This window comes from Burkholderia sp. F1 (assembly GCF_050813845.1).
Classification (GTDB): domain Bacteria; phylum Pseudomonadota; class Gammaproteobacteria; order Burkholderiales; family Burkholderiaceae; genus Burkholderia; species Burkholderia ubonensis.
In genome coordinates, this window is record NZ_CP172421.1 from 1,111,808 (window position 1) to 1,336,407 (window position 224,600).

At 68.0% G+C, this 224,600-nt stretch carries 202 protein-coding genes, 7 tRNA genes, 1 other RNA gene, 5 pseudogenes and 1 riboswitch (2 of these 216 running past the window's edge); of the genes and pseudogenes, 122 read left to right on the plus strand and 93 right to left on the minus strand.

Annotated features, from left to right (window positions below; translation table 11 throughout):
* Positions 1 to 852 carry the 3' portion of a sialidase family protein gene (locus ACFIMZ_RS05440; RefSeq protein ID WP_431821742.1) on the plus strand. It extends 408 nt beyond the left edge of the window, so the window shows 852 of its 1,260 coding nt (coding positions 409-1,260); its start codon lies off the left edge, out of view; it ends in the stop codon at positions 850 to 852.
* Entirely contained in the window at positions 849 to 1,328 is a 480-nt protein-coding gene (locus ACFIMZ_RS05445; RefSeq protein ID WP_431821743.1) for a TlpA family protein disulfide reductase, read from the plus strand. Before ACFIMZ_RS05440 ends, ACFIMZ_RS05445 begins: the two co-directional genes overlap by 4 nt.
* Positions 1,329 to 1,416: 88 nt before the next feature.
* Here ACFIMZ_RS05445 and ACFIMZ_RS05450 read toward each other — a convergent pair whose 3' ends face one another.
* From ACFIMZ_RS05450 to ACFIMZ_RS05470, 5 genes are all read right to left on the minus strand, one after another.
* Complete coding sequence (locus ACFIMZ_RS05450; RefSeq protein ID WP_029226457.1) at positions 1,417 to 1,671, minus strand: GlsB/YeaQ/YmgE family stress response membrane protein; 255 nt, start codon at positions 1,669 to 1,671, stop codon at positions 1,417 to 1,419.
* Between the two features lie 313 nt (positions 1,672 to 1,984).
* Positions 1,985 to 2,323 (minus strand): hypothetical protein, encoded by a 339-nt coding sequence (locus ACFIMZ_RS05455; RefSeq protein ID WP_431821744.1) that lies wholly within the window; start codon positions 2,321 to 2,323, stop codon positions 1,985 to 1,987.
* Positions 2,324 to 2,445: 122 nt separating this feature from the next.
* Positions 2,446 to 2,521: transfer RNA gene (locus ACFIMZ_RS05460), tRNA-Thr, on the minus strand.
* Positions 2,522 to 2,727: 206 nt separating this feature from the next.
* Positions 2,728 to 3,741, minus strand: a complete 1,014-nt coding sequence (locus ACFIMZ_RS05465) for a class 1 fructose-bisphosphatase (protein WP_431821745.1) — start codon at positions 3,739 to 3,741, stop codon at positions 2,728 to 2,730.
* Between the two features lie 102 nt (positions 3,742 to 3,843).
* Complete coding sequence (locus tag ACFIMZ_RS05470; RefSeq protein WP_431821746.1) at positions 3,844 to 4,776, minus strand: LysR substrate-binding domain-containing protein; 933 nt, start codon at positions 4,774 to 4,776, stop codon at positions 3,844 to 3,846.
* Positions 4,777 to 4,891: 115 nt separating this feature from the next.
* Here ACFIMZ_RS05470 and metE point away from each other — a divergent pair, with 115 nt between their 5' ends.
* Positions 4,892 to 7,195, plus strand: coding sequence for a 5-methyltetrahydropteroyltriglutamate--homocysteine S-methyltransferase (metE, locus tag ACFIMZ_RS05475; protein ID WP_431821747.1), 2,304 nt, complete (start codon positions 4,892 to 4,894; stop codon positions 7,193 to 7,195).
* 105 nt (positions 7,196 to 7,300) lie between these two features.
* Here the strand turns inward: metE and pepN are convergent, their stop codons facing one another.
* Positions 7,301 to 9,994, minus strand: a complete 2,694-nt coding sequence (gene pepN / locus ACFIMZ_RS05480) for an aminopeptidase N (protein WP_431821748.1) — start codon at positions 9,992 to 9,994, stop codon at positions 7,301 to 7,303.
* A gap of 186 nt (positions 9,995 to 10,180) precedes the next feature.
* Here pepN and ACFIMZ_RS05485 point away from each other — a divergent pair, with 186 nt between their 5' ends.
* Positions 10,181 to 10,876, plus strand: a complete 696-nt coding sequence (locus tag ACFIMZ_RS05485) for a DUF4136 domain-containing protein (RefSeq protein WP_431821749.1) — start codon at positions 10,181 to 10,183, stop codon at positions 10,874 to 10,876.
* A gap of 49 nt (positions 10,877 to 10,925) precedes the next feature.
* Here the strand turns inward: ACFIMZ_RS05485 and ACFIMZ_RS05490 are convergent, their stop codons facing one another.
* The 7 genes and pseudogenes from ACFIMZ_RS05490 to ACFIMZ_RS05520 form a co-directional block, all read right to left on the minus strand.
* Positions 10,926 to 11,498, minus strand: coding sequence for a TMEM165/GDT1 family protein (locus ACFIMZ_RS05490; RefSeq protein ID WP_059483129.1), 573 nt, complete (start codon positions 11,496 to 11,498; stop codon positions 10,926 to 10,928).
* Between the two features lie 79 nt (positions 11,499 to 11,577).
* Positions 11,578 to 11,716, minus strand: a riboswitch (yybP-ykoY riboswitch).
* Positions 11,717 to 11,788: 72 nt separating this feature from the next.
* Complete coding sequence (guaD, locus tag ACFIMZ_RS05495) at positions 11,789 to 13,102, minus strand: guanine deaminase (RefSeq protein ID WP_431821750.1); 1,314 nt, start codon at positions 13,100 to 13,102, stop codon at positions 11,789 to 11,791.
* 156 nt (positions 13,103 to 13,258) lie between these two features.
* Positions 13,259 to 14,284, minus strand: a complete 1,026-nt coding sequence (locus tag ACFIMZ_RS05500; RefSeq protein WP_431821751.1) for an adenosine deaminase — start codon at positions 14,282 to 14,284, stop codon at positions 13,259 to 13,261.
* 18 nt (positions 14,285 to 14,302) lie between these two features.
* Positions 14,303 to 15,307 (minus strand): xanthine dehydrogenase accessory protein XdhC, encoded by a 1,005-nt coding sequence (gene xdhC, locus ACFIMZ_RS05505; protein ID WP_431821752.1) that lies wholly within the window; start codon positions 15,305 to 15,307, stop codon positions 14,303 to 14,305.
* A gap of 565 nt (positions 15,308 to 15,872) precedes the next feature.
* Complete coding sequence (locus ACFIMZ_RS05510; RefSeq protein ID WP_431821753.1) at positions 15,873 to 16,385, minus strand: disulfide bond formation protein B; 513 nt, start codon at positions 16,383 to 16,385, stop codon at positions 15,873 to 15,875.
* A gap of 114 nt (positions 16,386 to 16,499) precedes the next feature.
* Positions 16,500 to 17,876, minus strand: a complete 1,377-nt coding sequence (locus tag ACFIMZ_RS05515) for an amidase (protein WP_431821754.1) — start codon at positions 17,874 to 17,876, stop codon at positions 16,500 to 16,502.
* Between the two features lie 7 nt (positions 17,877 to 17,883).
* Positions 17,884 to 18,555: pseudogene (locus ACFIMZ_RS05520) on the minus strand (GntR family transcriptional regulator); the annotation flags it as partial.
* A gap of 263 nt (positions 18,556 to 18,818) precedes the next feature.
* On the opposite strand from ACFIMZ_RS05520, the gene ACFIMZ_RS05525 reads away from it, so the two are divergent.
* Both ACFIMZ_RS05525 and ACFIMZ_RS05530 read left to right on the plus strand, forming a co-directional pair.
* The gene (locus tag ACFIMZ_RS05525) at positions 18,819 to 20,027 is read left to right on the plus strand and encodes a gamma-glutamyl-gamma-aminobutyrate hydrolase family protein (protein WP_431821755.1); all 1,209 of its coding nucleotides are present in this window, start codon (positions 18,819 to 18,821) and stop codon (positions 20,025 to 20,027) included.
* A 159-nt stretch (positions 20,028 to 20,186) separates the two neighbouring features.
* Positions 20,187 to 20,816, plus strand: coding sequence for a DUF2968 domain-containing protein (locus ACFIMZ_RS05530; RefSeq protein ID WP_431821756.1), 630 nt, complete (start codon positions 20,187 to 20,189; stop codon positions 20,814 to 20,816).
* Between the two features lie 149 nt (positions 20,817 to 20,965).
* Here ACFIMZ_RS05530 and ACFIMZ_RS05535 read toward each other — a convergent pair whose 3' ends face one another.
* Positions 20,966 to 22,075, minus strand: a complete 1,110-nt coding sequence (locus ACFIMZ_RS05535; protein ID WP_431821757.1) for a hypothetical protein — start codon at positions 22,073 to 22,075, stop codon at positions 20,966 to 20,968.
* On the opposite strand from ACFIMZ_RS05535, the pseudogene ACFIMZ_RS05540 reads away from it, so the two are divergent.
* Positions 22,052 to 22,475 (plus strand): annotated as a pseudogene (locus tag ACFIMZ_RS05540) (MFS transporter); the annotation flags it as partial. The gene ACFIMZ_RS05535 and the pseudogene ACFIMZ_RS05540 overlap by 24 nt on opposite strands.
* A 70-nt stretch (positions 22,476 to 22,545) precedes the next feature.
* On the opposite strand, the gene ACFIMZ_RS05545 reads toward ACFIMZ_RS05540, so the two are convergent.
* Positions 22,546 to 24,384, minus strand: coding sequence for a tetratricopeptide repeat protein (locus tag ACFIMZ_RS05545; protein ID WP_431821758.1), 1,839 nt, complete (start codon positions 24,382 to 24,384; stop codon positions 22,546 to 22,548).
* 130 nt (positions 24,385 to 24,514) lie between these two features.
* Between ACFIMZ_RS05545 and ACFIMZ_RS05550 the strand changes: the two genes are divergently transcribed.
* Positions 24,515 to 26,164, plus strand: a complete 1,650-nt coding sequence (locus ACFIMZ_RS05550) for an FAD-dependent monooxygenase (RefSeq protein ID WP_431821759.1) — start codon at positions 24,515 to 24,517, stop codon at positions 26,162 to 26,164.
* 25 nt (positions 26,165 to 26,189) lie between these two features.
* On the opposite strand, the gene ACFIMZ_RS05555 is transcribed toward ACFIMZ_RS05550, so the two are convergent.
* From ACFIMZ_RS05555 to ACFIMZ_RS05570, 4 genes are read right to left on the minus strand one after another with little or no spacing between them, the layout of a single operon-like run.
* The gene (locus tag ACFIMZ_RS05555; RefSeq protein ID WP_431821760.1) at positions 26,190 to 26,441 is read right to left on the minus strand and encodes a formate dehydrogenase subunit delta; all 252 of its coding nucleotides are present in this window, start codon (positions 26,439 to 26,441) and stop codon (positions 26,190 to 26,192) included.
* 7 nt (positions 26,442 to 26,448) lie between these two features.
* On the minus strand, positions 26,449 to 29,400 hold the full coding sequence (fdhF, locus tag ACFIMZ_RS05560; RefSeq protein WP_431821761.1) for a formate dehydrogenase subunit alpha: 2,952 nt from the start codon (positions 29,398 to 29,400) through the stop codon (positions 26,449 to 26,451).
* A gap of 17 nt (positions 29,401 to 29,417) precedes the next feature.
* Positions 29,418 to 30,995, minus strand: coding sequence for a formate dehydrogenase beta subunit (locus ACFIMZ_RS05565; RefSeq protein ID WP_431822426.1), 1,578 nt, complete (start codon positions 30,993 to 30,995; stop codon positions 29,418 to 29,420).
* Positions 30,992 to 31,483 (minus strand): NAD(P)H-dependent oxidoreductase subunit E, encoded by a 492-nt coding sequence (locus ACFIMZ_RS05570; protein WP_431822427.1) that lies wholly within the window; start codon positions 31,481 to 31,483, stop codon positions 30,992 to 30,994. The genes ACFIMZ_RS05565 and ACFIMZ_RS05570 overlap by 4 nt, the downstream gene beginning before the upstream one ends.
* Before the next feature lie 131 nt (positions 31,484 to 31,614).
* Here ACFIMZ_RS05570 and ACFIMZ_RS05575 point away from each other — a divergent pair, with 131 nt between their 5' ends.
* The 3 genes from ACFIMZ_RS05575 to ACFIMZ_RS05585 all read left to right on the plus strand — a co-directional run bounded on the left by ACFIMZ_RS05575 (position 31,615) and on the right by ACFIMZ_RS05585 (position 33,749).
* The gene (locus ACFIMZ_RS05575; protein WP_431821762.1) at positions 31,615 to 32,694 is read left to right on the plus strand and encodes a substrate-binding domain-containing protein; all 1,080 of its coding nucleotides are present in this window, start codon (positions 31,615 to 31,617) and stop codon (positions 32,692 to 32,694) included.
* 128 nt (positions 32,695 to 32,822) lie between these two features.
* A complete protein-coding gene (locus ACFIMZ_RS05580; RefSeq protein WP_431821763.1) occupies positions 32,823 to 33,092 on the plus strand; it encodes a hypothetical protein in 270 nt (89 codons plus the stop codon).
* Between the two features lie 303 nt (positions 33,093 to 33,395).
* Entirely contained in the window at positions 33,396 to 33,749 is a 354-nt protein-coding gene (locus tag ACFIMZ_RS05585) for a DUF4148 domain-containing protein (RefSeq protein WP_431821764.1), read from the plus strand.
* Positions 33,750 to 34,046: 297 nt separating this feature from the next.
* Here the strand turns inward: ACFIMZ_RS05585 and ssrA are convergent.
* The 4 genes from ssrA to ompA all read right to left on the minus strand — a co-directional run bounded on the left by ssrA (position 34,047) and on the right by ompA (position 36,693).
* Positions 34,047 to 34,416: a transfer-messenger RNA gene (gene ssrA, locus ACFIMZ_RS05590) on the minus strand.
* A 17-nt stretch (positions 34,417 to 34,433) separates the two neighbouring features.
* Positions 34,434 to 35,150 carry a phosphoglycolate phosphatase gene (gene gph / locus ACFIMZ_RS05595; protein ID WP_431821765.1) on the minus strand — a complete coding sequence of 239 codons (717 nt, stop codon included), beginning with the start codon at positions 35,148 to 35,150 and terminating at the stop codon, positions 34,434 to 34,436.
* 16 nt (positions 35,151 to 35,166) lie between these two features.
* Positions 35,167 to 35,865 (minus strand): bifunctional 2-polyprenyl-6-hydroxyphenol methylase/3-demethylubiquinol 3-O-methyltransferase UbiG, encoded by a 699-nt coding sequence (gene ubiG / locus ACFIMZ_RS05600; RefSeq protein WP_431821766.1) that lies wholly within the window; start codon positions 35,863 to 35,865, stop codon positions 35,167 to 35,169.
* A 153-nt stretch (positions 35,866 to 36,018) separates the two neighbouring features.
* A complete protein-coding gene (gene ompA / locus ACFIMZ_RS05605) occupies positions 36,019 to 36,693 on the minus strand; it encodes an outer membrane protein OmpA (RefSeq protein WP_174964627.1) in 675 nt (224 codons plus the stop codon).
* Positions 36,694 to 37,207: 514 nt separating this feature from the next.
* Between ompA and gyrA the strand changes: the two genes are divergently transcribed.
* The 16 genes from gyrA to cysM all read left to right on the plus strand — a co-directional run bounded on the left by gyrA (position 37,208) and on the right by cysM (position 55,020).
* Positions 37,208 to 39,811, plus strand: a complete 2,604-nt coding sequence (gene gyrA, locus ACFIMZ_RS05610) for a DNA gyrase subunit A (protein ID WP_431821767.1) — start codon at positions 37,208 to 37,210, stop codon at positions 39,809 to 39,811.
* 103 nt (positions 39,812 to 39,914) lie between these two features.
* The gene (locus tag ACFIMZ_RS05615) at positions 39,915 to 40,511 is read left to right on the plus strand and encodes a DUF2059 domain-containing protein (protein WP_431822428.1); all 597 of its coding nucleotides are present in this window, start codon (positions 39,915 to 39,917) and stop codon (positions 40,509 to 40,511) included.
* A 148-nt stretch (positions 40,512 to 40,659) separates the two neighbouring features.
* Positions 40,660 to 41,742: a 3-phosphoserine/phosphohydroxythreonine transaminase gene (gene serC, locus ACFIMZ_RS05620; protein ID WP_431821768.1), complete on the plus strand. Its 1,083-nt coding sequence runs from the start codon at positions 40,660 to 40,662 to the stop codon at positions 41,740 to 41,742.
* A gap of 35 nt (positions 41,743 to 41,777) precedes the next feature.
* A complete protein-coding gene (pheA, locus tag ACFIMZ_RS05625; protein ID WP_431821769.1) occupies positions 41,778 to 42,860 on the plus strand; it encodes a prephenate dehydratase in 1,083 nt (360 codons plus the stop codon).
* 178 nt (positions 42,861 to 43,038) lie between these two features.
* Positions 43,039 to 43,992: a prephenate dehydrogenase gene (locus tag ACFIMZ_RS05630; protein WP_431821770.1), complete on the plus strand. Its 954-nt coding sequence runs from the start codon at positions 43,039 to 43,041 to the stop codon at positions 43,990 to 43,992.
* Positions 43,993 to 44,004: 12 nt separating this feature from the next.
* Positions 44,005 to 45,309 (plus strand): 3-phosphoshikimate 1-carboxyvinyltransferase, encoded by a 1,305-nt coding sequence (gene aroA / locus ACFIMZ_RS05635; RefSeq protein WP_431821771.1) that lies wholly within the window; start codon positions 44,005 to 44,007, stop codon positions 45,307 to 45,309.
* Between the two features lie 13 nt (positions 45,310 to 45,322).
* Entirely contained in the window at positions 45,323 to 46,009 is a 687-nt protein-coding gene (gene cmk / locus ACFIMZ_RS05640) for a (d)CMP kinase (protein WP_431821772.1), read from the plus strand.
* Positions 46,010 to 46,152: 143 nt separating this feature from the next.
* Entirely contained in the window at positions 46,153 to 47,865 is a 1,713-nt protein-coding gene (gene rpsA / locus ACFIMZ_RS05645) for a 30S ribosomal protein S1 (RefSeq protein WP_205799121.1), read from the plus strand.
* 22 nt (positions 47,866 to 47,887) lie between these two features.
* Positions 47,888 to 48,211 (plus strand): integration host factor subunit beta, encoded by a 324-nt coding sequence (locus ACFIMZ_RS05650; protein WP_010091745.1) that lies wholly within the window; start codon positions 47,888 to 47,890, stop codon positions 48,209 to 48,211.
* Between the two features lie 221 nt (positions 48,212 to 48,432).
* Positions 48,433 to 48,726, plus strand: coding sequence for a LapA family protein (locus ACFIMZ_RS05655; RefSeq protein ID WP_010091746.1), 294 nt, complete (start codon positions 48,433 to 48,435; stop codon positions 48,724 to 48,726).
* A gap of 57 nt (positions 48,727 to 48,783) precedes the next feature.
* Entirely contained in the window at positions 48,784 to 49,956 is a 1,173-nt protein-coding gene (gene lapB / locus ACFIMZ_RS05660) for a lipopolysaccharide assembly protein LapB (RefSeq protein ID WP_431821773.1), read from the plus strand.
* A gap of 93 nt (positions 49,957 to 50,049) precedes the next feature.
* Positions 50,050 to 51,450 carry a UDP-glucose dehydrogenase family protein gene (locus ACFIMZ_RS05665; RefSeq protein WP_431821774.1) on the plus strand — a complete coding sequence of 467 codons (1,401 nt, stop codon included), beginning with the start codon at positions 50,050 to 50,052 and terminating at the stop codon, positions 51,448 to 51,450.
* Positions 51,451 to 51,457: 7 nt separating this feature from the next.
* Complete coding sequence (gene rfaE1 / locus ACFIMZ_RS05670) at positions 51,458 to 52,408, plus strand: D-glycero-beta-D-manno-heptose-7-phosphate kinase (RefSeq protein WP_431822429.1); 951 nt, start codon at positions 51,458 to 51,460, stop codon at positions 52,406 to 52,408.
* Between the two features lie 66 nt (positions 52,409 to 52,474).
* Entirely contained in the window at positions 52,475 to 53,467 is a 993-nt protein-coding gene (gene rfaD / locus ACFIMZ_RS05675) for an ADP-glyceromanno-heptose 6-epimerase (protein WP_431821775.1), read from the plus strand.
* 74 nt (positions 53,468 to 53,541) lie between these two features.
* A complete protein-coding gene (locus tag ACFIMZ_RS05680; protein ID WP_431821776.1) occupies positions 53,542 to 53,895 on the plus strand; it encodes a ComEA family DNA-binding protein in 354 nt (117 codons plus the stop codon).
* A 222-nt stretch (positions 53,896 to 54,117) separates the two neighbouring features.
* Positions 54,118 to 55,020 carry a cysteine synthase CysM gene (cysM, locus tag ACFIMZ_RS05685; RefSeq protein ID WP_431821777.1) on the plus strand — a complete coding sequence of 301 codons (903 nt, stop codon included), beginning with the start codon at positions 54,118 to 54,120 and terminating at the stop codon, positions 55,018 to 55,020.
* Positions 55,021 to 55,083: 63 nt separating this feature from the next.
* On the opposite strand, the gene mltB is transcribed toward cysM, so the two are convergent.
* A complete protein-coding gene (gene mltB / locus ACFIMZ_RS05690; RefSeq protein WP_431821778.1) occupies positions 55,084 to 56,307 on the minus strand; it encodes a lytic murein transglycosylase B in 1,224 nt (407 codons plus the stop codon).
* A gap of 168 nt (positions 56,308 to 56,475) precedes the next feature.
* On the opposite strand from mltB, the gene ACFIMZ_RS05695 reads away from it, so the two are divergent.
* Positions 56,476 to 57,399: a histone deacetylase family protein gene (locus tag ACFIMZ_RS05695; RefSeq protein ID WP_431821779.1), complete on the plus strand. Its 924-nt coding sequence runs from the start codon at positions 56,476 to 56,478 to the stop codon at positions 57,397 to 57,399.
* A 16-nt stretch (positions 57,400 to 57,415) separates the two neighbouring features.
* Here the strand turns inward: ACFIMZ_RS05695 and ACFIMZ_RS05700 are convergent, their stop codons facing one another.
* On the minus strand, positions 57,416 to 58,336 hold the full coding sequence (locus tag ACFIMZ_RS05700) for a lysophospholipase (RefSeq protein WP_431821780.1): 921 nt from the start codon (positions 58,334 to 58,336) through the stop codon (positions 57,416 to 57,418).
* 221 nt (positions 58,337 to 58,557) lie between these two features.
* Between ACFIMZ_RS05700 and ACFIMZ_RS05705 the strand changes: the two genes are divergently transcribed.
* The 6 genes from ACFIMZ_RS05705 to ACFIMZ_RS05730 all read left to right on the plus strand — a co-directional run bounded on the left by ACFIMZ_RS05705 (position 58,558) and on the right by ACFIMZ_RS05730 (position 64,883).
* On the plus strand, positions 58,558 to 59,592 hold the full coding sequence (locus tag ACFIMZ_RS05705; RefSeq protein WP_431821781.1) for a methionine ABC transporter ATP-binding protein: 1,035 nt from the start codon (positions 58,558 to 58,560) through the stop codon (positions 59,590 to 59,592).
* Positions 59,582 to 60,235, plus strand: a complete 654-nt coding sequence (locus ACFIMZ_RS05710; protein ID WP_010091758.1) for a methionine ABC transporter permease — start codon at positions 59,582 to 59,584, stop codon at positions 60,233 to 60,235. Before ACFIMZ_RS05705 ends, ACFIMZ_RS05710 begins: the two co-directional genes overlap by 11 nt.
* A 31-nt stretch (positions 60,236 to 60,266) precedes the next feature.
* Positions 60,267 to 61,061 carry a MetQ/NlpA family ABC transporter substrate-binding protein gene (locus ACFIMZ_RS05715; RefSeq protein WP_431821782.1) on the plus strand — a complete coding sequence of 265 codons (795 nt, stop codon included), beginning with the start codon at positions 60,267 to 60,269 and terminating at the stop codon, positions 61,059 to 61,061.
* 230 nt (positions 61,062 to 61,291) lie between these two features.
* Positions 61,292 to 62,041 carry an electron transfer flavoprotein subunit beta/FixA family protein gene (locus ACFIMZ_RS05720; protein ID WP_059631453.1) on the plus strand — a complete coding sequence of 250 codons (750 nt, stop codon included), beginning with the start codon at positions 61,292 to 61,294 and terminating at the stop codon, positions 62,039 to 62,041.
* 16 nt (positions 62,042 to 62,057) lie between these two features.
* Positions 62,058 to 62,993 carry an electron transfer flavoprotein subunit alpha/FixB family protein gene (locus ACFIMZ_RS05725; RefSeq protein ID WP_431821783.1) on the plus strand — a complete coding sequence of 312 codons (936 nt, stop codon included), beginning with the start codon at positions 62,058 to 62,060 and terminating at the stop codon, positions 62,991 to 62,993.
* A gap of 99 nt (positions 62,994 to 63,092) precedes the next feature.
* Positions 63,093 to 64,883, plus strand: coding sequence for an acyl-CoA dehydrogenase (locus ACFIMZ_RS05730; protein WP_431821784.1), 1,791 nt, complete (start codon positions 63,093 to 63,095; stop codon positions 64,881 to 64,883).
* An 87-nt stretch (positions 64,884 to 64,970) separates the two neighbouring features.
* Here ACFIMZ_RS05730 and ACFIMZ_RS05735 read toward each other — a convergent pair whose 3' ends face one another.
* Positions 64,971 to 66,257 (minus strand): D-amino acid dehydrogenase, encoded by a 1,287-nt coding sequence (locus ACFIMZ_RS05735; protein ID WP_431821785.1) that lies wholly within the window; start codon positions 66,255 to 66,257, stop codon positions 64,971 to 64,973.
* A gap of 144 nt (positions 66,258 to 66,401) precedes the next feature.
* Here ACFIMZ_RS05735 and ACFIMZ_RS05740 point away from each other — a divergent pair, with 144 nt between their 5' ends.
* Both ACFIMZ_RS05740 and ACFIMZ_RS05745 read left to right on the plus strand, forming a co-directional pair.
* Positions 66,402 to 66,890, plus strand: coding sequence for an Lrp/AsnC ligand binding domain-containing protein (locus tag ACFIMZ_RS05740; RefSeq protein ID WP_017333107.1), 489 nt, complete (start codon positions 66,402 to 66,404; stop codon positions 66,888 to 66,890).
* Positions 66,891 to 66,994: 104 nt separating this feature from the next.
* Positions 66,995 to 68,206, plus strand: coding sequence for a PA0069 family radical SAM protein (locus ACFIMZ_RS05745; protein WP_431821786.1), 1,212 nt, complete (start codon positions 66,995 to 66,997; stop codon positions 68,204 to 68,206).
* Between the two features lie 72 nt (positions 68,207 to 68,278).
* On the opposite strand, the gene ACFIMZ_RS05750 is transcribed toward ACFIMZ_RS05745, so the two are convergent.
* Both ACFIMZ_RS05750 and ACFIMZ_RS05755 read right to left on the minus strand, forming a co-directional pair.
* A complete protein-coding gene (locus ACFIMZ_RS05750; protein WP_431821787.1) occupies positions 68,279 to 68,749 on the minus strand; it encodes an NINE protein in 471 nt (156 codons plus the stop codon).
* A 125-nt stretch (positions 68,750 to 68,874) separates the two neighbouring features.
* On the minus strand, positions 68,875 to 70,011 hold the full coding sequence (locus ACFIMZ_RS05755) for a PQQ-dependent sugar dehydrogenase (protein WP_431821788.1): 1,137 nt from the start codon (positions 70,009 to 70,011) through the stop codon (positions 68,875 to 68,877).
* A 155-nt stretch (positions 70,012 to 70,166) separates the two neighbouring features.
* Between ACFIMZ_RS05755 and rpsP the strand changes: the two genes are divergently transcribed.
* The 6 genes from rpsP to ACFIMZ_RS05785 all read left to right on the plus strand — a co-directional run bounded on the left by rpsP (position 70,167) and on the right by ACFIMZ_RS05785 (position 74,296).
* On the plus strand, positions 70,167 to 70,421 hold the full coding sequence (rpsP, locus tag ACFIMZ_RS05760) for a 30S ribosomal protein S16 (RefSeq protein ID WP_010091769.1): 255 nt from the start codon (positions 70,167 to 70,169) through the stop codon (positions 70,419 to 70,421).
* Between the two features lie 42 nt (positions 70,422 to 70,463).
* Positions 70,464 to 71,141 (plus strand): ribosome maturation factor RimM, encoded by a 678-nt coding sequence (gene rimM, locus ACFIMZ_RS05765; protein WP_431821789.1) that lies wholly within the window; start codon positions 70,464 to 70,466, stop codon positions 71,139 to 71,141.
* On the plus strand, positions 71,142 to 71,936 hold the full coding sequence (gene trmD, locus ACFIMZ_RS05770; RefSeq protein ID WP_431821790.1) for a tRNA (guanosine(37)-N1)-methyltransferase TrmD: 795 nt from the start codon (positions 71,142 to 71,144) through the stop codon (positions 71,934 to 71,936).
* Between the two features lie 136 nt (positions 71,937 to 72,072).
* Complete coding sequence (gene rplS / locus ACFIMZ_RS05775) at positions 72,073 to 72,462, plus strand: 50S ribosomal protein L19 (RefSeq protein ID WP_042583436.1); 390 nt, start codon at positions 72,073 to 72,075, stop codon at positions 72,460 to 72,462.
* An 89-nt stretch (positions 72,463 to 72,551) separates the two neighbouring features.
* Positions 72,552 to 73,238 (plus strand): CoA pyrophosphatase, encoded by a 687-nt coding sequence (locus tag ACFIMZ_RS05780; protein WP_431821791.1) that lies wholly within the window; start codon positions 72,552 to 72,554, stop codon positions 73,236 to 73,238.
* Between the two features lie 119 nt (positions 73,239 to 73,357).
* Positions 73,358 to 74,296 carry a CobD/CbiB family protein gene (locus ACFIMZ_RS05785; RefSeq protein WP_431821792.1) on the plus strand — a complete coding sequence of 313 codons (939 nt, stop codon included), beginning with the start codon at positions 73,358 to 73,360 and terminating at the stop codon, positions 74,294 to 74,296.
* 58 nt (positions 74,297 to 74,354) lie between these two features.
* On the opposite strand, the gene ACFIMZ_RS05790 is transcribed toward ACFIMZ_RS05785, so the two are convergent.
* From ACFIMZ_RS05790 to ACFIMZ_RS05800, 3 genes are all read right to left on the minus strand, one after another.
* Positions 74,355 to 74,672: a DUF2007 domain-containing protein gene (locus ACFIMZ_RS05790; RefSeq protein ID WP_431822430.1), complete on the minus strand. Its 318-nt coding sequence runs from the start codon at positions 74,670 to 74,672 to the stop codon at positions 74,355 to 74,357.
* A gap of 74 nt (positions 74,673 to 74,746) precedes the next feature.
* Complete coding sequence (gene rsgA, locus ACFIMZ_RS05795) at positions 74,747 to 75,694, minus strand: ribosome small subunit-dependent GTPase A (protein WP_431821793.1); 948 nt, start codon at positions 75,692 to 75,694, stop codon at positions 74,747 to 74,749.
* Complete coding sequence (locus ACFIMZ_RS05800; protein ID WP_431821794.1) at positions 75,691 to 76,950, minus strand: M48 family metallopeptidase; 1,260 nt, start codon at positions 76,948 to 76,950, stop codon at positions 75,691 to 75,693. Before ACFIMZ_RS05800 ends, rsgA begins: the two co-directional genes overlap by 4 nt.
* Positions 76,951 to 77,067: 117 nt before the next feature.
* Between ACFIMZ_RS05800 and orn the strand changes: the two genes are divergently transcribed.
* Positions 77,068 to 77,688: an oligoribonuclease gene (gene orn / locus ACFIMZ_RS05805; protein ID WP_431821795.1), complete on the plus strand. Its 621-nt coding sequence runs from the start codon at positions 77,068 to 77,070 to the stop codon at positions 77,686 to 77,688.
* Between the two features lie 28 nt (positions 77,689 to 77,716).
* Here orn and mog read toward each other — a convergent pair whose 3' ends face one another.
* Positions 77,717 to 78,334, minus strand: coding sequence for a molybdopterin adenylyltransferase (gene mog, locus ACFIMZ_RS05810; protein WP_431821796.1), 618 nt, complete (start codon positions 78,332 to 78,334; stop codon positions 77,717 to 77,719).
* A complete protein-coding gene (yjgA, locus tag ACFIMZ_RS05815; RefSeq protein WP_431821797.1) occupies positions 78,318 to 78,920 on the minus strand; it encodes a ribosome biogenesis factor YjgA in 603 nt (200 codons plus the stop codon). Before yjgA ends, mog begins: the two co-directional genes overlap by 17 nt.
* 176 nt (positions 78,921 to 79,096) lie before the next feature.
* Between yjgA and pmbA the strand changes: the two genes are divergently transcribed.
* Complete coding sequence (gene pmbA, locus ACFIMZ_RS05820) at positions 79,097 to 80,467, plus strand: metalloprotease PmbA (RefSeq protein ID WP_431821798.1); 1,371 nt, start codon at positions 79,097 to 79,099, stop codon at positions 80,465 to 80,467.
* Positions 80,468 to 80,562: 95 nt separating this feature from the next.
* On the opposite strand, the gene ACFIMZ_RS05825 is transcribed toward pmbA, so the two are convergent.
* From ACFIMZ_RS05825 to ACFIMZ_RS05865, 9 genes and pseudogenes are all read right to left on the minus strand, one after another.
* The gene (locus ACFIMZ_RS05825; protein WP_431821799.1) at positions 80,563 to 81,063 is read right to left on the minus strand and encodes a dihydrofolate reductase; all 501 of its coding nucleotides are present in this window, start codon (positions 81,061 to 81,063) and stop codon (positions 80,563 to 80,565) included.
* Between the two features lie 144 nt (positions 81,064 to 81,207).
* Positions 81,208 to 82,584 (minus strand): annotated as a pseudogene (locus ACFIMZ_RS05830) (sigma 54-interacting transcriptional regulator); the annotation flags it as partial.
* A gap of 124 nt (positions 82,585 to 82,708) precedes the next feature.
* Positions 82,709 to 84,088: a hypothetical protein gene (locus ACFIMZ_RS05835; RefSeq protein WP_431821800.1), complete on the minus strand. Its 1,380-nt coding sequence runs from the start codon at positions 84,086 to 84,088 to the stop codon at positions 82,709 to 82,711.
* Between the two features lie 115 nt (positions 84,089 to 84,203).
* Positions 84,204 to 85,031, minus strand: a complete 828-nt coding sequence (locus ACFIMZ_RS05840; RefSeq protein ID WP_431821801.1) for a peptidase C39 — start codon at positions 85,029 to 85,031, stop codon at positions 84,204 to 84,206.
* Positions 85,032 to 85,037: 6 nt separating this feature from the next.
* Complete coding sequence (locus ACFIMZ_RS05845; protein ID WP_431821802.1) at positions 85,038 to 85,748, minus strand: C39 family peptidase; 711 nt, start codon at positions 85,746 to 85,748, stop codon at positions 85,038 to 85,040.
* 70 nt (positions 85,749 to 85,818) lie between these two features.
* A complete protein-coding gene (locus tag ACFIMZ_RS05850; protein ID WP_431821803.1) occupies positions 85,819 to 87,264 on the minus strand; it encodes a cell wall anchor protein in 1,446 nt (481 codons plus the stop codon).
* Positions 87,265 to 87,288: 24 nt separating this feature from the next.
* Positions 87,289 to 87,888, minus strand: a complete 600-nt coding sequence (locus ACFIMZ_RS05855; RefSeq protein ID WP_431821804.1) for a hypothetical protein — start codon at positions 87,886 to 87,888, stop codon at positions 87,289 to 87,291.
* Positions 87,885 to 88,370, minus strand: a complete 486-nt coding sequence (locus ACFIMZ_RS05860) for a hypothetical protein (protein WP_431821805.1) — start codon at positions 88,368 to 88,370, stop codon at positions 87,885 to 87,887. Before ACFIMZ_RS05860 ends, ACFIMZ_RS05855 begins: the two co-directional genes overlap by 4 nt.
* A 46-nt stretch (positions 88,371 to 88,416) precedes the next feature.
* Complete coding sequence (locus ACFIMZ_RS05865; protein WP_431821806.1) at positions 88,417 to 88,773, minus strand: hypothetical protein; 357 nt, start codon at positions 88,771 to 88,773, stop codon at positions 88,417 to 88,419.
* A 529-nt stretch (positions 88,774 to 89,302) separates the two neighbouring features.
* On the opposite strand from ACFIMZ_RS05865, the gene ACFIMZ_RS05870 reads away from it, so the two are divergent.
* From ACFIMZ_RS05870 to ACFIMZ_RS05880, 3 genes are all read left to right on the plus strand, one after another.
* On the plus strand, positions 89,303 to 90,703 hold the full coding sequence (locus ACFIMZ_RS05870; RefSeq protein ID WP_431821807.1) for a sigma 54-interacting transcriptional regulator: 1,401 nt from the start codon (positions 89,303 to 89,305) through the stop codon (positions 90,701 to 90,703).
* A gap of 41 nt (positions 90,704 to 90,744) precedes the next feature.
* Positions 90,745 to 91,716: a thymidylate synthase gene (locus ACFIMZ_RS05875; RefSeq protein ID WP_431821808.1), complete on the plus strand. Its 972-nt coding sequence runs from the start codon at positions 90,745 to 90,747 to the stop codon at positions 91,714 to 91,716.
* 108 nt (positions 91,717 to 91,824) lie between these two features.
* A protein-coding gene (locus ACFIMZ_RS05880) for an IS3 family transposase (protein ID WP_431819772.1) occupies positions 91,825 to 93,206 on the plus strand; the annotation gives its coding sequence in 2 pieces (ribosomal slippage) (positions 91,825 to 92,305 and positions 92,305 to 93,206; 1,383 coding nt in all).
* Positions 93,207 to 93,266: 60 nt separating this feature from the next.
* Here ACFIMZ_RS05880 and ACFIMZ_RS05885 read toward each other — a convergent pair.
* The gene (locus tag ACFIMZ_RS05885) at positions 93,267 to 95,912 is read right to left on the minus strand and encodes a DUF6600 domain-containing protein (protein WP_431821809.1); all 2,646 of its coding nucleotides are present in this window, start codon (positions 95,910 to 95,912) and stop codon (positions 93,267 to 93,269) included.
* Positions 95,913 to 96,050: 138 nt separating this feature from the next.
* Complete coding sequence (locus ACFIMZ_RS05890; RefSeq protein ID WP_431821810.1) at positions 96,051 to 96,758, minus strand: ArsR/SmtB family transcription factor; 708 nt, start codon at positions 96,756 to 96,758, stop codon at positions 96,051 to 96,053.
* 161 nt (positions 96,759 to 96,919) lie between these two features.
* On the opposite strand from ACFIMZ_RS05890, the gene ACFIMZ_RS05895 reads away from it, so the two are divergent.
* Both ACFIMZ_RS05895 and ACFIMZ_RS05900 read left to right on the plus strand, forming a co-directional pair.
* Positions 96,920 to 97,060, plus strand: coding sequence for a hypothetical protein (locus tag ACFIMZ_RS05895; RefSeq protein WP_167389796.1), 141 nt, complete (start codon positions 96,920 to 96,922; stop codon positions 97,058 to 97,060).
* Between the two features lie 132 nt (positions 97,061 to 97,192).
* Positions 97,193 to 97,705, plus strand: a complete 513-nt coding sequence (locus tag ACFIMZ_RS05900; protein ID WP_084901615.1) for an acyl-CoA thioesterase — start codon at positions 97,193 to 97,195, stop codon at positions 97,703 to 97,705.
* A 64-nt stretch (positions 97,706 to 97,769) separates the two neighbouring features.
* Here the strand turns inward: ACFIMZ_RS05900 and fumC are convergent, their stop codons facing one another.
* From fumC to ACFIMZ_RS05915, 3 genes are all read right to left on the minus strand, one after another.
* A complete protein-coding gene (gene fumC / locus ACFIMZ_RS05905) occupies positions 97,770 to 99,164 on the minus strand; it encodes a class II fumarate hydratase (protein ID WP_431821811.1) in 1,395 nt (464 codons plus the stop codon).
* A gap of 183 nt (positions 99,165 to 99,347) precedes the next feature.
* Positions 99,348 to 100,736: a multidrug efflux MATE transporter NorM gene (norM, locus tag ACFIMZ_RS05910; RefSeq protein ID WP_431821812.1), complete on the minus strand. Its 1,389-nt coding sequence runs from the start codon at positions 100,734 to 100,736 to the stop codon at positions 99,348 to 99,350.
* A 152-nt stretch (positions 100,737 to 100,888) separates the two neighbouring features.
* Positions 100,889 to 101,107, minus strand: coding sequence for an RNA-binding S4 domain-containing protein (locus tag ACFIMZ_RS05915; protein WP_059564720.1), 219 nt, complete (start codon positions 101,105 to 101,107; stop codon positions 100,889 to 100,891).
* A gap of 273 nt (positions 101,108 to 101,380) precedes the next feature.
* Here ACFIMZ_RS05915 and ACFIMZ_RS05920 point away from each other — a divergent pair, with 273 nt between their 5' ends.
* Entirely contained in the window at positions 101,381 to 101,755 is a 375-nt protein-coding gene (locus tag ACFIMZ_RS05920) for a hypothetical protein (RefSeq protein ID WP_431821813.1), read from the plus strand.
* A gap of 119 nt (positions 101,756 to 101,874) precedes the next feature.
* On the opposite strand, the gene ACFIMZ_RS05925 is transcribed toward ACFIMZ_RS05920, so the two are convergent.
* The 8 genes from ACFIMZ_RS05925 to fdxA all read right to left on the minus strand — a co-directional run bounded on the left by ACFIMZ_RS05925 (position 101,875) and on the right by fdxA (position 106,237).
* Positions 101,875 to 102,651: a DUF4088 family protein gene (locus ACFIMZ_RS05925; protein ID WP_431821814.1), complete on the minus strand. Its 777-nt coding sequence runs from the start codon at positions 102,649 to 102,651 to the stop codon at positions 101,875 to 101,877.
* A 171-nt stretch (positions 102,652 to 102,822) separates the two neighbouring features.
* A complete protein-coding gene (locus ACFIMZ_RS05930) occupies positions 102,823 to 103,164 on the minus strand; it encodes an AzlD domain-containing protein (protein WP_431821815.1) in 342 nt (113 codons plus the stop codon).
* Entirely contained in the window at positions 103,161 to 103,913 is a 753-nt protein-coding gene (locus ACFIMZ_RS05935) for an AzlC family ABC transporter permease (protein WP_431821816.1), read from the minus strand. The genes ACFIMZ_RS05930 and ACFIMZ_RS05935 overlap by 4 nt, the downstream gene beginning before the upstream one ends.
* Positions 103,914 to 104,036: 123 nt before the next feature.
* Positions 104,037 to 104,939 (minus strand): AraC family transcriptional regulator, encoded by a 903-nt coding sequence (locus ACFIMZ_RS05940; RefSeq protein WP_431821817.1) that lies wholly within the window; start codon positions 104,937 to 104,939, stop codon positions 104,037 to 104,039.
* 54 nt (positions 104,940 to 104,993) lie between these two features.
* Positions 104,994 to 105,479, minus strand: coding sequence for a CreA family protein (locus tag ACFIMZ_RS05945; RefSeq protein ID WP_431821818.1), 486 nt, complete (start codon positions 105,477 to 105,479; stop codon positions 104,994 to 104,996).
* Between the two features lie 111 nt (positions 105,480 to 105,590).
* Positions 105,591 to 105,666: transfer RNA gene (locus tag ACFIMZ_RS05950), tRNA-Asn, on the minus strand.
* Positions 105,667 to 105,737: 71 nt separating this feature from the next.
* Positions 105,738 to 105,813 (minus strand) — tRNA-Asn (locus ACFIMZ_RS05955).
* A 100-nt stretch (positions 105,814 to 105,913) separates the two neighbouring features.
* Positions 105,914 to 106,237 (minus strand): ferredoxin FdxA, encoded by a 324-nt coding sequence (gene fdxA / locus ACFIMZ_RS05960; RefSeq protein WP_084901636.1) that lies wholly within the window; start codon positions 106,235 to 106,237, stop codon positions 105,914 to 105,916.
* Between the two features lie 274 nt (positions 106,238 to 106,511).
* Here fdxA and pncB point away from each other — a divergent pair, with 274 nt between their 5' ends.
* From pncB to rmuC, 5 genes are all read left to right on the plus strand, one after another.
* Positions 106,512 to 107,708, plus strand: a complete 1,197-nt coding sequence (pncB, locus tag ACFIMZ_RS05965) for a nicotinate phosphoribosyltransferase (protein WP_431821819.1) — start codon at positions 106,512 to 106,514, stop codon at positions 107,706 to 107,708.
* An 88-nt stretch (positions 107,709 to 107,796) separates the two neighbouring features.
* A complete protein-coding gene (locus tag ACFIMZ_RS05970) occupies positions 107,797 to 108,459 on the plus strand; it encodes a LutC/YkgG family protein (RefSeq protein ID WP_431821820.1) in 663 nt (220 codons plus the stop codon).
* 43 nt (positions 108,460 to 108,502) lie between these two features.
* A complete protein-coding gene (locus ACFIMZ_RS05975) occupies positions 108,503 to 109,933 on the plus strand; it encodes a sodium:proton antiporter (protein ID WP_431821821.1) in 1,431 nt (476 codons plus the stop codon).
* Between the two features lie 65 nt (positions 109,934 to 109,998).
* Positions 109,999 to 110,988: a 2-hydroxyacid dehydrogenase gene (locus ACFIMZ_RS05980; protein ID WP_431821822.1), complete on the plus strand. Its 990-nt coding sequence runs from the start codon at positions 109,999 to 110,001 to the stop codon at positions 110,986 to 110,988.
* The gene (gene rmuC, locus ACFIMZ_RS05985; protein WP_431821823.1) at positions 110,985 to 112,454 is read left to right on the plus strand and encodes a DNA recombination protein RmuC; all 1,470 of its coding nucleotides are present in this window, start codon (positions 110,985 to 110,987) and stop codon (positions 112,452 to 112,454) included. Before ACFIMZ_RS05980 ends, rmuC begins: the two co-directional genes overlap by 4 nt.
* Positions 112,455 to 112,544: 90 nt before the next feature.
* On the opposite strand, the gene ACFIMZ_RS05990 is transcribed toward rmuC, so the two are convergent.
* From ACFIMZ_RS05990 to ACFIMZ_RS06015, 6 genes are all read right to left on the minus strand, one after another.
* The gene (locus ACFIMZ_RS05990; protein WP_431821824.1) at positions 112,545 to 113,030 is read right to left on the minus strand and encodes an N-acetyltransferase family protein; all 486 of its coding nucleotides are present in this window, start codon (positions 113,028 to 113,030) and stop codon (positions 112,545 to 112,547) included.
* Positions 113,027 to 113,302: a hypothetical protein gene (locus ACFIMZ_RS05995; RefSeq protein ID WP_431821825.1), complete on the minus strand. Its 276-nt coding sequence runs from the start codon at positions 113,300 to 113,302 to the stop codon at positions 113,027 to 113,029. The genes ACFIMZ_RS05990 and ACFIMZ_RS05995 overlap by 4 nt, the downstream gene beginning before the upstream one ends.
* Positions 113,303 to 113,340: 38 nt before the next feature.
* Positions 113,341 to 114,639, minus strand: coding sequence for a molybdopterin molybdotransferase MoeA (gene moeA / locus ACFIMZ_RS06000; RefSeq protein WP_431821826.1), 1,299 nt, complete (start codon positions 114,637 to 114,639; stop codon positions 113,341 to 113,343).
* 124 nt (positions 114,640 to 114,763) lie between these two features.
* Positions 114,764 to 115,381, minus strand: a complete 618-nt coding sequence (gene mobA, locus ACFIMZ_RS06005) for a molybdenum cofactor guanylyltransferase MobA (RefSeq protein WP_431821827.1) — start codon at positions 115,379 to 115,381, stop codon at positions 114,764 to 114,766.
* A gap of 6 nt (positions 115,382 to 115,387) precedes the next feature.
* Complete coding sequence (gene moaA / locus ACFIMZ_RS06010) at positions 115,388 to 116,500, minus strand: GTP 3',8-cyclase MoaA (RefSeq protein ID WP_431821828.1); 1,113 nt, start codon at positions 116,498 to 116,500, stop codon at positions 115,388 to 115,390.
* A gap of 125 nt (positions 116,501 to 116,625) precedes the next feature.
* Positions 116,626 to 119,715, minus strand: coding sequence for an Rne/Rng family ribonuclease (locus ACFIMZ_RS06015; RefSeq protein ID WP_431821829.1), 3,090 nt, complete (start codon positions 119,713 to 119,715; stop codon positions 116,626 to 116,628).
* Between the two features lie 719 nt (positions 119,716 to 120,434).
* On the opposite strand from ACFIMZ_RS06015, the gene ACFIMZ_RS06020 reads away from it, so the two are divergent.
* Genes ACFIMZ_RS06020 through ACFIMZ_RS06035 form a run of 4 tightly spaced genes read left to right on the plus strand, consistent with a single transcriptional unit; the run spans position 120,435 to position 123,507 of the window.
* Positions 120,435 to 121,439 (plus strand): RluA family pseudouridine synthase, encoded by a 1,005-nt coding sequence (locus tag ACFIMZ_RS06020; protein ID WP_431822431.1) that lies wholly within the window; start codon positions 120,435 to 120,437, stop codon positions 121,437 to 121,439.
* Positions 121,440 to 121,444: 5 nt separating this feature from the next.
* Entirely contained in the window at positions 121,445 to 122,104 is a 660-nt protein-coding gene (locus ACFIMZ_RS06025) for an HAD-IA family hydrolase (RefSeq protein WP_431821830.1), read from the plus strand.
* Positions 122,101 to 122,502 carry a Rieske (2Fe-2S) protein gene (locus tag ACFIMZ_RS06030; protein WP_010091823.1) on the plus strand — a complete coding sequence of 134 codons (402 nt, stop codon included), beginning with the start codon at positions 122,101 to 122,103 and terminating at the stop codon, positions 122,500 to 122,502. Before ACFIMZ_RS06025 ends, ACFIMZ_RS06030 begins: the two co-directional genes overlap by 4 nt.
* A 12-nt stretch (positions 122,503 to 122,514) precedes the next feature.
* Positions 122,515 to 123,507, plus strand: coding sequence for a S49 family peptidase (locus tag ACFIMZ_RS06035; protein ID WP_431821831.1), 993 nt, complete (start codon positions 122,515 to 122,517; stop codon positions 123,505 to 123,507).
* A 75-nt stretch (positions 123,508 to 123,582) separates the two neighbouring features.
* On the opposite strand, the gene ACFIMZ_RS06040 is transcribed toward ACFIMZ_RS06035, so the two are convergent.
* Together ACFIMZ_RS06040 and ACFIMZ_RS06045 are read right to left on the minus strand one after the other, a co-directional pair.
* Entirely contained in the window at positions 123,583 to 124,305 is a 723-nt protein-coding gene (locus tag ACFIMZ_RS06040) for an SAM-dependent methyltransferase (protein ID WP_059834542.1), read from the minus strand.
* The gene (locus ACFIMZ_RS06045) at positions 124,302 to 124,931 is read right to left on the minus strand and encodes a Maf-like protein (protein WP_431821832.1); all 630 of its coding nucleotides are present in this window, start codon (positions 124,929 to 124,931) and stop codon (positions 124,302 to 124,304) included. The genes ACFIMZ_RS06040 and ACFIMZ_RS06045 overlap by 4 nt, the downstream gene beginning before the upstream one ends.
* A 186-nt stretch (positions 124,932 to 125,117) precedes the next feature.
* On the opposite strand from ACFIMZ_RS06045, the gene ACFIMZ_RS06050 reads away from it, so the two are divergent.
* From ACFIMZ_RS06050 to nagZ, 22 genes are all read left to right on the plus strand, one after another.
* Positions 125,118 to 125,753, plus strand: coding sequence for a DUF177 domain-containing protein (locus ACFIMZ_RS06050; protein WP_431821833.1), 636 nt, complete (start codon positions 125,118 to 125,120; stop codon positions 125,751 to 125,753).
* 95 nt (positions 125,754 to 125,848) lie between these two features.
* Positions 125,849 to 126,028 (plus strand): 50S ribosomal protein L32, encoded by a 180-nt coding sequence (gene rpmF, locus ACFIMZ_RS06055; protein WP_431821834.1) that lies wholly within the window; start codon positions 125,849 to 125,851, stop codon positions 126,026 to 126,028.
* Between the two features lie 124 nt (positions 126,029 to 126,152).
* Positions 126,153 to 127,259 carry a phosphate acyltransferase PlsX gene (gene plsX, locus ACFIMZ_RS06060; protein WP_431821835.1) on the plus strand — a complete coding sequence of 369 codons (1,107 nt, stop codon included), beginning with the start codon at positions 126,153 to 126,155 and terminating at the stop codon, positions 127,257 to 127,259.
* Positions 127,260 to 128,249, plus strand: a complete 990-nt coding sequence (locus ACFIMZ_RS06065; RefSeq protein WP_431821836.1) for a beta-ketoacyl-ACP synthase III — start codon at positions 127,260 to 127,262, stop codon at positions 128,247 to 128,249.
* A 96-nt stretch (positions 128,250 to 128,345) separates the two neighbouring features.
* Positions 128,346 to 129,278: an ACP S-malonyltransferase gene (gene fabD, locus ACFIMZ_RS06070; RefSeq protein ID WP_431821837.1), complete on the plus strand. Its 933-nt coding sequence runs from the start codon at positions 128,346 to 128,348 to the stop codon at positions 129,276 to 129,278.
* A gap of 39 nt (positions 129,279 to 129,317) precedes the next feature.
* Positions 129,318 to 130,067, plus strand: coding sequence for a 3-oxoacyl-ACP reductase FabG (gene fabG, locus ACFIMZ_RS06075; RefSeq protein ID WP_431821838.1), 750 nt, complete (start codon positions 129,318 to 129,320; stop codon positions 130,065 to 130,067).
* Between the two features lie 143 nt (positions 130,068 to 130,210).
* Positions 130,211 to 130,450, plus strand: a complete 240-nt coding sequence (gene acpP / locus ACFIMZ_RS06080) for an acyl carrier protein (protein WP_004197638.1) — start codon at positions 130,211 to 130,213, stop codon at positions 130,448 to 130,450.
* A 150-nt stretch (positions 130,451 to 130,600) separates the two neighbouring features.
* Positions 130,601 to 131,833 (plus strand): beta-ketoacyl-ACP synthase II, encoded by a 1,233-nt coding sequence (fabF, locus tag ACFIMZ_RS06085; protein WP_431821839.1) that lies wholly within the window; start codon positions 130,601 to 130,603, stop codon positions 131,831 to 131,833.
* 74 nt (positions 131,834 to 131,907) lie between these two features.
* Positions 131,908 to 132,309 carry a hypothetical protein gene (locus tag ACFIMZ_RS06090; protein WP_431822432.1) on the plus strand — a complete coding sequence of 134 codons (402 nt, stop codon included), beginning with the start codon at positions 131,908 to 131,910 and terminating at the stop codon, positions 132,307 to 132,309.
* Positions 132,310 to 132,400: 91 nt separating this feature from the next.
* A complete protein-coding gene (rpoE, locus tag ACFIMZ_RS06095) occupies positions 132,401 to 133,000 on the plus strand; it encodes an RNA polymerase sigma factor RpoE (protein WP_010091835.1) in 600 nt (199 codons plus the stop codon).
* A gap of 84 nt (positions 133,001 to 133,084) precedes the next feature.
* Complete coding sequence (locus tag ACFIMZ_RS06100) at positions 133,085 to 133,705, plus strand: sigma-E factor negative regulatory protein (RefSeq protein WP_431821840.1); 621 nt, start codon at positions 133,085 to 133,087, stop codon at positions 133,703 to 133,705.
* A gap of 4 nt (positions 133,706 to 133,709) precedes the next feature.
* Positions 133,710 to 134,765, plus strand: coding sequence for a MucB/RseB C-terminal domain-containing protein (locus tag ACFIMZ_RS06105; RefSeq protein ID WP_431821841.1), 1,056 nt, complete (start codon positions 133,710 to 133,712; stop codon positions 134,763 to 134,765).
* A 17-nt stretch (positions 134,766 to 134,782) separates the two neighbouring features.
* Entirely contained in the window at positions 134,783 to 136,252 is a 1,470-nt protein-coding gene (locus tag ACFIMZ_RS06110) for a DegQ family serine endoprotease (RefSeq protein WP_431821842.1), read from the plus strand.
* A 10-nt stretch (positions 136,253 to 136,262) separates the two neighbouring features.
* A complete protein-coding gene (locus ACFIMZ_RS06115; protein WP_431821843.1) occupies positions 136,263 to 136,499 on the plus strand; it encodes a glutaredoxin family protein in 237 nt (78 codons plus the stop codon).
* A gap of 134 nt (positions 136,500 to 136,633) precedes the next feature.
* Complete coding sequence (gene lepA, locus ACFIMZ_RS06120; RefSeq protein WP_431821844.1) at positions 136,634 to 138,427, plus strand: translation elongation factor 4; 1,794 nt, start codon at positions 136,634 to 136,636, stop codon at positions 138,425 to 138,427.
* Between the two features lie 16 nt (positions 138,428 to 138,443).
* A complete protein-coding gene (gene lepB / locus ACFIMZ_RS06125; protein WP_431821845.1) occupies positions 138,444 to 139,337 on the plus strand; it encodes a signal peptidase I in 894 nt (297 codons plus the stop codon).
* A 153-nt stretch (positions 139,338 to 139,490) separates the two neighbouring features.
* Complete coding sequence (gene rnc / locus ACFIMZ_RS06130; RefSeq protein ID WP_431821846.1) at positions 139,491 to 140,711, plus strand: ribonuclease III; 1,221 nt, start codon at positions 139,491 to 139,493, stop codon at positions 140,709 to 140,711.
* 60 nt (positions 140,712 to 140,771) lie between these two features.
* A complete protein-coding gene (gene era, locus ACFIMZ_RS06135) occupies positions 140,772 to 141,671 on the plus strand; it encodes a GTPase Era (RefSeq protein WP_010091844.1) in 900 nt (299 codons plus the stop codon).
* On the plus strand, positions 141,658 to 142,494 hold the full coding sequence (gene recO, locus ACFIMZ_RS06140; protein ID WP_059614709.1) for a DNA repair protein RecO: 837 nt from the start codon (positions 141,658 to 141,660) through the stop codon (positions 142,492 to 142,494). Before era ends, recO begins: the two co-directional genes overlap by 14 nt.
* Entirely contained in the window at positions 142,491 to 143,264 is a 774-nt protein-coding gene (gene pdxJ / locus ACFIMZ_RS06145) for a pyridoxine 5'-phosphate synthase (protein ID WP_059637376.1), read from the plus strand. The genes recO and pdxJ overlap by 4 nt, the downstream gene beginning before the upstream one ends.
* 4 nt (positions 143,265 to 143,268) lie before the next feature.
* On the plus strand, positions 143,269 to 143,703 hold the full coding sequence (acpS, locus tag ACFIMZ_RS06150) for a holo-ACP synthase (protein WP_431821847.1): 435 nt from the start codon (positions 143,269 to 143,271) through the stop codon (positions 143,701 to 143,703).
* A gap of 15 nt (positions 143,704 to 143,718) precedes the next feature.
* Positions 143,719 to 144,747 (plus strand): beta-N-acetylhexosaminidase, encoded by a 1,029-nt coding sequence (gene nagZ / locus ACFIMZ_RS06155; protein ID WP_431821848.1) that lies wholly within the window; start codon positions 143,719 to 143,721, stop codon positions 144,745 to 144,747.
* 130 nt (positions 144,748 to 144,877) lie between these two features.
* Here the strand turns inward: nagZ and ACFIMZ_RS06160 are convergent, their stop codons facing one another.
* From ACFIMZ_RS06160 to earP, 3 genes are all read right to left on the minus strand, one after another.
* Positions 144,878 to 146,263: a sigma-54-dependent transcriptional regulator gene (locus ACFIMZ_RS06160; protein ID WP_431821849.1), complete on the minus strand. Its 1,386-nt coding sequence runs from the start codon at positions 146,261 to 146,263 to the stop codon at positions 144,878 to 144,880.
* A gap of 271 nt (positions 146,264 to 146,534) precedes the next feature.
* On the minus strand, positions 146,535 to 147,092 hold the full coding sequence (efp, locus tag ACFIMZ_RS06165) for an elongation factor P (RefSeq protein ID WP_431821850.1): 558 nt from the start codon (positions 147,090 to 147,092) through the stop codon (positions 146,535 to 146,537).
* 131 nt (positions 147,093 to 147,223) lie between these two features.
* On the minus strand, positions 147,224 to 148,417 hold the full coding sequence (earP, locus tag ACFIMZ_RS06170) for an elongation factor P maturation arginine rhamnosyltransferase EarP (protein ID WP_431821851.1): 1,194 nt from the start codon (positions 148,415 to 148,417) through the stop codon (positions 147,224 to 147,226).
* 78 nt (positions 148,418 to 148,495) lie between these two features.
* On the opposite strand from earP, the gene uvrC reads away from it, so the two are divergent.
* The 7 genes from uvrC (at position 148,496) to ACFIMZ_RS06205 (ending at position 154,182) form a co-directional block, all read left to right on the plus strand.
* Entirely contained in the window at positions 148,496 to 150,526 is a 2,031-nt protein-coding gene (uvrC, locus tag ACFIMZ_RS06175) for an excinuclease ABC subunit UvrC (protein WP_431821852.1), read from the plus strand.
* 79 nt (positions 150,527 to 150,605) lie between these two features.
* A complete protein-coding gene (gene pgsA / locus ACFIMZ_RS06180; protein WP_084901730.1) occupies positions 150,606 to 151,193 on the plus strand; it encodes a CDP-diacylglycerol--glycerol-3-phosphate 3-phosphatidyltransferase in 588 nt (195 codons plus the stop codon).
* A gap of 135 nt (positions 151,194 to 151,328) precedes the next feature.
* A tRNA-Gly gene (locus ACFIMZ_RS06185) sits at positions 151,329 to 151,404 on the plus strand.
* Between the two features lie 48 nt (positions 151,405 to 151,452).
* A tRNA-Gly gene (locus tag ACFIMZ_RS06190) sits at positions 151,453 to 151,528 on the plus strand.
* Between the two features lie 49 nt (positions 151,529 to 151,577).
* Positions 151,578 to 151,653: transfer RNA gene (locus ACFIMZ_RS06195), tRNA-Gly, on the plus strand.
* A 99-nt stretch (positions 151,654 to 151,752) separates the two neighbouring features.
* Positions 151,753 to 151,826, plus strand: a tRNA-Cys gene (locus ACFIMZ_RS06200).
* 421 nt (positions 151,827 to 152,247) lie between these two features.
* Positions 152,248 to 154,182: a collagenase gene (locus ACFIMZ_RS06205; protein ID WP_431821853.1), complete on the plus strand. Its 1,935-nt coding sequence runs from the start codon at positions 152,248 to 152,250 to the stop codon at positions 154,180 to 154,182.
* Between the two features lie 114 nt (positions 154,183 to 154,296).
* Here the strand turns inward: ACFIMZ_RS06205 and ACFIMZ_RS06210 are convergent, their stop codons facing one another.
* Both ACFIMZ_RS06210 and ACFIMZ_RS06215 read right to left on the minus strand, forming a co-directional pair.
* Positions 154,297 to 154,800, minus strand: coding sequence for a GAF domain-containing protein (locus ACFIMZ_RS06210; RefSeq protein ID WP_431821854.1), 504 nt, complete (start codon positions 154,798 to 154,800; stop codon positions 154,297 to 154,299).
* Between the two features lie 140 nt (positions 154,801 to 154,940).
* Positions 154,941 to 155,858 (minus strand): LysR family transcriptional regulator, encoded by a 918-nt coding sequence (locus tag ACFIMZ_RS06215; protein WP_431821855.1) that lies wholly within the window; start codon positions 155,856 to 155,858, stop codon positions 154,941 to 154,943.
* 109 nt (positions 155,859 to 155,967) lie between these two features.
* Here ACFIMZ_RS06215 and ACFIMZ_RS06220 point away from each other — a divergent pair, with 109 nt between their 5' ends.
* Positions 155,968 to 156,834: a pirin family protein gene (locus tag ACFIMZ_RS06220; RefSeq protein WP_431821856.1), complete on the plus strand. Its 867-nt coding sequence runs from the start codon at positions 155,968 to 155,970 to the stop codon at positions 156,832 to 156,834.
* 125 nt (positions 156,835 to 156,959) lie between these two features.
* On the plus strand, positions 156,960 to 157,457 hold the full coding sequence (locus ACFIMZ_RS06225) for a GNAT family N-acetyltransferase (protein WP_431821857.1): 498 nt from the start codon (positions 156,960 to 156,962) through the stop codon (positions 157,455 to 157,457).
* 19 nt (positions 157,458 to 157,476) lie between these two features.
* Here ACFIMZ_RS06225 and ACFIMZ_RS06230 read toward each other — a convergent pair whose 3' ends face one another.
* The 3 genes from ACFIMZ_RS06230 to ACFIMZ_RS06240 are packed head-to-tail and all read right to left on the minus strand — an operon-like array spanning position 157,477 to position 159,489.
* Positions 157,477 to 158,367 carry a cytochrome c oxidase assembly protein gene (locus ACFIMZ_RS06230; protein ID WP_431821858.1) on the minus strand — a complete coding sequence of 297 codons (891 nt, stop codon included), beginning with the start codon at positions 158,365 to 158,367 and terminating at the stop codon, positions 157,477 to 157,479.
* A gap of 9 nt (positions 158,368 to 158,376) precedes the next feature.
* Complete coding sequence (locus ACFIMZ_RS06235; RefSeq protein ID WP_431821859.1) at positions 158,377 to 158,817, minus strand: copper chaperone PCu(A)C; 441 nt, start codon at positions 158,815 to 158,817, stop codon at positions 158,377 to 158,379.
* 9 nt (positions 158,818 to 158,826) lie between these two features.
* The gene (locus ACFIMZ_RS06240; protein WP_431821860.1) at positions 158,827 to 159,489 is read right to left on the minus strand and encodes an SCO family protein; all 663 of its coding nucleotides are present in this window, start codon (positions 159,487 to 159,489) and stop codon (positions 158,827 to 158,829) included.
* Between the two features lie 278 nt (positions 159,490 to 159,767).
* On the opposite strand from ACFIMZ_RS06240, the gene otsB reads away from it, so the two are divergent.
* Positions 159,768 to 160,520 carry a trehalose-phosphatase gene (otsB, locus tag ACFIMZ_RS06245; RefSeq protein ID WP_431822433.1) on the plus strand — a complete coding sequence of 251 codons (753 nt, stop codon included), beginning with the start codon at positions 159,768 to 159,770 and terminating at the stop codon, positions 160,518 to 160,520.
* Positions 160,517 to 161,905, plus strand: a complete 1,389-nt coding sequence (gene otsA, locus ACFIMZ_RS06250; RefSeq protein ID WP_059536825.1) for an alpha,alpha-trehalose-phosphate synthase (UDP-forming) — start codon at positions 160,517 to 160,519, stop codon at positions 161,903 to 161,905. The genes otsB and otsA overlap by 4 nt, the downstream gene beginning before the upstream one ends.
* Before the next feature lie 86 nt (positions 161,906 to 161,991).
* Here the strand turns inward: otsA and ACFIMZ_RS06255 are convergent, their stop codons facing one another.
* A complete protein-coding gene (locus ACFIMZ_RS06255) occupies positions 161,992 to 163,824 on the minus strand; it encodes an ABC transporter ATP-binding protein (protein ID WP_431821861.1) in 1,833 nt (610 codons plus the stop codon).
* Between the two features lie 574 nt (positions 163,825 to 164,398).
* Between ACFIMZ_RS06255 and ACFIMZ_RS06260 the strand changes: the two genes are divergently transcribed.
* Both ACFIMZ_RS06260 and ACFIMZ_RS06265 read left to right on the plus strand, forming a co-directional pair.
* Positions 164,399 to 165,463 carry a glycosyltransferase family 4 protein gene (locus ACFIMZ_RS06260; RefSeq protein WP_431821862.1) on the plus strand — a complete coding sequence of 355 codons (1,065 nt, stop codon included), beginning with the start codon at positions 164,399 to 164,401 and terminating at the stop codon, positions 165,461 to 165,463.
* A gap of 241 nt (positions 165,464 to 165,704) precedes the next feature.
* The gene (locus ACFIMZ_RS06265) at positions 165,705 to 166,517 is read left to right on the plus strand and encodes a hypothetical protein (RefSeq protein WP_431821863.1); all 813 of its coding nucleotides are present in this window, start codon (positions 165,705 to 165,707) and stop codon (positions 166,515 to 166,517) included.
* A 150-nt stretch (positions 166,518 to 166,667) separates the two neighbouring features.
* Here the strand turns inward: ACFIMZ_RS06265 and gudD are convergent, their stop codons facing one another.
* Positions 166,668 to 168,020 carry a glucarate dehydratase gene (gene gudD / locus ACFIMZ_RS06270; protein WP_431821864.1) on the minus strand — a complete coding sequence of 451 codons (1,353 nt, stop codon included), beginning with the start codon at positions 168,018 to 168,020 and terminating at the stop codon, positions 166,668 to 166,670.
* Between the two features lie 338 nt (positions 168,021 to 168,358).
* Here gudD and ACFIMZ_RS06275 point away from each other — a divergent pair, with 338 nt between their 5' ends.
* The gene (locus tag ACFIMZ_RS06275) at positions 168,359 to 169,120 is read left to right on the plus strand and encodes a FadR/GntR family transcriptional regulator (RefSeq protein ID WP_431821865.1); all 762 of its coding nucleotides are present in this window, start codon (positions 168,359 to 168,361) and stop codon (positions 169,118 to 169,120) included.
* A gap of 144 nt (positions 169,121 to 169,264) precedes the next feature.
* Here ACFIMZ_RS06275 and ACFIMZ_RS06280 read toward each other — a convergent pair whose 3' ends face one another.
* The 3 genes from ACFIMZ_RS06280 to pdxY form a co-directional block, all read right to left on the minus strand.
* Entirely contained in the window at positions 169,265 to 170,413 is a 1,149-nt protein-coding gene (locus ACFIMZ_RS06280; protein ID WP_431821866.1) for a branched-chain amino acid ABC transporter substrate-binding protein, read from the minus strand.
* Positions 170,414 to 170,731: 318 nt separating this feature from the next.
* Entirely contained in the window at positions 170,732 to 172,879 is a 2,148-nt protein-coding gene (locus ACFIMZ_RS06285; protein WP_431821867.1) for a phosphocholine-specific phospholipase C, read from the minus strand.
* Between the two features lie 297 nt (positions 172,880 to 173,176).
* Positions 173,177 to 174,037 carry a pyridoxal kinase PdxY gene (gene pdxY, locus ACFIMZ_RS06290; RefSeq protein ID WP_431821868.1) on the minus strand — a complete coding sequence of 287 codons (861 nt, stop codon included), beginning with the start codon at positions 174,035 to 174,037 and terminating at the stop codon, positions 173,177 to 173,179.
* Between the two features lie 175 nt (positions 174,038 to 174,212).
* Here pdxY and ACFIMZ_RS06295 point away from each other — a divergent pair, with 175 nt between their 5' ends.
* The gene (locus ACFIMZ_RS06295) at positions 174,213 to 175,268 is read left to right on the plus strand and encodes an alpha/beta fold hydrolase (protein WP_431821869.1); all 1,056 of its coding nucleotides are present in this window, start codon (positions 174,213 to 174,215) and stop codon (positions 175,266 to 175,268) included.
* Positions 175,269 to 175,303: 35 nt separating this feature from the next.
* Here the strand turns inward: ACFIMZ_RS06295 and ACFIMZ_RS06300 are convergent, their stop codons facing one another.
* Positions 175,304 to 176,302, minus strand: a complete 999-nt coding sequence (locus ACFIMZ_RS06300; RefSeq protein ID WP_431821870.1) for an LLM class flavin-dependent oxidoreductase — start codon at positions 176,300 to 176,302, stop codon at positions 175,304 to 175,306.
* Positions 176,303 to 176,927: 625 nt separating this feature from the next.
* On the opposite strand from ACFIMZ_RS06300, the gene hpnI reads away from it, so the two are divergent.
* The 11 genes and pseudogenes from hpnI to ACFIMZ_RS06355 all read left to right on the plus strand — a co-directional run bounded on the left by hpnI (position 176,928) and on the right by ACFIMZ_RS06355 (position 186,381).
* Positions 176,928 to 178,103 (plus strand): bacteriohopanetetrol glucosamine biosynthesis glycosyltransferase HpnI, encoded by a 1,176-nt coding sequence (hpnI, locus tag ACFIMZ_RS06305; protein WP_431821871.1) that lies wholly within the window; start codon positions 176,928 to 176,930, stop codon positions 178,101 to 178,103.
* A gap of 118 nt (positions 178,104 to 178,221) precedes the next feature.
* Positions 178,222 to 179,643 carry a hopanoid biosynthesis associated radical SAM protein HpnJ gene (hpnJ, locus tag ACFIMZ_RS06310; protein WP_431821872.1) on the plus strand — a complete coding sequence of 474 codons (1,422 nt, stop codon included), beginning with the start codon at positions 178,222 to 178,224 and terminating at the stop codon, positions 179,641 to 179,643.
* A 3-nt stretch (positions 179,644 to 179,646) separates the two neighbouring features.
* Entirely contained in the window at positions 179,647 to 180,531 is an 885-nt protein-coding gene (gene hpnK, locus ACFIMZ_RS06315) for a hopanoid biosynthesis-associated protein HpnK (protein WP_431821873.1), read from the plus strand.
* Positions 180,528 to 181,562: an HpnL family protein gene (locus ACFIMZ_RS06320; protein WP_431821874.1), complete on the plus strand. Its 1,035-nt coding sequence runs from the start codon at positions 180,528 to 180,530 to the stop codon at positions 181,560 to 181,562. Before hpnK ends, ACFIMZ_RS06320 begins: the two co-directional genes overlap by 4 nt.
* An 86-nt stretch (positions 181,563 to 181,648) precedes the next feature.
* The gene (locus ACFIMZ_RS06325; protein WP_431821875.1) at positions 181,649 to 182,206 is read left to right on the plus strand and encodes a hypothetical protein; all 558 of its coding nucleotides are present in this window, start codon (positions 181,649 to 181,651) and stop codon (positions 182,204 to 182,206) included.
* A gap of 302 nt (positions 182,207 to 182,508) precedes the next feature.
* Positions 182,509 to 183,198 (plus strand): ABC transporter permease, encoded by a 690-nt coding sequence (locus tag ACFIMZ_RS06330; protein WP_431822434.1) that lies wholly within the window; start codon positions 182,509 to 182,511, stop codon positions 183,196 to 183,198.
* Positions 183,195 to 183,908 (plus strand): ABC transporter permease, encoded by a 714-nt coding sequence (locus tag ACFIMZ_RS06335; RefSeq protein ID WP_431821876.1) that lies wholly within the window; start codon positions 183,195 to 183,197, stop codon positions 183,906 to 183,908. Before ACFIMZ_RS06330 ends, ACFIMZ_RS06335 begins: the two co-directional genes overlap by 4 nt.
* 21 nt (positions 183,909 to 183,929) lie before the next feature.
* Complete coding sequence (locus ACFIMZ_RS06340; RefSeq protein WP_431821877.1) at positions 183,930 to 184,724, plus strand: ABC transporter ATP-binding protein; 795 nt, start codon at positions 183,930 to 183,932, stop codon at positions 184,722 to 184,724.
* Between the two features lie 22 nt (positions 184,725 to 184,746).
* Positions 184,747 to 185,784 (plus strand): GlxA family transcriptional regulator, encoded by a 1,038-nt coding sequence (locus tag ACFIMZ_RS06345; RefSeq protein ID WP_431821878.1) that lies wholly within the window; start codon positions 184,747 to 184,749, stop codon positions 185,782 to 185,784.
* A 59-nt stretch (positions 185,785 to 185,843) separates the two neighbouring features.
* A pseudogene (locus tag ACFIMZ_RS06350) lies at positions 185,844 to 185,929 on the plus strand (ion transporter); the annotation flags it as partial.
* A 227-nt stretch (positions 185,930 to 186,156) separates the two neighbouring features.
* The gene (locus ACFIMZ_RS06355) at positions 186,157 to 186,381 is read left to right on the plus strand and encodes a hypothetical protein (RefSeq protein ID WP_431822534.1); all 225 of its coding nucleotides are present in this window, start codon (positions 186,157 to 186,159) and stop codon (positions 186,379 to 186,381) included.
* Here ACFIMZ_RS06355 and ACFIMZ_RS06360 read toward each other — a convergent pair.
* Positions 186,334 to 186,502 (minus strand): annotated as a pseudogene (locus tag ACFIMZ_RS06360) (ion transporter); the annotation flags it as partial. The gene ACFIMZ_RS06355 and the pseudogene ACFIMZ_RS06360 sit on opposite strands and share 48 nt — an antisense overlap.
* A 74-nt stretch (positions 186,503 to 186,576) precedes the next feature.
* Here ACFIMZ_RS06360 and ACFIMZ_RS06365 point away from each other — a divergent pair.
* The 7 genes from ACFIMZ_RS06365 to ACFIMZ_RS06395 all read left to right on the plus strand — a co-directional run bounded on the left by ACFIMZ_RS06365 (position 186,577) and on the right by ACFIMZ_RS06395 (position 194,851).
* A complete protein-coding gene (locus ACFIMZ_RS06365; protein WP_431821879.1) occupies positions 186,577 to 187,809 on the plus strand; it encodes an aspartate aminotransferase family protein in 1,233 nt (410 codons plus the stop codon).
* Between the two features lie 30 nt (positions 187,810 to 187,839).
* A complete protein-coding gene (aruF, locus tag ACFIMZ_RS06370; RefSeq protein ID WP_431821880.1) occupies positions 187,840 to 188,895 on the plus strand; it encodes an arginine/ornithine succinyltransferase subunit alpha in 1,056 nt (351 codons plus the stop codon).
* Positions 188,892 to 189,923, plus strand: a complete 1,032-nt coding sequence (astA, locus tag ACFIMZ_RS06375) for an arginine N-succinyltransferase (RefSeq protein ID WP_431821881.1) — start codon at positions 188,892 to 188,894, stop codon at positions 189,921 to 189,923. The genes aruF and astA overlap by 4 nt, the downstream gene beginning before the upstream one ends.
* Before the next feature lie 7 nt (positions 189,924 to 189,930).
* Entirely contained in the window at positions 189,931 to 191,394 is a 1,464-nt protein-coding gene (gene astD, locus ACFIMZ_RS06380) for a succinylglutamate-semialdehyde dehydrogenase (protein ID WP_431821882.1), read from the plus strand.
* 14 nt (positions 191,395 to 191,408) lie between these two features.
* Positions 191,409 to 192,749: an N-succinylarginine dihydrolase gene (astB, locus tag ACFIMZ_RS06385; protein ID WP_431821883.1), complete on the plus strand. Its 1,341-nt coding sequence runs from the start codon at positions 191,409 to 191,411 to the stop codon at positions 192,747 to 192,749.
* 7 nt (positions 192,750 to 192,756) lie between these two features.
* A complete protein-coding gene (gene astE, locus ACFIMZ_RS06390; protein ID WP_431822435.1) occupies positions 192,757 to 193,788 on the plus strand; it encodes a succinylglutamate desuccinylase in 1,032 nt (343 codons plus the stop codon).
* A 268-nt stretch (positions 193,789 to 194,056) separates the two neighbouring features.
* Positions 194,057 to 194,851 (plus strand): ABC transporter substrate-binding protein, encoded by a 795-nt coding sequence (locus tag ACFIMZ_RS06395; RefSeq protein WP_431821884.1) that lies wholly within the window; start codon positions 194,057 to 194,059, stop codon positions 194,849 to 194,851.
* 97 nt (positions 194,852 to 194,948) lie between these two features.
* Here the strand turns inward: ACFIMZ_RS06395 and ACFIMZ_RS06400 are convergent, their stop codons facing one another.
* Both ACFIMZ_RS06400 and cdpA read right to left on the minus strand, forming a co-directional pair.
* Positions 194,949 to 196,433, minus strand: coding sequence for an HDOD domain-containing protein (locus ACFIMZ_RS06400; RefSeq protein WP_431821885.1), 1,485 nt, complete (start codon positions 196,431 to 196,433; stop codon positions 194,949 to 194,951).
* Positions 196,434 to 196,464: 31 nt separating this feature from the next.
* The gene (cdpA, locus tag ACFIMZ_RS06405) at positions 196,465 to 198,207 is read right to left on the minus strand and encodes a cyclic di-GMP phosphodiesterase CdpA (protein WP_431822436.1); all 1,743 of its coding nucleotides are present in this window, start codon (positions 198,205 to 198,207) and stop codon (positions 196,465 to 196,467) included.
* 281 nt (positions 198,208 to 198,488) lie between these two features.
* Here cdpA and ACFIMZ_RS06410 point away from each other — a divergent pair, with 281 nt between their 5' ends.
* On the plus strand, positions 198,489 to 199,040 hold the full coding sequence (locus tag ACFIMZ_RS06410; protein ID WP_431821886.1) for a peroxiredoxin: 552 nt from the start codon (positions 198,489 to 198,491) through the stop codon (positions 199,038 to 199,040).
* Between the two features lie 84 nt (positions 199,041 to 199,124).
* On the opposite strand, the gene ACFIMZ_RS06415 is transcribed toward ACFIMZ_RS06410, so the two are convergent.
* Complete coding sequence (locus ACFIMZ_RS06415) at positions 199,125 to 199,754, minus strand: SDR family oxidoreductase (RefSeq protein ID WP_431821887.1); 630 nt, start codon at positions 199,752 to 199,754, stop codon at positions 199,125 to 199,127.
* Between the two features lie 231 nt (positions 199,755 to 199,985).
* Between ACFIMZ_RS06415 and ACFIMZ_RS06420 the strand changes: the two genes are divergently transcribed.
* The gene (locus ACFIMZ_RS06420) at positions 199,986 to 201,464 is read left to right on the plus strand and encodes an NYN domain-containing protein (RefSeq protein WP_431821888.1); all 1,479 of its coding nucleotides are present in this window, start codon (positions 199,986 to 199,988) and stop codon (positions 201,462 to 201,464) included.
* 20 nt (positions 201,465 to 201,484) lie between these two features.
* On the opposite strand, the gene ACFIMZ_RS06425 is transcribed toward ACFIMZ_RS06420, so the two are convergent.
* The 8 genes from ACFIMZ_RS06425 to ACFIMZ_RS06460 all read right to left on the minus strand — a co-directional run bounded on the left by ACFIMZ_RS06425 (position 201,485) and on the right by ACFIMZ_RS06460 (position 215,346).
* Complete coding sequence (locus ACFIMZ_RS06425; RefSeq protein ID WP_431821889.1) at positions 201,485 to 201,868, minus strand: VOC family protein; 384 nt, start codon at positions 201,866 to 201,868, stop codon at positions 201,485 to 201,487.
* Positions 201,869 to 202,032: 164 nt separating this feature from the next.
* Positions 202,033 to 205,338, minus strand: a complete 3,306-nt coding sequence (locus tag ACFIMZ_RS06430) for an efflux RND transporter permease subunit (RefSeq protein WP_431821890.1) — start codon at positions 205,336 to 205,338, stop codon at positions 202,033 to 202,035.
* 3 nt (positions 205,339 to 205,341) lie between these two features.
* Positions 205,342 to 208,455 (minus strand): MdtB/MuxB family multidrug efflux RND transporter permease subunit, encoded by a 3,114-nt coding sequence (locus tag ACFIMZ_RS06435; protein ID WP_431821891.1) that lies wholly within the window; start codon positions 208,453 to 208,455, stop codon positions 205,342 to 205,344.
* Between the two features lie 15 nt (positions 208,456 to 208,470).
* The gene (locus ACFIMZ_RS06440) at positions 208,471 to 209,826 is read right to left on the minus strand and encodes an MdtA/MuxA family multidrug efflux RND transporter periplasmic adaptor subunit (protein WP_431821892.1); all 1,356 of its coding nucleotides are present in this window, start codon (positions 209,824 to 209,826) and stop codon (positions 208,471 to 208,473) included.
* 258 nt (positions 209,827 to 210,084) lie between these two features.
* Entirely contained in the window at positions 210,085 to 210,909 is an 825-nt protein-coding gene (locus ACFIMZ_RS06445) for an IclR family transcriptional regulator (protein WP_431821893.1), read from the minus strand.
* A gap of 550 nt (positions 210,910 to 211,459) precedes the next feature.
* Entirely contained in the window at positions 211,460 to 213,418 is a 1,959-nt protein-coding gene (locus ACFIMZ_RS06450; RefSeq protein ID WP_431821894.1) for a PhoX family protein, read from the minus strand.
* 159 nt (positions 213,419 to 213,577) lie between these two features.
* Positions 213,578 to 214,780: an ammonium transporter gene (locus tag ACFIMZ_RS06455; protein ID WP_431821895.1), complete on the minus strand. Its 1,203-nt coding sequence runs from the start codon at positions 214,778 to 214,780 to the stop codon at positions 213,578 to 213,580.
* 230 nt (positions 214,781 to 215,010) lie between these two features.
* Positions 215,011 to 215,346 carry a hypothetical protein gene (locus ACFIMZ_RS06460; RefSeq protein WP_431821896.1) on the minus strand — a complete coding sequence of 112 codons (336 nt, stop codon included), beginning with the start codon at positions 215,344 to 215,346 and terminating at the stop codon, positions 215,011 to 215,013.
* 193 nt (positions 215,347 to 215,539) lie between these two features.
* On the opposite strand from ACFIMZ_RS06460, the gene ACFIMZ_RS06465 reads away from it, so the two are divergent.
* The 5 genes from ACFIMZ_RS06465 to ACFIMZ_RS06485 all read left to right on the plus strand — a co-directional run bounded on the left by ACFIMZ_RS06465 (position 215,540) and on the right by ACFIMZ_RS06485 (position 220,516).
* Positions 215,540 to 215,941, plus strand: a complete 402-nt coding sequence (locus tag ACFIMZ_RS06465) for a hypothetical protein (protein ID WP_431821897.1) — start codon at positions 215,540 to 215,542, stop codon at positions 215,939 to 215,941.
* Positions 215,942 to 216,035: 94 nt separating this feature from the next.
* Complete coding sequence (locus tag ACFIMZ_RS06470; RefSeq protein WP_431821898.1) at positions 216,036 to 216,491, plus strand: Rrf2 family transcriptional regulator; 456 nt, start codon at positions 216,036 to 216,038, stop codon at positions 216,489 to 216,491.
* A gap of 126 nt (positions 216,492 to 216,617) precedes the next feature.
* Positions 216,618 to 217,259 carry an NAD(P)-dependent oxidoreductase gene (locus ACFIMZ_RS06475; RefSeq protein ID WP_431821899.1) on the plus strand — a complete coding sequence of 214 codons (642 nt, stop codon included), beginning with the start codon at positions 216,618 to 216,620 and terminating at the stop codon, positions 217,257 to 217,259.
* Between the two features lie 247 nt (positions 217,260 to 217,506).
* Positions 217,507 to 219,876: a mechanosensitive ion channel family protein gene (locus ACFIMZ_RS06480; protein ID WP_431821900.1), complete on the plus strand. Its 2,370-nt coding sequence runs from the start codon at positions 217,507 to 217,509 to the stop codon at positions 219,874 to 219,876.
* A 172-nt stretch (positions 219,877 to 220,048) separates the two neighbouring features.
* Complete coding sequence (locus ACFIMZ_RS06485) at positions 220,049 to 220,516, plus strand: Lrp/AsnC family transcriptional regulator (protein WP_431821901.1); 468 nt, start codon at positions 220,049 to 220,051, stop codon at positions 220,514 to 220,516.
* Between the two features lie 68 nt (positions 220,517 to 220,584).
* On the opposite strand, the gene ACFIMZ_RS06490 is transcribed toward ACFIMZ_RS06485, so the two are convergent.
* From ACFIMZ_RS06490 to ACFIMZ_RS06500, 3 genes are read right to left on the minus strand one after another with little or no spacing between them, the layout of a single operon-like run.
* On the minus strand, positions 220,585 to 221,358 hold the full coding sequence (locus ACFIMZ_RS06490) for an ABC transporter ATP-binding protein (RefSeq protein WP_431821902.1): 774 nt from the start codon (positions 221,356 to 221,358) through the stop codon (positions 220,585 to 220,587).
* A 4-nt stretch (positions 221,359 to 221,362) separates the two neighbouring features.
* Entirely contained in the window at positions 221,363 to 223,042 is a 1,680-nt protein-coding gene (locus ACFIMZ_RS06495) for an ABC transporter permease (RefSeq protein WP_431821903.1), read from the minus strand.
* Positions 223,032 to 224,075 carry a Fe(3+) ABC transporter substrate-binding protein gene (locus ACFIMZ_RS06500; RefSeq protein WP_431821904.1) on the minus strand — a complete coding sequence of 348 codons (1,044 nt, stop codon included), beginning with the start codon at positions 224,073 to 224,075 and terminating at the stop codon, positions 223,032 to 223,034. The genes ACFIMZ_RS06495 and ACFIMZ_RS06500 overlap by 11 nt, the downstream gene beginning before the upstream one ends.
* Positions 224,076 to 224,319: 244 nt before the next feature.
* On the opposite strand from ACFIMZ_RS06500, the gene ACFIMZ_RS06505 reads away from it, so the two are divergent.
* Complete coding sequence (locus tag ACFIMZ_RS06505; RefSeq protein ID WP_088500533.1) at positions 224,320 to 224,484, plus strand: hypothetical protein; 165 nt, start codon at positions 224,320 to 224,322, stop codon at positions 224,482 to 224,484.
* A 71-nt stretch (positions 224,485 to 224,555) separates the two neighbouring features.
* Here the strand turns inward: ACFIMZ_RS06505 and ACFIMZ_RS06510 are convergent, their stop codons facing one another.
* A protein-coding gene (locus tag ACFIMZ_RS06510) for an amino acid permease (protein WP_431821905.1) crosses the window boundary here: on the minus strand, positions 224,556 to 224,600 show its 3' portion. The gene runs 1,323 nt beyond the window's last position; only the last 45 of its 1,368 coding nucleotides appear in the window; its start codon lies off the right edge, out of view — the gene reads right to left on this strand; it ends in the stop codon at positions 224,556 to 224,558.

Sequence of the window (224,600 nt, forward strand, 5' to 3'; positions counted from 1 at the left end):
TCGCTGGACGGCGGCGCGACGTGGAGCGTGCCGATCACCGTGCACCGCGACCGGCAGATGATCACGCATCGCTTCGACATGATGGCGGTCGACCCGGCGGGCCGGATCTATCTGGCGTGGATCGACAAGCGCGACCTGGGCGCGGCGAGGGCGGCCGGGCAGGCGTACGACGGCGCGGCCGTCTATTACGCGGTGTCGCGCGACGGCGGCGCGTCGTTCGAGCCCGAGCGCAAGGTCACCGATCACACGTGCGAATGCTGCCGGATCGCGATGGCGATCGATCCGGCCGGGCGCGTCGTGGCCGCGTGGCGCAACGTGTTCCCCGGGCAGATCCGCGATCACGCGCTCGCGGTGCTGCCCGCGCCGGCCGACGTGCCGGTCGCGCCGCTGCGCGCGACGTTCTCGAACTGGCACGTCGAGGCGTGTCCCGATCACGGTCCGGCGCTCGCGATCACGGCCGACGGCACGCGCCATCTCGCGTGGTTCGGCGTCGTCGACGGCCGTGCCGATGTGTTCTATTCGCGGATCGGCGCCGACGGGCAGCCGCTCGGCGTCGCCTGGGCGTTCGGTGCGAATCCGGCCGCGCCCGGCGAGCAGGCGTCGCACGCGGCACTTGTCGCGCGCGGCGACGTCGTATGGCTCGCGTGGAAGGCGTTCGACGGCGACACGATGCAGATCAAGCTGCGCCGCTCGGACGATCGCGGCGCGCACTGGTCGGACCCGCGCGTGATCGCATCGACGTCGGGCGCGAGCGACAACCCGCAACTGCTCGACGACGCGGGGCGTGTCTATTTGTCGTGGCGCACGCGCAATGACGGTTATCGCCTGATCGCGGTGGAGGGCGGGCAATGAAGCGGTTGCTCGTGCTGGCGACCCTCGCGGTCTGGTGCATGTCGGCGCTCGCGGGCGCGCTGCGGCCGCTGCGCGCGGCTGACGTCGGGCGGCTGTTCGAGACCGCGCGCGAGCAACCGCTCGCGATCGAAATCTGGTCGCTCGACTGCGGCTACTGTCGCGAGAACGCCGCACATCTCGTCGCGTGGCAGCGCCGTCACCCGGAGGTGCGCGTCGCGATGATCGCGATGGATGCGTACGACGAGAACGGCGCGGCGATCGAGCAGGCGCTCGCGCAGATGAGCCTGCCGTCGCACGTCGCGCAGTACGCGAACGCCTACGCGATGCCGGAACGCCTGCGCGCGGCGCTCGATGCGGGATGGCGCGGGGAACTGCCGCGCACCGTGTGGATCGGCCGCGATGGCGTGCGTGACGCGCGCAGCGGACTGTTGACGCCTGCCGTGCTCGACGGCTGGCTGCGCGGGACGCAGCGTTGAGAGGGAGGGGGCGCGCGGCGTTCGCGCCGCGCGCCGGTGAAGCGCACGCGCGCCCGCAGGCGCGCGTAGAGGACTGTCGAGCGGATCGTCAGGCCGCTCGCCTGAACAGCCGGATCACGAACAGCAGGATCACTGCGCCGATCACCGCGATGATCACGGAGCCGATGAAGCCGCTGCCGATATGGATGCCGAGCAGTCCCGCGAGCCATCCGCCGATGACTGCGCCGACGATCCCGACGATGATGTCGACGATGAGCCCGAAGCCGCCGCCCTTGACGAGCACGCCGGCAAGCCAGCCGGCGATCGCGCCGATGATGAGCCACATTATCAAGCCATGAGTCATGGTGGTCCTCTCCTGGTAACGAGTCGAAATGACCGGACGTCATGCGGGAACCGGCAACCCGGTATGGGTCGCACGTCGATCTCGCAGCGCCGCCCCCGCAATGTAGCGCGATAGACGGGTCAGAATCGTTAAGTAATGTTATGCACCCCGATCCGGATTTTCCAAGGAATTTGTCAGTGCAAAGCGGCAGAGGCGGGGTGAAATGAGTCTGTAAGAAAAAAGGGCGACGCGCGTGCGGGCGCTTCGTGATTGGAAAGGAATGCGAAGTGATTGGGCATGCGCGGCCGATGCCGGAGCCACTGAGCGGGGATCGTTAGCGGGCTGCGTTCGTTGCCTTTTGGGCATCGCAGCGAACGATGTTCGCGAATGCGGCGTTCGCTATCCAGATCAGGCCATACGTCCCGTGTATGCCGATGTTCCTCAGGCCGTAGAGGTCCAACGTCCATTCGGATGCGCGGAGACCCCAGATCAATGCCGCGCTGCTTCTTGTCGAGCCGTCGACCGGGTCCGCCCATTTGGGCATGACATTCGACTGCCGATAGTCGGCGAGACAGAACGCCGGCCGCGCAACGTCATCGTCCGCCAGATGAGCCGTCGTGATCGCAGGGATGAGCAGCAGGCAGAGGCAAAGTACGCCTTGTATCTTGTTCAAGGTGTCGTTCGCTGATTAGGGGGAGGGGGTCTCATGTCGCCCCGACGCATGGCGTCGGGATTCGCTGTTGATGCCTGGAAAGTAAAAAGGGCTTAGCCTTGCGGCTAAGCCCTTGAATACTTTGGTGCCGGAGATAGGAGTCGAACCTACGACCTTCGCATTACGAATGCGCTGCTCTACCAACTGAGCTACACCGGCAGCAGAGAAATGAAATTATACGGTGGAATCTTCGATCTTGGCAATAGGTTTTGCGAAAAATTTTTCAGCTTTTTTCAGCTGCTTCGCAAAACCCCTGTTTCGACAGGTCTTCCGATTTCATTTCACCGCGATGTGACCCCGTAGAGCCGCATCGCGAGGCGCGATTGTACGTGCGTCTTGCCCGCACGTCCAGTGCTGCAGTGCAATCAATTGCCTTCGGTGTGATACGCGGTCACGCGCTCGACTTCGTTCTTCGAGCCGAGGAACACCGGCACGCGCTGGTGCAGGCCGGTCGGCTGCACTTCCATGATGCGCTGCGTGCCTGTCGTCGCGGCGCCGCCGGCCTGCTCGACGATGAACGACATCGGGTTCGCTTCGTACATCAGGCGCAGCTTGCCCGGGCGGTCCGGCGTGCGCTTGTCGGCCGGGTACATGAAGATGCCGCCGCGGTTCAGGATCCGGTGCACGTCGGCGACCATCGAGGCGATCCAGCGCATGTTGAAGTTGTCGCCGCGCGGGCCGTCCTTGCCGGCGTTCAGTTCGTCGACGTAGCGCTTCACCGGGTCATACCAGTGGCGCGCGTTCGATGCGTTGATCGCGTATTCGCGCGTCTCCGCCGGGATCTGCATGTTGCTCTGCGTGAGCACCCACGAGCCGACTTCGCGATCGAGCGTGAAGCAGTTCACGCCGTTGCCGGTCGTCAGCACGAACACCGTCTGCGGGCCGTACACCGCGTAGCCGGCCGCGACCTGCTTCGTGCCGGGCTGCAGGAACGACTGCTCGGTCGCCTGCTGGCCGTCCGGGCAACGCAGCACCGAGAAGATCGTGCCGATCGATACGTTCACGTCGATGTTCGACGAGCCGTCGAGCGGATCGAACACCAGCAGGTATTCGCCGCGCGGGTAGTTCGCCGGGATCGGGAAGAACGTCTCCATTTCCTCGGACGCCATCGCGGCGAGGTTGCCGCCCCATTCGTTGGCGTCGAGCAGGATTTCGTTGGACAGGATGTCGAGCTTCTTCTGCACCTCGCCCTGGACGTTCTCGCTGCCGGCGGTGCCGAGCGCTTCGCCGAGCGCACCCTTCTGCACGTTGTAGCTGATCGCCTTGCACGCGCGGGCGACGACTTCGATCAGGAGGCGGAGGTCGGCGGGGAGGTTGTTGGTCTCACGCTGCTGTTCGATCAGGAACTTGGACAGCGTGGTGCGGCGGGCAATGGACATGACAGACTCCGAGAGGCCAAATGAATCCTTGAATTGCCGCAATTTTACCCGCCGCGTCCCGGGCCCCACGGGCTTTTTTCGTCCGGTTACACGGCCGGGCGGTCACAGCAGCTCGATTTCCGGCAGCGCCACGGCGCACGTCGCGCGCATCGTCGATACGAAATCGGCCGCGTACGGCCGCGACGAAAACGCGGGCAGCGTGGCCGCGTACAGCTCGCCGGACAGCGTCGTGCCGTCGCCGCGCAACACCGGGCGCGCGCTCACGTAATGCTTGTCGAGATAGGTGGCGACCGCCCACAGCGGCAGCGCCGCGACGCCGCGCCGGCTCGCGACGAGCTGCAGGATCGCGACCGTCAGCTCCGACGTGCGCCGCTTCGGCGCGATGCCGGCCGGCACGAGGACCTGCCGCATGATGTCGAGCATTTCGTCGGGGACGGGGTAGGTGATCAGCGTCTCGGTGCGGAAATCGTCGGCGGAAAGCGCGGGCTTCGCCGCGAGCGGATGCGCGTTGCCGACGAGGCCGACGATCTGGAAGCGGAACAGCGGATGATAGTCGACCGCCTCGGCCGGGTCCGCCTCCGCGACGATCGCGAGATCCGCGCGGTCCTGGTGCAGCAGGCCGACCGGGTCCGCATGGAAGCCCGACACGATGTCGAGCTCGACTTCCGGCCAGCGCTGCCGGAACGCGTCCATCGCCGGCATCAGCCAGTCGAAGCAGGTATGGCACTCGACGGCGATCCGCAGCGTGCCGCCCGTGCCCTGCGCAAGGCGCGCAATATCGCGCTCGGTCTCCTCGATCGCGGGCACGACCTGCTCGGCGAGCGCGAGCAGTCGCTTGCCGGCCGGCGTAAACGTCAGCGGCGCCGACTTGCGCACGAACAGCGGCAAGCCGAAGTGCGCCTCCAGCGCCTTGAGCTGATGCGACAGCGCCGACTGCGTGAGGCACAGGAACTGCGCGGCGCGCGACAGGTTGCCGGTGTCGCGCAACGCGATCAGCGTCTGCAGGTGACGGAATTCGAGCGGTGAGCGGATCATCGGCGGGCCTGCTTCACGATACGATGTTGAAAATTATTCATGCTAAATCGAAAAAACTTTCGTTTGAGTAATGATAGGGCAAATCCGATACTCGCCGGACTACTGGAGGATCGAGATGAGCACTGCACACGTATTGGGTTTCCCGCGCATCGGCGCGCAGCGTGAACTGAAATTCGCCCTCGAGCGCTACTGGCGCGACGGGCAGGGCGCCGACGCCGAGCGCGCGCTGGTCGACACCGGCAGCACGCTGCGCGCCGCGCACTGGGCCGCGCAGCGAGACGCCGGGCTCGACTGGGTGACGGTCGGCGATTTCGCGTGGTACGACCACGTGCTGACGATGCTCGCGCACATCGGCGGGCTGCCGGAGCGGTTCGGCTTCGATGCGCGCAGGCTGTCGCTGGCCGACTATTTCGCGGCCGCGCGCGGCAACGTCGCGCAGCCGGCGATGGAAATGACCAAATGGTTCGACACGAACTATCACTACCTCGTGCCGGAATACTCGCCGTCGACGACGTTCGGCGCGGGCGTCGAATGGCTGTTCGACGAAGTGCGCGAAGCGCAGGCGCTCGGCCATCCGGTGAAGGTCGCGCTCGTCGGCCCGCTGACGCTGCTGTGGCTCGGCAAGGCGCGCGACGGGCTGGCCGACCGGCTGTCGCTGCTGCCGCGCCTGCTGCCCGCGTATCAGGCGCTGCTCGCGCGCCTGAAGGCCGACGGCGTCGAATGGGTGCAGATCGACGAGCCGGTCTTCGCGCTCGACCTGCCCGGCGCGTGGCGCGACGCCGCGCGAGCCGCGTACGCCGAACTGGTTCCGCATGCGCCGCGCGTGCTGCTTGCGACCTACTTCGAATCGGTCGACGCGCACGCGACGCTGCTGAAATCGCTGCCGGTCGCGGGGCTGCACGTCGATCTGGTGCGCGGCGACGCGCAGCTCGACGCGATCCTTGCCGGCTATCCGGCCGACAAGGTGCTGTCGTGCGGGATCGTCGACGGGCGCAACGTGTGGCGCAACGATCTCGACCGGTCGCTCGCGCGGCTCGCGGCGGCGCGCGCGCAACTGGGCGAGCGGCTGTGGATCGCGACGAGCTGCTCGTTGCTGCACGCGCCGGTCGATCTCGGCAACGAGCCGAAGCTGGACGCCGAGCTGAAGCAGTGGCTCGCGTTCGCGGTGCAGAAGGCGCGTGAAGTCGCGGTGCTGCGCGATGCGTTCGTGAAGGGGCGCGAGGTCGTCGCCGGCGAGCTCGACGCGTCGCGCGCGGCGGCGCAGGCGCGCCGCACGTCGGCCCGCATCCACAACCCGCTCGTGCAGCGCCGCGTCGCCGCGCTGACGGATGCCGACGCGCGGCGCGGCGCGCACTACGGCGAGCGGGCGTGCCGCCAGCGCGCGCGCTTCCAGCTGCCGCTGCTGCCGACCACGACGATCGGCTCGTTTCCGCAGACCGCGGAGATCCGCAAGGCGCGCGCGGACTTCAAGGCGGGCTCGCTCGATCATCTCGGCTACCTCGAGGCGATGCGCGAGCAGATCCGCATCGCGATCGGCAAGCAGGTGCAGTACGGGCTCGACGTGTACGTGCACGGCGAAGCCGAGCGCAACGACATGGTCGAATATTTCGGCGAGCTGCTGTGGGGCTTCGCGATCACCGCGAACGGCTGGGTGCAGAGCTACGGGTCGCGCTGCGTGAAGCCGCCGCTGATCTACGGCGACGTGTTCTTGCCGGAGTCGATGACGGTCGGCTGGGCGCAGTACGCGCAAGGCCTGACCGACAAGCCCGTGAAGGGGATGCTGACGGGGCCCGTGACGATGCTGCAGTGGTCGTTCGTGCGCGACGACCAGCCGCGTGCGACCACCGCGCTGCAGATCGCGCTCGCGTTGCGCCAGGAGACGGTCGACCTCGAGCGCGCCGGCATCGGCATGATCCAGATCGACGAGCCGGCGCTGCGCGAAGGTCTGCCGCTGCGCGAGCGCGACCGCGCCGCGTATCTCGACTGGGCGGTGCGCGCGTTCCGGGTGGCGGCGTCGGGCGTCGCCGACGACACGCAGATCCACACGCACATGTGCTATTCGGAGTTCGGCGACATCCTGCCGTCGATCGCCGCGCTCGACGCCGACGTGATCTCGATCGAGACGACCCGCTCGAACATGGAGCTGCTCGACGATTTCGAATCGTTCGCGTATCCGAACGAGATCGGCCCGGGCGTGTATGACATCCATTCGCCGCGCGTGCCCGGCCGCGACGAGATGGTCGCGCTGATCGAGCGCGCGCTGGCGCGGATTCCCGCCGAGCGGCTGTGGGTCAATCCGGACTGCGGGCTGAAGACGCGCGACTGGCGCGAAGTCGACGCGGCGCTGACCGCGATGGTCGAGGCCGCGCGGATCGCGCGTTCGCGGGTGGAGGCGGAGGCGCCGGCCGTGTCGGCCTGAACCGGACCCGAACCCGGCCCGACCGGCCGGGGGACGTAAAAAAGCCGGCGCCGCATCGAGCGGCGCCGGCCTTGTCGCGTTTGGCCGACGCGGAAACGGGTCGCGTCAGGCGAGTGCCTTCTCGACGATCTCGCGCACGTCGCGTGACTTGGCGCCGGCGGCGACCTGCTCGAGCGCGGCCTTCATCCGCTCGCGCAGCGCGGGCGTGAAGCGGCGCCACAGTTCGAGCGAGCGTGCGAGGCGCGCGGCGACCTGCGGATTGATCGCATCGAGCGCCAGCACCTGCTCGGCCCAGAACGCGTAGCCCGAGCCGTCCGCCGCGTGGAACTGCGCGGGGTTCGCCGCGCAGAAGCTGAAGATCAGCGAGCGCGCGCGGTTCGGGTTCTTCAGGTTGAACGCCGGATGTGCGAGCAGCCTGCGGACCTTGTCGAGCGTCGGGCGCGCGGGCGTGCCGCGTTGCGCCGCCTGCATCGCGAACCACTTGTCGATCACCAGCGCTTCCTTTTCGAAGCGCCGGTAGAAGTCGGCCAGTGCATGCTCGGCCGGTTCGTTCGCGCCGGCCGCGGCGGCCGACAGCAGCGCGCCCAGCGCGGCCGCGCGATCGGTCATGTTGTTCGCCGCGTCGTATTGCGCGCTCGCGACGCGCACCGCGTCGGCCGGATCTTCCAGTTCCGCGAGGTAGGCGAGCGCGAGATTCTTCAGCGCGCGGCGGCCGGAGGCGTCCGGCGTCGGTTCATAGGCGCCCGGCGTCTGCTGGCCGTCGTACGCGGCGAGCCAGTCGGCGCGCAGCGCGGTCGCGAGCTGGCGGCGCACGAACTGGCGCGCGCGATGCACGGCGGCCGGATCGGACTCGGCCATCTGGTCGGCGAGGTAGGTTTCGGACGGCAGCGTCAGCGCGAGCTCGCGGAACGCGGGCGACAACGCGTCGTCGGTCAGCACGCGGCGGAACGCGGCGACGAAATTCTCGCCGAGCGCGAGCGGCTCGTTTGCGGCTGCGCGCGCGGCGAGCGTCAGCAGCGCGCGGGTCGCGAGGCGCTGGCCCGCTTCCCAGCGGTTGAACGGATCGCTGTCGTGCGCGAGCAGGAACGCGAGGTCGTCGTCGCTGTAGTCGTACTCGACGATCACCGGCGCGGAGAAGTTGCGCAGCAGCGACGGCAGCGGCTGCTCCGGCACATCGACGAACGTGAAGGCCTGTTCGGCGTCGGTGAATTCGAGCACGCGCGTCGTGCCGGCGGCCGCCGCCTCGCCGTCGAGTCGCAGCGGCAGGTCGCGGCCGTCGCGGCCGATCAGGCCGATCGCGAACGGAATCAGGAGCGGACCCTTCTGCGTCTCGCGCGCGGCGGGCGACGCGTCGCCGAAGCCCTGCGCGAGGGTCAGCGTGTAGCGGCGCGCGGCCGCGTCATACGCGGTCTTCACCGTCACGCGCGGCGTGCCGGCCTGGCTATACCAGCGCTCGAACTGTGCGAGGTCGCGGCCGTTCGCGTCCGCCATCGCGTGGCGGAAATCGTCGCAAGTGACGGCGTTGCCGTCGTGGCGCTTGAAGTACAGGTCCATCCCCTTGCGGAAGCCGTCGCGGCCGAACAGCGTCTGGTACATCCGCACGACTTCCGAGCCTTTCTCGTAGACGGTCATCGTGTAGAAGTTGTTGATCTCGACATAGCTTTCCGGGCGCACGGGGTGCGCCATCGGGCCCGCGTCCTCGGCGAACTGCAGCTGGCGCAGCACGCGCACGTCCTCGATGCGCTTGACCGCGCGGGCCGCGGCGTTCGCGTCGTCGCCCGCGGCCATGTCGGCCGAGAATTCCTGGTCGCGGAACACCGTCAGCCCTTCCTTCAGGCTGAGCTGGAACCAGTCGCGGCAGGTCACGCGGTTGCCGGTCCAGTTGTGGAAGTACTCGTGGCCGACGACCGATTCGATGTTCGCGAAATCGGTGTCGGTCGCCGTTTCCGGGTTCGCGAGCACGTACTTCGTGTTGAAGATGTTGAGTCCCTTGTTCTCCATCGCGCCCATGTTGAAGTCGCCGACCGCGACGATCATGAAGCGGTCGAGATCGAGCTCGAGGCCAAAGCGCTTCTCGTCCCAGCGGATCGAGTGGATCAGCGAATCCATCGCGTGGCGGGTCTTGTCGAGGTCTTGCGGCTCGACCCACACCTGCAGCAGCTTCTCGTTGCCGGAGCCGGCCGTGATCTTTTCCTCGATCGCGACAAGCTTGCCCGCGACGAGCGCGAACAGGTAGCTCGGCTTCCTGAACGGGTCTTCCCACTTCGCGTAGTGGCGGCCGTCGGGCAGCTCGCCGGAATCGACCAGGTTGCCGTTCGACAGCAGCACCGGGTATGCGGCCTTGTCGGCGCGCAGCGTCACCGTGTACGACGCCATCACGTCGGGACGGTCGAGGAAATAGGTGATGCGGCGGAAGCCCTCGGCCTCGCATTGCGTGAAGAAGTTGCCGCCCGACACGTAAAGGCCCGACAGCGTCGTGTTCTGGTCCGGCGCGCAGGCGCTGTCGAGCGTCAGCTCGAACGCGTCGGGCACGTTCTCGACGGTCAGCCCGCGCTCGTGCGCGCGCACGGCCGCGTGCGGCGCACCGTCGAGCGATGCGGCGACGAATTCGAGCGCCTCGCCCATCAGCTCCAGGTGCGGGGCGGGCGCGGCGTCGGGATTGCGGCGCACGCGCATCGTGTTCCTGACGATCGTGCGGGCCGGCGCGAGGTCGAATTCGAGCGCGACGGAATCGATGAGGAAGGCCGGCGGCGTGTAGTCGGCGCGGCGGATCACGGGGGAGGAGGCGTTGTCGGACATGGTCGTCGAGGTCGGTGGAATCGGGAACGGGCGCGCGGCGCGGGCCCGGCGAACCGGCCCATTGTACAAAGGCTTGAGTTTGCGTGCCGTGCGAACTTTTTACCGTTTCGGACAGTCCGCGTATTATCGGCATCCCGACCGTTTCGCGCGACGCGACGATCGGGTGACGGATTGACGAGGATGATCATGAGACGCGAACGGATTTTTCGCGGTGCAGGTTGGGCGGTGGCGCTGTGCGTGGCGCTGCTGGCCGGCTGCACCAGCTATGTGACGACGCAGGTCACGGCCTTCTCCGACTGGAGCGGCAGCGACGCGACACGCACTTATGCCTTCACGCGCAGCGACGCGCAGAGGAACAGCATCGAGCAGTCGACCTACGAGCCGATCGTTGCCAACGAACTGTCGTCGTATGCGTTCCGCCAGGTGCCGCAGGCGAGCGCCCGCTACCTGGTCGGGCTGACCTACGGCATCGGCAGCGACCTGGTCGCGGTGCCGCAGCCGGTCTATTACGACCCCTGGTTCCCCGGGCCGTACTGGCGGCGCGGGCCGTGGGGCCCGTGGGGGCCCTGGGGGCCGATGCCGACCGGCTACGTGAACCAGACGTATCAGGTGTTCGATTACACGCTCGGCATCCGCATCACCGAGCGCGCGACGGGCAAGGAAGTCTATAACGTGACCGCGCGCACGACCGGCGACAACGGCGCGCTGCTGTACGCGATGCCGTTCCTCGCGCGCAGCGCGCTCGCCGATTTCCCGCTCGGCAACGGCGCGGTCAGGACGGTGCGGCTGCCGGTCGACAAGAAGGGCGGGCCGGCCGCGCCGGCGGCCAACGAGCGCGCGGTGTCGGCCGCGCCGGCGTCGGGGGCGGCGGCGGTCAAGTAGCAGGCGATGGCGCTGCCGCGGCCGCCGGCCGGCCGCCGCGCCGCGCGGGTCATGCCCCGACGCCGAACAGCGCGAGCGCGCCGAGCACGACGAACAGCACGGCCGCGATGCCGTGCACGACCTTCGTCGGCAGGCGGTGCGCAAAGCGGTCGCCGAGCAGGATCGCCGGCACGTTCGCGAGCATCATCCCGAACGTCGTGCCGGCGACGACGCCGATGTAATCCTGGAAGCGCGCGGCGAGCGCGACGGTCGCAATCTGGGTCTTGTCGCCCATTTCGGCGAGGAAGAACGCGACCAAGGTCGCGCCGAACACGCCGAGCCGCGAGCGGTTCGCGTTGGCTTCGTCGGCGTCGAGCTTGTCCGGCACCAGGATCCACAGCCCCATCCCGATGAACGAGAACGCGAGCGCCCAGCGCATGATCGACGGCGTGACGAGCGCGCCGAGCCATTCGCCGAGCGCGCCCGCGAAGCCGTGGTTGACGAGCGTCGCGACCAGCACGCCGAGAATGATCGGAACGGGCTTGCGGTAGCGCGCGGCGAGCACGAGGGAAAGCAGTTGCGTCTTGTCGCCGATTTCTGCGAGGGCGACGGCGCCGGTGGAGATCAGGAAGGCTTGGGTCACGTACGGGGTTCCACGGGCCTGTTGCTATGCGTGCGAGCGACGATCCACGGCGCGCCCGGCCCTGATGCGGCGCACTGTGAACCATCGGTCTCGCCAGGCCTTCGGTGGCTGCGCCCGCCATGGCCGAACGGCCAAGTCTGTTGACGGACGCCTCCGTCACGATGCGCGCCGGTGGCGCGGGACATCGAGCGGAGCGGCTACTCCCCAATGAGGAGCGGATTCTAGCACGGCGTGCGCCGCGCGCAAAAGCGGTTCGGACACCGCATCGCGTGGCGCGCGCCGGCGTTCGGTCAGGCGGCGCGGCGCGCCGTGCCGCGCTCGTGCACGCAGCGGCCGGCCGCGTAGGTCCGGTACACGGCCCGGTCGTCGCCGAGCAGCGCGAACGCGAACAGCAGCTCCTCGAGCGATTCCGTGCGTTGCGTGCGGCGCGCGAGCAGCGGCGTCGCCTGGGGATCGAGCACGACGAAGTCCGCCTCGGTGCGCGGCGCGAGCGTGCCGACCGTGTCCGCGAGGTCGAGCGCCTGCGCGGCGCCCGCGGTCGCGAGCCAGAACATCCGCGTGGCGCTCAGGTGATGCCCCGACAGCCGCGCGACCTTGTGCGCCTCGTTCATCGTCTGCAGCATCGAGAACGACGTGCCGCCGCCGACGTCGGTCGCGAGCGCGACCGGCACGCCGTATTCGCCCGCCTTGTCGAAGTCGAACAGGCCGCTGCCGAGGAAGAAGTTCGACGTCGGGCAGTGCGCGACCACGGTGCCCGTCTCGGCCATCCGGCGGCGGTCCTCGTCGTCGAGATGGATGCAGTGGCCGTACACCGCGCGGCGGCGCAGCAGCCCGTAATGATCGTAGATGTCGAGGTAGCTGCGGTGGCCGGGGAACAGCTCGGCTGCCCATTTCACCTCGTCGACGTTCTCGGCGACGTGGCTCTGCACGAACACGTCCGGATGGCGGCGCGCGAGTTCGGCGCACGCCTCGAGCTGCGCCTCGGTCGACGTCGGCGCGAAGCGCGGCGTGAGCGCGTACATCTGGCGGCCGCGGCCGTGCCAGCGGCCGATCAGTTCCGCGCTGTCGTCGTACCCCGATTGCGCGGTGTCGCGCAGGAATTCGGGGCAGTTGCGGTCCATCAGCACCTTGCCCGCGATCATCCGCAGGTTGCGCGCGTCGCTCACCGTGAACAGCGCGTCCGCCGACTGCTTGTGCACGGTGCAGTAGACGAGCGCACTCGTCGTGCCGCACGCGAGCAGCTCGTCGACGAAGAATTCCGCGACTTCGCGCGCATGGTCGGCGTCGCCGAACTGCCGCTCGGTCGGGAACGTGTACTTGTCGAGCCACGGCAGCAGACCGGGCGCCGGCGACGCGATCATGTCCGTCTGCGGATAGTGGATGTGCGTGTCGATGAAGCCGGGCACGATCAGCTTGTCGCGCAGGTCGTGCACGAGCGCGTCGGGCGGCAGCGTCGCGGCGAGCCGCGCGTGCGGGCCGGCCGCGACGACCTTGCCGTCGTCGACGATCAGAAGGCCGTCGGTCTCGTAGTGCGCGGCCTGGTCGGATTGCGCCGGGTCGCCGCTGAAGGTCAGCAGCTGGGCGCGGAAAGCGGTTTGCGTCATGACGAATGGTCCTGCGTGGAAAAAACGATCAGCGTGGTGCGAGCGGCGGCGCGGGGCGGGTTGCGACGGCCCGCGCCGCCTCGGATATCAATCGGAAAGGCGTTCCTCAAGGTCTGTCGCTGTGACCGCGGCAGTCCGCATTCGTCGGTCGCATCGTCAGGCGGCGTGCCAGTACGCGTCGAGGCGCGCGGTCAGCGCGTCGCGTTGCGCGGCGTCGACGAACGACGCCTCGAAGCCGTTGCGGATCACGGTGTGGACTTCCGCATCCGTCAGGCGCAGCCCTTCGACGGTCGCGAAATAGTTGTCGTTGACGTAGCCGCCGAAGTAGGCCGGATCGTCCGAATTGATCGTCACCGCGACGCCCTGGTCGAGCAGCGCCTTCAGCGTGTGCTTCGCCATGTCGTCGAACACGCACAGCTTCAGGTTCGACAGCGGGCAGACGGTGAGCGCCATCCGCGATCGGGCGAGACGCTCGACGAGCGCCGCATCCTCGATGCTGCGCACGCCGTGGTCGATCCGGTCGACCTTCAGCAGATCGAGCGCTTCATACACATACGCGGGCGGGCCTTCCTCGCCCGCGTGCGCGACGAGCTTCAGGCCGAGCGCGCGCGCCTTCTCGAACACCCGCGCGAACTTCGACGGCGGGTTGCCGCGCTCGGACGAATCGAGGCCGACGCCGATCAGGCGATGCCGGTACTGCTCGAAGAGCGGCAGCGCGGCGTCGAACGTCGCGAGCGCATCCTCTTCGGACAGATGGCGCAGGAAGCACAGGATCAGCCGGCTCGACAGGCCGCGCTGCTCCGCATCGGCGAGCGCGCGCTCGATCCCCGCGACGACCGTTTCGATCGGCACGCCGCGCTCGGTGTGCGTCTGCGGGTCGAAGAACAGCTCGGTGTGGACGACGTTGTCCGCGAGCGCGCGCTCGCAGTACGCGGCCGTCATGTCGTAGAAATCCTGCTCGGTGAGCAGCACGCTCGCGCCCGCGTAGTAGATGTCGAGGAACGACTGCAGGTCGGTGAACGCGTACGCGGCGCGCAGCGCGTCGATCGAGTCGTACGCGAGCTTCACGTTGTTGCGCTGCGCGAGCGCGAAGATCAGCTCCGGCTCGAGCGAGCCTTCGATATGGATGTGCAGCTCCGCTTTCGGCGCACGGGCGATTTTCTCTTTGAATGTCGGAGTCATGGCGTTTTTCTTGGTCGGTCAGAAAGTAGGGGAAGCCTGCGCGGGCGCATGCGCTTCGACGGCCTGCAGCAACTGCGCGGCCACCGAGATCGCGATCACTTCGGGCGCCTTGTCGACGATGCCCTCGACGCCGATCGGGCAACGCATCCGCGCGATCTGCGCCGGATCGACGCCGATCGCCGCGAGTCGGTGATCGAACTGCACGCGCTTCGTGTGCGAGCCGATCATCCCGAAGTACGCGTAGTCGCCGCGCCGCAGGATGCGCTCGGCCAGCGCGAAGTCGCGCGCATGATCGTGCGTCATCACGACGAAGTAGCTCTGCGGCGGCGCGGCGTCGACGGCGTCGTCCGGCGTGTCGCTCGCGTCGATCGTCAGGTTGCCGATCCCGGCGAGCGTGTCGGACGGCGGGAATGCCGCGTCGCGCCGGTCGACCCAGCGCACGCTGCACGGCAGCGTCGCGAGCACCTTCACCAGCGCGGCGCTCACGTGCCCGGCGCCGAACAGCACGACCGGGAACGCATGCGGCGCGATCGTCTCGGTCATCAGCGCGACGCCGCCGGTTTCCCACAGCAGGCAGTCGGCGCGCGCGGCGGCCGGCTCCGGCTCGCTCAGGAGCGGCGCGCCCGGCGAGGGGCCGAATGATACGCTACGCACGGTCGCGGCGCCGGCCGCGACGCGTTTCGCGAGCGACATGATCCAGCCGAGATCGCCGACGTCGAGCCGCTCGAACGCGAGCACCACCGCGCCGCCGCAGCACTGGCCGAGGCTCGGGCCGAGCGCGAGCCGCTCGAGCTTGCGCGCGTGCGGCACGTGCGCGCCGTCCTTCAGCAGATGCCGCGCGATTTCGATCGCCTTCCATTCCAGATGGCCGCCGCCGATCGTGTGGCGCGCGGTGTCGCGCGTCACGAGCATCTTGGTGCCGGCTTCACGCGGCGCGGAGCCGTCGGTGTGCGCGACGGTGACGAGCACGGCCGCTTCGCCGTGCGCGAGCATGTGCTGGAGATCGCCGAGCCACGTTTCCATCAGCGCGCTCCCGGACGGTCGGCGCAGGATGCGCGGCGCGGGCCGGCGGGCCCGGAGCGGGGCGTGCGAGGTGCGCCGCCGAATGCGCGGACGCCCTGAGGGTGACAGATGCGGATGGTTTGCGTTGTCATGATGAATCCAGTCGACATTGCGGATCAGGCGCGCGTTACGCAGGGGTCGAGACCGCCCGGCCTCGCGCACGTAGATCGCCATCCAGCACGCACGATAGCACTGCAAAAAGGCCGGAAGATCGTCCGGCGTTGATGCGCGCTATCAGACGGCGATCATGTCGATCATAGGCCCGTCGCGGGACGTTGCGGGTCCGGTGGCCCGCGGCCGGGCCGGGACGCAGGCCCGGCGGGGCCGGGCAGGGTGCGACGGTGAAGCGGGGCGGGAGGCGGTCTGCCCGGAAAGGCGCGCCGCAAAGGGGTAGGTGTTTACGCGCGGCCGGCGAGGCGCGGCCGGCGAGGCGCGGCAAGCGAGATGCGCCGGCAGTTGCGGCCGGCAAAACCCGGCTGGCCGAACTTGCCCGGCGCGCGGCCGCACGCGCGGAGCCGATCGCGGCTCAGCCCGCGAGCTTGCGGCGATGGCGCCAGAGGCTCGCGGCAACCGGGATCAGGATTGCCGCGAAGCCGATCAGCGCCCAGCCGGGCAGCAGGATGCCGAAAATCGGCGGATAGACCGTCTCGCACAGACCGGCGACCTTGAACATGCCGGGGAACCAGTGCGCGGGCGGCAGGCTGTCGACGATCGGCTGCAGCGTGTCGAAGCCGCAGCTGAAGCCCGGGTTCAGCTGGATCGACAGGTGTCGCGCGGCGGTGCCGACGCCGGCGGCCGCCGAGATCGCGATCAGCAATTCGAGCAGCCAGACGCCGCGCCAGTGGTGCATCCCGGCGGCGAGGAACGCGAAGATGCCGATCGCCGCGAAGAAGTAGCGCTGGATGATGCACAGCGGGCACGGGTCCTCGTTCTTCACGTACTGCAGATAGAGCGCGCCGGCGAGCAGGGCGATGCATACCCAGCCGAGCAGCATCAGCAGGCGGCGTTCACGGCGTAGCGCAAGCGTGTAGTCGTTCATGGTCAGCGAGGTTCCTCGTGGGTCGGTCCGGAAAACAATCGCGCGATTTTAGCGCGAACGAACCGGCACGAACTGACGGCGCGCTTGTGGCGCACCGCCCACCCCGCTCACGCGTCAGCGGATCGTGTTCAGCACCGCTTCCACCGCCTGGCCGATCGCGAGCAGCGCGTCGTCGCGATGCGGCGCGGCGGCGAGCATCAGGCCGACCGGCGCGGCGTCGCGCGGATGGCACGGCAGCGACAGCGCGCACGCGTCGAGGAAGTTGAACGCGCTCGGGTTGCGCAGGATCAGCGCGTTGGTGCGCGCGAACGCGTCGTCGTCCGTTTCCAGCTCCGCGATGCGCGGCGGCACGACCGGCACCGTCGGCGCGACCAGCGCGTCGAAGCGCGACCAGACCGTGTGTGCGGCTTCGTCGAGCAGCGCGTGTCGCGCGGCGAGCAGGTCGAGGTAGTCGGTCGCGCTCGCGGGCTCGCCTTTCAGGATCCGCGTCAGCACGCGCGGGTCGTAGCGGTCGCGGTGCTGCGCGAGCAGCGGCCGGTGCCATGCGTAGGCCTCGATCGACGAGAAGCCGAAGCGGTTGATGTCCGGCAGCCGGTCGAGCGCCGCGAAGCGCACCTCGGCGACGATCGCGCCGGCCGCTTCCAGATGCTTGAGCGCGGCGTCGAGCGATGCGGCGACATCGGCGTCGACGCCGTCCGTCACATAGTTCGTCAGCACGCCGAGCCGCACGCCTTCGAGCGGGCGCGCGGCGGGCACGTGCGGCTCGAGGCCGGCGAGCATCCGGTCGACGAGCGCGCAGCACGCGACCGTCAGGCCGATCGGGCCGAACGAGTCGAGCGTCGTCGACAGCGGCACGCCGCCTTGTCGCGGAATCCGGCTCGCGGTCGGCTTGAAGCCCGTCAGTCCGCACAGCGCGGCCGGGATGCGGATCGAGCCGCCGGTGTCGGTGCCGAGCGCGACGGCCGCCATGCCGTCGGCGACCGATGCGGCAGCGCCCGACGACGAGCCGCCGGCGATCCGCGCGTCGCCCGGCACGTCGCGGCGATACGGCGAGCGCGGCGTGCCGAAATGCGGATTCAGGCCGAGACCGGAAAACGCGAATTCGCTCATGTTGGTGCGGCCGACCAGCACCGCGCCCGCGCGCTTGAGCCGCGCGACGGCGATCGCGTCGGTCGCGGCGGGCGGCGCGCCGTCGAGCACGCGCGAGCCGGCCCGGGTCACCTGGCCGGCGACGTCGAACAGGTCCTTCACCGACACCGGAATGCCCGCGAGCGGCGACAGCACGGTGCCGGCCGCGCGCAGCCGGTCGTGCGCATCGGCGGCGGCGCGCGCGTTGTCGGCGTCGACTTCGGTGAACACGACCGCGCCCTGGCCGGCCGGATCGGCGATCCGTGCGAGCGCGGTGTCGACGAGCGCGCGGCTCGTCGTCCTGCCGGACGCGAGGTCCGCGGCGAGCTGGGCGAGCGGAGGGAAGGGCGTGAAAGTGGTCATGGTCGGCTCAGGGACGAAGATGTTGAAGAAGTGTGGCGCGGAACGAGTCGATATGGCGTTCGACGGCCGCGCGCGCACCGGCGGCGTCACGCGCGGCGAGCCGCTCGAACAGTTCGCGGTGTTCGCGCTGGACCTCGGCGAGGTGGTCCGGTGCGGACAGCGTGACGAACCAGAAGCGCAGCGAGCGCTCGTGCAGCCCGCGCAGGATTTCGGCCAGCACCGGGTTGCGCGCGGCCGCGCCGATCGTCAGATGAAACGCGCGGTCGAGCTCCATCATCCCCTCGACGTCGTGCGCGTCGGCGCGGGTCTCGCCGTCGTCTAGCAGCGCGGCCAGGCGCGCGAAATCGTCCGGCGTCGCGTGGCGGGCGGCGAGCTCGACGCAGTGCGCTTCGTTGATGCGCCGCACGTCGATGATCGCGACGATGTCGTCGAGCGACAGCGGCTGCACCATCAGCCCCTTGCGCGGGATGACCGACAGCAGCCCCTCGAGCACGAGGCGATGCACGGCCTGATGGACCGGCGTGCGGCCAATGCCGGTGCGCGCGACGAGTTCGGCTTCGTTGAGCGCGGCGCCGGGCTTGAGGCGCATCGTGATGATGTCGCGCTGGATCAGCGCGTATGCGCGTTCGGCGAGGCTGGCGGACGAGACAGGGGCCGGCGGGCGGGCGGGGCGTCGATCCGGGTGTTCATGCGGGTGGTGGCGCGGAGGCCGGACGAGGCGAGGGCATTCGGACTGCTCCGGCGCGTGGGCAATGCGTCGATATTATTGTGATATATCACTGATGTCCAGCGCGTCCCGCCGGCGGCGATTCCCGCGCCGGAAGTGACCAGCCCCCTGCAACATTGATGACAAGATGTTGTCGGCTTCCCGCGCGATCGGGCACTGAAGCATAATGAATCCTCGTCAATCCACCCGCGTGAGCGACGCAGCAGACCACCGTCATGAGCGAAAACACGCCTTCCTTCGCCGGCCTGGCCGGCACGCCTTCTCCTTCCGATTCCACCCGTCCGAATTCGGCGAACGCAGCGGCCGGCACGGCCGCCCAGACGTCCGCGGCACAAGGCGTCGCCCATGACGTCGCCGGGGCGGGCGCTTCGCCCGTCACCGGGACGTCCGAGCAGGGCGCGCCGGGGGCCGCGGCCGGCGGCGCCGGCGCGTCGGCAGGCGCGACGGCGAGCGAACGCAAACCGGGCGCGCCGCCGCCGGGATTCGGCGCGCCGCCCGACTTCGACACGCCGCGGCCGCCGCCCGCGAGCGCGCCGACCGCACCGCCCGCCTACCTGAAGCAGAGCGACACGCCGTGGTCGGTGTTCGGCCGGATCATCGCGGCGCGCGCGCGCCGCCTGTTCGACCGCGCCGGCCAGCGCATCACGCAGCGCACGCTGCGCATCGGCGTGTCCGCGCGGATCTTCCATCCGGAGCCCGGCGCGAAGGGGCTGCGCGGCAAGACGCTGCAGTATCTGGAGGAATCGATCGCGCACTGGGTGATGTCGCGCGACGTGCTGGTCTTCATGATTCCGACCGTCGGTCATCAGGGGATGCTGCATCCGAGCAACATCCGCCTGCGCGACTATGCGAAGCATCTCGACGGCCTGCTGCTGCAGGGCGGCGCCGACGTGTCGCCGCAGACCTACGCGGCGTCGGACGCGCATCCCGAATGGCCGGGCGACCGCGTGCGCGACATGTACGAGCTCGAGCTGCTGCACGAATTCGTCGAGTCCGGCAAGCCGGTGCTCGGCGTGTGCCGTGGGTGCCAGCTGATCAACGTCGCGTTCGGCGGGTCGCTCTACCAGGACATCGCGACCGACGTGCCGACCGCGAACCCGCACGTGAGCGAGCATTACGACCAGCACCGCCATGCGATCCGGTTCCCCGACAGCTCGACGCTCGCGAGCATGTTCCCGGGGCGCAGCGAGGCGATCGTCAACTCGATTCACCACCAGGCGATCCGCGACCTGGGCCGCGACCTGAACATCGAGGCCGTTTCGGCCGGCGACGGGATCATCGAGGGCATCCGCTACCGGCGCGCGCCGTTCGTCGTCGGCGTGCAGTGGCACCCCGAGTTCCATCGCGCGGGCGGGGCCGAACTGCTCGATTGCACGCCGCTGCTCGACGCGTTCCTGCGTGCCGCGCGCGAGACCCGCCTGTAAGACTGGCGAGCTTTGCAACGACGCGCCGCATCTCGCTAAATTCGAGATGCGGCTTCGGCGAATTGAACGATAATCGTGAGTTCCCGATTCGTCCGCCGGAGTCTGACGTTGGTCTTCCGAAATCTTTCCCCTGTTCGATGCGCAGCGTGGATCGTTGCGATGGCCGCATGCGCGCACGCCGTTGCGGCGTGGTCCGCCGACGACACGGCGCCCGTCGCCGGCACCCGCCCGGCCGTGACGAGCCTGAGCGGCGAAGCCGCACCCGCGGCGGATGGCGCCGCGCAAGGCAACGTCGCCGAGCTGACGCGGATGCTGCGCGACGGCAAGGTTGTCGAAATGCGCACGGCGTACAACGGCAGCTACGGCGCGAGCCTGATGTTCGATCCGCAGGAAATGACGTACTACGTCGCGCTGTTCCAGGACAAGCACCTGTGGCGCGTGATCAAGTCGCAGGACAAGAGTCGCGCGGAAATGGTCTATGCGAATTTCAGTCAGCAGACCGTACAGTTGTCGGACATCGAAATCCGCCGGACCGAACTGCAGGCGCAGAAGGCGTTTCTCGAGCGCGTGATCGCGTTGTCGAACAGTCGCGCGCAGCAGCTGCAGGCGGACCTGGGCATCGCGCGCAGTCAGCAGGCGGAAGTCGCGCAGCGGCAGAAGTCGGCGCAGGAGCAGGCGCATGCGCTGCAGATCGAGAAGCGCGCCGCGCAGGCGCAGCTGCGCGAGCTGCAGCAGCAGGTGCAGCAGCTCGAGCGGCAGACCGAGACGGGGTTGCCTGCGCACAAGTAACCGCGCGCAGGCCCGGATCGACAAGGATCGACGAAGCAGCGGGCCCGGCAAAGGCGCGATCTTCGCCGAGCCGGACAACAAGGACAGTCTGAAGAATCAGCCCGATCGGCTTGCGCGGATCGGGCTGTTTTTTTTGTGCGGCGCGCAGGTTAGCGCGTGAATGCGTCCGGCGCGTCGGTCAGGCGCCGATGTGACAGACGCAACGTCCAGTCGCCATCGGCAGCAACCGTCTGCGCGGCCGGCACGGCTGCGGCACGCTCGGCTCGCAACGCCTTTTCCAGCGCGATCAGCGTTTGCGGGTTGTCGAGATCGTCGAGTGGCGCTGTCGTGGACGTGCGCCGAAGCGCGGGGGCTGCCGCCGACGGTGCTGCGGGCTGGACGTGTGCGGCGACCCGGTGGACCGCGGCAGGCATGGCGGGCTGCGCGCGCGCCGTCGCCTGCCGTTCGCTCGCACGACGTGTTCGCGGGATCGCGGCGGCGCGCGTCACGACCGGACGTTCGGCTTTGGCTGTCTTCGGCGCGGCGTCGGCAGTAATCACTGGCCTGGTCGCTGCCGCTTCTGGTGCGGCGTGGACCGAAGGCCCGGTGGCCGGTGCGCGGGCAGCGGCGCGCGCGGGGCCCGGCGGCTGGGCGACACGGCCGATGGCGGTGACGCTCGATTGCACGTTGCCCGGCGCCGACGCAAGATCGAACGCCGGTTCGTGGGCAGCGATGAGCCAGCCGATGATGCCGAGCGCGCCGAGGGTCCAGCAGGACGCGAGCATGGCGCGCCGCGCGGGTGCGGCGGCGTCCGCATGCGAGCGAGGCCGGACCACGACGGGTTCGGGCTTCGCGTCGCTCGACGGCGTCCAGTGGCAGGTGCGATGCGGAGCGTCGACGTCGATGCACGAGGTCTCGGTCCGCGCGACGCACGCGCTGCCCGATCGGGCGTCCGACGTGCCGCGAAACGTCCACTCGCGCCCGAGCGGGATGCCGTCGAGTGGCCGGAATCGGGGAACGGCAAGTTCGCCTTCGACGGGAACGAGTGGCGATTGATTCATGGCAGCGATACGCGGTGCGGCATGGGCGTGGAGCGGATGCGGCGCCGGCTTCGAAGTAAATTCGAAATTGTGATCGCTGGGACGCGGGCAGTCGATCAGACCAATCTGATTTTTGGGTCCGTATTTTCGACCAAGCACTGTCCAGCGGCAGGTGAGTGTGGAGCGAAGGACGTACGCCGGGGGTGTTGACCGTCGACGTTCGGCAAGGAAGTGCTGCACCTGTCGTCGATCGACGCTCTCGTCGTGACGGTCTGCGTCGGCCTGTCGAACCTCGTCTGGCTGCCGTTGTCGGGCGCGCTGTCGGGCCGCATGGGCCGCCGCCGGGTGCTGATCGCGTTCACGCTGCTCACGCTCGTGCCCCGCCTATCCGGCCGTCCAGTGGCTGGTCGCGCAGCCGTCGTTCCTGCGGCGGCTCGCGGTCGAGTTGTGGCTGTCGTTCCTCGATGCGTCATACAACGGCGCGATGGTCGACGGCGTCACGCCCGCGATCTCGACGTTGCTGATCCACGAAACGGGCAACAAGGCCGCGCCGGGGCTCTGGCTCGCGATCGCGGCCGTGTGCGGCCTGATCGCGACGCTCGTGCTGTATCGCACGCCGGAGCCGAGCAACCCGTACAGGGCAATCCGAGCCCGGCGCGGTCGATATATCGTCCGCGGGGAGCGCATTGCGCCCCCTGTTTCATTTGGGCTCAGGCGGTGCGCAGCATGTCGGCGATTTCGCTCACGACTTCGCGCCATTGCCCCGGCGCGGGCTGGCGCACGAGCCGCGCCTGCGGATACCACGGGCAGTCGCGGCCGCCGAACCAGCGCCAGTCGGCCGCGAACGGCAGCATCAGCCACAGTGGCTTGCCGAGCGCGCCGGCGAGATGCGCGACCGCGGTGTCGATCGAGACGACGCCGTCGAGCCGTTCGATCAGTGTCGCCGTCGCGGCGAAGTCGGTCAGCCGGCTACCGAACGGGTGGACGCGTGGATGCGCGTCGAGGCGGGCCTGCTCGTCGTCTTCGACGGCCGGCTGCAGCACGATCCAGTCGATGTCGGGCAGCGCGAACAGCGGCTCGAGCTCGGCCAGCGGCATCGAACGGTTGTCCCGTGCGTGGCGCCGCCCGGACCAGACGATGCCGAACTTGCGTCGTTGCTGCCCGCCGAGGGAGCCGCGAAAGCGTCGGCGGGCAGGGTCTGGTACGTGGAGGTAGCGCGTGCCGGACAGGATGTCGTCCGGCTGCAGCCCGAGCGCAAACGGCAGGCTCAGCAGCGTGCATCCGACGTCCGCTGCGGGCGCTTTCGTCGCGCCCTGCGCGACGAGCGTGACGCGCCAGCGCGCGGCGGCCGGTTCGAGCAATGTGACAAGTTCCGGCTGAACTTCCAGCACGACGTGCGCGCAGCGCGCGCGGGCAAGCGGCACGAAGCGGACGAACTGCAGCGTGTCGCCGAACCCCTGTTCCGCGCGGATCAGCAGCGTGCGCGACGCGATCGGCTCGCCCTGCCAGCGCGGCAGCGTGCCGAGCGGCGTCGCGCCGGGCGTGGCGTGGCGCGCCTCGTAGGCGGGCAGGCCGCGGGTGAAATCGCCGAGCGTCAGCAGCGTAACCGCGCGATGCAATTGCGCCAGCGTGAAGTCCGGCTCGACGCGCAGCGCCTGGTCGAACGCGCGCAGCGCCATCTCGTGCGCGCCGAGCGCGTGGTGCGCATTGCCGAGGTTCAGCCACGCGAGACTGAACGACGGATCGAGGCCGACCGCGCGCTCGTAGTACGGCAGCGCGTCGCGATGGCGGTCCTGCGCGCTCAGCGCGTTCGCGAGACCGAACAGCGCGAGCGGAAAGGACGGATGCAGCGCGAGCGTGGCTTCGAACGCCGCGGCCGCTTCGGCGTGGCGGCCGACCGCGTCGAGCGTGTTGCCGAGGTTGAAATGCGCGGCGACGAAGCGCGGCTGCGCGGCGATGGCCGCATGGAAATGCGCGATCGCGTCGTCGGCACGGCCCATCGCGGACAGCGCCATCGCGAGGTTGTTGTGCGCGCCCGCATGGCCCGGCCGCAGTTCCAGCGCGCGATGGAACGCGGCCAGCGCGTCGTCGTGGCGGCCGAGCGCGTTCAGCGCGTTGCCGAGATTGTTGTGGATCGACGCGTCGTCGGGCGTGAGCCGCAGCGCTCGGCCGAACGCGTCGATCGCCTCGTCGTGACGCTGCAGCGCCGCATACGCGTTGCCGAGGTTGTAGTGCGCGAGCGGAAATTCGGGCGCGAGCGTCAGCGCGTTGCGAAAGCGGTCGAGCGCCTCCTCCACGCGGCCGAGCGCTTTCAGCGCATTGCCGAGATTGAGCTGCAGCGCGGCGTCGTCCGGGCGCAGCGCGACCGCGCGGCCGACGAGATCGGCCGCTTCGGCGTGCTGGCCCTGCTGATGCCGAAGCACGCCGAACAGATGCAGCGCGTCGGCGTCAGCGGGATTGGCGGCGAGCGCGGCGCGGTAGCCGTGCTCGGCGTCGGCGAGGCGGCCCGCGCGATGCGCGGCGTACGCTCGGTCGAAGGCGGAATCCATGACGCGAAAACTGGCGGGAAACGCGCATTGTCCCATACCCGGCCAGGGGGACCCCGCTCGGCCGTCCGGCATATGGTCCCGTCAGGCGGAGCGGCGTAGACTTGCAGGGTCGCGAGTCATCGAGGTTCTCATGGTCGACGAACTGCTCGATATCCCACCCGTGCTGGTCGTCGGCGCCGGGCCGACCGGCCTTGCCGCGGCGATGAGCCTTGCCCGGGCGCGCGTGCCGGTGCGCGTGATCGACCAGGCGGCGGAGCCGTCGCCGTGTTCGCGCGCGATCGGCCTTCAGGCGCGCACGCTCGAGTTGCTGGAGCAGCATCGCGTGGTCGAACCGTTTCTCGCGAGCGGGCACCGCGCGCACGCGGCGGCGCTGCACGCGGACGGCCGCGTGATCGCCCGGCTCGATTTCGACCCGCTGCAGACGCGCTATCCGTATCTGCTGTTTCTCGACCAGAGCATCACGGAGCGGCTGCTCGCCGAGCATCTCGAAAGCCTCGGCGTCACAGTCGAACGCGGTCTTGCGTTGACCGCCTGCGACGCGGGCGGCGCGTCCCTCGACGTGACGATCCGCGATGCACGCGGCGCCGAGGAGCGGCTCGCGCCGTCGTACCTGATCGCCGCCGACGGCGCGCACAGCACGGTGCGGCATCTGCTCGGCGTGGGCTTTGCCGGCCGGCCGTTCGAGCAGACGTTCCTGCTCGCCGATCTCGCGGCGATTCCCGACTGGCCGGACGACGAGATTCATCTGTTCACGACGGCGGACGGCATCGCGGGCCTGTTCCCGATGGGCGACGGCCGCTACCGGCTGGTGGCGGACCGGCCGCGGGAGAACGGCGCGCTGTCCGACGAGCGCGGGCCGTCGCTTGCACAATGCCAGGAGATCGTCCGTGCGCGCATGGGGACGTCGATCGTCCTGAGCGACCTGACGTGGTCGTCCTATTTCCACCTGCACAGCCGGATGGTCGAGCGCTTGCGGCACGGGCGCGTATTCTTCGCGGGCGACGCCGCGCACGTCCATAGCCCGGCGGGCGCGCAAGGCATGAACACCGGCATCCAGGAGGCGTTCAACCTCGGCTGGAAGCTCGCGCGGGTGCTGGGCGCGGGGGCGCCGGAGCGGCTGCTCGACACGTATCACGCGGAGCGCCATCCGATCGAGCGCGACGTGTTGCGGCAGACGAGCTTCCTGACGCAGATCGTCGAGGCCGATCGCGGGCCGATGAAGCTGTTGCGCGATCACGTCGTGCCGCTGCTGGCGTCGTTCGGGCCGATGCGCGACGCGGTGCGGCGCACGGTCAGCGAACTGGGGGTGCAGTACCGCAAGAGCCCGCTCACGCTCGAGCGCGTGCTCGACGGCGGCCCGCGCGCGGGCGAGCGGGCGCCCGATGCGCTCGTGCACGTGATCGACGGGCCGCTCGGGCAGGCGCCGGGCGTCGCGCGGCTGTTCGACCTGCACGAGCCGACGGGCTTCACGCTGCTGCTGCTCGAGGAGCCGCCCCAGGAGGGCGGGGCGGGCGCGACGCCGCCCGCTGCCGAGGCCGCGCAGGCCCTTGCGCAGTCGCTCGAACGGATCATGCCGGGCGCGGTGCGCGTGTGGCGCGTCGCCGATACCGAAGGCGACGGTGCGGCAGGGCTGGCTGACGCCTATGGCCGGTCGCGTCCGTCGTTCTACCTGCTGCGGCCCGACGGCTATATCGCGGCGCGCGGCCGGCTCGCGTCCGACGCGAACGCGCTGCTGCGCCACTGCGAAAGCTGGTTCGCCGGCGTATCGCTGCCCGCGTAGCGGCAGCGATACGCCGGCCAGACGTTCAGACGGTCGCGACGGCGGGCGTCAGCGTGTCGCGATAGGCGGCAATCGCATCGCGGACGATCGGCGCGGCGCGCTGCGCCGCGTCGCCGGCCGGATCGTCGAACGCCGCGAGCAGCGCGCGGCGCATCCGTGGTTCCCAGAAGCGCCGGATATGGTCGGCGATGCCGGCCAGCGCCTCGTCGCGATCCGGCATCGACGCGAAGAATTCGCCGATCTGGTTGGCCATGTCGATCAGGTGTCCGGTGTTCATGGCGTCCTCACTTGCCGGTCGTCACGGCCACGGGCGAGGCCGCGCGGCGTTCGAGCAGGTCGAGCTGCTCGGCGTTGAAGCGCGCGTACGCGCGCTGCCAGTCGGACGGCTGCGCGACCGGCATCACCTGCACCGCCGTCACCTTGTACTCGGGGCAGTTCGTCGCCCAGTCCGAGCTGTCGGTCGTGATCACGTTCGCGCCCGATTCGGGGAAGTGGAACGTCGTGTACACGACGCCCGGCTGCATGCGCTCGGTCACGAGCGCGCGCAGCACGGTCTGGCCCGCGCGCGACTCGATGCCGACCCAGTCGCCGCTCCGGATCCCGCGGTCCTGCGCGTCGTGCGGATGAATCTCGAGCCGATCCTCCTCGTGCCACCGCACGTTGTCGGTGCGGCGCGTTTGCGCGCCGACGTTGTATTGCGACAGGATGCGGCCCGTCGTCAGGATCAGCGGATAGCGTTGCGTGACCTTTTCCGGCGTCGGAATGAACTGCGTGATCACGAACCTGCCCTTGCCGCGCACGAACGCATCCGTGTGCATCGTCGGCGTGCCTTCCGGCGCATGCTCGTTGCACGGCCACTGGATGCTGCCGAGCGCTTCGAGCTTCGCGTACGACACGCCAGAGAAGGTCGGCGTGAGCCGCGCGATCTCGTCCATGATCTCCGACGGATGCGCGTAGTCCATCTCGTAGCCGAGCGCGCGGGAGAGCATCAGCGTCACTTCCCAGTCCGCGTAGCCGGCGAGCGGGGGCATCACCTTGCGCACCCGCGAAATGCGGCGCTCCGCGTTCGTGAACGTGCCGTCCTTCTCGAGGAACGACGAACCGGGCAGGAACACGTGCGCGTACTTCGCCGTCTCGTTCAGGAAGATGTCCTGGACGACGATGCATTCCATCGACGACAGCGCGGCCGCGACGTGCTGGGTGTTCGGGTCCGACTGCACGATGTCCTCGCCCTGGCAGTACAGCCCCTTGAAGCTGCCGTCGAGCGCCGCGTCGAACATGTTCGGGATGCGCAGCCCGGGCTCCGGCTGCAGCTTGGCCGCCCACGCGTCCTCGAACAGCGCGCGCACGGCGGCGTCGCCGATATGCCGGTAGCCGGGCAGCTCGTGCGGGAACGAGCCCATGTCGCAGGAGCCCTGCACGTTGTTCTGGCCGCGCAGCGGGTTGACGCCGACGCCTTCGCGGCCGATGTTGCCGGTCGCCATCGCGAGGTTCGCGATGCCCATCACCATCGTCGAGCCCTGCGCGTGCTCGGTCACGCCGAGCCCGTAGTAGATCGCGGCGTTGCCGCCCGTCGCATACAGCCGGGCGGCGGCGCGCACCTGCTCGGCCGGCACGCCGGTCACGTCCGCGGTCGCTTCCGGCGAATTCTCGGCGCGCGCGACGAACTCGCGCCACTGCTCGAACGCGCGCGTCTCGCAGCGTTCGGCGACGAAGGCCGCGTCGACGAGCCCTTCGGTGACGATCACGTGCGCGAGCGCATTGACGATCGCGACGTTGGTGCCGGGGCGCAGTTGCAAGTGGTGCGACGCCTTCACGTGCGGACCGTCGACCACGTCGATGCGGCGCGGATCGACGACGATCAGCTTGGCGCCTTCGCGCACGCGGCGCTTCAGGCGCGAGCCGAACACCGGGTGGCCGTCGGTCGGGTTCGCGCCGATCACGACGATCACGTCGGCCTTGGCGACCGATGCGAAGGTCTGCGTGCCGGCCGATTCGCCGAGCGTCGTCTTCAGGCCGTAGCCGGTCGGCGAGTGGCACACGCGCGCGCAGGTGTCGACGTTGTTGTTGCCGAACGCGGCGCGCACGAGCTTCTGCACGAGATAGGTTTCCTCGTTCGTGCAGCGCGACGACGTGATGCCGCCGATCGAGTCGCGGCCATACTTGGCCTGCAGCTTGCGGAACTGCGTTGCGGCAAAGTTGATCGCTTCTTCCCAGCCCACTTCGCGCCACGGGTCGGTGATCTTCTCGCGGATCATCGGTTTCGTGATGCGATCCTTGTGCGTCGCGTAGCCCCATGCGAAGCGTCCCTTCACGCACGCGTGGCCTTCGTTCGCGAGGCCGTTCTTGTGCGGTGTCATGCGCACGACCTGCGTGCCTTTCATCTCCGCCTTGAACGAGCAGCCGACGCCGCAATACGCGCAGGTCGTCACGATCGCGTGCTCGGGCTGGCCGAGCTGCACGACGGACTTCTCCTGCAGCGTCGCGGTCGGGCACGCGGCCACGCACGCGCCGCACGACACGCATTCGGATGCCATGAACGCTTCGCTTTCGCCCGCGGCGACGCGCGATTCGAAGCCGCGCGCCGCGATCGTCAGCGCGAACGTGCCCTGCGTTTCCTCGCAGGCGCGCACGCAGCGGTTGCAGACGATGCACTTCGACGGGTCGTACGTGAAGTACGGATTCGACTCGTCCTTTTGATCGCGCAGATGGTTTGCGCCATCGAATCCGTAGCGCACCTCGCGCAGCCCGACGACGCCCGCCATGTCCTGCAGTTCGCAGTCGCCGTTGGCGGGGCAGGTGAGGCAGTCGAGCGGGTGGTCGGAGATGTACAGCTCCATCACGTTGCGGCGCAGCGCCTGCAGCCGGTCCGACTGCGTGCGCACTTTCATGCCGGCTTCGGCGGGCGTCGTGCACGACGCCGGATAGCCGCGCCGGCCTTCGATCTCGACGAGGCACAGCCGGCACGAGCCGAACGGCTCGAGCGAGTCGGTCGCGCACAGCTTCGGCACGTTCACGCCTGCGTCGATCGCCGCACGCATCACCGACGTGCCGGCCGGCACCGTGACCGGCTGGCCGTCGATCTCGAGCGTGACGTCCGTATCGGCGTGACGCCGCGGCGTGCCGTAGTCGGTGTCGTCGTACGGGTCGCGCGCGCGCGCCTGCGCGGCACTCTTGCACGAACACTGGCCCGAGCCGCAGCCGCCTGGTCTGGAATTGAGCGCATCAAGGGACATGCAATGCTCCTTCTGGGTCAGGCCGCGGCCTTGGCCGGGCCCGGCGCGGCATCCTTGCCGGCGGCGAGCCCGAAATCTTCGGGGAAATGGTCGAGCGCGGACAGCACCGGGTACGGCGTCATCCCGCCCATCGCGCAGAGCGAGCCGGCGAGCATCGTGTCGCACAGGTCGCGCAGCAGCGTGACCTGGCGCTCCGACGTGTCGCCCCGGCGGATGCGCGCGATCGTCTCGACGCCGCGCGTGGAGCCGATGCGGCACGGCGTGCATTTGCCGCACGATTCGATCGCGCAGAATTTCATCGCGTACTCGGCGAGCTCGGCGAGGTTCGACGTGTCGTCGTGCAGCACGATGCCGCCATGGCCGACCACCGCGCCGATCGCCGCGTACGCCTCGTAATCGAGCGGCACGTCCCATTGATGCTCGGGCAGGTAGGTGCCGAGCGGGCCGCCGACCTGCGCGGCGCGCGCGGGCCGGCCGCTGGCGGTGCCGCCGCCGAAATCGAACAGCAGCGCGCGCAGCGTGACGCCGAACGCGAGTTCGACGAGGCCGCCGTGCCGGATGTTGCCGGCGAGCTGGAACGGCAGCGTGCCGCGCGAGCGGCCCATTCCGAAGTCGCGATAGAACGCGGCGCCGCGCGCGAAGATCACCGGCGCGGTCGCGAGCGTGATCACGTTGTTGATCACGGTCGGCTGGCCGAACAGCCCGGCGAGCGCCGGCAGCGGCGGCTTCGCGCGCACCACGCCGCGCTTGCCCTCGAGCGATTCGAGCAGCGCGGTTTCCTCCCCGCACACGTACGAGCCCGCGCCTTTCGCGACGTGCAGCTCGAACGCGTGCGCGGAGCCGAGCACGCTCGCGCCGAGCCAGCCGGCGTCGCGGGCTCGCGCGATCGCGGCTTCGAGCGTCGCGATCGCGTGCGGATATTCGCTGCGCACATAGATGTAGCCGATCGTCGCGCCGGTCGCGATGCCCGCGATGATCATCCCTTCGATCAGGCAGTACGGGTCGCTTTCCATGATCAGGCGATCGGAGAACGTGCCCGAGTCGCCTTCGTCCGCATTGCAGACGACGTATTTCTGATTCGCGCTCGCGTGCCGCACCGTGCGCCATTTGATGCCGGCCGGAAACGCGGCGCCGCCGCGGCCGCGCAGGCCCGACTCGATCAGCGCGTCGCACGCGGCGTCGCCGTCGAGCGCGAGCGCGTTCTTCAGGCCGGCGAGGCCGTCGTGCCGCAGGTAGTCGTCGATCGACAGCGGGTCGGTCAGGCCGATGCGCGCGAACGTGAGGCGCTGCTGGCGCGCGAGATACGGCAGCGCATCGACGAGGCCGACGCCGCTCGGGTGCGCGCCGCCGTCGAGCCAGTTGGCGTCGAACAGGGCAGGCACGTCGGCGGCCGACAGGTTCGCATAGCCGACGCGGCCGGCCGCCGTGCCGACCTCGACCAGCGGTTCGAGCCACAGCAGGCCGCGCGTGCCGTTGCGCACGAGGTCGATCGCGACGCCGCGCCGTTCGGCTTCCGCGACGATCGCAGCGGCGAGCGCGTCGGCGCCGAGGGCGAGCGCGGACGAATCGCGCGGCACATAGATGCGGGTCGTCATGCGGTCTCCTGAGCGTGGGCGACGGCGTCGGCGAGCAGCGCGTCGAATTTCTCCGGGGTGACCTTCGCGTGCAGCACGCCGTTGACCGTCATCGACGGCGATTGCGCGCAGAGCCCCAGGCAGTAGACGGATTCGAGCGCGACGACGCCCGGCGCGACGGCGCCCGCCTGCGACGCGTCGAACGTGCAGCCGGTGCGCGCTTGCGCGTGCGCCGCGAGCGCCTCGCAGCCCATGCTGCGGCATGCTTCGGCGCGGCACATCTGGATCGTCACGCGCGCCGGCGGCTCGGTGCGGAAATGGTGGTAATACGTGAGGACGCCGTGCACTTCCGCACGCGACAGGTTCAGCGCCTTCGCCAGCGGCGCGACGCAACCGGGCGGCACGTAGCCCGCTTCGTCCTGGATCGCGTGCAGCACGGCGACGAGCGACCGGCCGCCGTGCGCATGCCGCGCCACGAGTGCGTCGGGCGCTTCGGAAATCGGGGACATCTGTTATGCTCCTCCAAAGTCTCATATGCGCCGGCGATTCATATATTGCGCATGCTGACTTCGTTCTGTTGGATTTGGATCAACGATAAGCGGAACATTGAGTGGTCGCAATAGGAAGTCATGGTGCATAAATGATTCGAGTCGAATGCGACGCAAATCTGATCGTGCGCGACAGCGAGGGGCGCAAGGCGAGCCTGTCGGACGTCGCGCCGCTGCTGGAACTCGTCGCCGGGACGGGCAGCATCGCGCAGGCGGCGCAGGCCAAGGGGTTGTCGTACCGGCATGCATGGGGGTTGCTGCGCGCGCTGGAAGCCTGCGTCGGCGGCGCGCTGATCGAAACCGCGCGAGGCAAGGGCTCGGTGCTGTCCGAGCTTGGGCACGCGGTCGTCGACGCGCAGCGCCTCGCGCGCAGCCGTCTCGACGGGAACCTGCGCGCGCTGGCGGCCGAGGTCGCGAGCGACCTGAACCGGCGGCTTGCGCAGCGCGACGCAGGCGTGCGGATCCACGCGTCGCACGGCTATGCGGTCGCGGCGCTCGTCTCCGCGCTGGTCGACGCGCATGCGGCGGTCGACATCAAGTATCGCGAGAGCGTCGAGGCCGTGCAGGCGCTCGCGCGCGGCGAGTGCGAGCTGGCGGGGTTCCATCTGCCGCGCGGCGAGTTTCGCGAACAATGCGCGCAGATCTACCGGCCCTGGCTCGACGACGCGCGCCACGTGCTGATCCACCTGACGCGGCGCAAGCAAGGCTTGTTCTTGCCGCGCGGCAACCCGAAGCAGGTGCGCGGCCTGTCGGACCTCGCGCGCGACGACATCCGCTTCGTCAACCGCCAGCCGGGCTCGGGCACGCGCATGCTGCTGGATCTCGCATTGCGCCGGATCGGCGTCGATCCCGAGCGCATCAACGGCTATGCGTCGGCCGAACTGACCCATTCGGCGATCGCCGCATTCGTCGCCAGCGGGATGGCTGATCTCGGCTTCGGCGTCGAGCCGGCCGCGCATCATTTCGGTCTCGATTTCGTTCCGGTCGTCGACGAGGATTACTACTTCGCTTGCGAACGCGAGCGGCTCGACGAGCGGCCGCTCGCCGGCGTGCTGGCGCTGCTGCGCGATGCGCGCTATGTCGAGCGGGTCGCGCGTCTCGACGGCTACGATCCCGCGGCGTGCGGCACGGTGACGAGCGTCGCGGCGGGGCTCGCCGGCGCGGACGCGTAGACGGCGCGCAGCGGCAACGCACGGTAACGGGGGCGCGCTTGAACGACTCTGCAGTGACGGCGGATTTGCGCTACGCTTTCCGCTCGATCAACGTTCCAACAAGCACGCCAGTCAGGCGTCGTCACGCCATGAAACTTTCCCTTCCCCTCGCCGCGGCAGCGTTGACCGCGGGGTTGCTGATCGCCGCTTCGCCGCTCGCGTTCGCGCAGAATTCGCCCGGCGTGCCCGGCGGCATCCTGAACGACCAGTTCCGGCTGAATGAACATCCGCAGATGCCGTTCGCGGCGTCGGCGCCGTCGAAGAAATACCAGACCGGCAAGAAGTCCGCGGCGCGCCGCAAGGGTGACCTGGGCGATCCGAACGGCTGCAACCTGAAGTGTCCGATGGACAGCGAATGACGCGACGATGAGGGCGCCCGGGCGTTGCCCGATGCGGTTTCGCACCCGGACGCATCGACAGTTTCATTCATTGCGAGCCCCGCGAAGCATGCCGCTTCGCGGGGCTCGCCTGTTTTCGCGTGTACCGGCCGCCAACGGAACCCACGAGAATCTGGCGCCTTTATCTAGTGGTTAACCCGCATTCTGGAAGTCTGTCTTCCCGAAACCTGCCTTATTCTTAAGCAACTGCCTACATAAACTTCAGGTGTCAGCGATGAACGAGGTGTTCATCGCGAAAACGGACAAATCTGGAGGTAGGTCATCATGAAATCGCTCGTTCAAGCCGTCGTCGTTGCTGCAGCCCTCGTTGCCCCGGTCGTGTCGTTCGCCCAGCCGGGTTCGCAGATCACCCGCGCGCAGGTGCGCGCCGAACTGGTTCAGCTCCAGCAGGCGGGCTACAACTCGGCACGCGGTGAAGATCCGCATTACCCGGAAGCGATCCAGGCCGCGACTGCGCGTGTCGCCGAGCAGCAGCGCAATGCCGTCGCGCAGGCGCAAGGCGTCGATGCCAGCGGTTACGGCGCGCAAGCGCAGGGTGCGTCGGCGTCGGGTTCGCGCGCAGCAGGCGTGCGTCCGGCCACTGTCGAAGAAATGAACTCGCTGTATCGCGGCAGCTAAGCCGCGCAACGCCCGGGACCGCGGGTGGCGCGCCAGGTGCGACGATCAGTCGCGCGGCGCGGCGCAAGGTCGGGCCCGGGTGGGCTGTCGCCGCGTGCGCCTGCGTGATGCGCTCGCGGGGCGGCCCGATATCCGTCACCTCCTGCCGCCGGGTTTCCTGCGGCATTCCGCCTGGCCCATCGGGGCTGGGCGCTTTTTCCGAAGGAGGGCGGCACCGTGCGCCACGGATGCATTGCACAGGCAACAAAAAACCCCGCAGGACGGTCGTCATGCGGGGTTCGTTGCATCGCGGGAATTTGGTGGAGGCGGCGGGAATCGAACCCGCGTCCAGAAGCGCTCCACGACCAGTTCTACATGTTTAGTTCTGTCATTTGATTTAACCGCAGCGACGCGGACGAACACGCTGCACTACGGCGATTCGCTAGGTTTTCGACCCGGGCGTCGCGACGCCGCCAAGGCTTAACTGACGTAAATGACCTCTGGCGGTATTGCTACCGGTCTTGCGACGCTAGCCCGTCAGTGAACTAGGCAGAGGACGGCGGCCCTTAGGCTGCCAGTGCGAACGTATCGTCGTTTGCAGTTACGTTTTTCCCATTGATTAACGAGGTGACGGGTCCTCGACATGCCCTAGCCGCTTCACAACCCCTGTCGAAACCAGGTCGCCCCCGCGGATAAGATCCAACATTATAGCCCAACATCGCGCAGCAGCTCGCGTAATTGCTGCGTCGTCTCGACCAGGTGCTGCGCTTGCCAGTCCCCCGGCGCGGCGCCGTCGCCGCAATAGCCGTAGGCGGCCGCGACGGTCGCCATGCCCGCCGCGCTGCCGGCCTGGATATCGCGCAGGTCGTCGCCGATGTAGACGATGCGCTCGGGCGCAATCGTCAGCTGCCCGGCCGCATGCAGCAGCGGGGCAGGGTGCGGCTTCGAGTGCGGCGTTGTGTCGCCCCCGACGACGCACGCCGCGCGCGGGCCGAGGCCGAGCAGGCCGACGAGCGGTTCGGTCAGGCGCATCGCCTTGTTCGTGACGATGCCCCAGCGCACGCCGCGCGCGTCGAGTTCGTCGAGCAGCGTGTCGATGCCGGGGAACAGCGTCGTGTGCACGCAAAGGTCGGTCGCGTAGTTGGCCAGGAACTCGTCGCGCATTGCGTCATAGTCGGCCGACTGCGGGGTGATGCCGAATGCGCCGCCGAGCAGGCCGCGCGCGCCGGCGGACGCCAGCGGCCGCAGCGTGTCGAGCGGGGTCTCGGCCAGCCCGCGCGCGCGCTGCATCTTGTTGACGGCGGCCGCGAGATCGGGCGCGGTATCGGCGAGCGTGCCGTCGAGATCGAACAGCACCGCGTCGTAGCGTTGCAGGCCCGGTTCGTCGGGCGCGGCCCGCGTGGGCGAGAGGGAAGTCGTCATGCCGGTCGAATCGTTGTCACGCGCCGCGACGGCATGCGACGAGGTAATTGATGTCGGTGTCGTTCGACAGCGCGAAGCGCTTGCCGAGCGGATGGTACGTGATGCCCTTGATCTCCGCGACGTGCAGATCGGTGGCGCGCACGAAGCCGGCCAGTTCCGACGGACGGATGAAGCGTGCGTAGTCGTGCGTGCCCTTCGGCAGCATTTGTGCGATGTACTCGGCGCCGATCACCGCGAACAGGTAGGACTTCAGGTTGCGGTTCAGCGTCGAGAAGAACACCCAGCCGCCCGGCTTGACGAGCGTCGCGCAGGCCGCGACGACATTGGCCGGCGACGGCACGTGCTCGAGCATCTCCATGCACGTGACCACGTCGTAGCTGCCGGGCTCGCGCTCCGCGATCGCTTCGGCCGCGATCGCCTCGTAGTCGACCGTCACGCCGCTCTCGAGGCTGTGCAGGTCGGCGACGCCAAGCGCTTCGGTGGACAGGTCGATGCCTTTCACCTGCGCGCCGAGCCCCGCCATCGATTCGGACAGGATGCCGCCGCCGCAACCGATGTCGAGCACGCGCTTGCCGGCCAGATGGGCGTGCGCGTCGATCCAGCCGAGCCGGACCGGGTTCAGGTCGTGCAGCGGCTTGAATTCGGCATTCGGATCCCACCACCGATGGGCGAGGTCGCTGAATTTCTGGAGTTCGTGCGGATCGGCGTTGGTCATGTCGGCAAACGGGCTACGGGAGGAGGGCGATGCATCGCGGCATCAAGCCCCGAGTATATAAGCGGGCGGACGGCGAGGCCAGCGAGCGCCCGGGCAGGCGTCAATGAAAAAGCCCCGCCGAGGCGGGGCTTTGAGGCAGTCGAGGACCGCGGCTTACTGTGCCGGAACGGTCGTCTTCTGCACTTCTTGCGTACCGACCACTTCGACTTCCACGCGGCGGTCCGGTGCGAGGCAGGCGATCAGCTGCTTGCGGTTCTTCTGGTTGCAGCCGGTCGTGACCGGGTTGCGCTTGCCCTTGCCTTCCGTGTAGATCTTGTTGGCCGGGATACCCTTGCTGACCAGGTACGACTTCACGGCTTGCGCACGGCGCAGCGACAGACGGTCGTTGTACTTGTCCGAACCGATGCGGTCGGTGTAGCCCGTTGCGACGACCACTTCCGTGTTCATGCCCTGGATCTTGCCAGCCAGGTCGTCCAGCTTTTGCTTGCCCAGCGGCTTCAGCGTTGCCTTGTCGAAGTCGAACAGTGCGTCTGCTTGATACGTGATCTTCTGGCTCGAGATTGCCGGAGCTGCTGCCGGTGCGACCGGAGTCGGTGCGGCTGCCTGGGCGACCAGTGCGCCATCGCACTTCGCGTTGGCGGTGGCCGGCGTCCAGAATGCATCGCGCCAGCAAAGCTCGTTCGTGCCGTTCATCCAGACGTATTCGCCGGTACCGTTCACCCAGTTGTCATTCACGGCTTGTCGCGACGCCGGCACCGATTGTGCCGATGCGGATGCAGCCATAACTGCGGTAGCTGCAATGAACGCGAGCTTTGAAAGTTTATTCATATTTCTCCTCTCGAAATTGAGATTACCGCAGGTTTACTGCGAGCCTGTTGACGGTGACAAGTCATACATTGCTCGAAGTATAACATTGGTGCGGCACAAAAAACGCGGCGCCGCTCTGTGTAGACTTCGAGCAGCGTCTAACTTTCAGTGCGTTGGCATTTTGCCATATCGTTCCCTTCCCACGAAAAAAAATCCTCCCCACCCCAACATCGCCTCTTCGTTTGTGGCGCATGCGCAACACCGCCCTGCCGTAACTTTTAGAGATTGTCAAGTGTGAGGGTGCAAATTTGCGCGCGGGCGCAGGAATGTCCGCATGTGCATGTGAAGCGATCGGGCGGGGTGCTTTCGGGGCGCGAACAGGCGTGCGGGTGGCCGCGCCGGCTTTTGCCTTTCTTATATAGAGGGGGTAGCGAATTGGCGGAAGAAGGGCGCATGTTAGAATCTCGCGTTGCGTTGCGCATGCAGCGCTCATGCGAAAGGCGTTCCCGTCTTCGCTCCGAAAAGATACGGATACATGGATCAATTCGCCAAAGAGACCCTGCCCACCTCCCTCGAGGAGGAAATGCGCCGTTCGTATCTCGATTACGCGATGAGCGTGATCGTCGGACGTGCCCTTCCGGATGTCCGCGATGGCCTGAAGCCCGTGCACCGGCGCGTCCTGTTCGCGATGCACGAACTGAACAACGACTGGAACCGGGCCTACAAGAAGTCGGCGCGTATCGTCGGCGACGTGATCGGTAAGTACCACCCTCACGGCGACAGCGCGGTCTACGAGACGATCGTGCGGATGGCGCAGGATTTCTCGCTGCGCTACATGCTGGTCGACGGGCAAGGCAACTTCGGCTCGATCGACGGCGACAATGCCGCCGCGATGCGTTACACCGAAATTCGCATGGCGAAGATCGGTCACGAGCTGCTGTCCGACATCGACAAGGAAACCGTCGATTTCGGCCCGAACTACGACGGCAGCGAGATGCAGCCGCTGATCCTGCCGGCGCGGATCCCGAACCTGCTGATCAACGGCTCGTCGGGCATCGCGGTCGGCATGGCGACCAACATCCCGCCGCACAACCTGAACGAAGTCGTCGACGCGTGCCAGCACCTGCTGCACAACCCCGAAGCGACGATCGACGAGCTGATCGAGATCATCCCGGCGCCGGACTTCCCGACGGCGGGCATCATCTACGGCGTCGCCGGCGTGCGCGACGGCTATCGCACCGGGCGCGGGCGCGTCGTGATGCGCGCGGCCACGCACTTCGAGGAGATCGACCGCGGACAGCGGATGGCGATCATCGTCGACGAGCTGCCGTACCAGGTCAACAAGCGCTCGCTGCTCGAGCGCATCGCCGAGCTCGTCAACGAGAAGAAGCTCGAGGGCATCTCCGACATCCGCGACGAGTCCGACAAGAGCGGCATGCGCGTCGTGATCGAGCTCAAGCGCGGTGAAGTGCCGGAAGTGGTGCTGAACAACCTGTACAAGGCGACCCAGCTGCAGGACACGTTCGGCATGAACATGGTCGCGCTGGTCGACGGCCAGCCGAAGCTGCTCAACCTGAAGGAAATCCTTCAGTGCTTCCTCGCGCACCGCCGCGAAGTGCTCACGCGCCGGACGGTCTACGAGCTGCGCAAGGCGCGCGAACGCGGCCACGTGCTCGAAGGCCTCGCGGTGGCGCTCGCGAACATCGACGAGTTCATCGCGATCATCAAGGCCGCGCCGACGCCGCCGATCGCGAAGCAGGAGCTGATGGCCAAGGCGTGGGATTCGTCGCTGGTGCGCGAGATGCTCACCCGCGCCGAGACCGAGAACGCCACGGCAGGCGGCCGCGACGCGTATCGCCCGGAAGGGCTGAACCCGGCGTTCGGCATGCAGGGCGACGGCCTGTACAGGCTGTCCGACACGCAGGCCCAGGAAATCCTGCAGATGCGCCTGCAGCGCCTGACCGGCCTCGAGCAGGACAAGATCATCGGCGAATACCGCGAAGTGATGGCGCAGATCGCAGACCTGCTGGATATCCTGGCCCGCCCCGAGCGGATCACGGTGATGATCGGCGATGAGCTGACCGCGGTGAAGGCCGAGTTCGGCGACGCGCGCCGCTCGAAGATCGAGCTGAACGCGACCGAGCTGAACACCGAAGACCTGATCACCCCGCAGGACATGGTCGTCACGATGTCCCATTCGGGCTACGTGAAGTCGCAGCCGCTGTCCGAGTACCGCGCTCAGAAGCGCGGCGGCCGCGGCAAGCAGGCGACGCAGATGAAGGAAGACGACTGGATCGAGACGCTCTTCATCGCGAACACGCACGACTACATGCTGTGCTTCTCGAACCGCGGCCGCGTGTACTGGGTCAAGGTCTACGAGGTGCCGCAGGGCTCGCGCAACTCGCGCGGCCGCCCGATCGTCAACATGTTCCCGCTGCAGGACGGCGAGAAGATCAACGTCGTGCTGCCGGTCAAGGAATTCTCGGCCGACAAGTTCGTGTTCATGGCGACGTCGCTCGGCACCGTGAAGAAGACGCCGCTCGAGGCGTTCAGCCGCCCGATGAAGAAGGGCATCATCGCGGTCGGCCTCGACGAAGGCGACTTCCTGATCGGTGCGTCGATCACCGACGGCGCGCACGACGTGATGCTGTTCTCGGACGCCGGCAAGGCGGTGCGCTTCGACGAGAACGACGTGCGTCCGATGGGCCGCGAGGCGCGCGGCGTGCGCGGGATGCAGCTCGAGGATGGCCAGCAGGTCATCGCGATGCTGGTTGCGGGCAGCGAGGAGCAGTCGGTGCTCACCGCGACCGAGAACGGCTACGGCAAGCGCACCCCGATCACCGAGTACACGCGTCACGGTCGCGGCACGAAGGGCATGATCGCGATCCAGACGTCCGAGCGCAACGGCAAGGTGGTCGCCGCGACGCTCGTCGATGCCGAGGATCAGATCATGCTGATCACGACGGCCGGCGTCCTGATTCGCACGCGCGTTTCGGAGATTCGCGAAATGGGGCGCGCCACGCAAGGTGTTACACTCATCAGCCTCGACGAGGGTACGAAGCTCTCCGGCCTGCAGCAGATCGCGGAAGCCGAAGATGGCGACGGCGAGGCCGACGAGGCGTCGGACGGCGAAGCCTGACCAAGGATGTGACTCTCGAGCGGCCGCATGCAGGCGCGCAACGCGAAAGAATCGCGCCGCGTGCGGCGAAGTACCCATCCATATTTCCAAGAAGGGAGTGATGATGCAAAAGCAATTCAAGCGACTGGTCCTGCTGGCTGCACTGGTGCCGACGTTCGCGATGGCGCAATCGCTGTCGAACCCCGCACCGGCTCCGGCGGCAGCTGCGCCGATCGACGCCGACAAGAAGGCTGCGATCAAGGATCTGCTCGACGCGATCGACGCGCCGAAGCTCGTGTCGGCAATCGGCAACAGCGCTGAAATGCAGGCGAAGCAACTGGTGCCGGCGATCCTGTCGGACGCGCTGTCGGAAAACAAGACGCTGAACGACAAGCAGAAGCAGGCTGCGGTCCCGACGCTGCAGAAGAACGCGGTGCCGAAGCTGGTCGACGGCGCAGGCAAGGTGTTCTCGACGCAGGCGTTCAGCAACGACGCGATGCAGGCTCAGTACGACGCGTACGCGAAGTACTACAGCACGTCGGAGATCAAGGACCTGACGACGTTCTACAAGAGCACGACGGGCCGCAAGTTCATCCAGGTGCAGGATCAGGTCGGCCGCGACGTGGTCAACGGCCTGATGCAGAAGTACATGCCGCAAGCCATCCAGGCGACGCGCGCGCAGGCTGACAAGGAAGTCTCGGCAGTCAAGCCGGGCAAGTAAGCCGTCGCAGTCCGCCCCCTGCCGCGCGGCCGGGTTTGGCGGGAGCCTGACGACAGTGCGATAATGGCCGTTTGCGCGTGAGCGCAAGCGGCCATTCCTTTTCTGGCGCGACTCCTTTGCCGGCCGCGTCCCTCCCGAGGTTTTCACGATGCGCGTCTTTAATTTCTCCGCCGGCCCCGCGGCGATGCCCGAGGAAGTGCTGCGGCAAGCCGCCGACGAAATGCTCGACTGGCATGGCAGCGGCATGAGCGTGATGGAGATGAGCCATCGCGGCAAGGAATTCATGTCGATCCACGAAACGGCGCTCGCCGACCTGCGCGAGCTGCTCGACGTGCCGGCGAGCCACCGGATCCTGTTCCTGCAGGGCGGCGGCATTGCGGAAAACGCGGTCGTGCCGATGAACCTGCTCGGGGCGCGCAAGACGGCCGATTTCGTCGTGACGGGTTCGTGGTCGCAGAAGTCGTTCAGCGAGGCGAAGAAGTACGGCACGCCGCATCTCGCCGCGACGGGCAAGACCGAGGCCGGCTACACGCGCGCGCCGGCCCGCGCAGAATGGCAGCTGTCGGACGATCCGGCCTACGTGCACCTGTGCACGAACGAGACGATCGACGGCGTCGAGACGTTCGAGATTCCCGATCTCGGCGACGTGCCGCTCGTCGCGGACGTGTCGTCGCACATCCTGTCGCGCCCGATGGACGTCGCGAAGTACGGCGTGCTGTTCGGCGGCGCGCAGAAGAACATCGGGATGGCGGGCGTCACGCTCGTGATCGTCCGCGAGGACCTGCTCGATCGCGCGCTGTCGATCTGCCCGTCCGCATTCGAATGGAAGACGGTCGCCGCGAACAACTCGCTGTACAACACGCCGCCGACCTACGCGATCTACATCGCGGGCCTCGTGTTCCAGTGGCTGAAGCGGCAGGGCGGCCTGAAGGCGATCGAGGCCCGCAACATCGAGAAGGCGAAGCTGCTCTACGACACGATCGACGCGAGCAGCTTCTATCTGAACAAGGTCGAGCCGGCGGCGCGTTCGCGGATGAACGTGCCCTTTTTCCTGGCCGACGAAACGCGCAACGAAGACTTCCTTGCCGGCGCAAAGGCGCGCGGGCTGCTGCAGCTGAAGGGCCACAAGTCCGTCGGCGGCATGCGGGCGTCGATCTACAACGCGGTGCCGCTCGAGGGCGTGAAGGCGCTCGTCGAGTATATGAAGGATTTCGAGCAGCACCGCGCCTGACGGCGTCGGTGCTGGTCAACAGCACGGCAAAACGCATGGACGACGAACTGAATTCCCGCCTGAAACCGCTGCGCGACCGCATCGATGCGATCGATGCGCAGCTGATCGAGCTCCTGAACCAGCGCGCCGCGGTGGCGCTTGAGGTGGGCGAGGTCAAGAAGCACTTCAACGCGCCGGTGTTCCGGCCGGAACGCGAGCTGCAGGTGATCAACCGCCTGCAGGACATGAGCGCGGGGCCGCTTGCGAGCGAGCACATCAGCGCGATCTGGCGCGAGATCATGGCCGCAAGCCGCGCGCTCGAGCAGACGATCCACGTCGCGTTCCTCGGGCCGGTAGGCACGTACAGCGAACAGGCGATGTTCGAGTATTTCGGCCAGTCGATCGAAGGACTGCCGTGCCCGTCGATCGACGAGGTGTTCCGCTCGGTCGAGGCGAGCGCCGCGGCGTTCGGCATCGCGCCGGTCGAGAATTCGACCGAGGGCGCGGTGTCGCGCACGCTCGACCTGCTGCTGCAGACGCAGCTGCTGATCAGCGGTGAACTCGCGCTGCCGATCCACCACAACCTGCTCACGCAGAACGGCACGCTCGACGGCGTGAAGCGCGTGTGCGCGCATGCGCAGGCGCTGGCCCAGTGCCAGCAATGGCTGTCGGCAAATGCACCGCAACTCGAGCGGCAGGCGGTTTCGAGCAATGCCGAGGCGGCGCGCCTCGCTGCGGCCGATCCGACCGTCGCCGCGATCGCCGGCGATCGTGCGGCGGCGCACTACGGCCTGCAGATCGCGTTCTCGCTGATCCAGGACGATCCGCACAACCGCACCCGTTTCGTGATCGTCGGCAAGCAGCCGGCGGGGCCGAGCGGCTACGACCAGACCTCGCTGATCGTGTCGGTGAAGAACGAGCCGGGCGCCGTGTTCAAGCTGCTCGAGCCGCTCGCGCGGCACGGCGTGTCGATGACCCGCTTCGAGTCGCGCCCGGCGCGCGTCGGCACGTGGGAGTACTACTTCTACATCGACATCGAAGGGCACCGGGACGACGCGTCGGTCGCGGCCGCGCTCGCGGAGCTCGGCCAGAAGGCCGCGTTCCTGAAGGTCCTCGGTTCGTATCCGCGCGCGCGCTGACGCGGCGCGCGTCGCGGTGGTGTCGGCGCGCATCGCGCCGGGGTGGGCAAGGCAGGCCGGTCGGCGCTGCCGAAGGCGGGGCGGACGACGCTCGGCGCATGGCGCCGGCCGCCGGTCGGCCCGGAATCTGGACTCGCGTAGCGCGGCATCGGCCGCCACGCGCAACTTGGCTCTTGTCGTGTCAGGCTTTGCATTCAACAAACTGGTCATCTTCGGCGTCGGCCTGATCGGCGGATCGCTGGCCCGTGCGCTGCGCGAGCGCGCGCCGGGCGGCGCGGGCGAGATCGTCGGCGTCGGTCGCTCGCCGGCGTCGGTCGAGCGGGCGGTGTCGCTCGGCGTGATCGATCGCGCCGCGCGGCTCGACGACGATGCGCAATTGCGCGACGCGCTCGCCGGCGCCGATCTGGTGCTGCTGGCCGCGCCGGTCGCGCAGACGGGCCCGCTGCTCGCGCGCATCGCGCCGTGGCTCGACGACGCGACGATCGTCACCGACGCGGGCAGCACCAAGTCGGACGTGGTGGCCGCCGCGCGCGACGCGCTCGGCGCACGCCTCGCGCAGTTCGTGCCGGGGCATCCGATCGCCGGGCGCGAATCGAGCGGCGTCGAGGCGGCGCTGCCGGACCTGTACGTCGGCCGCAACGTCGTGCTGTGCCCGCTGCCGGAGAATCCGGCGGCGTCGGTCGCGCGGATCGACGCGATGTGGCGCGCGACCGGCGCCGACGTGCGGACGATGAGCGCGCCGCAGCACGATCGCGTGTTCGCGTCGGTGAGCCATCTGCCGCACGTGCTGTCGTTCGCGCTCGTCGAGCAGATCCTCGGCGAGGCGGACGCGGAACTGAAATTCACGTATGCGGCGGGCGGGTTCCGCGACTTCACGCGCATCGCCGCATCGAGCCCCGAAATGTGGCGCGACATCTGCGTCGCGAACCGCGCCGCGCTGCTCGACGAGCTCGACGGCTACACGCGCGTGCTCGAACGGCTGCGGGCCGCGATCGACGCCGGCGACGGCGCGGCGCTCGAAACCGTGTTCTCGCGTTCGCGCGCCGCGCGCTCGGCGTGGCAGGAGCGCGGCGGCAAGCACGCGGCCGGCGAGCCGCCCCCCGGACAGCCAGCCCAAACGATCAGGAAATAACAGGAAGCTCCCATGGAATATCTCGATCTCGGCCCGTACTCCAGCGCATCGGGCACCGTGCGCCTGCCCGGCTCGAAGAGCATCTCGAATCGCGTGCTGCTGCTCGCGGCGCTCGCCGAAGGCGAAACGACGATCACCAACCTGCTCGATTCCGACGACACGCGCGTGATGCTCGACGCGCTCGGCAAGCTCGGCGTGCGGCTCACCCGCGACGGCGACACCTGCGTCGTCGCCGGCACGCGCGGCGCGTTTACCGCACGGACGGCCGACCTGTTCCTCGGCAACGCGGGCACCGCGGTGCGGCCGCTCACGGCGGCGCTCGCGGTCAACGGTGGCGACTATCGCGTGCACGGCGTGCCGCGCATGCACGAGCGGCCGATCGGCGATCTCGTCGACGGCCTGCGGCAGATCGGTGCGCAGATCGACTACGAGCAGAACGAAGGCTTCCCGCCGCTGCGCATCAAGCCGGCGTCGATCAAGGTCGACGCGCCGATCCTCGTGCGCGGCGACGTGTCGAGCCAGTTCCTGACCGCGCTGCTGATGACGCTGCCGCTCGTGAAGGCGCCGGACGGCCGGATCGTCGTCGAGGTCGACGGCGAGCTGATCTCGAAGCCGTACATCGAGATCACGATCAAGCTGATGGCGCGCTTCGGCGTGACCGTCGAGCGCGACGGCTGGCAGCGCTTCATCGTGCCGGCCGGCGTCCGCTACAAGTCGCCGGGACGGATCATGGTCGAGGGCGACGCGTCGTCGGCGTCGTACTTCCTCGCGGCCGGCGCGCTCGGCGGCGGCCCGCTGCGCGTCGAGGGCGTGGGGCGCGCGAGCATCCAGGGCGACGTCGGTTTTGCCAACGCGCTGATGCAGATGGGCGCGAACGTGACGATGGGCGACGACTGGATCGAGGTGCGCGGCATCGGCCACGACCACGGCAAGCTCGAAGCGATCGACATGGATTTCAACCTGATTCCCGACGCGGCGATGACGATCGCGGTCGCGGCGCTGTTCGCCGACGGCCCGAGCACGCTGCGCAACATCGCGAGCTGGCGCGTGAAGGAGACGGATCGCATCGCGGCGATGGCGACCGAGCTGCGCAAGGTCGGCGCGACCGTCGAGGAAGGGCCGGACTACCTCGTCGTCACGCCGCCGGCGGCGCTGACGCCGAACGCGGCGATCGACACGTACGACGATCACCGGATGGCGATGTGCTTCTCGCTCGTGAGCCTGGGCGGCGTGCCGGTGCGCATCAACGATCCGAAGTGCGTCGGCAAGACGTTCCCCGACTATTTCGACCGCTTCACCGCGCTCGCGAAGGCCTGACCCCGTATTTCCGATGAAATCCAACCGACCCTTTCACCCGACCCCGGTCATCACGATCGACGGCCCGACCGCTTCCGGCAAGGGCACCGTCGCGGCGCTCGTCGCCGCCCACCTCGGTTTTCACCTGCTCGACAGCGGCGCGCTGTACCGCCTCGCCGCGCTGGCGAGCATGCGCTACGACATCGCGGCCGAAGACGTCGACGCGCTTGTGAAACTGATCGACGATCTCCATATCACGTTCCGCGAAGGCTGCGCGCAGCTCGACGGCGCGGACGTGTCGAACGACATCCGTGCGGAAGCGGTCGGCAATCGCGCGTCCGCGATTGCCGTGCATGCGCCGGTGCGCACCGCGCTCGTCGCCCGCCAGCGCGCGTTCCGCAAGACGCCGGGCCTGGTCGCGGACGGCCGCGACATGGGCACGGTGATCTTCCCGGACGCCGTGCTGAAGGTGTTCCTGACGGCCAGCGTCGAGGCGCGCGCGGCCAGACGGCATAAGCAATTGATGCAAAAAGGTTTTTCTGCTAATATTGATGACTTGCTCCGGGATCTTCGTGATCGCGACGCGCGCGACAGCAATCGCGCGGCCGCGCCGCTGAAGCCCGCGGCAGATGCCAAGCTGCTCGATACGTCGGCGCTTTCGATCGACCAGGCGGTCGATCAGGTGCTGCAGTGGTACCGGGCGCTCGGCCAGCCCGCCTGAAAAGGCAGGGCAGCAGTAGGTGCTCCGCGCCGCAAGTGCGGAGCGTGTTTTGAACCCTTAACCCCGTGTGGACTTCGATCTGGCCCTTTCAGCCTGCCATTCCGGCCGGCGTGGCACAGCGATCCATGCACATTCAGATTTTTATGTCCGACCTGCAAACCTCCAACCCGAATACCGAATCCTTTGCGGCTCTGTTCGAAGAGTCGCTGACCCGCCAAGACATGCGCGCCGGCGAAGTGATCTCCGCCGAAGTCGTGCGCGTCGACCACAACTTCGTGGTCGTCAATGCAGGCCTGAAGTCCGAGGCTTACATTCCGATCGAGGAATTCCTGAACGATCAGGGCGAGGTTGAGGTGCAGTCGGGCGATTTCGTGTCCGTCGCGATCGACGCGCTCGAAAACGGCTACGGCGACACGATCCTGTCGCGCGACAAGGCGAAGCGCCTTGCATCGTGGCTGTCGCTGGAAAAGGCACTCGACAACAACGAACTCGTCACCGGCACGATCACCGGCAAGGTGAAGGGCGGCATGACCGTGATGGTCAACGGCATCCGCGCGTTCCTGCCGGGTTCGCTGGTCGACACCCGTCCGGTCAAGGATACGACCCCGTACGAAGGCAAGACGCTCGAATTCCGCGTCATCAAGCTCGACCGCAAGCGTAACAACGTCGTGCTGTCGCGCCGCGCAGTGATCGAAGCAACGCAAGGCGAAGAGCGCGCGAAGCTGCTCGAGACGCTGAAGGAAGGCGCGATCGTCAACGGCGTGGTCAAGAACATCACCGACTACGGCGCGTTCGTGGACCTCGGCGGCATCGACGGCCTGCTGCACATCACCGACATCGCATGGCGCCGCGTGCGTCACCCGAGCGAAGTCCTGTCGGTTGGCCAGGAAGTCACCGCGAAGATTCTCAAGTTCGACCAAGAGAAGAACCGCGTCTCGCTGGGCATCAAGCAGCTGGGCGACGATCCGTGGGAAGGCATCTCGCGCCGCTACCCGTCGGGCACCCGCCTGTTCGGCAAGGTCACGAACATCACCGACTACGGCGCATTCGTCGAAGTGGAATCGGGCATCGAAGGCCTGGTCCACGTGTCGGAAATGGACTGGACGAACAAGAACGTCGCTCCGTCGAAGGTTGTCCAGCTGGGCGACGAAGTCGAAGTCATGGTCCTCGAGATCGACGAAGACCGTCGTCGTATCAGCCTCGGCATGAAGCAGTGCAAGCCGAATCCGTGGGATGACTTCAGCCGCAACTTCAAGAAGGGCGACAAGATCACGGGCGCGATCAAGTCGATCACCGACTTCGGCGTGTTCATCGGTCTGCCGGGCGGCATCGACGGCCTGGTCCACCTGTCGGACCTGTCGTGGAGCGAAACTGGCGAAGAAGCGGTTCGCAAGTACAAGAAGGGCGACGAAGTCGAAGCAATCGTGCTCGGCATCGACGTCGAGAAGGAGCGCATTTCGCTCGGCATCAAGCAGCTCGAAGGCGACCCGTTCAGCAACTACGTTGCAATGAACGACAAGGGCTCGATCGTTGACGGCGTTGTGAAGTCGGTCGACGCGAAGGGCGCGGTCATCACGCTGACGGGCGACATCGAAGGCTACCTGCGTGCGTCGGAAATCTCGCAGGATCGCGTCGAAGATGCACGCAACGTGCTGAAGGAAGGCGACAAGGTCAACGCGATGGTGATCAACATCGATCGCAAGTCGCGCGGCATCAACCTGTCGATCAAGGCGAAGGATTCGGCCGAGCAGCAGGAAGCGATCCGCGGCCTGCAAGCCGACACCAGCTCCGCCGCGACGGGCACGACCAACCTCGGCGCGCTGCTGAAGGCCAAGCTCGACGGCCAGAACCAGTAAGCCTTACGAGGTCTGCTGAAGTATGACCAAATCCGAGTTGGTCGCGCAGCTGGCATCGCGATTTCCGCAACTTGTCCTCAAGGATGCGGATTTCGCGGTGAAAACGATGCTCGATGCGATGTCCGATGCTCTGTCCAAAGGGCATCGCATCGAAATTCGGGGTTTCGGCAGCTTCGGTCTCAACCGTCGCCCGGCCCGCGTCGGACGCAACCCGAAGTCGGGGGAAAAAGTGCAGGTGCCCGAGAAGTTCGTGCCGCACTTCAAGCCTGGCAAGGAATTGCGCGAACGCGTCGACGGCCGTGCCGGTGAGCCGCTGAAGGCCGACGAGCCGGACGACGATCGCTGAACGTCGCCCGGCCCGCCCGGAACCCATCCGGCAAAGGCTGAAGAAGAGCGCCCCTTGCGGGCGCTTTTTTCATTTTTGCGGCGCGTGTCTGATGCGCGCGGGTTTGTGCATGCATCGGATGCGCTGACGCGGAAACGCATCCTTTACAATACGGGTCGATTCGGCGCGGCGAAGGGGAGTCGCGTGCGCCGCGGCGAAATCTCAATCAACGAGAGGGCTTCATGAAATTTATCGTCTGGCTGATCCGGGTATTGGTGTTCGTGCTGTTGCTGGTGCTCGCGCTGGCCAATACGCAAACCGCGACGCTGAATTTCCTCGCCGGCTACGCATGGCAAGCTCCGTTGATCCTGATTGGTCTCGCGTTCTTCGGCGTCGGCCTGATCGCCGGCCTGCTGTCTGCGGTGCCCGCGATCTTCCGCATGCGCGTCGAGAACGGGCGCCTGAAGCGCGATCTGCGCGCGGCGCGCGAAACTCCGGCCGTCATCGACCAACCGCCGATGCCGCCGGTCATTTAATGACCTTTTGAGCCGCGCGAAGGCTGCGCGGTTTTCGTTTCCGCTTCGATATTTCGCATGGATCTGGATTTCTGGTGGTTGCTCGCGATTCCGGTCGCTTTCGCACTCGGCTGGGTGGCGTCACGCTATGACCTGAAGAGTCTCCTGTCGGAGAGCGCGAACCTGCCGCGCTCGTATTTCCGCGGCCTGAATTTTCTGCTGAACGAACAACCCGACAAGGCGATCGACGCGTTCATCGAGGTCGCGAAGCTCGACCCCGAAACGGTCGAGCTGCACTTCGCGCTCGGCAACCTGTTCCGTCGTCGCGGCGAAACGGATCGCGCGATTCGCGTGCACCAGAACCTGCTGAGCCGCACCGACCTGCCCGTCAACGAACGCGACCACGCGCTGTACGAGCTCGGCCAGGATTTCCTGAAGGCCGGCCTGCTCGATCGCGCGGAAGAAGCCTTCCACAAGCTGGTCGACGGCGACCGTGCGCTCGGCGCGCAGCGTGCACTCCTGACGATCTACGAGATCGAGAAGGACTGGAACAAGTCGATCGAAACCGCGAAGCGCATCGAGTCGATGGGCGCGGGATCGCTCGGCACCGAAATCGCGCAGTTCCACTGCGAGCTCGCGCAGGAGGCGCTGCAACGCAAGAACGCGGCGGCTGCCACGGAGCAGTTGCGGCTCGCGCTGGCCGCGAATCCGCAGAACGTCCGCGCGACGATCCTGTCCGGCGACGCCGCGGCGGCGGCCGGCGACCATGCGGCCGCGATCGACCACTGGAAGCGCGTCGAGTCGCAGAATCCGGCCTACCTGCCGCTCGTGGCGGACAAGCTGATGAAGGCTTATGCCGCGCTCGACCGGGCCGGCGAAGGCGCCGAGCTGCTGATGGACTATGTCGACCGCTACCCGTCGAACGACCTGCTCGACACTGCGTACCAGCACATCGCCGGACTGCGCGGCCAGGATGCCGCGCACCTGCTCGCACGCACGCAGATGGAAAAGTCGCCGAACCTGTCGGGCATGCTGCACCTGCTCGACGCGCAGATTGCGACGGCCGACGAAGCGCGCCGTAAGGAACTTGAAATGATGCGTGCGCTGATCAAGCAGCGCACCAAGAATCTGCCACGGTATACGTGCCAGAATTGCGGTTTCCGGGCGCGGCTCTTCTACTGGCAATGCCCCGGATGCAGCGGCTGGGAAACCTATGCGCCGCGTCGCGTCGAACCCGCCGTGCCGAACTGATCGAGGCCGGCTGAGCGAACGCGATGCGCACGCCGCCGGGCGCGGCCCGGCGGCCAAGTTAGTCAATCACCGGGAACCATCACCGGAACATCTATGAAAATCACCATCATCGGCACCGGTTACGTCGGTCTCGTCACGGGTTCGTGCCTGGCTGAGATCGGCCACGACGTCTTCTGCCTCGACGTCGATCCGCGCAAGATCGACATCCTGAACAACGGCGGCATGCCGATTCACGAACCCGGCCTGCTGGACATCATCGCCCGCAACCGTGCGGCCGGACGCCTGCGCTTCTCGACCGACGTCGAGGCGAGCGTCGCGCACGGCGAGATCCAGTTCATCGCGGTCGGCACGCCGCCCGACGAGGATGGCTCGGCCGATCTGCAATACGTGCTCGAAGCGGCGCGCAACATCGGCCGCCACATGACCGGCTTCAAGGTGATCGTCGACAAGTCGACCGTGCCGGTCGGCACCGCGCAGCGCGTGCGCGGCGTGGTCGACGAGGCGCTGGCTGCGCGCGGCCTCGCGGGCAGCGTCGCGCACCGGTTCTCGGTCGTGTCGAATCCGGAATTCCTGAAGGAAGGCGCGGCGGTCGAGGACTTCATGCGTCCGGACCGGATCATCATCGGCGTCGACGGCGACGAGACGGGCGAGATCGCACGCGAGAAGATGAAGAAGCTCTACGCGCCGTTCAACCGTAACCACGAGCGCACGATCTACATGGACGTGCGTTCGGCGGAATTCGCGAAGTACGCGGCAAACGCGATGCTCGCGACGCGCATCTCGTTCATGAACGAGATGTCGAACCTGGCCGACAAGGTTGGCGCCGACATCGAGGCCGTGCGCCGCGGGATCGGCTCCGATCCGCGCATCGGCTATCACTTCCTGTATGCGGGCGTCGGCTACGGCGGCTCGTGCTTCCCGAAGGACGTGCAGGCGCTGATCCGCACCGCGAGCGAAAACGGCCAGCCGCTGCGCATTCTCGAGGCAGTCGAGGAGGCGAACCACGCGCAGAAGGCCGTGCTGCTCGGCAAGATCGAGCACCGCTTCGGCGCGGATCTGGCCGGTCGCGAGTTCGCGGTCTGGGGCCTCGCGTTCAAGCCGAACACCGACGACATGCGCGAGGCGCCGAGCCGCCGCCTGATCGCCGAGCTGCTCGAGCGCGGCGCGACGGTGCGCGCATACGATCCGGTCGCGATCGACGAGGCGCGCCGCGTGTTCGCGCTGGATCTCGGTGAGGGTTCGGACGCGCTGTCGCGCCTGCACTTCGTCGACACGCAGGACGCGGCGGTGACGGGCGCGGACGCGCTCGTGATCGTCACCGAATGGAAGGAGTTCAGGAGCCCCGACTTCAACCGGCTCAAGGCGGAACTGAAGGCGCCGGTGATTTTCGACGGCCGCAACCTGTACGAGCCGGAAGCGATGGCCGAGCTCGGCATCGATTACTACGCGATCGGACGCCCCCATGTCGACCCCCAGGCTGGCTCCCGTGGATGATCTGACGATGAGCACGCCGCGCGAAGTGACCCCGGTGCCGCGCGAACAGCTGGCGGGTTCGCGCGTGCTGGTCGTCGGCGACGTGATGCTCGATCGCTACTGGTTCGGCAACGTCGACCGCATTTCGCCTGAGGCGCCGGTGCCGGTCGTGCACGTGCAGCGCCAGGAAGAGCGGCTCGGCGGCGCGGCGAACGTCGCGCGCAACGCCGTGACGCTCGGCGGCCAGGCGGGGCTGCTGTGCGTGGTCGGCTGCGACGAGCCGGGCGAGCGGATCGTCGAGCTGCTCGGCACGAGCGGCGTGACGCCGCATCTCGAGCGCGACCCGTCGTTGCCGACGACGATCAAGCTGCGCGTGCTCGCGCGCCAGCAGCAGCTGCTGCGCGTCGATTTCGAGGCGACGCCGACCCATGAGGTGCTGCTGGCGGGCCTCGCGCGTTTCGACGCGCTGCTGCCGCAGCACGACGTGATCCTGATGTCGGATTACGCGAAGGGCGGCCTCACGCACGTGACGACGATGATCGCGAAGGCGCGCGCGGCCGGCAAGCCCGTGCTCGTCGATCCGAAAGGCGACGACTGGGAGCGTTATCGCGGCGCATCGCTGATCACGCCGAACCGTGCCGAGCTGCGCGAGGTCGTCGGGCAATGGAAGTCGGAAGACGACCTGCGCGACCGGGTCGCGAAGCTGCGTGCGTCGCTGGGCATCGACGCGCTCCTGCTCACGCGTTCGGAGGAGGGCATGACGCTGTTCTCCGATGCGGGCGAGCTGCACGCGCCGGCGCTGGCGCGCGAAGTGTTCGACGTGTCCGGCGCGGGCGATACGGTGATCGCGACGGTCGCGACGATGCTCGGCGCGGGCGTGCCGCTCGTCGACGCGGTCGTGCTGGCGAATCGCGCGGCGGGGATCGTGGTCGGCAAGCTGGGTACGGCCACGGTCGACTACGACGAACTGTTTCATTGAGCGCGGGCGCGCGGTGCGACGAACGCGCCGCGCGCGGCCTCATTTCTCTTTTCAGGCAGGACGATCATGACCCTCATCGTCACCGGCGCAGCCGGTTTCATCGGCGCGAACCTCGTCAAGGCGCTCAACGAGCGCGGCGAGACGCGCATCATCGCGGTCGACAACCTGACGCGCGCCGACAAGTTCCGGAACCTCGTCGATTGCGAGATCGACGACTATCTCGACAAGACCGAATTCGTCGAGCGCTTCGCGCGCGGCGACTTCGGCAAGGTGCGCGCGGTGTTCCACGAAGGCGCGTGTTCCGACACGATGGAACACGACGGCCGCTACATGATGGACAACAACTTCCGCTACAGCCGCGCCGTGCTCGACGCGTGCCTCGCACAGGGCGCGCAGTTCCTGTACGCGTCGTCGGCGGCGACCTACGGCGGCTCGACGCGCTTCGTCGAGGAGCGCGAGGTCGAGGCGCCGCTCAACGTCTACGGCTATTCGAAGTTCCTGTTCGACCAGGTGATCCGCCGCGTGCTGCCGAGCGCGAAGAGCCAGATCGCCGGCTTCCGCTACTTCAACGTGTACGGCCCGCGCGAGACGCACAAGGGCCGCATGGCGTCGGTCGCGTTCCACAACTTCAACCAGTTCCGCGCGGAAGGCAAGGTCAAGCTGTTCGGCGAATACAACGGCTACGCGCCGGGCGAGCAGACGCGCGACTTCGTGTCGGTCGAGGACGTCGCGAAGGTCAACCTGTTCTTCTTCGATCATCCGGAGAAGTCGGGCATCTTCAACCTCGGCACGGGCCGCGCGCAGCCGTTCAACGACGTCGCGACGTCGGTGGTAAACACGCTGCGTGCGCTCGACAACCTGCCGCCGCTGACGCTCGCGCAGCAGGTCGAGCAGGGGCTGATCGAATACGTGCCGTTCCCGGACGCGCTGCGCGGCAAGTACCAGTGCTACACGCAGGCGGACCAGACGAAGCTGCGCGCGGCCGGCTACGATGCGCCGTTCCTGACGGTGCAGGAAGGCGTCGACCGCTACGTACGTTGGCTGTCCGGCCAGGTTTAAGCCGGCGCGTCGAATCCTTAGACTGGGTCTCACGGTCGGCGGCCGCCGGCCGTTTTCACTTGGAGATCCGGAACATGATCAAGCAATGGTTCGCTGCGGCGGCCCTGCTCGGCGCGATCGCGTCGGCGTGGGCGGCTGTCGACGTCAATACCGCGGGCGAGGATGCGCTCATCGGCATCAAGGGCATCGGGCCCGCGAGAGCCAAGGCGATCCTCGACGAACGCAACGCACGCGGTCCGTTCAAGAATGCCGACGACCTCGCGGCGCGCGTGAAGGGCATGGGCGGCCACACGGTCGAGCGGCTGCAGCGCGAAGGGCTGACGGTCGGGGCGGCCGGCGCAGGCGCCGCACCTGCCGCCGCCAAGCCCGCGGCCGCGCCGGCGACGGCGCCCGCCAAGCCGGCCGCCGCGCGCACCGCGCAGAAATAGCGCGCCCGGGGTCGGGTTCGCGAGCCGGACGAAGCGGTTCCTTCAGGCCGTCATTGCGACGGTTTCCCGCGGCCTGCCGCGGGTTTTTTGCGTGGACGTCCCGCCTGCGCACTCATGCTCGCCCGGCGCCGGTATCCATCGCTGCAATGGGGGTAGGCGGCGCGCACTTCTGCGCTGGTTTAAAATCGACCGATTGATCGGCCTCGCATTCACGGTACCTCCATGGCTTACAAAACTATCGAAGACACGATCGGCAACACGCCGCTGGTGCAACTGGTCCGCCTGCCGGACGACGAGATTCGCGCGCGCAACAACGTGGTTCTCGCGAAGCTGGAAGGCAACAACCCGGCGGGGTCCGTGAAGGACCGTCCGGCGCTGTCGATGATCCGCAAGGCCGAGGCGCGCGGCCGCATCAAGCCGGGCGATACGCTGATCGAGGCGACGAGCGGCAATACGGGCATCGCGCTCGCGATGGCCGCGGCGATCCGCGGCTACAAGATGGTGCTGATCATGCCGGAGGACCTGTCGGTCGAGCGCCGCCAGAGCATGGCGGCCTATGGCGCGGAAATCATCCTCACGCCGGTCAAGGGCGGGATGGAGCTGGCGCGCGATCTCGCTGAGCAGATGCAGCGCGAAGGCAAGGGCGTGATCCTCGACCAGTTCGCGAACCTGGACAACCCGCTCGCGCACTATGAGGCGACGGGCCCGGAAATCTGGCGCGACACCGAAGGCCGCATCACGCACTTCGTGTCGGCGATGGGCACGACCGGCACGATCATGGGCGTGTCGCAGTATCTGAAGGAGCAGAATCCGAAGATCGAGATCGTCGGCGCGCAACCGGAAGAGGGCTCGCGCATCCCGGGCATCCGCAAGTGGCCGGAAGCCTATCTGCCGAAGATTTTCGATCGCAGCCGCGTCGACCGCGTCGAGAACGTGAGCCAGGCGGCGTCCGAGGCGATGGCGCGCAAGCTCGCGGCCGTTGAAGGCATCTTCGCCGGCATTTCGTCGGGCGGCGCGTGTGAAGTCGCGATGCGCATCGCGCGCCAGGTCGAAAACGCGACGATCGTGTTCATCATCTGCGATCGCGGCGACCGCTATCTGTCGACAGGCGTGTTTCCCGCGTAAGCGAGACCGGACGCATCAAGCAAAAAGCGCCTTGCGGCGCTTTTTTGCGTATGGGCAGGATGCTTACTGCGCGGCCTGCGGCGGGTTCGCGGTGGCGGGTCCGAGTGCGCCGGTCGCTTCCATCTGCGCCTTCACGCTCTCGCCGAGCTGGTAGACCGCGAGCGCATAGAAGAAGCTGCGGTTGTAGCGTGTCAGCACGTAGAAATTCTTGAGGCCGAGCATGTATTCGGTCGCGCGTCCCGGCGACGGCAGATCGACCACGGTGACCGGCGTGTCCGCCTCGGCGGCGATGTCGATCGCCGGCTCGTTGAGCGTCAGACCCGCGCGCAACAGCTGCGACAGCGCCCAGTGCGGTTCCGGCTGCCCGTCCGCGGCGGCCTGCGCGATGCCCTGGCTGCCGATGTCGGGCGCGATCTGCCAGACCACCGGGCGATTGTTTTCCCAGCCGTGCTGCTTCAGGTAGTTCGCGACGCTGCCGATCGCGTCGGCCGGGCTGTTGCGCAGGTCGACGTGGCCGTTGCCTTCGTAGTCGACCGCGTAGTCGCGGATGCTGCTCGGCAGGAACTGCGGGATGCCGATCGCGCCCGTGTACGAGCCGAGCACGGTCGTCGGGTCGAGCTGGTTGTCGCGCGTCCAGACCAGGAAGTCCTCGAGGTTCTTGCGGAACGTCGCCTGGCGGCTGTCGCGATTCGGCGTGTCCGGATAATCGAAGGTGAGCGTCGTCAGCGCGTCGAGCACGCGGAAGTTGCCCATGTAGCGGCCGTAGATCGTCTCGACGCCGATGATGCCGACGATCACCTCCGGCGGCACGCCGAATTCCTCGGACGCGCGCTGCAGCGTCGCCATGTTCGCTTTCCAGAACTTCACGCCCGCGTTGATGCGGATCGGCTCGATGAAGCGCGACCGATACACGCGCCAGTTCTTCACCGTCGGCGACGGCGCGGGCTTCACGAGCTTGACCGCGGTCGCCGAGTAGCTCACGCGCCCGAACAGCGCGCGCAGGCTGGCCGGATTGAAGTCGTGGCGGCTCGCCATCTCGTCGATGAATGCATCGACCAGCGCGTTGTTCGCATAACGCTGCGGGACGATCTCTTCCTCGAAGGTCTGGCCTTGCGGCGTCGGCTGTTGCGGCTGGCCCTGCGCGACGCGCGTGCCGGCGGATGCCGCCGGCCGCGTCTGCGCGCCGGCCGGCGCAGCGGACAGCGCGGCGGCGAGGGCGATGGCAACGAGTGGGAGGCGAACGCGGTACGGCGCGGAGAAGGGTGCGGCAGGCTTCTTGTAATTCATGACGAACCGGGGCGGACAAGGCAAATGTGTTCGGCGCAGTATACCCGACGCATCCGCCGCGCCGGGGCGAACCGGCGCCCCGTTGTGGTAAGTTAGCGGCGAATTCGCGACAGACGATGGACCTCATTGATGGAGACCTGCGGCGCGCATGTGCCGCGGACGACGCTTATGGCAACCGCCTTCTTTACGCACCCCGACTGCATGCTGCACGAGATGGGGGAATGGCATCCGGAATGTCCGGCTCGCCTGTCGGCGATCCAGGACCAGCTGATCGCGAGCCGCATCGACGACCTGATCGCGCACGAGACCGCGCCGTTCGCGAGCGAAGCGGCGCTTGCACGGGTGCATACACAGGCGCATATCGACTACATCCGCGGCATGACGCCGGCCGACGGCTATGCCGAGATCGATCCCGACACGCGGATGAATCGCAATACGTGGCGCGCGGCGCTGCGCGCGGCCGGCGCCGCGATCGCGGCGACCGACGCGGTGATCGAGGGACGCTACGGCAATGCGTTCTGCAGCGTGCGGCCGCCCGGCCATCACGCGGAGCCGGCACGCGCGATGGGCTTCTGCTTCTTCAACAACGTCGCGATCGCGGCGCGGCATGCGCTCGACGTGCACGGCCTCGAGCGCGTCGCGATCGTCGACTTCGACGTGCATCACGGCAACGGCACCGAAGCCGCGTTCGCGAACGACGAGCGCGTGCTGATGTGCAGCTTCTTCCAGCACCCGCTGTATCCGTTCTCGGGCGCCGAGCATCAGGCGCCGAACATGGTCAACCTGCCGATGCCGGCGCGCAGCAACGGAATGGCGATCCGCGAGGCAGTCGACATGTTCTGGCTGCCGCGCCTCGATGCGTTCAAGCCGCAGATGCTGTTCGTGTCCGCGGGCTTCGACGCGCATCGCGAAGACGACATCGGCGGCCTCGGTCTCGTCGAGGCGGACTTCGAATGGCTGACCGCGCAGATCGTCGAGATCGCGCGCCGTCACGCGCAGGGCCGCATCGTCAGCTGCCTCGAGGGCGGCTACAACCTGTCCGCGCTCGGGCGCAGCGTCGTCGCGCATCTGCGCGTGCTGGCCGGAATCTGACGCCGCGGGCGTCCGGTCAGCGCAGCGGCGCGCGCGCGTGAAGCCACGCGATCAGCGCGTCGATCACCCGGTCGCGCTCGAGGTCGTTCATCGTTTCGTGAAAGCCCCCTTCGTAGAGGGTGAGCGTGCGGTCGGGCGAGCCGACGCGCGCGCCGAATGCGCGGCTGCCGTCCGGCTCGGTCAGCTTGTCCTCGGTGCCGTGGTAGACGAGCACCGGCACGCGCAGCGCGCCGCGGCCCCGTTCGATGCGCGCCATGGCGTCGAGGATTTCCGCGCCGGTGCGCGCGGGCACCGCGCCGTGATGCACGAGCGGATCGGCGCGATTGGCCGCGACGACGGCCGGATCGCGCGACAGCAGCGCCGCATCGATCCGGATCGCGGGGAAGGTTGGCCACACGCGGCTGATGAAGCGGCTCACCGCAAGCATCCAGCGTGGCACGTCGCGGCCCGGCGCGAGCGCCGGACTCGACAGCACGAGGCCCGCGAACGTGCGGCCGCGCGCCGCCGCGCGCTCGATCGCATACAGCGCCGCGACGGCGCCGCCCATGCTGTGCCCCATCAGGAACAGCGGCGCGCCGCTTCGCGCGGCTTCGTCGACGAGCGCGTCGGCATCGTCCAGGTAGCCGTCGAACCGTTCGACCCACGCGCGCTTGCCGGGCGACTGGCCATGCCCGCGCAGGTCGACCGCCAGCACGTCGATGCCGGCCGCGTTCAGGCGCGCCGCCAGCGCGTCGTAGCGCCCGGCATGCTCGGCGAGGCCATGCACGAGCGCGACCGTCGCGCGCGGCGCAGCGGCGCCGTCGCCGGCCGGCCAGCGATACGACGCCAGTTCCAGCCCGTCGGCGGTGCGCAGTCGCCCCATCCGCGGCGCGCGCGAAGCGGGTGACCCGGATGACGCAGGGGCGGGCGCGGAGGCCGGGGTGGTGGTGGCAGTCATCAGGCGTGTCCCCATCGATCGTTGTGTAGTCGCGCTCCCGATCATAGACGCGGCGCCGCCGCCGCGCGCCAGCGCCTTCCTCTAATTTCGCCTGGTTATGAAAAGATCGGAATCGATTATTAAGGGGAATGAGGGGTTTGCGGTAAAATCGCCGGCTATTCCAGATCCATCGGCGGCCGACTGGGCGGGCCAGCTCCCCAGCCGTCCGCCGTTTTGTTTACATGATCGAATTACGCAATCTGTCGCAGCGCTTCCCCGGCCCGAGCGGCTGGGTCGAGGCGCTGCACAACGTCAACCTGACGATTCCCAAGGGCGAGGTGTTCGGCATCATCGGCCGCAGCGGCGCGGGCAAGAGCACGCTCGTGCGCACCATCAACCTGCTGACCCGGCCGACCGAAGGCAACGTCGTCGTCGGCGGGCGGGACCTCACGCTGCTGCCCACGCGCGACCTGCGCGAAGCGCGGCGCGAGATCGGCATGATCTTCCAGCACTTCAACCTGCTGTCGTCGCGCACGGTGTTCGACAACGTCGCGCTGCCGCTCGAGCTGGCCGGCGCGAGCCGCGCCGACATCGAGGCTGCGGTGCTGCCGCTGCTCGATCTCGTCGGGCTGTCAGCGCAGAAGGACCGCTACCCGGCGCAGATCAGCGGCGGCCAGAAGCAGCGCGTCGGCATCGCGCGCGCGCTCGCGAGCCAGCCGAAAGTGCTGCTGTCCGACGAGGCGACGTCGGCGCTCGACCCCGAGACGACACGTTCGATCCTCGACCTGCTGAAGCGCATCAATCGCGAGCTGGGTCTGACGATCGTGCTGATCACGCACCAGATGGAAGTGATCAAGCAGGTGTGCGATCGCGTCGCGGTGCTCGACGCCGGGCGCGTGGTCGAGGAAGGGCGGGTCATCGACGTGTTCCTGCAGCCGCACCACGAAGTGACGCGCGCGCTGATCGGCGACGTGATCGCGCAGGAGCTGCCGCCCGCGCTGAAGGCGCGCGTCGCCGAGCGCCTCAAGACGGGCAGCGGCCACCTGCTGCGCCTCGCGTTCACGGGGTCGGGCGTCGACCAGCCGATCCTGTCGGAGACGATCCGCCGCTACGAACTCGATTTCAACATCCTGCACGGCCAGATCGACGAGATCCAGGGCCAGGCGTTCGGTTCGCTCGCGGTGCTCGCGGGCGGCGAGCCGGGCAAGGTCGGACAGGCGCTCGCATTCCTGCGCGAGCAAGGCGTGGTGGTGGAGGAGCTTTCGTATGTTGAGTGAAATGTTCGACATGTTCGTGCAGTCGTTCTGGGAGACGCTGATCATGGTCGGCATCTCGGGCGTGGTCGGCGCGCTCGTCGGGCTGCCGCTCGGCGTGCTGCTGTACCTGACCGATCGCCAGGGCGTGCTGCAGAACCTCTCGGTGAACCGCGTGCTCGGCGGCTTCGTGAACGCGGTGCGCTCGACGCCGTTCATCATCCTGCTGGTCGCGGTGATTCCGTTCACGCGGCTCGTCACGGGCTCGTCGATCGGCACCGCGGCGGCGGTCGTGCCGCTGACGCTCGCGGCCGCGCCGTTCATCGCGCGCCTGGTCGAGACCGCGCTGCGCGAGGTGGACCGCGGGCTGATCGAAGCCGCGCAGTCGATGGGCGCGACGACGTCGCAGATCGTGTTCAAGGTGCTGCTGCCGGAATCGCTGCCGGGCATCGTCGCGGGGCTGACGATCACGTTCGTGTCGCTCGTCGGCTATTCGGCGATGGCGGGCGCGATCGGCGGCGGCGGGCTCGGCGATCTCGGGATCCGCTACGGCTACCAGCGCTACCTGCCGGAAGTGATGTGGACGGTGGTCGCGATCCTGATCGTGTTCGTGCAGATCGTGCAGTCGTTCGGCGACTGGCTCGTGCGACGGCTCAGCCACAAGTAAAGCGACATCCGACGTGTTTGGGGGAATGACGATGCAACGACGGTTCATGCTGAAGTTCGCGGCGGCGCTCGGCGCGGCTGCGCTGTTCGCGGGCGCGCAGGCTCGCGCCGAGACCATCAAGGTCGGCGTGACGGGCGGCCCGCACGCGCAGGTGATGGAGGCGGTGAAGAAGGTCGCGGCGAAGGGCGGCCTCGACATCCGGATCGTCGAATTCTCCGACTACGTGCAGCCGAACGCGGCGCTCGCCGCCGGCGACCTCGACGCGAACAGCTACCAGCATGCGCCGTACCTCGACGCGCAGGTGAAGGATCGCGGCTACAAGCTGATCAAGGTCGCGGAGACGGTGACGTTCCCGATGGGCATCTACTCGAAGCGCGTGAAAACGCTCGCCGAACTGAAGCCCGGCGCGCGCGTCGCGATCCCGAACGATCCGACCAACGGCGGCCGCGCGCTGCTGTTGCTGCAGAAGCAGGGCCTGCTGAAGCTGCGTGCGGATGCGGGGCTGAAGGCGACGCCGCTCGACATCGTCGACAATCCGAAGAAGCTGAAGATCGTCGAGCTGGATGCCGCGCAGATTCCGCGTTCGCTCGGCGACGTCGACGCAGCCGCGATCAACACGAACTTCGCAATGGAAGCGGGGTTGAAACCGAAGCAGGACGCGATCGCGATCGAGGGCCCGAACGGTCCGTACGCGAACATCATCGCGATTCGCGACGCCGACCGGAACAAGCCGTGGGTCGCGAAGCTCGTCGCGGCCTATCATTCGCCCGAGGTGAAGCAGTTCATCGAGGGCAAATTCGGCGGCGCGGTGATCGCCGCCTGGTAACAGCGTGGCGGACGGGACGCCCGGCGGTGATTAGAGGCCATGATCGAAAACCCGGGCTTTGCGTCCGGGTTTTTTCTCTTTTAAAATAGAACGACCGTTCGCTATTGTCGGCCCGCCGCGGAGGAGCAGTATCCTCGATAGCCACGATGGAAGGATCCGCTTGGCCGCGCAGTCACGAGGCCTCGCTATAAAATGGTCTCTGGTCGTATTCGTAACTTTGGAGCGTGTGCATGAAAATCCTGGTGCCAGTGAAAAGAGTGGTCGATTACAACGTGAAGGTCCGCGTGAAGTCGGACAACACGGGCGTCGACATTGCGAACGTGAAGATGTCGATGAACCCGTTCGACGAAATCGCCGTTGAAGAGGCGGTGCGCCTGAAGGAAGCGGGCGTGGCGACGGAAATCGTCGCGGTGTCGGTTGGTGTCGCGCAAGCGCAGGAAACGCTGCGCACGGCGCTCGCGATCGGCGCGGATCGCGCGATCCTCGTCGAGTCGAACGACGGCGTCGAGCCGCTCGCGGTCGCGAAGATCCTGAAGGCGCTGGTCGACAAGGAGCAGCCGCAGCTGGTGATCCTCGGCAAGCAGGCGATCGACGACGATTCGAACCAGACCGGCCAGATGCTGGCTGCGCTGGCGGGCCTGCCGCAAGCGACGTTCGCGTCGAAGGTGACGATCGCCGACGGCAAGGCGACGGTCGCGCGCGAAGTCGACGGCGGCGCGGAAACGCTGTCGCTGACGCTGCCGGCGGTCGTCACGACCGACCTGCGCCTGAACGAGCCGCGCTACGTGACGCTGCCGAACATCATGAAGGCGAAGAAGAAGCCGCTGGAAACGGTGAAGCCGGAAGACCTCGGTGTCGACGTCGCGCCGCGCCTGAAGACGCTGAAGGTGGTGGAGCCGCCGAAGCGCGCGGCCGGCGTGAAGGTGCCGGACGTGAAGACGCTGGTCGAGAAGCTGAAGACCGAAGCCAAGGTGCTGTAAGAGGGAGCGCAAGGAAATGACGATTCTGGTTATTGCAGAACACGACAACGCGTCGATCAAGGCCGCGACGCTGAACACGGTGGCGGCGGCGCAGAAGATCGGCGGCGACATTCACGTGCTGGTCGCGGGCCACAACGCACAAGCCGCGGCGGATGCGGCGGCGAAGATCGCAGGCGTCAGCAAGGTGCTGCTGGCCGACGCGCCGCAACTGGCCGAGGGCCTCGCGGAAAACGTCGAGGCGACGGTGCTGAACATCGCGAAGGATTACTCGCACATCCTCGCGCCGGCGACCGCCTACGGCAAGAACATTGCGCCGCGCATCGCGGCGAAGCTCGACGTCGCGCAGATTTCGGACATCACGGCGGTCGATTCGGCCGACACGTTCGAGCGCCCGATCTACGCGGGCAACGCAATCGCGACCGTGCAATCGGGCGACCCGGTCAAGGTCATCACCGTGCGCGCGACGGGCTTCGACCCGGTCGCTGCCGTTGGCGGCAGCGCGTCGGTCGAGAAGATCGACGCGGCGGCCGACGCCGGCAAGTCGCAGTTCGTGAGCCGTGAGGTGACGAAGCTGGACCGTCCGGAGCTGACGTCGGCCAGCATCATCGTGTCCGGTGGCCGCGGCCTCGGCAGCGGCGAGAACTACACGAAGGTGCTGGAGCCGCTGGCCGACAAGCTGCAAGCGGCACTCGGCGCATCGCGCGCGGCGGTCGACGCCGGCTACGTGCCGAACGACTACCAGGTCGGCCAGACGGGCAAGATCGTCGCGCCGCAGCTGTATATCGCGGTCGGCATCTCGGGCGCGATCCAGCACCTGGCCGGCATGAAGGATTCGAAGGTGATCGTCGCGATCAACAAGGATCCGGAAGCGCCGATCTTCAGCGTCGCCGACTATGGCCTCGTCGGCGATCTGTTCACGCTCGTGCCGGAGCTCGTAAACGAGCTCGGCTGACGCGGCGTGACGCTTCAGCGGTAAGCATGCGAGACGAGGGGCGCGACGAGCGCCCCTTTTTTTACGCCATCAGCAGAAGAGAGAAGAGGGAGACGCACCATGAGTTACGCCGCACCGGTCAAGGACATGCTGTTCGTGCTGAAGGAACTGGCCGGCATCGACGCCGTCGCGCAGCTGCCGGGTTTCGAGGACGCGGGCTTCGACACCGCGCAGGCGGTGCTCGACGAATCCGCGAAGTTCTGCGGCGAAGTGCTGGCGCCGCTGAACGTCGACGGCGACCGCGATCCGAGCAGCTGGAAGGACGGCGTTGTGACCGCGACGCCGGGCTTCAAGGAGGCGTTCCGCCAGTTCGTCGAAGGCGGCTGGCAGGGGCTGCAGCATCCGGCCGAATATGACGGCCAGGGGCTGCCGAAGCTGATCGCGACGCCGTGCATCGAGATGCTGAACGCGGCGAACCTGTCGTTCGCGCTGTGTCCGCTGTTGACCGACGGCGCGATCGAGGCGCTCCTGACGGCAGGCACCGACGAACAGAAGCAGCGCTACGTGCCGAAGCTGATCTCGGGCGAATGGACCGGCACGATGAACCTGACCGAGCCGCAGGCCGGCTCGGACCTCGCGCTGGTGCGCTCGCGCGCCGAGCCGCAGGGCGACGGGTCGTACAAGGTGTTCGGCACCAAGATCTTCATCACGTGGGGCGAGCACGACATGGCCGAGAACATCGTCCACCTCGTGCTGGCGCGCACGCCGAATGCGCCGGAAGGCGTGAAGGGGATTTCGCTGTTCATCGTGCCGAAGTTCCTCGTCAACGACGACGGCAGCCTCGGCGCGCGCAATGACGTGCACTGCGTGTCGATCGAGCACAAGCTCGGCATCAAGGCGAGCCCGACCGCGGTGCTGCAATACGGCGACCATGGCGGCGCGGTCGGCTACCTGATCGGCGAGGAGAATCGCGGCCTCGAATACATGTTCATCATGATGAACGCGGCGCGCTTCGGCGTCGGGATGCAGGGGATCGGCGTGGCCGATCGTGCGTACCAGAAGGCGGCGGCATTCGCGAAGGAGCGGGTGCAGAGCCGGCCGGTCGACGGCTCGGCGAAGCAGTCGGTGGCGATCATCCAGCACCCGGACGTGCGGCGGATGCTCGGCACGATGCGCGCGCTGACGGAAGGCGCGCGGGCGCTGGCCTATGTGGCGGCCGCGCACAGCGACATTGCGCACCGCCATTCGGACGAGGCGACGCGCGCGCGCCACCAGGCGATCTACGAGTACCTGGTGCCGGTCGTGAAGGGCTGGAGCACGGAGATGGTGAACGACGTTGCGAGCCTGGGCGTGCAGGTGCACGGCGGGATGGGCTTCATCGAGGAGACGGGTGCCGCGCAGTACTACCGCGACGCGCGGATCCTGGCGATCTACGAAGGGACGACGGCGATCCAGGCGAACGACCTGGTGGGCCGCAAGACGGTGCGCGACGGCGGCGCGGTGGCGAAGGCGCTGCTCGGCGAGATCGGTCGGACGGTCGACGCGCTGGGCAAGCTCGACGGCGCGGCGGCGGCGTCGATGAAGGCGCAGCTGGAGAAGGGCGCGCGGGCGCTGTCGGCGGTGGTCGATTATGTGGTGGCGAACACGAAGCAGGACCCGAACGCGGTGTTCGCGGGCAGCGTGCCGTACCTGAAGCTGGCGGGCGTGGTGCTGTGCGGGTGGCAGATGGCGCGCGCGCTGGTGGTGGCGCATGCGAACCGCGCGAGCGATCCGGCGTTCTTCGATGCGAAGATCGCGATTGCGCAGTTCTACGCGGAACACATTCTCGTGCAGGCGGGCGGGTTCGAGGCGTCGATCGTCGGCGCGAAGGGCGGCGAGGGTGTACTCGCGTTGACGGAAGACCAGTTCTGACGCCGGCGTGGGATGCAATGCCAAAAGGCGCCCTCGGGCGCCTTTTGGCTTGACTCAGACCGGCCCGCTGCAGCGGGCCGGTGCGACTTACGCGTAAGCGGGACGCGGCTGGCCTGCCACGTCCTTCAGGTAGCGGTGCACCGACAGGTCGTCCGCCTGGATCGCCGGCTGCTTGCCGGAAATGAGGTCGGCGAGCAGTTGGCCGGAGCCGCACGACATCGTCCAGCCGAGCGTGCCGTGGCCGGTGTTCAGGAACAGGTTCGACACCGGCGTGCGACCGACGATCGGCGTGCCGTCCGGCGTCATCGGGCGCAGGCCGGTCCAGAACGTCGCCTTCGACGTATCGCCGCCGCCCGGGAACAGGTCGTTCACGCACATCTCGAGCGTTTCGCGGCGCGCGTCGCGCAGGCGCTTGTCGAAGCCGACGATTTCCGCCATCCCGCCGACGCGGATGCGCTGGTCGAAACGCGTGATCGCGATCTTGTAGGTTTCGTCGAGCACGGTCGACACCGGCGCGGCCGCTTCGTCGACGATCGGCGCGGTGATCGAATAGCCCTTGAGCGGATACACCGGAATCTTCATCAGGTTCGCGATGAAGCGGGTCGAGTAAGAGCCGAGCGCGACGACATAAGCGTCAGCGCGCACCATCTCGCCGCCGCACTGCACGCCGGCGATCTTGCCGCCGGCGACCGCGAGCGCGTCGATCGGCGTGTTGTAGCGGAACTTGACGCCGAGCCCTTCGGCGAGCGCGGCGAGGCGCGTCGTGAACAACTGGCAGTCGCCGGTTTCGTCGCCCGGCAGGCGCAGGCCGCCCGTCAGCTTGTGCGACACCGCGGCAAGCGCCGGTTCGGCGTTCTTCAGCTCGGCCGGCGACAGCAGTTCGAACGGCACGTTCGCGTCCTGCAGCACCGCGATGTCCTTCGCCGCGCCGTCGAGCTGCTGCTGCGTGCGGAACAGTTGCAGCGTGCCGCCCGTGCGGCCTTCGTACGCGATGCCCGTGTCGGCGCGCAGCGCCTGGATGCAATCGCGGCTGTATTCGGCGAGACGGACCATGCGGCCCTTGTTCACTGCGTAGCGCTCGGCCGTGCAGTTGCGCAGCATCTGCCACATCCATTGCAGCTGGAAGCGGGTGCCGTCGAGGCGGATCGCGAGCGGCGCGTGCTTCTCGAACATCCACTTGACCGCCTTCAGCGGCACGCCGGGCGCGGCCCACGGCGCCGCGTAGCCGGGCGAGATCTGGCCCGCGTTCGCGAAGCTCGTATCGAGCGCCGGGCCGGCCTCCCGGTCGATCACCGTGACTTCATGACCGGCGCGCGCGAGGTAATACGCGCTTGCCACGCCCACTACACCGCTGCCCAGAACGACGACTCGCATAGCTGCTCCAGATGGAAGGACCAGATCGAGGCCGGATGCACCCGCGGCTCCGTGTAACCTCTAGCTGATCTAGTTTTTTTCGCTATGGTATTGTCGAATGTGCAGTTTTTGTTATCGTATTTTTTGGCTTTTCAGCATAAACAAATGAGAACCCAACGCCAACCGGTACGCACGCTCGACAAGCTCGACCGGCGCATCCTCAAACTGCTCCAGAACGACGGCCGGATGGCGATGAAGGATCTCGCCGAGCAGGTCGGACTGACCGTCACTCCGTGCATCGAGCGCGTGCGGCGCATGGAGCGCGACGGCGTGATCACCGGCTATCACGCGCGGGTCGATCCGGCCCAGCTCGGCGCGGCGCTGCTCGTGTTCGTCGAGATCACGCTCGGTCACAAGGGCGGCAACATGTTCGAGCAGTTCCGCCGGGAGGTGATGAAGATCGACGAGGTGCTCGAGTGCCATCTCGTGTCGGGTGATTTCGACTATCTGATCAAGGCGCGGATCGGCGAGATGGCCGACTACCGCAAGCTGCTGGGCGACATCCTGCTGCAGCTGCCGGGCGCAGTGCAGTCGAAGAGCTATGTCGTGATGGAGGAAATCAAGGAGACGCTGACGATTTCGGTCGACGAATAGGCCCCTTGCCTCGTCCCATTGTTTCACCCTTATCTCGCCCTTGGCACGCTGCACTCAATACTGTATAAATATACAGTATTGAGTGCAGGTGACTGGGTGGCGAGATGGACGATCGATCCGACAATGAATTTCCGGTTGCGCCGCCCACACCTCGCAAGGGGCGCGGAGCGGTCGACAATCTGCAGGGGCGGTACGAGACGGCGCTTCGCGAGGCGGTCGACGACGGCTGGACGCACGAGGCGGACGACGCCGATTTGCCGGCCCCGCTGCGCACGCAGGTGTTCGAGGAGCGGGCGCGCAGCATCCTCACGCGCAACCAGTCGCCCGACATTCCGTTCAGCGTGTCGCTCAATCCGTATCGCGGCTGCGAGCATGGCTGCATCTATTGTTTCGCGCGGCCGACGCACAGCTATCTCGGCCTGTCGCCGGGGCTCGATTTCGAGAGTCGCATCTATGCGAAGGTCAACGCGGCCGAACTGCTCGAGCGCGAGATTTCCAGAAAGCGCTACGTGCCGGAGCCAATCGCGCTCGGCGTCAATACCGATGCATACCAGCCGGTCGAGCGGGATCTGCGCATCACGCGCAGCGTGATTCAGGTCATGCACGATCACGGGCTGCCGTTCGCCGCGATCACGAAATCGTCGCTGATCGAGCGCGATCTCGACCTGCTGGCGCCGATGGCGGCGCGCGGGCAGGCGATGGCGGCGGTTACGATCACGACGCTCGACGCGGATCTTGCGCGCACGCTCGAGCCGCGCGCGGCGACGCCGGCCCGCCGCCTGCGCACGATCCGCGCGCTGCGCGACGCGGGGGTGCCGGTCGGCGTGAGCATCGCGCCGGTGATTCCGTTCGTCACCGAGCCGGACCTCGAGCGGGTGCTCGAAGCGTGCGCGGAAGCGGGCGCGACGCATGCGAGCTACATCATCCTGCGGCTGCCCTGGGAAGTTGCGCCGCTGTTCAGGAACTGGCTGACCGCACATTTCCCGGATCGTGCGGAGCGCGTGATGAACCGCGTGCGCGACATGCGCGGCGGCAAGGACTACGACTCGGATTTCGGCAAGCGGATGAAGGGCGAAGGGATCTGGGCGGATCTGCTGAAGCAGCGTTTTCGCCAGGCGGTCAAGCGGCTGGGGCTGAACGAGCGCGCGAACGGCATTCTCGATCTGTCGCAGTTTAGAGGGGCCGGCCATCCGGGGGCCGGCCACCCGGGGCTGCTCACCCGCGGGCCGGAGGTGGGAAGGGCGGCCACCCCTCGATCAAACGCGCGTGCGGTCGGTTCGACGTCGCGCGACGACACGCAGTTGAGCCTTTTCTAGTTTCCGGCGCGCCATCGGATGGAGGGCGACGCCGCCAGCGAAGCAGGCGTGCGGCGCGTCGCTTCAGTTTATTTATTGCGAGATCTGCTTGGCCGCTTCGACCTGAGACTCGAAATACGTCTGGAACGAGAGGGCGAGCGCCGTCATCAGCAGGAACGCGCCGATCAGCAGCGAGAAGATCACGACGAAGATCACCATCCAGCCGGAACGGCTGTGCCTGCCGGTGTCCGCATTGAATTGCGCGTCCCACTTTTCATCCGGACGCAGGCCGTAGACGATGGCCGCAAGGAAGGCCGCCAGCAGCGAAATCGCGCCGGGCAGCGCCAGCCACCAGCCGAGGCCGGCGGTGCGCTGGGTCGCGGCGAGCAGCAGGAAGCCGGGAATGCCGACGATCGTCGCGAGCAGATGGGCCCAGCCATAGACGTCCCGAAAGCCGTACAGATAGAAGCGATGCGCGCCGATCGAGCCGAACAGGAACGCGAGGGCGGCGGTAAGCGTCTTGGAGCGGAAGCGGCGGATCGGGGCGGTGCTGCTGCTGGACATGGATGGGCGGGCGTAATGTCGTTGGAATGGGGCGCTGGAATGGGCCACCGGAGACGCGGCGCCGGCGTGCGGCGCCGGCACGCATTCTACGATGCGGTGGTGGAGGCGGTCACCCCCGCTCTGCGTCAAGGTGCCGCATAGGTGATGCGGTAGATCGCGCCCGCGTAGTCGTCGCTGACGAGCAGCGAGCCGTCGGGCAGCGCCAGCACGTCGGCCGGGCGGCCCCACACGGTGCCGTCGGGCCGCAGCCAGCCGGTCACGAACGGCGTTTGCCGCGCGTGGCTGCCGTCGGAGGACGCCACGACGCGCATCACGCGATAACCGACCTTGGTGCTGCGGTTCCACGAGCCGTGTTCGGCGATGAAGATGTTGTTGCGATACGCGGCTGGAAACATCGAGCCGGTATAGAAGCGCATGCCGAGCGAGGCGACATGCGCGCCGAGCTTCAGCACGGGGCCCGTGTAGTGGCGGCACGCGTCCTGGCTGCCGTACTCGGGATCGGGCGTGTCGCCGCCGTGGCAATAGGGGAAGCCGAAGTCGAGGCCCGCGTGCGGCGCGCGGTTGAGCTTGTCGTCCGGCACGTCGTCGCCCATCCAGTCGCGGCCGTTGTCGGTAAACCACAGCTCGCCCGTGTCCGGATGCCACGCGAATCCGACCGTATTGCGCACGCCGCGCGCGACCACCTCCCGGTGACTGCCGTCCGGATTCATGCGCGCGATGATCGCGAACCGGTTGCGGTCGGCGAGGCATACGTTGCATGGTGCGCCGGTCGGCACGTACAGCCTGCCGTCCGGCCCGAACGCGATGAATTTCCAGCCGTGATGGTGCTCGGCCGGCAGCGCATCGGTGACGACCACGGGCTTCGGCGGTGCGGCAAGCTGGTCGTCGATGCGGTCGAGGCGCACAATGCGCGATACGGCCGACACGTACAATGCGCCGTCCCGGTAGGCGACGCCGACCGGCATGTCGAGCCCGGACGCGATCACGAAATGCGCACTGATCTGGCCCTCCCGCATCACGAGTGCATGCACGCGGCCCTCGCGGGTGCCGACATACAGGATGCCACGCGGCGACCACGCCATTTCCCGTGCAGTCGGCACCGCATCGGTGAGCAGCGACACGTGGAAACCGGGCGGCACGACGAGTTCGCTCACCGGCAGGTCGGCGGCGAACGTCGATGCGGAGGCGAGACAGGCGACACCGGCAACGAGCGCCGCAACGCGACGCTGCGCGCGGCGCGCCACGGCGCAAAGCGGCGGCATGGCGGGACGGCGGACGGTCCTGGACAGGCCGATTGTATGCCCGCCGGTCGGGCGTTCGCGGATTTTTTGCGCGTAAGTGTTTGTTGTGCCTCTGGTTTCCAGCTATAATCGCACGTTTCAGTAGTTTCGAACCCGGTTTTCCCGAAGGATTTCATATGGTTATCATCCGTCTGGCTCGCGGCGGCTCGAAGAAGCGCCCGTTCTACAACATCGTCGCTACCGATTCGCGCAACCGTCGTGACGGCCGCTTCATCGAGCGCGTCGGCTTCTACAACCCGGTCGCTACGAAGGGCGAATCGCTGCGTATCGCTCAGGATCGCCTGACGTACTGGCAAGGCGTTGGCGCACAACTGTCGCCGACCGTCGAGCGTCTCGTGAAGCAAGCGCAGAAGGCGCAGCCGGCTGCCTAACATGGCACGGTGTGCCGGTCGTGCCGGCTGTGAGGTGCATTGATGGCGGGTCACGATACCGGTAACGCAAGGCGCGGGCGAGCGTCGTTCGGCGCATTCGTCCGCAAGCCGGTCGAGCGCGGTGCTGCCGCGAACGCCGGCGCGGCTGCCGAGCAGGGCAGCCTCGAAGCGGTGCAAGGCTGGCCCGACGACGCCGTCGAGGTCGGGGCGGTGGTCGATGCCTACGGCCTGAAGGGCTGGGTCAAGGTGATGACCCACGCTGACGCCGGTCGCGGTGGCGACGCGCTGCTCAACGCGCGCTGCTGGTGGCTGGAAAAAGGTGCGGAGCGGCATGCCGTCCGCATCACGCAGGCGAAGACGCACGGCGACACGGTTGTCGCGCATCTCGCCGGTCTGGGCGATCGCGATGCCGCGCTGGCTTTGCGCGGCTTTCGCGTGTCCGTGCGCCGGGAAGACTTTCCGGTGCTGGACGCAGACGAGTTCTACTGGGTCGACCTGATCGGTCTCGACGTCGTCAACGAGCAATCGGTGGCACTCGGGAAGGTGATCGGGATGATCGACAACGGCGCGCATTCGATCATGCGCATCGAATATCCGGCGACCGGGAAAGACGGCCAGCCGGCGCCTGCCGAGCGGTTGATCCCGTTCGTCGGCGTGTACGTCAAAACGGTCGATCAGGCGGCGCGTCGCATCGTCGTCGACTGGGAAGCCGATTATTAAATGAACCAGGTTACGGAGAGCGCGGTGCAGTTCGATGTCGTCACGCTCTTTCCCGAAATGTTCCGTGCGCTGACCGACTGGGGCATCACCAGCCGGGCCGTGAAGCAGGGCAGCTTTGGGTTGCGTACCTGGAACCCGCGTGATTTCACGACGAACAACTACCGCACGGTCGACGATCGGCCGTACGGTGGTGGTCCGGGCATGGTGATGCTGGCGAAGCCGCTCGAGGCTGCGATCGACGCCGCGAAGGCGGCGCAGGCGGAGCAGGGCGTCGCGAGCACACGTGTCGTGATGATGTCGCCGCAGGGCGCGCCGCTCACGCACGATCGTGTCGTGCGGATGGCGCAGGAGCCGGGCGTCATCGTGCTGTGCGGCCGCTACGAAGCGATCGACCAGCGTCTGCTCGACCGCTGCGTCGACGAGGAAATCAGCCTCGGCGACTTCGTGCTGTCGGGCGGCGAGCTGCCGGCGATGGCGATGATGGATGCGGTCGTGCGCCTGCTGCCCGGCGTGCTGAACGATGCACAGTCGGCCGTGCAGGACAGCTTCGTCGGCGGCCTGCTCGATTGTCCGCATTACACGCGGCCCGAGGAATACGAGGGCTTGCGCGTGCCGGACGTGCTCCTCGGCGGCCATCATGCCGAGATCGAGCGCTGGCGGCGCCAGGAAGCATTGAGGAATACGTGGCTGAAGCGTCCGGACCTGATCGACCGGGCGCGTCGCGACAAGTTGCTGAGCCGTGCCGACGAGGCATGGCTCGCGAACCTCGCACGCGAAGCGAAGAACGCCTCCTGAGGCGGTGTGCTAGCGGGCGGGAATTGGCGGTGCCGTGCATGCGTGCGCGGCGCCTGATGTGAATCCATCCTCTATCGGGGCCAGGCCTGGGAACGGGCGGGCGCAAACGCCGACAAGATGGTTTTAGGAGTCAGTGATGAATCTGATTGCAAAGCTTGAGCAGGAAGAAATCGAGCGCGCGCTCGCAGGCAAGACGATCCCCGAATTCGCCCCGGGCGACACGGTGATCGTGAACGTGAACGTGGTTGAAGGTAACCGCAAGCGCGTTCAGGCTTACGAAGGCGTCGTGATCGCGAAGCGCAACCGTGGCCTCAACTCGGCGTTCATCGTCCGCAAGATCTCGTCGGGCGAAGGCGTTGAGCGTACGTTCCAGACCTACTCGCCGCTGCTGGCGAGCATCGTCGTGAAGCGTCGCGGCGACGTGCGTCGCGCGAAGCTGTACTACCTGCGCGAGCGTTCGGGCAAGTCGGCTCGAATCAAGGAAAAGCTGGTGTCGAAGGATCGCACCGCAGCTGCCCAGGCGTAAGAGCTGTAAGGAAAAAGCACCCACCCGGGTGCTTTTTTCATTCTGGCGCGACAATACGCTCATATCGACTCGAATCAAGAGAGCCCCCGTTGACTCGCCGCCTCATCATCGATCCCGAAGTGCTGCCGGTCGAAGGCACCAGCGCCGGCCTGCCGCCCATCGATCGCGAACGGATGACGCCATCCGGCATGCGCGACCGCTTTGCCCGTCAGCTTGAATGGACCGTCGAACCCTTCGAATCCCGCATCCTGGAAGGCGTCGATCCGCGCAGCGCGGCCGTGCTCGTGCCGCTCGTCGTCCGTGAAGCCGGCCTGACCGTGCTGCTCACGCAGCGTGCCGATCACCTGAACGACCATGCCGGACAGGTCAGCTTTCCCGGCGGCCGGCGCGAGCCGTTCGACCGTGACGCGACCGCGACGGCGTTGCGCGAGGCGAAGGAGGAGATCGGGCTCGCCGGCGAGCAGGTCGAGATCCTCGGCGCGTTGCCGGACTACCTGACGGGCACCGGCTTTTGCGTGACGCCGGTCGTCGGTCTCGTGCATCCACCCTTCACGGTGCAGGCGGACACGTTCGAAGTCGCCGAGATCTTCGAGGTGCCACTCGCGTTCCTGATGAATCCGGCGAACCATCAGATCCGCATATTCCATTGGGACGGCGGCGAGCGTCGTTTTTTTGCGATGCCTTATCCGCGCGGCGACGGGGGCGGCGATTACTTCATCTGGGGCGCAACTGCCGCCATGTTGCGCAATCTGTACCGCTTCTTGGTCGCGAAATGATCGCGCGCGCCGTTCCGCGCCCGCGGCCGGCCCCTGGCCGTGGGCGTCGGCAGCCATGCCCGGCTTACGCTGTGCTATCGTTATGCAAAAAATGACATAACCCGAAGACGGCGCTACGCATGACTTTCTTTTCGGTTCTTCTCGCCCTCATCATCGAACAGGTCCGCGCGTTGTCGCCGAGCAATCCGGTGTTCGCCCTGTTTCAGTTTCATGCGGAAACCGTCGCGCATGGCCTCGACGCAGGCAAGCAGAAGCACGGCATCCTTGCCTGGCTCGCGGTCGTGCTGCCGTGGGTGCTGGTCGTCGCGCTGATCTATTTCCTGCTGTACAAGGTGAGCTTCGTGCTCGCCTTCCTGTGGAACGTCGCCGTCGTGTATTTCACGCTGGGCTTCCGCCAGTTCAGCCATTACTTCACCGATATCCATCTCGCGCTCAACAACGACGACGTGCCGCGCGCGCGCGAAATCCTGCACGAGTGGACGGGCATCGACACGGTCGACATGCCGGTCGGCGAGATCGTTCGCCACACGCTGATCCATGCGGTCGTCGCATCGCATCGCCACGTGTTCGGCGTGTTCTTCTGGTACGTGCTGCCGGTCGGCCCGGCAGGCGCGGTGCTGTATCGCATTTCCGAATACCTGGCGCGCAGCTGGTCGGCGCAGGCCGACGATCGCACCGCCGCCTTCTCGACGTTCGCCCAGCGCGCGTTCTTCGTGATCGACTGGGTGCCCTCGCGGCTGACTGCGCTGGGCTTCGCCATCGTCGGCAACTTCGAGGATGCGATCTACGCGTGGCGCAACCACACACGCCAGTGGCCCGACCCGAACGACGGCGTGCTGCTGGCAGCGGGCAGCGGCGCGCTCGGCGCGCGGCTGGCCGGGCCGCTCGCCGAGCCGTCGAGTCTCGACGCGCTGGCGGTCGGCGACAGCGGCCCGTTGACGGTGGGCGACGATTGCACGCCGCGCACGCTGCAGTCGGCGGTCGGCCTCGTGTGGCGCGCGGTGATTCTGTGGATGATCCTGCTGCTGATGCTGACGATCGCGGTCTGGGTGTCCTGAAGCAGGGCCCGGAACGGAATGCACAAGGCCGGCTCGACGCCGGCCTTTTTGCTGTGCCTCAGCCGTCGCGCGGGTCGCGCGCCGCGCCGCAATGCCAGCAGGCGGTAAATTGCGCTTCGAGCGACTCGCCGCACTGCGGGCAGCGCCAGGGTGTCGCGCCGGCCGCCGGGCCGCGCGACGCGGCGTCGAGGAGGCGCCGCGCAAGCGCTTCGTCGCGTTCGTCGTCGAGCCACACTTCGGGCGCGCATGCGTCGGCCGGCAGGCCGCCGAGCGCGCCCGTCGCATAGCGGTTGTGCAGCTCGCAGCCGATGCCGGCCGCCTCGAGGACGTTGGCCCAATGCTGCGCGGTCGCGAGATCCGGCGCCTTGAAACGCATCATGGCTCCTGTCGGTAATGGCCGGGCAATGGGCATTGCGCAGGGGAGGGCACCCCGTGCGCACCGTCCGGACGTCAACGCACGACCTGGCTCGCCTCGTGCACCAGTTGCGCGTACAACGCGTGCCGCGACGGCACGATGCGGCCGTCGGCGACGGCTTCAAGGATCGCGCAGCCCGGCTCGTGCAGATGATGACAATTATAGAAACGGCAGTCCGCGAGCAGCGGGCGGAACTCCGGAAACGCGCGCTCGAGGCGCCCTTCCGTCAGATGATAGAGGCCGAATTCCTGGAAGCCCGGCGAATCGATCAGCGCGCCGTCGCTGCCGGGCAGCGGATAGAGTCGCGTAAACGTCGTCGTGTGCCGGCCGCTGTTCAGCGCCGCCGAGATCTCGCGGGTCGCGGCTTCGGCGTCGGGCACGAGCAGGTTCACGAGCGTCGACTTGCCCATTCCCGACTGGCCGAGCAGGATCGTCGAATGGCCCGCCAGATGCGGCAGCAGCTGCGCGCGGGCATCGTCGGGCGCGCCCTTGACCGAGAGCTCCAGCACATCGTAGCCGAGCGCGCGATACGGCGCGAGCCGTTCGCGGGCGACCGGCAGCGCGGCCTCGACGTCGATCTTGTTCAGCACGACGAGCGGCTTCAGGTCGTTCGCCTCGGCGGCAATCAGCGCACGCCCGAGCAGGTCCTCGCTGAAATAGGGCTCGGTCGCAAGCACGATCAGCAGCTGGTCGAGGTTGGCCGCGAACAGCTTCGACTTGAACTGGTCGGAGCGATACAGCAGGTTGCGGCGCTCGCCGATCTCGACGATCACGCCCTGGTCGGCGGACGTGCGCTCGTAGGCGACGCGGTCGCCGACCGCGACGTCGCTCTTCTTGCCGCGCGGGAAGCACTGCAGCATCGGGCCGCCTTCGTCGGGCGCGACGATGTAGTGGCGGCCATGCGCCGCGATCACGCGGCCTTCGGCGCGTTCCGCGCCCGAGGCGCGCGGGGCCGGCTTGCGGGGGGAGGTCGGCCGGCTCATGCGCGCTGCAGCAGCCGGTCGATCCGCTGCGACGCGGGCGGGTGCGAATAGTAGAAGGCCGTGTAGACCGGGTCGGGCGTCAGCGTCGACGCGTTGTCCTCGTACAGCTTCACGAGCGCGCTGACGAGATCCTGCGCGTCGGTCTGGCTGGCGGCGAACGCGTCCGCCTCGAATTCGTGCTTGCGCGACGTGAGGCTGCCGATCGGCGTCGCAAAGAACAGGAACACGGGGATCGCGAGGAAGAACAGCACGAGCGCCGCGCCGGCGTTGCTGGAGTCGAGCGACGGCGTGACGCCGAGCCCCGTGTAGAACCACACGCGCTGCGCGAGCCAGCCGAGCAGCGCGAGCAGCGCGAGGCTCAGCACGAACGACACGAGCATGCGCTTCATCACGTGGCGGCGCTTGAAATGGCCGAGCTCGTGCGCGAGCACGGCCTCGATCTCCTCGCCGGACAGGCGCGCGAGCAGCGTGTCGAAGAACACGATCCGCTTCGATGAGCCGAAGCCGGTGAAGTAAGCGTTTCCGTGTGCGGACCGGCGGCTGCCGTCCATCACGAACAGGCCCTTTGCCGCGAAGCCGCAGCGCTTCATCAGAGACTCGATGCGCTCGCGCAGCGCGTCGTCCTTCAGCGGCTCGAACTTGTTGAAGAGCGGGGCGATGAAGCTCGGGTAGATCAGCAGCACGAGCATCTGGAATGCAACCCAGACGATCCACGTCCACAGCCACCACAGGCTGCCGGCCTGGTTCATCAGCCACAGCACGACGAACAGCAGCGGCAGGCCGAGCGCGGCGCCGAGCAGCATGTTCTTCAGCATGTCGGTGAAGAACAGGCGCTTGGCCATCCGGTTGAAGCCGAAGCGCTGCTCGATGCCGAACTGGCGGTAATACTCGAACGGCACGTCGACCACGCTCGTGATCGCGAACACCGCCGCGACGAGCGCGACCTGCTGCCCGTAGCCGCGGCCGAGCCAGCCGGACAGCAGCGCATCGAGCGCGCCGACGCCGCCGAGCAGCGTGAGACCGACCAGTACGGCCGCGCTGACGACGATCTCGAGCATCGTCAGCCGGGTGCGCTCGACGGTGTAGTCGGCCGCGCGCTGGTGCGCGGACAGCGGGATGGTCGCGCTGAAGCGGGCAGGGACGCGGTTGCGGTGCGCGGCGACGAAGCGGACCTGCCGCGACGCGAGCCACAGCTTGGTGACGACCATCGCGAGCACGGCGAGCGCGAACAGCAGGGTGAACGAAAAAGGTGACATCGAAGGCGCCAAAGGGTTCTATGCGAGAATTATATGTTCTTGCGGACCGGGCCCGCTGACGCGAAACCGGCCGCCGGGGCGGCGCCGCGCGCCGTCCGCCATTTTCCAGGATGACTCATGACCGATACCCCCGCTTCCGCCAGCCAGCCCGAACTCGTGCGCAACGAGTTGAACCTCGTCTGGCTCGACATGGAAATGACGGGCCTCGACCCGGATAACGACCGCATCATCGAGATCGCGGTCGTCGTGACCAATTCGACGCTCGAGATCGCGGTCGAAGGCCCGGTGTTCGCGATTCATCAGAGCGATGCGACGCTCGCGAAGATGGACGACTGGAACAAGGGCACGCATGGCCGCTCGGGCCTGATCGACCGCGTGCGCGCGTCGACCGTGACGGAAGCGGACGCCGCCGCGCAGCTCCAGGCATTCCTCGCGCAGTACGTATCGCCCGGCAAGTCGCCGATGTGCGGCAACTCGATCTGCCAGGACCGCCGCTTCATGGCGCGCTGGATGCCGGACTTCGAGCGCTTCTTCCACTACCGCAACCTCGACGTCAGCACGCTCAAGGAGCTGTGCCGCCGCTGGCAGCCGGCGATCTACAAGGGCTTCCAGAAGCGTGCGATGCATACGGCGCTGGCCGACATCCACGAGTCGATCGACGAGCTGAAGTACTACCGCGAGCATTTCCTGATCCCGGCCACGCCGGCGCCGGCCGGCGAATCCGCGCCGGCCGCCTGAGCGGGCCGGCTCGCTCAGGCGCACCGCGTCAGCGCGGCGCGCGCTGCGCGCTCTTCGGCCGGAACGCCGCGACCACCGCGGCGTCGGTCTCGATGTACGGGCCGCCGATCAGGTCGACGCAGTAGGGCACCGCGGCGAAGATGCCGGGCACGGTGGTCCGGCCGTCCGCGTCGCGCAGCCCTTCGAGGGTTTCCTTGATCGATTTCGGCTGGCCCGGCAGGTTGATGATCAGCGCCGCATGGTCGGCCGTCTCGCGGATCACCGCGACCTGCCGCGACAGGATCGCGGTCGGCACGAAATTCAGGCTGATCTGCCGCATCTGCTCGCCGAATCCCGGCATTTCCTTCGTCGCCACCGCGAGCGTCGCCTCGGGCGTCACGTCGCGGCGCGCCGGGCCGGTGCCGCCCGTCGTCAGCACGAGGTCGCAGCCGGCCGCGTCGACCAGCTCGACGAGCGTCGCGGAGATCGTCGCGGCGTCGTCCTGGATCAGCCGCGTCTCGGCGCGCCACGGCGAGCTCAGCGCGGCGGCGAGCCAGTCCTGCAGCGCCGGAATGCCCTTGTCCTCGTAGACGCCGGTGCTCGCGCGGTCGCTGATCGACACGAGGCCGACCACCAGCTCGTCGGGGTGGTTACGCTTCGTCGCCATGATCCTCTCCGGCGGACTCGTCTTCCTCGTCGTCCGCGCCGGGCGTGCCGCTCGCGGTCTTGATCCATTGGAACAGCTCGCGGAAGTAGCGCGGCGGCTTGTTCTGCTGCGCCTCCCTGCGGGCATTGCGGATCAGCGTGCGGCCTTCCTGCACGTCGGCGTCCGGATGCTGGCGCACGAATTCCGTCAGCGCGTCGTCGTCGGCCAGCAGCTGCTCGCGGGTGCGTTCGATCCAGTGCAGGCGGGCCGTCGCGGCCTTGTTCACGCCGCGCTGCGCGTCGAGCGCGGTGCGCAGCGCGGCCGTCTCGTCGTCGGTCAGCGAGCGCATCACGCGGCCGACGTACTGGAGCTGGCGGCGCTTGCCTTCGTGATCGGTGATGCGGCGCGCTTCGCGCACCGCATCACCGAGGTCTTCGGGCATCGGCATGCGCTTGAGCGCATCCTTCGGCAGGTCGACGAGCGCCTGGCCGAGTTCCTGCAGCGCGTGCATGTCGCGCTTCAACTGGGATTTGCTGGGGCGATCGTAGCCGTGGCCGGCGTCGTCGTCGGCGTGCTCGATCGGCTGAATACGGGTTTTGCGTGTCATGGGCGGCATTGTATCGCGCCGCGGCCGCCCCCAGCTTCTCCGTTCCGGTATCCTGGCCCTGAAATGAAACGGCCCGCAACGCTCGCTGCGTTCGCGGCCCGGCGCACACTGATATGATCGCGGGACACGACATTTTGAACACGCGGGCCGCGAGCCCGTCACCGGATAAAACGAAGATGGCTGCCAATCTCGACACCCAAGCGCGCTATTTCCCGCATACGCAGGATCAGCTGAAAGAAATCGCCTCGGACATCCTCCGGCACGCGAAGGCGCTCGGCGCGTCGGACGCCGCGACCGAAATCTCCGAAGGCGACGGCCTGTCGGTGTCGGTGCGCCGCGGCGAGGTCGAGACGATCGAGCACAACCGCGACAAGATGGTCGGCGTGACCGTGTTCATCGGCAAGAAGCGCGGCAATGCGAGCACGTCGGATTTCTCGCCGGCCGCGATCAAGGACACCGTCGCCGCCGCGTACAACATCGCACGCTTCACCGCCGAGGACGATGCGGCCGGGCTCGCCGAAGCCGAGCTGCTCGAGACGGCGCCGCGCGACCTCGACCTCTACCACCCGTGGGAGCTGTCCGCCGACGACGCGGTCGAGATCGCCCGCCGCGCGGAAGACGCCGCGTTCGCGGTCAGCCCGCAGATCCGCAATTCGGAAGGCGCGAGCGTGTCCGCGCAGCATTCGCAATTCGTGCTCGCGACGTCGCGCGGCTTCCTCGCCGGCTACCCGTATTCGCGCCACTACATCGCATGCGCGCCGATCGCCGGCAGCGGCCGCCACATGCAGCGCGACGACTGGTACACGTCGAAGCGCAGCGCGGCCGACCTCGCGGCGCCGGAAGCGGTCGGGCGCTATGCGGCCGAGCGCGCGCTCGCGCGGATGGGCGCGCGCCGCCTCGACACCCGCAAGGTGCCGGTGCTGTTCGAGGCGCCGCTCGCGGCCGGGCTGCTCGGCGCGTTCGTGCAGGCGGTGAGCGGCGGCGCGCTGTACCGCAAGACCTCGTTCCTCGTCGACAGCCTCGGCAAGCCGGTGTTCGCGCCGCACGTGCAGATCGTCGAGGATCCGCACGTGCCGCGCGCGATGGGCAGCGCGCCGTTCGACGAGGAAGGCGTGCGCACGCGCGCGCGCAGCGTCGTCAAGGATGGCGTGGTCGAGGGCTATTTCCTGTCGACCTACTCGGCGCGCAAGCTCGGCACGCAGACGACCGGCAACGCCGGCGGCTCGCACAACCTCGCGCTGCGCAGCAGCAACACGCAGTCGGGCGACGATTTCGACGCGATGCTGAAGAAGCTCGGCACGGGCCTGTTGCTGACCGAGCTGATGGGGCAGGGCGTGAACTACGTGACGGGCGACTATTCGCGCGGCGCGGCGGGGTTCTGGGTCGAGAACGGCGTGATCCAGTACCCGGTCGAGGAGATCACGGTCGCGAGCACGCTGCAGGAGATGTTCCGGCGCGTCGTCGCGATCGGCGCGGACTCGATCGTGCGCGGCACGAAGGAAACCGGCTCGGTGCTGATCGAGCAGATGACGATCGCCGGGCAGTAAGCCGCGTCGCGTGGCCCGCGCCGTCCAGGCGGGGGTCACGACAAGAAAAGCCCGGTGCAGTTCTGAACTGCACCGGGCTTTTTCATGAGCGCGCGTCAGCCGCGCTTTTTCTCGTAGACGACGAACGCGTAGCCGAACGTGTTCGGCGCGGCGGCCTGGTGCGGATCGCGCGACACTTCCTGCCAGTGCGCGGGATCGGGTGCGGGGAACGACGCGTCGCCGTCGAAGTCGGCGTCGATCTCGGTGACGACCAGCTTGTCGGCGAGCGCGAGGCCTTCCGCATAGAGCTGCGCGCCGCCGATCAGGAACGCTTCGGGCGCGCCGTCGCGCGCGGCGAGCGCGAGCGCGTCGGCGAGCGACGTGACGGTGTCGCAGCCGTCGAAGCGGCGCGACGCGTCGCGCGTGACGACGATGTTGCGGCGCCCCGGCAGCGGCCGGCCGATCGATTCGTGGGTCTTGCGGCCCATCACGATCGGCGCGCCCATCGTCGTGCGCTTGAAGAAGGCGAGATCCTCCGGAAGTTTCCAGGGCAACTGGTTGTCGCGGCCGATGATGCCATTGCGGGCGCGCGCGACGATCAGGGTCAGCGTCGTCATGTGAGGGGAGAAAGGGGAAAGCCGGAATGGCGCCGATTCTACCGGATTGAGGGCATGCGCCGGGCGCAGCGCACACCGGCGCGCAGCGGCGCGGGCCGCGCTGCCGGACGCCACGCATGCACGACGTCGCGCATGCGTGCGCGCCTATTGTCCGTGCTCGTCGTCGCTCGCCGCCGAGTGCTGCTCGGCGCCGGACGGGTCGCGCAACCCGTGCGCGCCCATCAGCCGGTAGAGCGTGACGCGCGAAATGCCGAGCTCCGCGGCCGCTTCCGCGAGCCGGTGCCGGTGGCGCAGCAGCGCCGCTTCGATCGCGCGTTTCTCCGCGTGTTCGCGGGCTTCCGCAAGCGTCGTCGATTGCTGCGCCGTGTACTGTCCGAGATCGAGATCGGCCGCCGAGATCAGCCGGCTGTCGGCCATCACGATCGCGCGGCGGATCCGGTTGATCAGTTCGCGCACGTTGCCCGGCCACGGATAGTTGTACATCGACTCGACCGCGCAAGGCGTGAAGCCGCGGATCTTGCGCGCGCCGTCGCTGCGGAATTTCAGCAGCACATGATGCGCGAGCAGTTCGATGTCCTTGCCGCGCGCGCGCAGCGGCGGCTCGTCGATGCGCAATACGCACAGCCGGTGGAACAGGTCCGCACGAAACCGGCTCTCGCGCATCGCCGCCTCGAGGTCGACGTGGGTCGCCGAGATGATCCGCACGTCGATCGGGATCGATTCGTGGCCGCCGAGCCGCTCGATCCTGCCTTCCTGCAGGAAGCGCAGCATGCTCGCCTGGCTCTCGAGCGGCATGTCGCCGATCTCGTCGAGGAACAGCGTGCCGCCGTGCGCGGCCTCGACGCGGCCGACCTTGCGCTGGTTCGCGCCGGTGAACGCGCCGCGCTCGTAGCCGAACAGTTCGGACTGCAGCAGGTGATGCGGAATCGCGCCGCAGTTGATCGCGACGAACGGTGCCTTGCGGCGCACCGAGCGCTCGTGGATCGCGAGCGCGGTCAGTTCCTTGCCGGTGCCGGATTCGCCGGAGATGAACACGGTCGCGTCGGTGTTCGCGACCTTGCGGATCGTGCGGAACAGCTGCTGCATCGCGTCGCAGGTGCCGACCATCTCGTCGTCGCCGGTCGCCGCCACGTCGGTCGCGAGCTCGAGATCGCACAGGGTCACCATCCCGTACGCATGGCCGACCAGATAGTCGATCGTCGTATGCGTCGGCGGCCCCTTCACGTAGTCGAAGCAGCACTGGCGAATCAGCTTGCGAATGTCGGGCTCCGCGAGGCGCACGGGATCGGCGAGTGCGATCCAGCCGATTTGCTGATGGCGCAGGATCGGCTCGAGGGCGGCGATGTCGCGCGGCGCGAAGCCGTCGAGATCGACGATGCCCGCATGCGCGAGCTCGGGCTTTACGAGCCGCTGTGCTTCGTGCGCGGATTTCGCGCACAGCACGTCCCAGCGCCGCTCCCGCAGATGTGTGACGAGCGCCGCGTCGGGATGGCGCGACAGATACACGAGTGGCCGGACTGCGGGCAGCTGACCGGTCCCGGCCCCGTCCGAGTGCGCGATCGCCAGTCGCGGCACGATGCCCGGAGGGGGGATTGATGAGACGGAGCGGGAGTCGTGCACGATAACCTCGCTGTGGTGGCGCGCTTCAGAACGTGTACGGGAAGCGCAGGCCGACGACGAAGTTCGGCGCGTCGGGCGTGAGCCCGATCGCGACCGACGCGTTCATCGTCAGGTGCTTGTTGAACACATGGTTGAGGCCGAAGCCCAGCGTCGACGCCGTCGTCTGGCTGCCCGGCACGCGCTGCCAGTCGCCGCCGGGCGCCTGCGTCCGGGTCGATGGTTCGATTGCCATCGTGTAGGAGATGCTTGCCGAGTCGCGCTCCGAGAACGCGAGCGCGACGCCGCCGCCGAACTGGACGATGTCGCCGAGCTTCACCTTCGCGGGCTGCGTCTGGCCGACCACCGAAGAGATGTCGGAGAACGAGCGCGCGACGTTGTATGTGTAGGACACGCTGCCGAACAGCACGACCGGGTCGTAGGTCTTCAGCGCCGACACGCCGGCCGTGATGCTCCAGAAGCCGGTGCCGGTCGGCAGCTTGCTCGGCGCGACGAGGTTCGTGTTGTTCGGGTCGGACTGCAGCAGCTTGATGCCGAACGGCGACGTGCCGGTCGGCGACTTCACGCGCAGGCTGCCGACGATGTCCGGCACGCTGCCGTGTTCCTTCACGAACTGGTAGTAGATGCCGAAGTTCACGTCGCCGAGCGCGTGGGAACTCACCGACGTGTCGGACAGCGTATTCGCCGCGCCGCCCGCGCCGCCGTTGATGAAGGTCGACGTGCGGTACATGTACGGCACGTCGACGTCGACGCTGACGCGGTCGGCGAGCCCGTAGCGGACGTCCACGTCGGACATCAGCTGGTGCGACTTCGTCTGGCCGAGGTTCAGGTTGCCGAGGAAGATCGCGTCGAGCGCGAGGAAGCCGGAAAGCTGCAGTTGCCGCCGGTCGTAATAGGTATCGCTGATTCCCCAGTCGATCGTGAGTTTCCGGTCGAACAGCGGCGCGTGCTCGCGCTGCGCGACCGCTTCCTCGGCGGCCGTGCGAGTGGGTTCCGCGGCCTTCTGCGTGGTGCCGATCGCGCCGGGCGCGCCCGTTTCGGCGGTGCCCGAGCCCGCGGGCGGCGGCGGATTGACCGGCACGCCGGTCGCGGTGCCGGTGCCTTCGCCGGGCGCGGGCGTAACCGGCGTGTACTGCGACATCAGCGTCGCGGGCGCGGCTTCGCCGGGGCCACCCGGTTCGCCGCGCCCGCGACGCGCCATCTCGAGATCGACGACCTGGCGTTCGAGCGCGTCGATCTTGCGCTGCTGTTCATCGACGACTTTCATCAGTGTGTTGAGCCGTTGTTCGAGCGATTGGTCGGCGAGCGCCTGTGCGTGGGCGCATTGCATGAAAACGAAGCAGAGAACCGCGGCCGGAATGGCGGCAAGCGCGGCGCGCGGCTGATCTGTTGACGACTTGTGAGACATTTCCTTCCCCCCGGATGGAACGGCTGCGAAACGGACCAAGGGGTCCGCTCCGCGGCCGCTTGATACTGCACACGCAAGCGGTGCAAGTACGCAGGTGCGGCTCGCGCGCCGCCTGTCATCTCCTCAAGAGGGCGCTGTTTCGCAGCGCCTGCAGGACGCCCATCTGACGGAGCGTCTCGGGTGACATCTGTTGCGTCTGCAACAGGATCTGCAACTGGTTCGAGACGACCTGCCGATTGCCGGCGATCTGCAACAGTTGCGCGATCGAGCCGGCCTGCTGCTTGGCTGCCGGATTGATCGACTGGGTAGCGAGCCCGGCGGGCGTCTGCAAGGCGAGCGAGACCCCGTTGCCGGTGAACGAGACCCCGGCCTTCACCGTGCCCGACGTATCGGTCGCGAACGCGCTCGTGTTGGACGTCGAGCCGGGCAGCGGGGCCGACGACGGGTTTTGCGCGTTGAAATCGATGACGGTGGCGTTGGTGCCGGCGTTGTTGTTGCCCGCGACCTGCGTGACCTGCGAGATGCCGTTGACCGATACCGATTGCCCGCCGGTGGCGACGGCATGCGGGTTGGCGCCGCTTGGCGCGTCGTTGCCGTCGACGACCTTCGCGAGCGTCGTGACATGCGCGCTGCGCTGGTTGGCGGCATTCGTGGTGGCCGACAGCGTGCCTTGCGCGATCGCAAGGGCGCCGTTCGGCAACTGCCATTGGGATACCAGGTTCACGACGACCCCGGAAATCATCGACGCGTCGGCATATTTGCCGGTCTGGCGGGCGAGGATGTCGTCGTCGACGAGCTGCATGGCCAGTGCAGGCAATCGATTGTCGAACGGACGTGAAGCATTGAGCGCGCCGGGCGTGTTCTCGGCTGCAACGGCGCTGCTCGCGTAGCCGCACATGGTGGCGCACCATGCGAGGCAGAGCGGCGAGAGGTAGCGTTTCATGACGGGTCAGAACAAGTCTGCCTTGATCAAGCCGAATTCGACGAAAGGAATCGCGGCGGAGCCCGTGTTGAGCGCCTGATCGCGCAACTTCAGCGCCAGCGATTCGTTGTTCTGCAAAAGAGGCGAGTCCTCCCTGAACGGTTTGCCCAGCACGGCGAATACGAGGCCGTTCCAGGTCTGCGCGAAATCCTGTTCGAGCACGATGCGGTTGCCGAGCGCCGGATCGGCGATGAAGATCCGGCCGTTTTCCGCATGCTTGACGATCACGAAATGCTCGTAGCCGTCGAGATTCATCAGCACGAGCACGGGAATCTGCAGGTGGTACAGCGCGTCGATGCCGACCCGGAAGCCGCGGCCGTGCAGGCCCAGCGTTTCGACGAACTTCTTCATGTCGAGCATCGAGAAGCCGTTCTTGACCACGACTTCGGGCGTCGAGAACGCCATCATCCGCCGGATCAATTCGGTTTCCGGAATGTCGATGCCGTAGCCGTACTTGAGCAGCGTCGCAAGCGCGGCCGAGCCGCAGCTGAAGTCGAATTGCTGATTGACGACGTCGCGATAGCGCAGGTCGCGAATCGATTGCAGATGCTTCGTGAGCGGCACGCCCACGAGCGTCGACGCATCGATGCTCGATTGCGCAACCGCTGCCGCGCACCAGACACCGCTTGCGAAGGCGACGGCAATGCGCAGCGACCTTTGCCCACGTTCCCCGTACATGCTGTTCTCCTGCTGCGCGCCGCGCCCCACGACAGGCGGCACGGCGCGCATTCCCCCCCGGTTGCAACGATCAGTGACCGTTGTTGAGCGCCGCGATCGCGAGACCGTTGTGCTGCAGGTTGCCGACGCCGCCGGCGATGTTCACGCCGATGTTGCCGGTCGCGTTATGCAGCGTGTTCGCGCCGAGCGTCGCGCTGCCTTCGAAGCGTCCGCTCGCCGCCGCCGCCGCGTTCTGCGTGTTGTCGTCGGTCGCCACCATCGCGACCGTCTGCGCTTGTGTCGCATTGACGGTCGTCACGGAACCGGCCAGGCTGTTGTTCTGCACGTTGCCGATGCCCGACGCGACGTTGACGCCGACGTTGCCGGACACATTCGACAGCGAGCCGTCGCCGACCGTGGCGTTCAGCTTGAAGTTGTTGACGCTGGCTGAGCCTGCCGACGACTGGCTGCTGAAGATCTGCGCATTGCCGAACACGTTGCCGATATCGACCGACGCGAGCGAGACGTCGTTGCTCTGCGCGTTGTCGATGCCTTCCGCGACGTTCACGCCGAGGTTGCCGGTGACGCCGGTGGCGGCGTTGGCTCCGGTGCCCGCGTTCAGCACGCCCGCATGGCGGGTGTCGACGTAGTGCGTGACGCTCCCCGTCGTCGTCACGTCGGTCTTGTCGAGGTCGACGTTGTAGCTCCACGACTTGCTCTTCGAGAACGTTTCGGACTTGCTCTTCTCGTACGACTTGCTCGACGATTCGGTCGACGCCATCTGGTCGTGATGCACGCGTGCCTTGTACCCGGATTCGCTTTCCGACTCGCTCTTGTTCCACGACGCGCTCGACATGTCGGTGTGCGACTTGCTCTTCGACGATGCGTTGTCCCACGCGACGCCGGCTGCGCCTGCCACATAGAGGCTGCCGTTGAAGTTCTGGTCCTCGCTGCTGCCGCCGTTGCGGCGGTTGCCGGTGTGGGTATGCGTCTCGCTTTCGCTGGCGGACGCGGCGACCGTGACCGTCAGCACGCCCGCGACGGCCTTGTGGCCGCTGCTGGCGCTCGTGTCCGTCGACGACGAAGAGTGCTGCGAGTCGTGGCTCCCCTGCGACTTCTCGTTTTCGCCCGACGCCCATGCCGTCACGCTGAGCGAATCGTGCGACGACGAGCGCGATTCGCTCGACTTCGACGACGACATCTTCCTGAACGACTCGTTCGACGAGAACGACGAGCTGCCCGTTACCGAGACGTTCTTGTCCTCGTTGTTGAAGGTCGTCGTGACTGCACCCATCGAGTAGCTGTGATAGTTCGGGTCGAGCGACGTCCCTTCGGGGAGCATCACGGTCTGGTTGTTGTTGATGACCGCGCCCGCCGTGCTGGTCACGGTCACGCATCCGAAGATCCGGACCCAGCCGCGAATGCCGACCGTTTCGGTCACGCCGGTCGTATTGAACAGAAATGCCTTCGGCGGGGCGGCATAGACGGAACCGGCCGCTGTCAAGAGGACCGCCGCTGCGATGAGAGTGCGCTTCATAGTACGCTCCGTTACGGTGATGGCTTAATTAAAAAGAGTGCCCGCCGGGGGACGGAGCACAAAACTGTTTGCCGTCGCATTACCGGCGCCGGAGGTCTGGTTGACTTGCACGATGCCGCTGATATGCTTGAAAGCGTCGCCGCTAATCGACGCCTCGGGCATACCCCGCCCGCCCACCGGGAGTCCCGGTCCTCCGTGTCCTGGGGCTGCCTCGGATAGTTCGGTATCCGAGACAGCCCTCACTTCCGCGCCCAGCGTGCCGAGCACGGTGCTGTTGCGCTGAAGATTTCCCGCCCCTGCGCTCTGGTTCACCATCAATGCGCCTGAGATATTCGAAAAGGCCGAGCCGTCGATGCGCGTCGTCGTATTGCCGACTTGCGCATGCGCGGTGGCCGATTGCGTGAGGCCGACGTAGCCGGCGCCGAGCGCGAGCTGATTGCTCTGCGCATTGTCGAGGCCGGCCGTTTCGTTGATCGTGATGGCGCCGGTCGCGCCGTTGCCTGCGCCGGTTGCGATCGTCGCGTTGCCGCTGACGACCGGCGTGCCTTGCGCGAGTGCGCCGTGGGCGGCGAGCGCGGCAAGCAACGCGAGCGCGAGCGGAGCGCGTAGCGTGCGTGCGCTCATTTCACCGCTCCCAGTGCGCTCGTCAGCGGGGCCAGTGCGCCCGTCACCGAGCTCGAGATCATGCCGCCGATGCCGCCCGTCGGCGTCGGCGCGCCGCCGATCGCGCCGCGCACGATCGCGCCGCCGCCCGCATCACCCGCGAGCGTGCGTGTGATGGCCTGCATTCCCGTGTCGCCAAGGATGCCGCCGGCCGCGACGCCGTTCGAGCCGTGCGCGTTCGTGAGATCGATATCGGACACCATCGTCGCCATCATCGGATTGAAGGTATTGGCCGGGAACGTCGTCGCGCGCACGAGAACGCGATCCTGATCCTTCGGCACGTTGTCGTAGGCGACGCGGGGCGTGATGTCGCGCATCACGATGATGTCGCCCGGGTTGACGACTTGCGCCTGTGCGGATGCCGGGCTGCATGCGATGCCGGTGAGCGCCGCGCACAGCGCGGCGAGCGTCGGACGGCCAAGCGAAAACAGCGGAACGTTCATGGCGGATCCCTCGGTTGACGCATCGATCGACGAGTGTCGGTGTCGGTTACTTGCGCGTATAGCTCGCGTTGTTGCCTTGCATCGCGCGCTGCGCGTCGACCGGAATCGGCATCGGGGCAGGGGGCACGATTTCGTCCCACAGCGTGACCGACGCACCGCCGGACCCCAGTTGGGGCGCCGAGACCGTCACGACGCCCGGCGCGCGGCCGCGCTGCCTGCCGAGCGTGTCCTCGTCGAGCGGCACATAACGCTTCATCCACGTAGCGTCGGCGAGCGGGGACGCAAACGTTGCGACCGGCTCGTCCGGTTGCGTGGCTTCCTGGGCGGCTGCCACGATCGGCAGGCACGCGGCTGCGAGCGCGATCGCCGTCGAGGCGAGAGAGAGGCTAAGGAGGTGTCGCATGGCATGTCTCCGGTGTGCCGGGTATTCTGCGAATTGCATGCCATCGACCGCAGACCGTTGTCGCGATTGCGGCTCGCAAATCGGCGTTGCGAATCGCTCGCGAAAACGCGGGAAAAATGTTTCAGGCCTGAAACGGAGGCACTTGGGAATACTGCGGATTCAAGCAATCCGCAGCAGGGTTGAAAATCAACGCTAAGTGTCGACGTGAAAAGCGCGCGAACGCATGCGGCTATATGCAGAGGAATGCCGCATGCCGAGCGCGGCCGATCGTCGGTCACGGGGCGAGGCGCTGAAATCGGTTTGTCTTATTCGTCGCCCGTAACTAAGCTGGTTTCATCAAAACAACGACACGCTAAGAAGTCGCGGGCCATCCGCGACATTGACGAGCGCCATCGTGCGAGGCATGGCGTCGCCTTGCATTGGAATGGCGAATCGAGCCGACCCCTGGGCGTGGACCCGATTCGATCCTTTGGGCACGTGACTTGACGTGCAACGGCAATCATTGGACGGTTGATGAACGGGGGAGCATATGGAAGCCGAGACACGGCATGTGATCTATTTTTCACGGGAGCCGAGTGATGCATTGCGTGGGCACTTCGACAGGCGCGGGTGGCGTGTCGATCTCGCGGACACCGTCCGCGATGTGCGGCGCGTCGTGCAGCAGGGCGTCGCGACGGCCGGGCTGCTCGATTTCTCGTCGGGCTTCAGGCCGGGCGACCTGCGCGAACTCGAGCCCTGCCTGACGATTCCGCGCATCGGCTGGATTGCCGCCACGCAGCGCGGCCAGCTCCAGGACGCCGCGCTGCGGCACGTGATTCGCGACTACTGCTTCGATTACGTGACGATGCCGTTCGAGACGTCGCGCATCGTCGAGACGATCGGCCATGCGCACGGGATGGTCGCGCTGACCGATCCGGTCACGCCGCAGCCGGGCGCCGGGCGCGGCGAAGGCGAGATGGTCGGCACCTGCGAGGCGATGCTCGCGCTCTTCAAGATGATTCGCCGGGTCGCGACGACCGATGCGCCGGTGTTCATCTCGGGCGAGTCGGGCACCGGCAAGGAGCTGACGGCCGTCGCGATCCACGAGCGCTCGCCGCGCGCGCAGGCGCCGTTCGTCGCGATCAACTGCGGCGCGATTCCGTCGACGCTGCTGCAGGCCGAGCTGTTCGGCTACGAACGCGGCGCGTTCACTGGCGCGAACCAGCGCAAGACCGGTCGCGTCGAGGCTGCGCACGGCGGCACGCTGTTCCTCGACGAGATCGGCGACCTGCCGCTGGAAAGCCAGGCGAGCCTGCTGCGCTTCCTGCAGGAAGGCAAGATCGAGCGGCTCGGCGCGCACGCCTCGATTCCGGTCGACGTGCGGGTGATCTGCGCGACCCATGTCGATCTCGTGGCGGCGATGCGCGAAGGGCGTTTTCGCGAGGACCTGTTCCACCGGCTGTGCGTGCTGAAGATCGAGGAGCCGCCGCTGCGCGCGCGCGGCAAGGACATCGAGGTGCTCGCGCGGCACATGCTCGAACGCTTCAAGGGCGATTCGCACCGCCGCCTGCGCGGCTTTTCGCCCGACGCGATCGCGGGGCTGTACGGCTATGCCTGGCCGGGCAACGTGCGCGAGCTGATCAACCGTGTGCGCCGCGCGATCGTGATGTCGGAAGGCCGGACGATCACCGCGGCGGATCTCGAGCTGGGCGACTATGCGGTGCTGGCGCCGGTGTCGCTGGTCGAGGCGCGCGAGGCGGCGGAGCGGCACGCGATCGAGCATGCGCTGCTGCGGCATCGGGGCCGGTTCGCCGACGCGGCGCGCGAGCTTGGCGTGTCGCGCGTCACGCTGTACCGGCTGATGTGTGCGCACGGGATGCGCGAGCGCGGCGATGCCGCGCTGGCCGGGTTCTCGGCGCCGCTGCCGGAGCTTCCGCGGCACGCTTGCTAGAATTGGCGGGTGCGGCCGCCCTCGCGGCCGAAGGAACCCGCATGAAACAGTATCTCGATCTCGTTCGCACCATTCTCGACACCGGCACCTGGCAGGAGAACCGCACGGGCATCCGCACCATCAGCATGCCCGGCGCGATGCTGCGCTTCGACCTCCAGCAAGGCTTTCCGGCCGTGACGACGAAGAAGCTCGCGTTCAAGTCCGCGATCGGCGAGCTGGTCGGCTTCCTGCGCGCGTCGCGCAGCGCCGCCGATTTCCGCGCGCTCGGCTGCAAGGTGTGGGACGCCAACGCGAACGAGAACGCGCAATGGCTCGCGAATCCGTACCGGCAGGGCGTCGACGATCTCGGCGACGTGTACGGCGTGCAATGGCGCCGGTGGCCCGGCTACAAGGTGCTCGACGCGGGCGCCGACGCGCAGATCGCCGACGCGACCAGCCGCGGCTTTCGGATCGTCACGCGTTTCGACGAGGACGGCGCGCCGAAGGTGCTGTTGTACAAGGCGATCGACCAGCTGCGCCAGTGTCTCGACACGATCATGCAGAACCCGGGCGACCGCCGCATCCTGTTCCACGGGTGGAATCCGGCGGTGCTCGACGAGATCGCGCTGCCGGCCTGCCATCTGCTGTACCAGTTCCTGCCGAACGTTGCGAAGCGCGAGATCTCGCTGTGCCTGTACATCCGCAGCAACGACGTCGGACTCGGCACGCCGTTCAACCTGACGGAAGGGGCGGCGCTGCTGGCGCTCGTCGGCCGGCTGACCGGGTATACGCCGCGCTGGTTCACGTATTTCATCGGCGACGCGCACATCTACGAGAACCAGCTCGACATGCTGCAGCAGCAGCTCGCGCGCGAGCCGTACGAGAGCCCGCGGCTCCTGATCGCCGATCGCGTGCCGGAGTACGCGCAGACGGGCGTGTACGCGCCCGAATGGCTGGAGAAGGTCGAGCCGTCCGACTTCTCGCTCGTCGGCTACCGGCATCATGAGCCGCTGACCGCGCCGATGGCCGTCTGAGCGCCGCGCGCGACGCGCGTCCCGCTTCGTACGAAGGCCCGACCCGGCTTGCGCTGGCTGAACTGAACCCCCGGAGTTGGACATAGGTCCGACCCTTGGGGTTTTTTCATGTTGAAGCACGACGAGCGATTAAAGCTCAAAGTAGTGAAGCAGTATTTGGCGGGAGGGATAGGCTTCAGAGCCTTGGCCCAGGCCCATGGGGTGGGCCGAACCTTGGCGCGGCAGTGGGTTGCGGAGTACAAACTGCACGGTATTGATGGGCTGCGCCGCAAGGGTCACAGCGAGTACAGCGCGCAATTCAAGCGTGAGGCGCTGGAGCGTATGCAGCGAGAGAATCTGTCCCGTACGCAGATGCAGGCGATACTGGGCATCCGAGATCCTGGAGCACTTGCCCGTTGGGAACGCCAGTATCATGACGGCGGTTTCCCAGCCCTGTTACCGCGCCCCAAGGGGCGCCGCCCCAACAAGATGTCGACTTTACCGCCTACCGAACCTACGCCGTCGGACGCCGAATCGGATACCCGTACCCGCGAGCAATTGCTCAAGGAGAACGAATACCTGCGCGCGGAGGTGGCCTATCTAAAAAAACTCGATGCCTTGATTCGGGCGGAGCAACGTCAGACACGACGCGCAAAGCGCAAGTAGTGCTCGAATTGAGGCAAGACCATGCATTGGCCATCCTGCTGGACGTAGCGGGATTGGCGCGCAGTACTTTTTACTACCAGCAGAAAGCGCTTCAAGCCGGAGATCGTTACGCCGGGCTCAAGCAACGCATCCGTGCGATCTACGAGTCCCACCGGGGCCGGTATGGCTATCGGCGTATCACGGCGGTAGTCCGACAGGCTGGAGAACAGATCAATCACAAACTGGTTCGGCGCTTGATGGTTCAGCTCGGCTTGAAGTCGCTGGTGCGGCCGAAGAAGTACCGCTCCTATCGAGGAACGGTAGGCCGTGTTGCCCCGAACCTGCTCAACCGGCAATTCAAGGCGCAGCGACCTAACGAGAAGTGGGTCACGGATGTCACCGAATTCAACGTGAAAGGCCGCAAGCTATACCTGTCGCCGGTGATGGATCTGTATAACGGGGAGATCATTGCCTGGCAGAGTGCTGTCCAGCCGACCTTCGATCTGGTTGGAAGCATGCTGAGCAAAGCGTTCTCCCGTCTCGGGCAAGGCGAGCGCCCTCTGCTGCATTCCGATCAAGGATGGCAGTACCAGATGGCTGCCTATCGAAGACTGCTGGATCAGCGGGCGATTCGCCAGAGCATGTCGCGCAAGGGCAACTGCCTGGACAATGCCGCGATGGAAAGCTTCTTTGGTACGCTCAAGGCAGAGTTCTTCCACTTGAACGAGTTCGACAGCGTTGAACAGCTACAGGCTGGGATCCAGCAGTACATCCATTACTACAACCACGAACGTATCCGGCTGAAACTAAAAGGGCTGAGTCCTGTGCAGTACAGAACTCAGCCCTTCTTGGCCCAGCATTCTTGAACCGTCCAACTTCCGGGGTTCAGTTCACTGGCCGGGCCTTTTGTTCACCTGCGCCGGCGCTTACTGGTGATGGCGGTCGTCGTGGCCGTTGTTGTGCGGCGCCTGCGGCGGCGGGCTGCTCTGGACGTGCGGTGCGGGCATCGACGGCCGCGGCTCCATGCGCGGCGGCTGCGTCTGCGGACGCGGCTCCACATGCGGCGCCTGCATCTGCGGCCGGGCTTCCACATGGGGCGGGGGCAGTTGCGGCCGCGGCAACGCCTGCATCTGCATCGCCGGCGGCTGCTGCCGCGGCGCCTCGCGAGCGGGCGCCAGCGGGCGATATTCGTTCGCACGCGGCGGCGCGACGTCCTGGCGCGGCGCGGGCGGCGCGTAGTCGGCACGCGGGCGCGGCGCCGGGGTCGCATTATCGGGCCGTGGCTGCCCGTGCTGCGCCGGCGCGGAGAAATCGGGGCGGGGTTGCGGCGCCGGGACAGCGAGGTCGGCCCGCGGGTTCGGCAATGCGCGCGGCGTCGGAGCGGCTTCGGCCGGCCGCGCGGCCGGCGCCGGTGTGGCGTCCGGGTGCGATGGCTGCATCGCGCTTCGCACCGGCGGCAGTGCGTTCTGTCCTGCCGGATGGAGCGCGGTCGGCGCGCCGGACGGGCCGGGCGCCGCGCGCTGCCGGTCGATCGGCGGGTGCGGCTGCATCCACGCGGGCGACGGCGCAGGCGCGGCCTGCGCCAAGCGCGCACCGCCGCGCAGGTCGGGCGCGTTGCCGAACGATGGCGGATGCGGGACGCCGGGCTCCGGTGCCGCGGCGGCGTGCTGGCCCGCGGGCGCGTTGCCGTTCATCAAGTGGGGCGCATTCGCAGGCTCGCCGTTCGCCGGGTGGCCGCCGTGCGTGGCGCCCAGCAGCGCGGCCGCGCCCAGGCCGGCGGCGGCAGCGCCGACACCGGCCGCCGCGAGGCCGGACGGGCCCGATGGGCTCGCATGCGCGGCGCCGGGCTGGCCTTCGGCCTGCGCACGCGTCGGCTGCACGACCGGGCCGTGCGGATTGACGAGCTGCACGTTGCGCATCGCCCAGCTGCTCTCGTGCGGATTGCCGGGCACCTTGACCGGGCGCGGCGTGTAGTCGGGCGGCACGGAGGTTTTCACCACCGGCGCGCCCGCACCGGGCACGCGTGCGCCTTGCTGGACCAGATGCTCGGCCGCCCGGTCGCGGAACGCGGGCGGCACGGCCGGGTTGCGCGTCGCGACGACCGGATGCTGCGCGACGGCGGCCGGCGGACGATAGGCGGCGTTGCGCAACCCGCCGGTGAAGCTCTGGCGCACCGGCGCGATGCCCGGCGTGCCCGGCGTCACGTGTGCGTTGCGCCACTGCTGCGGGTCGACATGCTGCGCGAAGTGCGCGACCGGCTGGCCATGCACGAACGCGGTCGCGGGCACGGCCGTGATCGCATGCGGCGCGCGGTAATTGATGTACGTGTTGTTGATGTTGGTGATGTTGTTGATGTTCGTCACGTTCACGGTCTTGTTCACGTTGACGTTGTTCACCACGATGTTCTGGTTCACGCGGTCGTAGTAATGCGGGCTCCAGCCGCCCCAGCCCGGATGCCAGCGTTCGCCCGGACCGAGCGGGAACCATGCGCAGCCCGCCGCCGCGACGCCGCCGACCGTGAGCCCGATGCTCCAGTCGAAGCCGCCGCCCCCGCCGCCGACGAACGCGACGAGCGCCGGTGCATAGACGGGCGGCTCGCTGACGACGACCGGACCGGGCACCCACGCCCAGCTGTCGTCGACGTAGGCCCAGCGGCCGTAGTGATACGGCGCGAAGCCCCACGGCGCGTCGTCGACCCAGGTCCAGCCCCACGGCGCCTGCCAGATCCAGTGGCCGTCGTGGTACGGCGCCCAGCCCTCCGGCACGTCGTTCGGCACCCATGCTGCGCCGTAGGTCGGGTCCTCGCGCCACGTGCCGTTCGCGTCGAGGTCCTGATAGCCGGGAATGTCGCGCGACACGTAGCGGGCCGACACCGAGCGCTCCTCGTTGCCGTCGCGGCCGGCGGCCCACTGGTCGAACGGGTCGAGGTCGGGCGCCTGCGCCTGCTGCGCGACCTGCAGGCCGGTGCCGGTGAACACGACCTGCTGCCCGGCCGACAGCGGGTACTGGCCGTTGTCGCCGTAGACGGTCGCGCTGCCGCGCCGCACAGTGACCGTGGTGCTCGTGCCGTTCGGCGCGACGTCGACGCGGTAGTCGCCGGGGCCGGCGATGCCGAGCGCGAGGTTCGGCGTGTCGATTTCATATGACGTGCCGGGCGGCAGCGAGCGCACGTGCGTCGACACGGAGCCGAGGCCGACCTTCAGCTGCGTCGTCGTGTCGTCGAGATTCATCACCGACAGGCTCGTCGATTCGCCGAGCCGCACGGCGGTCGAGCCGATGTGCAGTTCCGAGCGCGCCCCCGTGTCGTTCCACAGCTGGTCGCCGGTGGTCAGCGGCCGGTTCACGGCGGCGTACGACCACGTATCGGTGCCGGCCGGCTCGGTCGTCACGGCGCCGGACAGGTAATTGAGCCGAGCGACGCGTCCGGGCGGATCGCCTTGCTGCTGTTGCCGGGCGGCCGCGTACGGCGGCGCGCCCGCCGACTGGGCGAACGCGGCGGGCAGCGCGGCCAGCGCGGCGAAGGCGAGCAGGGTGACGCGTGTGGTGCGTTTGAGCGTGAACAGGGTGGCCATGATGAGCGTCTTTCGTTATCCCGGCGCGTCGATTCGTGCCGTTGAATTCACAATATCCGCTCAGGCTGTTTCAGTGCTCTGTGTTTTGTAAGACCTCATGCCCGTCGTGTAACAAATCTTGTCCGGCGCGCCTGGCCGTCATGGGGCCGTAAGCCACGCGTCGAGCGCCTGCTGTCCGGGCACGGTCACGCGCAGCACGCGCGGCCGCTCGGTGCGCTCGACCCAGCCCTGCGCGCAGAAGCTGTCGAGCAGCGCCGCGCCGAGCGCGCCGCCGAGGTGCGAGCGGCGCTCGCTCCAGTCCAGGCAGCCGCACGCGAAGCGGCGCCGGCGCGTGCGCTGCTGCGCGACGTCGATGCCCCAGCGCGCGAGCGCCTGCGTGCCGAGCTCGGTCGCGTCGACCGCATCGCCCTGCGTGTTCAGCCAGCCGCGCGCGGTGAGCACGTCGAAGATGCGCACGGCGAGTTCGCCCGCCATGTGGTCGTAGCAGGTGCGCGCGTAGCGCAGCTCGGCGGGCACGGTGCGCGACGGCGGCGGAACCGGCCGGTGCGGCGCGGCCGCGCGGGCGACGTTCGCGAGCGCCTCGAGCGACGCGGCGATGTCGGCGGACGCGATCCGGTAATAACGGTGCCGGCCGCGGACGTCGAGCGCGAGCAGCCCGCCGTCGGTCAGGCGCGCGAGGTGCGCGCTGGCAGCGGACGGCGACAGCCCGGCGACCAGCGTGAGCTCGCCGGCGGGGCGGGCGCTGCCGTCCATCAGCACCCACAGCATCGCGGCCCGCCCGGGGTCGGCGATCAGCGCGCCGATGCGGCTCAGCCCCGGAAAATGGTGATCGTCGGAATCGGTCATCGTGGCGCCTCGGAGAAGGGGGATGTCTCGCAGTGTAGGCGCTGATGGTATTCGATGTTTCGCGTCAGGCTGAAATGTTGAATGCGGAGGGCCGGTGGCCCCGCGCGTACAATGGCCGGGCGCGGCGGCAGTGGGGCCGCCCCACGTGACACGATGCGACGATGAAGACGATTTTCTGCATGCTGGCGGCCGCGCTGGTCTGCGCGGCTTGCGCGCAGGGCGGCGCGAGCGCCGCGGACGACCGCGGCAGCCATATCGAAATGTACGGCGTGATAGACCAGGGTGTGACGGTGCGCCGCTGACCGGGGTCGGACCGTCCGTCCGGCGTGGCCCGCTCCCGTGCGCCGGGCCGGCCGGTGCGCCGCGACGCATTGTCGCAGCGCACCGTATAATGGGGCCGTTTGTCGTGCCCCCCGCCGCCTGGAGTCAACAAGATGTCCGCCTCGTCCCCCGCCACCGCGACCCTCGATCGCAACGAAACCGTATTCCGCTTCCTCGCCGAGCCGTCGTCCGTGAACTTCGGCGGCAAGGTGCATGGCGGCGCGCTGATGAAATGGATCGACGAGGTCGCCTACGCATGCGCGGCAGTCTGGTCGAGCCGCTATTGCGTGACGGTCAGCGTCGGCAACATCCGCTTCCAGCGTCCGATCCTGGTCGGCAACCTGGTCGAGCTGAAGGCGCGCGTCGTCGCGACGGGGCGCACCAGCATGCACATCCACGTGTCCGTGCACGCCGGCGATCCGAAGGGCGGCGTGCTGCGCCAGACGACCGACTGCCTCGTCGTGTTCGTCGCCGTCGACGAGAACGGCAACCCGCTGCCGGTGCCGCCGTTCGTGCCGGAGACCGACGAGCAGAAGCGCCTCGCGAAGTACGCGATGGACGTGCGCGCCGCGCTCGACAAGATCGTCGAGATGAAGCCCGAAGAGGTGGCGAAGGGCGCGGTCTGACGCGAGCGCCGCTGCGCCGGCCGCGTCGCGCGCCGCGCGATGCCGGCGGCGCGCGACCCGCGCGTCAGCGCGACCCGATCATCTGCTCGGGACGCACCCACGCGTCGAATTCCGCGTCGGTCAGATAGCCGAGCGCGAGCGCGGCGGCCTTCAGCGTCGTGCCTTCCTTGTGCGCCTTCTTCGCGATCTGCGCGGCCTTGTCGTAGCCGATGTGCGGATTGAGCGCCGTCACGAGCATCAACGATTCGTTGAGCAGCAGGTCGATGCGTGTGCGATTCGGCTCGATGCCGGCCGCGCAATGGTCGTTGAAGCTCTGCGCGCCGTCGGCGAGCAGCCGCACCGATTGCAGCACGTTGTGCGCGATCATCGGCCGGAACACGTTCAGCTCGAAATTGCCGCTCGCGCCGCCGACGTTTACCGCGACGTCGTTGCCGAACACCTGGCAGCACAGCATCGTCACGGCTTCGGACTGCGTCGGGTTCACCTTGCCCGGCATGATCGAGCTGCCCGGCTCGTTCTCGGGAATCGACAGCTCGCCGAGCCCGCAGCGCGGCCCGCTCGCGAGCCAGCGGACGTCGTTGGCGATCTTCATCAGGCCCGCCGCGACGGTCTTCAGCGCGCCGTGCGCGAACACCAGCGCGTCGGCGGCCGCCATCACCTCGAACTTGCTCGGCGCGGTCACGAACGGCAGCTTCGCCAGGCGGCCGATTTCGTCGGCGACGCGCACCGCGAATTCCGGATGTGCGTTCAGCCCGGTGCCGACCGCGGTGCCGCCGAGCGCGAGCTCGTACAGGTGCGGCAGTGCCGATTCGACGTGCCGGATGCCCTGGTCGAGCTGCGCGACGTAGCCGGAGAATTCCTGGCCGAGCGTGAGCGGCGTCGCGTCCTGCAGGTGGGTGCGGCCGATCTTCACGATGTCGGCGAACGCCTTCGACTTCGCGTCGAGCGTCGCGCGCAGCGTGCGCAGCGCGGGCAGCAGGTGGTTGACGATCGCATACGCGGCGGCGACGTGCATCGCGGTCGGGAACACGTCGTTCGACGACTGGCCGCGGTTCACGTCGTCGTTCGGATGGACCTTGCGCGCCTCGCCGCGCTCGCCGCCCATCAGCTCGCTTGCGCGGTTCGCGATCACCTCGTTGAGGTTCATGTTGGTCTGCGTGCCCGAGCCGGTCTGCCAGACTGCGAGCGGGAATTCGCGCGGATGGTGGCCCGCGATGATCTCGTCGGCCGCCGCGATGATCGCGTGCGCCTTGTCGTCGGCCAGCACGCCGAGCGACTGGTTCACGGCCGCCGCCGCGCGCTTCACGATCGCGAGCGCGTGGATCAGCTCCGGCGACTGCTTTTCGGTCGAGATCCGGAAATTCTGCAGCGAGCGCTCGGTCTGCGCGCCCCAGAGCCGGGCGGCCGGCACGGCGATCTCGCCGAACGTGTCGCGTTCCATCCGAACTGCTTCGTTCATGATGCACTCCTCTTCGAAAGGGGAAAGGCCGCGCGGCGCGCGGCGTCGGGCGTATCGTGGGCAGGCCGCGCCGCTCGTGCGCGGCGTCTCTTCGGCGGGCCTGGCGCAGGCCCGTGATCTGCGTGATCTGCGTGAACAGCAGCTAGCATAGCGCCGACGGCGGCTTTGCGCCGTCGGGAGCGCTCACGCGCGCAGCGTGGCGAGCGACGCGCTCTTGCGGTGGAAGCGCCACGCCATCAGCACGGCGACGCTCGCGAGCCCGGCGGCGAGCCCCCACCACAGGCCGCGCGCGCCGAGACCCGCGTGGAACGCGAGCCAGTAGCCGGTCGGAAAGCCGATGCCCCAGTAGCCGAGGGTGGCGGCGAGCATCGGCACGCGCGTGTCCTTCAGGCCGCGCAGCGCGCCGGAGCCGACCGTCTGCATCCCGTCGACGATCTGGAACACCGCGGCGATGCCGAGCAGCGACGCGGCGAGCGACACCGTGCCGGCATTGGCGGGGTCGTCGAGGCGCAGGTAGAGGCCGACGATCGCGTGCGGCGCGACGATCAGCACGAGGCCCGACAGCGACATGAACGCGACCCCGAGCCCGAGCGCGACGAAGCCCGCGTGGCGCGCGGCGACCGGCGCGCCCGCGCCGGCCCAGTAGCCGACCCGGACGTTGGCCGCCTGGCCGATCGCGAGCGGCACCATGAATGCCACCGACGCGACGTTCAGCGCGATCTGGTGCGCGGCGAGCGACGTCTCGCCGAGCACGCCGATCGTGAGGCCGGTGGCGAGGAACAGCGTCGATTCGACACCGTACGTGATCGCGACCGGCCAGCCGATGCCGATCAGCTCGCCCATCATCGGCAGCTTCGGACGCGACACGGTCACGAAGTGCTTGAACCGCTGGCGGCTGTGCAGCAGCCACACGAGCGCGAGCGCCATGAGCCAGATCGTGATCGTCGTCGCGACCGCGGAGCCGAGAAAGCCGAGGCGCGGCAGTCCGAACGCGCCGTGGATCAGCCCGTAGTTCAGCACCGCGTTGACGCCGACGCCGCCGAGCGACACCCACAGTAGCCGCCGCGCGGCGCCGATCGCGGGCAGGAACGAGCGCATCAGGCCGACGCCGATCAGGCTGCCGAGCGCGGCGAAGCGCAGGATGCCCGTGTATTCGCCGACGTTGCGCGCGAGCGTCGGCGGCTCGTGGAACATCAGCAGGATCGGCTCGGAAAGCGACAACGCGACGATCGCGGGGATCGCGAGCAGCACGGACAGCGCGAAGCCCGTCCAGTAGATGTGCGGCACGCGATGATCGGCTTTCGCGCCGCGCGCGTGCGCGACGCTGACGCTGACCGACGACAGGACGCCCTGCAGCACCGTGACGATGACGAAGAAGAAGTTCGCGCCGAGGCCGCCCGCCGCGAGCGAGTCGGGGCCGAGCGAGCCGAGCAGCACGGTGTCGGTGACGCTCATCGCCATCTGCGACAGTTGCGCGATGGCGAGCGGGGCGGCGAGACGCGCGGTATCGGCGGCGTGACTGGACAGGGAGGGCGGCGCGGCGGCCGTCCGCGAGAGACCGGAATGCGACATGGAATGAGCGCCTGCGCGGGTGCCGGCCCGCGCTGTGTTTATTTTGAGAGAGGCGCCTAGCTTACGGGTTTATTCGCACCCTGTCGAACGGGGGGGCGATGGCCCTGTCGCGGGCAGGGTCGGGTGCGGCGTGGCGCGGCCGGACGCTTGCGCTACGCGCCGTGCACCGCGATCCGCGTGTCGCCGAGCAGCACGACCTGGCCTGCGCGGATCTTGCAGGTCTTGCGGAGTTCGACTGCGCCGTCGACCTTCACCGCGCCGGACGCGACGATCACTTTCGCGGAGCCGCCGCTGTCGGCGAGGCCGGTGATCTTCAGGAGGTTGTGCAACTCGACGAATTCGCCGGTCAGCGTGAAATCCAGATTGGGCATGACGAGGAAAGCGCGCGGGGCGCGGGATGAATCGCCCCGCATCATACGGCACCGGGGGCCTGCGCGCGAGCGCGGCGATGCGGCGTCAGCCCGGGATGTTAAAGAGTGTGAGCCATTCGTCAGCAAATGAAACGGTGGGTAACAGTCTGCGAGATCGGCGAACCCGTCCCGCGAACGCCGGGTCTCTAGCCGTACCTGCTGCGTGTTGCGGCGGGGGACGCGATGGACCGCACCGATGCAGTCCACGCCAACAACTTCTTGAGGAGGATAGCCATGTCCAAGATTCGTATGATGTTGATCGGTGCCGCGCTGACGGCGTTCGCGACTTCGGCTGCGTTCGCGCAGACTGCGGGCGCACAGGGCTCGGCAGGCGCCGGCGTGCAGGTGCAGACGCCGGCCGCCGGTGCGGGCGTGCAGGGCGGCACCGATGCGTCGGGCGGCGCGACCGGCGCAATGAGCTCGGCGACCGACGAGGCGAAGGACGCCGCGTCGTCGGCCGTCCACTCGACGAAGAAGCACGTCAAGCACGCCGCGAAGTCGGCGAAGGGTCATGCCAACGCCGCGAAGGCGAAGGCCGGCGAAGCCGCCGACGGCGACGCATCGATTGGCGTGAAGGGCGGTGCGTCGGCCGAAGGCGCCACGCAGTAACGTCGTTCGTCCGCCGCGCGACGGTCGCCCCGGAAGGCGCGTCGTGCCGGCGGCGTCAACCCGGCGGCCCGGTTCGCATCGCGCGGACCGGGCCGTTGTTCATGGGCGCGAGCGCGCGGTCACGGTCGGCGCTGTTCGGGCGTCTGGCCCTGTTGCGTGCGCATCGCGGGCGGCGAGAACACGCTGCGCAGCCACGCGGCAAGGCGCGCGAACACGTCGTATGGTTCCTCGACGAAGATTTCCGGCTTCAGGAGCCGCAGGTATTCCATGATCTGCTGCGCTTCCGCCTTCTGGAACGAGCCGTGCGCAAGCGCCAGCCGCAGCAGCCCGCGCAGTTCGCCGAGCTTGTCGCGCGCCGTGCTGCCGACGCTCATCTCGCACGCGAGCTTGGCTTCGTAGATCCGCTGCCGCAGCGATTCCGCGAGCCGCCAGGCGGGCGTCTGCATCTGCTCCTCGAGCGCCTGGATGTCCTGCACCGCGCTCTTGATCTGCGCGGCGAGCGGATCGATCAGGGTCACATCGCCCTGCGCTTCGGCGACGATCGCCTTCGCCCAGTCGCGGCACGCCTTCGCCAGCTCGTCGGGCGTCCATTCCGTACGCGACGCGAAGCCAAAGCCGAATTCGCCGGCCTGGCGCATCAGGATCGCGACGACGTCGGGGAATTCCTTGTCGAGCGTGCGTTTGGCCCATGCATACTGGCCGCCCTGCAGCATTCGCTGCACGGCGTGCTCGGTGAGCGGCACCATGTTGTCGAGCAGTTTTGCGCGCAGGAAATCCTCGAACGACGGCGTCGCGAATTGCGGGTCGAGTTTCAGCGACACGCGCACGAATGCGTCGTAGTCCTTGCGCAAGGACGAGAGCGTGTCGTCCTTGAGGGAAAGGGTGATCTGGCCCATGAATCGTCTCGGTGGCGGCCCGCGCCGGCCGGATGCCGGGATCGCACGCCGGCGCCGGCGCGTCGTCGACGGTCCGGCTCACGCCGGGACCGACGGCGGGTCTTCAACCGTTTATCGGCCGGGCGGCGCGAAACTTGAGCGGAACGCGCGCTCGCGCGTTCCGGCGCCGGTTCAGCCGGGCAGCCAGCCGTGCGGCAGCACCACACCCTGCCAGAAGAAGAACACCGCGAGCCCGGCCGCGATCGTCACGAGCGGCCGGCGCGTCGCCGCCGACACGAGCACTGCGGCGAGCGCGCCGACGAGCTGCGGATTGCGCCACGTCAGCTCGGCCGCGCCGCCGTGCGGCGACACGGTCATCGGCACGATGATCGCGGTCAGCACGGTGACCGGCACGAAGCCGAGCGCCGTGCGCACGAGCGGCGGGAATGTCAGCCGCTCGCCGAACAGGAACAGCGTTGCGCGGATCGCATAGGTGATGGCGGCCATGCCGAGGATCAGCAGCGCGTAGCTCACGATGCGGCCTCCGGGTGCGAGCCGGCGCGCGCGCGCTCCTGCAGCAGCGTCAGCGCGACGCCGACGACGACGCCCGCCGCGACTGCGCCCAGCAGGCCGAGCTTGTACGGCCAGCCCTGCCAGTAATACGCGAGCACGCCGGCCGTCGCGGCGGCCGAGAAGTAGCGCAGCGTGCCCAGTTGCGGCACGACGATCGCGATGAAGGTCGCCGCCATCGCGAAGTCGAGACCGAGCGACTGGAGCCCCGGGAATGCCGAGCCGAACCCCAGGCCGGCGAGCGTCCAGACCTGCCAGTTCACGTACATCGCGAGTCCCGAGCCGAAGAAGTAGTGCGGGCCGATCGCGCCCGGCTGGAAATGCCGGTAGTGCGCGTACGCGACCGCGAACACCTCGTCTGTCATCAGCGCGCCGAGCGTCGCGCGCCAGCGCAGCGGCAGGTGGGCGACGTACGGCGCGAGCGTCGCGCTGTAAAGCAGGTGGCGCAGGTTGACGATCAGCGTCGTCGCGAGCACGACGACGAAGCCCGCGCCGCCCGCGACGAGCCCGAGCGCGATGAACTGCGCAGAGCCGGCGAACACGGTCAGCGACATCAGCGCGCCGTGCCAGCCGGCGAGCGGGCCGCCGGCAACGAGCGTGCCGAAGATCACGCCGAACGGCGCTGCGCCGACCATCATCGGGATCGTGTCGCGGGCGCCGTCGAGCCATTCGTTCAGCGGACGGCGTGGGGATAACGTGGGTGATTGATTCAAGATGGCTCCTCCATATGCGGGAGGATAGCGGGCCGGCGAACGGGCGGCTTGTACGTTCTTGCGCAGCCGGGCGAGGCCATGCCGTGCCGTGCGTCGGGCGGCCCGCAGCGCTGCGCCGGGGCGTCAGCGCGTCTGCCAGCGTCCCGGCGGCACGCCGAACATCCGCCTGAAGTGCCGGGTGAAATGGCTCTGGTCGACGAAGCCGCTGGCGGCGGCGACCTCGGCGACGGCCACGCCCGCGCGCAGCGGCGCGAGCGCGCGCTGCAACCGCAGCTGGTTGCGCCACGCGTGCGGCGGCATGCCGGTCGTGCGCGTGAACAGGCGCGCCGCATGGAACGGCGACAATCCTGCCGCCTGCGCGATCTCGTCGAGCGTGACCGCGCACGTCAGATCGGCGGCAAGCCGCTCGCGCATCGCTTCGACGCGCGGTTCGTCCGCGGCGAGCGACGCTGGCCGCAGATGCGCGTCCGCGTGGCGCACGATCAGTGTCGAGAACGCGTCGAGCATCGCCGTCTCGGCGGCAAGCGGGTCGTAGATCCGCGGCGCGTCGGGCATCGCGGTGTCGTCGGCAGGCGGCCCGTACTCGTGGGGCGCCGTCGCGCGAACGCTGCCGGCCTCCATCATCCGGTGCGCCCGCGCGACCCGGGCCGCGAGATCCGGATCGCGGATCACGTCGTGCGGAAACCACGGCGCGTCCTGCGGGCGTCCGGCGATCGTGCTCGCGAGCGACCGGATGAACTCGACCGGCGCGTAGCAGACCCGGTAGCGCCAGCCGTCGTCGGCCGCGCGCGAGCCGGTGTGCACTTCGCCGGGATTGATCACGGGGACGGTGCCCGATTCGGCGATATGGCCCGCGCCGCGACAGACATAGCGTTCGGCGCCTGCTTCGATGACGGGGATCGTGTACGCGTCGTGCCAGTGCGGCGTGAACGTGTGGTCGCGATAGGTGGCCGTGACGAGATCCGCATCCGGCAGGAGCGGGGTGCGCCAGTAGCGGGCGGAATCTCGGAGGCGGGAGGCGGACATGGCGGGCGCTGGAACGGGCGAATCGACAGTGTAGTCCCGCGCGCCGGGCGCCGCTTACTTGACGGGGATCGTCGTGCCGGCCGGCACGGGTACCGCGGTCACGGCGTTCTTCGGGCTGCCGCTGACGACCCGGTCGCTGTAGGTCAGGTAGACGAGCGTGTTGCGCTTCTTGTCGACCACGCGCACGACGTGCAGCGTCTTGAAGATGAACGACATGCGCTCGCTGAACACGTCGGTCTGCTGCTTGAGCGGGCCGGTGAAGCTGATCGGGCCGACCTGCCGGCACGCGATCGACGCCTCGCTCGGATCCTCGGCGAGGCCGAGCGAGCCCTTGATCCCGCCGGTGCGTGCGCGCGACACGTAGCAGGTCACGCCGGCGACGAGCGGGTCGTCGTAGGCTTCGACGACCACGCGGTCGGAACCCGTCAGGCGGAAATTGGTGTTGACGCTGCCGACTTCCTCCGCGTGCGCGAGCGGCGCGGCGGCAAGCGTTGCGAGGAGGAGGGCGGACAGCGCGACGGCGGCAAGACGGCTCTTCATCGGCGAAATCTGAAGCGATTGCGGGACAGAAACTCTAGCACGCGCGGATCGCGTTATCGTGCCGGCGCCGGAAAAACAAAAGGCCCGTCGCTTGACGGGCCTTTCGCTGTTTGGCTCCCCGACCTGGGCTCGAACCAGGGACCTACGGATTAACAGTCCGGCGCTCTACCGACTGAGCTATCGGGGAATAAATCGGTACATTCTGCGTTTGGTGGCCATCAAAAAACCCGTCCACTTTCAACGGGCTCTTTGCATTTTTGGCTCCCCGACCTGGGCTCGAACCAGGGACCTACGGATTAACAGTCCGGCGCTCTACCGACTGAGCTATCGGGGAACAAACAGCAGAGAAACGAGATTGTATGGAGTATCGGCTAGGCTGTCAACACTTTTGATGCCCGCCGCGCAAAATTTTTTTCTGCGCGGCATGCGCGCGATCAGCGCTCGAGCAGATGCAGCTTTTCCTGCACGTCCTTCCAGTCGTCCGCGTCGGCCGGCGCCGGCTTCGTCTTCGTGATCGACGGCCAGTTCTTCGCCAGCTCGGCGTTCAGCGCGGTGAACTGCTGCTGATCGCCCGGAACGTCTTCTTCGGCATAGATCGCATTGGTCGGGCACTCGGCAACGCACACGGCGCAGTCGATGCACTCGTCCGGATCGATGGCGAGAAAGTTGGGACCTTCACGGAAGCAATCCACCGGGCATACATCCACGCAATCCGTGTATTTGCACTTGATGCAGCCTTCGGTCACAACGTGAGTCATTAAAACGCTCCTGCTTGGCGGTCGATAGGTATATATGGGGTGGCGTGTGCGCCAAAAGCGGCATTGTAACTGATGCGCAAAACCCGCATGCCGTGGTCGGCTTTCCAGCTTATACCGTTTCGTGATTAGTTTATGAGGGCCCGCCCAGGGGGCGCGCGCAGGGCAGCGCGCCGCGGTTTCCCGATGGTCCGGCCCGCATTCGGGTAACATGGCCGGCAGACCGGGCGGCGCGCGGTGCGCCGGGGCCGGTTCCGAAATTGGCGGTGCCGTCACCATGATCATCACTTCGCTGCTCGACACGGATCTCTACAAGTTTACGATGATGCAGGTCGTCCTGCATCACTTCCCGGCCGCAAGCGTCGAATACCGCTTCAAGTGCCGCACGCCCGGCGTCGATCTCGTGCCGTACATCGACGAGATCCGCGACGAGGTGCGCGGCCTGTGCGCGCTGCGCTTCACCGACGTCGAGCTCGACTACCTGCGCCGGATGCGCTTCATCAAGAGCGACTTCGTCGATTTCCTCGCGCTCTTTCACCTGAACGAGAAATACATCTCGGTCACGCCGTCGCCGAAGGGCAACGGCGAGATCGACATCGAGATCAAGGGGCCGTGGCTGCACACGATCCTGTTCGAGATTCCGGTGCTCGCGATCGTCAACGAGGTGTACTTCCGCAACACGCAGCGCGAGCCCGACTACCGCGAGGGCCGCGGGCGGCTGTGCGAGAAGATCAAGCTGCTCGGCGCGAAGCCGGAATTCGCCGACTGCAAGATCGCCGACTACGGCACGCGCCGGCGCTTCTCGAAGGTGTGGCACGAGGAGGTCGCGCGCACGCTGCGCGACGGCCTCGGCCCGCAGTTCGCCGGCACGAGCAACGTGCTGTACGCGATGAAGCACGACATCACGCCGCTCGGCACGATGGCGCACGAATACCTGCAGGCGTGCCAGGCGCTTGGCCCGCGGCTGCGCGACTCGCAGACCTACGGCTTCGAGATGTGGGCGAAGGAATACCGTGGCGACCTCGGCATCGCGCTGTCGGACGTGTACGGGATGGACGCGTTCCTGCGCGACTTCGACATGTACTTCTGCAAGCTGTTCGACGGCGCGCGCCACGATTCGGGCGATCCGTTCGAATGGGGCGAGCGGATGATCTCGCACTACGAAGCGAACCGCTGCGACCCGCGCACCAAGGTGCTGGTGTTCTCCGACGCGCTCGACATCCCGAAGGTCATGCAGCTGTACGAACGGTTCCGCGGCCGCTGCAAGCTCGCGTTCGGCGTCGGCACCAACCTGACCAACGATCTCGGCTACGTGCCGCTGCAGATCGTGATCAAGATGGTCCGCTGCAACGGCCAGCCGGTCGCGAAGCTGTCCGACTCGCCGGGCAAGAGCATGTGCGACGACAAGGCGTATCTCACGTACCTGCGCCAGGTGTTCGGCATCGCGCAGCCGGTCGACGACGCGTCGCAGTAGCCGTCGGCCGTTCGGCCGAAGGTGCGTGGCGAGAGGGGCGGCCGGTATAATCCGACGGTATCGCCCGCCAACGTCACGAGGACCGTTCATGGACACTTCCGCTGCCCGTCGCCAGATCCTCGCGCGCATCCGCGCCGCGCAGGGGCGCGCGGCCGAGCCGGACGCGACGGAGCGCGAAGGTGTCGACGACTACCTCGCCCGTCATCCGCAAGGCCCGCGTCCGCCGGTGCCGGCCGACCTGGTCGCCGCGTTCGTCGACGAAGCGACGAAGCTCGCGACGACCGTCGACGAAGTCGCGACGCTGGCCGACGCACCTGCCGCCGCGGCTCGCTACCTGTCGGCGCATGGCCTGCCGATGCAGGCTGTCGCGTGGCGCACGCTGGCCGATCTCGACTGGGCGGGCGCGGGGCTGGCCGTCGAATGCCGCAAGCCGGCCGACGGCGATCTCGTCGGCCTGACCGGCTGCTTCTGCGCAACGGCGGAAACCGGCTCGCTGGTTCTGCTGTCCGGTCCCGATACCTATGCGTCGGCCGGCCTGCTGCCGGAGACGCATATCGCGATCGTGCCCGCGTCGCGGATCGTTGCCGGCCAGGAGGACGCGTTCGCGCTGATCCGCGCGGAGCGCGGCGAATTGCCGCGTGCGGTCAATTTCGTGTCCGGCCCGTCGCGCACGGGCGACATCGAGCAAACCATCGTGCTGGGCGCGCACGGCCCGTACCGCGTTCACGTGATCGTCGTGCGGGGCGCGTGACGCGCCCGCTGCATCCACCACTGTTCAACAAAGGAAGTTCCGCATGAAACGACATGCCGCCTGGGCGGGCATGGCGTCGGGGGCTGCGCTTGGCGCCGCTCCCGCGCTCGCATCGGCCGCGACGCTCGACGGCGCCACGCTGTCCGCACTGTGGGGCGTCCCGTTCGCCGGGATCCTGCTGTCCATCGCGCTGTTCCCGCTCGCAGCGCCCGTGTTCTGGCATCACCACTTCGGCAAGATCGCGGCCGCGTGGGCCGTCGCGTTCCTGGCGCCGTTCGCCGTCGTGTTCGGCGCGGGCACCGCGCTCGGCATGCTCGTGCACGCGCTGCTCGAGGAGTACATCCCGTTCATCGTGCTGCTCACCGCGCTCTATACCGTCGCGGGCGGGATCTGCGTGAACGGCAACCTGCACGGCACGCCGAAGCTCAACACCGCGATCCTCGCGCTCGGCACGCTGCTCGCCAGCGTGATGGGCACGACCGGCGCCGCGATGCTGCTGATCCGCCCGCTCTTGCGCGCAAACGACAATCGCAAGCACGTCGTGCACGTCGTGGTCTTCTTCATCTTCCTCGTCGCGAACGCGGGCGGCTCGCTGTCGCCGCTCGGCGATCCGCCGCTGTTCCTGGGCTTCCTGAACGGCGTGAGCTTCTTCTGGACGACGACGCATCTCGCGCTGCCGATGCTGTTCATCTGCGCGGTGCTGCTGACGATCTTCTTCGCGCTCGACACGTATTTCTACCGGAAGGGCGGCGAGGCGCGGCCGGCCGTGCTCGACCCGACGCCCGACGGCGGCGGGCTGTCGATCGAAGGCAAAGTCAACTTCGTGCTGCTCGCGGCGGTGATCGGCCTCGTGCTGACGAGCGGAATCTGGAAGCCCGGCGTCACGTTCGACGTGTGGGGCACGCACGTCGCGCTGCAGAACCTGGTCCGCGACGTCGCGCTGGTCGTCGTGACGTTCGCGTCGCTCGCGCTGACGCCGCGTTCCGCGCGCGAGGGCAACGCATTCAACTGGGCGCCGATCGAGGAAGTCGCGAAGCTGTTCGCGGGCATCTTCGTGACGATCGCGCCGGTGATCGTGATCCTGCGCGCGGGCGCGGACGGCGCGTTCGCGCAGATCGTCCATCTCGTCACGGGGCCGGACGGCAAGCCGGTCGACGCGATGTATTTCTGGGCGACGGGCCTCCTGTCGTCGTTCCTCGACAATGCGCCGACCTACCTCGTGTTCTTCAACCTCGCGGGCGGCGACGCACAGTCGCTGATGACGACCGGCGCGACGACGCTTGCAGCGATTTCCGCGGGCGCCGTGTTCATGGGCGCGAACAGCTACATCGGCAACGCGCCGAACTTCATGGTGAAGGCGATCGCCGAGTCGCGCGGCGTGAAGATGCCGAGCTTCTTCGCGTATCTCGGCTGGGCGGTCGTGATCCTGGTGCCGGTGTTCCTGCTGACGACGTGGCTGTTCTTCACGGCGTAAGCTGGCGGTTTTCAACAAGGAGCGGGCGGCTTGAGAATGAGCCGCCCGTGCATGCGGAGATGGCGATGCAGAAGATCCTGGTCGCGCGTCCGATCTTCCCGGACGTGATCGAACGGCTCAAGCAGTATTTCGAGGTCGATTGGAACCACGGCGACGCGCTCGCGCCCGATGCGCTCGCCGCGCGCCTGGCCGACAAGGACGGCGCGCTGACGGCGGGCGACCCGATCGGCGCGTCCACGCTCGCGGCGGCGCCGCGCCTGCGCGTCGTATCGAACATGGCGGTCGGCTACAACAACTTCGACATGGCCGCGTTCAACGCGGCGAACGTGCTCGGCACCAACACGCCGGACGTGCTGAACGAATCCACCGCCGATTTCGGCTGGGCGCTGATGATGGCGGCCGCGCGGCGCATCGCCGAATCCGAGCACTGGCTGCGCGCCGGACGCTGGCAGAAGTGGGAATACGACGGCTTCCTCGGCCACGACATCTACGGCTCGACGCTCGGCATCATCGGCATGGGCCGTATCGGGCAGGCGCTCGCGCGCCGCGCGCAAGGCTTCGGCATGCAGGTGATCTATCACAACCGGTCGCAGGTCGCGCCCGAGATCGAAGCGGAGCTGAACGCCGAGTACGTGTCGAAGGAAGCGCTGCTGTCGCGCGCCGACCACGTCGTGCTCGTGCTGCCGTATACGAAGGACAACCACCATACGATCGGCGCGGCGGAGCTCGCGCTGATGAAGCCCACCGCGACGCTGACCAACATTGCGCGCGGCGGGATCGTCGACGACGCGGCGCTGGCGGCCGCGTTGCGCGACCGGAAGATCGCCGCGGCGGGCCTCGACGTGTACGAGGGCGAGCCGAGCGTGCATCCGGCGCTGCTCGAGGTGCCGAACGTCGTGCTGACGCCGCACATCGCGAGCGCGACCGAGAAGACCCGCCGCGCGATGGCGAACCTTGCCGCCGACAACCTGATCGCCGCGCTGGGCGTTGGGCCGCGGGCGGGGCGCCCGCCGAATCCGATCAACCCGGACGTGATCGGGAAGGCGCGCGCATGACGATGACGTTGTTGCTCGCGGCGGTCGTCGTGCTGGCCGTCGCGCTGGCCGTGGCGATCGTCGCAATCGTGCGGGGTGGCGGCCGCCACGACGACATGGCGGTGCTCGGCGACCAGATCGAGGACGCCGCGCACGCGCAGGCGCGCGCGGTCGAGCGGCTCGAGCGCGAACTGCGCGGCGAGATCGTCGAAGGCGCGCGCGGCTCGCGCACGGAACTGGCGGGCAGCTTCGCACGGCTGCAGCAGACGCTCGCCGCGCAGCTGACGAGCGTCGCCACCGTGCAGAACAACCAGATCGACGGTTTCGGGCAGCAGCTCGCGAAGCTCGTCGCCGGCAATGCTCAGCAGTTCGACGCGATGCGCGACAGCCTGCAGCGCCAGGCGCAGCAGGCGCGCGAGGAGCAGACCGCGGCGCTCCGGATGTTCGGCGACACGCTGAACCGCCAGCTCACGCAGCTGACCGAAGCGAACGACCGCCGGATCGGCGAAGTGCGCGCGACGCTCGAACAGCGCCTGAAGGAAATCGAGACGAACAACGCGGCGAAGCTCGAGGAGATGCGGCGCACCGTCGACGAGAAACTGCACGCGACGCTCGAGCAGCGGCTCGGCGAGTCGTTCAAGCTGGTCTCCGACCGGCTCGAGCAGGTGCATCGCGGGCTCGGCGAAATGCAGACGCTCGCGGCCGGCGTGGGCGACCTGAAGAAGGTGCTGACCAACGTGAAGACGCGCGGCACCTGGGGCGAAGTGCAGCTCGAGGCGCTGCTCGAGCAGATGCTGACGCCCGACCAGTACGCGAAGAACGTCGCGACCGTGCCGAAGAGCAGCGAGCGGGTCGAGTTCGCGATCAGGTTGCCGGGGCGCGACGCCGGCGCGAACGACGCGCCGCCGGTCTGGCTGCCGATCGACGCGAAATTCCCGCGCGAGGACTACGAGCGGCTGATCGACGCGCAGGAGCGGGCCGACGCGGCCGCGGTCGACGAGGCGGCGCGCGCGCTCGAGGCGCGCGTGAAGGCGGAAGCGCGCACGATCGCCGAGAAGTACGTCGCGCCGCCGCACACGACCGATTTCGCGCTGCTGTTCCTGCCGACCGAAGGGCTGTATGCGGAGATCCTGCGCCGCCCGGGGCTGACCGACCTGCTGCAGCGCGATTACCGCGTGACGGTGGCGGGCCCGACGACGCTCACCGCATTGCTGAACAGCTTGCAGATGGGTTTCCGGACGCTCGCGATCGAGAAGCGTTCGAGCGAGGTGTGGCAGGTGCTCGGCGCGGTGAAGACGGAATTCGGCAAGTTCGGCGACGTGCTCGCGCGCACGAAGTCGCAGCTGGAGACGGTCACCCGTTCGATCGAGGCGGCCGAGCAGCGCACGCGCGTGATGAATCGCAAGCTCAAGCAGGTGGAGGCGCTGCCGGGCGATACGGCGGCCGGTCTGCTGGGCGCGGACGGCGTCGATCCCGACGACGCGTGACCGGCGTCGGCCACGCGAGCCGTCATTGAAACGACAATGGGCGCGATGAGCGCCCATTTCTTTTGACGGCTGCGGCGGAGGCGGCCGGGTTCAGCGCCCGGCGAGCGTGTCCAGGGCGTCGCCGGTCACGCGCACGATGCGCCAGTCCGGCAACACGGTCGCGCCCATCTTCTCGTAGAAATCGATCGCGCGCCGGTTCCAGTCGAGCACCGACCATTCGAAGCGTGCGCAGCGGCGCTCGACGGCGAGCGCGGCAAGCTGCCGGAGCATCGCGGTGCCGAGGCCCGTGCCGCGCTGCGACGGCTGCACGTAGAGATCCTCGAGATACAGGCCGCGGCGGCCCACGAACGTCGAATAGTTGTGGAAGAACAGCGCATACGCGACGAGGACGCCGTCGCGTTCGGCGACGAGCGCTTCGGCCGCCGGGTGCGCGCTGAACAGCGCGTCGGCCAGATCGTGCTCGGTGGCGACGAACAGGTGCGTGAGCTGCTCGAACTCCGCCAGCTCGCGCATCAGCGCGAGGATCGCGCCGACGTCCCGCGCCTCGGCCGCGCGGATCAGCGGGCTGCCGCTCACGCTTCCTCCGGCGGGTCGGACAGCACGATCTCGATGCCGCCGAAGCGCGACGCAACCCAGTTGTATGCATGGCAGGCGATCCACAGCAGCACGAAGCCGACCACCGCGTTCAGCAGCAGCGCGCTCAGGATCGTGCTCAATTCGACCATTCCGAAGCGGACGTACGCGACGAGAATGCCGAGCAGGACGATCGGCACGCTGAACGTCAGGTAGACGAGGATCAGCGCCTTGGCGGTCTGTCCCGCGGCGATCGACAAAATTTGTTTCTTCATGTGTGGATAGCCCCCGTAGTGATACCGATAAATGGAATTCAGATCAGGCCGTCGAACGGCAGGATGTCGACCGGCGCGCCGGCGTCGACCGCGCCCGCGTCGTGGCCGAGAACGATGAAGCAGTTGGCGGCCGCGAGCCCGCTCAGCGATGCGGAGCTCTGCGAGCCGGCCGGTGCGACATGCCAGCCGCCGTCGGCGGCGCGCGTGGCGATGCCGCGCAGGTATTCGGCGCGGCCCGGCCGCTTCTTCAGCGGCTGTGTGCTGAGCGCGGTGTACAGCGCGGGCGGCGGCGTCTGCGCACCGGCCATCGCAAGCAGCGCAGGGCGGACGATCGCATGGAACGTCACCGCGGCTGCCACCGGGTTGCCGGGCAGTCCGAAGAACAGCGCGCCGCGTTCACCGGCGGACGATGGCGCGAGGCTCCCGCACGCGAGCGGCCTGCCGGGACGCAGCGCGAGACTCGCGAACGTGACGTCGCCGAGCCGCGCCATCACGTCGCGCGTGAAATCGGCCTCGCCGACCGATACGCCGCCCGACGTGATCACCGCATCCGCGTGCGCGGCGACCGCGTCGCGCAGCGCCGCTTCGAGCGCGGCCGGATCGTCGCGGACGATGCCGAGATCGAGCGGTTCGGCGTTCAATCGAGCGAGCATCGCGACGAGCATCCCGCGATTGCTGTCGTACAGCGTGCCGCGGTCGAGCGGCGTGCCCGGCGCGCGCAATTCGTCGCCGGTCGAGAACACGGCGACGCGCAGGCGGCGGCGCACGGTCACGTCGGCGTGGCCGAACGACGCGAGCAGGCCGAGGTCGGCCGGGCGCAGGATGCGGCCCGCGGCGAGCGCGCAGGCGCCGCGCGCGAGATCCTCGCCGGCCTTGCGGCAGTTCGCGCCGCGTGATGCGTCGCGCGCGACGAACCGGATCGCGCCGTCCAGGGCGGTCACCCGCTCCTGCGGGACCACGGTGTCGCATCCGGCCGGCAGCGGCGCGCCCGTCATGATGCGGATGCAGCCGCGCGCGGGCACGGCGCCGTCGAACGGGTGGCCGGCGAACGCCGCGCCCGCGATCGCGAGCGTCACGTCGCCGTCCGGCGATGCGTGCGCACATTCGTCGCCGTCGAACGCATAGCCGTCCATCGCCGAATTGTCGTACGCGGGGATGTCGAACGGCGCCGTCACGTCGGCCGCGAGCACGCGGTCGAGCGCGTCGCGCAACGGCACCGTGTCGCACGCGTCGACCGGCGCCGCGCAGCGGCACGCGAGCGCCTGCGCGTCGGCGAGCGACAGCGGCACATCGTGGTCGGCTGCGGATCGGGAAGCTGGCGAGGATGGCGTGGTCATGAGTCGGGCTGCGCCGCGAGGCGTATCGGGTTGGTGGCCGGGGTTCGTGGCCGGCTGGGCGATGGCGGCGCGTAAGCGCGGGATCGCAGGCGGCGGGCGGCGCGCGGGAACCGGGCCGGCGCCGTCAGCGACGGGCGAGCGCGGCGAGTTCCTGCCAGGAGTTGGCATTGTAAAACGCACGCTCGTCATGAAACTCGACTTCGACCGTCTTGTGGCGCGCGTACCACGCACGCACCTTGCGGTCGCCGGCGTCGAGCCGCGCCGCGAGATCGTCGGCCAGCGACGTGCGCAGCAGCGCGAACGTCGGCTGCGGAGCGCGCTGGCACTGCGCGTCGACCGTGACTGCCATGGCAATGTCGGCTTGCTGCGCGTCGAGCGCCGCATGGAGCCGCGCGACCAGATCCTCGGGCAGGAACGGCGAGTCGCACGGCGCGCAGGCAACGAGCGGTGCGCGCGCGGCGCGCATGCCGGCGAGCAGGCCCGCGAGCGGGCCGGGGAAGTCGTGCGTCGCGTCGGGCACCACGTGCGCGCCGAACGGCGCGCCCAGTTCCGCATAGCGCTCCGGATGGCGGTTCGCGCTGATCAGCGTTTCGTCGACCTGCGGTGCGAGCCGGCGCAGCACGTGCAGCGCGAGCGGCGTGCCGTCCAGCAGTTGCAGGCCCTTGTCGACGCCATCCATGCGCGTCGCGCGGCCGCCCGCGAGCAGCAGGCCGGCGATCGACGGGAGCGGGGCAGCGGCCATCGCGCGTCAGCCGCCGATGTACGACATTTCGACGCGCTTGCCCGCGCGGTCGGCCGCCGTGTCGGCCATTGCGCTGCCGCGCAGTTGCGAGTAGCGGTCGGTGCGGGCCTGCCAGATGCGCGCGATCGCGGTGGCGATCTCGGCGTCGCTCGCGCCGTTGCGCACCAGCGCGCGCAGGTCGTGGCCGGCCGTCGCGAACAGGCACAGGTACAGCTTGCCTTCGGTCGACAGGCGCGCGCGCGTACAGTCGCCGCAGAACGCCTGCGTGACGCTGGAGATCACGCCGATCTCGCCGCCGCCGTCCGCGTAGCCCCAGCGCTGCGCGGTCTCGGCCGCGGTGTGGGCCTCGAGCGGCACGAGCGGGAAATGCTCGGCGATGCGCGCGACGACGTCGGCGGACGGCAGCACCTCGGTCATGTTCCAGCCGTTCGACGTGCCGACGTCCATGTATTCGATGAAGCGCAGCACGACGCCGGTGCCGCGGAAGCGCGCCGCCATCGGCAGGATCTCGCTGTCGTTGGTGCCGCGCTTCACGACCATGTTGACCTTGACCGGCTCGAGGCCGGCGGCCTGCGCGGCGAAGATGCCGTCGAGCACGTCGGCGCTCGCGAAGTCGGCGTCGTTCATGCGCCGGAACAGCGTGTCGTCGAGCGCGTCGAGGCTGACCGTCACGCGCTTGAGCCCGGCGTCCTTCAGCACGCGCGCCTTGCGGGCGAGCAGCGAGCCGTTGGTGGTCAGCGTCAGGTCGAGCGGGCGGCCGTCGTGGGTCGTCAGGCGCGCGAGGCGCTCGATCAGGAATTCGAGGTTCTTGCGCAGCAGCGGCTCGCCGCCCGTGATGCGGATCTTCTCGACGCCGTGCGCGACGAACAGCCGCGCGATCCGCTCGATTTCCTCGAGCGTCAGCAGCGCGCTATGCGGCAGGAACGGGTAATCCTTGTCGAACACCGCGCGCGGCATGCAGTACACGCAGCGGAAGTTGCAGCGATCCGTCACCGAGATGCGCAGGTCGCGCAGCGGACGCGCAAGCGTGTCGTGCAGCAGGCCATCCGGGGTGTGCGCGGCGCCGGAGACATCCGGCAACCCGCTGACGTCGGCGAGGGGAATGATGCGTCGGGACATGTTGAAAGCGGTACGAGCCAGACCTCTATTCTAGCCGCAAGCGCCGGGGCGGGCTGCGGGCGGAAAACCCGCAGCCCGGACGTAAAAAAGCCCGCCGAAGCGGGCTTTCGTGACGGCGGACGCGATCAGTGATGCGTCGTTTCCACCTGCTGCATCGGCGTCGTGTCGACCGGCGGCAGCGCCTTGCGCTCACGCGGCACGCGAGCCTGCCGCGGGAGCTGCGCGGCGGCGTCCTGGGCGGCGCGGAACTTGTCGGCGTCCGTGCTCACCCAGACGAGCCCGGCTTGCGTCAGCACCGTCTCCAGGCTGGCCGAGGCGGGCGCGGCAGCAGCCGGTTGCGCCTGCTCGACGACCGGGGCGGCCACGGCAGCTTCGGCCGGCGCCGCTTCGACGCGAACCGGTTCGGCTGCCACTGCCGGGGCGGCTTCGATAGTCGCGACCGGGGCGGCTTCGGCGACCGGCGCGGGTTGCGGCGCTGCGACGGCCGCAGGCGCTTCCGGCACTTCCAGCGCATCGTTCGGCGAGACCGCGACCGGGGCGGGGCCGGCTTCGGCCGCTGCGACCGGCGCAGCAGTTTCAACCGGTTGCGCCGCAACGGCGGGTTCGACCGCGGCGACGGCCGGTGCGGGCTCGACGCGAGCCGGCTCCGGCTGCGTGTCGGCAGCGGCAGGCTCTGCGTGCGCGACCGCTTCCGCAACGACGGCGCCGGCTGCCGCGACAGCCGCCACGACTGCCGGTGCTGCCGCGTGCGGCGCCTCGGCGACCGGCGCTGCGTGCGCCACGGGCTCCGCTGCCGGTGCGACAGCGGCTTCGCCTTCGGCGTCTTCCGCTGCGTGGGCGACGATCGTGCCGTCTTCCTCGCGCTCACGACGACCGCCGCGGCGGCCGCGACGGCGGCGGCGGCGTTCCTCGCCGTCACGCGCGCCGGCTTCGGCGTCGGCCGTCACCTCGGCGCCCGGCAGGGCGGCGGCATCGGCCTTGTCGGCTTCGAGTTCCGGATGGCTTTCGCCGCGGGTGACCGTTTCGAGCGTGGCCGCATGCTGGGTCGGCTTGCGGCGCTCGCCGCGCTCGCGACGTTCGCCGCGTTCCTGGCGCTCGCCGCGACCGGCTGCCTCGACGGCTTCCGGCTGCTCGACGCGCTCGCGCGGCTCGCGGCTTTCACGCGGCTCGCGGGTTTCGCGACCCTCGCGGCCCTCGCGGCCCTCGCGCGGCTCGCGTTGGCCACGGCCCTCGCGACCTTCACGCGGCTCGCGTGCTTCGCGCGCTTCCTTGCCTTCGCGTTCCGGACGCTGCGGCTGGCCGCCACGGCCAGCTGCGGCCTGGTCGCGACCGCCTTGCGGCTGCTGGGCGCCGCCGCGGCGGTTGCGATTGCGATCGCCGCCGCGTTCGCCGCGCTGCTCGGACTTCTCGGTGCGCTCGCGGGCCGGGCGGGCGGCCTGCTCCTTCACGGGGGCCGGAGCCGGAGCCGGCGCGGATGCCGGCTGCATGCCGAACAGGCCCTTCAGCCAGCCGATGATGCCGCCGCTTGCAGCGGCGACCGGGGCGGGCGCGGGCGTCGGCTCGGCCGGACGCTGCGGCGCCGGGCTCGGCGCCGGACGCTCGGGCGTGATGCCCTTGACCGCGGCTTCCTGCTTCGGCTTCACTTCGGCGGCGCGCTTGCTGTAGCCGGTTTCCGATTCCAGCTCGCGGGCGGCTTCCTCGGCCATCTTCCACGATGCGCGCGGATCGTCGAGGCGTGCGTCGTCGTGACGCAGGCGCTCGAGCTTGTAGTGCGGCGTATCGAGGTGCTTGTTCGGGATCAGCACGATGCCGACCTTGAAGCGCGACTCGATCTTGTTGATTTCCTGGCGCTTTTCGTTGAGCAGGAAGGCGGTCACCTCGACCGGCACCTGGCAGTGGATCGCCGCGGTGTTTTCCTTCATGGCTTCTTCCTGAATGATCCGCAGGACTTGCAGCGCGGACGATTCGGTGTCGCGGATATGGCCGGTGCCGTTGCAGCGCGGGCAGGTCACATGGCTGCCTTCGGACAGCGCCGGGCGCAGCCGCTGGCGCGACAGCTCCATCAGGCCGAAGCGCGAGATCTTGCCCATCTGCACGCGGGCGCGGTCATGCTTGAGCGCGTCCTTCAGGCGCTGCTCGACCTCGCGCTGGCTCTTGGCCGATTCCATGTCGATGAAATCGATCACGATCAGGCCGCCGAGGTCGCGCAGTCGCAGCTGGCGGGCGACTTCGTCGGCCGCCTCGAGGTTGGTGCGGGTCGCCGTTTCCTCGATGTCCGCGCCCTTGGTCGCGCGCGCCGAGTTCACGTCGATCGCGACGAGCGCCTCGGTGTGGTCGATCACGATCGCGCCGCCCGACGGCAGCGGCACCGTGCGCGAATACGCGGTCTCGATCTGGTGCTCGATCTGGAAGCGCGAGAAGAGGGGCACGTCGTCGTGGTAGCGCTTCACCTTCGACACGTTGTCCGGCATCACGATGTCCATGAATGCACGGGCCTGATCGTGGATTTCGGTCGTGTCAATCAGGATTTCGCCGATGTCCGGCTGGAAATAGTCCCGGATCGCGCGGATCACGAGGCTCGATTCCAGGTAGATCAGCATCGGCTCGCCCGAGCGGCCGCTCTGCGATGCGGCTTCGATCGCGCGCCACAGCTGCAGCAGGTAGTTCAGGTCCCACTGCAGTTCCTCGGCGCTGCGGCCGATGCCCGCGGTACGGGCGATCATGCTCATGCCGTCCGGAATCTGCAGCTGCGCCATCGTTTCGCGCAGTTCCTGGCGCTCGTCGCCCTCGATGCGGCGCGACACGCCGCCGCCGCGCGGGTTGTTCGGCATCAGCACGAGGTAGCGGCCGGCGAGCGAGATGAACGTCGTGAGCGCCGCGCCCTTGTTGCCGCGCTCTTCCTTCTCGACCTGGACGATCAGCTCCTGGCCTTCGCGCAGCGCATCCTGGATGCGCGCGGAGCGCATGTCGACGCCTTCCTTGAAGTACTGGCGGGCGACTTCCTTGAACGGCAGGAAGCCGTGGCGGTCTTCGCCGTAGTTGACGAAGCAGGCTTCGAGCGACGGCTCGATGCGGGTGATGATGCCTTTGTAGATATTGCCTTTGCGTTGTTCGCGTCCGGCGGTTTCGATATCGATGTCGATGAGTTTTTGCCCATCGACGATGGCGACGCGCAGTTCTTCCTGCTGCGTCGCGTTGAACAACATGCGTTTCATGAACGACTCCAGGCGGCTCTGCTGCCGGCGCCTCGCGGTTGTCAGCCGCAAGGGCGGGAACGACGACAGGCCGCGCCTTGTTGTGTTGTCACAAGCACGCTGGAGCGGGATCGATGGCGGGGAGAATTGCCTGAAGAGGCGCTTGGGTCCCGAACGACGGGGCCGGCGGCCATAGGGCACCTGCGAATACGGCTTCAAAGCACGGCGTCGACACTCCGCACGCTGCACAAGCGCGCTAAGCCTCAGACCGGGCACTGCCGCGGGCGCGCACAAAAAGTCGCGCGCGCCGACGGGCGGCAGATGCTGCGGCTTGGGCCGCAGCGGGGAGTATCGAATCCAGCCCGACTTTCCCGCCTGGGGTGTTCTTCCTTGGTTTGACGTCGCCAGTCCCCGCACGCTTCGCGGGGCCAAATCGGGCGCAACGCCGTTTTTCGCAACCGGCAGCCGGGTCGGACGCGTCGCGCCGCCCGGCTGCCAATTAAATTCTTTTCAACCAACTTTCCGTTACCGCGGCGCCTTGCCGACCGAATCCGCCTGTGGGCGTGATCCCTGCCGGCGGCCGGCGCCGTGCGTGCAACTTGCTGCTTCTCTTTGTTCGGGGCGAGCAGCCAGCCCCCGGCGCAAGTAAAATGACGGTTTGCGCTTGCGCCTTGCCCAATCCGTCCGGGTTGGCCGATCAGGCCGCCCGCTACGTCAGGCTGGGCAAAATTATATTCAGTATGAATGAGTTAGGCAAAATATCCCAGAATTCGGTCGCAAGCGGCCAGGTCTCGATGGTCGAGATCGACGAAAGTTCCGCCGGTCAGCGGATCGACAATTTCCTGTTGCGCGTCTGCAAAGGCGTGCCGAAAAGCCATATCTACCGGATCTTGCGCAGCGGGGAAGTCCGTGTAAACAAGGGTCGGGTCGACGCGCAGTATCGGCTCGCGTGCGGCGATATCGTGCGGGTGCCGCCGGTGCGGATGGCCGCGGCCGACCTTGCGCGCGCCGACACGCCGGTCGTGCCGCCCGCGCATTTCGACGTGCTGTTCGAAGACGACGCCATGCTCGTGATCAACAAGCCGGCCGGTGTCGCGGTGCACGGCGGCAGCGGCGTCGCGTTCGGCGTGATCGAGCAGTTGCGCCAGGCGCGCCCGCGGGCGAAATTCCTCGAGCTCGTGCATCGTCTCGACCGCGAGACGTCCGGCGTCCTGATGCTCGCGAAGAAGCGTGCCGCGCTCGTCGGCCTGCACGAGATGATCCGCGAGAACCGGATGGACAAGCGCTATTTCGCGTGCGTGCACGGCGAGTGGCAGTCCGACTGGGGCCGCCGCCGCGCGGTGAAGGCGCCGCTGTTCAAGTACACGACCGCGGAAGGGGAGCGCCGGGTGCGCGTGCAGGACGACGGCCTGCCGTCGCACACCGTGTTCAATCTCGTCGAGCGCTGGCCCGACTATGCGCTCGTCGAAGCGGAACTCAAAACGGGTCGGACCCATCAGATTCGCGTGCACCTCGCGCATCTCGGCCTGCCGATCGCCGGCGACGCCAAGTATGGCGATTTCGCACTGAACAAGGCGCTGTCGCGCGCGAACGCGCAGCCGTCGCTGAAGCGCATGTTCCTGCATGCGCACCGGCTGCGGCTCGCGCATCCGCTGACCGGCGAGGCGTTGCAGTTCGACGCGCCGCTGCCGGACGAATGCCGGCGCTTCCTCGACCAACTGAGCGCATTGCGCGATACCGCTTGAACCGCATGGCACGACAGCAATTTGACCTGATCGTCTTCGACTGGGACGGCACGCTGATGGATTCGACGGCGCACATCGCCTTCAGCATCCAGGCGGCATGCCGCGATCTCGGCTTGCCCGCGCCGTCCGACGAGGCGGCCCGCTACGTGATCGGCCTCGGCCTGCGCGACGCGCTGCAGATCACGGCGCCGACCCTCGATCCGTCCGACTATCCGCGGCTCGCCGAGCGCTACCGCTATCACTACCTGATCAAGGACCAGCGCATCGAGCTGTTCGCCGGCGTGCGCGAACTGCTCGCGGAGCTGCGCGACACCGGCTACCTGCTGGCGGTCGCGACCGGCAAGGGCCGGGTCGGGCTGAACCGCGCGCTCGACCAGGCGAAGCTGACGAGCCTGTTCGACGCGACGCGCTGCGCGGACGAGACGTTCTCGAAGCCGCATCCGGCGATGCTTCAGGAACTGTGCCGGGAACTGGGGCAGGATCTGGCGCGCACCGTGATGATCGGCGACACGACCCACGACCTGCAGATGGCGGCCAGCGCGGGCGCGGCCGGCATCGGCGTCGCGTACGGCGCGCATTCGGCCGACGCGCTCGCCGCGCTGGCGCCGCGCTTCGTCGCGCCGGACGTCGAGGCGCTGGCCGGCTGGCTGCGCGAGTTCGCATGAGCGCCGCCGTCCCCGCTCCGGACGCGGTGCGCGTCTGCGCGTCGGACGCGCTGGCCGACGGCGGCGCCGGCGTGCGCGTCGACGCGACGCTGCGCGGCGAGCAGGCCGTCGTGTTCTTCGTGCGTTACGACGGCCGCGCGTACGGCTACCTGAACCGCTGCGCGCACGTGCCGATGGAGCTCGACTGGGCCGAGGGCCAGTTCTTCGAATCGTCGGGCTTATACTTGATGTGCGCGACGCATGGCGCGATCTATGCGCCGGACACCGGCAAATGCGTCGGCGGCCCGTGCCGCGGCGGCCGCCTGCGGCCGGTCGAGGTCGACGAGCGGGACACGCCCGACGGCCGCGCGGTATTCTGGGTGCCCGACGCCGATTTGCGTCCCGCCACGACTGACTAAAGACAACCACGCATGGCCGACCAACCGACGACCCCTCCTGATTCCTCCTCCCGTGCCGACGGCCGCGAACCGAACTGGGAGCGCGCGGCGCTCGAGCGGATCGCGCTCGCGGCGGTGAAGGAGCAGCGCGCGGCGCGGCGGTGGAAGATCTTCTTCCGCTTCGCGTTCCTCGGCGTGTTCCTGCTGCTTGCGTTCGCGCTGATCGATTTCTCGAGCGATGCGAAGTTCTCGACGAGCGGCCGGCACACGGCTGTCGTGACGATCGACGGCGAGATCGCGGCCGGCGTCAACGCGAACGCCGACGACATCAACACGGCGCTCAACGCCGCATTCGACGACGACGGCACGGCCGGCGTCGTGCTGCAGATCAACAGCCCGGGCGGCAGCCCGGTGCAGGCGGGCATGGTCTACGACGAGATCAAGCGCCTGCGCGCGAAATACCCGAGCAAGCCGCTGTACGTGGTCGTGACCGACATGTGCGCGTCGGGCGGCTATTACATCGCGGCGGCGGCTGACCGGATCTACGTCGACAAGGCGAGCATCGTCGGCTCGATCGGCGTGCTGATGGACGGTTTCGGCTTCACCGGCCTGATGGACAAGCTCGGCATCCAGCGGCGCCTGCATACGTCGGGCGAGAACAAGGGCTTCTACGATCCGTTCTCGCCGGAAACCCAGAAGATGGACGCGCATGCGCAGGCGCTGCTCGATCAGGTGCACGCGCAGTTCATCAAGGCGGTGAAGGATGGGCGCGGCGCGCGCCTGCACGAGACGCCGGACATGTTCTCGGGCCTGTTCTGGACCGGCGAGAAGGGCGTCGAGCTCGGGCTCGCGGACGGCTTCGGCACGACCGACTCGGTCGCGCGCGACGTGCTGAAGGCGCCCGACCTCGTCGACTACACGGTGAAGGAAAGCCTGACGAACCGCGTCGCGCGCAAGTTCGGCGCAGCGGTCGGCAATGCCGCGATGAAGGCGCTGGCCGCGGGCGCGCAGCTCAGCCTGCGCTAGGGTCGGTTCCCGCGCCGGGCGGCGCCCGGCGCTCCGGCGCGACCATGCGCCACCCGCCCGGGGCGGGTTCCGCCATCAGTTCGCCAGCAACAGGAAGATCGCAGGGCGCTTGTGCAGATCGGGCACCGGCGCCTTTTTCCATTCCGCCACGGTGCGGCTCGCGATGGTCTCGGTCGCGAGCGTCAGGTCGGCCGCGACGCAGATCAGCGTCGACGGCGCGCAGGTCGCGACGAGCGTGTCGAGCATCGCATGATTGCGGTACGGCGTCTCGATGAAGATCTGCGTCTGGCGCGCCTTGCGCGACAGCTGCTCGAGCTCGCGCAGCCGCTTCGCGCGCGCGCCCGCGTCGACCGGCAGGTAGCCGTTGAACGCGAAGCTCTGGCCGTTCAGGCCGGACGCCATCAGCGCCAGCAGGATCGAGCTCGGCCCGACGAGCGGCACGACCTTCACGCCGCGCTCGTGCGCGCGACGCACCAGCAGCGCACCCGGGTCGGCGACGGCCGGGCAGCCGGCCTCGGACACGAGCCCGGCGTCCGCGCCGGCCAGCACCGGCGCGAGCAGCCGGTCGATCTCGCCGGCCGGCGTGTTGACGTTCAGCTCACGGATCTGGATTTCCTGGATCGGCCGCGTCGTGCCGATCTTCTTCAGGAATGCACGCGTGGTTTTCGCGTTTTCGCCGATGTAGTAGCCGAGTGCGCCGGCTTGCGCCTGCACGGCGGCGGGCAGCACGGCGGCCAGCATCGATGCGTCGCCGTCGCCGAGGGTGTTCGGCACCAGGTAGAGCGTGCCGGCCGTCATGCGCGGCCTCCGCGGGTGGCGAACAGCGGGTAGTGCGCGGCGCGCAGCATCCGCGTCAGCGCGATCAGCGGCAGCCCGACGAGCGCGGTCGGATCGTCCGAGTCGATCGCGTCGAGCAGCGCGATGCCGAGCCCCTCGGATTTCGCGCTGCCGGCGACGTCATAGGGCGTCTCCGCCCGCAGGTAGGCGTCGAGTTCGGCCTCGGGCAGCGTGCGGAAGCGCACGCGCGTGACGACGTCCTCATCCTGCGATTCGCCGGTGCGGCTGTCGTACAGGCTGAGCGCGCTGTGGAACTCGACCTCGCGGCCCTGCATCGCGACGAGCTGCGCGAGCGCACGCTCGTGCGTGCCGGGCTTGCCGATCTGCAGGCCGTCGAAGGTCGCGACCTGATCGGAGCCGATCACGAGCACGCCGTCCGGCGCATCGATCGCGGCGGCAACCGCGCGCGCCTTCGCGCCGGCGAGGCGCAGCGCGGTCGCGGCGGGCGTCTCGCCGGGCAGCGGGGTTTCATCGAGGTCGGGCGACATGACGTCGAACGGCACGCCAAGCCGCTCGAGCAGCGCGCGGCGGTAGCGGGAACTGGAGGCGAGAATCAGCCGCGGCGAGCGGCAAAAGGTGTCCGGCATGGTCGGTTGGGTGATGAGTCGTCGGGGCGCGACGCGACGGCGCGCGCGGGCGTAAGCTTAAGTGATTGACCGGAAAAGGTAAAACGGGTATGCTTTCCCGCTTTTCATCGGCAGGCTCCTGGTTGGGCGTCTGCCGGGTCTTCGGAAGTTCACGGCGCACGGCCGGATCGATACGCAGGAGCGCACATGAGCACCTCTTCTGGCAAACCTGCGGTTTCGCTCGATCCGCATGCGGTCGACCTGTTCGAATTCGCCCGCAGCGGGCGGCAGGCGGCCGGCGCGGTGCACCTTTCGCAGCTGCCGCGCATGTTAAACGAAGTGCCGGCGGACGCGCCAGATCGCGACACGGTCTTCACCTGGCAGGCGGAAGGGTTCACCCAGAACGAGCTGCAGGACGATGGCGCCGAGGGGCAGCAGCCGTATCTGCGCCTTGCGCTGCACGGCCATGCGTGGCTCACGTGCCAGCGCTGCATGAGTCCGTGCGATCAGGCGTTCGACGTCGACATGACGTACCGGGTCGTCGCGACCGAAGAAGAAGCTGAAGAATTTCCGCTCGACGACGATGAAGCCGATGTGATCGTGGGCTCCCGCCAGTTCGATCTCGTCGACTTGATCGAGGAGGAGTTGCTGCTTTCGCTGCCGCTCGTGCCCAAGCACGAGGTTTGCCCGGCGGTTCACGAAAGCCTCGTGTCGGGTGCGAGCGGTCCCTCGGATGAATCGGGCGAAGCGTCCGAAGAAGACGGGGACGAAGGCAAACAGCCGAATCCGTTTGCAGCGCTCGAAGCGCTGAAGAAGGGCGGGGACGGCAACAAGAAACACTGAGCAGTGTGGCGCGGGAAGGCGTAGGGCCGTGGGCCAGGGTAGTCAAGCGCCGGATCGGGCTGTGTTAGAATCCGGAAAATTTTTAGGAGTTAGTCATGGCAGTCCAGCAAAACAAGAAGTCGCCGTCGAAGCGCGGCATGCATCGTTCGCACGATTTCCTGACGGCAACGCCGCTGGCAGTCGAGCCGAGCACGGGTGAAGTGCACCTGCGCCACCACATCAGCCCGAACGGCTACTATCGCGGCAAGAAAGTCGTCAAGACGAAGAACGACTAAGCGTCATGTCGCGCGTGCTGCGATCGCCGTTCGCGTGACCACTGGTTCGCTTGACACTTTCCTGGCTCAACAAAAAGGCGGCATTCAACTGCCGCTTTTTTGTGCCTGAAATTCGTCGCATTCCATGACAGTAAAGCTCACAATCGATTGCATGGGAGGCGACCACGGCCCGTCCGTGACCGTTCCCGCGGCAGTCAAGTTCGTTCGCGCGCACCCCGATGCGCACCTGATGCTCGTCGGCATCGAGAGTGCGATCCGTGCGCAGCTCAAGAAGTGCAAGGCGCTCGATGACCCTGCGCTGACCGTCGTGCCCGCCACCGAAGTCGTGGCGATGGACGATCCGGTCGAAGTGGCGTTGCGCAAGAAGAAGGATTCTTCGATGCGCGTCGCCCTCAACCAAGTCAAGGAAGGCCAGGCTCAGGCCTGCATCTCCGCCGGCAACACCGGCGCGCTGATGGCCGTTTCCCGTTACGTGCTCAAGACGCTGCCCGGCATCGAGCGGCCCGCGATCGCGTTCGCGTTGCCGAACCCGACCGGCTACACGATGATGCTGGACCTCGGTGCGAACGTCGATTGCGAACCGCAGCACCTGCTGCAGTTCGCGGAGATGGGGCACGCGCTCGTGGCGGCGCTCGAGGGCAAGGAGCGGCCGACCATCGGCCTGCTGAACATCGGCGAGGAAGTCATCAAGGGCAACGAGACGATCAAGCGCGCGGGCGAACTGCTGCGCGCCAGCACGCTCAATTTCCGCGGCAACGTCGAGGGCAACGACATCTACAAGGGCACGGTCGACGTGATCGTCTGCGACGGCTTCGTCGGCAACGTCGCGCTGAAGACGTCCGAAGGCCTCGCGCAGATGCTGTCCGACATCATCCGCGAGGAATTCGGCCGCTCGCTGCTGTCGAAGCTGATGGCCGTGCTCGCGCTGCCGGTGCTGCTGCGCTTCAAGAAGCGCGTCGACCACCGCCAGTACAACGGCGCGGCGCTGCTGGGCCTGAAGAGCCTCGTGATCAAGAGCCACGGCTCCGCGGACGCCTACGCGTTTGAGTGGGCGATCAAACGCGGGTATGATGCCGTCAAAAATGGCGTCCTGGAGCGCCTTGCGCGCGCGATGGCGGATAATTCCGGATCGCTCGGCGACGCCGGGCATGACGCGAGCGGCGCAGGCCAGGCGAGTCCCGCCGCAGGCCAGCACGCCGAGCCTTCCGCTGCGCTATCCTCTAAAGCATAAATGGCCCAATCGACTCTCTATTCCCGCGTGCTCGGCACGGGCAGCTTCCTGCCGCCCGACCGCGTCACGAACCAGCAGCTGGCCGATCGTCTCGCGAAGGACGGCATCGAGACGAGCGACGAGTGGATTGTTGCGCGCACGGGCATCCATGCGCGCCATTTCGCCGCACCGGACGTCGCGACGAGCGACCTCGCGCTTGAAGCGTCGCGGCGCGCGATCGAGGCGGCCGATATCGATCCGCAGTCGATCGATCTGATCATCGTCGCGACTTCGACCCCCGATTTCGTGTTCCCGAGCACCGCTTGCCTGCTGCAGAGCAAGCTCGGCATCAAGAACGGCGGCGCCGCGTTCGACGTGCAGGCCGTGTGTTCCGGCTTCGCGTACGCGGTCGCGACGGCCGACAGCTTCATCCGCAGCGGCCAGCACCGCACGGCGCTCGTCGTCGGCGCGGAGACGTTCTCGCGCATCCTCGACTTCAAGGACCGCACGACCTGCGTGCTGTTCGGCGACGGCGCGGGCGCGGTGATCCTGTCCGCATCCGAAGAGCCGGGCGTGCTCGGCAGCGCGCTGCACGCGGACGGCAGCTACGCGGAGATTCTCTGCGTGCCCGGCCACGTCAACGGCGGCGTGGTCGCCGGCAACGCGTTCCTTCACATGGATGGCCAGGCCGTGTTCAAGCTCGCGGTCAACGTGCTCGAGAAGGTCGCGATCGAGGCGCTCGCCAAGGCGAACCTCGCGCCCGAGCAGGTCGACTGGCTGATTCCGCACCAGGCCAACATCCGCATCATGACGAGCACCTGCCGCAAGCTGGGCCTGCCGCAGGAGCGCATGGTCGTGACGGTCGGCGAACACGGCAACACGTCGGCCGCGTCGATTCCGCTCGCGCTCGATGCCGCGGTGCGCGACGGTCGCATCAAGCGCGGTCAGCACGTGCTGATCGAGGGCGTCGGCGGCGGCTTCACGTGGGGCGCGTCGGTGTTCCGCTTCTGATCCGTCACACGCGACTGCTGCGCGTGCCCGCTGCGCGCGCTCCCATCCGGCGCGCCGTTCGCGCGCGCCGTCCGAATCGATTCAATTGGGGACGATATGAAATTTGCGTTCGTTTTTCCGGGGCAGGGCTCGCAGTCGGTCGGCATGCTCAATGCATTCGCCGATCTGGCTGTCGTGCGCGAAACGCTCCAGGAAGCGTCCGACGCGCTCAACCAGGATCTCGGCAAGCTGATCGCCGAAGGTCCGGCTGAAGAGCTGAATCTCACCACCAACACCCAGCCCGTGATGCTGACGGCCGCGTACGCGTGCTACCGCGCATGGCAGCAGGCGGGCGGCCCGGCGCCGTCGATCGTCGCCGGCCACAGCCTCGGCGAATACACGGCGCTGGTTGCCGCCGGTGCGATCGCGTTCAAGGACGCGGTGCCGCTCGTGCGCTTCCGCGCGCAGGCGATGCAGACCGCGGTGCCTGTCGGCCAGGGCGGCATGGCGGCGATCCTCGGCCTCGACGACGACACGGTGCGTGCAGTGTGCGCCGAAGCCGCGGAAGCGGGCGTCGTCGAAGCGGTGAACTTCAACGCGCCGGCGCAGGTCGTCATCGCCGGCAACAAGGCGGCCGTCGAGAAGGCCTGCGAGATCGCGAAGGCGAAGGGCGCAAAGCGCGCGCTGCCGCTGCCGGTGTCGGCACCGTTCCACTCGTCGCTGCTGAAGCCGGCATCGGACCAGCTGCGCGACTACCTCGCGACTGTCGACGTGAAAGCGCCGCAGATTCCGGTGGTCAACAATATCGACGTCGCGGTCGTGAGCGATCCGGCCGCGATCAAGGACGCGCTGGTGCGCCAGGCCGCAGGCCCGGTGCGCTGGGTCGAGTGCGTGCGGCACATCGCCGGCATCGGCGTCACGCACGTGATCGAATGCGGTCCGGGCAAGGTGCTCGCGGGCCTCACGAAGCGCATCGACGCCAACCTGACGGGCGCGTCGGTGTTCGATCCGGCGTCGCTCGACGAAGCGCTCAAGCTGGCGACTGCCTGACCCGGCGGCGCCTTTCCACCAGAGACGGATATTCGATCCATGGAAAAGACTCTCGATAAACAGGTTGCGATCGTGACCGGCGCGTCGCGCGGCATCGGCCGGGCGATTGCGCTCGAGCTGGCGCGCCTGGGCGCGACGGTGATCGGCACGGCCACGAGCGAATCGGGCGCGTCCGCCATCACCGCGACCTTCGCGGAAGCGGGCGTCACGGGCCGCGGCGCGGTGCTGAACGTCAACGACGCGGCGGCGGCCGAAGCGCTGATCGACGCGACGGTCAAGGAATTCGGCGCGCTGAACGTGCTCGTCAACAACGCGGGCATCACGCAGGACCAGCTCGCGATGCGCATGAAGGACGAGGACTGGGACGCCGTGATCGACACCAACCTGAAGTCGGTGTTCCGCCTGTCGCGCGCGGTGCTGCGCCCGATGATGAAGGCGCGCGGCGGCCGCATCATCAACATCACGTCGGTGGTCGGCTCGGCCGGCAACCCGGGCCAGGCGAACTACGCGGCCGCGAAGGCCGGCGTCGCGGGCATGACCCGCGCGCTCGCGCGCGAGATCGGCAGCCGCGGCATCACGGTCAACTGCGTGGCGCCGGGCTTCATCGACACCGACATGACGAAGACGCTGCCGGAAGAACAGCAGGCCGCGCTCAAGACCCAGATTCCGCTTGGCCGCCTCGGCAGCCCGGAAGACATCGCCCATGCCGTCGCGTTCCTCGCATCGCCGCAGGCCGGTTACATCACCGGCACGACGCTGCACGTGAACGGCGGCATGTACATGTCGTAAGGATTTTCGTTTACCATCCGCGCCGTATCCGGTTATTGGCGGATCGGCGCTTGATCGACCATCAAGCCAACGCGCGTTTTGGCCGGCAGCAAACCTGATAAAATGCGCGCACTTGTAAATCTGAACTTTCCCTCGGAGGGGTAATGGACAATATCGAACAACGTGTCAAGAAGATCGTCGCTGAGCAGCTGGGCGTCGCAGAAGCCGAGATCAAGAACGAAGCTTCGTTCGTGAACGACCTGGGCGCCGACTCGCTCGACACCGTCGAGCTGGTGATGGCCCTGGAAGACGAGTTCGGCATGGAAATCCCGGACGAAGAAGCCGAGAAGATCACGACGGTTCAGCAAGCGATCGACTACGCTCGCGCAAACGTCAAGGCGTAAGCGCTGTCCGCGCTTTTCGCGACTGTCGCATTTGACGCGCCATCCTGCCGGCATCCTTGCCGGACGGAGTAACAGCCACAGGGCTTGCAGGGCTGGTTCCTGTGGCCGCTGTGGCTTTTGTTTTTGTCATCCAATGGAAAAGAGGTTACCGTGAGCCGCCGTCGTGTTGTCGTTACAGGCCTGGGGCTGATTTCGCCTGTTGGCAATAGTGTTGCCGACGGCTGGGCCAATCTCGTGGCCGGCAAGTCCGGCATCGCCACCGTCACCAAATTCGATTCGTCGAACCTGGCCGTGCATTTCGCAGGCGAGGTGAAGGGTTTCAGCGCCGAGGAGTACATCCCGGCGAAGGAAGCCCGCAGCATGGACACCTTCATTCATTACGGCATTGCCGCCGGCGTGCAGGCGTTCAGGGACAGCGGGCTGGAAGTGACCGAAGCCAATGCGGAACGCATCGGCGTCATGGTCGGCTCCGGCATCGGCGGCCTGCCGATGATCGAGGATACCCATCAGACCTACGTCGATCGAGGTGCGCGCCGGATTTCGCCGTTCTTCGTGCCGGGTTCGATCATCAACATGATCTCGGGCCACCTGAGCATCATGTTCGGCCTGAAGGGCCCGAACCTCGCGGCCGTCACGGCCTGCACGACCGGCCTGCACAGCATCGGTCTCGCCGCGCGCCTGATCCAGGCCGGCGACGCCGACGTGATGGTCGCGGGCGGCGCCGAATCGACGGTGTCGCCGCTCGGCATCGGCGGCTTCGCGGCGGCGCGTGCGCTGTCGACCCGCAACGACGATCCGGCGACCGCGTCCCGTCCGTGGGACAAGGACCGCGACGGCTTCGTGCTGGGCGAGGGCGCAGGCGTGATGGTGCTGGAAGAGTACGAGTCGGCGAAGGCACGCGGCGCGAAGATCTACGCGGAAGTCGCGGGCTTCGGCATGACGGGCGATGCGTACCACATGACCGCGCCGAACATGGACGGCCCGCGCCGCTGCATGGTCGCAGCGCTGCGCGACGCCGGCATGAACCCGGACGAGGTGCAGTACCTGAACGCGCACGGCACGTCGACGCAGCTGGGCGACAAGAACGAATCCGATGCCGTCAAGGCCGCGTTCGGCGACCACGCATACAAGCTCGTCGTCAACTCGACGAAGTCGATGACGGGCCACCTGCTGGGCGGCGCGGGCGGCCTCGAATCGGTGTTCACCGTGCTGGCGCTGCACAACAACGTGTCGCCGCCGACGATCAACATCTTCAACCAGGATCCGGAGTGCGATCTCGATTACTGCGCGAACACCGCACGTGACATGAAGATCGACGTGGCCGTGAAGAACAATTTCGGCTTCGGCGGAACCAACGGCACGCTGGTGTTCAAGCGCGCCTGAGGCGGAATCGCTTGACGAATCCTGTCGGAATCACGGCCGGGTGTCCGCAGCGTTTTGCGCTGCGGGCCTCGGCCGTGTTGTACGTGGTGCTTGCCGTTTTCGTCGCGTCGGCTGCAGTTGCGGTGCACCTGTTCGTCGCGCCGCGCGCCGGCGTCGCGGCCGGGGCGGGTGCGATGGCTGCGACGGCGGCGCTGCTGGCATGCGGCGCGGCCCGTGCTTGCGCGCGACGGTTGCCGGCCGAGGTGCGGATCGATGTGCTCGGCGAGGTTGCGGCATTCGGTCGCGCCGGACAATTGCTCGCGCGCGGCCGCGTGACCGGTTACGCTCACTGGAGCAGCCTGCTGCTCGTGCTGTCGGTCGGGCAGGGCGGGCGCCGCACGCGTCCATTGCTGATTCCGGCCGACGCGCTCGACGCGCCGTCGTTCAGCACGCTGTCCGTGCTGGCGAGAACCGCGACGGCGGCGCGGTCGGCGTGACCGCGCGACCGTTACGCATCGTAACCAGCGGCCGACGCGGGAACGCTACAATAGCCTTCCGCGTTGCATCCCTAGTTAACGGATTTGTCAGGTGAGTGAAAAAGAAATCGATCAGGTTCTGGTCGAGCGCGTACAGAAAGGCGACAAGGCGGCGTTCGAACTCCTGGTCTCCAAATACCACCGCAAGATCATTCGGCTGATCTCGCGCCTTGTGCGGGATCCCGCCGAGGTCGAGGATGTGGCCCAGGACGCGTTCATCAAGGCGTACCGCGCGCTGCCGCAGTTCCGCGGCGAGTCCGCGTTCTACACGTGGTTGTACCGGATTGCCGTGAATACGGCGAAGAACTACCTTGCGACGCAGGGCCGCCGGGCGCCGACCTCGACCGAGGCGGATGCCGAGGAGGCGGAAACTTTCTCCGATGCAGACCAACTAAGGGATATCAACACGCCTGAGTCGATGTTGATGAGCAAGCAGATTGCCGAGACGGTCAATGCTGCAATGGCCGTTCTGCCCGAGGAGCTGCGCCAGGCGATCACGCTGCGCGAGATCGAAGGCCTGAGCTACGAGGAAATCGCGGAAATGATGGGCTGCCCGATCGGGACGGTCCGCTCGCGGATTTTCCGGGCACGCGAGGCAATCGCGGCAAAATTGCGTCCGCTGCTCGATACGCCCGAAGGCAAGCGCTGGTAAGCGCATCGGGCGGACCGGCGCGGTCGGGGTCTAGTTACGATAGAGTCGTGAAGTCACGACGGGGTGTGCAAGATGGGGAGCATCATGGGGTCGGTCAATACGCAGTCGCAGGCGTGCCCGCGCGGCGAACGCCTTTCCGCTCTGGTCGACGGCGAAATGGCCGACGGCCCGGATCACGGGCAGTTTCTGGCTGAGCTCGACCGCGCGGATCGCGCTGCGTGGGCCCACTACCACCTGATCGGCGACGCGCTGCGCTCGGACGAGCTGGCGCTGGCGCCGGCGATGAGCGCGTCGTTCACTGCGCGCCTGTCGGTGCGACTCGAAGCCGAGCCGCACCTGCTCGCGCCGGCTGCCGCGCCGGTTTCCCGCAGGCTGCTGTCGCTGCGCCGGCGCGTCGTGCCGGCCTTCGCGGTTGCCGCGGCCGCCGCGACGCTGACGTGGATCGTCGTCCCGCAGATGCAGACGGCCGGCGCGCCGGGCGCCGTCCAGGTCGCATCGGCCGGTGCGCCGCAGCAGAATGGACTGCAACGCGTGACGGTCGCGCAGGCGCCGTCGCAGCAGGGGCTGCAGGAGGCGAACATCATCCGCGACGCAAGCCTCGACCAATACCTTGAAGCGCATCAGCAATTCGCGCAGCAGCCCGTCGTCACGGGCTCGATGCCGCTGATTCGCGCTGCCGTGACCACGACGACGCCAAGCCAATAACCCGATGCGGACATTGCGGTTGAATCACGCCATCTCCGGATGGAAGCGGCTGCCGGCCCTCCTGCTTTGCGCAGCCGCGTTGTTGTCCGTTCAATCCCTTCACGCCAACGCCCAGCAGCCGGACGATCCCGTCGCGACCCGCAAGGCCGCCGCGGACTGGCTCGACCGCATCCAGCAGGCGGCTCAGCAGCAGAGTTACGAAGGCACGTTCGTCTACCAGCGCGGCGGATACGTGCAGTCGTCGCGGATCGCGCACGTTGCGTCCCGCGACGGCGAATTCGAGCGGATCGAGAGTCTCGACGGCAAGCCCCGCAAGCTGCTGCGACATAACGACGAGCTGTACACGTTCGTGCCCGAGCGCAAGCTGTGCGTCGTCGAGCGCCGGCAGGCACGCGACTCGTTCCCCGCGCTGCTCGGCGCGAGCGGCGAGCACGTGATGTCGGTCTACGAGGCGAAGCTGCTCGGCAAGGATCGCGTGGCGGGGCTCGATGCGCAGGTCGTCGAGCTGGCGCCGAAGGACGGGTACCGCTTCACCTACAAGCTGTGGGCCGACGCCCGCACCGGCCTGCTGCTGCGCTCGCAGACGCTCGATGCGAGCGACCACGTGCTCGAGCAGATCGCGTTCTCCCAGTTGCAGATGGGTGGCGCGGGCGCGGCCGACAAGTCGGCGATCATGTCCGGCATGCGCAACCTGAGCGGCTGGACGGTCGTGCGCCCGCCGGTTGCGCCGGTCGACATGGAGGCGCAGGGCTGGCAGCTCGCGCCAAGCATCGCCGGCTTCCAGAAGATCCGCGAGGTGCGGCGGCCGATGGCCGCGCGCGATGCGGGCGATCCGCCGATTCCGGTCGATCAGGCCGTCTTTACCGACGGGCTCGCGACGGTCTCGGTGTTCGTCGAGCCGGCCGAGAAGAATACGCGCAAGGAAGGCGCGGGCAGCACCGGCGCGACGCACGTACTCGTCAAGCGCCGCGGGGGCTACTGGATCACCGTGCTCGGCGAAGTGCCGCCGGCCACGTTGCAACAGTTCGCGTCTGCCATAGAATACAAGGCTTCCAAGTAACGCTTTTCGTCTCCGACATGATGAAACTCACGCTGCGCAAATGGCTGGCCGTTGCGGCGGTGGCGGCTTGCCTGCCGCTCATGCCGCATTCCGCGGCGGCGGCGCCCGCCGCCAGCCTTCCCGATTTCGCCGATCTGGTCGAAAAGGTCGGGCCGGCCGTCGTGAACATCCGGACGACTGCCAACGTACCGTCGGGCGGCCCGCGCGGCGTGCTCCCGCCGGGTTTCGACAATGGCGACATGTCGGAATTCTTCCGCCGCTTCTTCGGCATTCCGCTGCCGCAGGCGCCCGGCAACCCGAAGAATGCGCCCCAGCCAGACAACCCGCCCGACACCGAGCAGAACCGCGGCGTCGGTTCGGGCTTCATCGTGTCGGCCGACGGCTACGTGATGACCAATGCGCACGTCGTCGACGACGCCGACACGATCTACGTGACGCTGACCGACAAGCGCGAGTTCAAGGCGAAGCTGATCGGCGTCGACGACCGCACCGACGTCGCGGTCGTCAAGATCCAGGCGTCGAACCTGCCGGTCGTCGCGATCGGCGATTCGAACAAGGTGCGCGTCGGCGAGTGGGTCGTCGCGATCGGCTCGCCGTTCGGCCTCGACAACACGGTGACGGCCGGCATCGTCAGCTCGAAGAGCCGCAACACGGGCGACTACCTGCCGTTCATCCAGACCGACGTGGCCGTGAACCCCGGCAACTCCGGCGGTCCGCTGATCAACATGCAGGGCGAGGTGATCGGCATCAATTCGCAGATCTACAGCCGCACGGGCGGCTTCATGGGCATCTCGTTCGCGATCCCGATCGACGAGGCGATGCGCGTGGCGGACCAGCTGAAGGCGAGCGGCAAGGTCACGCGCGGCCGGATCGCGGTGGCGATCGGCGAGGTGACGAAGGACGTGGCCGACTCGATCGGCCTGCCGAAGGCGGAAGGCGCGCTCGTCAGCAGCGTCGAGCCGGGTGGGCCGGCCGACAAGGCGGGCGTCCAGCCGGGCGACATCATCCTGAAGTTCAACGGCAAGCCGGTCGACACGGCGTCGGATCTGCCGCGCATGGTCGGCGACACGAAGCCGGGCGCGAAGGCGACGATCAACGTGTGGCGCAAGGGTCAGGCACGCGATCTGCCGATCACGATCGCCGAGACGCCGGCCGATACGGCCGCGAAGGCCGATCCGGGCAAGAAGCCGCCGCAGAAGCCGCGCCAGAGCAATGCGCTCGGCTTGACGGTCAGCGACATTCCGGCCGACCAGCTGAAGGCGCTGAAGCTGAAGAGCGGCGTGCAGGTCGACGGCGTCGACGGTCCGGCGGCGCGCGCGGGGCTGCAGCGCGGCGACATCGTGCTGCGCGTCGGCGACACCGACATCACGAGCGCGAAGCAGTTCGCCGACGTCACCGCCCAGCTCGATCCGCAAAAGGCGGTCGCGGTGCTGGTGCGGCGCGGCGACAATACGCAGTTCTTCCCGCTGCGTCCGCGCCAGAAGTAACGCGCCCGCGATGTTCACGCTCTACGGCCGCGGCTGGTGCCACCTGTGCGACGACATGCGCGACGCACTGGCGCCGGTGGCGGCCGAATTCGGCGTCGCGGTCGACTACGTCGACGTCGACGCGGACGCGGCGCTCGTCGCCCGCTACGACGAGGACGTGCCGGTGCTGCTGCTGGATGGCGCGGAAGTGTGTCGTCACCGCTTCGACGAGATGCGGGTGCGGAACGCGCTGGCCGCCCGGCGCTGAGGCCCGGCGGCGGCCGGTCGCCAAAATGCCGCCCGTCGGGGGGGCTTTTCGGCTAAAATAGGCTGTTTTTTCACCGACTTACAAGGCGTGCTCCGCGGTCGTCGAGCGCGCCTTTTTCGCTTGATCGGCACTGAATGGATCATATTCGCAATTTCTCGATCATCGCGCACATCGACCATGGCAAGTCGACGCTCGCGGATCGCATCATCCAGGTATGCGGCGGGCTCGCCGACCGTGAAATGGAAGCGCAGGTGCTCGACTCGATGGATATCGAGCGCGAGCGCGGCATCACGATCAAGGCGCAGACTGCCGCGCTGTCGTATCGTGCGCGCGACGGCAAGGTGTACAACCTGAACCTGATCGACACTCCGGGGCACGTCGACTTCTCGTACGAGGTCAGCCGCTCGCTGTCCGCGTGCGAAGGCGCGCTGCTCGTCGTCGACGCGAGCCAGGGCGTCGAGGCGCAGACGGTCGCGAACTGCTACACGGCGATCGAGCTGGGCGTCGAGGTCGTGCCGGTGCTGAACAAGATCGACCTGCCGGCCGCGAACCCCGAGAACGCGATCGAGGAGATCGAGGACGTGATCGGCATCGACGCGATGGACGCGACGCGCTGCAGCGCGAAGACGGGCCTCGGCGTCGAGGACGTGCTCGAAGCGCTGATCGCGAAGGTGCCGCCGCCGAAGGGCGATCCGGCCGCGCCGCTGCAGGCGCTGATCATCGATTCGTGGTTCGACAACTACGTCGGCGTCGTGATGCTCGTGCGCATCGTCAACGGCACGCTGCGTCCGAAGGAAAAGATCAAGCTGATGGCGACCGGCGCGCAGTACCCGGTCGAGCACATCGGCGTGTTCACGCCGAAGTCGCGCAATCTCGAGTCGCTGTCGGCGGGGCAGGTGGGCTTCATCATCGCCGGCATCAAGGAACTGAACGCCGCGAAGGTGGGCGACACGGTCACGCATGTGACCAAGCCGGCCGCCGAGCCGCTGCCGGGCTTCAAGGAAGTGAAGCCGCAGGTGTTCGCGGGCCTGTACCCGGTCGAGGCGAACCAGTACGACGCGCTGCGCGAATCGCTGGAAAAGCTGAAGCTCAACGACGCGTCGCTGCAGTACGAGCCGGAAGTGTCGCAGGCGCTCGGCTTCGGCTTCCGCTGCGGCTTCCTCGGCCTGCTGCACATGGAGATCGTGCAGGAGCGGCTCGAGCGCGAGTTCGACATGGACCTCATCACGACCGCGCCCACCGTGGTCTACGAGGTCGTGCAGAGCGACGGCGCGACGATCATGGTCGAGAACCCGGCGAAGATGCCGGAGCCCGCGCGGATCGGCGAGATCCGCGAGCCGATCGTCACCGTGAACCTGTACATGCCGCAGGACTACGTCGGTTCGGTGATCACCCTGTGCGAGCAGAAGCGCGGCGTGCAGATCAACATGCAGTACCACGGTCGCCAGGTGCAGCTCACGTACGAAATCCCGATGGCCGAGATCGTGCTCGACTTCTTCGATCGCCTGAAGTCGGTGTCGCGCGGCTATGCATCGATGGACTACGAGTTCAAGGAATACCGCTCGGCGGACGTCGTGAAGGTCGACATGCTGATCAACGGCGACAAGGTCGATGCGCTGTCGATCATCGTGCACCGTTCGCAGTCGCAGTACCGCGGCCGCGAAGTCGCCGCGAAGATGCGCGAGATCATCCCGCGCCAGATGTACGACGTGGCGATCCAGGCCGCGATCGGCGCGCACATCATCGCGCGCGAGAACATCAAGGCGCTGCGCAAGAACGTGCTCGCGAAGTGCTACGGCGGCGACATCACGCGGAAGAAGAAGCTGCTCGAGAAGCAGAAGGAAGGCAAGAAGCGGATGAAGCAGGTGGGTTCGGTCGAGATTCCGCAGGAAGCGTTCCTGGCGATCTTGCGCGTCGAAGACAAATAACAGGACTGATCCTTTTATGAATTTTGCGCTGATTCTTTTTGTGCTCGTCGCATTGACGGGCGTGGCGTGGGTTGCAGACAAGATGGTGTTCCTGCCGCAGCGCCGGCGGGCGGCAGACGCGGCAGTCGACGCGTTCGATCAGCAGCAGGCGCGCATCGAGAAGCGCTTCGCCGACGAGAACGCGGTGCAGACCCGTTCGAAGCTGCGCGACGAGAAGCTGCGCCAGCCGTGGTGGCTCGAGTACACCGCAAGCTTCTTCCCGGTGATCCTCGCGGTGTTCGTCGTGCGTTCGTTCATCGTCGAGCCGTTCAAGATCCCGTCGGGCTCGATGGTTCCGACGCTGCTCGTCGGCGACTTCATCCTCGTCAACAAGTTCGACTACGGCCTGCGCATGCCGGTCACGAACACGAAGCTCACGCAAGGCCGTCCGCTCGAGCGCGGCGACGTCGTCGTGTTCCGCTACCCGAAGGACGAGTCGGTCGACTACATCAAGCGCGTGATCGGCCTGCCGGGCGACACCGTCGCTTACCAGGACAAGCAGCTGACGATCAACGGCAAGCCGGTGCCCGAGACGCCGCTGGCCGACTTCTTCGACGACGAGCGGCAGAACTACGCGAAGCAGTTCGAGGAGTCGCTCGGCGGCCGCAAGAACGCGATCCTCAACAACCCTGCAGTGCCGCCGTTCGTGATGGGCGCGTACGACTATCCGTATCGCGACAATTGCACGTACAACAGCCGCGGCGTGATCTGCAAGGTGCCGGCGGGCCACTACTTCATGATGGGCGACAACCGCGACAACAGCGCGGACAGCCGCTACTGGGGCTTCGTGCCGGACCAGAACATCGTCGGCCGCGCGTTCTTCATCTGGATGAACTTCGGCGACCTGAAGCGGATCGGCTCCTTCAACTGATCCCGATCGATGCACGCGCAACACGCGACGCCCGGGCCGCGCCGCGTATTGCCGAACTACTTTAAGAACCGGCGGTAACACCGCTTTGTCATGCCTTTTCGGGGCCGGCTGCGTCGTTTCGGCGCGACCGGCGCCCGCGTTATACTCCTGCACATGCCCCTATCTCAGTTGGAAAGCCGGCTGCGCTATGAATTTCGCAATGCGGAATTGCTGCGCCAGGCTTTGACCCATCGCAGTCACAGTGCCACGCACAACGAGCGGCTCGAGTTTCTCGGCGATTCCGTTCTCAATTGCGCGGTGGCCGCTCTTTTGTTCCAGCGTTTCAGCAAGCTGGACGAAGGCGACCTGTCGCGGGTGCGGGCGAACCTCGTCAAACAGCAGTCGCTGTATGAAATTGCTCAGGCCCTGAATATTTCCGACGGGTTGCGGCTGGGCGAGGGCGAACTGCGCAGCGGCGGGTTCCGCCGGCCGTCGATCCTCGCGGACGCGTTCGAAGCCATCATCGGGGCCGTGTTTCTCGATGGCGGCTTCGAAGCCGCCCAAGGGGTGATCAAGCGGCTCTACATCCCGATTCTCGATCACATCGATCCGCGCACGCTCGGCAAGGACGCGAAGACGCTGCTGCAGGAATACCTGCAGGGGCACAAGATCGCGCTGCCGACCTACACGGTCGTCGCGACGCATGGTGCGGCGCACAATCAGCAGTTCGAGGTCGAATGCACGGTGCCGAAGCTGGACGTCAAGGTGTCCGGTTCCGGCGCGAGCCGTCGCGCGGCCGAGCAGGCCGCCGCGAAGAAGGCGCTCGACGAAGTGGTTGCGGCCGCGCCGATGCTGGCCGCGAAGCCGAAACGTTCGAAGAACGCACGCGCGGCCAAGCATGTGGAGCCGGAAATCGTGCCCGGCGTGAAAGGCGTGCAGGAAGCGCTCGACCTGCGCTCGCCCGAGCGGAAGGAGCGCGCCGCGGCGCGCGCCGAAGCGAAGGCCGCGGCGGCCCCGGCAGCCGCGAGCAGCGTGGCGGAGGCGGTCGAGCGCGCGGCGCAGGCGCCGGTGGCCGCGATTCGCGCCGCGCATGTCGAGCACGGTGCGGACAAGGCCGAGCGGGCGGCGAAGCCGGCGACGGACAAGCCCGCGGACCGCGCCGATGCCGTGCCGAAACCCGCCGACAAGGCCATCGAGCGAACCGATGCCGCGCCGCGTGCAGCCGACAAGCCTGCCGACCGCGCCGACTCTGCGCCTCACGCGGCCGAGAAGGCCGAGAAGCCCGCCGAGCGCGCCGCGCCGCGCGCGCGCGAAGTGACGCCCGGCCAGGACGCGTCGTCCGGCGAAACGAGCCTCGCCGCTGCGCCGGCGCGCGTGGCCGATGCCGGCCACTGAATTGCCCATCGATCGTGCCGCGCGCCGCGCGGCCGGTTCCGAACCTGTCTCCCAATCGATATGAACGCTACCGCTCCCACTGGTTTCCGCTGCGGCATGATCGCGATCGTGGGCCGTCCGAACGTCGGCAAGTCGACGCTGATGAACGCGCTCGTCGGCCAGAAGATCAGCATCACGTCCCGCAAGGCGCAGACGACCCGCCACCGCATCACCGGCATCAACACGACCGAAGATGCGCAATTCATCTTCGTCGATACGCCCGGCTTCCAGACCCGCCACAGTACCGCGCTGAACCGCTCGCTGAACCGCGCGGTCACGTCGACGCTGACGTCGGTCGACGCGATCCTGTTCGTGATCGAGGCCGGCCGCTTCGGGCCGGACGACCAGAAGGTGCTCGACCTGATTCCGCCCGGCGTTCCGACGCTGCTGATCGCGAACAAGCTCGACCGCGTGAACGACAAGACGACGCTGTACCCGTTCATGCAGAAGGTGAGCGCGCTGCGCGAGTTCACGGAAATCGTGCCGCTGTCGGCAAAGCACGTCGAAGACATCCAGCGCCTGATGGAGACGGTCAAGCCGTACCTGCCGGAAGGCGAGCCGATCTACGGCGAGGACGACCTGACCGACCGCAGTTCGCGCTTCCTCGCCGCCGAGATCCTGCGCGAGAAGGTGTTCCGCTGGACCGGCGACGAGCTGCCGTACACGAGCACGGTCATCATCGACAAGTTCGAGGAGGAAGGGCGGCTGAAGCGCGTCTTCGCGACGATCCTCGTCGAGCGCGATTCGCACAAGGCGATGGTGATCGGCAAGAAGGGCGCGAAGCTCAAGCAGATCAGCACCGAAGCGCGGATGGACATGGAAAAGCTGTTCGACGGCCCCGTCTATCTCGAGACCTTCGTCAAGGTGAAGAGTGGCTGGGCCGACAACGAAGCGGGGCTTCGTGCCTATGGGTACGAATGACGCGCTGACGTCGACCGAAGACGCGGTAGAGGCAGGCGCCGACGCGCCGCCGCCTGCCGCGCCCCCCGCACCGCCGCGCAAGGCGCGGCGCGCGACCTCGCGCACGTCCGATTTCCGCGTCGCCGAGCAGCCGGCGTTCGTGCTGCACAGCTATCCCTATCGTGAAACGAGCCTGATCATCGACGTGCTGACGCGCGATCACGGCCGGCTCGCGCTCGTCGCGAAAGGCGCGAAGCGTCCGCATTCCGCGCTGCGCGGCGTGCTGCAGACGTTCCAGCCGCTGCTGCTGTCGTGGTCCGGCAAGTCCGAGATGCGTACGCTGACGGGCGCCGAGTGGGTCGGCGGGATGCTGCCGCTCGCCGGCGACGCGCTGCTGTGCGGGTTCTACGCAAACGAATTGCTCGTCAAGTTCTGCGCACGCGAAGATCCGCAGCCGCCGCTCTTCAATCATTACGTCGTGACGCTCACGCGCCTCGCGCATGGCGAGCCCGCGGTGCAGGTGCTGCGCTCGTTCGAGCGCGTGCTGCTGCGCGAAACGGGCTATGCGATGGCGCTGAACCGCACGGTCGCGCGCCGCGCGGTCGAGGCCGACCGCCTGTACGTGTTCGATCCCGAGCGCGGCGTGCGCGGCGCGGACGACGACGTGCCGTCGCACTGGCCGGTGGTTTCCGGACAGACGTTGCTCGACATGGAGCAGGACGATTACCATCGAGCCCAGACCGTCGCGCAAAGCAAGACGCTGATGCGCTTTCTGCTGAACACCTATCTCGGCGGCACGCCGCTCGCGACGCGCCAGATCCTGATCGACCTGCAAAATCTATGAGCTTCTTCCTGACTTCGCCCACCGCCATCGATCTCGGCGTCAACATCGACCACGTGGCGACGCTGCGCAATGCGCGCGGCACGACCTATCCCGACCCGATCCGCGCGGCGCTCGCCGCCGAAGAGGCCGGCGCCGACGCGATCACGCTGCACCTGCGCGAGGATCGCCGGCACATCGTCGACGCGGACGTGCGCAAGCTGCGCCCGCTCCTGAAGACGCGCATGAACCTCGAATGCGCGGTGACGGCCGAGATGCTCGACATCGCGTGCGAGGTCAAGCCGCACGACGCGTGCCTCGTGCCCGAAAAGCGCGAGGAGCTGACGACCGAAGGCGGTCTTGACGTCGCGGGCCGCTTCGAGGCCGTGCGCGCCGCGTGTCGGCAACTTGCCGACGCCGGCGTGCGCGTGTCGCTGTTCATCGATCCGGACGAGACGCAGATCCGCGCCGCGCACGAAGCGGGCGCGCCGGTGATCGAACTGCACACGGGCCGCTACGCCGACGCGCACGACGCGGCCGAGCAGCAGCGCGAATACGAGCGGATCGTCGCGGGCGTGCAGGCGGGCGCGCAGCTCGGCCTGAAGGTCAACGCGGGGCACGGACTGCATTACACGAACGTGCAGCAGATCGCGGCGATCGACGGCATCGTCGAACTGAACATCGGCCACGCGATCGTCGCGCATGCGATCTTCGCGGGCTGGGACAACGCGGTGCGCGAGATGAAGGCGATCATGGTAGCGGCGCGCGTCGCGGCGCTGCACGGCGCACGCTGAACGCATGGCGATCTACGGCATCGGCACCGACATCGTCCAGGTGAGCCGCATCGCGGCGGTGCTCGAGCGCACCGGCGGCCGGTTCGCCGAGAAAGTGCTTGGGCCCGACGAGCTGCGCGTGTTCCACGCGCGCCGCGCACGCTCCGAGGCGCGCGGCATCGCGTTCCTCGCGACGCGCTTTTCCGCGAAGGAAGCGTTCTCGAAGGCGATCGGGCTCGGCATGCACTGGCCGATGACGTGGCGCGCGCTGCAGACCCTCAATCAACCGAGCGGCGAGCCGTATGTCGCCGCGTCCGGCGAACTGGCCGACTGGCTTGCGGCGCGCGGCATCACCGCCCGCGTGACGGTCAGCGACGAGCGCGATTACGCGGTGTCGTTCGTGATCGCCGAGACCGACATGCCTGCGGCGGCTCCACCGGTTCCACGATCTTCTCCCTGACGGATTCCCGATTCGATGAAAACGACTCCCGGCCCGGTCATGCTCGACGTCGTCGGCACGGCCCTGACGCGCGACGACGCGCGCCGTCTCGCGCATCCGAACACCGGCGGCGTGATCCTGTTCGCGCGGCACTTCCAGAATCGTGCGCAGCTGACTGAGCTGACCGACGCCATTCGCGCGATCCGCGAGGACGTGCTGATTGCCGTCGATCACGAGGGCGGCCGCGTGCAGCGCTTTCGCACCGACGGCTTCACGGTGCTGCCCGCGATGCGCCGCCTCGGCGAGCTGTGGGACCAGGACGTGCTGCGGGCGACGAAGGTTGCGACCGCGGTCGGCTACATCCTCGCCGCGGAGCTGCGCGCATGCGGGATCGACATGAGCTTCACGCCCGTGCTCGATCTCGACTACGGCCACTCGAAAGTGATCGGCGATCGCGCGTTCCATCGCGATCCGCGCGTCGTGACGATGCTCGCGAAGAGCGTGAACCACGGGCTCTCGCTCGCCGGCATGGCGAACTGCGGCAAGCATTTCCCCGGGCACGGTTTCGCGGAAGCCGATTCGCACGTCGCGCTGCCCACCGACGACCGGCCGCTCGACACGATCCTCAAGCAGGACGTCGCGCCTTACGACTGGCTCGGCCTGTCGCTGGCGGCGGTGATTCCGGCGCATGTGATCTACACGCAGGTCGACGCGCGGCCGGCCGGTTTCTCGCGGGTCTGGCTGCAGGACATCCTGCGCGGCCGGCTCGGCTTCACCGGCGCGATCTTCAGCGACGATCTGTCGATGGAGGCCGCGCGAGAAGGCGGCACGCTGACGCAGGCGGCCGACGCTGCGCTTGCGGCCGGGTGCGACATGGTGCTGGTCTGCAACCAGCCGGATGCGGCCGAAGCCGTGCTGAACGGATTGAAGGCGCAGCCGTCGCCGGACTCGGTGCGACGCATCAAGCGGATGCGAGCACGCGGCAAGCCGGCCAAGTGGGACAAGCTGATCGCGCAGCCCGAGTATCTGCGTGCGCAGGCGCTGCTGCGCGACGCGTTCGCGTAAGCGCGCGAAACGAAACAGCCGCGCAACTCGCGCGGCTTCAAGCGGCCGGTCAGCCTGACCGAGACAGCCCGATCAGCAGATGCTGAGCGGGCTGTCTCATTTGTGGCGGCGCGATCCGCGCCGCGCTGCCTCAGTTCACCTTCATCCGCTGCAGCTTGTTGTACAGCGTCTTCGGGCTGATGCCGAGCAGCGTCGCCGCGCGATGGCGCGTGCCGCCGACCGCATCGAGCGTCGCGCGGATCAGCAGATCCTCGACGTCCGACAGCGGCGTGCCGACCTTGATCTGCACGCTGCTGCCGTTCAGCGCGGCGCCCGCGGAGAAGCTCGCTTCGCCGGCGCGCAGCGTGTCGATGAAGTCGCCGGATGCGTCGTACGCGAAGCGCACGCGCTCCTGCAGCTCGCGCACGTTGCCCGGCCACTCGTAGGACAGGCATTCGCGCACGAAACCCGGCGCGGCGCGCTTGTCGGTCGTGCTGCGGCCGGTCGCGCGCGCCTCGCGGTTCAGTTCGTCGATCAGTGCATCGGCGATCGACAGCGCATCGCCGTCGCGTTCGCGCAGCGGCGGCATCGAGATCGACGCCGCGTCGAGGCGCAGCCACAGATCTTCGCGCAGCGTGCCGCTCGCGACCGCTTCGCGCGCCGGGCGGCGCGTGGCGGCGATCAGCCGGAAGTCGCTCGCGACCGGGCTCGTGCCGCCGATGCGCATGAAGTTCTGCGAATCGAGCGCCTGCAGCAGCGCTTCCTGCAGCACGAGCGGCAGCGCCGTGATCTCGTCGAGGAACAGCGTGCCACCGCTCGCTTGCTCGAACAGGCCGGATTCGCGCCGCTCGGCGCCGTCGTACGCGCCGCGCTCGTGGCCGAACAGCACGCTGTCGAGCGCTGCGCCGTGATGTCCGGCCTGCGCGAGCGTGCGGCAGTCGAACGCGACGAACGGCCCCTTGCGGCGGCGGCTCAGGTCATGCAGCGTGCGCGCGGCCAGCTTCTTGCCGGTGCCGGCCTCGCCCGAGAACAGCACGGCCGTTTCGGTGCGCGCGTTGTGCTCGATCATGTCGTACACGTGCTGCATGGCTTCGCTGCGGCCAACCAGCGCGCCGAAGCGGCCGAGGTGGCGCAGCGACGCGCGCAGCGACTGCACTTCGTCGATCAGTTCGTAGGGCCGGGGAATGCGCGCGAGCAGGCTGCGCAGGCGCGGAATGTTGATCGGCTTGAGCAGGTAGTCCCAGATTCCGTGGCGCAGGCCTTCGATCGCGCTTTCGACCGTCGCGTTGCCGGTCAGCACGATGACCGGCAGCGAGCCGTTCGGCTGCTGCTGCGGCAGGTGCTGAAGCAGGTCGAACCCGCTGCCGTCCGGCAGGTTCAGGTCGACGAGGACGACGTCGGGGATCGAGCGGCCGAGCGCGGTGCGCGCTTCGGCAAGCGACGTAGCCGTGTCGACCGAGAAGCCGTCCGCGGCGAGGAGCGCGGTGAGGCCGGACAGACTGTTTGGATCGTCTTCGACAATCAGGGCGTGTGGCATGGTGGACGCGTGTCGTGTCAAGAGAGGCGGGCCATCGGCCGAAAATCCGCAGCCGCATTTCGAGATAAAAAACTGATTTTATGCCCCGGCGAACGCGTAACGAAGATTATTTCTCCATCGCTATAAAACAGTTACCGATGATACAAATTGAATATCTTTATGCGTCGCTTTTGTGGTGCATTCCGGTGTCGGCACGGCGGCGTGCTGTTGACGCCGGCAAAACAAAAGCGCCCCGAAGGGCGCTTTGTTCAACGCGGAAACCGCCTGGCGATTACGCGCGGCTGCGGTATTCGTGCGTACGCGTGTCGATTTCGATCTTGTCGCCGGTATTGCAGAACAGCGGAACCTGCAGTTCGAAACCGGTTGCGAGCTTCGCGTTCTTCAGCACCTTGCCCGACGACGTGTCGCCCTTGACGGCCGGCTCGGTGTAGGTGATTTCGCGCACGAGGACCGTCGGCAGTTCGACCGAGATTGCCTTCTCGTTGTAGAACACGACTTCGCACGCCATGCCGTCTTCGAGGTAATGGAGCGCGTCGCCCATCATTTCCGCTTCGACTTCGAACTGGTTGTAGTCGGCGTCCATGAACACGTACATCGGGTCGGCGAAGTACGAGTACGTCACTTCCTTGCGGTCGAGCACGACGACGTCGAACTTGTCGTCGGCCTTGTAGACCGACTCCTGGCCTGCGTTGGTCAGCAGGTTCTTCATCTTCATCTTGACGACAGCGGCGTTACGGCCAGACTTGTTGTATTCCGTCTTCGCGATGACCCAAGCGTCGCTGCCGATCTGCACGACGTTGCCTACGCGGAGTTCCTGTGCGGTTTTCATAAAAAAACTGTCCTGATCAAATCAAATAAATAGGTGCCTGAGCGTTGCGCAACGGTTGACGGCGCCAAGCGGGTACGTTCCGGGCGGGCGCCAAAAGCAAGCGCTTGCGTGGTCAGCCGTCGGATAACCGTTTATTTTAACTGAGATTTTGCGTACTCGGCCAGCTTTCCGGCGAGATCGCCGACGGCCGCCAGCGCGTCGGCCCAATCGGCCGCATTCGCCTGCAGCGCCGCGCGGTGCTGCCAGAAATCGGCCCAGTCGGGCATGCCCGCGCCGTTCCATGCGTGCCAGAAGCGGGCGAGGGCGTCGCGCGGCGCGTCGGCGAGGCCGGCGCCGACATGCGCGAGCGCGGCGTCGAGCTTCGGCAGGTGCGCGTCGTCGGCCTGCGGATAGATGTGCCACACGAACGGCTTGCGCGCCCATTGCGCGCGGACGAACGAATCCTCGCCGCGCACGAGGTTCAGGTCGCCGATCCACAGCAGCGGATCGTAGTCCGACTGCGGGACGAACGCGAGCCCATGCGCGGTGAGATTGCCGTGGCTCGCCCGTGCGCCGGCGCCGAACGACTCGACCCCGAAAAAGCGCGCGACGGCGGGCGACACGCGCCCCTCCGGCACGAGCGCGACGACCGGCGACGGGCCGTCGCGCCACTGCGCGAGCAGCGCGTCGACGGCCGGATTTTCGTACGCGAACAGGCTGACGACCGTCGTGCCCGGCGCGGGCGGCGCGTCGCCCGTCGTGCGCCGCCACCAGGCGGCGCGCGCGCGCGCGTCGGCGTCGAAGGCCGCGCGGCGCGCGTCGAGGTCGCGTTCCTTCAGGACGCCGCCGGTGCCGGCCGACAGGCCGGGGAAGAAGAACGTCTTGACGAGCGGGTAGCGCGGATGCGGCGACGGCCGCAGATGGAAGTCGGCAACCCAGTCCTCGGCGCTCAGGTATTCGAGGTTGATCCACACGGGCCGGCGCTCGCGGCGCGCCATCGCCGCGAGATACGGGCCCGGCAGCTCGCACGCGAACGCCTCGATCACGACGTCGGCGATCTCGATCGCGTCGCCGACTTCGGCGTGCCAGTGCTCGATCACGACCCCGTCGGCGGTCTGCCGCAGCGCGTCGGGCTCGACGCCGGGCAGCAGGCGCGCGAACGTGCGCAGGTCGTCGACGATGAGCCGCACCTGCCAGCCGTGCTCGTGCGCGAGCTGGCGCGCGAGGCGCCAGCACACGCCGATGTCGCCGAAGTTGTCGACGACGGTGCAGAAGATGTCGCAGGCGACGGATTCGTCCGGCGCGCGCGGCGTCGGGTCGTGGGGGCGGGGGACGGTGTGTGGCATCGGAGCGGGCAGGTGGAATGCTCTAAACTGGCGATTCTAATAGACCCGTTCGCGCGCCTCGCGGCGCCCGGATCACGCATGACATCCCCAGAAGCCTCCGAAGCCCCGTTCGAACCGAAGAAGATCCTCGCGCAGCTGCCGCACCTGCCCGGCGTCTACCGCTATTACGACGCGGCCGGCGCGGTGCTCTACGTCGGCAAGGCGCGCGACCTGAAGAAGCGCGTGTCGAGCTATTTCACGAAGACGCAGCTGTCGCCGCGCATCGCGATGATGGTCACGCGCATCGCGCGCGTCGAGACGACCGTCACGCGCTCGGAGGCGGAAGCGCTGCTGCTCGAGAACAACCTGATCAAGGCGCTCGCGCCGCGCTACAACATCCTGTTTCGCGACGACAAGTCGTATCCGTACCTGAAGCTGACCGCGCACCGCTTTCCGCGGATGGCGTATTACCGTGGCGCCGTCGACAAGCAGAACCAGTATTTCGGGCCGTTCCCGAGCGCGTGGGCCGTGCGCGAGAGCATCCAGATCCTGCAGCGCGTGTTCCAGCTGCGCACCTGCGAGGATTCGGTGTTCAACAACCGCACGCGGCCGTGCCTGCTGCACCAGATCGGGCGCTGCACCGCGCCGTGCGTCGGCGCGGTTTCGGAAGAGGACTACGCGCGCGACGTGTCGAACGCCGCGCGCTTCCTGCTCGGCCGGCAGTCCGAAGTGATGAAGGAGCTCGAGCAGAAGATGCACGGGTTCGCGGCGGAGCTGAAGTTCGAGCAGGCGGCGGCCGTGCGCAACCAGATGAGCTCGCTCGCGACCGTGCTGCATCAGCAGGCGATCGAGGTCGGCAGCGACAGCGACGTCGACATCCTCGCGGTGGTCGCGCAGGGCGGGCGCGTGTGCGTGAACCTCGCGATGGTGCGCGGCGGCCGGCATCTCGGCGACAAGGCGTATTTCCCGACGCACGTCGAGAGCGCGTTGACGCTTGCGGAAGGCGGGCTCGACGACGAGGCCGAGCTGGCGGTCGACGCGCCGCCGGACCAGCCGGCGGAAGACGCGGCCGGCATGGCCGGCGCGGGTGGCGTGGGCGATGCGCAGGCGTCGGTCGAGGCCGAGGTGCTCGATGCGTTCATCGCGCAGCATTACCTCGGCAACCGCGTGCCGCCGGTGCTCGTCGTGAGCCATGCGCCCGCGAGCCGCGACCTGCTCGACCTGCTGTCCGAGCAGGCCGGCCACAAGGTGTCGCTGGTGCGGCAGCCGCAGGGCCAGCGGCGCGCGTGGCTGTCGATGGCCGAGCAGAACGCGGGCCTCGCGCTCGCGCGGCTGCTGTCCGAGCAGGGCTCGCAGCAGGCGCGCACGCGCGCGCTCGCCGACACGCTCGGCTACGAGAACGACGACCTGGCGCACCTGCGGATCGAGTGCTTCGACATCAGCCACACGATGGGCGAGGCGACCCAGGCTTCGTGCGTCGTCTATCACCATCACAAGATGCAGTCCGGCGAATACCGGCGCTACAACATCACCGGCATCACGCCCGGTGACGATTACGCGGCGATGCGGCAGGTGCTGACGCGCCGCTACGAAAAGATGGTCGAGCAGGCGGCGCAGGCCGCGGCCGCCGACGACGCGGCCGGCATCGACGGCGAGACGACGCGCCAGGCCGAGGCCGCCAGCCTGCTGCCGAACATCGTGCTGATCGACGGCGGCAAGGGGCAGGTCGAGATCGCGCGGCAGGTGTTCACCGAGCTGGGCCTCGACACGTCGATGCTGGTCGGCGTCGCGAAGGGCGAGGGGCGCAAGGTCGGGCTCGAGACGCTCGTGTTCGCCGACGGCCGCGCGCCGCTCGAGCTCGGCAAGGAGAGCGCCGCGCTGATGCTCGTCGCGCAGATCCGCGACGAGGCGCACCGGTTTGCGATCACCGGGATGCGTGCGAAGCGGGCGAAGGCCCGCCAGACGTCGCGGCTCGAGGAGCTCGAAGGGGTCGGCGCGAAACGCCGGCAGCGGCTGCTCGCCCGCTTCGGCGGGTTGCGCGGCGTCGTCGCGGCGAGCGTGGACGAACTCGCGAGCGTCGAGGGCATTTCGCGCGCGCTCGCCGAGCAGATCTACAGGCAGTTGCACTGACACGGCGCCGCCGCCCGCCTCGCTTGTGGCAGGGCGGTCGACGCGGCACAATTGCGAATCCTTTACTGTCCCGGATGCCATGCCGTTCAATTTCCCGATTTTCCTGACGTGGGTGCGGATCGTGCTGATTCCGCTCGTCGTCGGCGTGTTCTATCTGCCGGACACGGTGATGGGCGGCGCGCACCGCAACCTCGCGGCGGCGCTGATCTTCATCCTCGCCGCGCTGACGGACTGGTTCGACGGTTACCTGGCCCGCAAATGGAATCAGACCTCGTCGTTCGGCGCGTTCCTCGACCCGGTCGCGGACAAGCTGATGGTGACGGCCGCGCTGCTGATCCTCGTGCAGATTTCACGCGTCGACGCGGCGATCGCGCTCGTGATCGTCGGCCGCGAGATCGCGATCTCGGCGCTGCGCGAATGGATGGCACAGATCGGTGCATCGAAGAGCGTCGCGGTGAATCAGCTCGGCAAGTTCAAGACCGCATGCCAGATGGTCGCGATTCCGATGCTGCTGTACTACGGACCGCTGCCGCTCGGTTTCGCGACGCTCGACACGCGCGTGTGGGGCGAGTGGCTGATGTATCTCGCCGCAGTGCTGACGATCTGGTCGATGCTGTACTACATGAAGCTCGCGTGGCCGCAGATTCGAGAGCGCAGCCGTGTGTGACGCGGTCTGCCATGCCGGGGCGGAGAATTTTTTGGAAAAAGGGCGCGAAAAACCCTTGACACCCGAATGGGCCTTCGACATAATCTCGCTTCTCCGCTGCACGACGAAGTGGGTGCGGCGAAGCAGAAGCAGTATGCGGGAGTAGCTCAGTTGGTAGAGCGCAACCTTGCCAAGGTTGAGGTCGCGAGTTCGAGACTCGTCTCCCGCTCCAGGTTTTTGGCAGCGCGTTGTACGGCGAGCGCTGCAGTTGCAGGACAATGCGGGAGTAGCTCAGTTGGTAGAGCGCAACCTTGCCAAGGTTGAGGTCGCGAGTTCGAGACTCGTCTCCCGCTCCAGGTTTTTTGGCGGCGCGTTGTATGGCAAGCGCTGCAGTTGCAGGACAATGCGGGAGTAGCTCAGTTGGTAGAGCGCAACCTTGCCAAGGTTGAGGTCGCGAGTTCGAGACTCGTCTCCCGCTCCAGACATTGGGGGAAGCAACGCTTCCCTTTTTATTTGATGGACCGACGGTCATCAAAGAAATCTGTCGCTCGCCGGCACGGCGAGTGAACAGTCCGCTTACGGCGCGATAGCAAAGCGGTTATGCAGCGGCCTGCAAAGCCGTTTAGGCCGGTTCGACTCCGGCTCGCGCCTCCAGAAAAAGCCCCGCTCTGTCGGGGCTTTTCTTTTTCCCCCCTCCGTTTTCATCCTTGTCAGAAAGTCGCCCAGAGTGGTTCGAAGGAGTATTTCTTCGGATCGTCGTCGCGTGCGGACGAGCAAGCGGAGCACGTTACGCTGTTTGCGATGTCGCCGGACATCACGGTGACGGTCCGTCGTAACGACGGACAGCCGCCCGAAAAAGCAGGGTAACCAGAGGTCCATGCCGCCCGGGCCGAATCGATCTGGTCCCGCTCCAGTGAATTGGCCAAAACGCTGCCATTCGTTGAAATGGCGAGATGCATTTCATGAAAGTATTTTAACGATTATATGCAAATATGTCGTTAATATGATATTTCCCTATATTTATCGCGCTGCTGGTATTATATTTGCGCGGTAAATATAACCGAGGATAAGTAGAATGCTAATAAATAAGGTGTCTCGCAAAACCCGTCGCTGGTCGGCCGCCGTGGCGCTGTCGGTATTCGCGTGGCTGGTCGGCACTGCGTCGGCCAACACGCAGCCAGCGCAGCAAAAGCAGGCGCGCATGCCGCGCGTGCCGCAGAACCTGCCGGTCTCGCCCGAACAGGCCGAGTACAACCTGCCGCTCAGCGAGCAGGACCGCGCGGTGCTGACCAAGCCTTCGCAGCAGAAGCAACTGCTCAAGCGCAGCAAGCGCAGCGCATCGGGTGCCGATTGCCGCGACATGTCGGTGATGACCCAGTATCGCGGCGCGGCACTCGCCGACTACATCGCCAATCTTCCCGATTATGAATGCCATTACGGCCTGTTTTCAGTCGATAAAACGCTGGCCGCGCAGATTTTTAATGCGGAAAACGTGCACGCCGTCGCGAGTCGTTTCGTGCAGGAGGTATATCGCTATGACGCGAGCAATTTGATTTTAGTCAATTTGCTGATTTATCTGCGTTCTGCATATTACCAATATGATGTATCGGGCATCGCCGATCCGATTCCGAATCTCGCGGTGCAACTGCGTCCGTATATCAAGCAAAGCCTCGAGGGTGACGCACTCTATCGTGAGAATTCGCGTGCGCCGAGCACCGCGAACGAGCTGATGAAGCTCATCACGAACATGAGGGACGAGGCGTACTACCTGCCTGCACTGAAGAACCGCGTTGCACTCTATACGGCGAGCGCGACGAATCCGCAGGCGGCGGCGCCGCTGCTGCAGCGGAGCGCGGCGGGCGGCTTCACCGGCTTGCTGACGGTGTTCTTCTACGCGCATCAGCGCGCCGGCGCGCAGCAGATGCTCGACAGCGACGCGACCCTGCCGGAGACGCTCAATCGCTTCGTCACCGCGAACCGCGCGAGCCTGTCGAATACAAGCGCCGCGTATCAGCTCGCCGATGCGGCGCGCGAGACTTATCGCTTTCTCCGTTATCCGACGCAGAAGCTGCGCGTGAAGAAGATGATCCAGGACATGCTCGCGTCGACGAACATGACGGGCGCGGACAGCGATCTGTGGCTCGCGGCCGCGGAAGCGGTCGACTACGGGGACCCCGGCAACTGCGCGGATTACGGCACGTGCGACTACAAGAAGCGCCTGGCCGACGCGGTGCTGACGCATCGTTACGCGTGCAACGCGAGCGTGCGCATTCTCGCGCAGGACATGACGGTGCCGCAGTTGCAGTCGGTATGTACGGCGGTCGCTCGGCAGGACGATTATTTTCACCGGATGATGAAGACCGGACGCAAGCCGGTCGCGGGCGATCGCAACGACACAATCGAGCTCGTCGTCTTCGACGACTACGCGAACTACCGCAAGTACGCTTCGGTGATCTACGGAATCAGCACCGACAACGGCGGCATGTATCTCGAAGGCGATCCGTCAGCGCCCGGCAACCAGGCGCGCTTCATCGCGCACGAAGCATCGTGGCTGCGGCCCGAGTTCAAGGTCTGGAACCTCGAGCACGAGTTCACGCACTATCTCGACGGCCGCTATGACATGGCAGGCGACTTCACGGCGAGCACCGCGAAGCCGACCGTCTGGTGGATCGAAGGCGTTGCCGAATATCTGTCGAGAAAGAACGACAATCAGGAATCGATCGACGCTGCGCACACGGGCGCGTACCGGTTCTCGGACGTGCTCGGGACGCGTTACTCGTCGAGCGACTACGTCGCGCGTGCATACCGATGGGGCTATATGGCGACGCGCTTCATGTTCGAGCGCCATCGCGCCGATGTCGACACGATCGTTGCGCGCTTCCGCGCGGGTGATTACGACGGCTATGAGAACTACGTCGCGTATATCGGCCGCCGCTACGACAGCGAGTTCGTCGATTGGGCGCGCAACGCAACGACGGCGGGCGAGCCGCCATTGCCGACGGCGAGATAATCGAGCGCGGCCGCCTGAGTAAAAAGCCCGCGTTGTGACCTGCACCCCAAAGGCTGGATCGATGTCCAACTCTTGGGGTGCGGTTCAATTCCCCGGCGCTTTCCTTATTCCTGTTCAGCCTCGCGCCTTCTCCCACGCATGCGCGACGAACACGCGGCACAACGCTTCCATGCCTTGCCGATCGTCGTCGTCGAAGCGCGCGGCGACCGGGCTGTCGACGTCCCACACGCCGATCAGCGTGCCGTCGCTCGCGACGAGCGGCACGACGATCTCGGATTCGGACGCCGCGTCGCATGCGATGTGGCCCGGGAACGCGTGCACGTCGCGCACCACCTGCGTCTCGCGCGTCTGCGCGGCCGTGCCGCACACGCCCTTGCCGAGCGCGATTCGCACGCAGGCGGGCTTGCCCTGGAACGGGCCGACCACGAGCTCGGCGCCGTCGAAGAAATAGAAGCCGGCCCAGTTGAGCCGGTCGAGCGCGTGATAGACGAGCGCTGCGAAGTTCGCGGCATTGGCGATCAGATCGCGTTCCGATTCGACGAGCGAGCGGGCCTGCTCGACGAGCGTCGCGTATTGATCGGCCTTGGAGGCGTGCGGGTCATTGGACAGCGTGAACATGGCTGGAATGCGGAAGGGTTGTCGAAAATGCGCGATGTGCGTATGCGGCAGTCTACGGCACATGCTGCTGACGTGCAGCGCGTGTTGAGGACGGTTCGCGCGTCATCGCGGATGCGCATGCGCAAGCTCGCGCCTCGGGTTCAGTCGGGCTCGAGCTCGGCAAAGCGCTGCGCCAGGAAATCCAGCAGCGCGCGCACTGCCGGCAGCAATCCGCGCCGCGTCGCGAACACCGCATGCACGATCTCGCGGCGCGGCGCCCAATCCGGCAGCACGGCGGTCAGCGCGCCCTGCGCGATCGCGTCGCGCACCATCATCGTCGGCAACTGCACGATGCCGACGCCGGCGACCGCGGCCGCGCGCAACGCGAGCATCCCGCCCGTGACGAGTCTCGGCTGGTGATGAATCTCCGCGCGCGCGCCGTCGGGCCCCTGCAGCCGCCACACGTGCGCGCCCTGCGGTGCACCGAGGTCGAGGCTCGGCAGGCGGGCGAGGTCGGCAGGCACGGCCGCCATTCCGCGCTCGCGCAGCAGCGCGGGACTCGCGACAAGACATTGCCCGCGCTCGGCCAGCACGCGCAGCGCGAGATCGCTGTCCTCGAGCGGCGGCGGGCGCACGCGCAACGCGACGTCGATCCCTTCGCCGACCACGTCGACGCGCCGGTTGGTCGCTTCCAGATGAATCTCGACGCGCGGGCACGCGTTCATGAACGCCGCGATCATCCCGCCGACGAGCGAGTCGAGCAGCGCGACCGGGCACGTGACCCGCACGATGCCGCGCGGCTCCTCGTGCAGCAGCGCGATCGCCTCGTCGGCGGCGTCGGCCTCGACGAGCATCGCGCGGCAATGCGCGTAGTAGGTCTGGCCGACTTCGGTCACCGTGAAGCGGCGCGTCGAGCGCTGGATCAGCCGCATGCCGACGCGCGCCTCGAGCAGCGCGATGCGCCGGCTCAGCTTCGATTTCGGCATGTTCAGCGCACGACCCGCCGGCGCGAAGCCGCCGTGGTCGACCACCTGCACGAAGTAATAGAGATCGTTCAGATCCCGCTGGCTATCGTTCATGAAATGGAACGCTGAGTGTGATTTTCGCAGTCTACCGGACTGATCGTTCTGATTCTATATTCCTATCCATGATGCGAAACACGGGTTTCGCCGCAATTCGGAGAGGAAGATGAAGAAGATCCAGGGTGTGTACAGTGCGCCGCGCGGCCATTGGGTCGGCGACGGGTTTCCGGTGCGCTCGATGTTCAGCTACCAGTCGCATGGCGCGCATCTGAGCCCGTTCCTGCTGCTCGATTACGCGGGCCCGGCGACGTTCGAGCCGGCATCGGCGCCGCGCGGCGTCGGCCAGCATCCGCACCGCGGGTTCGAGACGGTCACGATCGTCTATGACGGCGAGGTCGCGCACCGCGACTCGACGGGCGCGGGCGGTGTGATCGGCCCCGGCGACGTCCAGTGGATGACGGCCGCGAGCGGGATCCTGCACGAGGAGTTTCACTCGGAGGCGTTCACGAAGCGCGGCGGGCCGCTCGAAATGGTGCAGCTGTGGGTGAACCTGCCCGCTGCGGACAAGATGGGTGCGCCCGGCTACCAGACGCTGCTGAACGCGGACATCCCGGTGGTCGAACTGCCGGAAGGCGCGGGTCGTGCGCGGATCATCGCGGGCGAACTCGATGGGCGGCGCGGCCCGGCCCGCACGCACACGCCGATCGACGTGTGGGACGTGCGGCTCGCGGCGGGCGGTCGCGCTCGGTTTCCGGTCGCGGAAGGGCGCACGCTCGCGGTGGTCGTGCTGGGCGGCGCGGTGCTCGTGAACGGCGAAACGGTCGCGCGCGAAGCGCAGTTCGTGCAGTTGAGCCGCGACGGTCGCGACATCGAGATCGAAGCGAACGGCGACGCGAAGCTGCTGATCCTGAGCGGCGAACCGATCGACGAGCCGGTCGTCGGCTACGGGCCGTTCGTGATGAACTCGCAAGCGGAGATTCGCGCCGCGATCGACGACTTCAACAGCGGCCGCTTCGGCAGGATGACGGCGTGACGGACGGGCCCCGCGCGATGCGGGGCCCGTTGTCGCTTGTACAAGGCGGTCGCGCGTCGCGTGCGCTTCAGGGCATAATCGTCGATTGCCGCGCGCCGGCCGGCGCGCCCGAATCAGGACCGCACATGAACGCACCCGTACCCGCCGCGAACCCGCCCGCCACCGATGCGCTCGAATGGCGCTGGAAAGCCTTCGACGCGCTGTCGGCGCGTGAGGTTTATACGATTCTCGAAGCGCGCAGCGCGGTGTTCGTCGTCGAGCAGAATTGCGTGTACCGCGACATCGACGACGCGGACCAGGCGGCATGGCATCTGGCCGCGTATGACGAAGCGGGCCGGCTGGCCGGCTACCTGCGCGTGCTGCTGCCCGATGCGCAGGACCCCGACATCCGGATCGGCCGCGTGCTGACGACCGCCGCGTTCCGCGGAGCGGGTCTCGGCAACGCGCTGCTGTCGCACGCGCTCGAGCACATCCGCGCGCAATGGCCCGACACGCCGGTCAGCCTGCATGCGCAGGCCCATCTGCAGCGCTTCTACGGCGCGTTCGGCTTCGCGCCGAGTTCCGACGTGCACGACGAGGACGGCATCCCGCACGTGTGGATGCGCAGCGCGCCGCGCGCCTGACGCGGCGGCGCGCGCCGCGTCAAGGCGCGGGGTGCACGCTGCGCGCGACCGCCTGGCCGGCCTCGCGCTCGGCCTCACGCATTGCCGCGCGTTCGTCCCGCAGGCGTCCGCGCGCGGACAGCCGCAGCCAGTGGCGCAGCGCGATCACCGCGCCGATCACGCTCATCATCGAGCCCGGGATCCACAGCAGCAGGCCGCCGATCTGCTGGTCGCGCAGCGGGCTCAGCCACGTGAACGCGCGTCCGCAGATCGAGTAGATCGGATACAGCTCCTGCGGCGTGAAGAAGATCATCGCGCCGAGCACGATCTGCGGCGGGATCGCCGCGACGACGACCAGGATCCGGCGCCCCGGCGCGAGCCGCGCGGGCGGCGCCGGGCGCGGATCGACGACGAGCCACCAGAACAGCAGGCCGTCGATCACCATGCTCCAGTTCATCACGCGATACAGGCGCCAGTCGAGCATCGCGACGAAGTGGATCGGCGACAGCAGCCAGAAGTAGATCAGCCCGACGAACAGCACGACCGCGACGACCGGGTTGAACACGACGTCGAGCGTCGTGCGCACCGGCCGCCACGCGAGCGCGGGGCGCACGAAGCGCTGCCGCCAGCGGAACGGAATGCCCGCGCGGATCGCCGCGCCCGGATACGCGAGCGCGATGAAGAACGGCCCGAGATGATGCAGCACGAGGTGCTGCGCGCGATGCAGGAAGAACTCATGCTCGAAGAAGTAGTCGAGCCGCGTATGCAGCGCGACGTACAGCGCCGTCAGCCCGAGCCAGAACGAGAACTGCCGCAGTGGCGTGACCCTGGCCTTCTTCACGCCGCGCGCGAACAGCACGCCGGCCGCCAGCACCGCGACGACCACGGTCGGCGACGGTTCCCACGGATCGAGCCAGTACAGGAGATCCATCGCGCGGCGTTACTTCGCCTGGGCCGGCGACTTCACCGCGAACGGCGTGTCGAGCGTCTCGCCGTCGGAGAATTTCAGGCGCATGCGCACCGTGTCGCCGGGCTTGATTGCGTGCTTCGGCTCCTCGAGCATGAAGTGGTAGCCGCCCGGCGCGATGTCGACCTTGCCGCGCGCGGGAATCGTCAGCTTGTCGACCATCTCCATCTTCTGCGTCGAGCCGTTCGAGACGGTCTGGTGCAGCATCGTCATCCCGTAGTCGGGGCTGTCGACGTCGACGAGGTCGACCGGCTTGTCGCTCGTGTTGACGAGCGTCACGTAGCCGCCCGCGGGCAGCTTGTTCGGCAGCCAGCGCACCCAGCCGTTCTGCGCGGAAATCGCGCCGGCGGCGTAGGCGTGGGCGCCGACGGACAGCGCGGCGAGGAGGGCGAGCGTCTTGAGTTTCGTTTTCATGATTCGGGATCAGGTGGAGGAAGCGGAGTCGAGGATCCGGCGCACATCGGCGGCGATGGCGTCGGGCTTGTCGCGGTCGGTCGCGAGCAGACGCGCGCGGCCGCTCGCGTCGAAGATGTAGACCGCCGAGCTGTGCGTCACTTCGTAGCCGCCCGACGGATCGCGTTGTTCCATCTGGTACGCGACCCGATAGCGCTTCGCGAGCGATTCGATCTGGCGGTCGGTGCCCGTCAGGCCGCGCGCGTGCTCGGCGTCGAACGCGGCGACATACGACTGCATCGCCTGCGGCGTGTCGCGCGCGGGGTCGACCGACACGAACAGGATGCGCACGTTGCGCGCCTGCGGGCCGAGTTGCGCGAGGACTTCCATCAGCCGCGCCATCGTTTCCGGGCAGACGTCCGGGCAGTGCGTGTAGCCGAAATAGACGAGCGAGACACGGCCGCGGAATGCGGACGCGTCGACCGGCCGGCCGTCGCCGCCCGTCAGCGTGAACGACAGGTCGGGCAGGTGGCCGGTCACGTCGGTCAGGCGCCAGGGCGGTTCGCCGCGCGTGCAGGCGGCGAGCGCCACGGCGGCGGCGAGCACCGCGACGGTGCGGACGACGCGAGAGCGGCGCCGGTGCGGCGCGCAATGGGCAGATGGGTCAGATGGGGCAGGCGGAGCAGGCGACATCCAGGGGTCTCGATCGGACGGAACGGATGCACGGCCGGCGCGACGCCAAGCGTCGCGCGGCAGGCGGTTGCGACTGTAGCGCAATTCGCCCGCGAGCGTCCCGGCGAAGCGCGTGCGACGCGCCGTGGCGGGGCAATATGTCGCAGCGGCCGCATCGAGGGGCATCGCCCGCGCCGCATGCCGGTTTCGCCCATCCGGACGCGAAGGCGCGGTAAGATGCGCACAATTCCTCTCGTGGAGCGGCGGTCATGCGGGCCGCCGCTCAGACTATCGACTCGATGCAATCCGTCCCGGCTTCCCTGTCCCTGACCGATACCGCGTTCTTTTTCGACTTCGACGGCACGCTCGTCGAGCTGGCGCCGACGCCCGACAGCATTCACGTGCCGCCGTCGCTGCTCGCGCTGCTCGACGCGCTGCGGCGCCGCTCGCACGGCGCTGTCGCGATCCTGTCCGGCCGCGGCATCGACAACATTGACCAGTACCTGAAGATGCCCGATCTGCCGATCGCCGGCCTGCACGGCGCGGAGCGGCGCGACGCCAACGGCGACACGCAGCGCGTCGGCTTCAACGATGCGCGCCTCTTGCGCATCGAGCGCGAGCTCGCGGATGTGGTTGACCGCTATCCGGGCATGCTGCTCGAAATCAAGGGCGCGGCGGTCGCGCTGCATTACCGCAGCGCGCCCGAGCGCGAGACGATTGCGCGCGAGGCGGCCGAGCGGCTCGTCGCCGACTATGCGGACGCGTACGTGCTGCAGCCGGGCAAGATGGTGTACGAGATCAAGCCCAAGGGCGTCGACAAGGGGCGCGCGCTCGCGGCCTTCCTCAACGAGCCGCCGTTCGCGGGCCGCACGCCGGTGTTCGCGGGCGACGACCTGACCGACGAGAAGGGGTTCGCGGTCGTCAACGCGCGCGGCGGCCTGTCGATCAAGGTCGGCGCGGGCGAGACGTCGGCGCGCGTGCGGCTCGACTCGGTCGACGCGCTGCACGCGCAGATTCGCCGCTGGCTCGACGTGGAGCCGCAGCACGCATGAGCCGTCTCATCATCGTTTCGAACCGCGTCGCGCCGATTTCCGAAGGCGAGCCGGCGGCGGGCGGGCTTGCAATCGGCGTGTACGACGCGCTGAAGGAAACCGGCGGCATGTGGTTCGGCTGGAGCGGCGAGGTCGTCGCGTCCGGCGCGCCGCAGATCCGCGTCGAGGAGCATGGACCGGTCACGTTCGCGACGGTCGGCCTGTCGCGGCGCGACTATGACCAGTACTACCGCGGCTTCTCGAACGCGACGCTGTGGCCCGCGTTCCACTACCGCGCGGACCTGATCCAGTACGACCGCCACGAGTTCGAAGGCTACGGCCGCGTGAACGTGTGGCTCGCGCAGCAGCTCGTGCCGCTGCTGCAGGACGACGACGTGATCTGGGTGCACGACTATCACCTGATCCCGTTCGCCCGCGCGCTGCGCGCGGCCGGCGTGAAGAACCGCATCGGCTTTTTCCTGCACATTCCGTTTCCGGCGGCGCAGGTGCTCGTCAACGTGCCGCCGCATCGCGAGCTCGTCGAGGCGCTGTGTGCGTTCGACCTGCTCGGCTTCCAGACCGAACCCGACCTGCGCGCGTTCTGCGACTACATCGAGTCCGAAGCGGACGGCGTGGTCGAACGCGATGGGCGTGACGTTCGCGCGGTGACCGTGCGCGCGTTCGGCCAGACGCTGCGCGCGGCCGCGTATCCGATCGGCGTGCATCCGGACGAAATCGCGTCGCTCGCGCAGGCGGGCGAGCACGGCAAGGCGGTGCGCACGCTGGCAACGTCGCTGCGCGGCCGCAAGCTCATCATGAGCGTCGACCGGCTCGATTACTCGAAGGGGCTCGTCGAGCGCTTCCGCGCGTTCGAGAAGCTGCTCGAGCACGAACCGTCGCACCGCAACCGCGTGTCGTTCCTGCAGATCGCGCCGTCGACCCGCGCGGAGCTGCGCGCGTACCAGGACATCCGCCTGCAGCTCGAAGCGGAGTCGGGCCGCATCAACGGGCGCTTTGCGGAGCTCGACTGGGCGCCGATCCTCTACATCCATCGCCAGTACGACCGCCAGCTGCTCGCCGCGCTGTACCGGCTCGCGCGGGTCGGCTACGTGACGCCGCTGCGCGACGGGATGAACCTTGTCGCGAAGGAATACGTGTCCGCGCAGAACCCCGACGATCCGGGCGTGCTGGTGCTGTCGCGTTTCGCGGGCGCCGCGCGCGAGCTGACGGGCGCGCTGATCGTCAATCCGATCGACATCGCGGGGATGGCCGAAGCGCTGTCGCGGGCGCTGTCGATGCCGCTCGCCGAGCGGCGCGCGCGCTATGCGGACATGATCGCGCAACTGCGCGAGAACAACGTGTCGGTGTGGCGCGACAACTTCCTGCGCGACCTGCAGCGCGCTTGAGCCGCCGCCCGGTGCGGCGCCGGAAATGAAAAAAGCCGCAGTGCGTGATGCACTGCGGCTTTGTTTTTGGGCGGATGCGCCGCGCGTCAGGCGACGCGTTCGCCGGCCGCCGGGCCGCCGTCGGGCGCCACGTGATGGCGGCCGTGCTGTTTCGCGAGCAGGTCGCGGTACAGGCCGGGGCGGTTGCGCAGGACTTCGGGGCTGCCGTCGTCGATCACCTTGCCGCTGCTCATCACGATGATCCGGTCGAAATTGCGCAGCGTCGACAGGCGGTGCGCGATCGCGATCACCGTGCGGCCGACCATCAGGCGGTCGAGCGCGCTCTGGATCGCTTCCTCCGACGCGCTGTCGAGCGCGGACGTCGCCTCGTCGAGCAGCAGGATCGGCGCGTTCTTCAGGATCGCGCGCGCGATCGCGATGCGCTGGCGCTGGCCGCCCGACAGCTTGACGCCGCGGTCGCCGACGATCGTGTCGTAGCCCTCGGGCATCGCCTCGATGAACTCCGCGCAGCGCGCGTCGCGCGCGGCGGCGAGCACTTCGTCGCGCGACGCGTCGGGGCGGCCGTACGCGATGTTGTCGTAGATCGACCGGTGCATCAGCGAAATGTCCTGCGGGACGAGCGCGATCGCATGGCGCAGGCTGTCCTGCGTGATCGACTTCACGTCCTGGCCGTCGACCTTCACGACGCCGTCCTGCGTGTCGTAGAAGCGCTGCAGCAGCGCGAGCACGGTCGACTTGCCGGCGCCGGACTTGCCGATCAGGCCGACGCGCTGGCCCGGCTCGATGTGCAGCTCGAAGTGGTCGAGGATCGCGCGACGGTGCGGATACGCGAACGTCACGCGCTCGAAGTCGACGCGGCCGCCCGATGCGGCGAGCGGCACCGCGTCGGAGCGGTCCGGCATCCCGTGCGGTTCGAGCAGCGTCTTCACGGCTTCGGCGAGACGCGCGATATGCTGCGTGACGTCGACGAGCGCGACCGCGAGATCGCGCGTGCCGTGCAGGATCGTGAAGCCGAGCGAGCTGACCAGCACGATGTCGCCCGAGGTCGCCTTGCCCTGGTCCCACAGCCACAGCGCCCAGCCGAGCAGGCCGGCGGACAGCATTGCGGTGATCACCGCGTGCAGCAGCCGCAGCTTTTCAAGATAGAGCAGGCTCTGCTGGCGCGCGTCCATCTCGGCCTTGACCGTCGCGCCGAAGCGCTTCTGCTCGCGCAGCGTCATCCCGAACGCGCGCACGAGGCCCATGTTGCCGATCACGTCGACGAGCTCGCCGTCGACCGCCGCGGCCTTCGCCGCGAAGGTGTGATGGCGCGCGGAGCCACGTCCGGCGAGCTTGAACAGCACGACGGAGAGCACCGCCGAGCAGCCGAGCAGGCCGGCCGCCATCAGCGGGTTGACGACGATGATCATCAGGATCGCGCCCATCACCGCGATGCACGGCGGCAGCACGTTCCACGCCATCGTGTTCTCCGACGTGTAGACGGCGTTCGACGTCGCGGTGATGCGGCTCGCGAGCGTGCCGGGCTGCTTTTCCGCGTAGTACGTCGGCGAGTGGCCGATCAGGTACTGGAACAGGTCGCGCCGCAGGTCGCCCGTGACCGCGACGAACGTGTGCGCGGCGAACCAGCCGCCGACGCGCCACAGCAGGTTGTCGGCGGCGATCAGGCCGACGAGCAGCGCGAACGCGCTCCACAGCGGGCCCGGGTGGTGGCGGCCGGTCGCGAGGACGTCGATCAGGTGCTTGATCGCGTATTGCGAGCCGAGCGCGCAGCCGACGGCGGCCAGCACGCTGACGAGCACGATGAAGTGCGCGACCGGATGCAGGCGGATGTAGCGGAACAGGAACGCGAGTGGCCGGTGCGCGTAGCTCGACAGCTTCGCGTTGTAGGCGTTGCGCTGGGCAGGGGTGAGAGCTTCCAAAATATGCGTGCGGTGAATCGGTGGTTGAACGTTGCAGCCGGACCGGATGCCGACCTTCGGCCAGGCGCAACGTAATCCGGCATTGTAAACAAGGCCGTGCCTCGCGCTGCGCGAATCTTGCCGATTGGCAGGGGGCGCCGAGTTAATTTTGGGATAAAATTCGGCATTCCGCGCCGGGCGGCGGGTACCGCGTTCGCGGTTCCCGCCGTGCGGATGGCGGCGAGGGATGCCAAAAGGGCCTTCCACTCTAGAACGGACGCCAGAGTCCGCGGGTTGCAAAGTGTTGCCGCTTTGTAACAAAGTAAAGTGTTTGAAATGTTGTGCGCCGTATCAGGATTACCCCTAGATAATCGGCTCCGGGTTCACGCCTTGGTATTTTTACGAACCCCTGTCAACGGGTCTTCGTTTCAAACGTTCTATGCCTGTCGCGTCGCCGACGCTCCTTGAGCAGCGCGGGTTCGACGCCGCCAGCAGGCCGAATCGTCCGAATTTCGGATGAAATGCGTCCAGCCAGGATCGCCGGCAGGCTGCTGACCCAATGCTTGGTTTATTGCCGATTTTTTAGGAGTTACGCATGCGAATCGCCCAAATCGCTCCGTTGCACGAAGCGGTTCCCCCGAAGCTGTACGGTGGTACCGAACGGGTGGTGTCCTACCTGACCGAAGCGCTCGTCGACATGGGGCATGACGTCACGCTCTTCGCGAGCGGCGATTCGCAAACGTCGGCGAAGCTCGAAGCCGTCTGGCCGCAGGCGCTGCGCCTCGACCCGACGATCCGCGACGTGATGGCCCCGCACATGCTGCTGCTCGAGCAGGTGCGCCGCCGCGCGGACGAGTTCGACGTGCTGCACTTCCACATCGACTACTACCCGTTCTCGCTGTTCTCGCGCCAGCCGGTGCCGCATCTGACGACGCTGCACGGCCGCCTCGACCTGCCGGAACTCCAGCCGATCTTCAATACGTTCAGCGACGTGCCGGTCGTGTCGATCTCCGACAACCAGCGCATCCCGCTCTCGCAGGCGAACTGGCTGCAGACGACCTACCACGGCCTGCCGGAAAACCTGCTGACGCCGATCCCGGACGTGAAGCCGAGCTACCTCGCGTTCCTCGGCCGCATCTCGCCGGAGAAGCGCGTCGACACGGCGATCCGCATCGCCGAGCAGGCCGGCATGCCGATCAAGATCGCCGCGAAGCTCGACAAGGCCGACCGCGCTTACTACGAAGAGAAGATCAAGCCGCTGTTCTCGCTGCCGCACGTCGAGTACATCGGTGAAATCAGCGAATCCGAGAAGACCGAATTCCTCGGCAACGCACATGCGCTGCTGTTCCCGATCGACTGGCCGGAACCGTTCGGCCTGGTGATGATCGAGGCGATGGCCTGCGGCACGCCGGTGATCGCGTTCAAGCGCGGCTCGGTGCCGGAAGTCATCGAGAACGGCGTGTCGGGCTTCGTCGTCGAGGACGAACTGTCGGCCGTCGCCGCGGTCAAGCGCCTGAACACGCTGCCGCGCGAGAAGGTCCGCGCCGCGTTCGAAGCGCGCTTCTCGTCGAAGGTGATGGCGCAGAACTACGTGAAGGGCTACGAAGAGCTGCTGCGCCAGAAGCGCCGCACGGTGCTGCGCGAAGTCAACGCAGGCTGAAGCCGGCCGGCCGCCTCGCGGCGGCCGGCTTCACGGCGACGCCCCGTCCGGGTCTTCCGGCGGGGCGTCGTCGCATTCGCGGCGCCGATGGCCAATGTGTTGTATTCTCGCCGCGCCCGGCGGCCGCGACGGGCCGGAACGCGCCTGCGCACGCCTGCTGTTCGTCTGTCCAGCCGGTAATGTCCCTATAATGGCCGTGCCGTAAAATCCGGCCCCGCAGATCATCGAGAGGAGAGCAGTCTTGGCGAGAACGAAACCCACGCGCGCAGCCCCGGCCCCCGGCGCCGGCGTGATCTTCGCGTTGCGCGCGATCGGTCTCGTGCTGCTCGCCCGGTGGCTGTTCTCGATGTCGCAGATGGGCTACCGCGAGTCGTTGTCGGCGATGGCGTCGTCGCCGTGGGCATTCGTCTACCTGGTGCTGATCTTCCTGCTGCTCGCGTTGCCGGGCGCGGCCGCGCGCGCCGAGCGCCCGTTCCACCCGCTGCCGCAATGGCTGCGCCAGGCGCTCCGCTTCTTCGCGCTGATCGGTTTCCTGTTCGCCGTCTGGTCGATCGGCGCCTACGCGTGGGCGGCCGGCTGGCGCCGGGCGATGCATGCGGTGACCGCGACCAACGGCTGGCTCGTCGCCGCGCCGGCGCTGTACGCGGCCGTCGTCTGGATCTGCCGGCCGCGGCCGCTGTGGCGCACCAACGTCGCCGCGCGGCGGTTCGCGGTCGGCCGCTACGCGATCTCCCTCGATACGCTTACGCGCACCGTGATCGTCTGGATGGAAAGCCGCAAGGTCGGGCAATACGACGCGCGCGAGCTGTCGGTGCGCTGGCCCGGCCGCGCCGGCTCGGCGGGCCAGGTTCGGGGCGACTCGCCGCAGGACTGCCCGCCGCCCGTCGCACTGCCCCGCGGCAGCTGGTTCAAGCGGCCGAAGGTCGAACTGCTGTGGGATTCGCCGGCGGCCGTCGGCCATAACCGGCAGATCGTGATGCGCGCGCCGCTCGCGACCGAGGGCGACCGCGTCGCCGTGCTCGCGCTCGACGCGGCACTCAAGCAGATCGTCTGATACGTCCGGCGCAGCGCGCAATCGCGCGTCGCGCCGCGTCATCGCGTCGGCGGGGGGCGGCAATGCCGACCCGCGTTTGATCCGTCGCCGCGGGCCGGCCCATCTGCGTCGCGGGGAGTCATGCGACCCGGCCGGAGGCCCGCCCGTCGCTCAGCGCGCGAGGCAGGGGCGTTTGTTGTCGAACGTCCACCCCGGAATCAGGTACTGCATCGCCGCCGCATCGTCGCGCGCGCCGAGGCCGTGCTGCTTGTAAAGCTCGTGCGCGGCCGCGACCGCGTCCATGTCGAGCTCGACGCCGAGTCCCGGCCGCTTCGGCACGTCCACCAGTCCGTTCTCGATCTTCAGCGGCTCGCGCGTGAGCTGCTCGCCGTCCTGCCAGATCCAGTGCGTGTCGATCGCCGTGACCTTGCCGGGCGCGGCGGCCGCGACGTGCGTGAACATCGCGAGCGACACGTCGAAGTGGTTGTTCGAGTGCGAGCCCCACGTCAGGTCCCAGTCGCGGCACATCTGCGCGACGCGTACCGAGCCCTGCATCGTCCAGAAATGCGGATCGGCGAGCGGGATGTCGACCGCGTGCAGTTGCACCGCGTGGCCCATCTGCCGCCAGTCGGTCGCGATCATGTTGGTCGCCGTCGGCAGCCCCGTCGCGCGACGGAATTCCGCCATCACTTCACGGCCCGAGTAGCCGTGCTCCGCGCCGCACGGGTCTTCCGCGTATGCCAGCACGTGATGGAGGTCGCGGCACAGCCGCACGGCCTCGTCGAGCGACCACGCGCCGTTCGGATCGAGCGTCACGCGCGCGTCGGGGAAGCGCTCGGCCAGCGCGGTCACGGCCTCGATCTCGCGCGCGCCTTCAAACACGCCGCCCTTCAGCTTGAAGTCGTTGAAACCGTAGCGCGCATGCGCGGCCTCGGCGAGCCGCACGACGGCCTCCGGCGTCAGCGCGGGCTCGTTGCGCACGCGCGTCCAGTCGTCGGTCGCACCGCTGCTGTCGCGGTAGGGCAGCGCGGTCTGCGTGCGGTCGCCGACATAGAACAGGTAGCCGAGCATTTCGACCCGCTCGCGCTGCTGGCCTTCGCCGAGCAGTGCGGCGACGGGCACGCCGAGGTGCTGGCCGAGCAGGTCGAGCAGCGCGGCTTCGAGCGCGGTGACCGCGTGGATCGTCGTGCGCAGGTCGAAGGTCTGCAGCCCGCGGCCGCCCGCGTCGCGGTCCGCGAAGCGGCGGCGCACGTCGTTGAGCACCGCGTGGTAGTTGCCGACCGGCTGGCCGACGACGAGCGCGCGCGCGTCGTCGAGCGTGCGGCGGATGCTTTCGCCGCCCGGCACTTCGCCAACGCCGGTGCGCCCCGCGCTGTCCGTCAGGATCACGAGGTTGCGGGTAAAGAACGGACCGTGCGCGCCGCTCAGGTTGAGCAGCATGCTGTCGTGGCCGGCAACCGGGATCGCTTGCAGGTCGACGATGCGCGGCGTGTCGTGTCGGGGCGTGGAAGTGGCGGCGTTCATGGGCGGCGATGGCAATAGGGTGGGCGGCGCCGCGCCCCGCAAAAGCTTTGCCGGGTGCGGCAGGAGGTGCGATCATTCGACAACCGACGTGCGCGGAACGGCAACGATCGCGGCATGGGGGCGATGAATCCACGATAGCTGTGTGAATCGTCCGATGCCAGCGTTGGATGGGATCAGGCAAGCGCCGAAGCGCTGACGCTGATCGACATAGGAGACAGATCGAGCGATCATCAGTCGTCGGATGACTTGTGACGCAGTATAATGAATCGACGGCTTTCGCTCAAACCCCGCGTAAACCCTCGGCTTACCGACACGATATTCAAAAAGGAACCGGCCTCATGTCCGTGCCTACGCTCCCCGCAGCGCCGCGTCGTCGCGCGCGCAGCCTCGCACAAGATGTCGTCGACGCGCTGACCGCGCAGATCGAAAACGGCACGCTGCGTCCCGGCGACAAGCTGCCGACCGAAACCGAAGTGATGGCGACGCAGGGCGTGAGCCGCACGGTCGTGCGCGAGGCGATCTCGCGGATGCAGGCGAGCGGCCTGGTCGAGACGCGCCACGGCATCGGCAGCTTCGTGCTCGAGCCGTCGCGCCGCCAGGCGCTCGGCATCGATCCCGCGACGATCACGACGCTGCGCGACGTGCTCGCGGTGCTCGAGCTGCGCATCAGCCTCGAGAGCGAGTGCGCGAGCCTCGCCGCGCAGCGCGCCAACGACGCGGACCTCGCGGCGCTGCGGCGCGCGCTCGACGCGATCGCGACGGGCTCGGGCGGCGGCCGCGACACCGCGCAGCTCGACTACCAGTTCCACCTGCAGATCGCGCAATCGACCGGCAACCGCTATTTCGTCGACATCATGACGCAGCTCGGCGCGTCGATCATCCCGCGCACGCGGGTGAATTCCGCGCGCTTCGCGGGCGACGACCTGGAGCGCTACGTGGGCCGGCTGAACCACGAGCACGAGGACATCTACGAGGCGATCGCGCGCCACGACCCGGAGGCGGCGCGCGCCGCGATGCGCACGCACCTGACCAACAGCCGGGAGCGGCTGCGCCGCGCGCACGAGGCGGCCGAAGCGGGGCGGGACGCGCACGCCGAGTAGGCCGGCGGTCCGCCGGCGCGCGCCGTCAGCGTTCGGCGCGGCGGCGGTTCTGTTAAATATCAGTCATCGTATGATTGCGTCGCGCATCACACGGAATGACGACGCCCGCGCCGCCGATGCAAGGCCGGCGCGGGCGTTCCGCAATCAACCGCCCTTCGTCACGATCGTCTTCCAGGCGCCGCTCTTCACCTGGTAAAGGGTCGACATGCCGCTCTTCAGCGAGCCGTCGTTCGCGAACGAGATGCGGCCGGTGATCCCCTCGAAGTCGATCTTCTTGAGCGCCGGCCGATAGACCTTCGGATCGGTCGAGCCGGCCGCCTGCATCGCCTTGATCGCGGCCCAGGTCGCGTCGTAGCCGAACTGCGCGTACGACAGCACGTCGGCCCCGAAGCGCTTCTTGAAGCGCTGCTCGAAATCCTTCCCTTGCGGCAGCTCGTCGAGCGGCCGGCCGTATTCCCACGCCATCGCGCCTTCCGCGGCGGGGCCGGCGATCTTGATGAACTCGTTGTCCTTCACGCCGCCGCCGCCGACGAACTGCGCGTTCAGCCCGAGCTGGCGCATCTGCCTGATGAAGTTCGCGGCGAGCGAATCGAGGCCGCCGAAGAAGATCAGGTCGGGGTTCTTGCCTTTCAGGCTGGTGATCTGCGCGCGGAAGTCGACCGCCTGGTTGCTCGTGAATTCGCGCGCGACGATCGCGCCGCCGGCTGCCTTCACCGCCTTCTCGAATTCGTCCGCTTCGCCCTGGCCGAACGCGGTGCGGTCGTCGACGATCGCGATGCGCTTCGCCTTCGTCACGTCGATCGCGTACCGGCCCGCGTTGCCGGCGTTCTGGCCGTCGGTCGCGATCACCATGAACATGTTGGCGAGCCCGCGCGAGGTCAGCGTCGGGTTGGTCGCGGCCGGATCGATCACGGGGATGCCGGCCTTGTCGTAGACGACCGACGCCGGAATCGTGGTGCCCGAGTTGAAGTGGCCGACGACGACCGACACGTTCTGGTCGACGAGGCTTTGCGCGGCCTGCACGCCGATTCGCGGGTCGGCCTGGTCGTCCTGCACGACGAGATCGAAGCGCGCCGGCTTGCCGGCGATCTGGACCTTCTGCGCGACGGCGTCGTCGAGCGCGAGCTGGACGCCGTTCTGCAGATCCTTGCCGTAGCCGGCGTTGACGCCGGTGAGCGGGGCGGCGAAGCCGACCTTGATGTCGGTGTCGCCGGCCGCCTGCGCGGCTTGGTGCGAGAAGGCGGCCAGGGTGGCGGCGAGCGAGAGGGACAGCAGCGATGGGCGGAATTTCATGTGCATTCCTTGGGCAGCGAGACACGAAAACGCGCGCAGCGGCGCGCGCGGGCGACGCTTCTGCGAGCGCGGCCGAAGGCAGGCCCGAGCGTCTGACGACGAGTTATAGGGGGCCAAATTGGGCGAGTCTTGTCGATTCGGCGCACGAAACATGCGGATTTCCGCACAGCATCGGCGCGACAAGGGAAAGCGGCGATGAGGGAATTCCCGCGCCGGGAGGGGATGGGGGCGGGTGAAGCAGTCGATGCCGCGCCTGCAGCGGCGGGAACGGGGGCGCCGGCCGCATCGAGCGGCCGGCGCAGGGCGTTGGCGTTGGCGTTACTCGGCCCCGGCCCCGGCCGCGTCGTCAGCGGCGGACGCTGATGCCGGCTCGGTGCGGATCAGCGGATCGCTCGTGCTCGGGCGGCCCGTCTCGACGTGGCCGGCGAAGCGGCGCACGAAGCCGAGCGGCTTGTCGTCGCTGACGGTCAGGTCGTACCAGCCGTGGCTGCCGCGCAGGTCCCAGTAGTCGTCGACGCGCGCGCCGGGCGCCAGGTCGAATACGCGCGGATGCGCGTGGCCGTAGGCGCTCGTCACCTTGAGACGCACCGCCCGGTGGCCACGGTTCATCAGGCGCAGCGTGATGTTGCCGTTCGCGACGTCGTAGCCGTAGATCACTTCCGGATTGACGCTCGCCGGCCCGACCGCCGGTGCGGCGGGGGTGCGGAAGTGACAGTAGAAGCCGTTCGGGCCGTACACGTCGAGGTCGTACAGGCCGAGCGACGGCGCGGGGCTCCACGTGTCCGAGAGGCGCTTGCCGGCTTCCACCGTGTAGGTCCACGGGCCATCGACGCGATTGCGCGCCTGGACCTGGAACGCCGCGCCCGCGCGGCCGGTGTTCGCGAAGGTCAGCCGGAACTGGCCGCTCGCGTTGTCGATCCGGCCGTACGCAAACAGCTCGTACGGCAGCGCGCGCGCCGGCCGCAGGCCGGCCTCCTGCTTCGGCAGCTTCTGCGCGACCGGCGGGACCGGAATGTAGTCGGGATGGCGGTTGCGGTCGGGCGGCGCGTAGCCGCTCGTGTCCGGCAGTTGCGGCCAGCTCGCGTCGGTCGACGCGAAGTCGAACGCGGACGTCAGGTCGCCGCACACCGTGCGCCGCCACGGCGACACGTTGCCGGCCGTCACCGCGTACTGCGCGCCGAAGCGCGCCTCGATGAATTGCAGCAGCGAAGTGTGATCGAACGTCTGCGAGCAGACCCAGCCGCCTTTCGTCCACGGCGACACGACGAGCATCGGCACGCGCGGGCCGAGGCCGTACGGGCCGGCCATGTGCGACGCGTCGCCGGGGAACGCCTCGTTGGTAGTCGCGACCGTCGACAGCCCGTTGTCGCGCGACTGCGGCGCGAACGGCGGCGGCACGTGGTCGAAGAAGCCGTCGTTCTCGTCGTAGGTGATGAAGAGCGCGGTCTTGCTCCACACGTCCGGGTTCGACACGAGCGCCTTCAGCACCTGCTCGATGTACCACGCGCCGTAGTTCGCGGGCCAGTTCGGGTGCTCCGAATACGCTTCCGGCGCGCAGATCCACGACACCTGCGGCAGCGTGCCGTTCTTCACGTCCTGCTGCAGCACGTCGAACAGCGTGCCGCCCGCGCTGATGTTGGTGCCGGTGCGCGCCTTCTCGTACAGCGGCGAGCCGGGCAGCGCGGTGCGGTACTGGTTGAAGTAGAGCAGCGCGTTGTCGCCGTAGTTGCCGATGTACGGGTTCTGCGTCCAGCCCCACGAGCCGTTCGCGTCGAGGCCCGTGCCGACGTCCTGGTAGATCTTCCACGACACGCCGGCCTGCTCGAGCACTTCCGGATAGGTGGTCCAGCCGTAGCCCTTCTCCTCGTTGCCGAGCACCGGGCCGCCGCCGACGCCGTCGTTGCCGACGTAGCCGGTCCACATGTAGTAGCGGTTCGGATCGGTCGAGCTCGGGATCGCGCAGTGGTACGCGTCGCAGATCGTGAACGCGTCGGCGAGCTGGTAGTGGAACGGGATGTCGTCGCGCTTCAGGTACGCCATCGTCGTCGTGCCCTTGTTCGGCACCCACTGGTCGTAGCGGCCCTTGTTCCACGCGGCGTGCATGTCCTGCCAGCCGTGCGGCAGGTCCTGCAGGAACTGCATGCCGAGCTTGTCGGCACGCGGATGGAACGGCAGCAGCTCCGCGAGGCCGACCGGCTGGTGGAACACCGACTTGCCGTTCGCCAAGCGCAGCGCGCGCGGATCGCCGAAGCCGCGCACGCCGCGCAGCGTGCCGAAGTAGTGGTCGAACGAGCGGTTCTCCTGCATCAGGATCACGACGTGCTCGATGTCGCGGATCGTGCCGGTACGGCGGTTCGCGGGAATCGCGAGCGCGTCGCGGATCACGGGCGGAAAGAGGTTCAGCGCGGTGGCGCCGGCGGTGCCGGCGGCAACGCGCAGGAAGTCACGACGGGTCGATCGGGTCATGGTCGGTATCGTGCGGAAAAGGTGAGCGCCGGATGGCGGGGAGTGATGCAAGCGTGCTGGCCCGGCGCGCGAATGCAGGAGCGTGCCGGGCCGTGCCGCCGCGAGCATAGCGGCGAAACGGTGTCATTCATGTGAAGCGGTGGAAACGTTTGCGCGCTCGGGCCGGGCGGCGGGGCGGGATTGCGTGCGGACGCGCGCGGCGTCGCGGCCGGTGTATCGGCACGGACCGCGATGCGGCCCGCGGCGCGGATCGGCGGCGCGCGATGCGCGTCGGGCGTCGTCACGCGGCGCGGGCCGTCAGACGTCCGTGACCCACGCGCCGAACCACTCGCTCGGGTTCGCGATCTCGTCCTGCGCGGCGATCAGTTCCAGCTCGTAGCGGCGCGCGTCATAGGTCGCCTTGACGACCGCGTGCACGGCCGCGAGCGTATGTTCGAACGCCGCGCGCACCGAATCGCCGCGCAGCCGCCGCGCGACGAAGATCGCGCTCGTCAGGTCGCCGACGCCGACCGGATGGCGCGGAAACGCATACAGCGGGCGCTGGCCGATCCAGGCCTCGGTGGCGGTGACGGCCAGCATGTTGAAGCGGTCGGCCAGGCTGTTGCGGTCGTGCAGGTGCTTGACGAGCACGATCTGCGGGCCGCGGCGGATCAGCGCGCGGCACGCGTCGACTGCTTCGGCGACGGTCTCGATACGCCGGCCCGCCAGCTTCTGCAGTTCGGTGTGGTTCGGCGACATGCCGTCCGCGAGCGCGGGCATCTCGTGGACGATGAACTCCTCGACGCCCGGCTCCGGGCGAATGCCGCCCGTCTGGCCCATCGCCGGATCGCAGAAGTACCATGCGTTCGGATTCGTCGCCTTCACCGCGCGCACGATCTCGACCGTCGCGCGGGCCTGCGCGGGCGAACCGAGGAACCCGGAGAGCACCGCGTCGCAGCGCTTGAGCGCGCCGATCGCGGCGATGCCGTCGACGAGCTGTTCCATCTTCGCGGCGTCGATCGCGCTGCCCGCCCAGTGGCCGTACTGCATGTGATTCGACAGCTGGACGGTGTTGAGCGGCCAGACGTTGACGCCGAGGCGCTGCATGGGAAACACGGCCGCGCTGTTGCCGGCGTGGCCGTAGATCACGTGAGACTGAATGCTGAGGACGTTTTTCATGGGAATTCGCCTGCACGCGGGCCAGGTTCACGTCACACGATACCCGAGTTCCTCGTGTGCGAGAAAGCCGCCAGGCAACGGAGTGTTGCGCGCCGTCGTCAACGCGACCCGCGTAGAATCGCAGGGCGCGGCGCCGTCCGGTGATCCGCGTGCGTCTCCACTCATCGTGTTCGCCATGGTTTCGATTTGCAAGATGTTGTCCGCCGCCCGCACCGCCATGCTCGGCGCGGGCCTCGCCGCCGCGTGCGCGGCGTCCGTCGCGGCGCCGGCGTCCGCCGGCAACGACGGGCCCGCGTACGGCGCGCGGCTCGAAGGCTTCACGTATCCGGAGCCGGTGCACCGCTATTCGTTCGTGTCGCAGCGCGAGACCGTCGAGATGGTGTACATGGACGTGCAGCCTGCGCATCCGAACGGACACACCGTCGTGCTGCTGCACGGGAAGAACTTCTGCGCGGCGACCTGGGAGGACACGATCACGGTGCTGAGCCATGCGGGCTATCGCGTGATCGCGCCGGACCAGATCGGCTTCTGCAAGTCGTCGAAGCCCGAGCGCTACCAGTACAGCTTCCAGCAGCTCGCGCGCAACACGCATGCGCTGCTCGACTCGATCGGCGTGAAGTCGGCGACGCTCGTCGGCCACTCGACGGGCGGCATGCTCGCGATGCGCTACGCGCTGATGTATCCGAAGGCGACCGAGCAGCTCGTGCTCGTCAACCCGATCGGGCTGGAAGACTGGAAGGCGCTCGGCGTGCCGCCGCTGTCGGTCGACTACTGGTACGCGCGCGAGCTGAAGACGAGCGCCGACGGCATCCGCCGCTACGAGCAGGCGACGTACTACGCGGGCAAGTGGTCGCCGTCCTACGAGCGCTGGGTGCAGATGCTCGCGGGGATGTACCGCGGGCCGGGCCGCGACGCGGTCGCATGGAATTCCGCGCTGCTCTACGACATGATCTTCACGCAGCCGGTCGTCTACGAGCTGGGCGCGATCCGCGTGCCGACCTTGCTGATGATCGGCGACAAGGACACCACCGCGATCGGCAAGGACGTCGCGCCGCCCGACGTCCACGCGAAGCTCGGGCGCTATCCCGAACTCGCGAAGCGCACGCAGGCGGCGATTCCCGGCGCGCAGCTCGTCGAGTTCGCGGCGCTCGGCCACGCGCCGCAGATCCAGGATCCGGACACGTTCCACAAGGCGCTGCTCGACGGGCTCGCGCAGGCGCATCCGCAGTGACGGGCCGCCCCGCGGCGGGCGGCTGACGTGCTGCTTTAGCGCGCCTCGCTCGCGAGCTCGTCGCGAATCTGCGCGGCGAGCTCGAACGAGCGCAGCCGCGCCGCGTGATCGTGGATCTGCGCGGTGATGATCAGCTCGTCCGCGCCGGTCTGCGCGATCCGCTCGCGCAGCCTGTCGCGCACGGTATCGCGCGAGCCGACCGCGGCGAACGACAGCGAATGCGCGACGCTCGCCAGCTCCAGCTCGGTCGCCTCGAGCACGTCGACGGGCGGCGGCAGCTTGCCCGGCGTGCCGCGCCGCAGGCTCAGGAACTGCTGCTGCAGCGACGTGAACAGGCGTCGCGCCTCGTCGTCGGTTTGCGCCGCGAACACGTTCACCCCGACCATCGCATACGGTTTCGGCCACGCGGCCGACGGCCGGTATTGCGCACGATAGAGCTCGAGCGCGCGCATCAGGTAGTCCGGCGCGAAGTGCGACGCGAACGCGAACGGCAGGCCGAGCATCGCGGCGAGCTGCGCGCTGAACAGGCTCGAGCCGAGCAGCCAGACCGGCACGTCGAGCCCCGCGCCGGGCACCGCGCGCACGCGCTGGCCGGCAGCCGGCTCGGCGAAGTAGCGCAGCAGCTCGGCCACGTCGTCGGGGAACGCATCGGCGCTGCCGAGCAGGTCGCGGCGCAGCGCGCGCGACGTGGTCTGGTCGGTGCCGGGCGCGCGGCCGAGGCCGAGATCGATCCGGCCCGGGTACAGCGACGCGAGCGTGCCGAACTGCTCGGCGATCACGAGCGGCGCATGGTTCGGCAGCATGATGCCGCCCGAGCCGACGCGGATCGTCCGCGTGCCGCCGGCGACGTGGCCGATCACGACGGCGGTTGCCGCGCTCGCGATGCCGGGCATGTTGTGGTGTTCGGCGAGCCAGTAGCGGTGGTAGCCCCAGCGCTCGGCGTGCTGCGCGAGGTCGAGGGTGTTGCGGAACGCCTGCGCGGCGTCGGTGCCGGTCGGAATGGGGGCGAGATCGAGTACGGAAAACGGAATCATCGGATGGGCCTTCGGACGTGAGGGCGCGCGGTGATGCGCGGACGCAACAGATGCGGAGGATTTTGCCAAAGGGTTCCGGATCGCGCTGACGACGCGTCGATACCCCTGCGGCCGTTAGGGATGCCCGGGCCATACGCGTCGATTGTTTCCGTAATCAACGTAATAATCGGAAAATTACGAAATTTTACGGAGATTGGGTGCGAATTTGTGCGCAGACACAAAAAACCACGAAAGGCAAAGATTTGGAGACTGCAATACGCCTGCAAACCGCTTACGCTAGGGTTAACGAGGTTGCATCGGAAAAATGTCCGTCGTCCGGATTTGACGGTTTCGCATCAGTCCGTTTCATGGCGTGTTCGAGCGCGGGGTGTCGCCGGCTGTTAAAATCCGGCGATTGTCCATCTCGCGCTCACGGTTGCCGTTCGCATTTTCTGCGTTTCGCCCGCGCGTTGCGCAGGAGCGCCTCTCAAGCGGGGCAGGGCTGCTTTCGAGCATCGCGTGCCCCTGATACAGACGCTGCCGGAACAAGGAGTCGGGTCGTGCCCGCGTTCGTCCCAATCGGATCATCCATCATCGCCTGCTTATTCGATCACCGCCGCGGCACGGCCGCCGCAGGGCGGTGCGCATGACGTCGTCAGCCGTATCGCTCGTCGAGTGGCTGCTGGTCGCGTTCACGCTGGCCGCGGCCGGGTATGCGCTCGTCGCGGCGTTCGCGCCGCGTCCGCGCACGCCGCGCACGGCCGCGCGCGACGGCTTCGAGCCGGTCAGCATGCTCAAGCCGCTGTGCGGCGCGGAGCCGCACCTGTACGAGAACCTCGCGACGTTCTGCGAGCAGCGCCATCCGCGCTACGAGGTGCTGTTCGGCGTCGCGTCGGCGGCGGACCCGGCGGTGGCGGTCGTCGAGCGGCTGCGCGCGGACTACCCGGACTGCGACATCACGCTCGTGATCGACGCGCGCGTGTACGGCAAGAACCTGAAGGTCAGCAACCTGATCAATCTTGCCGAGCGCGCGAAGTACGGGCGGATCGTGATCGCCGACAGCGACATCGCGGTGAAGCCGGATTATCTCGAGCGCGTGACGGCGCCGCTCGCCGATGCGTCGGTCGGCGTCGTCACTTGCCTGTATCATGCGCGCAGTGTCGGCGGGTTCTGGACGCGCATCGGCGCGCAGTTCGTCGACGCGTGGTTCGCGCCGTCGGTGCGGATCACGCACCTCGGCCGCTCGAGCCGCTTCGGCTTCGGCGCGACGCTCGCGCTGACGCGCGACACGCTCGACCGGATCGGCGGCTTCAAGGCGCTGAAGGACGAGCTGGCCGACGATTTCTGGCTTGCCGAGCTGCCGCGCCGCCTCGGCCGGCGCACGGTGCTGTCGGAAGTCGAGGTTGCGACCGACGTGATCGAAGCGTCGTTCGGGCCGCTCTGGCACCGCGAGACGCGCTGGCTGCGCACGATCCGGTCGCTGAACCCGGCCGGTTTCGCGTTCCTGTTCATCACGTTCACCGCGCCGTGGCTCGCGATCGGCGCGGGGCTCGCGCTGCGTCTCGACGGCACGTTCGCCGGCACGCTGGCGGCCACGGCGACGGCGGCAGGCGCGTTCGGGCGGCTCGTGCTGCACGCGCGCGGCGAGGACGGCTGGCGCGCGTTCTGGCGCGATTTGCCGCTGATCGCGGTGCGCGACACGCTGCTCGCGCTCGAGTGGCTCGTCGCGGCGTTCGGCACGCAGGTCGTGTGGCGCGGCGCCAGGATGACGGTCGTCGGCGGCGAGCGCGCGACGGCCGTAGAGGGCGGCGACGGCCGCTGAACGGCACGGCGCAGGCCGACCAACCATGACGAGAGGCGGGCGCCCATGTGGGCGGCCCGCGGTTTTTTTTACTAGATTCTTGAAACGAACTCGAACTATGCAGGCTACCGGAGCATTGATGAAAACCCTGTTCTTGCAGGCCCCTTCGTACGACGGCTTCGACGGCGGTGCCGGCTCCCGCTACCAGGCGAAGCGCGAAATCCGTTCCTTCTGGTATCCGACGTGGCTCGCCCAGCCGGCCGCGCTCGTGCCGGGCAGCCGCGTCGTCGATGCGCCGGCCGACGGCCTGTCGGTCGAGGAAACGCTGAAGATCGCGAACGACTATGACCTCGTGATCATCCACACGAGCACGCCGTCGTTCCCGACCGACGCGATGTTCGCGCAGGACCTCAAGAAGATGAAGCCGTCGATGCTGATCGGCATGGTGGGCGCCAAGGTGCAGGTCGATCCGCACAACTCGCTCACGGCGACCGACGCCATCGATTTCGTCTGCCGCGAGGAATTCGACTTCACCTGCAAGGAAATCGCCGAGGGCAAGCCGCTCGCCGAAGTCAAGGGCCTTTCCTGGCGCGCGAAGGACGGCTCGATCGAGCATAACGAGACGCGTCCGGTCCTCGAGGACATGGATTCGCTGCCGTTCGTCGCGCCGGTCTACAAGCGCGATCTGAAGATCGAAAACTACTTCATCGGCTACCTGAACTATCCGTACGTGTCGATCTACACGGGCCGCGGCTGCAAGTCGCGCTGCACCTTCTGCCTGTGGCCGCAGACGGTGAGCGGCCACCGCTATCGGGTGCGCTCGGTCGAGAACGTGCTCGCGGAAGTGAAGTGGATCCGCGACAACATGCCGGAAGTGAAGGAGATCATGTTCGACGACGACACCTTCACCGACGACGCGCCGCGCGCGGAGGCGATCGCGATCGGCCTCGGCAAGCTCGGCGTGACGTGGTCGTGCAATGCGAAGGCCAACGTGCCGTACAAGACGCTCAAGATCATGAAGGAAAACGGCCTGCGCCTGCTGCTGGTCGGCTTCGAGTCCGGCGACGACCAGATCCTCGTGAACATCAAGAAGGGTGTGCGCACGGATTTCGCACGCCGCTTCAGCGCGGACTGCAAGAAGCTCGGCATCAAGATCCACGGCACCTTCATTCTCGGCCTGCCGGGCGAAACCCAGGAGACCATCAAGAAGACGATCGAGTACGCGAAGGAAATCAATCCGCACACGATCCAGGTCTCGCTCGCCGCGCCGTATCCTGGCACGACGCTCTACAAGCAGGCCGTGGAAAACGGCTGGATGGAAGAGAACAAGACCATCAACCTGGTGAGCAAGGAAGGGGTGCAGCTCGCGGCGATCGGCTATCCGCACCTGTCGCGCGACGAGATCTATCACCACCTCGAGCAGTTCTATCGCGAGTTCTACTTCCGTCCGTCGAAGATCTGGGAGATCGTCCGCGAGATGCTGACGAGCTGGGACATGATGAAGCGCCGTCTGCGCGAAGGCGTCGAATTCTTCCGTTTCCTGCGCGCGCACGAGGCCTGATTCGTGACGACCCAGCGGGCGGCGCGGGCGCTCATCTTCACCGCGGACGACTTCGGGCTGCATCCGCGCGTCAACGCGGCGGTCGAGCGCGCGCATCGCGACGGCGTGCTGAACGCCGCGAGCCTGATGGTCGCCGCACCGGCCGCGGCGGATGCGATCGAGCGCGCGCGGCGGCTGCCGTCGCTCGCGGTCGGCCTGCATCTGGTGCTTGCCGACGGCCCGGCCACGCTGCCCGCGCATGAGATCCCCGCGCTCGTCGGCCCCGACGGGCGGTTCGGCGACGCGATGGCGAAGGACGGCTGCCGCTTCTTCTTCCTGCCGCACGTGCGTGCGCAACTGCGCCGCGAGATCCGCGCGCAGTTCGACGCGTTCGCGGCGAGCGGCTTGCCGCTCGACCACGTGAACGCGCACAAGCATTTCCATCTGCATCCGACCGTGCTGTCGATGATCGTCGAGATCGGCCGCGACTACGGGCTGCGCGCGGTCCGGCTGCCGTACGAGACGACCGCGCCCGCGTGGCTCAAGCCGTGGATCGGGCTCGTGCGCGCGCGGCTCGACCGCGCGGGGCTTGCGCACAACGACTACGTGGTCGGCATCGAGCACACGGGCGGCATGGACGAGGCGGTGCTGCTCGACGCGCTCGCGAGCCTGCCGCCGGGCGTCGGCGAGATCTATTGCCATCCGGCCGAGGCGGGCGACGGCCCGATCACGCCGACGATGGCCGGCTACCGTCCCGTCGACGAACTGGACGCGCTGCTGTCGCCGCGCGTCGCCGCCGCGCTGAAGGCGGCGGGCGTCGCGACGGGCGGTTTCGCCGACGTGTTCGGCCAGGCTTCGCCGTCGCGCGCGCCGCGCGCGGCGCGTCAACCGGGAGCGCAGCCGTCGTGAGCAAGTGGATCAAATGGCTCGGCTGGCCGATCGGCATCGCGATCCTGCTCGCGCTGGTGCTGCATGACGGCGTCGGCGACGTCACGCAGATGATCGGGCGCGCCGGGTTCGCGCTCCTGTGGCTCGTGCCGTTCCACGCGCTGCCGCTGCTGCTCGACGCGTATGCGTGGCACCTGCTGCTCGACAAGCGCAGCTCGCTGCCGTTCCTGTGGTGGGTCGCGACCGTCCGCGAGGCCGTGAACCGGCTGCTGCCGGTGGTCGGCATCGGCGGCGAGATCGTCGGGATTCGCCTCGTGCGCTGGCGGACGCCGGACGCGAGCCGCGTGACCGCGTCGGTGATCGTCGAGGTGCTCGTGACGATCGTCGTCCAGTATGCGTTCGCCGCGCTCGGCCTCGTGCTGCTGCTCGCGACGACGCGCGACGTCGATGCCGGGACGATCGGCCTCGCGCTGCTGCTGTCGCTGCCGCTGCCGGTGCTCGGCGTCGTGCTGATGCGGCGCGGCGGGATCTTCCACGCGATCGAGCGCTTCGCGGGCCGCCTGCTCGGCGATTCGCACCGGCTGCTGCAGGGTGTCGACGGCCGGCGCCTCGACGCGGACATCGACGCGCTGATGTCGCGCACGGGCCTGCTGTTCAGCGCATTCTTCTGGCAATTGGCCGGCTATGCGGTCGGCGCGCTCGAGATTTACTGGACGCTCGAACTGCTCGGCCATCCGGTGTCGATCGGCGGCGCGCTCGCGATCGAGGCGATGACCCAGGCTGCGCGCCACGCCGCGTTCATGGTGCCGGGCGGCCTCGGCGTGCAGGAAGCGACCGTCGTGCTGCTCGCGCAGATGTTCGGCGTCGACCGCGATACGGCGCTGTCGCTCGCGCTCGTGAAGCGCGCCCGCGAGGTCGTGTTCGGCTGCCTCGCGCTCGGCTCCTGGCAGCTCGCCGAACTCGCCCATACGCGGCGCCGGATGACGGCGAGCGTGCCGCACGCGCCGCAGCCGGCGCAGGCCGCCGCGCGCGAAACCGAACCGACGCACTGAACGAGACGGGCCGAGCGCCCGTCTCGCGCTTTTGGCGGCGCGCGGGTATGCTTGCCGCGTGTTTTCCACGACGCGCATCTCCATCGATGACTTTCCGTTTCCGGCTGTTCCCCGTCGCCATGCTGGCCGCCGCGCTGGCGCTGTCCGCGTGCGACGACAAGCAAGGCGAGCTCAACGTGCAACGCATCCGGGACTTCTTCAAGGCGATCAAGCCGGCTCAGCTGCTGCTGAAGGGCCTGAAGCCGGGCGAGTCGACCGAGGCCGACATCCGCGGCACGATGGGCCCGCCGGAGACCGAGCGCGCGTTCACCGACGGCTCGAAGCGCTTCGAGTATCCGCGCGGCCCGATGGGCAACCAGACCTGGTTCGTCGATATCGACGCGAACGGACGCTACATGGGGGCGACGCAGGTGCTCACCGCGGCCAACTTCGCGAAGGTGGCGCCCGGGATGAGCGAGGACGAGGTGCGGCGCCTGCTCGGCAAGCCGGGCGAGATCGCGCAATATCCGCTCAAGCCCGAAACGGTGTGGAGCTGGCGCTGGCTCGAGGACGGCGTCAACCAGGACGCGTTCTTCAACGTGCATTTCGGCCCGGACGGGCGCGTGTACACGACGTCGCGCTCCGACATCCTGAAGGGGCGCTGACCGCGGCGCGCCGTCCGCGACCGTTTCGTCATCAAACGTCCGCCTCCGTCGCTATATCGAAAAAGCGACCGGAAAATTGCAAAAAGTCCGCTTCCCGGCCTGTCGCCCGACTGCCAGGAAGCGGACTTTTTCGTTTCGAAACAGGCGTCTAGCACGCAGTTGCGAATCGTGAGGCGGGTTGCTGCAACGCAGCAACCGTGAGGACGGTGATTTGAGACAAATATTTTCGCTTGCGACTATCCGCCTCAGCCCGGCGCGGACAGGAAATGGTGCCGGCTTTCATTCACGTTCTGGAGACGCGCGTGTTTCTTTACGGCTTTGGTCCCGTCCTGTGGGCGGGCACCGTGCAGACGATCGAGCTGTCGGTGCTGTCGCTCGCCACTGCGGTGGTGCTCGGGCTGATCGGCGCGGTGGCGAAGCTGTCGCACAACCGGGTGCTGCGTTCGCTCGCGACCGGTTATACGACGCTGATTCGCTCGGTGCCCGATCTCGTCCTGATGCTGCTGCTGTTCTACAGCATCCAGATCTGGCTGAACCAGCTGACCGACCTGGCCGGCTGGGAGCAGATCGACATCGATCCGTTCGTCGCGGGCGTGCTGACGCTCGGCTTCATCTACGGCGCGTATTTCACCGAGACGTTCCGCGGCGCGTTCCTCGCGGTGCCGCGCGGCCAGCTCGAAGCGGGCTTCGCGTACGGGATGAGCGGCTGGCGCGTGTTTCGCCGCATCCTGTTCCCGCAGATGATGCGCTTCGCGCTGCCGGGCATCGGCAACAACTGGCAGGTGCTCGTGAAGGCGACCGCGCTGGTGTCGATCATCGGGCTCGCCGACGTCGTGAAGGCGGCGCAGGACGCGGGCAAGAGCACGTTCAACATGTTCTTCTTCATCCTCGTCGCGGCGCTGATCTATCTCGCGATCACGACCGTTTCCAACCTCGTGCTGATGCAGCTCGAGAAGCGTTATTCCATGGGCGTGCGCCACGCAGAACTATGATCGAGATTCTCCAGGAATTTGGCCAGGCGTTCCTTTACTGGGACGGCCAGCGCCTGTCGGGCCTTGCGGTCACGCTGTGGCTGCTCGTCGCGTCGATTTCGCTCGGCTTCGTCTGCGCGGTGCCGCTGGCGGTCGCGCGGGTGTCGAAGAAGAAATGGGTGTCGATGCCGGTGCGCTTCTACACCTACGTGTTCCGCGGCACGCCGCTTTACGTGCAACTGCTGCTGATGTACACCGGCATGTACAGCCTGGAGTTCGTGCGTTCGCACTCGCTGCTCGACGCGTTCTTCCGGAGCGGCTTCAACTGCGCGATTCTCGCGTTCGCGCTGAATACCTGCGCGTACACGACCGAGATCTTCGCGGGCGCGATCCGCGCGATTCCGCACGGCGAGGTCGAGGCGGCGCGCGCGTACGGGATGACGCCATTCACGATGTACCGCCGCGTGATCCTGCCGTCGTCGCTGCGCCGCGCGCTGCCGCTGTACAGCAACGAGGTGATCCTGATGCTGCACGCGACGACGGTCGCGTTCACGGCGACGGTGCCGGACATCCTGAAGGTCGCGCGCGATGCGAATTCCGCGACCTATATGGCGTTCCAGTCGTTCGGCATCGCCGCGCTGATCTATCTTGCGGTATCGTTCGCACTCGTCGCGGCGTTTCGCCGTGCGGAGCGCCACTGGCTCGCGTACCTCGCGGCCGGCCGTCATTGATTTCACTTCGAGGAGAGCCAGTTGGCCGAGAACACTCAAACGGGCGCTGCCTGCAAGCTTGCGGCGCTCGACATTCACAAGCGCTACGGTGACAACGAGGTGCTCAAGGGCGTCTCGCTGAATGCGAAGGCCGGCGACGTCATCAGCATCATCGGCGCGAGCGGCTCGGGCAAGAGCACGTTCCTGCGCTGCATCAATTTCCTCGAGCGGCCGAATGCGGGGCAGATCGTCGTCGACGGCGAGGCCGTGCGCACGAAGACCGACAAGGCCGGCGCGCTCGAGGTTGCCGACCACAAGCAGCTGCAGCGGATCCGCACGAAGCTCGCGATGGTGTTCCAGCACTTCAATCTGTGGGCGCACATGAACGTGCTCGAGAACGTGATGGAAGCGCCGGTGCACGTGCTCGGCATCTCGAAGAAGGAAGCCGAGGAGCGCGCGCGCGAGTATCTGGAGAAGGTCGGGCTGGCGCCGCGGGTCGAGAAGCAGTATCCGTCGCACCTGTCGGGCGGGCAGCAGCAGCGCGTCGCGATCGCGCGCGCGCTGGCGATGCATCCGGACGTGATGCTGTTCGACGAGCCGACCTCCGCGCTGGACCCTGAACTCGTCGGCGAAGTGCTGAAGGTGATGCAGAAGCTGGCCGAGGAAGGCCGGACGATGATCGTCGTCACGCACGAGATGGGCTTTGCGCGCAACGTGTCGAACCACGTGATGTTCCTGCACCAGGGGCGGACCGAGGAAGAGGGGGATCCGTCGGAGGTGCTCGTGCGTCCGCAGAGCGAGCGTCTCAAGCAGTTCCTGTCCGGAAGCCTGAAGTAACGTTACGCAGCAGGTCGCATACGTGGTATCGGTGCTCCGTCCCGCAGGCGCCACCCGCACGACGCAGGTGGCGATCGTCGCTTTGCCGCCCGTGTCGATGTCGGGCGTGGGTCCGATCGTCGACGCGCTGAATCTCGCGAACGAGATCGACGGGCGCTTGCTGTACCGCTGGCAGGTGTGTTCGTGGGACGGGCGGCCGGTGCCGCTCGCGGGCGGCGCGCAGTGGCATGCCGACGCGGCGTTCAACGATGCGATCGCGTGCGACTGGCTGATCGTCGTCAGCGAGCGGTTCCAGCAGTTCGCCGACTACCGGCTGTTTCTCGCGAGCCTGGCGCGGGTCGGGCCGCGCACGCCGCTCGTGACGGGCATCCATCATGGCGTGTGGTGGCTCGCGATGGCGGGGCAGTTGTCCGGCTACCGGGTGAGCGTGAACTGGGAGACGTACCAGCAGTTTGCCGAGCAGTTCGAGCGGTCGATCGTCACGCAGCAGATCTTCGAGATCGACCGGGATCGCGCGACATGTGCCGGCGGGCAGGCGACCGTCGATTTCATGCTGGCGATGATCGGGCGCGAGCATGGCCCGGAGCTGGCGGAAAGGATTGCCGATGCGCTCGGAGCGGGAACGTTGAGGAGCGGCGAGGAGCGCCAGCGGATTCCTTTCGTCACCGCGCCGGGTGAGCGGCATCCTCAGTTGAACGATGCATTGCTGCTGATGGAAGCCAACATCGAGGATCCGTTGACGACGGATGAGATCGCCGGGTTGGTCGGCGTGTCGCGCCGACAATTGGAGAGGCTCTTTCGGCAGTATCTTGGCGCGATGCCCTCCAAGTATTACCTCAATCTCCGGTTGCTGAAGGCGCGCACGCAGTTGCAGCGGACCAGCAAGTCTGTCGTTCAGGTCAGTCTCGCCTGTGGGTTTTCTTCTGCCGCGCATTTTTCCAACGCGTATCGCGAGCGGTTTGGCGTGACGCCGCGGGAGGATCGGCGCGCTTGGCTCGAGAAGCAGACGGGCGGGGAGCCTCGCGGAGGGGCGCTCGTCGAGCGCGAAAACAAGGACTGAGTTCGGGGTGGACGGTCAGTGTTTTTCGTGAAGCACCTGTAATGTTTTCGGTCTATTAGCGTCGCCCCTCCCCGGGGCAGGGGTCACTTTTCTTTGTCTTGCCAAAGAAAAGTCACCAAAAGAAAGGCGCTCGAAACGCCCCGGGTTCCAGTGCGATCGTCATCGGAGTGGACCGCGCAAAAGTGTCCGCGCCAGTCACGACAACGGAGTGGTTCGAGCAACGGATCTGACGCGCCGCACCACGGAGCCGAGCGGTATACCGCCCGCCAGCTCCGTCCTCGCTACGCTCGGCCGACAGGTCCACACCGGCTGAACAGGGTGATCGGTTGATTGGCGTTGGCTATCGCGGGCGATGCACGTGTAGCGCGATTCATGAAGTACCTTGCAGCCGAGCGTAGCGAGGATGGAGTCGATGAGCGGTATACCACTCCGCTTGGTGGTGCGGCGCGTCAGATCCGTTGCTCGAACCACTCCGTTGTCGTGACTGGCGCGGACACTTTTGTGCGATCCACGCTGATGACCACGGCACGGGAAGTCTTGCGTTATCCAAGCGCCTTTCTTTTGGTTACTTTTCTTTGGCAAGACAAAGAAAAGTGACCCCTGCCCCGGGGAGGGGCGACGCTAATAGACCGAAAACATTACAGGTGCTTCACGAAAAACCCAGGCGGACCACCCCAAAAAAGTGCCAGCAACCCCATCCCGATAGAAACCGTCGCAATTCTGCAAGACGCCAGCATCACCCTTACCTAAACTTGAACCTATTGTTCAAGACCTCTACCGAAAGGAACTGCCATGACGAACCTGACCGTGAACCGCCAGACTTTCGACGAAGTGATGGTGCCGGTGTTTTCCCCCGCGCCGTTCGTGCCGGATCGCGGCGAAGGCTCGCGTGTGTGGGACACGGCAGGCCGTGAATACGTGGATTTCGCGTGCGGCATCGCCGTGACGTCGCTCGGCCACGGCCACCCGGAACTGCTGAAGGTGCTGGACGAACAAAGCCGCAAGCTCTGGCACATCGGCAACGGCTACACGAACGAGCCGGTGCTGCGCCTCGCGAAGCGCCTCGAATCGCTGACCTTCGCCGACCGCGCATTCTTCGCGAACTCGGGCGCGGAAGCGAACGAAGCCGCGCTGAAGCTCGCGCGCCGCGTCGCGTTCGAACGCCACGGCGCCGACAAATTCGAAATCATCTCGTTCGTGCAGTCGTTCCACGGCCGCACGTTCTTCACGGTCAGCGTCGGCGGCCAGCCGAAATACTCGGAAGGCTTCGGCCCGGTGCCCGAAGGCATCAAGCACCTGCCGTTCAACGACATCGAAGCCGCCAAGGCCGCGATCGGCCCGCAGACCTGCGCGGTGATCGTCGAGCCGGTGCAGGGCGAGGGCGGTGTGATCCCGGCCGATCCGGCTTTCCTGAAGGCGCTGCGCGAAGCGTGCGACGCCAACAACGCACTGCTGATCTTCGACGAAGTGCAGACGGGCGTCGGCCGCACCGGCCACTTCTACGCCTACATGGACACGGGCGTCACGCCGGACATCCTGACGACCGCGAAGGCGCTCGGCAACGGCTTCCCGATCGGCGCGATGCTGACGACGAAAGAACTCGCCGCGCACTTCAAGGTCGGCGTGCACGGCACGACCTACGGCGGCAACCCGCTCGCGTCGGCGATCGCCGACAAGGTCGTCGAGCTGATCGGCGACCCGGCGCTGCTCGAAGGCGTGCACGAACGCAGCGTGCGCCTGAAGGGCGCGCTCGAACGCATCAACGCGCGCTTCGGCATCTTCAAGGAAGTGCGCGGCAAGGGCCTGCTGGTCGGCGCGGAACTCACGGCCGCATTCGACGGCCGCGCGAAGGACTTCGTGAACGCGGCTGCCGAGCAGGGCGTGATCATGCTGATCGCCGGCCCGAACGTGCTGCGCTTCGTGCCGTCGCTGGTGATCCCGTTCGACGTGCTCGACGAAGGCCTCGCGCGCTTCGAGAAGGCGGTCGAACAGGTGCTCGCCGCGCAGGAAGCCAACGCGCGCTGATCGGCGCACCCATCGCAGACAGGAACGACGATGCTATTTGTTCGCCCCGGCAAACTCACGGATCTCGATGCGCTCGCGCAGATGGCGCGCACCGCGCAGCCGGTCTTGCACTCGCTGCCGCACGATCGCGCGGCGCTCGAGGCGCGCGTCGCGCTCTCGGAGGATTCGTTTCGCGCGGACGTCGACTTCCCCGGCGAGGAGTTCTACCTCTTCGTGCTGGAAGACGCCGCGACCGGCAAGCTGCTCGGCACCGCCAGCATCGTGGCGGCGGCCGGCTACTCCGAGCCGTTCTACGCGTTCCGCAACGACGCGCTGATCCACGCGTCGCGCGAGCTGCACGTGAACCGCAAGATCCACGCGCTGACGATGTCGCACGAGCTGACCGGCAAGAGCCGGCTCGCGGGCTTCTACGTCGATCCGTCGCTGCGCGGCGACGCGGCCGCGCACCTGATCTCGCGCGCGCGGATGATGTACATCGCCGCGAATCGCCGCCGCTTCACGCCCGAAGTGTTCACGCTGCTGCTCGGCGTGAGCGACGAGCACGGCGCGTCGCCGTTCTGGGAAGCGGTGGGCCGCAAGTTCTTCGGCCGCGATTTCGAGGACGTCGACATCGCGTCGGGCGGCCGCAGCCGCACGTTCATCGCCGAAGTGATGCCCGGCTACCCGCTGTACGTGCCGCTGCTGCCGGAAGCCGCGCAGCGCGTGCTCGGCGAGCCGAACGCGAGCGCGCTGCTCGCGTACGACATCCATCTCGAGGAAGGCTTCGAGCCGGACCGCTTCGTCGACATCTTCGACGCGGGCCCGGTGCTGACCCAGCAGATGGACCGCACCGCATGCGTGAAGCATGCGGCCGAACGCACGGTGCGCGAGGCCGCGCACCAGCAGGGCGACGTCGCGTACCTCGTGTCGAGCGGCAGCGGCGAATCGTTCCGCTGCGTGCTCGCGGACCTGCCGGCCGATGCCGGCAAGGACGCGCCGCTCGCCGGCGACGTGCGCGCCGCGCTGAACGTGAAGGATGGCGATGTCGTGCGCTGCGTGCCGCTGCACCAGCGCGACGACGAAGAATTGAAGGGAGACGCAGCATGATCGTCGTTCGGGTCGTACAAACGGGCGACGTGGATGCGCTCGTGTCGCTCGCGAAGGAAACCGGTCCGGGCCTGACCACGTTCAAGCCCGACCGCGACGCGCTCGCCGCGCGCATCGAACGCACCCGCCGCACGCTCGAAGGGCAGGCCGCGCCGTCGGAAGCCGGCTACTTCTTCGTGATGGAAGACTCGGCGACGGGCGATATCGCGGGCGTGTGCGGAATCGAATCGCAGGTCGGCCTCGAGCAGCCGTTCTACAACTACCGCGTGAGCACGGTCGTCCACGCGAGCCAGGAGCTCGGCGTGTGGACGCGGATGTCCGCGCTGAACATCTCGCACGACCTGACCGGCTACGCGGAAGTGTGCTCGCTGTTCCTGAGCCCGCGCTACCGCACGGGCGGCGTCGGCGGCCTGCTGTCGCGCTCGCGCTTCATGTTCATCGCGCAGTTCCGCGAGCTGTTCCCGGAACGCATCTGCGCGGAGCTGCGCGGCCACTTCGACGACGACGGCACGTCGCCGTTCTGGCGCGCGGTCGGTTCGCACTTCTACCAGATCGACTTCAACGCCGCGGACTATCTCAGCTCGCACGGCCGCAAGTCGTTCCTCGCGGAGCTGATGCCGCGCTATCCGGTGTACGTCGACCTGCTGCCGCAGGACGCGCAGGACGCGGTCGGCCTCACGCACCGCGACACGCTGCCGGCGCGCAAGATGCTCGAGGCGGAAGGGCTGCGCTACCAGAACCACGTCGACATCTTCGACGCGGGCCCGGTGCTCGAATGCCACGTCAACGACCTGCGCACGGTGCGCGAGAGCGTCGTCGTGCCGGTCGCGATCGGCGTAGCCGACGCGCGCGCAGATGCGCCGAAGTCGCTCGTGTCGAACACGTCGCTCGGCGACTTCCGCGTCGGCGTCGCGCCGGGCGTCGTCGCGAACGGCGCGTTCGTGCTGTCGGCCGACGATGCCGCCGCGCTCGACGTGAAGGCGGGCGATCCGGTCCGCGTGCTGCCGCTCAAAGTCAAACAGGGATAAACGAATCATGACGGAACTCTTCATCGACGGCGCCTGGGTCGCGGGCTCGGGCCACGTCTTCGCGTCGCGCAACCCGGGCACCGACGAGATCGCGTGGCAGGGCGCGAGCGCATCGGCCGCCGACGTCGACCGCGCGGTCGCGAGCGCGCGCCGCGCGTTCGCCGGCTGGTCGGCGCTCGACTTCGAAGCGCGCTGCGAGATCGCGAAGCGCTTCGCGGCGCTGCTCAACGAGCGCAAGGAAGCGCTCGCGACGGCGATCGGCCGCGAGACCGGCAAGCCGCTGTGGGAAGCGCGCACCGAGGTCGCGGCGATGGCCGCGAAGGTCGGCATCTCGATCCAGGCGTATCAGGAACGCACCGGCGAGAAGCGCCAGGACATGGCCGACGGCGTCGCGGTGCTGCGCCACCGTCCGCACGGCGTCGTCGCGGTGTTCGGGCCGTACAACTTCCCGGGCCACTTGCCGAACGGCCATATCGTGCCGGCGCTGATCGCGGGCAACACGGTCGTGTTCAAGCCGTCCGAGCTCGCGCCGGGCGTCGCGCGCGCGACCGTCGAAGTGTGGAAGGACGCGGGCCTGCCCGACGGCGTGCTGAACCTCGTGCAGGGCGAGAAGGACACCGGCATCGCGCTCGCGAACCATCGCCAGATCGACGGGCTGTTCTTCACCGGCAGCTCGGATACGGGCACGCTGCTGCACAAGCAGTTCGGCGGCCATCCGGAGATCGTGCTCGCGCTCGAGATGGGCGGCAACAACCCGCTCGTGATCGGCGAGATCGAGGACATCGACGCGGCCGTGCACCACACGATCCAGTCGGCGTTCCTGTCCGCGGGCCAGCGCTGCACGTGCGCGCGCCGCATCTTCGTGCCGCAGGGCGCGGCGGGCGACCGTTTCCTCGCGCGCTTCGTCGACGTCACGTCGAAGATCACGGCGGACGTGTTCGACGCCGATCCGCAGCCGTTCATGGGCGCGGTGATCTCCGCGCGCGCGGCCGCGAAGCTCGTCGACGCGCAGTCACGCCTGCTCGCGCAGGGCGCCACGCCGATCATCGCGATGGAGCAGCGCGACCCGCGCCTCGGCTTCGTCAACGCGTCGATCCTCGACGTGACCGGCGTCGCCGACCTGCCCGACGAGGAGCACTTCGGCCCGCTCGCGCAGATCATCCGCTACGCGACGTTCGACGAAGCGATCGAGCGCGCGAACGACACCGCGTTCGGCCTGTCCGCGGGCCTCATCGCCGACGACGCGCGCGCGTGGGAGCACTTCCGCCGCACGATTCGCGCGGGGATCGTCAACTGGAACCGGCCGACCAACGGCGCATCGTCCGCCGCGCCGTTCGGCGGCGCGGGCCGCTCCGGCAACCATCGCCCGAGCGCGTACTACGCGGCCGACTACTGCGCGTATCCGATGGCGTCGGTGGAGAGCACCCAACTGACCCTGCCCGCGAGCCTGTCGCCGGGCCTGCATTTCTGATCGAGGGAACGACGATGAACGCACAAGAAGCCAATTTCGACGGACTCGTCGGCCCGACCCACAACTACGCCGGGCTGTCGTTCGGCAACGTGGCGTCGCTGAACAACGAGAAATCGGCCGCGAACCCGAAGGCCGCCGCGAAGCAGGGCCTGCGCAAGATGAAGCAGCTGGCCGACCTCGGCTTCGCGCAGGGCGTGCTGCCGCCGCAGGAGCGCCCGTCGCTGCGCCTGCTGCGCGAGCTCGGCTTCTCCGGCAAGGACGCGGACGTGATCGCGAAGGCCGCGAAGCAGGCGCCCGAGCTGCTCGCCGCGGCGAGCTCCGCTTCGGCGATGTGGACCGCGAACGCGGCGACGGTGAGCCCGTCGGCCGATACCGGCGACGGCCGCGTGCACTTCACGCCGGCGAACCTCTGCAGCAAGCTGCACCGCGCGATCGAGCACGAGTCGACGCGCCGCACGCTGTCGACGCTGTTCGCCGACCCGGCGCGCTTCGTCGTGCATGAAGCGCTGACCGGCACGCCGGCACTCGGCGACGAAGGCGCGGCGAACCACACGCGCTTTTGCGCGCAGTACGGCCAGCCGGGCGTGGAGTTCTTCGTGTACGGCCGCTCGGAATACCGCCGCGGGCCGGAGCCGAAGCGCTTCCCGGCGCGCCAGACCTTCGAGGCGAGCCGCGCGGTCGCGCATCGCCACGGGCTGCGCGAGGACGCGACGGTCTATGCGCAGCAGGACCCGGACGTGATCGACGCGGGCGTGTTCCACAACGACGTGATCTCGGTCGGCAACCGCGACACGCTGTTCACGCACGAGCGCGCGTTCGTCAACAAGCAGGCGATCTACGACACGCTGACGGCGGCGCTCGACGCGCGCGGCGCGCACCTGAACGTGATCGAGGTGCCGGATGCGGCGGTGAGCGTCTCCGACGCGGTGACGTCGTATCTGTTCAACAGCCAGCTGCTGTCGCGCGCCGACGGCTCGCAGGTGCTCGTCGTGCCGCAGGAATGCCGCGAGAACCCGAACGTCGCCGCGTACCTGGACAGCCTCGCGGCCGGCAACGGGCCGATCCGCGACGTGCTCGTGTTCGACCTGCGCGAGAGCATGAAGAACGGCGGCGGCCCGGCGTGCCTGCGCCTGCGCGTCGTGCTGAACGACGCGGAGCGCGCGGCCGTCACGTCGAACGTGTGGATCAACGACACGCTGTTCGCGTCGCTCGACGCGTGGATCGAGAAGCACTACCGCGACCGCCTCGCGCCGGACGACCTGGCCGACCCGGCGCTGCTTGACGAGTCGCGCACCGCGCTCGACGAACTGACGCAGATCCTGCGTGTCGGGTCGCTGTATGACTTCCAGCGCTGAGGCCCGCATGCGCGACGCGGCCTGGCTCGACGACTTCCTCGCGTTCACGCTGGCCGGCGACGCGCCGGCCGTGCGCGACGGCGTCTGCGCCGGCGGCGCGGTGCGCTGGCAGTGGCAGGGCGAGGGGCTGCTCGCGCTCGAGCCGGGCGCGGCGGACGTGGCGTCGCGCCGCAGCGTGCTGGTGTCGGCCGGCGTGCACGGCGACGAGACCGCGCCGATCGAGCTGCTGTCGATGCTGGTGCGCGACGTCGCGGCCGGCACGCTGCCGCTCGCGTGCCGGTTGTTCGTCGTGCTTGGCAATGCGTCGGCGATGCGCGCAGGCGAGCGCTATCTCGACGACGACCTGAACCGCCTGTTCAGCGGGCGCCACGCGCAGGTGCCGGACAGCCGCGAGGCGCCGCGCGCCGCGCAGCTCGAGGCGGCTGCCGCGGCGTTCTTCGCCGCTGCACCGGACGAACCCGGCGCGCGCTGGCATGTCGACATGCACACGGCGATCCGCGCGTCGGTGTTCGAGCAGTTCGCGCTGCTGCCGCATACGGGCACGCCGCCGTCGCGCACGATGATCGAATGGCTCGGCGATGCGCGCATCGCGGCGGTGCTGCTGCATACCGCGAAGGGGCATACGTATTCGCATTACACGGCCGAGCATTGCGGCGCGCTCGCGTGCACGCTGGAGCTCGGCAAGGTGCGGCCGTTCGGCCAGAACGACCTGACGCGCTTCGCGGCCGCCGATCTGGCGGTGCGTCGGCTCGTGTCGGGCGTGGGGGGCGACGAGCGCGCATCGTTGCCGCGGGTGTTCACGGTGATCGACCAGATCACGAAGCAGAGCGACGCGCTCGAGCTGTTCGTCGCGGCCGACGTCGCGAACTTCACGCCGTTTCCGCGCGGCACGGTGCTCGCGCAGGATGGCGCGTACCGCTACACGGTGCGGCACGACGAGGAGCGGATCGTGTTTCCGAACCCGTCGGTGAAGCCGGGCCTGCGCGCGGGCCTGCTCGTCGTCGACACCACGCGCGAGACGCTCGCCGCGCTCGTCTGACGCGCGGGCAGCGACGGCTGCCTTGCGCATTTGCGACATCGTCTTGCAAGTTCTGCATGCACGCCGCGTGGCGGCGTGCATGCAGTGCAGCAGGCCGCGCAGCCTGCCGCTTTGCCGTGACGGCGCGCGGGGATTGGTACAATCGCGGCCTTGCGGCTGTTGCGCCGCATCACGGCGACGCATCGCGATTGTCCGGGCGTTCCGGCCCTGCAATGATGCATGCGCACGTTGTTCCAGAACTATCCGTTCGTATCGAGGAGATTCCCTGATGAAGTTGGATTGGCGAAAAGTGGCCGCGCACGCGGTGGTGACGGCAGTGGCCGTGGCGGCAGGCAGCGCGTTTGCGGCGGATCTGAAGGAGATCCGTTTCGGCGTCGAGGCATCGTATGCGCCGTTCGAGTACAAGACGCCCGACGGCAAGCTGACCGGCTTCGACATCGATATCGGCAACGCGGTGTGCGCGAAGCTGAAGGCGAAGTGCGTGTGGGTCGAGAACGACTTCGACGGCCTGATTCCGGCGCTGCAGGCGCGCAAGTTCGACGCGATCAACTCGGACATGACGATCACCGAACAGCGCAAGCACGCGATCGCGTTCACCGATCCGATCTACACGATCCCGAACCAGCTGATCGCGAAGACGGGCAGCGGCCTGCAGCCGACTCCGCAGTCGCTGAAGGGCAAGCGCGTCGGCGTGCTGCAAGGCACGATCCAGGAAGCGTACGCGAAGAAGAAGTGGGCGCCGGCCGGCGTCGACGTCGTGCCGTACCAGACGCAGGATCTCGCGTATGCGGACCTGAAGTCGGGCCGTCTCGACGCCGCGTTCCAGGATTCCGAAGCGGGCGCGAAGGGCTTCCTGTCGAAGCCGCAGGGCGCGGGCTTCGCGTTCGCGGGCGGCACGGTCAGCGACGCCGAGATCCTCGGCACGGGCGTCGGCTTCGGCCTGCGCAAGAACGACGCGGCGCTGAAGACCGCGCTCGATCAGGCGCTCAAGGACCTGAAGGCGGACGGCACGATCGACAACCTCGCGAAGAAGTATTTCAGCGTGCCGGTGACGCTGAAGTAAGCGCGCGGTCCGATCCGTCGCACAAAGCAAACCGGTCGCTCATGCGGCCGGTTTGCTTTTGGGGGAGGGGGTTTCCGGTGCTGGCCCGCCGGGCCGCTCAGTGCTTGAAGAACCGCCCCAGCTCCCGCGCCATCTCGTTCAGCACGGCCATTTCCTGCTGCGTGATCTTCCGCGCCGGCTGCGCGCCCGCCCAGTCGCCATACAGCAGCGCGACCGCACCCGCACCGACGCGCACCGGCAGCAGCACGAACGCGTGCGCGTCGTCGAATGCATCCAGATACCACGCCGGCAAGCGCTTCATCATCTTCGGCTCGCGCGCCTGCTCGATGAAGATGCCGACGGAATTGGTGATCGCGAGGTGGAACACGTCCGGCTCGAAGCGCTCGTCGAAGCGCAGCTTGTCGAGCGCCGCGTCGACGCCGGCGCCGAAGCCGAGGCGCGCGGCGAACGTGCCGTCGTCGTGCCGCACGAACATCACCGTGCGGGTGAACGCGAGTCCCGCGAGCAGGCTTTCCGACGCGAGCGCGAGCACCGGCGTCAGCACGTGCTCGGACGGCAGCGCGCGCAGGTCCGAGAGGCCTGCCTCGAGGCAGGCCTCGGGCTCGCCCTGCGCACGTGCAATCGCATCCGCGTTCGCGCGCAGCTCGACGATCTCGCGCATCACGGTATCGCTCGCCTCTTCGCGCACCAGCCGGTCGGCGATCTCGACGAGCGCGTCCGGACCCGTGTCGAGCACCGCGCCGTAGTGCTGCGCGAGCGACGCGATGCGCGCGTCGCGCTGCGGGCTCGCCGGCATCGCCAGCGCACTCGCGACGTCGGTCGAGCAGCGGCTCACCGCGCGCAGCCACGCGATTTCGCTGGCCGGGCTGTCGTCGTCGGACGTGTCGCGCGCTTCGCCGTCGTCTTCCACGAGGTCGTGGCTGTCGTCGTCGGTCATGCTCGCGCGGATCACGTCGGGCAGCCGCCAGCGGGCCGCCGCCTCGAGGCCGATCTCGTCGAAGCCGACGCCGAGCACGTCGACGCAGGCCGCGGCCTCGTCGCCGTGCAGCTCGGCGGCGCGCCGGCGGATCCGGTCCCATTCGCTGTCGAGGTAGCAGACGACCAGCAGCTTGCCGACCTGGCGCATCAGCGTGCAGACGACCGCTTCCTCGCCGGCGCGCAGGTCCGCATGCTCGGTCAGCTTGCGGGCGACGCAGCCCGACAGCAGCGCGCGGTTCAGCTCGAGCTTCGCGTCGATGCGGCGCGACGTGCTCTGGTGGAAGTGATCGACGAGCTTCAGGCCGACGACGAGGTGGCCGACCGCGTCCATGCCGAGCACCATCAGCGCGCGGGTCACGGTCGTGATGTTGCCGCCGAACGCCATGTACATCGCGGAGTTGGCGAGCCGCAGCACTTTCTGCGTCAGGGCGAAGTCGGACAGCACGACGCGCACGAGCGCGGTGAAGTCGAGATCGTCGTTCTTCATCGCGGCCATCGTCGCGCGCAGCGATTCCGACAGCAGCGGGAAGTCGCCCCGTTCGTTCATCCGGGCCCACAGCTTGTCGAGCAGCGTCGTCCGGGGCAGGTGTTCGGTGATTGACATACGGATCTGTTCGGTTCGCGTGGGCGGCGCGTCAGGCCGCCTCGTGCAGGCGGAGCTGCTGCGCCTCGAAGCGCTGCGCCAGTTCCTCGGACGGCAGCGCCTGGCAGACGAGCCAGCCCTGGATATGGTTGCAGCCCATCTCGGTCAGCAGTTCGCGCTGCGCCTCGGTCTCGACGCCTTCGGCGACGAGTTCGAGATCGAGCGTCTGCGCGAGGCCGACGACCGCCGACACGATCGCGCGGTCGTTGCGCGACGTCAACAGGTTCTCGACGAAGCTGCGGTCGATCTTCAGCTTCGCGAGCGGGAAGCGCTGCAGGTAAGCGAGGCTCGAATAGCCGGTGCCGAAATCGTCGATCGCGAAGCGGATGCCGAGTTCGGTCAGCTCCTCGAGCAGCCCTTTCGCGCGCGCCGGATCGTGCATCAGCAGGCTCTCGGTGATCTCGAGCACGATCCGGCGCGGATCGATGCCGGTCAGCGAGATCGCGTCGCGCACGCTCTGCGTGAAGCGCGGATCACGGAACTGCTGCGGCGACACGTTGACCGCGACGTACTGCAGCGCGAGCTCCTGGCGGTCCCACGCGACGAGCTGCATGCACGCGGCCTTCAGCACCCAGTTGCCGAGGTAGTTGATGAGGCCGATCGATTCCGCGAGCGGAATGAAGGTGGCCGGCGGCACGAGCCCGTGCACCGGATGGCGCCAGCGGATCAGCGCCTCGACGCCGACAACCGCGCCCGACTGGCTGCGCGTGATCGGCTGGAAGTGCAGCGAGAATTCGCCGTTGCGCACGCCGTCGTAGAGGTCGGCCTCGAGCTTCAGGCGCTCGGCGTCGGACCGATCGTCGAGCGGCGTGTGGAACGCGAGCGCGTTGCCGCCCGACGCCTTGGCCTGCTCGAGCGCATGATCCGCGCGGCGCAACAGCGGGCTGTGGTGCTGCGCGCGATGCGTCGCCGCGCGCTCGTCCGGATAGAGCGCGATGCCGATGCTCGCGGACAGGTGCACGGGCTGCCCGTTGTACACGTAAGGCTGCCGCACCGCGGCCTGCAGCCGGCGGCCGAGCGCGCCCGCGATGTCGCTTGCCCGCGCGCGGTCGGCGGCGGTGAACACCACCGCGAACTTGTCGCTCGCGACGCGCGCGAGCTGCTCGTCCGGCGTCACGAGCGCCTGCAGCCGCTGCGCGGTTTCGCGCAGCAGCGTGTCGCCGGCGTCGTAGCCGAGCGCGCGGTTGATCCGCTGGTAGTCGTCGAGGTCGAGCAGCACGAGCGCCGCGCAGGTGCCGGACTCGTCGGCGAGCTGCTGCGCGCGCATCAGCGCCGGCACCAGTGCGGACAGGTTGTCGAGCCCCGTCATCGGGTCGTGATGCATCTCGTAGGTGAGGCGCGCCTCGAGCGCGCGCCACGACGACACGTCGAACGCGGCGACCGCGAAGCCGTCGACGCCGTGGTGGCGGCTCTTCACGGCGCGCACCTCGACGTCGAGCGGGTAGGTCAGCGACTTGACGATGCACATCGTCGCCTTCTCGACCTGGCCGGAACGCGCGGCGCGCGCGAGCAGGTCTTCGAGCGCCGCGGTATCCTGTTCGGCGATCAGGTCGCGCAGCGTCAACGTGTGCAGGTAGTCGCGGTGATAGCCGATGAAGCGCAGGCTCGCATCGGAGACATACAGAAAGCGCAGCTCACGATCGACATGGGCGAGGAAATCCACCGGGCCGACCGTCTGCTCCAGCCAGTTGCGCACGGTGTCGTCGCGACGCGGTGCGCCGGCGCGCGCGGGCATCAGCGCGCCGCCCGACCAGGCGAAGCGGCGCAGCGTATGCAGGGCGCTGCGCCAGGAGCCCTTGCGTGGCGTCTGTTTCCTGTTGGCTTCCATGTTTCTCGCTGACGTGAAGGGCTGGAACCGGTTGTCCGCAACAAATAACGGCAAATCACGCGGAATCTTTAATTCATGCGCAGCCCGCATGGAAGCGGTTCCGCGCGACCGGATCACGTGCAAATGTTCGATGGTCGAACGTTTGCGAACACGCATCGAGGCTGACTTTATAAGAAATGAGGATGCAGATGAAGCGAAAACTGACGGTGATATGCGCCGCGGCGGCGCTGGTGGCGGGTCATGCGCTGAACGCGCAGGCGGAATTGAAGCCGGGCGATGCCGCGCCGGATTTCACGACGCAGGCGTCGCTGGGCGGCAAGACTTACACGTACTCGCTCGCCGACGCGCTGAAGAAGGGGCCGGTCGTGCTGTACTTCTATCCGGCCGCGTTCACGAAGGGCTGCACGATCGAGGCGCACGCGTTCGCCGACGCGGTCGACCGCTACGCCGCATACGGCGCGACCGTGATCGGCGTATCCGCCGACAAGATCGACACGCTGACGAAGTTCTCGGTCAGCGAATGCCGCAGCAAGTTCCCGGTCGCCGCCGACCCCGACGCGCGGATCATCCGCGCGTACGACGCGAAGCTGCCCGCGCTCGACCGCGCGAACCGCGTGTCCTACGTGATTTCACCGGAAGGGAGGATCCTGTACGAGTACACGAGCCTGTCGCCGGACAAGCACGTCGAGAATACGCTCGGCGCCGTCAAGGCGTGGGCGGGCACGCACCCGAAACAGTAAGGGTGACGACGGCGACCGCCCGGCGGTCGCGCCGCGGGCCGGGGGCGGGCGGTCGCGCGGCCGCCGGGGCCGCGCAGGCGGGCGTCACGCGCGCAGCGCCTGCTCGATCGGCACGCCGCCGCCGACGAAGCCGATGGTCTTGCGCGAGATGCCGAGCTTGATCGCCTCGATCGCGGCCCAGGCGACGTCCTGGCGCGACACGGGCGGAGCCGGGTCGAGGCGCTCCTCGGTCAGCGCGATCTTGCCGACGCCGGGGGCGTCCGCGAGCGGGCCGGGGCGCAGGATCACGTAGTCGACGCCCGACGCGATCACGTGGTCGTCGCCCTCGCGTTTCATCTGCGAATAGTGGCGCAGTGCGTCGGGGCTGCGCTCGGGCCAGTAGGCCGTCAGCGAACTGATCACGACCAGCTTCTGCACGTTGCAGGCCAGCGCATAGTCGGCCGCGCGGGCGACCGCGTCGCGATCGATCTGCTCCTCCTCGGCCACGCCCTCCGACTCGGCCGACCCGGCCGCGTAGATCGCGTGCGTGACGCCCTGGAATGCGTGCGAGAAGTCGCCCGCGAGGTCGGCCTCGATCACCTTCGCGCCCGGCAGCGTGTAGCCGTGCCGGCGCACGAGCGCCGTGACCTCGAATTCCGGCTGCTTGAGCAGCAGATCCGCGCAGGCCTGGCCGGTGCGGCCGGTCGCGCCAATCAGCAGTACCTTCGTCGTCATGAAACCGCTCCTTGCTCGATGCGTCGCCGGTCCAGATGGGGACGGACGACCGATACTCAAGTGTATGTCGAATTGGCCCGGCGGCGGGCGGGGAAATGGGGGCGTACCGGCGGCGAGGAGCGGCGAGCGCATGGCGGCGACTGCGGAAGCGACTCGCGAACCGGCTATCATGTGCGCCATGCATTTTTTGCCGCAACGCGACGACGCGTCGGCCAACCGGTTGGAGTACACATGGCATTACCCCTGGATAACGTCAGCATGGCGGTGTTCTGCGACTTCGAGAACGTCGCGCTCGGCGTGCGCGACGCGAAGTACGAGAAGTTCGACATCAAGCCGGTGCTCGAACGGCTGCTGCTGAAGGGCAGCATCGTCGTCAAGAAGGCCTATTGCGACTGGGATCGCTACAAGGGCTTCAAGGCGTCCATGCACGAGGCGAGCTTCGAGCTGATCGAGATTCCGCACGTGCGCCAGTCGGGCAAGAACTCGGCCGACATCCGGCTCGTCGTCGATGCGCTCGACCTCTGCTACACGAAGTCGCACGTCGACACCTTCGTGATCATCAGCGGCGACTCGGATTTCTCGCCGCTCGTGTCGAAGCTGCGCGAAAACGCGAAGAAGGTGATCGGGGTCGGCGTGAAGCAATCGACGTCGGACCTGCTGGTCGCGAACTGCGACGAATTCATCTTCTACGACGATCTCGTGCGCGAGCAGCAGCGCGCGCTTGCGAAGCGCGAACAGCAGCGCGCCGGCAACGGCGGCGCGAAGCGGCCCGACGAGCCGTCCCGCAAGCCCGAGCTCGAAGCGCGCCGGACCGAGGCGATCGCGCTCGCGGTCGAGACCTTCGACGCGCTCGCGTCGGAACGCGACGACGTCGGCAAGATCTGGGCGTCGGTGCTGAAGAGCGCGATCAAGCGCCGCAAGCCGGATTTCAACGAGTCGTATTACGGCTTCCGCGCGTTCGGCAACCTGCTCGACGAAGCGCAGGCGCGCGGCCTGCTCGAAGTCGGCCGCGACGACAAGTCGGGCGCGTTCGTGTCGCGTGCGCGCCAGGCCGCGGCGGCGGAGCCGGCGGCGCCCGCCGATGTGCCGGCGGCACAGGACGACGCACGGGCGGTTGAACCTGCGCACGCCGAACGCGAGCGCCGCCGCGGGCGGCGCGGCGCGGCGCACGCGCAGGAAGCGGCAGCGCCGGTCGTGGCCGAAGCGGTCGAGCGTGACGTGGTCGACGCCGCCGCGCCGGAAGCGGCGGGGCACGCGGACGCGGCCGGCCCGGGCGGTCCGGACGACGCGCACGACGAGAAGAAGGACGGCCGCAAGCGTGCGCGCAAGAGCGCGGCAAAGAAGGTCGGGACGAAGAAGGGCAGCGCGAAGAAGACTGACGCGAAGGAAGCCGACGCGCGGCACGGCGACGAGCACCACGGCGACGCGAAGCATGCCGACGCGAAGCACGGCGAGCGCAAGCACGGTGACGGGAAGCATGCGGAGCGGACGCACGCGGACGCTCCGCAGGTCGAGATGAACTTTGTCGACGGCGCGCATGCCGACGCGACGTCAGCAGGCACGAAGGCGGCCGCCGTCGCCGCCGTGGAGCCGCAACCCGAAGCGGCCGCGCTGGCCGAAGCGGCCGCCGACGCCAAGCCGAAAAAGCCGGCCCGCAAGACGGCGCCGCGCGCGCGTCGTCCGCGCAAGACCGCGCCGGCCGCCGAGTGAGCACCGGCTGACGCGGCGGCCTAGCTGCCCAGCGAGTAAGGCTGCGTCATCACTTCGAGGAAATGGCCGTCCGGGTCGTCGAAATACACGCCCCGGCCGCCGTTGTGCCGGTAGATCTCGCCGGCGCGCTGTTTCGACGGATCTGCCCAGTACGCCAGCCCGTGCTCGCGAATTCGCGCGAAGACCGCGTCGAACGCGGCTTCGTCGATCAGGAACGCATAGTGCTGTTTCGCGATGTCGCCCGTTCGTTCGTGGAAGTCGAGCGACACGCCGTTGTCGAGCTGGACGACCAGCATCGGCCCGAACGGGATCGGCGGCGGCAGTTCCAGCAGCTCCGTCAGGAACCGGGTCGACGCGAGCTTGTCGCGACACCAGACGATCGTATGGTTCAACTGGACGTTCACGTTGTGTCCCCGTGACGCGCGCGCGGTAGCGCGCTTGCATACACGATAGCCGATGACGATCGTCGATGCTTGCCCGCGTTCAAGGCGGGCAGGCCAGGAGACGGGGTGGCGGGGCGCGGCCGGCGCGCGCCCCGTCGGTCAAGGCCGGGCGCCGTCAGTTGCCGTCAGCTGCCCGCGACCGTCGCGCCGCCCGACGCACCCCGGCCGCGGCGCTTCTCGACCCACACCCGCAGCCGGTCCATGTACAGGTAGACGACCGGCGTCGTATAGAGCGTCAGCATCTGCGACACGATCAGGCCGCCGGCGATCGCGATCCCGAGCGGCGCGCGCAGCTCGGCGCCGTCGCCGCTGCCGAACGCGAGCGGCACCGCGCCGAGGAGCGCGGCCATCGTCGTCATCATGATCGGCCGGAAGCGCAGCAGGCACGCCTCGTGGATCGCGTCGAACGACGACATCCCGCCGTTGCGCGTCGCATCGATCGCGAAGTCGACCATCATGATCGCGTTCTTCTTCACGATGCCGATCAGCAGGATCACGCCGATCAGCGCGATGATGCTGAACTCGGTCTGGAACAGCAGCAGGCCGAGCAGCGCGCCGACGCCGGCTGACGGCAGCGTCGACAGGATCGTGATCGGGTGGATGTAGCTCTCGTACAGCACGCCGAGCACGATGTAGACGGCCATCAGCGCGGCGAGGATCAGGATCGGCTGGTCGTTCAGCGACTGCTGGAACGCCTGCGCGGTGCCCTGGAAGCTGCCGTGGACGGTCGGCGGCACGCCGATCGTGGCCATCGTCTCGTAGATGACCTGCGTTGCCTGCGACAGCGACACGCCGGGCGGCAGGTTGAACGAGATCGTCGTCGCGACGAACAGGCCCTGGTGGTTCACCGACAGCGGCGTCGTGCTCGGCCCGAACGTCGCGATCGCCGACAGCGGGATCATCGTCGACTTCGACGTCGACACGGCCGCGCCCGACGACGCGCTCGACTTGCCGCTCGCCGCGATCGAATTGAGCGCCTGGTTGCGCGCGGAATCGGCCGCGATCGCGGCGGCGCTCTGCGCGGCGGTGCCGGCGCTCGACGTGCCGGCCTTCGTCGCGACGTAGGTGCCCGCCGCCGAGTTGGTCGTCTGCGCGCCGCTCGCGCTGCCGCCCGACGTGCTGACCCACACCTGGTTCAGCATCTGCGGGCTCTGCCAGTACTTCGGCGCGACTTCCATCACCACGTGATACTGGTTCAGCGGGTTGTAGATCGTCGAGACCTGGCGCTGGCCGAACGCGTCGTACAGCGTGTTGTCGATCTGCGCGGGCTTGATGCCGAGCCGCGCGGCGGTCGCGCGGTCGATCGTCACCATCGCCTCGAGGCCGCCTTGCTGCTGGTCGGAGTTCACGTCGGTCAGCTCGCGGCGCTTCTGCAGCGCCTCGGTCAGGAGCGGCCCCCACTTGTACAGCTCGGCGCTCGAATCGCCGAGCAGCGTGAACTGGTATTGCGCGTTGCTCTGCCGGCCGCCCACGCGGATGTCCTGCGCGGCCTGCAGGAAGGTGCGCGCGCCCGCGACGTCGGCGAGCGGCCGGCGCAGCTGCTGGATCACCTGGTCGGCCGACAGCTTGCGCTCGGTGCGGTCCTTCAGCGTGACGAACATGAAGCCCGAGTTGGTCTGCGAGCCGCCCGTGAAGCCCGCGACGCTCTTCACGTTCGGGTTGCCCTGGACGATCCGCATCATCTCCGAGAACTTCAGCTTCATTGCCTGGAACGACGTGCTCTGGTCGGCCTGGATGCCGCCGATCATCAGCCCCGTGTCCTGCTGCGGGAAGAAGCCCTTCGGCACGACGATATACAGGTACACGTTCAGGCCGACCGTCGCGAACAGGATCGCGAGGATCATCAGCGGATGGCGCAGCGCCCACGACAGCGAGCGCTCGTAGCCGTGCTGCATGCGCGTGAAGCAGCGCTCGAGGAAGCGCGCGAAGCGGCCCTCGTCGCGCTTGTCGTGCGCTTCGGGGAGCAGCCGCGCGCACATCATCGGCGTGACGGTGAGCGACACCGCGAGCGACACCGCGATCGCGAGCGACAGCGTCAGCGCGAATTCGCGGAACAGCCGCCCGACGATGCCGCCCATCAGCAGGATCGGCAGGAACACCGCGACGAGCGACAGGCTCATCGACAGCACCGTGAAGCCCACCTCGCGCGCGCCGTCGAACGCGGCCTGCAGCCGCGGCGTGCCGTTCTCGATGTGGCGCGAGATGTTCTCGAGCACGACGATCGCATCGTCGACGACGAAGCCGGTCGCGACGATCAGCGCCATCAGCGACAGGTTGTCGATCGAGAAGCCGAGCAGGTACATCGCGCCGAACGTGCCGATGATCGAGATCGGCACCGCGACGCTCGGGATCAGCGTCGCGCGCCAGTTGCGCAGGAACAGGAACACGACCATCACGACGAGGCCGACCGCGATCAGCAGCGTGTGCTCGGTGTCCCGCAGCGATGCGCGGATCGTGGTCGAGCGGTCGAGCACGGGCGTGACCGTGATGTCGGCCGGCAGCGACGCCGTGAGCTGCGGCAGCGCCGCGCGCACGCGGTCGATCGTCTCGATGATGTTCGCGCCGGGCGAGCGGTACAGGATCACGAGCACCGCGCGCTTGCCGTTCGCGAGACCGAGGTTGCGCAGGTCCTCGACCGAATCGACGACGTCGGACAGGTCGGACAGCCGCACGGCCGAGCCGTTGCGGTACGCGACGACGAGGTCGCGGTATTGCGACGCCTGCGAGGCCTGGTCGTTCGTGTAGAGCTGGTAGCGCTGCGGGCCGAACTCGATCGCGCCCTTCGGGCTGTTCGCGTTCGCCGACGCGAGCGCCGCGCGCACGTCCTCGAGGCCGATGCCGTAGTGGAACAGCGCGTGCGGTTCGAGCTCGACGCGCACCGCCGGATTCGCGGAGCCGCTGACCGACACCTGGCCGATCCCGTCGATCTGCGACAGCGACTGCTGGAGCACGGTCGACGCCGCGTCGTACAGCTTCGCCGGCGACGAGGTTTCCGACGTCAGCGACACGACCATGATCGGCGAATCGGCCGGGTTGACCTTGCGGTAGGTCGGGTTGCTCTTCAGCGCGGCCGGCAGGTCGGCGCGCGCCGCGTTGATCGCCGCCTGCACGTCGCGCGCCGCGCCGTCGATGTCGCGGTTCAGCCCGAACTGCAGGATGATCCGCGCGTTGCCGACCGTGCTGGTCGACGTCATCTCGGACACGTCGGCGATCGAGCCGAGGTGCCGCTCGAGCGGGCTCGTCACGCTGGTCGCGACGGTCTCCGGGCTCGCGCCGGGCAGCGACGCCTGCACCGAGATCGTCGGGAAGTCGACCTGCGGCAGCGGCGACACCGGCAGCTTGATGAACGCGAACAGGCCCGCGAGCGCGACCCCGAGCGCGAGCAGCGTCGTCGCGATGGGGCGGGTGATGAAGGGGCGGGACAGGTTCATCGGTTACGCATCCGTGCGCGGGCCGGCGGCCGGGCCGTGGCGTTCGAACCAGCCGCGCACGCGGCGCGCGAGCGAGTCGAACCCGAGGTAGATCACGGGCGTCGTGAACAGCGTCAGCACCTGCGACACGATCAGGCCGCCGGCGATCGCGATGCCGAGCGGCTGGCGCAGCTCGGAGCCCGCGCCGGAGCCGACGATCAGCGGCACCGCGCCGAGCAGCGCGGCGAGCGTCGTCATCAGGATCGGCCGGAAGCGCAGCAGGCACGCCTGGTAGATCGCCTCGCGCGGCGGCTTGCCCTCCGCGCGTTCGGCTTCGAGCGCGAAGTCGATCATCATGATCGCGTTCTTCTTCACGATGCCGATCAGCAGCACGATGCCGATGATGCCGATGATGTCGAGGTCGTGCCCGGTCATCATCAGCGCGAGCAGCGCGCCGACGCCGGCCGACGGCAGCGTCGACAGGATCGTGATCGGGTGGATGTAGCTCTCGTACAGCACGCCGAGCACGATGTACATCGTGACGATCGCCGCGAGGATCAGGAACAGCTGGTTCGACAGCGACGCCTGGAACGCGAGCGCCGCGCCCTGGTAGCGGGTCTGGAACGACGCGGGCAGGCCGATCTCCTTCTCGGCCGCGTCGATCGCCTGCACCGCCTCGCCGAGCGATGCGCCCGGCGCGAGGTTGAACGAGATCGTCGTCGACGGGAACTGCGACAGGTGCGACACGAGCAGCGGCGACGGCCGCTCGTGGAACGTCGCGATCGATGCGAGCGGCACCTGGCCGCCGCCCGCGGACGGCAGGTACAGGTTGTTCAGCGAGTCGGTGTAGTGCTGCATCTGCGGCTCGGACTCGAGGATCACGCGGTACTGGTTCGACTGCGTGAAGATCGTCGACACGATGCGCTGGCCGTATGCGTCGTACAGCGCGTTGTCGACGGTCGCGGGCGTGATGCCGAAGCGCGCGGCGCTCGCGCGGTCGATCTCGATGTACACCGACTGGCCGCCGTTCTGCAGGTCGGTCGCGACGTCGGCGAGCGACGGCTCCTGCTTCAGGCGCGACACGAGCTTCGGCACCCAGGTCGCGAACTCGTCGGCGTTCGGGCTCGTCAGCATGAACTGGTACTGCGTCGGGCTGACGGTCGAGTCGATCGTCAGGTCCTGCACCGACTGCATGTAGAGCGAGATGCCCGACACGTGCGACACGCGCTGCCGCAGGTCGCGGATGATCTCGGCCGCCGTCTCCTTGCGCTGGCCGCGCTCCTTCAGGTTGATCAGCATCCGGCCGCTGTTCAGCGTGATGTTGGTGCCGTCGACGCCGATGAACGACGTCAGGCTCTCGACGTTCGGATCCTTCAGGATCTCGGCGGCGAGCTGCTGCTGCCGCTCGGCCATCGCGCCGTACGAGATCGACTGCGGTGCCTGCGTGATCGCCTGGATCACGCCGGTGTCCTGCGGCGGGAAGAAGCCCTTCGGGATCAGCACGTAGAGGAGGCCCGTCAGCACGAGCGTCAGCACCGCGACGACGAGCGTCGAGCGCTGGCGGTTCAGCACCCATTCGAGCGCGACCGCGTAGCGCGCGATCACCCAGTCGATCGCCTGGTGCACGCGCGCCTCGAAGCGGTGGCTCTCCGGCGGCGGCGAATGGCGCAGGAGCTTCGCGCACATCATCGGCACGAGCGTCAGCGACACGATCGCCGAGATCACGATCGTCACCGCGAGCGTGATCGCGAACTCGTGGAACAGCCGCCCGACCACGTCGCCCATGAACAGCAGCGGGATCAGCACGGCGATCAGCGACACCGTCAGCGAGATGATCGTGAAGCCGATCTGCTTCGAGCCCTTCAGCGCGGCCTCGAGCGGCGAGTCGCCGTCCTCGACGTAGCGCGCGATGTTCTCGATCATCACGATCGCGTCGTCGACGACGAAGCCGGTCGCGATCGTCAGCGCCATCAGCGACAGGTTGTTCAGCGAGAAGCCCGACAGATACATCACCGCGAGCGTGCCGATCAGCGACAGCGGCACCGACAGGCTCGGGATGATCGTCGCGTAGACGTTCGCGAGGAACAGGTACATCACCAGCACGACCAGCGCGACCGCGAGCATCAGCTCGAACTGCACGTCGCGCACCGCCGCGCGGATCATCGTCGTGCGGTCGGTGACGATGCGCACGTCGAGCGCCGCGGGCAGCGATTCCTGCAGCTTCGGCAGTTGCGCCTTGATCGCGTCGACCGTCTGGATCACGTTCGCGCCCGGCTGGCGCTGCACGTTCAGGATGATCGCGGGCTCCGCATCGACCCACGCGCCGAGCTTGGTGTTCTCCGAGCCGGCGATGATCTTCGCGACGTCGGTCAGCATCACCGGCCGGCCGTTCTTGTATGCGACGACGGCGTCCTGGTACTGGTCGGCGCTCGTCAGCTGGTCGTTCGCGTTGATCGTGTACGCGCGCGTCGGGCCGTCGAAGTTGCCCTTCGGCGTGTTGACGTTGAGGTTCGAGATCGTCGTGCGCAGGTCGTCGAGGTTCAGCCCGTACTGCGCGAGCGCGGTCGGGTTCGCCTGGATCCGCACGGCCGGGCGGTTGCCGCCCGACAGGCTGACGAGGCCGACGCCCGCGACCTGCGAGATCTTCATCGCGAGCCGCGTGTCGGCGAGATCCTGCACCTGCGTGAGCGGCAGCGTCTTCGACGTGACGGCGAGCGTCAGCACCGGCGCGTCGGCCGGGTTGACCTTCGCATAGATCGGCGGCGCGGGCAGGTCGGAGGGCAGCAGGTTGCCGGCCGCGTTGATCGCGGCCTGCACTTCCTGCTCGGCGATGTCGAGCGGCAGGTCGAGCGCGAACTGCAGCGTGATCACCGACGCGCCGGCCGAGCTCTGCGACGACATCTGGTTCAGCGACGGCATCTGCCCGAACTGCCGTTCGAGCGGCGCGGTCACCGACGACGTCATCACTTCCGGGCTCGCGCCGGGATAGAAGGTCTGCACCTGGATGGTCGGGTAGTCGACCTCGGGCAGCGCCGCGAGCGGCAGGAAACGCAGCGCGACGAAGCCGGCCAGCATGATGGCCGCCATCAGGAGGGCGGTGCCGACCGGCCGGAGAATGAAGATGCGGGACGGATTCATCGGACGGCCCGCGCGTTACTGTGCCGATGCCTGCGATGCGCCGCCGCGATGCTGTCCGCGGTGCGCGCCTTTCGCGCCGGATGCGCCGGAGGCCGCGCTCGCGCCGTGCGCGCCCGACGCGCCCGTCGGCTTGTCGGCCGGGATCGTGATCGTCGAGCCTTCGCGCAGGCGGTCGGACCCGTCGGTGACGACCCGCTCGCCGACCGCGACGCCGTCGACGATGCTGGTGCGCTCGCCGTCGACCGGGCCGACCTTGACCTTGCGCACCGTCACCGAATTGTCCGGCTTGACGACGTAGACGAACTGGCCGATCGAGCCCGTCAGCACGGCCGACGTCGGCACGATCGTCGCGTCGCGGACCGTGTCGACGAGCAGCCGCGTGTTGACGAACTGATTCGGGAACAGCAGCCCGCCCTGGTTCGCGAACGTCGCGCGCAGCTTGACCGTGCCGGTGGACGTGTCGATCTGGTTGTCGAGCGTCTCGAGCGAGCCGGTCTCGAGCGGCACCGTGTTGTTGCGGTTGTACGCGGTGACCGACAGCTTGCTGCCCGCGTTCACCTGCTTGAGGATCTGCGGCAGGTTGTCCTCGGACGTCGTGAAGATCACGCTGATCGGCTGGATCTGCGTGATCACGACGATGCCGTTCGCGTCGCCCGGCGTCACGTAGTTGCCCGGGTCGACCTGGCGCAGGCCGACGCGGCCCGACACCGGCGCGGTGATGCGCGCGTAGACGAGGTTCAGCTTCGCGGAATCGATCGCCGCCTGGTCGGTCTTCACCGCGCCCTCGTACTGCTTGACGAGCGATGCCTGCGTGTCGACCTGCTGCGACGCGATCGAATCCTGCGCGAGCAGCGTCTGGTAGCGTTTCAGGTCGAGGCGCGCGGTCGCGAGCAGCGCCTCGTCGCGCACGTGCGTGCCTTCGGCGTTCGCGAGCGCGTTCTGGTACGGGCGCGGGTCGATCTGCGCGAGCACGTCGCCCTTCTTCACGAGCTGGCCTTCCTGGAACGCGACCGACTGCAGGTAGCCCGACAGCTGCGTCTTGACGGTCACGTTCGCGAGCGGCGTCACGGTGCCGAGCGCGGACAGCACGACCGGCATTTCGCCGCGCGTCGCGGCCGCGACCTGCACCGGCTGCGGCACGTTCGCCATCGCGGCCGGGCCGCCTCGGCCGTGGCGGCCGCCGCCGCTTGCGCTCGCGCCCGAGCCGGGCTTGTCGGCGGCCGCGCCGCTCCACGGATGCCACCACAGCAGGCCGCCGGCCGCGACGAGCGCGAGCGCGCCGAGCATCAGCTTGCGGCGCGGGCGCCGCGCGGCGGGGGAGGCGTGCACCGGTTCGTGCGCGGGGGGCGTGGGCTTTTGTTGGTTGTCCATCGGTTCGGTCTGAAAGACGGCGTGCCTCGAGGCGGGCAGCGCATGTGCATGCGGCGTCAGGGGAGCCGGCCCGGCCCCGGCCTGCGCGGGAAAAGAGCGGTGCGCACCGCGAGGGCGGCGCGACGATGGGCATGATGCTACGTCCCGTCCCTGTTACAGTCCAGCGGTCTATCTTTCAACGGGTTACGTTCGTTACAGATGGCGACGGACGGCGCTCGCGCGCACGACGTGTGCACGTCGTGCGCGCGTCACGCCACGTCAGGCGCCGCGCCGCCGGGCGGGCGCGCCGCCGATCTCGCGGGTGATCTTCGCGATGCATTCGTGCAGTGCCGGCACCACGTGCTCGTCGAGCCATTCGGGCGGGCACTGGTGCGAGGCGCCGCCGCAATTGACCGAATAGCACTGGCCCGACGGGCCGACGAACCCGGCGGCGACCGCGTTCAGGCCCTCGCGCCATTCGCCGATCGCGATCGTGTGGCCCTGGCGCTGCGCGTCGTCGAGCGCGGGGGTGAGCCGTGCGAACACGTGCGGCCAGTCGTCGCCCGCTGCGGCCCGCAGCGCGTCGATCAGCGCGCGGCGTTCGTCGTCCTCGAGCGCGGCGAGGTATGCGCGGCCGACCGCGGTGCGCGCGATGTTCATCCGCGAGCCGATCTCGAGGCGCGTGACGAGCACCGCCGAGCGCGGCCGGATCACGTCGATCGCGACCATGTCGAGCCGGTCGCGCACCGCGAGGTGCACGGACAGCGACGTGCGCTCGGCCAGCTCGATCATGAACGGCCGCGAGCGCGCGCGGATGTCGAAGTTGCGCAGGAAGCCGTGGCTCAGCTCCAGCACCGACGCGGTGAGCACGAACCGCTCGCTGTCGGGCAGCTGGAACAGGAAGCCGGCGCTGACGAGCGTCGCGGTGATCCGCGACACGGTTGGTTTCGGGATGCCGGTCAGTTCGGTCAGCTCGCGGTTGCTGACCGGCGCGTCGGCGGCGGCGATGCGCCGCAGCACGGCCAGGCCGCGCGCGAGCGCGGTGATTTCGTCGGGCGACGATTCGCGTTCGCGGGAAGCAGGAGGATTCACGGGTGTCGACACGGGGCGTTCTCTCTATTTCCGAAACTGGATTTCAATTTTGTTGGAATTGTAGGATGATTGTCAAAGGATGCATGTTATTCGGGTCAACCGGTCACGAGATGGGATTTTACGGGTTCACCCTTGGTTTATTAGGAAAACTCCCGATCCTGCATCGCGGAAAACCGCATCGTTGGGTGCAAATACCGCTTGACTTGTCCGGCGGAAACGGAAAGAATGTCTCACGTTTTCGAAACATCGTTTCGCAGTTTAACCGGCAACGATGTTTCGCGCAGTCTCTCAGGTTCTAGCACGGCCCTCGGAATGGCTAGAACTTTTTTAGCGCCACGGTCTCCGTGGCGCTTTTTTTTTGCCCGTTCGCTGCGACGCGGCCCCGCCCATCTTGTCTCCCCCGTCCCCGAACCTGCCCGCGCGAGCACGTGTCGTTTGCGCACGCGCAAAAAAAAGCGCGACGCCCGCAAGGGGCATCGCGCGCAAAGCGGCGTAGCGCCACGAATGAAACGTGATGAAGCAGGGGGCGGTTCCCGTCGGTGACGGGACCCGGTGAGGGGTGTCAGGCCTTCGCGAGCTTGATGCTGGTCGGCTCGGCCGTCAGGTAGCCGACGCTCGCGCCGAAGCGGTTCTTGAAGTTCGCGCGCACGAGCGGATCGAGGGTCGGCTTGACCTTGTCGTGCAGCGGCGACTCCCAGTCGCCCGCGTGCTGGAAGTTGCTCATGATGTAGGTCCAGCCGTTGATCTCGTCGACCGCGTGCAGGCCCGTCGATTCGGCGCCGGCCGGGCAGGACAGCACCCGCGTCAGCGCTTTCGTGTCGACGTTGTACGCCCACAGGAAGTTGTTCACGTGCATGCCCGAGTCTTCGCCGATGAAGAGCGTGCGCAGCTTCTCCGAGAACTTCAGGTTGTCCGGGTTCGCGATCTTGTCCGGGTTCGCGAGGTTGCCGAGCGCGTCGGCGGCGGCGAGGTCCTCGCCGACCAGCGCGGCCGGCGCGCTCATGTCGACCGGCACCCAGTCGCTGTCGATCGCGGTGCCCGACGTGTCACGCTGGCTGCCCTTCAGGTTCAGCGCATAGGTCGCGCCCGCGGCGATCTTCCTGTCGAGCGCGACGTCGCGCGACACCGCGTTGCCCTTGACCATCGACGTCTCGATCCGCGACATCGCCGTGTAGACGATCTTGTCCTTCGCGTTCACCGTCGTGCCTTCGAGCTTCGTGAACGCCATGCTGCCGCCGATCAGCGCCGCGTAGCGGTGCGTCTCGAGGAACGCGGCGGCCTTTTCCATGCCCGGCTTCACGCGAACCCAGTTGAACTTGCCGCTGAAGTGGATCTTCGTGTAGGTCGAGTCGGCCGGATCGGTCGTCGCGACGTCCATGATGTCCGTCCACTTCAGCGTGTTCGCGAGCGCCTCGATCTCGGCGCTCGTCGCGTGGCCGATCCTGAGCCACGTCAGCGTCGCGGAGCCGGCGCCCGCCGCCGACGTCTGCGTCCACTTCGCGACGTACAGCGTGCCCGCCGACAGGTCGGCCGGCTTGTCCGCGACGAACATGAAGAGGCCGCCGTTGGTCGCGTCGTCGCCCATCATCACGGTGCGCTGGTCCGGCATCACCTGGATCAGCTCGTGCGAGATGCGGCCGAGGCAGTAGTGCTTCTTCGCGGTGCCGGTGCCGTCCGGGTTGACGGTGATCTCGGGCAGGTGGCCGTAGTGATACGGGTTGGCCTTGGTCTCGTCGCCGAACGTGTTCCGGCTGAACGCCTTGAACTGCGTGTCGGTCGCGGCCTTCGTCGCGTCCGGCTCGTATTCCTCGCTCGACAGGTGCGTGCCCCACGGCGACAGGCTCGCGCCGCAGGTGATCCACAGGCCGTGCGCCTTCGACGTATCGACGTTGTGGTACTTGACGAGCTTGAGCGCGCCGCTCGCCGGATCCTGGTCGAGCGTGAGCACCGCGATCGGCGACGGCAGCTGGCCGTACTGCGACACGCTCGCCTGGTCGCGCGTCGTGTATTCGAACTGCACGACCGCGAACACCGTGTTGCCCTTCACGCCTGCCACGCTGGCGTTCTTCAGCGTCAGCAGCGAGCTGCCGTCCGGGCAGTCCGAATAGAACTGGCGCTCCTTGCCCGCGACCGAGCGGTCGATGATCGGCTGGTTGTTGATGTCGTAGTAGCCGCCCGCGAGGATCGTGCCGCCCTTGCCGTCCGGCACCAGGTCGCCCGTCACGAAGAACGGCCGGTATGCGAGCTTGAAGTTGCGCGACGTGCCGTCGGAGAAGGACACCGACAGCGTCGAGCCCACCGTCGTCGTCGCCATGGCCGCCGGGTTGTCGAGCGCGGGCGCCGCCATCGACGCGAAGCTCGCCGCGGCGAATGCCGCCGCGGCCGGCGTCGCAGCCGGATTGTCGTCGCCGCCGCAGCCCGTCAGCAGGGCGGGCAGCGCGAGTCCGGAAAGGGGAAGCATGGGCGCGCCGGCGAGAATCTTCAGGGCCTGACGACGGGAAGCATTGGGCAACGCGGGCATGTGGTGTCCAGTTTCGGTTGTTGGAAGCGTTGTCGCCTTCGCGCGCCTTGCGATCGCAAGCTGTGCGAAGGCGAATTGAAAACTGGACCGAAGTGTAGGGACGAAAGATGAAAGTTTTTTGAATTGAAGTTGTAGGGTTGCCGAGCGTTCGTTCGAATCTCAATCGCGTTCGGGCGTCGCCGAAATGCGGTGGATCGACAGGTCGGCGCCGTCGAATTCCGCCTCGCGGTCGAGGCGCAGGCCGACGGTCGCCTTCAGCGCGCCGTAGACGAGCGTGCCGCCGGCCAGCGCGATCGCGATGCCGCCGAGCGTGCCGACGACCTGCGAGCCGAACGCGACGCCGCCGAGGCCGCCGAGGCTGCCGAGCGCGGGCAGCCCGAACACGCCGGCCGCGATGCCGCCGAGCGCGCCGCACATGCCGTGCAGCGGCCACACGCCGAGCACGTCGTCGATGCGCCATTTGTTCTGCACGCAGGTGAACATCGCGACGAACAGCGCGCCGGCCGCCGCGCCCGTCGCGAGCGCGCCGATCGGGTGCATCACGTCGGACCCCGCGCAGACCGCGACGAGCCCCGCGAGCGGGCCGTTGTACGTGAAGCCCGGATCGTTGCGGCCGGCGAGCCACGCGGCGAGCGTGCCGCCGACCATCGCCATCAGCGAGTTCAGCGCGACGAGGCCGCTCACCTTGTCGAGCGTCTGCGCGCTCATCACGTTGAAGCCGAACCAGCCGACCGCGAGCACCCAGGCGCCGAGCGCGAGGAACGGGATGTTCGACGGCGGGTGCGCGGCGATCCGGCCGTCGTTGCCGTAGCGGCCGTGGCGCGCGCCGAGCAGCAGCACGGCGGGCAGCGCGACCCAGCCGCCGAACGCGTGCACGACGACCGAGCCTGCGAAATCGTGGAACGGCGCGCCGAACGCATGCGCGAGCCACGCCTGGACGCCGAAGCGCTCGTTCCACGCGATGCCCTCGAAGAACGGATAGACGAAGCCGACGATGATCAGCGTCGCGACGAGCTGCGGATTGAATTTCGCGCGTTCGGCGATGCCGCCGGAGATGATCGCCGGAATCGCCGCGGCGAACGTCAGCAGGAAGAAGAAGCGCACGAGCGCGTAGCCGCTGTGCTGCGACAGCGTGCCGATGTCGTCGAAGAACTCGACGCCGTACGCGATCGTATAGCCGATGAAGAAGTACGCGATGGTCGACACCGAGAAATCGACCAGGATCTTCACGAGCGCGTTGACCTGGTTCTTCTTGTGCACCGTGCCCAGCTCGAGGAACGCGAAGCCCGCATGCATCGCGAGCACCATGACGGCGCCGATCAACAGGAACAGCGTGTCGACGCCGGATTTCAGACCATCCATTCCGAGGCTTCCTTGCTCAAAAAACGGGCGAGGAACGCAAAAATCGAGCCAAGCTGGTGAACGGCTGCGTGGAATTGGTGCGGCGCGCGCTGCCGCGCGGGGCGCGCGCGCACCGGACTGCGGCGGTCGTCCGGGCGGGGCGACGTCGATCGCACGGACATGGTGCGGGATGTTCCTATCTGGTGCGGATGGGTGCGCGGTGGTGCGGCGTCGCGCACCGGCCTGGCGCGTCAGGCGCGCCGGAAGAACAGGCGCGGGCGGCGCAGTCGTACGGCGCAGGCGGACCAGTACGCGGCGACCGCCACGAGTCCGAGCGCGGCGAACGCGATCGCCGCGAAGCCGGCCGGGGACGCGTCGGCGCCGTCACTGACCAGTATGCCGCGCGCGACGATCAGCGCGGCCGTCCAGAAGCCGAGAATCCCCTGCGTGAGCAGGCGCGCGGATTCGATGCGGCGCGCGCGGCCGATCTCCGCCGGATGGCGCGAGCACGGCACGCGCAGACACAGGAACCAGGTGGCGGTCAGCAGGACTGCCAGGGCGATGAGCCAGTTGACGAGAAAATCCATGAATTGCGGATCGCGGGCGATGCAGGTCGGGGGTGCTTCACTTTAGGGCGATCGCCCGCGCGATTGAATCAGACGAATCCGAAATTGAAAGCTGTTTTTAACCCGAAGTGAGCGAAATGCGGCTCGCATCGGCGGTATCATCGACATCGTTTCAACCAGAAAGGGCCGCGCGGCGCGTGGCCGGAGAATGTAGATGAAGGTAAGTGAATGGCGAGTGAGCGGGCGCGGGCCCGCGCTGGCGGTCGCCGCCGCGTGCGCGGCGCTGCTGCTCGGAGGATGCGAAAAGTCCGGCGCGCCCGCGCAACCCGACACGGCCGCGAGCGCGGCCGCCGATGCCGCGAAGCAGGCGACGCAGGCGATCGACCAGGTGACGAATGCGGCGAAGGCCGGCATCGCGTCCGCGGCGTCCGCCGTGCCGCCGCTCTCCGCGAGCGGCCTCGCGTCCGCCGCGCAGGCGCAGATCGACGCGGCAGCGTCCGCGGTCGTCGCCCACGCCGCGTCCGAAGCCGGCGCGAAGCTCGCGGAAGCCGGGCGCAAGCTCCAGCAATGGAGCCAGCAGGGCGCGTCCGCCACCAAGCCTGCCAGCGGCCAGTGATCGGCCGCTTGCACGATCCGCGAAATGTAATTATTATGGTTACACATTGTCGCCGGCCGACGGTTCGGACCGGCGACGGCCGAGTGAGCAAGGAATGAATACCAGCAGCCGATTCGCGTTTGCCGTTCACGTGCTCGCCTTGCTGTCGATGCAGGAGGGCGTGCCGCTGTCGTCCGACATTGTCGCCGGCAGCGTGAACACGAATCCGGCGCTGATTCGCCGGCTGCTGTCGATGCTCGCGGCGGCCGGGCTGACGACGTCCCAGCTCGGCGCGGGCGGCGGCGCGCTGCTGGCGCGCGAGCCGGGCAGCATCACGCTGCTCGACGTGTACCGGGCGGTCGACGACGCGCAGTTGTTTGCGCTGCACCGCGAGGCGCCGAACCCGGCGTGTCTCGTCGGGCGGCACATCCAGGGCGTGCTGACCGACTACATCGGCGACGCGCAGCGTGCGATGGAAGCGTCGCTCGCCACCCGCACGCTGGCCGACGTGACGGCCGACGTGCTGAATTCCGAGCAGCTTCGGCTGCATCGGGCCGGCGCCGGCGGATGAGCGAATGACAAAGCGGTAAGCCGGCTGCGCCACGCGCGGCCGGTGCAACGGGGTGGATCACCCCATTTTTTTCGGTCTTATATGTAATTAAATAAGTTACATATTTTTTCTTTCTGGAGAATCGACATGACGCAACGTACTTTGAACATCGCACTGTTCGGCGCAACCGGCACGATCGGCTCGCGCATCGCCGCGGAAGCCGCGCGGCGCGGGCACCGCGTGACGGCGCTGTCGCGCACGCCGGGCGCGGGCGGCGACGGCATCACCGCGAAGGCCGCCGACCTGTTCGACCCGGCGAGCATCGCGGCCGCGCTGCCGGGCCACGACGTCGTCGCGAGCGCTTACGGCCCGAAGCAGGACGATCCGGCGAAGGTCGTCGCCGCGACCCAGGCGCTCGTCGCCGGCGTGCGCCAGGCCGGCCTGAAGCGGCTCGTCGTGGTGGGCGGCGCGGGCTCGCTCGAAGTCGCGCCGGGCAAGCAGCTCGTCGACGCCGAAGGCTTCCCGGACGCGTACAAGGCGGTCGCGCTCGCGCACCGCGACGCGCTCACGTACCTGCGCAGCGCCGGCGATCTCGACTGGACGTTCTTCGCGCCGGCCGCGCTGATCGCCCCGGGCGAGCGCACGGGCACGTTCCGCACCGGCGCCGGCAAGCTGATCGTCGACGCGAACGGCGACAGCAAGATCTCGGCCGAAGACTACGCGATCGCGTTCGTCGACGCGCTCGAGCAGGGCAGCTTCGTGCGCGAGATCGCGACCGTCGCGTACTGAGCGGCGGCCGGCGGCGCGGCCCGTTTCGGCGGGGGCGCCGCCGGTTGACGCTACACTAGGCGATCCGTGCTTCGCCAGACAGGATCGCAATTTGCTTTCGTTCTCCTTGCAATTTCTGGGCTGGGCAGCAACGGCCTGTTGTGTCGTTCTGCTGTCCTGCCTTGTCACAGTGCGCCGGCCGGTCCGGCCCCTTCTCGCTGGCCGTATTGCGGGCCGTATCGCGACGTGTGCCGCCGCGCTCGGGCTCGTGTTCGGGGTCGGGTTCGCGCAGCCCGCGCCGGCGGCGACCGTGCCCGGACTCGCGACGTTCCAGACGCTGATCGCGCCTGCGGTTGCCGAGGCGCCCGCGTCGGCGGCCTCCGGTGCGGCCGCGTCGGGCGCCGCGGCAGCCTCCGCGCCGTCGCCGGCGAGCGCCGCCGAGATCGCCCAGTCGTTCAATGCCGTGATCCGCATGCTCGACAACGATCGGCAGCGGACCGCGCTCGTGTCGCAGCTCAAGGCGTTGCGCGACGTCGCGCAGACCGCGCAGGCGGCTTCCGCCGCATCGGCCCCGTCGGCGGCGAACGCCGGCCTGTGGGGCGCGATCGCATCCGGGATGGCGTCCGTCGAATCGAGCATGAAGCAGGGCGATTCGCCGCTGCACTACTGGGCGGGGCGCTTCACCGCGGCCGGCAATGAGCTCTATACGATCGTGAGCGGCCACGGCCCCGAATCGTTCGGCATGACCCTGCTCGATTGCGCGCTGCTGCTCGTCGGCTGGGGGGCGTGCGCGGTCGCGCTGATTGCCGTGCAGCAGCGGCTCGCCGCGCGCCTGGGCGCCGCCGTCAAGCTGAATCCGAACCCGAGCGCGCACGAGATGCTGATGTTCGCGCTGCGCCGGGTCGGCCCGTGGATCATCGCGTTCGTGCTCGTGCTGTCGATCGCGCGCAACCTGCCGGAATCGCTCGGCCGCACCGTCGCGCTCGTGATCGCGTATGCGATCGTGGCGGGCTCGGTGTTCGCGGCGCTGTGCCTGATCATGTTCGCGCTGTTCAGCGCCGGCCACCGCCGCGCGGCGGGGCGCGTGCTGATCGAGCGGTCGTGGCGCCTGCTGCGCGTGATCGGCGCGTTCGGCGCGCTCGGCGACGCGGCGCTCAACTACGACGTCGCTCATCTGCTCGGCACCAATCTCGCGGGCCTGATCGCGACGGTCGCGAACATGATCGCGGCCACGCTGTGCGCGTATTTCGCGCTCGCGTTCCGGCGCCCGGTCGCGCACCTGATCCGCAACCGCAGCTACGCGCTGCGCACCGGGCATCGCGCGACGACCGAGATGGCCGAATTCGCCGCGTGGATCTGGCCGGTGCCGGTGCTGCTGCTCGCGTTCGCCGCGGTGTTCGGCACGCTGGCGGGCAGCCGCACGTCGTCGAATCTGCTGCAGACGTCGATCGTCACCGCGCTCCTGCTGGTGCTCGCGTTTTTCCTGTCGGCGGTCGTGCTGCGCGTCACGCGTCCGAACCCCGCGCACCGCCGCGTGCGGCGCAACCAGTCCGCGTACGTCGCGCGGCTCGTGCGCTTCGCCGGCTCGCTGATGACGCTGTTCATCTGGCTCGGCTACCTCGAGCTGACGTCGCGGCTGTGGGGCATCTCGATCGCGCGCATCGTCGAGCACAGCGTGGCGGCGCGCGGCATTGCGCAGGCGATGTCTGCGATCGTCGTCACGTGGTTCGTGTCGTGGCTCACGTGGATCATCGTCGATACGGCGATCCTCGAGGCGCTCAATTCGGCGGCCGCGCGCCGCGGCCGCAATCCGAGCGTGCGCGCGCGCACGATGCTGCCGCTCGTGCGCAACGTGGTGTTCGTCACGATCCTCACGATCGCCGCGGTCGTCACCGCGGCGAACCTCGGCATCAACGTCACGCCGCTGCTCGCCGGCGCCGGCGTGATCGGCCTCGCGGTCGGCTTCGGCGCGCAGTCGCTCGTGTCCGACCTGATCACCGGGCTCTTCATCATCGTCGAGGACACGATCTCGGTCGGCGACTGGATCGACGTCGACGGCGGCCACGCGGGCACCGTCGAGCACCTGTCGATCCGCACCGTGCGGCTGCGTGACGGGCAGGGCGCGCTGCACGCGATTCCGTTCTCGCAGATCAAGATCGTCAAGAACCTGTCGCGCGACTTCGGCTGCGCGGTGTTCGAGGTGCGCGCGCCGCTGTCCGCCGACGTCGACGAGATCACGCACCTGATCCGCGACGCGGGCGCCGACCTGTGGAGCGACGTCACGGTGCGGCGCCTGATGCTCGGCGGCGTCGAGGTGTGGGGGCTCGACCGCTTCGAGCCGAACTGGCTGATCTTCAAGGGGCAGATCCGCACGCAGCCGCTGCAGCAGTCGACCGTGATGCGCGCGTTCAACGCGCGCGTGAAGGCGCGGATGGAGGCGGCAGGCATCGAGATTCCGGTCCCGCAGATGCAGGTGGTGTCATCGCCGCCGCGCGACGCGGCGGAAGATCGGGCGGCCGAAGGGCCGGTCGTGGAGGCCGGCGAGGCCGGGGCGGCCAATGAAGCGTTGGCGGCGGCGCCGGCAACGGCGGCCGCAGCGGCAACGGTGCGGGCCGCGCGCGACGGCAGCGGCGCGTGAGCCGCCGCGATTGGCGGGTGACGATCGCGACGCCCTGACCCGGGTTCGGGGCCATGCGCGCCGCACACGCATGTCGGTATTTATACGGGTCGACGCGAAGAAACGGTTTTCATATTGTTCCCCCGAACGAAGTATGCATAGAATAAATTTCTATTCACGAAGGACCGGGGAAATGGATGCCATCGATCGCAAGCTGCTGGAGCTGTTGCAGACGGATGCCACGCTGCCGATTGCGGAGCTTGCGCAGCGCGTGAACCTGTCGCAGACGCCGTGCTGGAAGCGTGTGCAGCGGCTCAAGGAAACCGGCGCGATCCGCGCGCAGGTCGCGCTGTGCGATCCGCGCAAGCTGGGGGTCGGCACGACGGTGTTCGTCGCGGTGCGCACGAACCAGCACACCGAGGAATGGGCGCAGCGCTTCACGCAGGCGGTGCGCGACATGCCGGAAGTCGTCGAGGTCTACCGGATGAGCGGCGAGACCGATTACCTGCTGCGCGTCGTGGTGGCCGGCATCGACGACTACGACCGCGTCTACAAGCAGCTGATCCGCTCGGTGCCGCTGTTCGACGTCAGCTCGTCGTTCGCGATGGAGCAGATCAAGTACTCGACCGCGCTGCCGGTGCGTGCGGACGACGGCGCTTAGCCGCTCGCGCTGACGGCCGCGCGGGCCGCCACGGCCCATGGCTTCGGCGCGATCGGTCGGGCGGAGCGTCAGCAGCCGCGCGCGAGCGCGCGCCGGCGCTCGTCGGCGAGCGCGTCGTCGCGCACGAACGACGCGACGAACGCGTCGGCCGGCTCGTGACGCAGCCTGTACGGCGTGTCCCACTGCGCGAGGCGGCCTGCGTGCATCACGCCGATCCGGTCGCCAAGCGCGACGGCTTCCGCCTGGTTGTGCGTGACGACGATCGCCGTGTGGCCGGTTTCCTTCAGGATGTCGCGCACCTCGAACGCGAGCCGTTCGCGGGTATCCACGTCGAGGTTCGAGAACGGCTCGTCGAGCAGCAGCAGGTCCGGCGACGGCGCGAGCGCGCGGGCGAGCGCGACGCGCTGCTGCTGGCCGCCGGACAACTCGTGCGGATACGCGCCGGCGGCGTCCGCGAGGCCGACGAGCTCGAGCATCTGCGCGACGCGCGCACGCCGCGCGGCCTTCGGCTGCCGCCGCAGGCCGAACCCGACGTTGTCCGCGGCGCTCAGGTGCGGGAACAGCGCGTAATCCTGGAACATCATGCCGATGCGCCGCCGCTCGGGCGGCACGTCGAGCGTCGGCGTCGCGACGGGCGCGCCGTCCAGCAGGATGCGGCCCGCACGCACCGGCTCGAAGCCGGCGATCGCGCGCAGCACGGTCGTCTTGCCGCAGCCGGACGCGCCGAGCAGGCAGCCGATGTCGCCGCGGGCCAGCGCGAGGCTCAGCCCGTCGACCACCGTGCGGCGGCCGTGCGGCGTGTCATAGGCGAGGGTGAGGGCGTCGAGTTCGAGCAGGTTCACGGTGTCAGGATCCGATCTGGTGGCGGGTGCGGGCGAGCAGGATCACGGGCACGAGCCCGGCGAGCACGATCGCGAGCGCGGCGACCGCGCCTTCCTCGTAGGTGCCGCGCGCAGCCTCCGCATACAGCCAGGTCGCGAGCGTGTCGAAGTTGAGCGGACGCAGCAGCAGCGTCGCGGGCAGTTCCTTCATCGCGTCGACGAACACCAGCAGCGCGCTGGTCGTCAGCGCGGGCCGCAGGAGCGGCAGGTGCACGCGCCGCAGCGTGCCGCCCGCGGTTTCGCCGAGCGAGCGCGCCGCCTGCTCGAGCGACGGCGGGATGCGTGCGAGGCCGGCTTCGATGCTGCCGGCCGAGATCGCGAGGAAGCGCACCGTGTACGCGATCACGAGCGCGGTCGCGGACCCCATCAGGATCAGCCCGTCGCGGCCGAGCGCCGCGCCGATCGCGCGATCGGCGGCCGCGAGCGGCAGCAGCAGGCCGATCGCGAGCACCGTGCCCGGCACCGCGTAGCCGAGGCTCGCGATCCGCGCGCCCACGCGCGCCGGGCCCACGCCCGCGCTGTCGCGCTGCGCGCGCGCCGCCCACGCGACGATCAGCCCGCAGGCGAGCGTCGCCACGGTCGCGGCGAGCGCGATCGTCAGCGTGTTGGCGAGCCCCGTCAGCAACTGTGCGGACACGCCGCCGACGAGATGCAGCCGCTTGCCCGTTTCGACCGCGAGATACGCGGCCGGCGCGCCGAAGCCGAGCAGCACCGGCAGCCAGCCGAGCGCGGCGGCGCCCCACGCGGCCGGGCCGGACAGGCGACGCGGCGCGAGCGCACGCATGCGCCGGCCGTGCGCATAGCGCTGGCGGCGGCGCCCGTAGCGCTCGAGCACGATCATGCCGACGACGATCGCGAGCATCGCGAGCGCGATCTGCGCGGCGCCGGCGAGATCGGAGCGCGTGATCCAGGTGGTATAGACGGACACGGTGAGCGTCTGAACGCCGAGAAATTCCGATGCGCCGATGTCGTTCAGCGTCTCGAGCAGCGCGAGGCTCACGCCGACCGCGATCGCCGGCCGCGCGAGCGGCACGACGACCCGCCAGAACGTCGCGATGCGTCCCGCGCCGAGCGTGCGCGCGGCTTCGAGCAGGCTCGCCGACTGCGTGACGAACATCGCGCGGGTGCTCAGGTACACGTACGGATACAGCACGAAGCCGAGCACGAAGATCGCGCCGGGCAGCGAGCGCAGGTCGGGCAGGCGGAACTGGCGCGGGCTGTCGAAGCCGAGCAGCCAGCGGATCGCGCCCTGCACGGGGCCGATCGGGTGCAGCAGGTCGAGATACGCGAATGCGACGATGTAGGTTGGCACCGCGAGCGGCAGCAGCAGCGCCCAGGTCAGCGCGCGGCGCCCCGGGAAGTCGTACGCGGTGACGAGCCACGCGCAGCCGGTGCCGACCAGCGTGACGATCGCGCCGACGCCCGCGAGCAGCAGCAGCGTGTTCGCGAGCGCCTGCGGCAGCACGAATTCGGCGAGATGCCGCCAGTGCGCGAGGTCGGCATCGAACGCGGCGCCGACGAGCGTGGCGAGCGGCGCCGCGACCGCCGCGGCGATCGCGAGCGCCGCGGCGAGCCACACGCCGCCCTTCACGCGCGGCGCGCGCCGCAGGCGGCGCGCGGGCGCGAACGAGGCGTCAGTTGTCAAAGCCGACCTTGTCGACGAGCTGGCTTGCCTGCTTGCGGTACTTCGCGATTTCCGCGAGCGGCAGCGGATCGACCTTCAGCGTGCCGAAGCTCGCGATGACCGGATCGAGCTTCACGTTCGCGCGCACCGGATACTCGTAGTTCGCCTGTGCATACAGCGTCTGCGCGTCGGGTGACACGAGGTATTCGAGCAGCCTGACCGCGTTGGCCTTGTGCGGCGCGTGCCTTGCGACCGCCGCGCCGCTGATGTTCACGTGCGTGCCGCCGCTCTTCTCGTTCGCGAAGGTCGGCCGCACGACCTTGATCGCGTCGCCCCACTTGCGTGCGTCGGTGCCCGGCTCGGCGTGCTTCATGTGGCCGACGTAGTACGCGTTCGCGAGACCGACGTCACAGATGCCGCCGAGGATGTCGCGCGCGACGTCGCGGTCGCCGCCCGTCGCCTTGCGCGCGAGGTTCGCCTTCACGCCGCGCAGCCATTTCTCGGTCGCGGCCTCGCCGTCGTGCGCGATCATCGCGGCGACGAGCGCCGTGTTGTACGGGTGCTGGCCCGAGCGGATGCACACCTTGCCTTTCCATTTCGGATCGGCGAGATCCTCGTAGCGGAACGCGTCGACCTTCAGGTCTTTCTCGACGTACAGCACGCGGTCGCGCAGCGACAGCGCATACCAGTCGCCCTGCGCGCCGCGCAGGTTCGCGGGAATCGCGTCGTCGAGCGCCTTCGAGCGCACCGGCTGCGTGAGCCCGCCGTCGACGAGGTCGAGCAGGTTGCCGACGTCGACCGTCATCAGCACGTCGGCCGGCGACTGGCCGCCTTCCGCCTTCACGCGCTCGAGCAGGCCGTCCTTCACGAACACCGTGTTGACCTTGATGCCGCTCTGCTTCGTGAACGCGTCGATCAGCGGCTGGATCAGCTTCGGCTCGCGGGTGGTGTACAGGCTGACTTCTTCGGCGGCGTGGGCGAGCGGCGCGAACGCGGCGGCGGCGAAGGCGACGGCGCCGACAAGCGGAAGCAGGCGGGTGCGCGAGTGCGACATGGGAGCTCCGTGAGGCAGGCGGACGAAGAGGGCGCTCCGGGCCGCGCCTGCCGTTCGATCGACCCGGAACATTACAGAATGAAAGACTCCGGATTCTAGATCGAAATGGGAACGATTATCAAATGAAAGCTTGGGCGGGCGCGTGGAAGGACGGGCGGCGGGGGGAGCGGGGAAATGCGCGGCAACGCGCGCGCAAGCGCGTAGAATGCCCGCTTCGATGAATTTGACGGAGCCGGGCCGGACTATGAGCGATCAGCGCAAGAAGAACCCTGTACGCAATGTGAGCATCCTGATCGTCGTGGCCGTGCTGCTCGTGATCGGCACGATCCTCTATAACGCGATCTCGGAGAAGCGCGCGTACGACGACGCGCACCCGGCCGTGGCGTCGAGCGCGTCGGCCGCGCACTGACGCCGCGCGGCGCGCGGCGCCCGCCGAAGCAGGGCGCCGCGTGTGTGCGTCAACCGTGCATCAACCGTGTGTCAACGTGACGCAGGGGCGAATCTCGGACGGAGCCGCACGAAGAA

Excerpts from the sequence above, each read along its gene's own strand:
- ACFIMZ_RS05445 (WP_431821743.1), top strand. The coding sequence starts at position 849 with ATGAAGCGGTTGCTCGTGCTGGCGACCCTCGCGGTCTGGTGCATGTCG.
- ACFIMZ_RS05450 (WP_029226457.1), bottom strand. The coding sequence starts at position 1,671 with ATGACTCATGGCTTGATAATGTGGCTCATCATCGGCGCGATCGCCGGC.
- ACFIMZ_RS05465 (WP_431821745.1), bottom strand. The coding sequence starts at position 3,741 with ATGTCCATTGCCCGCCGCACCACGCTGTCCAAGTTCCTGATCGAACAG.
- ACFIMZ_RS05470 (WP_431821746.1), bottom strand. The coding sequence starts at position 4,776 with ATGATCCGCTCACCGCTCGAATTCCGTCACCTGCAGACGCTGATCGCG.
- metE (WP_431821747.1), top strand. The coding sequence starts at position 4,892 with ATGAGCACTGCACACGTATTGGGTTTCCCGCGCATCGGCGCGCAGCGT.
- pepN (WP_431821748.1), bottom strand. The coding sequence starts at position 9,994 with ATGTCCGACAACGCCTCCTCCCCCGTGATCCGCCGCGCCGACTACACG.
- ACFIMZ_RS05485 (WP_431821749.1), top strand. The coding sequence starts at position 10,181 with ATGAGACGCGAACGGATTTTTCGCGGTGCAGGTTGGGCGGTGGCGCTG.
- guaD (WP_431821750.1), bottom strand. The coding sequence starts at position 13,102 with ATGACGCAAACCGCTTTCCGCGCCCAGCTGCTGACCTTCAGCGGCGAC.
- ACFIMZ_RS05500 (WP_431821751.1), bottom strand. The coding sequence starts at position 14,284 with ATGACTCCGACATTCAAAGAGAAAATCGCCCGTGCGCCGAAAGCGGAG.
- xdhC (WP_431821752.1), bottom strand. The coding sequence starts at position 15,307 with ATGGAAACGTGGCTCGGCGATCTCCAGCACATGCTCGCGCACGGCGAA.
- ACFIMZ_RS05510 (WP_431821753.1), bottom strand. The coding sequence starts at position 16,385 with ATGAACGACTACACGCTTGCGCTACGCCGTGAACGCCGCCTGCTGATG.
- ACFIMZ_RS05515 (WP_431821754.1), bottom strand. The coding sequence starts at position 17,876 with ATGACCACTTTCACGCCCTTCCCTCCGCTCGCCCAGCTCGCCGCGGAC.
- ACFIMZ_RS05525 (WP_431821755.1), top strand. The coding sequence starts at position 18,819 with ATGAGCGAAAACACGCCTTCCTTCGCCGGCCTGGCCGGCACGCCTTCT.
- ACFIMZ_RS05530 (WP_431821756.1), top strand. The coding sequence starts at position 20,187 with ATGGCCGCATGCGCGCACGCCGTTGCGGCGTGGTCCGCCGACGACACG.
- ACFIMZ_RS05545 (WP_431821758.1), bottom strand. The coding sequence starts at position 24,384 with ATGGATTCCGCCTTCGACCGAGCGTACGCCGCGCATCGCGCGGGCCGC.
- ACFIMZ_RS05550 (WP_431821759.1), top strand. The coding sequence starts at position 24,515 with ATGGTCGACGAACTGCTCGATATCCCACCCGTGCTGGTCGTCGGCGCC.
- ACFIMZ_RS05555 (WP_431821760.1), bottom strand. The coding sequence starts at position 26,441 with ATGAACACCGGACACCTGATCGACATGGCCAACCAGATCGGCGAATTC.
- fdhF (WP_431821761.1), bottom strand. The coding sequence starts at position 29,400 with ATGTCCCTTGATGCGCTCAATTCCAGACCAGGCGGCTGCGGCTCGGGC.
- ACFIMZ_RS05565 (WP_431822426.1), bottom strand. The coding sequence starts at position 30,995 with ATGACGACCCGCATCTATGTGCCGCGCGATTCGTCCGCGCTCGCCCTC.
- ACFIMZ_RS05570 (WP_431822427.1), bottom strand. The coding sequence starts at position 31,483 with ATGTCCCCGATTTCCGAAGCGCCCGACGCACTCGTGGCGCGGCATGCG.
- ACFIMZ_RS05575 (WP_431821762.1), top strand. The coding sequence starts at position 31,615 with ATGATTCGAGTCGAATGCGACGCAAATCTGATCGTGCGCGACAGCGAG.
- ACFIMZ_RS05580 (WP_431821763.1), top strand. The coding sequence starts at position 32,823 with ATGAAACTTTCCCTTCCCCTCGCCGCGGCAGCGTTGACCGCGGGGTTG.
- ACFIMZ_RS05585 (WP_431821764.1), top strand. The coding sequence starts at position 33,396 with ATGAAATCGCTCGTTCAAGCCGTCGTCGTTGCTGCAGCCCTCGTTGCC.
- gph (WP_431821765.1), bottom strand. The coding sequence starts at position 35,150 with ATGACGACTTCCCTCTCGCCCACGCGGGCCGCGCCCGACGAACCGGGC.
- ubiG (WP_431821766.1), bottom strand. The coding sequence starts at position 35,865 with ATGACCAACGCCGATCCGCACGAACTCCAGAAATTCAGCGACCTCGCC.
- ompA (WP_174964627.1), bottom strand. The coding sequence starts at position 36,693 with ATGAATAAACTTTCAAAGCTCGCGTTCATTGCAGCTACCGCAGTTATG.
- gyrA (WP_431821767.1), top strand. The coding sequence starts at position 37,208 with ATGGATCAATTCGCCAAAGAGACCCTGCCCACCTCCCTCGAGGAGGAA.
- ACFIMZ_RS05615 (WP_431822428.1), top strand. The coding sequence starts at position 39,915 with ATGCAAAAGCAATTCAAGCGACTGGTCCTGCTGGCTGCACTGGTGCCG.
- serC (WP_431821768.1), top strand. The coding sequence starts at position 40,660 with ATGCGCGTCTTTAATTTCTCCGCCGGCCCCGCGGCGATGCCCGAGGAA.
- pheA (WP_431821769.1), top strand. The coding sequence starts at position 41,778 with ATGGACGACGAACTGAATTCCCGCCTGAAACCGCTGCGCGACCGCATC.
- aroA (WP_431821771.1), top strand. The coding sequence starts at position 44,005 with ATGGAATATCTCGATCTCGGCCCGTACTCCAGCGCATCGGGCACCGTG.
- cmk (WP_431821772.1), top strand. The coding sequence starts at position 45,323 with ATGAAATCCAACCGACCCTTTCACCCGACCCCGGTCATCACGATCGAC.
- rpsA (WP_205799121.1), top strand. The coding sequence starts at position 46,153 with ATGTCCGACCTGCAAACCTCCAACCCGAATACCGAATCCTTTGCGGCT.
- ACFIMZ_RS05650 (WP_010091745.1), top strand. The coding sequence starts at position 47,888 with ATGACCAAATCCGAGTTGGTCGCGCAGCTGGCATCGCGATTTCCGCAA.
- ACFIMZ_RS05655 (WP_010091746.1), top strand. The coding sequence starts at position 48,433 with ATGAAATTTATCGTCTGGCTGATCCGGGTATTGGTGTTCGTGCTGTTG.
- lapB (WP_431821773.1), top strand. The coding sequence starts at position 48,784 with ATGGATCTGGATTTCTGGTGGTTGCTCGCGATTCCGGTCGCTTTCGCA.
- ACFIMZ_RS05665 (WP_431821774.1), top strand. The coding sequence starts at position 50,050 with ATGAAAATCACCATCATCGGCACCGGTTACGTCGGTCTCGTCACGGGT.
- rfaE1 (WP_431822429.1), top strand. The coding sequence starts at position 51,458 with ATGAGCACGCCGCGCGAAGTGACCCCGGTGCCGCGCGAACAGCTGGCG.
- rfaD (WP_431821775.1), top strand. The coding sequence starts at position 52,475 with ATGACCCTCATCGTCACCGGCGCAGCCGGTTTCATCGGCGCGAACCTC.
- ACFIMZ_RS05680 (WP_431821776.1), top strand. The coding sequence starts at position 53,542 with ATGATCAAGCAATGGTTCGCTGCGGCGGCCCTGCTCGGCGCGATCGCG.
- cysM (WP_431821777.1), top strand. The coding sequence starts at position 54,118 with ATGGCTTACAAAACTATCGAAGACACGATCGGCAACACGCCGCTGGTG.
- mltB (WP_431821778.1), bottom strand. The coding sequence starts at position 56,307 with ATGAATTACAAGAAGCCTGCCGCACCCTTCTCCGCGCCGTACCGCGTT.
- ACFIMZ_RS05695 (WP_431821779.1), top strand. The coding sequence starts at position 56,476 with ATGGCAACCGCCTTCTTTACGCACCCCGACTGCATGCTGCACGAGATG.
- ACFIMZ_RS05700 (WP_431821780.1), bottom strand. The coding sequence starts at position 58,336 with ATGACTGCCACCACCACCCCGGCCTCCGCGCCCGCCCCTGCGTCATCC.
- ACFIMZ_RS05705 (WP_431821781.1), top strand. The coding sequence starts at position 58,558 with ATGATCGAATTACGCAATCTGTCGCAGCGCTTCCCCGGCCCGAGCGGC.
- ACFIMZ_RS05710 (WP_010091758.1), top strand. The coding sequence starts at position 59,582 with ATGTTGAGTGAAATGTTCGACATGTTCGTGCAGTCGTTCTGGGAGACG.
- ACFIMZ_RS05715 (WP_431821782.1), top strand. The coding sequence starts at position 60,267 with ATGCAACGACGGTTCATGCTGAAGTTCGCGGCGGCGCTCGGCGCGGCT.
- ACFIMZ_RS05720 (WP_059631453.1), top strand. The coding sequence starts at position 61,292 with ATGAAAATCCTGGTGCCAGTGAAAAGAGTGGTCGATTACAACGTGAAG.
- ACFIMZ_RS05725 (WP_431821783.1), top strand. The coding sequence starts at position 62,058 with ATGACGATTCTGGTTATTGCAGAACACGACAACGCGTCGATCAAGGCC.
- ACFIMZ_RS05730 (WP_431821784.1), top strand. The coding sequence starts at position 63,093 with ATGAGTTACGCCGCACCGGTCAAGGACATGCTGTTCGTGCTGAAGGAA.
- ACFIMZ_RS05735 (WP_431821785.1), bottom strand. The coding sequence starts at position 66,257 with ATGCGAGTCGTCGTTCTGGGCAGCGGTGTAGTGGGCGTGGCAAGCGCG.
- ACFIMZ_RS05740 (WP_017333107.1), top strand. The coding sequence starts at position 66,402 with ATGAGAACCCAACGCCAACCGGTACGCACGCTCGACAAGCTCGACCGG.
- ACFIMZ_RS05745 (WP_431821786.1), top strand. The coding sequence starts at position 66,995 with ATGGACGATCGATCCGACAATGAATTTCCGGTTGCGCCGCCCACACCT.
- ACFIMZ_RS05750 (WP_431821787.1), bottom strand. The coding sequence starts at position 68,749 with ATGTCCAGCAGCAGCACCGCCCCGATCCGCCGCTTCCGCTCCAAGACG.
- ACFIMZ_RS05755 (WP_431821788.1), bottom strand. The coding sequence starts at position 70,011 with ATGCCGCCGCTTTGCGCCGTGGCGCGCCGCGCGCAGCGTCGCGTTGCG.
- rpsP (WP_010091769.1), top strand. The coding sequence starts at position 70,167 with ATGGTTATCATCCGTCTGGCTCGCGGCGGCTCGAAGAAGCGCCCGTTC.
- rimM (WP_431821789.1), top strand. The coding sequence starts at position 70,464 with ATGGCGGGTCACGATACCGGTAACGCAAGGCGCGGGCGAGCGTCGTTC.
- trmD (WP_431821790.1), top strand. The coding sequence starts at position 71,142 with ATGAACCAGGTTACGGAGAGCGCGGTGCAGTTCGATGTCGTCACGCTC.
- rplS (WP_042583436.1), top strand. The coding sequence starts at position 72,073 with ATGAATCTGATTGCAAAGCTTGAGCAGGAAGAAATCGAGCGCGCGCTC.
- ACFIMZ_RS05785 (WP_431821792.1), top strand. The coding sequence starts at position 73,358 with ATGACTTTCTTTTCGGTTCTTCTCGCCCTCATCATCGAACAGGTCCGC.
- ACFIMZ_RS05790 (WP_431822430.1), bottom strand. The coding sequence starts at position 74,672 with ATGCGTTTCAAGGCGCCGGATCTCGCGACCGCGCAGCATTGGGCCAAC.
- rsgA (WP_431821793.1), bottom strand. The coding sequence starts at position 75,694 with ATGAGCCGGCCGACCTCCCCCCGCAAGCCGGCCCCGCGCGCCTCGGGC.
- ACFIMZ_RS05800 (WP_431821794.1), bottom strand. The coding sequence starts at position 76,950 with ATGTCACCTTTTTCGTTCACCCTGCTGTTCGCGCTCGCCGTGCTCGCG.
- orn (WP_431821795.1), top strand. The coding sequence starts at position 77,068 with ATGACCGATACCCCCGCTTCCGCCAGCCAGCCCGAACTCGTGCGCAAC.
- mog (WP_431821796.1), bottom strand. The coding sequence starts at position 78,334 with ATGGCGACGAAGCGTAACCACCCCGACGAGCTGGTGGTCGGCCTCGTG.
- yjgA (WP_431821797.1), bottom strand. The coding sequence starts at position 78,920 with ATGACACGCAAAACCCGTATTCAGCCGATCGAGCACGCCGACGACGAC.
- pmbA (WP_431821798.1), top strand. The coding sequence starts at position 79,097 with ATGGCTGCCAATCTCGACACCCAAGCGCGCTATTTCCCGCATACGCAG.
- ACFIMZ_RS05825 (WP_431821799.1), bottom strand. The coding sequence starts at position 81,063 with ATGACGACGCTGACCCTGATCGTCGCGCGCGCCCGCAATGGCATCATC.
- ACFIMZ_RS05835 (WP_431821800.1), bottom strand. The coding sequence starts at position 84,088 with ATGTCTCACAAGTCGTCAACAGATCAGCCGCGCGCCGCGCTTGCCGCC.
- ACFIMZ_RS05840 (WP_431821801.1), bottom strand. The coding sequence starts at position 85,031 with ATGAAACGCTACCTCTCGCCGCTCTGCCTCGCATGGTGCGCCACCATG.
- ACFIMZ_RS05845 (WP_431821802.1), bottom strand. The coding sequence starts at position 85,748 with ATGTACGGGGAACGTGGGCAAAGGTCGCTGCGCATTGCCGTCGCCTTC.
- ACFIMZ_RS05850 (WP_431821803.1), bottom strand. The coding sequence starts at position 87,264 with ATGAAGCGCACTCTCATCGCAGCGGCGGTCCTCTTGACAGCGGCCGGT.
- ACFIMZ_RS05855 (WP_431821804.1), bottom strand. The coding sequence starts at position 87,888 with ATGAGCGCACGCACGCTACGCGCTCCGCTCGCGCTCGCGTTGCTTGCC.
- ACFIMZ_RS05860 (WP_431821805.1), bottom strand. The coding sequence starts at position 88,370 with ATGAACGTTCCGCTGTTTTCGCTTGGCCGTCCGACGCTCGCCGCGCTG.
- ACFIMZ_RS05865 (WP_431821806.1), bottom strand. The coding sequence starts at position 88,773 with ATGCGACACCTCCTTAGCCTCTCTCTCGCCTCGACGGCGATCGCGCTC.
- ACFIMZ_RS05870 (WP_431821807.1), top strand. The coding sequence starts at position 89,303 with ATGGAAGCCGAGACACGGCATGTGATCTATTTTTCACGGGAGCCGAGT.
- ACFIMZ_RS05875 (WP_431821808.1), top strand. The coding sequence starts at position 90,745 with ATGAAACAGTATCTCGATCTCGTTCGCACCATTCTCGACACCGGCACC.
- ACFIMZ_RS05885 (WP_431821809.1), bottom strand. The coding sequence starts at position 95,912 with ATGGCCACCCTGTTCACGCTCAAACGCACCACACGCGTCACCCTGCTC.
- ACFIMZ_RS05890 (WP_431821810.1), bottom strand. The coding sequence starts at position 96,758 with ATGACCGATTCCGACGATCACCATTTTCCGGGGCTGAGCCGCATCGGC.
- ACFIMZ_RS05895 (WP_167389796.1), top strand. The coding sequence starts at position 96,920 with ATGAAGACGATTTTCTGCATGCTGGCGGCCGCGCTGGTCTGCGCGGCT.
- ACFIMZ_RS05900 (WP_084901615.1), top strand. The coding sequence starts at position 97,193 with ATGTCCGCCTCGTCCCCCGCCACCGCGACCCTCGATCGCAACGAAACC.
- fumC (WP_431821811.1), bottom strand. The coding sequence starts at position 99,164 with ATGAACGAAGCAGTTCGGATGGAACGCGACACGTTCGGCGAGATCGCC.
- norM (WP_431821812.1), bottom strand. The coding sequence starts at position 100,736 with ATGTCGCATTCCGGTCTCTCGCGGACGGCCGCCGCGCCGCCCTCCCTG.
- ACFIMZ_RS05915 (WP_059564720.1), bottom strand. The coding sequence starts at position 101,107 with ATGCCCAATCTGGATTTCACGCTGACCGGCGAATTCGTCGAGTTGCAC.
- ACFIMZ_RS05920 (WP_431821813.1), top strand. The coding sequence starts at position 101,381 with ATGTCCAAGATTCGTATGATGTTGATCGGTGCCGCGCTGACGGCGTTC.
- ACFIMZ_RS05925 (WP_431821814.1), bottom strand. The coding sequence starts at position 102,651 with ATGGGCCAGATCACCCTTTCCCTCAAGGACGACACGCTCTCGTCCTTG.
- ACFIMZ_RS05940 (WP_431821817.1), bottom strand. The coding sequence starts at position 104,939 with ATGTCCGCCTCCCGCCTCCGAGATTCCGCCCGCTACTGGCGCACCCCG.
- ACFIMZ_RS05945 (WP_431821818.1), bottom strand. The coding sequence starts at position 105,479 with ATGAAGAGCCGTCTTGCCGCCGTCGCGCTGTCCGCCCTCCTCCTCGCA.
- fdxA (WP_084901636.1), bottom strand. The coding sequence starts at position 106,237 with ATGACTCACGTTGTGACCGAAGGCTGCATCAAGTGCAAATACACGGAT.
- pncB (WP_431821819.1), top strand. The coding sequence starts at position 106,512 with ATGATCATCACTTCGCTGCTCGACACGGATCTCTACAAGTTTACGATG.
- ACFIMZ_RS05970 (WP_431821820.1), top strand. The coding sequence starts at position 107,797 with ATGGACACTTCCGCTGCCCGTCGCCAGATCCTCGCGCGCATCCGCGCC.
- ACFIMZ_RS05975 (WP_431821821.1), top strand. The coding sequence starts at position 108,503 with ATGAAACGACATGCCGCCTGGGCGGGCATGGCGTCGGGGGCTGCGCTT.
- ACFIMZ_RS05980 (WP_431821822.1), top strand. The coding sequence starts at position 109,999 with ATGCAGAAGATCCTGGTCGCGCGTCCGATCTTCCCGGACGTGATCGAA.
- rmuC (WP_431821823.1), top strand. The coding sequence starts at position 110,985 with ATGACGATGACGTTGTTGCTCGCGGCGGTCGTCGTGCTGGCCGTCGCG.
- ACFIMZ_RS05995 (WP_431821825.1), bottom strand. The coding sequence starts at position 113,302 with ATGAAGAAACAAATTTTGTCGATCGCCGCGGGACAGACCGCCAAGGCG.
- moeA (WP_431821826.1), bottom strand. The coding sequence starts at position 114,639 with ATGACCACGCCATCCTCGCCAGCTTCCCGATCCGCAGCCGACCACGAT.
- mobA (WP_431821827.1), bottom strand. The coding sequence starts at position 115,381 with ATGGCCGCTGCCCCGCTCCCGTCGATCGCCGGCCTGCTGCTCGCGGGC.
- moaA (WP_431821828.1), bottom strand. The coding sequence starts at position 116,500 with ATGTCCCGACGCATCATTCCCCTCGCCGACGTCAGCGGGTTGCCGGAT.
- ACFIMZ_RS06015 (WP_431821829.1), bottom strand. The coding sequence starts at position 119,715 with ATGAAACGCATGTTGTTCAACGCGACGCAGCAGGAAGAACTGCGCGTC.
- ACFIMZ_RS06020 (WP_431822431.1), top strand. The coding sequence starts at position 120,435 with ATGAATGAGTTAGGCAAAATATCCCAGAATTCGGTCGCAAGCGGCCAG.
- ACFIMZ_RS06025 (WP_431821830.1), top strand. The coding sequence starts at position 121,445 with ATGGCACGACAGCAATTTGACCTGATCGTCTTCGACTGGGACGGCACG.
- ACFIMZ_RS06030 (WP_010091823.1), top strand. The coding sequence starts at position 122,101 with ATGAGCGCCGCCGTCCCCGCTCCGGACGCGGTGCGCGTCTGCGCGTCG.
- ACFIMZ_RS06035 (WP_431821831.1), top strand. The coding sequence starts at position 122,515 with ATGGCCGACCAACCGACGACCCCTCCTGATTCCTCCTCCCGTGCCGAC.
- ACFIMZ_RS06040 (WP_059834542.1), bottom strand. The coding sequence starts at position 124,305 with ATGACGGCCGGCACGCTCTACCTGGTGCCGAACACCCTCGGCGACGGC.
- ACFIMZ_RS06045 (WP_431821832.1), bottom strand. The coding sequence starts at position 124,931 with ATGCCGGACACCTTTTGCCGCTCGCCGCGGCTGATTCTCGCCTCCAGT.
- ACFIMZ_RS06050 (WP_431821833.1), top strand. The coding sequence starts at position 125,118 with ATGAGCACCTCTTCTGGCAAACCTGCGGTTTCGCTCGATCCGCATGCG.
- rpmF (WP_431821834.1), top strand. The coding sequence starts at position 125,849 with ATGGCAGTCCAGCAAAACAAGAAGTCGCCGTCGAAGCGCGGCATGCAT.
- plsX (WP_431821835.1), top strand. The coding sequence starts at position 126,153 with ATGACAGTAAAGCTCACAATCGATTGCATGGGAGGCGACCACGGCCCG.
- ACFIMZ_RS06065 (WP_431821836.1), top strand. The coding sequence starts at position 127,260 with ATGGCCCAATCGACTCTCTATTCCCGCGTGCTCGGCACGGGCAGCTTC.
- fabD (WP_431821837.1), top strand. The coding sequence starts at position 128,346 with ATGAAATTTGCGTTCGTTTTTCCGGGGCAGGGCTCGCAGTCGGTCGGC.
- fabG (WP_431821838.1), top strand. The coding sequence starts at position 129,318 with ATGGAAAAGACTCTCGATAAACAGGTTGCGATCGTGACCGGCGCGTCG.
- acpP (WP_004197638.1), top strand. The coding sequence starts at position 130,211 with ATGGACAATATCGAACAACGTGTCAAGAAGATCGTCGCTGAGCAGCTG.
- ACFIMZ_RS06100 (WP_431821840.1), top strand. The coding sequence starts at position 133,085 with ATGGGGTCGGTCAATACGCAGTCGCAGGCGTGCCCGCGCGGCGAACGC.
- ACFIMZ_RS06105 (WP_431821841.1), top strand. The coding sequence starts at position 133,710 with ATGCGGACATTGCGGTTGAATCACGCCATCTCCGGATGGAAGCGGCTG.
- ACFIMZ_RS06110 (WP_431821842.1), top strand. The coding sequence starts at position 134,783 with ATGATGAAACTCACGCTGCGCAAATGGCTGGCCGTTGCGGCGGTGGCG.
- ACFIMZ_RS06115 (WP_431821843.1), top strand. The coding sequence starts at position 136,263 with ATGTTCACGCTCTACGGCCGCGGCTGGTGCCACCTGTGCGACGACATG.
- lepA (WP_431821844.1), top strand. The coding sequence starts at position 136,634 with ATGGATCATATTCGCAATTTCTCGATCATCGCGCACATCGACCATGGC.
- lepB (WP_431821845.1), top strand. The coding sequence starts at position 138,444 with ATGAATTTTGCGCTGATTCTTTTTGTGCTCGTCGCATTGACGGGCGTG.
- rnc (WP_431821846.1), top strand. The coding sequence starts at position 139,491 with ATGCCCCTATCTCAGTTGGAAAGCCGGCTGCGCTATGAATTTCGCAAT.
- era (WP_010091844.1), top strand. The coding sequence starts at position 140,772 with ATGAACGCTACCGCTCCCACTGGTTTCCGCTGCGGCATGATCGCGATC.
- recO (WP_059614709.1), top strand. The coding sequence starts at position 141,658 with ATGGGTACGAATGACGCGCTGACGTCGACCGAAGACGCGGTAGAGGCA.
- pdxJ (WP_059637376.1), top strand. The coding sequence starts at position 142,491 with ATGAGCTTCTTCCTGACTTCGCCCACCGCCATCGATCTCGGCGTCAAC.
- acpS (WP_431821847.1), top strand. The coding sequence starts at position 143,269 with ATGGCGATCTACGGCATCGGCACCGACATCGTCCAGGTGAGCCGCATC.
- nagZ (WP_431821848.1), top strand. The coding sequence starts at position 143,719 with ATGAAAACGACTCCCGGCCCGGTCATGCTCGACGTCGTCGGCACGGCC.
- ACFIMZ_RS06160 (WP_431821849.1), bottom strand. The coding sequence starts at position 146,263 with ATGCCACACGCCCTGATTGTCGAAGACGATCCAAACAGTCTGTCCGGC.
- efp (WP_431821850.1), bottom strand. The coding sequence starts at position 147,092 with ATGAAAACCGCACAGGAACTCCGCGTAGGCAACGTCGTGCAGATCGGC.
- earP (WP_431821851.1), bottom strand. The coding sequence starts at position 148,417 with ATGCCACACACCGTCCCCCGCCCCCACGACCCGACGCCGCGCGCGCCG.
- uvrC (WP_431821852.1), top strand. The coding sequence starts at position 148,496 with ATGACATCCCCAGAAGCCTCCGAAGCCCCGTTCGAACCGAAGAAGATC.
- pgsA (WP_084901730.1), top strand. The coding sequence starts at position 150,606 with ATGCCGTTCAATTTCCCGATTTTCCTGACGTGGGTGCGGATCGTGCTG.
- ACFIMZ_RS06205 (WP_431821853.1), top strand. The coding sequence starts at position 152,248 with ATGCTAATAAATAAGGTGTCTCGCAAAACCCGTCGCTGGTCGGCCGCC.
- ACFIMZ_RS06210 (WP_431821854.1), bottom strand. The coding sequence starts at position 154,800 with ATGTTCACGCTGTCCAATGACCCGCACGCCTCCAAGGCCGATCAATAC.
- ACFIMZ_RS06215 (WP_431821855.1), bottom strand. The coding sequence starts at position 155,858 with ATGAACGATAGCCAGCGGGATCTGAACGATCTCTATTACTTCGTGCAG.
- ACFIMZ_RS06220 (WP_431821856.1), top strand. The coding sequence starts at position 155,968 with ATGAAGAAGATCCAGGGTGTGTACAGTGCGCCGCGCGGCCATTGGGTC.
- ACFIMZ_RS06225 (WP_431821857.1), top strand. The coding sequence starts at position 156,960 with ATGAACGCACCCGTACCCGCCGCGAACCCGCCCGCCACCGATGCGCTC.
- ACFIMZ_RS06230 (WP_431821858.1), bottom strand. The coding sequence starts at position 158,367 with ATGGATCTCCTGTACTGGCTCGATCCGTGGGAACCGTCGCCGACCGTG.
- ACFIMZ_RS06235 (WP_431821859.1), bottom strand. The coding sequence starts at position 158,817 with ATGAAAACGAAACTCAAGACGCTCGCCCTCCTCGCCGCGCTGTCCGTC.
- ACFIMZ_RS06240 (WP_431821860.1), bottom strand. The coding sequence starts at position 159,489 with ATGTCGCCTGCTCCGCCTGCCCCATCTGACCCATCTGCCCATTGCGCG.
- otsB (WP_431822433.1), top strand. The coding sequence starts at position 159,768 with ATGCAATCCGTCCCGGCTTCCCTGTCCCTGACCGATACCGCGTTCTTT.
- otsA (WP_059536825.1), top strand. The coding sequence starts at position 160,517 with ATGAGCCGTCTCATCATCGTTTCGAACCGCGTCGCGCCGATTTCCGAA.
- ACFIMZ_RS06260 (WP_431821862.1), top strand. The coding sequence starts at position 164,399 with ATGCGAATCGCCCAAATCGCTCCGTTGCACGAAGCGGTTCCCCCGAAG.
- gudD (WP_431821864.1), bottom strand. The coding sequence starts at position 168,020 with ATGAACGCCGCCACTTCCACGCCCCGACACGACACGCCGCGCATCGTC.
- ACFIMZ_RS06275 (WP_431821865.1), top strand. The coding sequence starts at position 168,359 with ATGTCCGTGCCTACGCTCCCCGCAGCGCCGCGTCGTCGCGCGCGCAGC.
- ACFIMZ_RS06280 (WP_431821866.1), bottom strand. The coding sequence starts at position 170,413 with ATGAAATTCCGCCCATCGCTGCTGTCCCTCTCGCTCGCCGCCACCCTG.
- ACFIMZ_RS06285 (WP_431821867.1), bottom strand. The coding sequence starts at position 172,879 with ATGACCCGATCGACCCGTCGTGACTTCCTGCGCGTTGCCGCCGGCACC.
- pdxY (WP_431821868.1), bottom strand. The coding sequence starts at position 174,037 with ATGAAAAACGTCCTCAGCATTCAGTCTCACGTGATCTACGGCCACGCC.
- ACFIMZ_RS06295 (WP_431821869.1), top strand. The coding sequence starts at position 174,213 with ATGGTTTCGATTTGCAAGATGTTGTCCGCCGCCCGCACCGCCATGCTC.
- ACFIMZ_RS06300 (WP_431821870.1), bottom strand. The coding sequence starts at position 176,302 with ATGATTCCGTTTTCCGTACTCGATCTCGCCCCCATTCCGACCGGCACC.
- hpnI (WP_431821871.1), top strand. The coding sequence starts at position 176,928 with ATGACGTCGTCAGCCGTATCGCTCGTCGAGTGGCTGCTGGTCGCGTTC.
- hpnJ (WP_431821872.1), top strand. The coding sequence starts at position 178,222 with ATGAAAACCCTGTTCTTGCAGGCCCCTTCGTACGACGGCTTCGACGGC.
- ACFIMZ_RS06325 (WP_431821875.1), top strand. The coding sequence starts at position 181,649 with ATGACTTTCCGTTTCCGGCTGTTCCCCGTCGCCATGCTGGCCGCCGCG.
- ACFIMZ_RS06335 (WP_431821876.1), top strand. The coding sequence starts at position 183,195 with ATGATCGAGATTCTCCAGGAATTTGGCCAGGCGTTCCTTTACTGGGAC.
- ACFIMZ_RS06355 (WP_431822534.1), top strand. The coding sequence starts at position 186,157 with ATGAAGTACCTTGCAGCCGAGCGTAGCGAGGATGGAGTCGATGAGCGG.
- ACFIMZ_RS06365 (WP_431821879.1), top strand. The coding sequence starts at position 186,577 with ATGACGAACCTGACCGTGAACCGCCAGACTTTCGACGAAGTGATGGTG.
- aruF (WP_431821880.1), top strand. The coding sequence starts at position 187,840 with ATGCTATTTGTTCGCCCCGGCAAACTCACGGATCTCGATGCGCTCGCG.
- astA (WP_431821881.1), top strand. The coding sequence starts at position 188,892 with ATGATCGTCGTTCGGGTCGTACAAACGGGCGACGTGGATGCGCTCGTG.
- astD (WP_431821882.1), top strand. The coding sequence starts at position 189,931 with ATGACGGAACTCTTCATCGACGGCGCCTGGGTCGCGGGCTCGGGCCAC.
- astB (WP_431821883.1), top strand. The coding sequence starts at position 191,409 with ATGAACGCACAAGAAGCCAATTTCGACGGACTCGTCGGCCCGACCCAC.
- astE (WP_431822435.1), top strand. The coding sequence starts at position 192,757 with ATGCGCGACGCGGCCTGGCTCGACGACTTCCTCGCGTTCACGCTGGCC.
- ACFIMZ_RS06395 (WP_431821884.1), top strand. The coding sequence starts at position 194,057 with ATGAAGTTGGATTGGCGAAAAGTGGCCGCGCACGCGGTGGTGACGGCA.
- ACFIMZ_RS06400 (WP_431821885.1), bottom strand. The coding sequence starts at position 196,433 with ATGTCAATCACCGAACACCTGCCCCGGACGACGCTGCTCGACAAGCTG.
- cdpA (WP_431822436.1), bottom strand. The coding sequence starts at position 198,207 with ATGCCCGCGCGCGCCGGCGCACCGCGTCGCGACGACACCGTGCGCAAC.
- ACFIMZ_RS06410 (WP_431821886.1), top strand. The coding sequence starts at position 198,489 with ATGAAGCGAAAACTGACGGTGATATGCGCCGCGGCGGCGCTGGTGGCG.
- ACFIMZ_RS06415 (WP_431821887.1), bottom strand. The coding sequence starts at position 199,754 with ATGACGACGAAGGTACTGCTGATTGGCGCGACCGGCCGCACCGGCCAG.
- ACFIMZ_RS06420 (WP_431821888.1), top strand. The coding sequence starts at position 199,986 with ATGGCATTACCCCTGGATAACGTCAGCATGGCGGTGTTCTGCGACTTC.
- ACFIMZ_RS06430 (WP_431821890.1), bottom strand. The coding sequence starts at position 205,338 with ATGAACCTGTCCCGCCCCTTCATCACCCGCCCCATCGCGACGACGCTG.
- ACFIMZ_RS06435 (WP_431821891.1), bottom strand. The coding sequence starts at position 208,455 with ATGAATCCGTCCCGCATCTTCATTCTCCGGCCGGTCGGCACCGCCCTC.
- ACFIMZ_RS06440 (WP_431821892.1), bottom strand. The coding sequence starts at position 209,826 with ATGGACAACCAACAAAAGCCCACGCCCCCCGCGCACGAACCGGTGCAC.
- ACFIMZ_RS06450 (WP_431821894.1), bottom strand. The coding sequence starts at position 213,418 with ATGCCCGCGTTGCCCAATGCTTCCCGTCGTCAGGCCCTGAAGATTCTC.
- ACFIMZ_RS06455 (WP_431821895.1), bottom strand. The coding sequence starts at position 214,780 with ATGGATGGTCTGAAATCCGGCGTCGACACGCTGTTCCTGTTGATCGGC.
- ACFIMZ_RS06460 (WP_431821896.1), bottom strand. The coding sequence starts at position 215,346 with ATGGATTTTCTCGTCAACTGGCTCATCGCCCTGGCAGTCCTGCTGACC.
- ACFIMZ_RS06465 (WP_431821897.1), top strand. The coding sequence starts at position 215,540 with ATGAAGGTAAGTGAATGGCGAGTGAGCGGGCGCGGGCCCGCGCTGGCG.
- ACFIMZ_RS06470 (WP_431821898.1), top strand. The coding sequence starts at position 216,036 with ATGAATACCAGCAGCCGATTCGCGTTTGCCGTTCACGTGCTCGCCTTG.
- ACFIMZ_RS06475 (WP_431821899.1), top strand. The coding sequence starts at position 216,618 with ATGACGCAACGTACTTTGAACATCGCACTGTTCGGCGCAACCGGCACG.
- ACFIMZ_RS06485 (WP_431821901.1), top strand. The coding sequence starts at position 220,049 with ATGGATGCCATCGATCGCAAGCTGCTGGAGCTGTTGCAGACGGATGCC.
- ACFIMZ_RS06500 (WP_431821904.1), bottom strand. The coding sequence starts at position 224,075 with ATGTCGCACTCGCGCACCCGCCTGCTTCCGCTTGTCGGCGCCGTCGCC.
- ACFIMZ_RS06505 (WP_088500533.1), top strand. The coding sequence starts at position 224,320 with ATGAGCGATCAGCGCAAGAAGAACCCTGTACGCAATGTGAGCATCCTG.